At 71.2% G+C, this 228,707-nt stretch carries 189 protein-coding genes and 3 pseudogenes (1 of these 192 only partly in view); 86 read left to right on the top strand and 106 right to left on the bottom strand.

The window, feature by feature from the left end; genetic code table 11:
• From AB0K60_RS03550 to AB0K60_RS03540, 3 genes are all read right to left on the bottom strand, one after another.
• A partial coding sequence (locus tag AB0K60_RS03550; protein ID WP_364048109.1) for a condensation domain-containing protein occupies positions 1 to 1,288 on the bottom strand: 1,288 nt, incomplete at its 3' end.
• A gap of 90 nt (positions 1,289 to 1,378) precedes the next feature.
• The gene (locus tag AB0K60_RS03545) at positions 1,379 to 5,179 is read right to left on the bottom strand and encodes an SDR family NAD(P)-dependent oxidoreductase (protein ID WP_364048107.1); all 3,801 of its coding nucleotides are present in this window, start codon (positions 5,177 to 5,179) and stop codon (positions 1,379 to 1,381) included.
• On the bottom strand, positions 5,176 to 5,961 hold the full coding sequence (locus tag AB0K60_RS03540) for an alpha/beta fold hydrolase (RefSeq protein WP_364048105.1): 786 nt from the start codon (positions 5,959 to 5,961) through the stop codon (positions 5,176 to 5,178). The genes AB0K60_RS03545 and AB0K60_RS03540 overlap by 4 nt, the downstream gene beginning before the upstream one ends.
• A 656-nt stretch (positions 5,962 to 6,617) precedes the next feature.
• On the opposite strand from AB0K60_RS03540, the gene AB0K60_RS03535 reads away from it, so the two are divergent.
• From AB0K60_RS03535 to AB0K60_RS03490, 10 genes are all read left to right on the top strand, one after another.
• Positions 6,618 to 7,592 carry an ATP-binding cassette domain-containing protein gene (locus AB0K60_RS03535; protein ID WP_364048103.1) on the top strand — a complete coding sequence of 325 codons (975 nt, stop codon included), beginning with the start codon at positions 6,618 to 6,620 and terminating at the stop codon, positions 7,590 to 7,592.
• Entirely contained in the window at positions 7,589 to 8,425 is an 837-nt protein-coding gene (locus tag AB0K60_RS03530; protein WP_364048101.1) for an ABC transporter permease, read from the top strand. Before AB0K60_RS03535 ends, AB0K60_RS03530 begins: the two co-directional genes overlap by 4 nt.
• 47 nt (positions 8,426 to 8,472) lie before the next feature.
• The gene (locus AB0K60_RS03525) at positions 8,473 to 9,165 is read left to right on the top strand and encodes a hypothetical protein (RefSeq protein WP_364048099.1); all 693 of its coding nucleotides are present in this window, start codon (positions 8,473 to 8,475) and stop codon (positions 9,163 to 9,165) included.
• 68 nt (positions 9,166 to 9,233) lie between these two features.
• Positions 9,234 to 9,872, top strand: a complete 639-nt coding sequence (locus tag AB0K60_RS03520) for an FMN-binding negative transcriptional regulator (RefSeq protein WP_364048097.1) — start codon at positions 9,234 to 9,236, stop codon at positions 9,870 to 9,872.
• A 339-nt stretch (positions 9,873 to 10,211) separates the two neighbouring features.
• A complete protein-coding gene (locus AB0K60_RS03515; RefSeq protein ID WP_364048095.1) occupies positions 10,212 to 10,796 on the top strand; it encodes an LmbU family transcriptional regulator in 585 nt (194 codons plus the stop codon).
• Positions 10,797 to 10,929: 133 nt separating this feature from the next.
• Complete coding sequence (locus tag AB0K60_RS03510; RefSeq protein WP_364048093.1) at positions 10,930 to 13,251, top strand: prolyl oligopeptidase family serine peptidase; 2,322 nt, start codon at positions 10,930 to 10,932, stop codon at positions 13,249 to 13,251.
• 372 nt (positions 13,252 to 13,623) lie between these two features.
• On the top strand, positions 13,624 to 14,916 hold the full coding sequence (locus tag AB0K60_RS03505) for a SidA/IucD/PvdA family monooxygenase (protein ID WP_364048091.1): 1,293 nt from the start codon (positions 13,624 to 13,626) through the stop codon (positions 14,914 to 14,916).
• A gap of 269 nt (positions 14,917 to 15,185) precedes the next feature.
• Positions 15,186 to 17,045 (top strand): RiPP maturation radical SAM C-methyltransferase, encoded by a 1,860-nt coding sequence (locus AB0K60_RS03500; protein ID WP_364048089.1) that lies wholly within the window; start codon positions 15,186 to 15,188, stop codon positions 17,043 to 17,045.
• A 187-nt stretch (positions 17,046 to 17,232) separates the two neighbouring features.
• Positions 17,233 to 17,763, top strand: a complete 531-nt coding sequence (locus AB0K60_RS03495; RefSeq protein ID WP_364048087.1) for a hypothetical protein — start codon at positions 17,233 to 17,235, stop codon at positions 17,761 to 17,763.
• Positions 17,764 to 18,020: 257 nt separating this feature from the next.
• On the top strand, positions 18,021 to 18,329 hold the full coding sequence (locus AB0K60_RS03490; RefSeq protein ID WP_364048085.1) for a hypothetical protein: 309 nt from the start codon (positions 18,021 to 18,023) through the stop codon (positions 18,327 to 18,329).
• Positions 18,330 to 18,395: 66 nt separating this feature from the next.
• On the opposite strand, the gene AB0K60_RS03485 is transcribed toward AB0K60_RS03490, so the two are convergent.
• Positions 18,396 to 19,328, bottom strand: coding sequence for an MBL fold metallo-hydrolase (locus tag AB0K60_RS03485; RefSeq protein WP_364048083.1), 933 nt, complete (start codon positions 19,326 to 19,328; stop codon positions 18,396 to 18,398).
• A 71-nt stretch (positions 19,329 to 19,399) separates the two neighbouring features.
• Between AB0K60_RS03485 and AB0K60_RS03480 the strand changes: the two genes are divergently transcribed.
• Both AB0K60_RS03480 and AB0K60_RS03475 read left to right on the top strand, forming a co-directional pair.
• On the top strand, positions 19,400 to 19,711 hold the full coding sequence (locus AB0K60_RS03480) for a hypothetical protein (RefSeq protein ID WP_364048081.1): 312 nt from the start codon (positions 19,400 to 19,402) through the stop codon (positions 19,709 to 19,711).
• Positions 19,654 to 20,103, top strand: a complete 450-nt coding sequence (locus tag AB0K60_RS03475; protein ID WP_364048079.1) for a hypothetical protein — start codon at positions 19,654 to 19,656, stop codon at positions 20,101 to 20,103. Before AB0K60_RS03480 ends, AB0K60_RS03475 begins: the two co-directional genes overlap by 58 nt.
• Here AB0K60_RS03475 and AB0K60_RS03470 read toward each other — a convergent pair.
• Positions 20,065 to 21,567 (bottom strand): annotated as a pseudogene (locus AB0K60_RS03470) (AMP-binding protein); the annotation flags it as partial. The gene AB0K60_RS03475 and the pseudogene AB0K60_RS03470 sit on opposite strands and share 39 nt — an antisense overlap.
• A 73-nt stretch (positions 21,568 to 21,640) precedes the next feature.
• Positions 21,641 to 22,825: a lipid-transfer protein gene (locus AB0K60_RS03465; RefSeq protein WP_364048077.1), complete on the bottom strand. Its 1,185-nt coding sequence runs from the start codon at positions 22,823 to 22,825 to the stop codon at positions 21,641 to 21,643.
• Positions 22,826 to 22,922: 97 nt separating this feature from the next.
• Here AB0K60_RS03465 and AB0K60_RS03460 point away from each other — a divergent pair, with 97 nt between their 5' ends.
• From AB0K60_RS03460 to AB0K60_RS03425, 8 genes are all read left to right on the top strand, one after another.
• Positions 22,923 to 23,435 (top strand): MaoC family dehydratase N-terminal domain-containing protein, encoded by a 513-nt coding sequence (locus AB0K60_RS03460; protein ID WP_364048075.1) that lies wholly within the window; start codon positions 22,923 to 22,925, stop codon positions 23,433 to 23,435.
• A complete protein-coding gene (locus AB0K60_RS03455; protein WP_364048073.1) occupies positions 23,432 to 23,854 on the top strand; it encodes a MaoC/PaaZ C-terminal domain-containing protein in 423 nt (140 codons plus the stop codon). Before AB0K60_RS03460 ends, AB0K60_RS03455 begins: the two co-directional genes overlap by 4 nt.
• Positions 23,851 to 24,675, top strand: coding sequence for an SDR family oxidoreductase (locus AB0K60_RS03450; RefSeq protein ID WP_364048071.1), 825 nt, complete (start codon positions 23,851 to 23,853; stop codon positions 24,673 to 24,675). The genes AB0K60_RS03455 and AB0K60_RS03450 overlap by 4 nt, the downstream gene beginning before the upstream one ends.
• Positions 24,676 to 24,856: 181 nt before the next feature.
• Positions 24,857 to 25,468 (top strand): helix-turn-helix domain-containing protein, encoded by a 612-nt coding sequence (locus AB0K60_RS03445; RefSeq protein ID WP_364048069.1) that lies wholly within the window; start codon positions 24,857 to 24,859, stop codon positions 25,466 to 25,468.
• Between the two features lie 36 nt (positions 25,469 to 25,504).
• Positions 25,505 to 26,272 carry an enoyl-CoA hydratase-related protein gene (locus AB0K60_RS03440; RefSeq protein ID WP_364048067.1) on the top strand — a complete coding sequence of 256 codons (768 nt, stop codon included), beginning with the start codon at positions 25,505 to 25,507 and terminating at the stop codon, positions 26,270 to 26,272.
• Between the two features lie 109 nt (positions 26,273 to 26,381).
• Positions 26,382 to 27,611: an ABC transporter substrate-binding protein gene (locus AB0K60_RS03435; protein ID WP_364048065.1), complete on the top strand. Its 1,230-nt coding sequence runs from the start codon at positions 26,382 to 26,384 to the stop codon at positions 27,609 to 27,611.
• 6 nt (positions 27,612 to 27,617) lie between these two features.
• Positions 27,618 to 30,446: an ATP-binding cassette domain-containing protein gene (locus AB0K60_RS03430; protein WP_364048063.1), complete on the top strand. Its 2,829-nt coding sequence runs from the start codon at positions 27,618 to 27,620 to the stop codon at positions 30,444 to 30,446.
• 135 nt (positions 30,447 to 30,581) lie between these two features.
• On the top strand, positions 30,582 to 30,731 hold the full coding sequence (locus tag AB0K60_RS03425) for a hypothetical protein (protein WP_364048061.1): 150 nt from the start codon (positions 30,582 to 30,584) through the stop codon (positions 30,729 to 30,731).
• Positions 30,732 to 30,894: 163 nt separating this feature from the next.
• On the opposite strand, the gene AB0K60_RS03420 is transcribed toward AB0K60_RS03425, so the two are convergent.
• Positions 30,895 to 31,413, bottom strand: a complete 519-nt coding sequence (locus AB0K60_RS03420; RefSeq protein WP_364048059.1) for a zinc-binding dehydrogenase — start codon at positions 31,411 to 31,413, stop codon at positions 30,895 to 30,897.
• Entirely contained in the window at positions 31,407 to 31,712 is a 306-nt protein-coding gene (locus AB0K60_RS03415; RefSeq protein ID WP_364048057.1) for a hypothetical protein, read from the bottom strand. The genes AB0K60_RS03420 and AB0K60_RS03415 overlap by 7 nt, the downstream gene beginning before the upstream one ends.
• Positions 31,713 to 31,754: 42 nt before the next feature.
• Here AB0K60_RS03415 and AB0K60_RS03410 point away from each other — a divergent pair, with 42 nt between their 5' ends.
• Positions 31,755 to 32,282 (top strand): TetR/AcrR family transcriptional regulator, encoded by a 528-nt coding sequence (locus AB0K60_RS03410; protein ID WP_364048055.1) that lies wholly within the window; start codon positions 31,755 to 31,757, stop codon positions 32,280 to 32,282.
• A gap of 10 nt (positions 32,283 to 32,292) precedes the next feature.
• Here the strand turns inward: AB0K60_RS03410 and AB0K60_RS03405 are convergent, their stop codons facing one another.
• Positions 32,293 to 32,739, bottom strand: a complete 447-nt coding sequence (locus AB0K60_RS03405) for a hypothetical protein (protein WP_364048053.1) — start codon at positions 32,737 to 32,739, stop codon at positions 32,293 to 32,295.
• A gap of 754 nt (positions 32,740 to 33,493) precedes the next feature.
• Here AB0K60_RS03405 and AB0K60_RS03400 point away from each other — a divergent pair.
• The 7 genes from AB0K60_RS03400 to AB0K60_RS03370 all read left to right on the top strand — a co-directional run bounded on the left by AB0K60_RS03400 (position 33,494) and on the right by AB0K60_RS03370 (position 43,610).
• Positions 33,494 to 34,537, top strand: a complete 1,044-nt coding sequence (locus tag AB0K60_RS03400; RefSeq protein ID WP_364048051.1) for an ABC transporter ATP-binding protein — start codon at positions 33,494 to 33,496, stop codon at positions 34,535 to 34,537.
• 106 nt (positions 34,538 to 34,643) lie between these two features.
• A complete protein-coding gene (locus AB0K60_RS03395) occupies positions 34,644 to 35,705 on the top strand; it encodes an ABC transporter ATP-binding protein (RefSeq protein WP_364048049.1) in 1,062 nt (353 codons plus the stop codon).
• Complete coding sequence (locus AB0K60_RS03390; protein ID WP_364048047.1) at positions 35,702 to 36,661, top strand: ABC transporter permease; 960 nt, start codon at positions 35,702 to 35,704, stop codon at positions 36,659 to 36,661. Before AB0K60_RS03395 ends, AB0K60_RS03390 begins: the two co-directional genes overlap by 4 nt.
• Positions 36,658 to 37,815: an ABC transporter permease gene (locus AB0K60_RS03385; RefSeq protein ID WP_364048045.1), complete on the top strand. Its 1,158-nt coding sequence runs from the start codon at positions 36,658 to 36,660 to the stop codon at positions 37,813 to 37,815. Before AB0K60_RS03390 ends, AB0K60_RS03385 begins: the two co-directional genes overlap by 4 nt.
• Before the next feature lie 131 nt (positions 37,816 to 37,946).
• Complete coding sequence (locus AB0K60_RS03380) at positions 37,947 to 39,533, top strand: ABC transporter substrate-binding protein (RefSeq protein WP_364048043.1); 1,587 nt, start codon at positions 37,947 to 37,949, stop codon at positions 39,531 to 39,533.
• 585 nt (positions 39,534 to 40,118) lie between these two features.
• A complete protein-coding gene (locus AB0K60_RS03375) occupies positions 40,119 to 41,534 on the top strand; it encodes an alpha/beta hydrolase (RefSeq protein ID WP_364048041.1) in 1,416 nt (471 codons plus the stop codon).
• Positions 41,535 to 42,083: 549 nt separating this feature from the next.
• Positions 42,084 to 43,610, top strand: a complete 1,527-nt coding sequence (locus AB0K60_RS03370; protein WP_364048039.1) for an alpha/beta hydrolase — start codon at positions 42,084 to 42,086, stop codon at positions 43,608 to 43,610.
• Positions 43,611 to 43,761: 151 nt separating this feature from the next.
• Here AB0K60_RS03370 and AB0K60_RS03365 read toward each other — a convergent pair whose 3' ends face one another.
• Positions 43,762 to 44,814 (bottom strand): hypothetical protein, encoded by a 1,053-nt coding sequence (locus tag AB0K60_RS03365; RefSeq protein WP_364048037.1) that lies wholly within the window; start codon positions 44,812 to 44,814, stop codon positions 43,762 to 43,764.
• A 6-nt stretch (positions 44,815 to 44,820) separates the two neighbouring features.
• On the opposite strand from AB0K60_RS03365, the gene AB0K60_RS03360 reads away from it, so the two are divergent.
• Positions 44,821 to 45,369 carry a hypothetical protein gene (locus tag AB0K60_RS03360; protein WP_364048035.1) on the top strand — a complete coding sequence of 183 codons (549 nt, stop codon included), beginning with the start codon at positions 44,821 to 44,823 and terminating at the stop codon, positions 45,367 to 45,369.
• Between the two features lie 17 nt (positions 45,370 to 45,386).
• Here the strand turns inward: AB0K60_RS03360 and AB0K60_RS03355 are convergent, their stop codons facing one another.
• The 16 genes from AB0K60_RS03355 to AB0K60_RS03280 all read right to left on the bottom strand — a co-directional run bounded on the left by AB0K60_RS03355 (position 45,387) and on the right by AB0K60_RS03280 (position 69,115).
• Positions 45,387 to 47,276 (bottom strand): ferritin-like domain-containing protein, encoded by a 1,890-nt coding sequence (locus tag AB0K60_RS03355; protein ID WP_364048033.1) that lies wholly within the window; start codon positions 47,274 to 47,276, stop codon positions 45,387 to 45,389.
• 11 nt (positions 47,277 to 47,287) lie between these two features.
• The gene (locus AB0K60_RS03350) at positions 47,288 to 48,751 is read right to left on the bottom strand and encodes a radical SAM protein (protein WP_364048031.1); all 1,464 of its coding nucleotides are present in this window, start codon (positions 48,749 to 48,751) and stop codon (positions 47,288 to 47,290) included.
• Positions 48,748 to 50,145, bottom strand: a complete 1,398-nt coding sequence (locus tag AB0K60_RS03345; RefSeq protein WP_364048029.1) for a hypothetical protein — start codon at positions 50,143 to 50,145, stop codon at positions 48,748 to 48,750. The genes AB0K60_RS03350 and AB0K60_RS03345 overlap by 4 nt, the downstream gene beginning before the upstream one ends.
• Before the next feature lie 448 nt (positions 50,146 to 50,593).
• The gene (locus AB0K60_RS03340; RefSeq protein ID WP_364048027.1) at positions 50,594 to 51,925 is read right to left on the bottom strand and encodes a UDP-glucose/GDP-mannose dehydrogenase family protein; all 1,332 of its coding nucleotides are present in this window, start codon (positions 51,923 to 51,925) and stop codon (positions 50,594 to 50,596) included.
• A 39-nt stretch (positions 51,926 to 51,964) separates the two neighbouring features.
• Positions 51,965 to 53,152 (bottom strand): right-handed parallel beta-helix repeat-containing protein, encoded by a 1,188-nt coding sequence (locus AB0K60_RS03335; protein WP_364048025.1) that lies wholly within the window; start codon positions 53,150 to 53,152, stop codon positions 51,965 to 51,967.
• A 3-nt stretch (positions 53,153 to 53,155) separates the two neighbouring features.
• A complete protein-coding gene (locus AB0K60_RS03330) occupies positions 53,156 to 55,081 on the bottom strand; it encodes a right-handed parallel beta-helix repeat-containing protein (RefSeq protein WP_364048023.1) in 1,926 nt (641 codons plus the stop codon).
• A complete protein-coding gene (locus AB0K60_RS03325; protein WP_364048021.1) occupies positions 55,078 to 57,858 on the bottom strand; it encodes a right-handed parallel beta-helix repeat-containing protein in 2,781 nt (926 codons plus the stop codon). The genes AB0K60_RS03330 and AB0K60_RS03325 overlap by 4 nt, the downstream gene beginning before the upstream one ends.
• A 1-nt stretch (position 57,859) precedes the next feature.
• Positions 57,860 to 59,044 carry a glycosyltransferase family 2 protein gene (locus tag AB0K60_RS03320; RefSeq protein ID WP_364048020.1) on the bottom strand — a complete coding sequence of 395 codons (1,185 nt, stop codon included), beginning with the start codon at positions 59,042 to 59,044 and terminating at the stop codon, positions 57,860 to 57,862.
• 797 nt (positions 59,045 to 59,841) lie between these two features.
• A complete protein-coding gene (locus AB0K60_RS03315; RefSeq protein ID WP_364048019.1) occupies positions 59,842 to 60,741 on the bottom strand; it encodes a carbohydrate ABC transporter permease in 900 nt (299 codons plus the stop codon).
• Positions 60,742 to 61,668 (bottom strand): sugar ABC transporter permease, encoded by a 927-nt coding sequence (locus AB0K60_RS03310; RefSeq protein WP_364048018.1) that lies wholly within the window; start codon positions 61,666 to 61,668, stop codon positions 60,742 to 60,744.
• A gap of 127 nt (positions 61,669 to 61,795) precedes the next feature.
• Positions 61,796 to 63,121 carry an extracellular solute-binding protein gene (locus AB0K60_RS03305; protein ID WP_364048017.1) on the bottom strand — a complete coding sequence of 442 codons (1,326 nt, stop codon included), beginning with the start codon at positions 63,119 to 63,121 and terminating at the stop codon, positions 61,796 to 61,798.
• Between the two features lie 274 nt (positions 63,122 to 63,395).
• Positions 63,396 to 65,105 (bottom strand): CotH kinase family protein, encoded by a 1,710-nt coding sequence (locus AB0K60_RS03300; protein WP_364048015.1) that lies wholly within the window; start codon positions 65,103 to 65,105, stop codon positions 63,396 to 63,398.
• Positions 65,106 to 65,111: 6 nt separating this feature from the next.
• Positions 65,112 to 65,789 carry a DUF4956 domain-containing protein gene (locus AB0K60_RS03295; protein WP_364048013.1) on the bottom strand — a complete coding sequence of 226 codons (678 nt, stop codon included), beginning with the start codon at positions 65,787 to 65,789 and terminating at the stop codon, positions 65,112 to 65,114.
• Positions 65,790 to 65,791: 2 nt separating this feature from the next.
• Entirely contained in the window at positions 65,792 to 66,832 is a 1,041-nt protein-coding gene (locus tag AB0K60_RS03290; protein ID WP_364048011.1) for a polyphosphate polymerase domain-containing protein, read from the bottom strand.
• A 162-nt stretch (positions 66,833 to 66,994) separates the two neighbouring features.
• Positions 66,995 to 67,654 (bottom strand): hypothetical protein, encoded by a 660-nt coding sequence (locus AB0K60_RS03285; RefSeq protein WP_364048009.1) that lies wholly within the window; start codon positions 67,652 to 67,654, stop codon positions 66,995 to 66,997.
• Positions 67,655 to 68,062: 408 nt separating this feature from the next.
• Positions 68,063 to 69,115 (bottom strand): methyltransferase, encoded by a 1,053-nt coding sequence (locus tag AB0K60_RS03280; protein ID WP_364048007.1) that lies wholly within the window; start codon positions 69,113 to 69,115, stop codon positions 68,063 to 68,065.
• A gap of 180 nt (positions 69,116 to 69,295) precedes the next feature.
• Here AB0K60_RS03280 and AB0K60_RS03275 point away from each other — a divergent pair, with 180 nt between their 5' ends.
• Positions 69,296 to 69,919 (top strand): methyltransferase domain-containing protein, encoded by a 624-nt coding sequence (locus AB0K60_RS03275; RefSeq protein ID WP_364048005.1) that lies wholly within the window; start codon positions 69,296 to 69,298, stop codon positions 69,917 to 69,919.
• A 38-nt stretch (positions 69,920 to 69,957) separates the two neighbouring features.
• On the opposite strand, the gene AB0K60_RS03270 is transcribed toward AB0K60_RS03275, so the two are convergent.
• From AB0K60_RS03270 to add, 5 genes are all read right to left on the bottom strand, one after another.
• The gene (locus tag AB0K60_RS03270; RefSeq protein ID WP_364048003.1) at positions 69,958 to 70,425 is read right to left on the bottom strand and encodes a hypothetical protein; all 468 of its coding nucleotides are present in this window, start codon (positions 70,423 to 70,425) and stop codon (positions 69,958 to 69,960) included.
• Positions 70,426 to 70,514: 89 nt separating this feature from the next.
• Entirely contained in the window at positions 70,515 to 70,934 is a 420-nt protein-coding gene (locus AB0K60_RS03265; protein ID WP_364048002.1) for a VOC family protein, read from the bottom strand.
• A gap of 107 nt (positions 70,935 to 71,041) precedes the next feature.
• On the bottom strand, positions 71,042 to 71,893 hold the full coding sequence (locus AB0K60_RS03260) for a helix-turn-helix transcriptional regulator (protein ID WP_364048001.1): 852 nt from the start codon (positions 71,891 to 71,893) through the stop codon (positions 71,042 to 71,044).
• A gap of 467 nt (positions 71,894 to 72,360) precedes the next feature.
• Positions 72,361 to 72,678 (bottom strand): hypothetical protein, encoded by a 318-nt coding sequence (locus AB0K60_RS03255; RefSeq protein ID WP_364048000.1) that lies wholly within the window; start codon positions 72,676 to 72,678, stop codon positions 72,361 to 72,363.
• 71 nt (positions 72,679 to 72,749) lie between these two features.
• Positions 72,750 to 73,772 carry an adenosine deaminase gene (gene add, locus AB0K60_RS03250; RefSeq protein ID WP_364047998.1) on the bottom strand — a complete coding sequence of 341 codons (1,023 nt, stop codon included), beginning with the start codon at positions 73,770 to 73,772 and terminating at the stop codon, positions 72,750 to 72,752.
• Between the two features lie 117 nt (positions 73,773 to 73,889).
• Here add and AB0K60_RS03245 point away from each other — a divergent pair, with 117 nt between their 5' ends.
• Complete coding sequence (locus AB0K60_RS03245; RefSeq protein ID WP_364047996.1) at positions 73,890 to 74,915, top strand: ROK family protein; 1,026 nt, start codon at positions 73,890 to 73,892, stop codon at positions 74,913 to 74,915.
• A gap of 247 nt (positions 74,916 to 75,162) precedes the next feature.
• Here AB0K60_RS03245 and AB0K60_RS03240 read toward each other — a convergent pair whose 3' ends face one another.
• Together AB0K60_RS03240 and AB0K60_RS03235 are read right to left on the bottom strand one after the other, a co-directional pair.
• Positions 75,163 to 75,348, bottom strand: a complete 186-nt coding sequence (locus AB0K60_RS03240) for a DUF397 domain-containing protein (RefSeq protein ID WP_364047994.1) — start codon at positions 75,346 to 75,348, stop codon at positions 75,163 to 75,165.
• 6 nt (positions 75,349 to 75,354) lie between these two features.
• Complete coding sequence (locus AB0K60_RS03235; RefSeq protein WP_364047992.1) at positions 75,355 to 76,209, bottom strand: helix-turn-helix transcriptional regulator; 855 nt, start codon at positions 76,207 to 76,209, stop codon at positions 75,355 to 75,357.
• Positions 76,210 to 76,566: 357 nt separating this feature from the next.
• On the opposite strand from AB0K60_RS03235, the gene AB0K60_RS03230 reads away from it, so the two are divergent.
• Both AB0K60_RS03230 and AB0K60_RS03225 read left to right on the top strand, forming a co-directional pair.
• A complete protein-coding gene (locus AB0K60_RS03230) occupies positions 76,567 to 76,950 on the top strand; it encodes an ATP-binding protein (protein ID WP_364047990.1) in 384 nt (127 codons plus the stop codon).
• A 76-nt stretch (positions 76,951 to 77,026) separates the two neighbouring features.
• Positions 77,027 to 77,341, top strand: a complete 315-nt coding sequence (locus AB0K60_RS03225) for a hypothetical protein (RefSeq protein ID WP_364047988.1) — start codon at positions 77,027 to 77,029, stop codon at positions 77,339 to 77,341.
• 26 nt (positions 77,342 to 77,367) lie between these two features.
• On the opposite strand, the gene AB0K60_RS03220 is transcribed toward AB0K60_RS03225, so the two are convergent.
• Positions 77,368 to 77,613, bottom strand: a complete 246-nt coding sequence (locus tag AB0K60_RS03220; RefSeq protein WP_364047986.1) for a hypothetical protein — start codon at positions 77,611 to 77,613, stop codon at positions 77,368 to 77,370.
• Between AB0K60_RS03220 and AB0K60_RS03215 the strand changes: the two genes are divergently transcribed.
• On the top strand, positions 77,539 to 77,943 hold the full coding sequence (locus AB0K60_RS03215; RefSeq protein WP_364048157.1) for a hypothetical protein: 405 nt from the start codon (positions 77,539 to 77,541) through the stop codon (positions 77,941 to 77,943). The genes AB0K60_RS03220 and AB0K60_RS03215 overlap by 75 nt on opposite strands.
• A 4-nt stretch (positions 77,944 to 77,947) precedes the next feature.
• On the opposite strand, the gene AB0K60_RS03210 is transcribed toward AB0K60_RS03215, so the two are convergent.
• The 7 genes from AB0K60_RS03210 to AB0K60_RS03180 form a co-directional block, all read right to left on the bottom strand.
• Entirely contained in the window at positions 77,948 to 79,294 is a 1,347-nt protein-coding gene (locus AB0K60_RS03210; RefSeq protein ID WP_364047984.1) for an MFS transporter, read from the bottom strand.
• A 117-nt stretch (positions 79,295 to 79,411) separates the two neighbouring features.
• The gene (locus AB0K60_RS03205) at positions 79,412 to 81,295 is read right to left on the bottom strand and encodes a helix-turn-helix domain-containing protein (protein WP_364047982.1); all 1,884 of its coding nucleotides are present in this window, start codon (positions 81,293 to 81,295) and stop codon (positions 79,412 to 79,414) included.
• Entirely contained in the window at positions 81,296 to 82,054 is a 759-nt protein-coding gene (locus tag AB0K60_RS03200) for a 3-hydroxybutyrate dehydrogenase (protein ID WP_364047980.1), read from the bottom strand.
• Positions 82,055 to 82,292: 238 nt separating this feature from the next.
• Positions 82,293 to 82,568 (bottom strand): hypothetical protein, encoded by a 276-nt coding sequence (locus tag AB0K60_RS03195; RefSeq protein WP_364047978.1) that lies wholly within the window; start codon positions 82,566 to 82,568, stop codon positions 82,293 to 82,295.
• Between the two features lie 236 nt (positions 82,569 to 82,804).
• Positions 82,805 to 83,206 carry a hypothetical protein gene (locus AB0K60_RS03190; protein ID WP_364047976.1) on the bottom strand — a complete coding sequence of 134 codons (402 nt, stop codon included), beginning with the start codon at positions 83,204 to 83,206 and terminating at the stop codon, positions 82,805 to 82,807.
• 136 nt (positions 83,207 to 83,342) lie between these two features.
• Positions 83,343 to 83,522 carry a hypothetical protein gene (locus AB0K60_RS03185; RefSeq protein ID WP_364047974.1) on the bottom strand — a complete coding sequence of 60 codons (180 nt, stop codon included), beginning with the start codon at positions 83,520 to 83,522 and terminating at the stop codon, positions 83,343 to 83,345.
• Positions 83,523 to 83,965: 443 nt separating this feature from the next.
• Positions 83,966 to 86,062: a SpoIIE family protein phosphatase gene (locus AB0K60_RS03180; protein WP_364047972.1), complete on the bottom strand. Its 2,097-nt coding sequence runs from the start codon at positions 86,060 to 86,062 to the stop codon at positions 83,966 to 83,968.
• Positions 86,063 to 86,148: 86 nt separating this feature from the next.
• Here AB0K60_RS03180 and polX point away from each other — a divergent pair, with 86 nt between their 5' ends.
• Positions 86,149 to 87,855, top strand: a complete 1,707-nt coding sequence (gene polX, locus AB0K60_RS03175; RefSeq protein ID WP_364047970.1) for a DNA polymerase/3'-5' exonuclease PolX — start codon at positions 86,149 to 86,151, stop codon at positions 87,853 to 87,855.
• 202 nt (positions 87,856 to 88,057) lie between these two features.
• Here polX and AB0K60_RS03170 read toward each other — a convergent pair whose 3' ends face one another.
• From AB0K60_RS03170 to AB0K60_RS03140, 7 genes are all read right to left on the bottom strand, one after another.
• A complete protein-coding gene (locus AB0K60_RS03170; RefSeq protein ID WP_364047968.1) occupies positions 88,058 to 89,668 on the bottom strand; it encodes a cation acetate symporter in 1,611 nt (536 codons plus the stop codon).
• Positions 89,665 to 89,994: a DUF485 domain-containing protein gene (locus AB0K60_RS03165; RefSeq protein WP_364047966.1), complete on the bottom strand. Its 330-nt coding sequence runs from the start codon at positions 89,992 to 89,994 to the stop codon at positions 89,665 to 89,667. The genes AB0K60_RS03170 and AB0K60_RS03165 overlap by 4 nt, the downstream gene beginning before the upstream one ends.
• 155 nt (positions 89,995 to 90,149) lie before the next feature.
• Positions 90,150 to 91,877 (bottom strand): cation acetate symporter, encoded by a 1,728-nt coding sequence (locus tag AB0K60_RS03160; RefSeq protein WP_364047964.1) that lies wholly within the window; start codon positions 91,875 to 91,877, stop codon positions 90,150 to 90,152.
• Positions 91,878 to 91,991: 114 nt separating this feature from the next.
• Positions 91,992 to 92,408 (bottom strand): hypothetical protein, encoded by a 417-nt coding sequence (locus tag AB0K60_RS03155; RefSeq protein ID WP_364047962.1) that lies wholly within the window; start codon positions 92,406 to 92,408, stop codon positions 91,992 to 91,994.
• A 53-nt stretch (positions 92,409 to 92,461) separates the two neighbouring features.
• Positions 92,462 to 93,232: a LytTR family DNA-binding domain-containing protein gene (locus AB0K60_RS03150; protein ID WP_364047960.1), complete on the bottom strand. Its 771-nt coding sequence runs from the start codon at positions 93,230 to 93,232 to the stop codon at positions 92,462 to 92,464.
• A 350-nt stretch (positions 93,233 to 93,582) separates the two neighbouring features.
• Positions 93,583 to 93,783 (bottom strand): DUF397 domain-containing protein, encoded by a 201-nt coding sequence (locus tag AB0K60_RS03145; protein WP_364047958.1) that lies wholly within the window; start codon positions 93,781 to 93,783, stop codon positions 93,583 to 93,585.
• Entirely contained in the window at positions 93,774 to 94,601 is an 828-nt protein-coding gene (locus tag AB0K60_RS03140; protein ID WP_364047956.1) for a helix-turn-helix transcriptional regulator, read from the bottom strand. Before AB0K60_RS03140 ends, AB0K60_RS03145 begins: the two co-directional genes overlap by 10 nt.
• A gap of 348 nt (positions 94,602 to 94,949) precedes the next feature.
• On the opposite strand from AB0K60_RS03140, the gene AB0K60_RS03135 reads away from it, so the two are divergent.
• Entirely contained in the window at positions 94,950 to 96,968 is a 2,019-nt protein-coding gene (locus AB0K60_RS03135) for an ATP-binding protein (protein ID WP_364047954.1), read from the top strand.
• A 15-nt stretch (positions 96,969 to 96,983) separates the two neighbouring features.
• Here AB0K60_RS03135 and AB0K60_RS03130 read toward each other — a convergent pair whose 3' ends face one another.
• Genes AB0K60_RS03130 through AB0K60_RS03120 form a run of 3 tightly spaced genes read right to left on the bottom strand, consistent with a single transcriptional unit; the run spans position 96,984 to position 99,112 of the window.
• A complete protein-coding gene (locus tag AB0K60_RS03130) occupies positions 96,984 to 98,180 on the bottom strand; it encodes a histidine kinase (protein WP_364047952.1) in 1,197 nt (398 codons plus the stop codon).
• An 11-nt stretch (positions 98,181 to 98,191) separates the two neighbouring features.
• The gene (locus tag AB0K60_RS03125) at positions 98,192 to 98,638 is read right to left on the bottom strand and encodes an HIT family protein (RefSeq protein WP_364047950.1); all 447 of its coding nucleotides are present in this window, start codon (positions 98,636 to 98,638) and stop codon (positions 98,192 to 98,194) included.
• A gap of 9 nt (positions 98,639 to 98,647) precedes the next feature.
• Entirely contained in the window at positions 98,648 to 99,112 is a 465-nt protein-coding gene (locus AB0K60_RS03120; RefSeq protein WP_364047948.1) for a hypothetical protein, read from the bottom strand.
• Positions 99,113 to 99,304: 192 nt separating this feature from the next.
• Between AB0K60_RS03120 and AB0K60_RS03115 the strand changes: the two genes are divergently transcribed.
• Positions 99,305 to 100,693 carry an 8-oxoguanine deaminase gene (locus AB0K60_RS03115; RefSeq protein WP_364047946.1) on the top strand — a complete coding sequence of 463 codons (1,389 nt, stop codon included), beginning with the start codon at positions 99,305 to 99,307 and terminating at the stop codon, positions 100,691 to 100,693.
• 63 nt (positions 100,694 to 100,756) lie between these two features.
• Here the strand turns inward: AB0K60_RS03115 and AB0K60_RS03110 are convergent, their stop codons facing one another.
• Together AB0K60_RS03110 and AB0K60_RS03105 are read right to left on the bottom strand one after the other, a co-directional pair.
• Complete coding sequence (locus tag AB0K60_RS03110) at positions 100,757 to 102,352, bottom strand: HAMP domain-containing sensor histidine kinase (protein ID WP_364047944.1); 1,596 nt, start codon at positions 102,350 to 102,352, stop codon at positions 100,757 to 100,759.
• The gene (locus AB0K60_RS03105; RefSeq protein ID WP_364047942.1) at positions 102,349 to 103,077 is read right to left on the bottom strand and encodes a response regulator transcription factor; all 729 of its coding nucleotides are present in this window, start codon (positions 103,075 to 103,077) and stop codon (positions 102,349 to 102,351) included. Before AB0K60_RS03105 ends, AB0K60_RS03110 begins: the two co-directional genes overlap by 4 nt.
• Positions 103,078 to 103,213: 136 nt before the next feature.
• Between AB0K60_RS03105 and AB0K60_RS03100 the strand changes: the two genes are divergently transcribed.
• The 3 genes from AB0K60_RS03100 to AB0K60_RS03090 are packed head-to-tail and all read left to right on the top strand — an operon-like array spanning position 103,214 to position 105,995.
• Positions 103,214 to 104,635, top strand: a complete 1,422-nt coding sequence (locus AB0K60_RS03100) for a ferredoxin reductase family protein (protein WP_364047940.1) — start codon at positions 103,214 to 103,216, stop codon at positions 104,633 to 104,635.
• A 14-nt stretch (positions 104,636 to 104,649) separates the two neighbouring features.
• Positions 104,650 to 105,240 (top strand): FMN-binding protein, encoded by a 591-nt coding sequence (locus AB0K60_RS03095; protein WP_364047938.1) that lies wholly within the window; start codon positions 104,650 to 104,652, stop codon positions 105,238 to 105,240.
• On the top strand, positions 105,237 to 105,995 hold the full coding sequence (locus tag AB0K60_RS03090) for an FAD:protein FMN transferase (protein WP_364047936.1): 759 nt from the start codon (positions 105,237 to 105,239) through the stop codon (positions 105,993 to 105,995). The genes AB0K60_RS03095 and AB0K60_RS03090 overlap by 4 nt, the downstream gene beginning before the upstream one ends.
• 172 nt (positions 105,996 to 106,167) lie before the next feature.
• On the opposite strand, the gene AB0K60_RS03085 is transcribed toward AB0K60_RS03090, so the two are convergent.
• The 6 genes from AB0K60_RS03085 to AB0K60_RS03060 all read right to left on the bottom strand — a co-directional run bounded on the left by AB0K60_RS03085 (position 106,168) and on the right by AB0K60_RS03060 (position 115,287).
• Positions 106,168 to 106,902, bottom strand: a complete 735-nt coding sequence (locus tag AB0K60_RS03085) for an SDR family oxidoreductase (RefSeq protein WP_364047934.1) — start codon at positions 106,900 to 106,902, stop codon at positions 106,168 to 106,170.
• Positions 106,902 to 107,630, bottom strand: coding sequence for a hypothetical protein (locus AB0K60_RS03080; protein WP_364047932.1), 729 nt, complete (start codon positions 107,628 to 107,630; stop codon positions 106,902 to 106,904). Before AB0K60_RS03080 ends, AB0K60_RS03085 begins: the two co-directional genes overlap by 1 nt.
• Positions 107,630 to 108,205, bottom strand: coding sequence for a helix-turn-helix domain-containing protein (locus AB0K60_RS03075; protein WP_364048153.1), 576 nt, complete (start codon positions 108,203 to 108,205; stop codon positions 107,630 to 107,632). Before AB0K60_RS03075 ends, AB0K60_RS03080 begins: the two co-directional genes overlap by 1 nt.
• 86 nt (positions 108,206 to 108,291) lie before the next feature.
• The gene (locus AB0K60_RS03070; protein WP_364047930.1) at positions 108,292 to 109,230 is read right to left on the bottom strand and encodes a diacylglycerol kinase family protein; all 939 of its coding nucleotides are present in this window, start codon (positions 109,228 to 109,230) and stop codon (positions 108,292 to 108,294) included.
• Positions 109,231 to 109,312: 82 nt separating this feature from the next.
• The gene (ctaD, locus tag AB0K60_RS03065; RefSeq protein WP_364047928.1) at positions 109,313 to 110,980 is read right to left on the bottom strand and encodes a cytochrome c oxidase subunit I; all 1,668 of its coding nucleotides are present in this window, start codon (positions 110,978 to 110,980) and stop codon (positions 109,313 to 109,315) included.
• A gap of 1,019 nt (positions 110,981 to 111,999) precedes the next feature.
• A complete protein-coding gene (locus tag AB0K60_RS03060; RefSeq protein WP_364047926.1) occupies positions 112,000 to 115,287 on the bottom strand; it encodes a CHAT domain-containing protein in 3,288 nt (1,095 codons plus the stop codon).
• Between the two features lie 136 nt (positions 115,288 to 115,423).
• On the opposite strand from AB0K60_RS03060, the gene AB0K60_RS03055 reads away from it, so the two are divergent.
• The 6 genes from AB0K60_RS03055 to AB0K60_RS03030 all read left to right on the top strand — a co-directional run bounded on the left by AB0K60_RS03055 (position 115,424) and on the right by AB0K60_RS03030 (position 123,621).
• A complete protein-coding gene (locus AB0K60_RS03055; protein ID WP_364047924.1) occupies positions 115,424 to 116,842 on the top strand; it encodes a S8/S53 family peptidase in 1,419 nt (472 codons plus the stop codon).
• 54 nt (positions 116,843 to 116,896) lie between these two features.
• On the top strand, positions 116,897 to 117,610 hold the full coding sequence (locus AB0K60_RS03050; protein WP_364047922.1) for a sigma-70 family RNA polymerase sigma factor: 714 nt from the start codon (positions 116,897 to 116,899) through the stop codon (positions 117,608 to 117,610).
• 55 nt (positions 117,611 to 117,665) lie between these two features.
• Positions 117,666 to 118,124, top strand: a complete 459-nt coding sequence (locus tag AB0K60_RS03045) for a hypothetical protein (RefSeq protein WP_364047920.1) — start codon at positions 117,666 to 117,668, stop codon at positions 118,122 to 118,124.
• A gap of 101 nt (positions 118,125 to 118,225) precedes the next feature.
• Positions 118,226 to 119,860, top strand: a complete 1,635-nt coding sequence (locus tag AB0K60_RS03040) for a serine/threonine-protein kinase (RefSeq protein WP_364047918.1) — start codon at positions 118,226 to 118,228, stop codon at positions 119,858 to 119,860.
• A gap of 33 nt (positions 119,861 to 119,893) precedes the next feature.
• On the top strand, positions 119,894 to 121,486 hold the full coding sequence (locus AB0K60_RS03035; RefSeq protein WP_364047916.1) for a carboxyl transferase domain-containing protein: 1,593 nt from the start codon (positions 119,894 to 119,896) through the stop codon (positions 121,484 to 121,486).
• 2 nt (positions 121,487 to 121,488) lie between these two features.
• Positions 121,489 to 123,621, top strand: a complete 2,133-nt coding sequence (locus AB0K60_RS03030; protein ID WP_364047914.1) for a biotin carboxylase N-terminal domain-containing protein — start codon at positions 121,489 to 121,491, stop codon at positions 123,619 to 123,621.
• A 113-nt stretch (positions 123,622 to 123,734) separates the two neighbouring features.
• On the opposite strand, the pseudogene AB0K60_RS03025 reads toward AB0K60_RS03030, so the two are convergent.
• Positions 123,735 to 124,548 (bottom strand): annotated as a pseudogene (locus AB0K60_RS03025) (cytochrome P450); the annotation flags it as partial.
• A 447-nt stretch (positions 124,549 to 124,995) separates the two neighbouring features.
• Between AB0K60_RS03025 and AB0K60_RS03020 the strand changes: the two are divergent.
• The 3 genes from AB0K60_RS03020 (at position 124,996) to AB0K60_RS03010 (ending at position 128,174) form a co-directional block, all read left to right on the top strand.
• Entirely contained in the window at positions 124,996 to 125,952 is a 957-nt protein-coding gene (locus AB0K60_RS03020; RefSeq protein WP_364047912.1) for a D-alanine--D-alanine ligase family protein, read from the top strand.
• On the top strand, positions 125,949 to 127,328 hold the full coding sequence (gene murF, locus AB0K60_RS03015) for a UDP-N-acetylmuramoyl-tripeptide--D-alanyl-D-alanine ligase (RefSeq protein ID WP_364047910.1): 1,380 nt from the start codon (positions 125,949 to 125,951) through the stop codon (positions 127,326 to 127,328). Before AB0K60_RS03020 ends, murF begins: the two co-directional genes overlap by 4 nt.
• A 153-nt stretch (positions 127,329 to 127,481) precedes the next feature.
• On the top strand, positions 127,482 to 128,174 hold the full coding sequence (locus AB0K60_RS03010; protein ID WP_364047908.1) for an aspartate/glutamate racemase family protein: 693 nt from the start codon (positions 127,482 to 127,484) through the stop codon (positions 128,172 to 128,174).
• Between the two features lie 295 nt (positions 128,175 to 128,469).
• Here the strand turns inward: AB0K60_RS03010 and AB0K60_RS03005 are convergent, their stop codons facing one another.
• The 3 genes from AB0K60_RS03005 to vanY-N form a co-directional block, all read right to left on the bottom strand.
• Positions 128,470 to 128,592 carry a hypothetical protein gene (locus AB0K60_RS03005; protein WP_364047906.1) on the bottom strand — a complete coding sequence of 41 codons (123 nt, stop codon included), beginning with the start codon at positions 128,590 to 128,592 and terminating at the stop codon, positions 128,470 to 128,472.
• A gap of 55 nt (positions 128,593 to 128,647) precedes the next feature.
• Positions 128,648 to 130,699 (bottom strand): ATP-binding protein, encoded by a 2,052-nt coding sequence (locus AB0K60_RS03000; RefSeq protein ID WP_364047904.1) that lies wholly within the window; start codon positions 130,697 to 130,699, stop codon positions 128,648 to 128,650.
• A 159-nt stretch (positions 130,700 to 130,858) separates the two neighbouring features.
• Positions 130,859 to 131,431, bottom strand: a complete 573-nt coding sequence (vanY-N, locus tag AB0K60_RS02995; protein WP_364047902.1) for a D,D-peptidase/D,D-carboxypeptidase VanY-N — start codon at positions 131,429 to 131,431, stop codon at positions 130,859 to 130,861.
• Positions 131,432 to 131,750: 319 nt separating this feature from the next.
• On the opposite strand from vanY-N, the gene AB0K60_RS02990 reads away from it, so the two are divergent.
• Genes AB0K60_RS02990 through AB0K60_RS02980 form a run of 3 tightly spaced genes read left to right on the top strand, consistent with a single transcriptional unit; the run spans position 131,751 to position 134,357 of the window.
• Positions 131,751 to 132,425, top strand: coding sequence for a response regulator transcription factor (locus AB0K60_RS02990; RefSeq protein ID WP_364047900.1), 675 nt, complete (start codon positions 131,751 to 131,753; stop codon positions 132,423 to 132,425).
• 7 nt (positions 132,426 to 132,432) lie between these two features.
• A complete protein-coding gene (locus AB0K60_RS02985; protein ID WP_364047898.1) occupies positions 132,433 to 133,863 on the top strand; it encodes a HAMP domain-containing sensor histidine kinase in 1,431 nt (476 codons plus the stop codon).
• An 8-nt stretch (positions 133,864 to 133,871) separates the two neighbouring features.
• On the top strand, positions 133,872 to 134,357 hold the full coding sequence (locus AB0K60_RS02980; RefSeq protein WP_364047896.1) for a hypothetical protein: 486 nt from the start codon (positions 133,872 to 133,874) through the stop codon (positions 134,355 to 134,357).
• 27 nt (positions 134,358 to 134,384) lie between these two features.
• Here the strand turns inward: AB0K60_RS02980 and AB0K60_RS02975 are convergent, their stop codons facing one another.
• Positions 134,385 to 135,092, bottom strand: a complete 708-nt coding sequence (locus tag AB0K60_RS02975) for a response regulator transcription factor (protein WP_364047894.1) — start codon at positions 135,090 to 135,092, stop codon at positions 134,385 to 134,387.
• Positions 135,089 to 136,621, bottom strand: a complete 1,533-nt coding sequence (locus AB0K60_RS02970) for a histidine kinase (protein WP_364047892.1) — start codon at positions 136,619 to 136,621, stop codon at positions 135,089 to 135,091. Before AB0K60_RS02970 ends, AB0K60_RS02975 begins: the two co-directional genes overlap by 4 nt.
• A gap of 149 nt (positions 136,622 to 136,770) precedes the next feature.
• Here AB0K60_RS02970 and AB0K60_RS02965 point away from each other — a divergent pair.
• From AB0K60_RS02965 to AB0K60_RS02955, 3 genes and pseudogenes are all read left to right on the top strand, one after another.
• A pseudogene (locus AB0K60_RS02965) lies at positions 136,771 to 137,409 on the top strand (ABC transporter ATP-binding protein); the annotation flags it as partial.
• Positions 137,410 to 137,471: 62 nt separating this feature from the next.
• Positions 137,472 to 138,266: an ABC transporter permease subunit gene (locus AB0K60_RS02960; RefSeq protein WP_364047890.1), complete on the top strand. Its 795-nt coding sequence runs from the start codon at positions 137,472 to 137,474 to the stop codon at positions 138,264 to 138,266.
• A 160-nt stretch (positions 138,267 to 138,426) separates the two neighbouring features.
• Positions 138,427 to 139,389 carry a superoxide dismutase gene (locus AB0K60_RS02955; protein WP_364047888.1) on the top strand — a complete coding sequence of 321 codons (963 nt, stop codon included), beginning with the start codon at positions 138,427 to 138,429 and terminating at the stop codon, positions 139,387 to 139,389.
• 369 nt (positions 139,390 to 139,758) lie between these two features.
• On the opposite strand, the gene AB0K60_RS02950 is transcribed toward AB0K60_RS02955, so the two are convergent.
• From AB0K60_RS02950 to AB0K60_RS02935, 4 genes are all read right to left on the bottom strand, one after another.
• The gene (locus AB0K60_RS02950; protein WP_364047886.1) at positions 139,759 to 140,025 is read right to left on the bottom strand and encodes a hypothetical protein; all 267 of its coding nucleotides are present in this window, start codon (positions 140,023 to 140,025) and stop codon (positions 139,759 to 139,761) included.
• A gap of 69 nt (positions 140,026 to 140,094) precedes the next feature.
• Positions 140,095 to 140,946, bottom strand: a complete 852-nt coding sequence (locus AB0K60_RS02945) for a helix-turn-helix transcriptional regulator (protein WP_364047884.1) — start codon at positions 140,944 to 140,946, stop codon at positions 140,095 to 140,097.
• An 83-nt stretch (positions 140,947 to 141,029) separates the two neighbouring features.
• Positions 141,030 to 141,236 (bottom strand): hypothetical protein, encoded by a 207-nt coding sequence (locus AB0K60_RS02940; RefSeq protein ID WP_364047882.1) that lies wholly within the window; start codon positions 141,234 to 141,236, stop codon positions 141,030 to 141,032.
• Positions 141,237 to 141,349: 113 nt separating this feature from the next.
• Positions 141,350 to 142,921, bottom strand: coding sequence for an NAD(P)/FAD-dependent oxidoreductase (locus tag AB0K60_RS02935; RefSeq protein WP_364047880.1), 1,572 nt, complete (start codon positions 142,919 to 142,921; stop codon positions 141,350 to 141,352).
• 159 nt (positions 142,922 to 143,080) lie between these two features.
• Between AB0K60_RS02935 and AB0K60_RS02930 the strand changes: the two genes are divergently transcribed.
• From AB0K60_RS02930 to AB0K60_RS02870, 13 genes are all read left to right on the top strand, one after another.
• Positions 143,081 to 144,013, top strand: coding sequence for a pseudouridine-5'-phosphate glycosidase (locus tag AB0K60_RS02930; protein WP_364047878.1), 933 nt, complete (start codon positions 143,081 to 143,083; stop codon positions 144,011 to 144,013).
• The gene (locus AB0K60_RS02925) at positions 144,010 to 145,182 is read left to right on the top strand and encodes a sugar kinase (RefSeq protein ID WP_364047876.1); all 1,173 of its coding nucleotides are present in this window, start codon (positions 144,010 to 144,012) and stop codon (positions 145,180 to 145,182) included. The genes AB0K60_RS02930 and AB0K60_RS02925 overlap by 4 nt, the downstream gene beginning before the upstream one ends.
• 89 nt (positions 145,183 to 145,271) lie before the next feature.
• Complete coding sequence (locus AB0K60_RS02920) at positions 145,272 to 146,996, top strand: hypothetical protein (RefSeq protein ID WP_364047874.1); 1,725 nt, start codon at positions 145,272 to 145,274, stop codon at positions 146,994 to 146,996.
• 185 nt (positions 146,997 to 147,181) lie between these two features.
• Positions 147,182 to 147,319, top strand: a complete 138-nt coding sequence (locus AB0K60_RS02915; protein WP_364047872.1) for a hypothetical protein — start codon at positions 147,182 to 147,184, stop codon at positions 147,317 to 147,319.
• A gap of 280 nt (positions 147,320 to 147,599) precedes the next feature.
• A complete protein-coding gene (locus AB0K60_RS02910) occupies positions 147,600 to 148,907 on the top strand; it encodes a citrate:proton symporter (protein ID WP_364047870.1) in 1,308 nt (435 codons plus the stop codon).
• A gap of 45 nt (positions 148,908 to 148,952) precedes the next feature.
• Positions 148,953 to 149,804: a fumarylacetoacetate hydrolase family protein gene (locus AB0K60_RS02905; RefSeq protein WP_364047868.1), complete on the top strand. Its 852-nt coding sequence runs from the start codon at positions 148,953 to 148,955 to the stop codon at positions 149,802 to 149,804.
• Between the two features lie 96 nt (positions 149,805 to 149,900).
• Positions 149,901 to 151,313: an FAD-linked oxidase C-terminal domain-containing protein gene (locus AB0K60_RS02900; RefSeq protein ID WP_364047866.1), complete on the top strand. Its 1,413-nt coding sequence runs from the start codon at positions 149,901 to 149,903 to the stop codon at positions 151,311 to 151,313.
• Positions 151,314 to 151,318: 5 nt separating this feature from the next.
• On the top strand, positions 151,319 to 152,878 hold the full coding sequence (locus AB0K60_RS02895; protein WP_364047864.1) for an acetolactate synthase large subunit: 1,560 nt from the start codon (positions 151,319 to 151,321) through the stop codon (positions 152,876 to 152,878).
• Between the two features lie 68 nt (positions 152,879 to 152,946).
• A complete protein-coding gene (locus AB0K60_RS02890; protein WP_364047862.1) occupies positions 152,947 to 154,143 on the top strand; it encodes a carboxymuconolactone decarboxylase family protein in 1,197 nt (398 codons plus the stop codon).
• Positions 154,136 to 155,851: an IlvD/Edd family dehydratase gene (locus AB0K60_RS02885; protein ID WP_364047860.1), complete on the top strand. Its 1,716-nt coding sequence runs from the start codon at positions 154,136 to 154,138 to the stop codon at positions 155,849 to 155,851. The genes AB0K60_RS02890 and AB0K60_RS02885 overlap by 8 nt, the downstream gene beginning before the upstream one ends.
• A gap of 51 nt (positions 155,852 to 155,902) precedes the next feature.
• The gene (locus AB0K60_RS02880) at positions 155,903 to 157,309 is read left to right on the top strand and encodes an acyclic terpene utilization AtuA family protein (RefSeq protein ID WP_364047858.1); all 1,407 of its coding nucleotides are present in this window, start codon (positions 155,903 to 155,905) and stop codon (positions 157,307 to 157,309) included.
• Positions 157,302 to 157,610: a DUF4387 domain-containing protein gene (locus tag AB0K60_RS02875; RefSeq protein WP_364047856.1), complete on the top strand. Its 309-nt coding sequence runs from the start codon at positions 157,302 to 157,304 to the stop codon at positions 157,608 to 157,610. Before AB0K60_RS02880 ends, AB0K60_RS02875 begins: the two co-directional genes overlap by 8 nt.
• A 22-nt stretch (positions 157,611 to 157,632) precedes the next feature.
• A complete protein-coding gene (locus AB0K60_RS02870) occupies positions 157,633 to 158,793 on the top strand; it encodes an alpha-hydroxy-acid oxidizing protein (protein WP_364047854.1) in 1,161 nt (386 codons plus the stop codon).
• A gap of 71 nt (positions 158,794 to 158,864) precedes the next feature.
• On the opposite strand, the gene AB0K60_RS02865 is transcribed toward AB0K60_RS02870, so the two are convergent.
• The 3 genes from AB0K60_RS02865 to AB0K60_RS02855 all read right to left on the bottom strand — a co-directional run bounded on the left by AB0K60_RS02865 (position 158,865) and on the right by AB0K60_RS02855 (position 161,977).
• A complete protein-coding gene (locus AB0K60_RS02865; RefSeq protein WP_364047852.1) occupies positions 158,865 to 159,551 on the bottom strand; it encodes a response regulator transcription factor in 687 nt (228 codons plus the stop codon).
• Positions 159,548 to 160,720: a histidine kinase gene (locus AB0K60_RS02860; protein WP_364047850.1), complete on the bottom strand. Its 1,173-nt coding sequence runs from the start codon at positions 160,718 to 160,720 to the stop codon at positions 159,548 to 159,550. Before AB0K60_RS02860 ends, AB0K60_RS02865 begins: the two co-directional genes overlap by 4 nt.
• A gap of 165 nt (positions 160,721 to 160,885) precedes the next feature.
• Positions 160,886 to 161,977 carry a tartrate dehydrogenase gene (locus AB0K60_RS02855; protein WP_364047848.1) on the bottom strand — a complete coding sequence of 364 codons (1,092 nt, stop codon included), beginning with the start codon at positions 161,975 to 161,977 and terminating at the stop codon, positions 160,886 to 160,888.
• A gap of 161 nt (positions 161,978 to 162,138) precedes the next feature.
• Here AB0K60_RS02855 and AB0K60_RS02850 point away from each other — a divergent pair, with 161 nt between their 5' ends.
• Both AB0K60_RS02850 and AB0K60_RS02845 read left to right on the top strand, forming a co-directional pair.
• Positions 162,139 to 163,044 carry a LysR family transcriptional regulator gene (locus tag AB0K60_RS02850; protein WP_364047846.1) on the top strand — a complete coding sequence of 302 codons (906 nt, stop codon included), beginning with the start codon at positions 162,139 to 162,141 and terminating at the stop codon, positions 163,042 to 163,044.
• A 138-nt stretch (positions 163,045 to 163,182) separates the two neighbouring features.
• Complete coding sequence (locus AB0K60_RS02845; protein WP_364047844.1) at positions 163,183 to 164,163, top strand: phosphoglycerate dehydrogenase; 981 nt, start codon at positions 163,183 to 163,185, stop codon at positions 164,161 to 164,163.
• Between the two features lie 17 nt (positions 164,164 to 164,180).
• Here AB0K60_RS02845 and AB0K60_RS02840 read toward each other — a convergent pair whose 3' ends face one another.
• From AB0K60_RS02840 to AB0K60_RS02825, 4 genes are all read right to left on the bottom strand, one after another.
• Complete coding sequence (locus AB0K60_RS02840) at positions 164,181 to 165,362, bottom strand: acyl-CoA dehydrogenase family protein (RefSeq protein WP_364047842.1); 1,182 nt, start codon at positions 165,360 to 165,362, stop codon at positions 164,181 to 164,183.
• Positions 165,363 to 165,469: 107 nt separating this feature from the next.
• On the bottom strand, positions 165,470 to 166,405 hold the full coding sequence (locus AB0K60_RS02835) for a hydroxymethylglutaryl-CoA lyase (protein WP_364047840.1): 936 nt from the start codon (positions 166,403 to 166,405) through the stop codon (positions 165,470 to 165,472).
• A gap of 136 nt (positions 166,406 to 166,541) precedes the next feature.
• Positions 166,542 to 168,512, bottom strand: a complete 1,971-nt coding sequence (locus AB0K60_RS02830; protein ID WP_364047838.1) for a biotin carboxylase N-terminal domain-containing protein — start codon at positions 168,510 to 168,512, stop codon at positions 166,542 to 166,544.
• A gap of 580 nt (positions 168,513 to 169,092) precedes the next feature.
• A complete protein-coding gene (locus tag AB0K60_RS02825; RefSeq protein WP_364047836.1) occupies positions 169,093 to 170,673 on the bottom strand; it encodes a carboxyl transferase domain-containing protein in 1,581 nt (526 codons plus the stop codon).
• 50 nt (positions 170,674 to 170,723) lie between these two features.
• Here AB0K60_RS02825 and AB0K60_RS02820 point away from each other — a divergent pair, with 50 nt between their 5' ends.
• The 4 genes from AB0K60_RS02820 to AB0K60_RS02805 all read left to right on the top strand — a co-directional run bounded on the left by AB0K60_RS02820 (position 170,724) and on the right by AB0K60_RS02805 (position 174,159).
• Entirely contained in the window at positions 170,724 to 171,329 is a 606-nt protein-coding gene (locus AB0K60_RS02820; protein WP_364047834.1) for a TetR/AcrR family transcriptional regulator, read from the top strand.
• Positions 171,330 to 171,551: 222 nt separating this feature from the next.
• Complete coding sequence (locus tag AB0K60_RS02815) at positions 171,552 to 172,298, top strand: PadR family transcriptional regulator (protein WP_364047832.1); 747 nt, start codon at positions 171,552 to 171,554, stop codon at positions 172,296 to 172,298.
• Positions 172,291 to 173,274 carry an ATP-binding cassette domain-containing protein gene (locus AB0K60_RS02810; RefSeq protein WP_364047830.1) on the top strand — a complete coding sequence of 328 codons (984 nt, stop codon included), beginning with the start codon at positions 172,291 to 172,293 and terminating at the stop codon, positions 173,272 to 173,274. The genes AB0K60_RS02815 and AB0K60_RS02810 overlap by 8 nt, the downstream gene beginning before the upstream one ends.
• A gap of 18 nt (positions 173,275 to 173,292) precedes the next feature.
• Entirely contained in the window at positions 173,293 to 174,159 is an 867-nt protein-coding gene (locus tag AB0K60_RS02805; protein ID WP_364047828.1) for an ABC transporter permease, read from the top strand.
• Positions 174,160 to 174,342: 183 nt separating this feature from the next.
• Here the strand turns inward: AB0K60_RS02805 and AB0K60_RS02800 are convergent, their stop codons facing one another.
• Positions 174,343 to 175,719 carry a hypothetical protein gene (locus tag AB0K60_RS02800; protein WP_364047826.1) on the bottom strand — a complete coding sequence of 459 codons (1,377 nt, stop codon included), beginning with the start codon at positions 175,717 to 175,719 and terminating at the stop codon, positions 174,343 to 174,345.
• A 196-nt stretch (positions 175,720 to 175,915) separates the two neighbouring features.
• Here AB0K60_RS02800 and AB0K60_RS02795 point away from each other — a divergent pair, with 196 nt between their 5' ends.
• On the top strand, positions 175,916 to 178,129 hold the full coding sequence (locus AB0K60_RS02795) for a thiamine pyrophosphate-dependent enzyme (protein ID WP_364047824.1): 2,214 nt from the start codon (positions 175,916 to 175,918) through the stop codon (positions 178,127 to 178,129).
• A gap of 158 nt (positions 178,130 to 178,287) precedes the next feature.
• On the top strand, positions 178,288 to 179,022 hold the full coding sequence (locus AB0K60_RS02790) for a M50 family metallopeptidase (protein ID WP_364047822.1): 735 nt from the start codon (positions 178,288 to 178,290) through the stop codon (positions 179,020 to 179,022).
• A gap of 32 nt (positions 179,023 to 179,054) precedes the next feature.
• On the opposite strand, the gene AB0K60_RS02785 is transcribed toward AB0K60_RS02790, so the two are convergent.
• Together AB0K60_RS02785 and AB0K60_RS02780 are read right to left on the bottom strand one after the other, a co-directional pair.
• Positions 179,055 to 183,785 carry an AAA family ATPase gene (locus AB0K60_RS02785; protein WP_364047820.1) on the bottom strand — a complete coding sequence of 1,577 codons (4,731 nt, stop codon included), beginning with the start codon at positions 183,783 to 183,785 and terminating at the stop codon, positions 179,055 to 179,057.
• Positions 183,786 to 184,913, bottom strand: coding sequence for an exonuclease SbcCD subunit D (locus AB0K60_RS02780; protein ID WP_364047818.1), 1,128 nt, complete (start codon positions 184,911 to 184,913; stop codon positions 183,786 to 183,788).
• A 125-nt stretch (positions 184,914 to 185,038) separates the two neighbouring features.
• On the opposite strand from AB0K60_RS02780, the gene AB0K60_RS02775 reads away from it, so the two are divergent.
• Both AB0K60_RS02775 and AB0K60_RS02770 read left to right on the top strand, forming a co-directional pair.
• Positions 185,039 to 186,532, top strand: a complete 1,494-nt coding sequence (locus AB0K60_RS02775; RefSeq protein WP_364047816.1) for a prolyl oligopeptidase family serine peptidase — start codon at positions 185,039 to 185,041, stop codon at positions 186,530 to 186,532.
• A gap of 161 nt (positions 186,533 to 186,693) precedes the next feature.
• A complete protein-coding gene (locus AB0K60_RS02770) occupies positions 186,694 to 188,139 on the top strand; it encodes an LCP family protein (protein ID WP_364047814.1) in 1,446 nt (481 codons plus the stop codon).
• A gap of 503 nt (positions 188,140 to 188,642) precedes the next feature.
• Here the strand turns inward: AB0K60_RS02770 and AB0K60_RS02765 are convergent.
• From AB0K60_RS02765 to AB0K60_RS02735, 7 genes are all read right to left on the bottom strand, one after another.
• Positions 188,643 to 189,683, bottom strand: a complete 1,041-nt coding sequence (locus AB0K60_RS02765; RefSeq protein ID WP_364047812.1) for an enolase C-terminal domain-like protein — start codon at positions 189,681 to 189,683, stop codon at positions 188,643 to 188,645.
• Positions 189,684 to 189,696: 13 nt separating this feature from the next.
• Positions 189,697 to 191,427 (bottom strand): MFS transporter, encoded by a 1,731-nt coding sequence (locus AB0K60_RS02760; protein WP_364047810.1) that lies wholly within the window; start codon positions 191,425 to 191,427, stop codon positions 189,697 to 189,699.
• Positions 191,428 to 191,690: 263 nt separating this feature from the next.
• Entirely contained in the window at positions 191,691 to 192,866 is a 1,176-nt protein-coding gene (locus AB0K60_RS02755; RefSeq protein WP_364047808.1) for a VWA domain-containing protein, read from the bottom strand.
• A gap of 85 nt (positions 192,867 to 192,951) precedes the next feature.
• The gene (locus AB0K60_RS02750; RefSeq protein WP_364047806.1) at positions 192,952 to 195,501 is read right to left on the bottom strand and encodes a DUF5682 family protein; all 2,550 of its coding nucleotides are present in this window, start codon (positions 195,499 to 195,501) and stop codon (positions 192,952 to 192,954) included.
• Positions 195,502 to 195,917: 416 nt separating this feature from the next.
• Entirely contained in the window at positions 195,918 to 196,982 is a 1,065-nt protein-coding gene (locus AB0K60_RS02745) for an AAA family ATPase (protein WP_364047804.1), read from the bottom strand.
• Positions 196,957 to 198,408, bottom strand: coding sequence for a DUF5691 domain-containing protein (locus AB0K60_RS02740; RefSeq protein WP_364047802.1), 1,452 nt, complete (start codon positions 198,406 to 198,408; stop codon positions 196,957 to 196,959). The genes AB0K60_RS02745 and AB0K60_RS02740 overlap by 26 nt, the downstream gene beginning before the upstream one ends.
• Positions 198,405 to 199,862, bottom strand: a complete 1,458-nt coding sequence (locus AB0K60_RS02735) for an SWIM zinc finger family protein (protein WP_364047800.1) — start codon at positions 199,860 to 199,862, stop codon at positions 198,405 to 198,407. Before AB0K60_RS02735 ends, AB0K60_RS02740 begins: the two co-directional genes overlap by 4 nt.
• A gap of 367 nt (positions 199,863 to 200,229) precedes the next feature.
• Between AB0K60_RS02735 and AB0K60_RS02730 the strand changes: the two genes are divergently transcribed.
• Positions 200,230 to 200,829, top strand: a complete 600-nt coding sequence (locus tag AB0K60_RS02730) for a cupin domain-containing protein (protein ID WP_364047798.1) — start codon at positions 200,230 to 200,232, stop codon at positions 200,827 to 200,829.
• A gap of 66 nt (positions 200,830 to 200,895) precedes the next feature.
• A complete protein-coding gene (locus AB0K60_RS02725) occupies positions 200,896 to 202,437 on the top strand; it encodes an aldehyde dehydrogenase family protein (protein WP_364047796.1) in 1,542 nt (513 codons plus the stop codon).
• Between the two features lie 101 nt (positions 202,438 to 202,538).
• On the opposite strand, the gene AB0K60_RS02720 is transcribed toward AB0K60_RS02725, so the two are convergent.
• The 3 genes from AB0K60_RS02720 to AB0K60_RS02710 form a co-directional block, all read right to left on the bottom strand.
• Entirely contained in the window at positions 202,539 to 205,604 is a 3,066-nt protein-coding gene (locus AB0K60_RS02720) for an AAA family ATPase (protein WP_364047794.1), read from the bottom strand.
• A 10-nt stretch (positions 205,605 to 205,614) separates the two neighbouring features.
• Positions 205,615 to 206,277 (bottom strand): hypothetical protein, encoded by a 663-nt coding sequence (locus AB0K60_RS02715; protein ID WP_364047792.1) that lies wholly within the window; start codon positions 206,275 to 206,277, stop codon positions 205,615 to 205,617.
• Between the two features lie 232 nt (positions 206,278 to 206,509).
• On the bottom strand, positions 206,510 to 206,890 hold the full coding sequence (locus AB0K60_RS02710) for a carboxymuconolactone decarboxylase family protein (protein ID WP_364047790.1): 381 nt from the start codon (positions 206,888 to 206,890) through the stop codon (positions 206,510 to 206,512).
• A gap of 233 nt (positions 206,891 to 207,123) precedes the next feature.
• On the opposite strand from AB0K60_RS02710, the gene AB0K60_RS02705 reads away from it, so the two are divergent.
• Complete coding sequence (locus tag AB0K60_RS02705) at positions 207,124 to 207,885, top strand: SDR family oxidoreductase (RefSeq protein WP_364047788.1); 762 nt, start codon at positions 207,124 to 207,126, stop codon at positions 207,883 to 207,885.
• Positions 207,886 to 207,950: 65 nt separating this feature from the next.
• Here the strand turns inward: AB0K60_RS02705 and ugpC are convergent, their stop codons facing one another.
• Positions 207,951 to 209,168, bottom strand: coding sequence for a sn-glycerol-3-phosphate ABC transporter ATP-binding protein UgpC (gene ugpC, locus AB0K60_RS02700; RefSeq protein WP_364047786.1), 1,218 nt, complete (start codon positions 209,166 to 209,168; stop codon positions 207,951 to 207,953).
• 173 nt (positions 209,169 to 209,341) lie between these two features.
• On the opposite strand from ugpC, the gene AB0K60_RS02695 reads away from it, so the two are divergent.
• Positions 209,342 to 210,376 (top strand): LacI family DNA-binding transcriptional regulator, encoded by a 1,035-nt coding sequence (locus AB0K60_RS02695; protein WP_364047784.1) that lies wholly within the window; start codon positions 209,342 to 209,344, stop codon positions 210,374 to 210,376.
• Positions 210,377 to 210,412: 36 nt separating this feature from the next.
• Here the strand turns inward: AB0K60_RS02695 and AB0K60_RS02690 are convergent, their stop codons facing one another.
• Positions 210,413 to 210,901, bottom strand: a complete 489-nt coding sequence (locus AB0K60_RS02690; protein WP_364048151.1) for a glutathione peroxidase — start codon at positions 210,899 to 210,901, stop codon at positions 210,413 to 210,415.
• 233 nt (positions 210,902 to 211,134) lie between these two features.
• Between AB0K60_RS02690 and AB0K60_RS02685 the strand changes: the two genes are divergently transcribed.
• A complete protein-coding gene (locus AB0K60_RS02685; protein WP_364047782.1) occupies positions 211,135 to 211,686 on the top strand; it encodes a lytic transglycosylase domain-containing protein in 552 nt (183 codons plus the stop codon).
• Between the two features lie 321 nt (positions 211,687 to 212,007).
• Positions 212,008 to 212,868, top strand: coding sequence for a hypothetical protein (locus tag AB0K60_RS02680; protein ID WP_364047780.1), 861 nt, complete (start codon positions 212,008 to 212,010; stop codon positions 212,866 to 212,868).
• 528 nt (positions 212,869 to 213,396) lie between these two features.
• On the opposite strand, the gene AB0K60_RS02675 is transcribed toward AB0K60_RS02680, so the two are convergent.
• From AB0K60_RS02675 to AB0K60_RS02630, 10 genes are all read right to left on the bottom strand, one after another.
• A complete protein-coding gene (locus tag AB0K60_RS02675; RefSeq protein ID WP_364047778.1) occupies positions 213,397 to 213,729 on the bottom strand; it encodes a DUF202 domain-containing protein in 333 nt (110 codons plus the stop codon).
• Between the two features lie 26 nt (positions 213,730 to 213,755).
• Entirely contained in the window at positions 213,756 to 214,151 is a 396-nt protein-coding gene (locus AB0K60_RS02670; RefSeq protein ID WP_364047776.1) for a DUF202 domain-containing protein, read from the bottom strand.
• 68 nt (positions 214,152 to 214,219) lie between these two features.
• Positions 214,220 to 214,582, bottom strand: coding sequence for a hypothetical protein (locus AB0K60_RS02665; RefSeq protein ID WP_364047774.1), 363 nt, complete (start codon positions 214,580 to 214,582; stop codon positions 214,220 to 214,222).
• A 199-nt stretch (positions 214,583 to 214,781) separates the two neighbouring features.
• Entirely contained in the window at positions 214,782 to 216,071 is a 1,290-nt protein-coding gene (locus AB0K60_RS02660; protein ID WP_364047772.1) for an ABC transporter substrate-binding protein, read from the bottom strand.
• 33 nt (positions 216,072 to 216,104) lie between these two features.
• Positions 216,105 to 217,283: a branched-chain amino acid ABC transporter permease gene (locus AB0K60_RS02655; RefSeq protein ID WP_364047770.1), complete on the bottom strand. Its 1,179-nt coding sequence runs from the start codon at positions 217,281 to 217,283 to the stop codon at positions 216,105 to 216,107.
• On the bottom strand, positions 217,280 to 218,167 hold the full coding sequence (locus AB0K60_RS02650; protein ID WP_364047768.1) for a branched-chain amino acid ABC transporter permease: 888 nt from the start codon (positions 218,165 to 218,167) through the stop codon (positions 217,280 to 217,282). The genes AB0K60_RS02655 and AB0K60_RS02650 overlap by 4 nt, the downstream gene beginning before the upstream one ends.
• A gap of 9 nt (positions 218,168 to 218,176) precedes the next feature.
• Positions 218,177 to 218,368 carry a hypothetical protein gene (locus tag AB0K60_RS02645; RefSeq protein WP_364047766.1) on the bottom strand — a complete coding sequence of 64 codons (192 nt, stop codon included), beginning with the start codon at positions 218,366 to 218,368 and terminating at the stop codon, positions 218,177 to 218,179.
• Positions 218,365 to 220,236, bottom strand: coding sequence for an AMP-binding protein (locus AB0K60_RS02640; protein WP_364047764.1), 1,872 nt, complete (start codon positions 220,234 to 220,236; stop codon positions 218,365 to 218,367). Before AB0K60_RS02640 ends, AB0K60_RS02645 begins: the two co-directional genes overlap by 4 nt.
• Positions 220,233 to 221,075 carry an ABC transporter ATP-binding protein gene (locus AB0K60_RS02635; protein ID WP_364047762.1) on the bottom strand — a complete coding sequence of 281 codons (843 nt, stop codon included), beginning with the start codon at positions 221,073 to 221,075 and terminating at the stop codon, positions 220,233 to 220,235. Before AB0K60_RS02635 ends, AB0K60_RS02640 begins: the two co-directional genes overlap by 4 nt.
• Positions 221,072 to 221,857, bottom strand: a complete 786-nt coding sequence (locus tag AB0K60_RS02630; protein ID WP_364048149.1) for an ABC transporter ATP-binding protein — start codon at positions 221,855 to 221,857, stop codon at positions 221,072 to 221,074. Before AB0K60_RS02630 ends, AB0K60_RS02635 begins: the two co-directional genes overlap by 4 nt.
• 144 nt (positions 221,858 to 222,001) lie before the next feature.
• Between AB0K60_RS02630 and AB0K60_RS02625 the strand changes: the two genes are divergently transcribed.
• Entirely contained in the window at positions 222,002 to 222,259 is a 258-nt protein-coding gene (locus AB0K60_RS02625; protein WP_364047760.1) for a UBP-type zinc finger domain-containing protein, read from the top strand.
• Positions 222,260 to 222,560: 301 nt separating this feature from the next.
• Here AB0K60_RS02625 and AB0K60_RS02620 read toward each other — a convergent pair whose 3' ends face one another.
• Complete coding sequence (locus AB0K60_RS02620; RefSeq protein ID WP_364048147.1) at positions 222,561 to 224,492, bottom strand: ATP-dependent DNA helicase; 1,932 nt, start codon at positions 224,490 to 224,492, stop codon at positions 222,561 to 222,563.
• A 405-nt stretch (positions 224,493 to 224,897) separates the two neighbouring features.
• Here AB0K60_RS02620 and AB0K60_RS02615 point away from each other — a divergent pair, with 405 nt between their 5' ends.
• Positions 224,898 to 226,130 carry a hypothetical protein gene (locus AB0K60_RS02615; RefSeq protein ID WP_364047758.1) on the top strand — a complete coding sequence of 411 codons (1,233 nt, stop codon included), beginning with the start codon at positions 224,898 to 224,900 and terminating at the stop codon, positions 226,128 to 226,130.
• Here AB0K60_RS02615 and AB0K60_RS02610 read toward each other — a convergent pair.
• The 4 genes from AB0K60_RS02610 to aroB all read right to left on the bottom strand — a co-directional run.
• Positions 226,057 to 226,575: a tetratricopeptide repeat protein gene (locus AB0K60_RS02610; protein ID WP_364048145.1), complete on the bottom strand. Its 519-nt coding sequence runs from the start codon at positions 226,573 to 226,575 to the stop codon at positions 226,057 to 226,059. The genes AB0K60_RS02615 and AB0K60_RS02610 overlap by 74 nt on opposite strands.
• Positions 226,576 to 226,611: 36 nt before the next feature.
• A complete protein-coding gene (locus AB0K60_RS02605; RefSeq protein ID WP_364047756.1) occupies positions 226,612 to 227,418 on the bottom strand; it encodes an SGNH/GDSL hydrolase family protein in 807 nt (268 codons plus the stop codon).
• A 3-nt stretch (positions 227,419 to 227,421) separates the two neighbouring features.
• The gene (aroQ, locus tag AB0K60_RS02600) at positions 227,422 to 227,865 is read right to left on the bottom strand and encodes a type II 3-dehydroquinate dehydratase (RefSeq protein WP_364047754.1); all 444 of its coding nucleotides are present in this window, start codon (positions 227,863 to 227,865) and stop codon (positions 227,422 to 227,424) included.
• 300 nt (positions 227,866 to 228,165) lie between these two features.
• On the bottom strand, positions 228,166 to 228,707 hold the 3' portion of the coding sequence (gene aroB / locus AB0K60_RS02595) for a 3-dehydroquinate synthase (RefSeq protein ID WP_364047752.1). It continues 538 nt past the right edge of the window; 542 of the gene's 1,080 nt are visible here — the last part of the coding sequence; its start codon lies beyond the right edge, outside the window; it ends in the stop codon at positions 228,166 to 228,168.

The raw sequence follows: 228,707 nt of genomic DNA, 5'->3' as shown, positions 1-228,707 counted from the left end.
CCGGCTCGGTCACCAGCGCCTCCAGCACCAGCAACAACCGCGCCGCCAGCCCCTCGGCCGTCCCCCGGTCGAACAGATCCACCGCGTACTCCAGGACGCAGCGCACGGCGCCCGTTGCGGAGTCGTGGGCGAAGTTGAACTCCAGGTCGAACTTCGCGGTCCCCGTGGGGACGGCCTCCAGCGACGCGGACACCCCCGGCAGGCTCAGCGCGATCCGGTCCTCGGACTGCCAGGTGCACATCACCTGGAACAGCGGATGATGCGCGGTGGACCGCTCGGGGTTCAGCGCCTCCACCAGCCGGTCGAAGGGCGCGTCCTGGTTCTCGTACGCCTCCAGCGCCCGGTCCCGGACCTGCGCCAGCACCTGCTCGAAGGTGGGATTGCCGGACAGGTCGACCCGCAGCACCCAGGTGTTGACGAAGAAGCCCACCGAGTCGGCCAGCGCCTCGTCCGTACGCCCCGCGATCGTGGCGCCGATCGGGATGTCCTGGTCCGCCCCGAGCCGGCTGAGCAGCACCGCGAGCGCCGCCTGCATGACCATCGGCGTCGTCGCGCCGCGGGCGCGCGCCACCCGCCCGGCCGCGGCCAGCAGGTCGGCGGGGACCGGGAATGTGACGACGTCGCCGCGGTGGCCGGCCACGGGCGGGCGCGGCCTGTCCGTGGGCAGCGGAAGCGGCGACGGGATGCCGGCGAGCCGGTCCAGCCAGTACCGCGACTGGGTGGCCAGCCTGCTGCCGGGGTCGTCGGGGTCGCCCAGCAGTTCCCGCTGCCACAGCACGTAGTCGCCGTACTGCACGGGCGGTTCCGGCCACCGCGGCGCGGCGGACCGCACCCGGGCGGCGTACGCCGTCTCCAGGTCCCGGGCCAGCGGCGCCATCGACTCGCCGTCCACGGCGATGTGGTGGATCACCAGCACGAGCACGTGCTCCTCCGCGCCGATCCGCAGCACCGTCGCCCGCACCGGGATCTCCGCGGACAGATCGAACCGGTGGCGTGCCGCCCGCTCGGTCGCCGCCACGGCCTCGCCGGCGCTCACGTCGAGGACCGGAATGTCGTACTCGAGCCTCTCGACCGGCACCACGAGCTGAGCCGGGTCGCCCGCGTTGTCGACGATCCGGGTACGCAGGATCTCGTGCCGGCCGATGACGTCCCGCACCGCCGCGCACAGCGCCGCGACGTCGAGGGGTCCGCGCAGCCGTACCACGAACGGGACGTTGTACGTCGCCGACGGTCCCTCGAACCGGTCGATGAACCACAGGCGCCGCTGGGCGTTGGACAGAGGGATCATCTTCGCGTCCACTTCTCGATCGGCATCGCATGGCGTTCCCGCCCCCGGCGCGGGGGCGGGCGGAGGGCGGTCAGGGCGGCGGGGCCGCGGTCATCGCTTGGCGGGGCCGCCGCCGTACGCTTCGGCGATGGCGGCCGCCATGCCTGCCACGGTGGGGGCGGTGTAAAGCTCCCGGCTCGTGAGCCGTACGGACAGCCGCCGGTCCACGAGCGCGAGGAGCCGGGCGGCGCGAAGGGAGTCGCCGCCGAGGTCGAAGAACGAGTCGTCCCTGCCGACCACCGGCCGGTTGAGCGCCTCGGACCAGATGCCGGCGATTCGGCGTTCCAGCTCGGTGACGGGCTCGGCGGTCGTCCGGCCCGCCCGCTCGGCGTCGAGCAGGAGCCGCGTCGCGTCGACGCCGCCGTCCCGGTCGGCGACGATCCGCGGCACCCGCACCACCCGGAGCGGGACCGGGCACCGCCGCCCGGCCGGGGCGAGGGCCGCACGCACCTGTCCGGGTTCCACCTGGTCGCCGGTGTAGGCGACGAGCAGCTCGCCGACGCGCAGACGATCCGGGGCCAGCTCGTTGACGATCGCCGGGTTCGCCAGGTCGAGGCCGACGAGCAGGTAGTGATGCGGCGCCGTGACGGCGGCGAGGAACAGGCGCAGCCCGTGCGCCGGGTCGATCGGGCGAAACCCGCGGCGCCGCGCGGCCGCAGTCGGCTGCGAGCGGTTCATGCCGACGCCGGTCCACATGCTCCAGCCGAGGCAGTGCACCGTCCGGCGGCGCTCGTGACGCCAATGATCGGCGAATCCGACGAGGAAGCCGTTGGCCGCCGCGTACGCCCCGAAGGAGTGCCCCCCGAACTCGCCGTTGACCGAGCCGAACAGCACCAGGCTCGCGTCCGGCCGAGACTCCAGCACCCGCGCGACCGACAGCGTGCCCGCCACCTTGGCCCGGTAGTGCTCGGCGTACGTCGTCGCGGACTCACGGGCGATCGTGTGCCGGTCGAGGTCCGCCCACTGCCCGGTGGGGTCCTCCCCCGCCAGGTGCAAAACGCCGTCGATCGGCCGCTGCCAGCGCGCCTCGGCGGTCTTCACGGCCGCCTCGACCAGGCCGGGTTTCGCCACGTCGAGCAGGTGGTATTCGACCTCGCCGAGGGCGGCGAGGTCCGCGAGCCGTCTGCCGCGCTCCCCTTCGGGCCGTGACCGGCCCACGAGCACCAACCGGACCCCGTAGGCGGCCAGGAGATGGCCGCAGATCTCGTGCGCGATGCCGCCCAGCCCTCCGGTGACCAGGTACAGCCCGCCCGGAACCACCGGCGGGCCCGCGTCGGCGCCGATCTCGTCGTCCACGGGCACGAGGCGCGGCCACAGGCGCCGACCCTGCCGCACCGCCACGACGCCGGCGTGCAGGCGGTCGGCGAGCTCGACGCGGACCGCCTCCCGCCACTCCCGCCGTTCGGGGGGCAGGTCCACCTGCCGGACCACGGCCGGGGCGGCCTCGTCGGCCGCGGTCCTGATCAGCGCCGGCAGCGCGCAGGTGCCCAGATCGACGGCGTCCGCCTCCGCGGCGTGCACGGCTCCGGCGGTGAGGACCAGCAGGAGCGGCCTGCCGTACTCCTGTGTGGCGAGCTCACCCGCGAAGGCGGTCACCTCCGCGGTCGCCGCCGTCAGCCGGGCGACCGGATCGTCGCCCTCGGCCGCCTCCGGGAGCGCGAGCACCACCGAGGACAACGGGCCGTGCCGCTCGGTCACCGTGGCCAGCAGGCGCCGCACGTCCTCGCGCCGACCGGCCGCGACGCGGTGGCGCCCGGGCGTCGTTCGGCCCGGCCCGTGCCCGTCCCTGACCGCGACGACGGCGCCGTCCGGGGCCAGCAGGCCGAGTACGGCGTCCTCGCCGACCACCAGGCACGTTCCGGTCCGCGGCGCCTCTGCTTCGGGCGGGGGGAGCTCCACCCACTGCCGCCGCACCAGCCAGGCGTCGGGCTCGGCCGCGGGCTCGCTTTCGAACACGCGGTCGGCGAACGCCCCGGCGCGCAGGGCCTTCACCAGCGCCGCCCGCTGGATCTTCCCGCTGGCGGTCTTCGGGAACTCCTCCGGGGTGACCGGGACCAGCACGTCGGGCACGAGCCCGGCCTCGCGCCCGAGGACCGCCCGGATCTCGCGGACGAGGGCGTCGGCCGCGGCCGGGTCGCGCCGCTCCGGCACGAAGAAGATCACCAGCTTGTCGGTGCTCTCGCCCGGATCGCGCAGCCCGGCGGCCGCCACGAAGGTGACCCGTACGCCGTCCACGCGTTCGACGACGCTCTCGATCTCGTGCGCCAGATGGTTGACGCCGCGCACGATGATCTGGTCCTTGATCCGGCCGGCGATGACGACCTCGCCGTCGCAAACGAACGCCAGGTCGCCGGTGCGGAACCAGCCGTTCTCGTCGTAGGCGGCGGCGTTGGCCTCGTCGTTGCCGAAATACCCGCGCATCATCGTGGCGCCCGCGACGCGCAGCTCGCCGACGCGGCCCTCCGGAAGCACCGAGCCGTCCTCGCCCACGACGCGCAGCCGGACCCCGGGGATCGGTCGGCCCACCGTAGAGAGGACGACCGCCTTCTCGTCCCGGGGCGACAGGTGGCGGATGGAGCCGCCCAGCGTCGCGGGGTCGATCGCGACGGTGCCGGCCGTGCGATCGTCGCGGCTCTGCCGGGTGTAGGTGACGCCGGAGCACGTCTCCGACATCCCCCAGCACGGTGTCACCGCGTCCGCCCGCAGCCCGTGCGGTGCCAGCAGGTCGAGGAAGCGATGGCTGGTCGAGGCGATGACCGGCTCGCCCGCGTTGACAATCTCGCGCACCCGGGACAGGTCCCACGACCGCCCACGGATCTCCGCCGCGAGTTCGTTGACCAGCGAGAAGGCGAAGTTCGGGGCCCAGGTGTTGGTCACCCGATAGCGGTCCATCCAGTCCAGCCACAGCAGCGGATCGCTGAGGAAGTGGTCGATCTTGGCGTTGACGTGCAGGCACCCGAGGATCAGGTCGCGGACGTTGTACATGGCGACCGTGACGTGGTCGAGCGGCATCCAGATGAGGCCGACGTCCTCGGCGGTGAGACCGCGATGCTCGGCGACCGCGAAGGTCCGGGCCAGCAGGCCGGCGTTCGTGTGCTGCACGCACTTGGGCACGCCGGTGCTTCCCGAGGTGAGCAGGTTGAGCACCGGGTCCTGCGGCGCCGCGGGGAACGGGTCGTGATCCGGCGGGTGCGTCAGCAACTCCTCGACGGTGTGCAGCCGCACGTCCGGTTCGCCCCACAGGTCGCGTACGCCGGCCAGGGCGCCGGCGGTCGCCGCGTCGGTGAGCAGGGCCGGCCGCCCAAGCAGGCGCCACGCGTTGTGCAGCTTGCGGGTCACCTCGTTCGGGACGTCGTACGTCGTCGCGACCGCGACCGGCGTCGGCACGAACCCGCCCAGGACGCAGGCCCAGAAGGCGGTGAGGAAACAGCGGTTGTCGTCGAAGACGAAAAGCGCCGCGTCGCCGGGGCGCAACCCGGCGACGCGCAGACCGGCGAGCACGCGCTCGGCCTCGGCGAGCAGTTCGGGGTAGGTCTGCAGGACGTCGTCACGGTCGCGCCGGATGTAGACGGTGCCCTTGCCGGGGGCCCGTTCCGCCGCCGCGCGCAGCGCCTCCTGCAGCGTCGCCGGCGCTCCGGCCGGGATCCGGACCGGGCCGCCGTGCAACTCCGCCGGGGCCCTGGGCGCCGGGTCGGGCTCCGCCGGTCGGGTCGGCCGGTCCGCGGGCGCGCGCCCGACGAGCCACGCGCGCCGCCGTACCACGGCGACCGCGTCCCGCACACCGGGAATTCCCCGCGCCGCCGCGAGCACGTCGTCAACGAGTTCCGGGGCGACAAAGCCGGGAGATGTCATGTCCGCCTCCGCCCGATCGTGGCCGCGAGAATCGTTTCCGCAATGGCCGGCACCACCTCGGCGACGGCGTCGAGGAAATAGAAATGACCGCCCGGAAACACCCGGATCCGGAATTCTGCGGCGGTGCGCGTCCGCCACGGGGACATGGCGGTCAGCGGCGCCCGGGAATCGGATTCCCCGCACAGCACGGTGATGGGGCACTCCAGTGGACCGCTCGGCGACGGATCATGCCGTTCCCAGAGCGCGAAGTCCGCCCGCAGCAACGGCAGCAGGGCGCCGATGGCGTCGGCGTCCTGTGACAGTTCGGGATCCATGCCGCCGAGGGCCGCGAGTTCGGCGAGGAACTCCTCGTCCGGCAGGTCGTGCAGCCGCCGGACGCCGGTGACCCCGGGAGCCGGCTGCGCGGACAGGAAGAGGTGCTCGGGACCCTGCCGTCCCCGCGCCCGCAGCGCCGAGGCCAGCTCGTACGCGAGCGCGGCGCCGCAGGAGTGGCCGAAGAACGAGAAGCCGCCGGCGAACTCCGGCCGGAGGGCGTGGACGAGCGCGTTGACGAGCGGGCCGACCTCGGTGAACGGCTCCTCGGCGATCCGGTTCTGGCGGCCGGGCGGTTGCACCGCGACCAGTTCGATCTCCGGCGGCAGCAGGTCGGCCCATCCGGCGAACGCGGACGCGCCCGCGCCGGCGTGCGGAAAGCAGATCAGCCGGTGCGTGTGACCCGGTCTTCTCGCCCGCCACACATAGCGGCTCTCGGGGAGGAGCTCACGGCTTCGCAACGAGACCATGCGGTTCCACCACCCTGCTGATCTTGTGTAATGGAGGGGCTCCGCGAGCCTTTCAGGAACCTTTTCACATCTTGGCCGCGCGGATAATTAGAAAAGGCCGTGCCGCTGATCCCGGAAATCAGAAGGAATTTCATCGACCCGCTTTGGCGGGTCAGGTCCCCACGACGCTCAATATACATTCATCACCGCGAGCGGAGACGTCAAGGTCGCCCGCCCCCGCTCCTGTCCGGTTGACGGGACACGGCACCGGGCCGGCCTCGTCCCCGCGCGGGAGCGTCCCGTTCTCCACCCGTTCTTCACCCGTTTTTCACGGCGTCCTTACGGGACTTACGGGGTTCTTGCCAGGCGGACGGCGCCATGGCTACCTGGGAGGTGGCCCCGCCTCGGCGTCCGACGGGCGCCGCCGAGGGGTGCGCGACACCGGCGCGCAACGCGGCGCGCAACCACCGGAGCGAGCGACAGACAGGACCGACCGCCGCAGGACACATCGACCCGCCGTGGCGGACGCTCGGCCCACCACACCGCCTCCGCGCGGGGAGACCTGTGGAGACGACTCTTGCACAATGTTCAGCTAGCTACTTGCACAGTGCTCAAGTGTCATCTAGCATCGCGACTTGAACAATGTTCATGAGTATCGAACCCATGCAGGGGTCAACATGACTGTCGCGTACGACCCGACGAGCGACACCAGCGCCACGACACATGCCGCGATCGAGGGCCGTGGGCTGCGCAAGTCCTACGGCGATCAGGTGGTTCTCGATGGAATCGACCTGTCCGTCCCCGAGGGGCAGGTCTTTTCCCTTCTCGGCCCGAACGGCGCGGGCAAGACGACGATGGTGCGGATCCTCTCCACGCTGACCTCGGCCGATGCCGGAGAGGTCCGCGTTCTGGGATACGACGTGCGGCGGGAGCCGATGGCGGTGCGCTCCGTCATCGGCGTCACCGGCCAGTTCTCCGCCGTGGACAACTACCTCAGCGCAGAGGAGAACCTGCTGCTGATGGCGGATCTGTGGCACCTGCCCAAGCGGCGGGGCCGCGAGCGGGCCGCCGAACTGCTCGACCTCTTCGAGCTGGCCGCCGCCGGCAGGAAGCCGGTGTACGCCTTCTCGGGCGGCATGCGACGCCGGCTGGACCTGGCGATGACCCTGGTGGGATCGCCGCGGATCATCTTCCTCGACGAGCCGACCACCGGTCTGGACCCGCGCGGCCGGCTCGGGATGTGGGAGCTCATCCGCAATCTGGTCCGCACCGAGGCGACCTCGATCTTCCTCACCACCCAGTACCTGGAGGAGGCCGACCAACTGGCCGACCAGGTCGCCGTGCTCGATGGAGGCAGGATCGTCGCCCAAGGCACCGCGGAGGAGCTCAAGCGGCGCGTCCCCGGCGGGCACCTGATGCTGACCTTCACCTCCAGGCACGCCCTCGACGCCGCCGCGGAGCGGATCGAGGGTGCGGTCCGCGACGACGCGGATCTCACCCTGCGGGTCGCCAGCGACACCAGCGCACGGTCGGTGCTGGACGTGCTCACCCGGATCGACGCCGACGAGGTCCCGCACGTCTCGCTGCACACGCCCGACCTGAACGACGTGTTCCTCGCTCTCACCGGTCAGAGCCGAAAGGTCTCGTCATGACGGACTCCACCGTGGCCGCCACGCTCCCCCGCCCCTCGGGTTCCGTCAAGGTCCATCCCTTGCGCGACCTGTCCACGATGCTGCGGCGCAACATGAAGAACCAGTTCCGCGACAAGGTGGCCGTAGGCGCCATCATCGGCATCCCCGTGCTCTTCCTGCTGCTGTTCAACTACGTCTTCGGCGGCGCTCTCGGGGACGCGGTGAACATCGCAGGCTCGGGCGGGTACGTCGACTACCTGCTGCCCGGTCTCATCATCATGACCGCCGCGTCACAACTGATCGGCACCTCCACGCAGACGAGTGTCGACATGACGGGGGGCATCTACAACCGCTTTCGTACGATGGCCATCTACACCCCGTCCATCCTCGTCGCCCGCGTCCTGGCCAGCGTGATCCAGGCCCTCCTCAGCATGGCGGTCGTCACCGGGATCGCCTTCCTCATGGGCCTGTCCCCCAACGCCACGCCCCTGGAGTGGCTCGCCGTCGTCGGATTCCTGGCCTACGTCAGCCTGGCCTTGTGCTGGCTGGGCCTCGCCTTCGGCCTCGCCGCCAAGACCGTCGGCTCGGCCAGCAACGGCCCCTTCCCGCTGGTTCTGCTCCCGCTGGTCGGTTCGGGAATCGTGCCGCCCGAGTCGATGTCGACCGGCGTGCGGTACTTCGCCGAGTATCAGCCGTTCACCCCGATGATCGACACGCTGCGCGGGCTGATGTACGGCACCCCGATCGGCGACAGCGCCGTCATCGCCCTCGCCTGGACGACGGGGATCGGCGTCCTCGGCCTCTTCTGGTCCATCAAGGCGTTCAACCGCGAGCGGCCCGATCAGCCGAACTGACCGATCAGCCCGGCCGGCCGAGCCGGCGGACCGCCATGGAGGATGACGTGCCCACCTTCAACACTCCCGAGCCCATCCGGGCCACCATCACAGTGGCGGCCGGCGAGGTCGCCATCGTCGCCGGCGATCGTGCCGACACTGTGGTGACGGTCGAGCCGTACGATCCGGCGCAGCCGACCGATATCGAGGCCGTCCAGGAGGTGGACATCGGCTACACGGAGGCGGACGGGCTGTGGGTCCGGCAGGGCCACCCGTGGCGGTACAGGTACCTCGGGGAGCCGCCGCCCGGGACGGTGTCCATCACCGTTCGACTCCCCACCGGGTCCGAGGTGCGGGGAAGGGCGTACCTGGGCACCATCCGCAGCGAGGGCCTCCTCGGCGCGTGCGAGTTCAGCGCCAGCTCCGGCCGGCTCCAGCTGGCCGAGATCGGCGGGGACCTTCGGGCCAGAAACCGCAACGGAAGCATCCTCGTCCAGCGCGCCGACGCCAACGTCGACGCCAAGACCAACGTCGGGAACATCGTGGTCGGCGAGGTCGCGCGCGGCACGGTCGACCTGGCGACCGACATCGGAGAGGTCGAGGTGGGCGTTCGCCCGGGCACCGGTGTCGACCTGAGCGCGCATTCCAAGCTGGGCCGCGTCCTCAACAGGCTGCCGGCTGAGAACGGCACGGCGTCCGCGTCCACCGTGAAGATCCGCGCCCGCACCAGCCTCGACGACATCATCATCAGAAGGTCCTGAACCGGCGGCCGGCGAGGCCCTCCGCATCGCCGGGCGCCACGGGGTCGCCCCCCGGCCCGGGAGGTTCGATGTTCGTACCCAGCCACTACCGTCCGCCTGACACCTCGTGGATGGTCGAGATCATCACAGGCAACCCGCTGGCGCTGATGACGAGCAACGGCGCGACGGGGGACGTTCCGTTCGCCACCCACCTCCCGGTGATCCCGGAATTCGTCGACGCCGCGTCCGCCGATCTGGCGGGCAGCGTATTGCTGTGCCATTTGAATCGGGCGAACCCGCACTGGGCCGCGCTGAAGGACGGCGGCGCCGTTCTCCTGACATTCACCGGACCGCACGCATATGTAACGCCGGCCGTCTATGAATACACGCCGTGCGCACCGACCTGGAATTTCACATCAGTGCATGTCCGCGGCATCGTCCAGAAGCTTGACTCGATTGACGACACGCTCCATGTGGTGCAGGCCACGGTGCACGCTTTCGAGGAGAAATTCGGGAGCCACTGGGACATGCGCGATTCTCTCGGATATTTCCGTAAGATCGCGCCGGCGGTCGGCGCCCTCCGCGTCCGCGTGATCCGCTGCGAGGGAATGTTCAAACTGAGCCAGGAACAGCGGCGCGAGGTCCGCGACCGGGTGCGGTCGTCGTTCAACCGGCATCCGAGCACCCAGTGCCGCGACGTGGCCGAGCTGATGGGACGGTTGCCCTGACGCCGCCCGCGAAGCCGGGTCCGGGCCGGATATAACGTATCCGAAAAACACAAAAAAGCGCGTCGGCGAGGGCGCAAACTGCGCATTCTCCGCACCGTGATTTTTGCGCCACCATTTATGCCCCTTATGCCCGATGTCAGCGGCCTCACATCCTGACCGCAACCAGGAGACTTTCTCGCCCACCCTGGACACATACCTCTTTCGAGGTAAGATGACGCCGGGTAGGTGATGAGGATGGATAATACGAGAAGACTGCATCCCGCAAGTCCGGTTACCGTCCGCGATCGGCTTCCGAGGCCGCGACCACACCCGGTCGACAACGCATTACCGGCGAAGGTTATGACCACAAAGATCGGCCTGCATCTTCCGCCGACGCTTTCCTTTGATGAATGGGAACTCGCCGGGCGCCGTCTGTCCGGCATTGTCGACTCGTCCTGCTGGTGGCTGGGCGACTGGCTGGTCTTCGGCAAAGACCGGTACTCCGACAGGTATCAGCGGGGCATCGCGGCGGTCGGTCTGCAGTACCAGACGCTCAGGAACTACGCCTGGGTGTCGCGACGGTTCCCCCTGCACCGCCGTCGCGCCGCGTTGACGTTTCAGCACCACGCCGAGCTCGCGTCACTACCCAGCGAGGAGCAGGACAAGTGGCTGGACCTGGCCGAGCAGGGAAACTGGACGACGAAGCAGTTACGCAACGCCGTGCAGCTCAGCCGGCAGAAGTCGCTGTCGGCGCGGGCCACCGACGAGAGCGAGACCGTCAAGAGACTCGCCCTGCCGGGCGGCCGGATCGACTGGTGGCGTAAGGCCGCGGAACAGTCGGGCGCCGACCTTGATCAGTGGGTGCTCGCCACCCTGGATCAGGCGGCGGAGCAGGTCCTCAGCGCCGACCGGCCGACCGCGCTCGACATCACCGTCAACGCCTGACGCTCCTCGTGACATCGCCCGCGGCACGAAGCCGGGCGAAATCGTCGGCGTCTTCGCCGCAAGGCCGCTCCTCCCGAGGCGGTGCCGTCGGCGGCGCCGAGATCGCCGTTCCCCCACGGCCCGAAGGAAGATCATGGCCAGCGAATCGAATCGGCTTGCCGTCCGCGCCTACGAGACGGCGGAGAAGCTGCTCCGTCACAACCGCGCCAACCTGGTGAAAAGGTCCAAAGTGACGCCCAGGTGGCTGGACGGGGGCGAGCGCTTCTGGTACGCGGTCGACACCGAGGAGGGCAAGAGATTCGTCCTCGTCGACCCCGAGGCCGGCACCCGCCGGGACGCCTTCGATCACGTCCGCCTCGCCGCGCGACTGGCCGAGGCGTCGGGCCAGGAGGTGAGCGCGCGAGCGCTGCCCTTCTCCGCGATCGCCCTGTCGGGCGGCGCAGCGGGCGGCACGGCGTATGACATGGTGGAGTTCGACGCCTTCGGCCCGCACTGGCGATGCTCGCTGGAGACCTACCTGTGTGAGAAGTCCGAAGCCGCACCCCCGGGCAACCCGCTGGAGGTCGTCGCGCCCGACGGCCGCCACGCGGTCTACCGTTCGGGTCACAACCTGCGCGTGCGCCTCCCGGACGGTCTCGGCGAGCGCGCCCTGACCTCGGACGGCACCCCCGATCAGGACTACGGCGCCAACCCCGACGCCCTCATGTACTCGACCCTGCTCACCAGGCTGGGCCTTCCGCACATGCCACCCGCCGTGGCCTGGTCGCCCGACTCCACCCGGATCCTGACACATCGGACCGACCTGCGCGGGGTGCGCCGGACCCACCTGCTGCGCAGCGCGCCCACCGACGGCGGCCCGCCCGAGACCCTCAGCCTGCGCTCGGCCCATCCCGGAGATGACCGGCTGCCTCTGGCAGAGTTCGTCGTCATCGACGTCGTCACCGGCTCGCTGGTCCGGGCCCGCGCGGAGCCGGTGCCGATGCCGTTGCTGTCGCCGATCTTCAGCCGATGGGCGTGGTGGGCGCCCGACGGCTCCGCCGTGTACTACCTGAGCACCTCCCGGGACGCGCGCACGCTGAGCCTGAATCGGCTCGACCCCGAATCCGGAGCCGTACGAACGGTGATGAGCGAGACCGGCGCGACGCGCGTGGAGCCCTCGCAGCGGCAACTCGGGCGACCGATGGTCCGGGTGCTCTCCGGCGGCGACGAGGTGCTCTGGTACTCCCAGCGGGACGGCTGGGGCCATCTCTACCTGTGCGCGGCCGAGTCCGGGAAGCCGATCACACAGGTCACCTCCGGACCATGGGCGGTGCAGGAGATCGTGCACGTCGACGAGGAACGGCGGGTGGTCTTCTTCACCGCCGCGGGGCTCGTCGAGGAGGACCCGTACCGCAGGTCGGTGTGCCGGGCCGACCTGGACGGCTCCGGCTTCGCCCGGATCACCGACGACGAACTCGATCACGTCATCACGGTTCCGCCCGGCGGGCGGTACTTCGTCGACTCGGCGTCCACGACCGGCACCCCTCCCGTGATCACCGTGCGCGCGTGGGACGGACGGGTGCTGGTCGAGCTGGAGCGTGCCGATGTCACCGGCCTGCGGGCGACCGGCTGGAGCCCGCCCGAACGGATCCGTACGACCGCGGCGGACGGCAGGACCGAGATCTACGGCCTGCTCTACCGGCCGCACGACTTCGACCCCGAGCGCCGCTACCCGGTCGTCGACACGCCGTACGGGCTTCCCACCGACACCCGCGTGAGCCCGTCGTTCGACCCCGGCGCGTACGGCTACGAGGCCGAGGCGCTGGCGGCCCTGGGCTTCGTCGTCGTCGCGATCGACGGGCGGGGTTCGCCCGGCCGAAGCAAGTCGTTCCACGACGTGTCCTACGGTGATCTCGGAGACGCCGCAGGCCTGTCCGACCACGTGGCGGCGCTGCGCGAGCTGGCCGGGACCCGGCCGTGGATGGACCTCGGCCGGGTGGGCGTGACCGGCATGTCGGGCGGCGGTTTCGCGGCCGTGCGGGCGCTGCTCAAGTACCCCGAAATGTTCTCCGTGGCGGTCGCGGAGTCGGGGATGCACGACTTCCGCTTCGTCGACCTCGGCCTGGCCGAGCCCTATCACGGCCCCGTCGCGGAGGCCGACTACGTCGCGGCCTCCAACGTGGAACTGGCCGACCGGCTCCAGGGGAGGCTGCTGCTGGTGCACGGCGGTCTCGACGACAGGGTCTCGCCGCACCTGACCCTACGGCTCGCCGAGCGCCTCATCCGCGCCGATAAGGACTTCGACCTGCTCATCGTCCCCGACGCCGACCACATCTACTGTGGCTACGAGCACCATGTGACCCGGCGCCGTTGGGACTTCCTTGTCCGCCACCTGCTCGGCGTCGAACCGCCCGCGGGGTACCGGCTCTCCCCGGTCCCGATCGACATGGAGGCCCTCGCCGGATTTTTCGGCTGACCACGCCCGGCCGACGGCGCGAGGGGAGAGCCGCCGGGTGCCGCCGCCGGTCGTTCCGCGCCCTCCTTCCGCCGCCGGACCGCTCCGACGGGGACGGTGCCCTCCGGAGCGGGCCGCCGACGGAGAATCCCGGCCCCAATTCCGTCGTCGAACCCGACGTCTGTCCGGTCGGCCGGACAGCGCGCCTTTTCGCCGCGGCCGGATCATTGAGCCTCGCGGCGGGGTACCGTACATTTTATTCTCGGTGCGCAGACGGCTTCGAGGGCCGGGGACGTGGACTTTCACGGCGACAACGACGCAAGCCCTCGCCGAAATCTCCTGGGCGTGACGTCCGGCCGATCGTCTTCACAATTCCGCTCGCAGAGGAGTTCCATGCACATTCGAGAAAATGACGCCTACGAGATTGTCGGCGTCGGCTTCGGACCGTCCAACCTTTCTCTCGCGATCGCCCTCAGGGAACACCCGTCCAACACGCCGGAGCAGCCGATCAGGGCGGCGTTCTTCGAGAAGCAGCCCCAATTCGGCTGGCACCGCAACATGCTGCTTCCGGGCGTCACGATGCAGGTCTCCTTCCTCAAGGATCTCGTCACGTTCCGAAATCCGTTGTCCCCCTTCAGTTTCATCTCCTACCTCCATCGATCGGGCCGCCTTCCGCAGTTCGTCAACAACCAAGACTTCTTCCCGACCCGTGAGGAGTTCCACGACTACCTGGAATGGGCGCAGAGGGCCTTCTCCGACCAGGTTTTCTACGGCTCGGAGGTCGTCGCGATCCGGCGACCGGCGGGCGGCGATGCGGTCACCCACCTGGAGCTTGAGGTGCGGGATCCCGGCGGGGATGTCCGGGTGATCCACGCCCGGAACGTCGTCATCTCGACGGGCCTGGTCCCCCGGATGCCGGAGGGCGTGAGCCGGGACGACCGGGTCTGGCACAGTTCGGAGTTCCTGGAGAAGTTCAGGGCGGTCGACCGGTACGAACTCAAGAGCGTGGCGGTGATCGGCGGCGGGCAGAGCGCGGCCGAGATCACCCGGTTCCTGTACGACGAACTGCCGCACGCGCAGATCCACTCGATCACTCCGTCGTACGGCTACTCGCTGGCGGACGACACACCGTTCGCGAATCGGGTGTTCGACCCCGAAGCAGTGGACCACTACTACTTCGGGAGCTCGCAGGCGAGGCACGCCTTCTGGCACTTCCACCGCAACACCAACTACTCCGTGGTGGACAGAGACGTCATCCACGACCTGTACCGGCGCTGGTACGGCGAGGTCGTACGCAACACCAACCGCCTTCAATTCCGCAACCTCACCAGGTTGGCCGAGGTCAAGCGGTCGGGTAGCGAGACACGCCTCCTGCTGCACTCGCTCATCGACGACGACGTCCAGGAGGTGTCCGTCGACGCGGTCGCCTGCGGCACCGGCTACGACCCCATGGAGCCGACCCGGCTTCTCGGCGATCTCGGCCGGCACTGCCCGCGAGACGCCTCAGGGCGGCTCCAGGTGGCGCGCGACTACCGCGTCCTGACCACCCCCGAACTGGAGTGCGGGATCTACCTCCAGGGCGGCACCGAACACAGCCACGGCCTCACCTCCTCACTGCTGTCCAACATCGCCCTGCGCAGCGGCGAGATCGCCGACTCGATCGTGCGGAACCTCACCGGGCGCTGAGCCGGGCGTCCGCCAGGCCGCGCACCCCCGGAGCGGGGCGGGCGCGCAGGCCGCGCAGTGCCCGTCCGGTCGACCGGACATCGCCGGCAACACACGGCCTCATCCTTGTGAATCACCGGTAAATTGCGGGAAGCCCGTTTACGGGGAGAATTTCCGACCTATGGCCGGATGCCGATCTTGCCGGAGTATGGGGCATCTGCGAGGCTTAAATCGTCGGGGTCGCCTGTTTCCGAACCCGTCGGCAGGCCTCTCATGAGAAAGGTGGCGCGATGCGGGTCGCCCTCGTCAACACGCCATTCGCGGACTGGGACCGGCCGTCGGTGGCGTTGAGCCAGATCGCGGCGCACACGAAACGGGAGTTCGGCGATTCGGTCGAAGTCGAGGTGGTCTACCCCAACATAGATCTCGCACTCCTCATCGGGGCCGCGGAGTACCGCCGATTCGCGAGCAATGCGGACTACCTGACCACGGGCGTCGGTGAGTGGCTGTTCCGGCAGATGGCCTTCCCGGACACCCCGGACAACGCCACGGAATACTTCCGACGTTACTTCTGCGACGAGGGGGCGTCAGATTTCCGGGCGCGTGTGCTGCATATTCGGGAGCGATTGCGAGACTTCTGCGACGACATCATCACAAAATACCGTCTCGCCGACAGCGATATCGTGGGATTCACTTCCATGTTCGCGCAGAACCTTCCCGCCTTCGCGCTGGCGCGACTGGTCAAGGAGCGCAACCCGGAGGTCGTCACCGTGATCGGCGGGGCCAACTGCGAGGCTCCCATGGGCGCGGTGCTGGCCGAGAACGTCGCGGCACTCGACTACGTGTTCTCCGGGCCGTCCCTGCACACGTTCCCCGGCTTCGTCAGGTGCGTGCTAGAGGGCAGGCTTGATCTCGCCGACAGGATTCCCGGGATCATGTCGAAACGGAATGTGAAGATTCCCCGCTTTCGTCGCGCCGTCGGCCGGGACCGAGACATCGACGACTACATCCATCCCGACTACCAGGGCTTCGTCGACACGTTCTCCCAGGCTCAGGAGGCCCTGCGCGCCGACGCCGGGGAGGCCGAGCCGATCCTCTACTTCGAGACCTCGCGCGGGTGCTGGTGGGGAGAACGGTCGCACTGCACGTTCTGCGGGCTCAACGGCCTGGACATGGGGTACCGCACGATGTCGCCGGAGAAGGCGCTGCAGCAGTTCGAATGGTTGTTCGACTTTGCGCCATGGTGCCGCACGTTCCACGGGACGGACAACATCATGCCGCGCAACTACGCCCGTGACGTCTTTCCGAAGATGAAGCCGCCGGCCGGGGCGTCGCTGTTCTACGAGGTGAAGGTGCCGGTCGCCGACCGCGACATGCGGACGATGGCGGAGGCCGGGGTGAGCGTGGTGCAACCCGGAATCGAGGCGCTGGCGACCTCGACCCTTCAGCTCATGGCCAAGGGCACGACGGTCTTCCTCAACCTGCAGTTCCTGCAGAAGTGCCTGCGGTACGGCATCCAGCCGCTGTGGAACCTGCTCATAGGCTTCCCCGGCGAGGAGGCGAGCGTGTACCAGAAATACGAGACCGACCTGCCCAACCTGGTCCACCTGCCGCCGCCCGAGGACACGTTCCTGGTCCGCTTCGACAGGTACAGCCCCTATTTCACCAAGCGGCACGAGTACGGACTCGATCTCCGGCCGCTGGACTTCTACCGGTTGGTCTACCCGGTGGTGCCCGAGGAGCAGATCTTCGATCTCGCCTATTTCTTCGCGGACGAGAACCTGGCGCCGTACCAGACCCAGTCCATCGAATGGCTGTGGCGGCTGAAGGCGCTGACCGATGCCTGGCGGGACGCCTGGAAGGATGGCACGCCGCCCCGGCTCGTGCTCATGAAGGACGCGTCGGGGGACCTCGGCGTCCTCGACACCCGGCTCGGCACCCCCCGGTGGACGCCGGTCGAGCCCGACGGCGAGACGCTGCTACGACGGTTGGCGTCGCCCGTACGGCGCGACAGGATCCCGGCCGACCAAGGCCTGCCCGCCGTACGGGTGGAAGCGATGCTGACCGAGTTCGCCGACCGGAAATGGCTCCTGGAGGAGGACGACACCGTCTTCAGCCTGGTCACCCTGGACGAGCGGGCGCGTCACTGATCGGCCGTGGATCGGATCCGTGCGCCGCGTCCCGCGGGTCGAGGCCGGACGCGGGTTGTCGGCGCCGTGTGATGATCCCGAGACGCCGGGGGGCGAACCTTTCGCCGGTTGGCTCGGTCTAAATGGGGTGAGATGCCGCGGATGATCACAGAGGTATCCGGGCGTTCGACCCTAGGGGGGGAATCCGGTGAAGAGCTCTCTTCGGCGTGCCGTCGGAACGGTCGCGGCGGGGGCCGCCGCCGTTGGCATGGTGGCGCTCATGGGTGCGGGAGCCGTGGCCGACAGCGCTTCGAGGCCGCGCTTTCCGATGCCGGAGCCGTACGGGACGACGTTCCAGAAGGATCCGCAGCACGACTTCAGCAAGCGGATCCGGCCGCGCCACGACGGCATCCTGCGGGGGTGGGTGTACGCCTACGACGCCAAGGAGCACACCGCCGAGTACGCGCCGATCAAATGGGTCAAGCGTACGAAGGCATTCGTCGCCCCTGGGGAGTACGACGTGATGCGCTACTCGTCCCGTGTCTCGCCCAAGGCGGTGCTGTACAGCGCGCGGGACTGCGATTCGACGAAGGTGACGGTCGACAGCCGCGGCCTGGGCACCAAGAAGTGCGGGAAGAGTGCCCTGCTCGCCCATCTCAGGGCGGGCGAGCGGCCGGCGATGATCACGGTCTATCGGGGTGAGATCGTGAAGATCCAGGAGATCTACGAACGGCGGTAGGGCACCTGGTCCCCCGCCCGGTCACGCCGCGCGCCCCGCCGGGAGACGGCGGCCCCGGCGGCCGGGCGGAGTCGTTGGAGCGCCTCCACGGACCCTCGGCGAGACGCCTATTGACCGCACCCACCGGCACGCTTATCTTTAAGAAAGTTTCCTATTCAAGAATCTCCTCACCAGTCATTTCGCTGCCAGGAAGCACCGCGACGGGTCAACTACGGCATGAACTCATAGACCGGCTCATCGACAGTTCGGGAGCACGCATGAACGCCAAACGCAGGGTCACCGCCGCCTCTTCCACCGTGTTACTGGCCGCCACGCTGGTGCTCGGCACGGCCTCCGGCGCCTCGGCGGCGCCGCAGGACTGCAGCTATACGATCGCCAACCTGACGGCGTCCAGCTTCTGCGCCTCCGGGACCGGCGAGCACCGGATCTTCGTGATGCAGCGCCACTTCCTGCCGGAGGTCGGGCAGATCCCGATCTACGGCCCGTGGCAGCCCGTCGGAACCGTCTCGTCCACGGGCATCACGCCGCACGAGATCCTCTACGTTCAGATCCAGAGACGCGGCTGATCCCGGGAAGCCACGGAAGCAGGATCACCCGGTGAGCGGCGGGCGCGGCTCCGCGGCGCTCGCTCGTCAGGCCCGGCAGGTCAGCGGGCGGCCGCCGTTGTAGGCGACCATGTCGCGGAACGCCGCCGGGATGTCGATTCGGGCGCCCGGCGCCGCGCCGTTCTCCTCGGCGTAGGCGCGGTGCAGGTTGCCGACGATGCGCTCGCTGTCGAGCCAGTCGGCGTACTCGCCGAGGTCGCACTCCCGGGCGGCTTCGAGCGGCGTGAGACCCGCCGCGACGCCCTGCTTCGCGACCTGCTGGACGAAACGCAGGTATCCCAGCGTGTCGTCGATGACCTCGGGTCCGCATACCGGGCCGTGGCCGGGCACGATCGTGGTGGCGCCGAGGCCGGCGATCACGTTTTCGAGGACCGTGATCGAGCCCGCGACCGAACCGGAGAGGAGGAAGGGGGTTCCGCCGCCCGAGAAGACCAGATCGCCGGCGAACAGGACGGAGCGGTCCGGCACCCAGACGATCGAGTCGTTCGTGGTGTGCGCCGGGGTGCCCACGTGGCGGACCTCGCAGCGCAGGTCGTCGACCCACAGCGTCACGCCCTCGCGGTAGGTCAGGAACGGGGGCGCCGGCGGCAGCGAGCCCTCGTCGATCGGCTCGAAGATCCCGGTGAGCGGCGGCATGGCGGCCATGGCCAGCACCTCCGCCCGGGTGTCCTCGTGCGCGACGATCGTGACCCCGGGCAGCAGGCCGTTGCCGGCCGTGTGATCGGGGTGGCTGTGCGTGTTGACGAGGGTGTGCACCGGCCCCGGCGAGACGGCACGGATGGCGGCGGCGAACGCGCGGGTGCGTCGCTCCGTCGAGGAGGTGTCGACGGCGACCGTCCCCGACCGCCCGACGAGCATCCCGGTGTTGTTGATCATCCAGCCGCCGTCGGGCTGCACGTACGCGTAGAGGCCGCCGCCGAGGTCCTCGATCCGCGGGTCGCCGACACCATGGTCACTCATGCGTCCACCCTCGTGCCCCCGCGCCTCGATCGGAAGCCCGAATCTTTGTATACCTTCCATCACTGCGGTCGATGGCCGGTGTGAGGGCGGCGGTCCCCCTCGTCGCGGCGCCGATGGCCGTCACCGGCCAGATCACCGTCATCGGCTACGCTGAACCCGCTGATGCCCACATCAGGCAGCGCGATGTGGAGGCCGCGGTGAAGCTGCCGAACCTGGACCTGAACCTCCTGGTGTCGCTGGACGTGCTGCTGGAGGAGCGGTCGGCGACGCGCGCGGCGCTCGCCTGGGCCTGTCCCAGCCCGCCCTGTCGGGCGCGCTCGCCCGGTTGCGGCGGCACTTCAACGATCCGCTGCTCGTCCGTTCGGGCAACACCTCCGAGTTGAGCCCGCTCGCCCAGGCCCTGCGGCTCCGCACCGCGCACGCGCTGAACGAGGTCGAGCGCGTGTTCGCCAGCGAGGCCGTTCGACCCGGCGACGTCCAGGCGTACCTTCACGTCGGTGAGCCGCGATCCGGCCACGGGCGTGTTGCGCGCCGCGGCCAACCCGCGCGGCGCGCAGGGCTACGCCGTGGGCCACTGACGGACGAGGTCGGGACACGGCCCATCGACCACACCGACGAGTTGTCACGCCCCCGGGCTCGGCGGGTGGGGGCCGACGCCGGGGAGACGCGCGGCGCGCAGGGCGGATCGCCTGACCTTTCCCGCGTCGTCCCGGAGCGGACCGGCGGTGAACTCGAATGTTCTGGGGAGCTTGTACGGCGAGAGCCGGTCGCGTAGGAACGCCTCCAGTTCGCCGGACGTCACGGCGGCCGTGGTCTGCACGATGGCATACGGCACCGCGCCGAGGTCCTCGTGCGGCATTCCGATGACGCACGAGTCCAGCACCGCCGGGTGCTCGCCGAGCGCGGCCTCGATCTCGGCGGGGTAGACGTTGGCCCCGCCGACGAGGATCATGTCGCTGTCCCGGTCGGTGAGGAACAGGTAGCCGTCGGCGTCGACGTAGCCAAGGTCGCCGTAGCACTCCCAGCCGCCCTCGCGGGTCCTCGGCCGCGCGCCGACGTAGTGGTACCCGGGTTGCGCCCCGGGGCCGCGGCGCAGCCACACATGGCCCACCTCGCCGGGCGGCAGTTCGCGCCCGTCGAGATCGAGGATCGTGATCTCGCCGAGGACGGGGCGGCCCACCGAGCCGGGGCGGGTGAGCCATTCGGCGCCGTCGATGGCGGTCGCGGCGATTCCCTCGGTCGCCGAGTAGACCTCGATGACGCGTTCCGCGCCGAGCCAGCCGATCCACTCGCGTTTGAGCCACGGGGGGCACGGCGCGGCCATGTGGACGACCCGGCGCAGGAAGGACAGGTCGTAGCGGTCGCGGGTCTCAGGGCCGAGGCGCCAGATGCGCTGCATCATCGTCGGCACGACGTAGAGCCAGCCCGCCCTGTGCTCGTCGATGTCGCGGAGCACCCGCTCGGCGTCGAATCTGCCCTGCAGCACCACGTGGCAGCCGAGCAGCAGGGCCAGCGTGCTGAACAGGAACGGGGCGTTGTGGTGCAGCGGGCCGGGGACGACGGCGGTGCCGTCGCGCGGCATCCCGACGAGGAGGGCGAGCGGGGTGACGTTCTCCACCAGCGCCGGGGTGTCGGTCACGATCACCTTGGGGCGGCCGGTGCTGCCTCCGGACGTGGTGGCCTTCCAGGCCGGCGACACGGCCGGGGGCAGTGGGGCGTCGTCCTCGTCTTCCGTGTCGTCCATGTCGTCCATGTCGTGCATGTCGTGCATGTCGTGCATGTCGTCCCCGTCTGCGGGCAGCGCGGGGAACCGCGTTGCCCGCCCGGCCCCGACGACGCCGGCGGGCTTGACGACGTCCAGGACGGCGTCGAGTTCGGCGGGCGGCATCCGGGCCGACAGCGGCTGAGGGACGGCGCCGAGCTTCCAGGCGGCGAACGCGGCGACGACGAATTCCGGGCCGTTGTCGAGGACGATGCTGACGTGGTCGCCGAGGCCGACGCCCGCGCGGGCGAAGGCGCGGGCGAGCCGGTCGCTCCGCCGGTCCAGTTCGGCACGGGTGATCGTACGGCCGTCGCACGTGACGGCCGGGCGGTCCGGATCCCGCTCGGCGAGGTCCCGGATGGCCGCGCCGAACGTGGTGGAGCCGAACGTGGTGGAGCCGAACGTGGTGGAGCCGAACGTGGTGGAGCCGAACGTGGTGGGTGTGCCGGGCGCGTCGGTCGGTGCGGGCCGGTTCACCGGCTCGTCGCCGTCGGCGGTTCCGCTGCTGGATGTCACTTCGCCTCACCTTTCCTCTGCGTACGGGCCGCGATCAGTCGACGGACTGGTAGACCGTGACCACGCAGGCGGAGCCGATGCCCACATTGTGCTGCAGGGCGGTCCGGGCGCCCTCGACCTGGCGCGGGCCCGCCGTGCCGCGCAGTTGCCAGGTGAGCTCGGCGCACTGGGCGAGGCCGGTGGCGCCGAGCGGGTGCCCCTTGGACAGCAGGCCCCCCGACGGGTTGGTGACCACCCGTCCGCCGTAGGTGTTGTCGCCGTCCATGATGAACTTCTCGGCGGTGCCGACGGGGGTGAGGCCCAGCGCCTCGTACGTGATCAACTCGTTGGCGGTGAAGCAGTCGTGCAGTTCGACCACGGGGATGTCCTCGGGGCCGATGCCCGCCCGCTCGTAGGCCAAGGCCGCGGCCTCGACGGCGAGGTCGTACCCGACGGCCTGGCGCATGTCGCCCTCGAAGCTGGACGGGCGGTCGGTGGTGAGGGCCTGACCGGCGATGCGGACGCCCGCGGGCAGGCCCCGCCGCCGCGCGTACTCGGCGCCGACGAGGACGACGGCCGCGGCGCCGCTGGTCGGCGGGCAGCACTGCAGGCGGGTCAGCGGGCCGTAGATGTGCGGGGAGGCCATGACCTCCTCGAGGGTGAGCGGGTCGCGGAAGACGGCGTACGGGTTGCCGGCGGCGTGCCGGCGCGCCTTGACCGAGATCCGGCCGAAGACCTCGGCCGAGATGCCGAACTCCTCCATGTACGCCCTGCCGGCCCCGCCGAAGAGCTGGGCGGCCTGCGGCACGCCGTCCTCGAGGCCGTACAGGTCGTCGTGGCGGTCCAGGTAGCGGGCGGCGGGGCCGAGCCGGTCGGTCCAGTGCTCGACGAGGGCGCCGAGCCGCATCTGCTCGAAGCCGAACGCGAGCGCCACGTCGGCCTCGCCGCCGGCGACGGCCTGGCGGGCCAGCCACAGCGCCGACGAGCCGCTGGCGCAGTTGTTGTTCACGTTGACGACGGGGACGCCGGTCATGCCGACCCCGTACAGCGCCGCCTGGCCGCAGGTCGAGTCGCCGTAGACGTACGAGGCGAAGGCCTGGCCGACGTCGTCGAGGGTCAGCCCGGCGTCCGACAGCGCGGCCCGGATCGCGTCCCCGGCCAGGTCCTCGTAGCGCTTGCCGGCGCTCGGCGTGGCGAACGGAACCATCCCGACGCCGGCGACACGCACGTCCGCATTCATCAAAGCCCTCCTCGAGCCGTGAACAGTCAGCTGTGACTCACGTTAAAGTGCCGACGAACCCCGATGCAATGGGTGACAATCGCGCATTTAGCAGTCTATGTTGACTGTCATTGGCCGACCAAGTCGCAACGTTGGAGGTCGCACCGTGCCAATTCCCCCCTCTGCCATCGGGGCTTCGGGGCCACCGATCACCATGACCGTCGAGCGCGGCAGGCTCCGGTTGTTCGCCAAGGCGACCGGCCAGACCGATCGGATGTACGTCGACGTGGAGGCCGCTCGCGCGAGCGGGCACCCCGACCTGCCGGTCCCGCCGACGTTCCTCTACGGCGTCGAACTGGAGGCCCCCGACCCGTTCGAGTGGATCACCTCGCTGGGCGTGGACCTGAACACCGTGCTCCACGCGAACCAGACCTTCACCTACTACGAGCAGGCGTACGCCGGGGACGAGCTGACCGCGCGCGGCGCCATCACCGGCGTCTACACCAAGAAGGGCGGCGCGCTCGAGTTCGTCGAGCGGCGCACCCGGATCACCCGGGGCGAGACCCCGATCGCCGACCTGGAGCAGACCGTGGTCATCCGCGTGCCCGGCGGCACGGGAGGCGGCGCATGACCGTCACCTTGGAGGCGCGCGCCGCGCGGGTGGGCGACCGGCTGCCCCCGCTGGCCCTCCGCCCCATCACCCGGACCACCCTCGCGCTGTTCGCGGGGGGATCGGGCGACCACAACCCGATCCACCTCGACCTGGACGTGGCCCGCGGGGCCGGTCTGGACGACGTGTTCGCGCACGGCATGCTGAGCGTGGCCTATCTGGGCCGCCTGCTCACCGACCACGTGCCGCAGTCCCGGCTCCGCGAGCTCGGTACGCGCTTCGTGGCGATCACCCCGGTGAACGCGGAGCCGACCTGCCACGCCGAGGTCACCCGGGTCGAGGACGACCTGATCACTCTGGACCTCCGGGTCGAACTCTCCGACTGCACCGTCACGATCACCGGGCGGGCCGTCCTCTCCGTGGAAGGGGCGGATTCATGAGGGTGCTGCAGGGCAAGACCGCGCTGGTCACGGGCGCAGGGCGCGGCATCGGCCGGGAGATCGCGCTCAAGCTCGCCCGCTCCGGCGCGAACGTCGTGGTGAACGACCTCGACGCCGGGCCGGCCGGCGAGACGGTCGAGAAGATCGTCGCTTCGGGCGGCGGCGCGGTCGCGGTCGCGGGCAGCGTGCTCGACGACGACTTCCCCGGCCGGTTCGTCGCCGCCGCCGTCGACACCTTCGGCGGTATCGACATCGTCGTGAACAACGCCGGGTTCACCTGGGACAACGTCATCCAGAAGATGACCGACGAGCAGTGGGACGCGATCCTCGGGGTCCATCTGAAGGCGCCGTTCCGCATCCTGCGCGCCGTACAGCCGGTCATCAAGGCGGCAGTCGCGGCCGAGCGGGCCGAGGGACGGGTGGTCTGCCGGAAGGTCGTCAACATCAGCTCGCTCGCCGGCGTCTTCGGCAACGCGGGGCAGGCCAACTACAGCGCCGCCAAGGCCGGCCTGGAGGGGCTCACCCGTACGCTGTCGAAGGAGTGGGGGCGGCTGAACACCACCGTCAACGCGGTCGCCTTCGGCCTGATCAGCACCCGGCTGACGCAGCCCGTCGAGAGCGGCGCGACCATCGACATCGCGGGCCGGGACATCAGGGTGGGCGTCAACCCGCAACTGCTGGAGCGGATGGAGGCCATGATCCCCCTCGGCCGCGCGGGCACCCCCGAGGAAGCGGCCGGCGCCGTCCACCTGCTGTGCGTCCCGGACTCCGACTACGTCAGCGGGCAGACGCTGCACTGCGCCGGAGGATTCGTCGGCTGACGGGAGTCAACCAGCGCCGCAGGTCGAGATGGGCGCGGACGAGGTCTGGGAGTTCGTCGCGCGGTCGAGGACCGCAAGCTCGGGCTGCCGGAGGAGCCGCCGGGGGGATCGACGCCCCGGGCGCTCCCGTACGATTGAGCAGTCAAGGACGACTGTGGTTTCCTGCCCTAGGAGGCGGTTGGTGGTCGCGCAACCCGCGCGGAGTGGTCGCGCGTCCGGCGATCGAGCGGCGGCCATGCGGCGGCGCCTGCTCGACGCGACGGTGGCGGTGCTGGACGAGAAGGGCTACAGCGGGACGACCACGCTGGAGGTGCAGCGCCGCGCGGGCGTCTCCCGCGGTGCGCTGCTGCATCACTTCGCGTCCCGCACCGAGCTCATGCTCGCCGCCGTCGACCATCTGGCGCAGCTCCGCCTCGACGACATCCTCCGGCTGGTGCGGACCCAGGCCCCGGCCACCGGCAGGATCGAGTGGGCGCTGCGCGTGTTGTGGGCGCAGCACGACGGGCCGCTGTTCGGGGCCTCGGTCGCGTTGTGGCTGGCGGCGCGGACCGACAAGGAGCTGCTCGCCGCGCTGCTGCCGCAGGAGCGCCTGCTCGGCCGGTCGATAAAAGCCGTCGCGGCGGAGCTGTTCGGGCCGGAGGTGAGCGGGGCCGACGGCTTCGCGGACGCGCTGGACATCGTGGTGGACGCGATGCGCGGCGCCGCGGCCCGCGGGGTGCTGCGGACGCCCGGCTCCGACGAGCGGCTGCTGAGGCTGTGGGCCGCATTGATCGCCGAGCGGACCGGCCAATAACAGTCAAAGCTGACTGGACGCTGCTACTCTGGCGGCATGAATCACCCGACTGCAGACGGCCTGCGGGTGGAGCGTCGCGACGCCGGGCTGTGGCTGGTCCTCGACCGCCCGCAGCGCCGGAACGCCCTGACGCTCGACCTCGTCGGCGCGTTGATCGAGGCCCTGTACGAGCCGCCGGACGACGTCAGGGCGGTGGTGCTGACCGGGACCGGGTCGGCGTTCTGCTCCGGCGGCGATCGCGCCGACCTCGTCGCGATCGCCGCCCAGGGGCCGATCGCCGTCACCGATGTCGTGTATGCCCGGTTCCAGGGGCTGGTCAGAGCGATCGCGGCCGCCGAGGTGCCCGTGATCGCGGCCGTGAACGGCCCGGCCCTCGGCGCCGGGTTCGACCTGTCCCTCGCCTGCGACCTGCGCGTCGCGGCGGAGGAGGCGACCTTCGAGAGCGCCTGGGTCAAGCTGGGGCTCGTCCCCGGGCTGGGCGGGGCGCACATGCTCACCCGCATCGCGGGCGCGACCCGCGCGGCCGAACTCGTCCTGCTGGGCCGGCCGCTCACGGCGCGGGAGGCCCTGGAATGGGGGCTCGTCAACGCCGTCGTCCCCGCCGACGACCTCGCCGGGCACGTCGCCGCCATGGTCGCGACGCTGGCGAGCCGGTCGCGGCCGGCCCTCGCCCGCAGCAAGGCCGCGCTGCGCCGGGCCCGGGACGCCGGGCTGGCCGAGGAGTTCGCCACGCTCGGCGCCGTGCAGAGCTCGCTGGCCGCCGGGCTGGATCTGGCCCGATGGGGCAAAGTCAAACCTGACTGAGATTGTTCTTGTTTCAGGCTTGTTGCGGCGGATGGCCCGGCGTAGTGTGCAGTCAATCCTGACTGTCTCTCCTGCTTCATCCACTCCCTCGAACCACTTGAGGTGAACCGTGACAGCTCACCGTCCGCACCAGAGACTCACGGCCGCCGTCGCGGCGGCGATCGTCGCCGCGACGGCGGTCACCGGCTGCGGGGCGCAGGAGGGCGCCTCCGGCGACGAGATCGTGCTCGGGGCGCTCGGCCCCTACACCGGAACCTTCTCCAGCACCTACGGCGCGGTCCCCGGCGTGCTCAACGCCTGGGTGGAGACCGTGAACGCGGCCGGAGGCATCGGCGGCAAGCGGGTCAGGATCGTCACCAAGGACATCGGGGCCTCCCCCGGGGCCGCGCCGACCGCCGTCCGCGAGCTCGTCGAGCGGGATCGCGTCATCGCCATCGTCGCCAACCAGGATCCCGGCGTCAGCGCCTGGGCCCCGTACGCGGCGGGCAAGGGCATCCCCGTGCTGAGCGCGGTCACCGAGACCGACTCCTATGTCAACCCCGGCAACTTCAACGCCCAGGGGTCCTCCTTCGCCGTCGCGTACGGGCTGGGCGAGCAGGCCAAGGAGTTCGGCGGCACGCTCGGCATCGTCCACTGCGCCGAGCAGCCCACGTGCGCGCAGCAGGCGCAGTTGCTGCAGCTCTTCGTCAAGGCCCAGGGCGTTGAGGTTCCGGTGACGAGCAAGGTGCCGGCGAGCACCGCCGACTTCACCGCGTACTGCCAGCAGTTGAAGGACGCGAAGGTGGGGACGGTGTTCAACTCGCTGTCCAACGAGCTCGCCGAGCGGATGAACGACTCCTGCGCCCAGCAGGGGCTGACGGCCAAGCAGGTGATCAGCGGCGCCCTGACGAACCTGAGCTGGAAGAGCGACCCGGTCTACCGCGGCAGCGTGGTCCTCGACCCGGTCGCCCCGTTCTTCGCGACGAGCGTGCCGGGGGTCAAGAAGTACCGGGACGCCCTGAGCAGGTACGCCCCGTCGATGATCGGCACCGAGCAGGACAACTCGGTGGCGCTGCGGGCGTGGGCCTCGATGCAGGTCTTCGGTACCGCCGCCGCCGCGGTCCAGGGGCCTGTGACCTCCGCGTCGCTGCGCAAGGCCATCTACGGCCTGAAGGGGCAGACCCTCGACGGGATCGTCCCGCCGATCGCCTTCGAGGAGGGGAAGGCCACCTACTCCCGGTGTTACTTCCGCTGGTCGCCGTACGGGGAGTTCAAGGCACTGGACGACGGCAAGCCCGTCTGCGTCGATCCGGCGAAGCTCGATCCGCTGGTCGAGCCGGTCATCAAGTCGCTGCGCTGACCCGCGATGCTGACCTTCGTCTTCGCCGGGCTGACGACCGGGTCCATCTTCGCCATCGCGGCGATGGGCCTGGTCCTCACCTACAAGACCTCCGGCGTCTTCAACTTCGCGCACGGGGCGCTCGCCAGCGTGTCGGCGTTCCTGTTCTACTTCCTGCACGTCCAGCAGGGCCTGGCGTGGCCCGTCGCGGCGGCGCTGTGCGTGCTCGGCGCCGGGCCCGCGCTGGCGCTGGTGCTGGAGTGGCTGACCCGGCACATGCAGTCGCGGCCGCTGCCGGTGAAGGCGCTGGGCACCATCGGGCTGCTGCTGGTGATCCAGGGCGCGATCGACCTGATCTACCGGCCGGGAGTGCAGCGTTCGGTCCCGCAGTTCCTGCCGGTGGAGCCGATCTCGATCCTCGGCACGCCGGTGGCGGGCTACCGGGTGATCATCGTGGTTCTCGCCCTCGCCGCCGCCGTCGCGCTGACCCTGCTGCTGCGTCTCGCCCGGATCGGGGTGGAGATGCGGGCGGTCGTCGAGGATCCGGAGCTGCTGGACACCTTCGGCACCGCCCCGGCCGGGGTGCGGCGCTTCGCCTGGCTGCTCGGCTCGTGCGCGGCCGCGGTCTCCGGCGTGCTGCTGGTGCCGTTGCTGCCGCTGGACGCGACCACGTTCACCCTGCTGATCGTCACCACCTTCGGGGCCGCGGCCGTCGGCGCGTTCACCAACCTTCCCCTGGTGTACGTCGGCGGCCTGGTGATCGGCGTCGGGCAGGCGCTGCTGCAGTGGCGGTTCCTCGACGCGACCGGACTGGCGGGTGGCCTCGCGGCCGCGCTGCCGTTCCTCGTGCTGTTCCTGCTGCTGATCCTGGCGCCCCGGCTTCGCATGCCCGGTGACGCGAAGCCCGTGGCCCGGGCCTCGGGCGGGTCGTGGACTCCCCAGTGGACTCCTCAGTGGACTCCTCAGTGGACTCCTCAGTGGACTCCTCAGTGGACGCCGCCGTGGACGGTGCGCGCCGGCGGGGTGGGCGTGTTGTTCGCCGTGCTCCTGCTCGTCCCCTTCTTCGCGGGGGCGCAGATCACGGCGTGGACGCAGCTCGTGGCGTACACGATTCTGTTCCTGTCGCTGGGGCTGCTGGTGCGGCTGTCCGGGCAGGTGTCGCTGGCGCATGTGAGCTTCATGGCGATCGGGGCCGCGGCCTTCGCGCACGGCGTCGCCGAGCTGCGGCTGCCCTGGGCGGCCGCCCTCGTCTTCGCCGGGGTGGTGGCCGCGCCGGTGGGGGCGCTGCTCGCCGTTCCGGCGATCCGGTTCTCCGGGCTGCATCTCGCGCTGGCCACCTTCGGCTTCGGCATGCTGCTGCAGCAGATGTTCTACGGCCAGCCGTACCTGTTCGGGCCGCTCGGGTTCGGCCTCACGATGCCGCGCCCGGAGGCGGGGCCGCTGGGCGGCGACACCGGCTACTTCTACGTCGTCCTCGCCGTCGCGGTGCTCGCCGCGCTGGTCGTCGTGGTCGTCGAGCGCGGCCGGCTCGGACGCCTGCTGCGGGCGATGAACGAGAGCCCGACGGGCCTGGTCGCGAGCGGCGCGTCGATCAACGTCACGAAGGTGCTGGTCTTCTGCCTGTCGGCGTCGATGGCGGCGGTCGCGGGCGCGCTGGCGGGGGTGGCGGTCGGCTACGTCGGGCCGGAGTCCTACCAGCCGATCGTGTCGCTGCAGTTGTTCGCGCTGACGATGATCGCCGTCGGCGGGCTGCCGTGGTACGCGGTGGTGGCCGCGGCGGGGCAGGTTCTGATCCCGGCGTACGTGTCCGGCTCGGCGACCGTGACCAGCGCGCTGACCCTCGCGTTCGGGCTGGTGGCCGTACACGCGGCGATCCAGCCCGAGCCGCCGGCGCTGCCGGGCGCGGTCCGGCGCCTGCTGGACCGGCTCGCGGCCCCGGCACCGCGCCGTCGGCCCTCCCCTGAGCCGCAGGCAGACGCCCAGGCGGACACGCAGGCGGACGCCCAGGCGGACACCCGGGCGGATACGGCGGGGAATGCGCCCTCCCCCGCCCCGGTGCGGGCGCGTCCGGCGGACGGTCGCGGCCTGTCGCTCGACGTGCGCGGCCTCACCGTCCGCTTCGGCGGGCTCGTGGCCGTCGACAACGTCTCGCTGACCGTTCCGCCGGGCCGCATCACCGGCCTCATCGGGCCGAACGGCGCCGGCAAGACCACCGTGTTCAACGCCTGTTCCGGCCAGGTCCGCCCGGCGTCGGGCTCGGTGCTGCTGGGCGGGCGGCGCGTCGACCGGCTGGGCGCGGCCGCCCGGGCGCGGCGCGGCCTCGGCCGGACCTTCCAGCGCGTGGAGTTGTTCGACACGCTGTCGGTCCGGGAGAACGTCGCCCTCGGCCGCGAGGGACGTCACTCCGGCCGGAACCCGCTCACGCACCTGCTGGTGCCGGGCGCCCAGCGGGCCGAGGTCGACGCCCGGACGCGCGCGGCCATCGACCTGTGCGGGCTGACCGGCCTCGCCGACCGGCAGGCCGGGACGCTGTCCACCGGGCAGCGTCGGCTGGTCGAACTGGCCCGGTGCGTGGCGGGCGGCTTCGAGCTGCTCCTGCTGGACGAGCCGTCCTCCGGCCTCGACCGCGCCGAGACCGAGGCCTTCGGCGACATCCTCACCTCCGTCGTACGGCGAGGCGGCATCGGCGTCCTGCTCGTCGAGCACGACTTCGCGCTGATCAACCGGCTCTGTGCCCACGTCTACGTACTCGACTTCGGCAAGCTCATCTTCGAGGGCACGGCGCGGGAGGCGGGCGCCTCGGCCGTCGTCCGCGACGCCTACCTCGGCCAGGACCCGGACCAGGTACTGACATGACACTCCTCGCTCTGGACGGCGTCAGCGCCGGCTACGGGACGACCACGGTGCTGCGCGAGGTGTCGCTGACCGTCGGCGCCGGGCGGATCGTCGCCGTGCTGCGCGCTGCGCGGCATCGCCGCGACCGGGGTCGCGATGGTGCTGGTCGAGCAGTACGTGGGCCGGGCGCTGGAGTTCGCGGACACCGCGGTCCTCCTGCGCAAGGGACGCGTGTCGTACGAGGGGCCGTCCGCCGACCTGGACGAGCGGGTCGTGCTCCGTGACTATCTGGGAGTCGATGAATGAACAGACGGCCGGCCGTACTGGGCGCCACGGCGACGCCGGCCACCGCGCTGGGCGGGCGCCACCACCGACGCCTACCCGGCCATCCGCCGGATGACCGGCGACCACCTCAAGCTGCAGGGCAGCCAGCTCGGCGACCCGGTCAAGGGCACCGCCGCGGGGTTCGTCAGGTGATGTCGAGTACGGCCTTGCCGTGCAGGCGGCGGCCCAGGAGTGCCTCGACGGCCTCGGCGGCCTTGTCCCAGGGGCCGCGCCAGGCAATGTGGGGCCTGAGCACGCCCGAGGCGGCCTTGGTGGCGAGCCAGGTGAGGTCCGGGGCGACGGCGGACTCCGCGGGCAGGTAGAAGGTCACGAGGGAGCGGTCGTGGCCGCGGTTGCCGGAGAGCGCGCCCCAGGCGAAGTCCTCTCCCTTGCCCATCACGCGGCCGACCGCGACGAGGGTGCCGCCGTCGGCGAGGCGGTCGAAGGCGGTCACGAGTTCGGGGCCGCCCACCATGTCGAGGACGCCGTGGACCGGTTCGCCGACGTTCGCCGCGCCCGCGACCACCTCGTCGGCGCCGAGGGCGCGCAGGGCGTCGCCGTGGGCGGCGGGGTCGCCGGTGGAGGCCACGACGTGCGCGCCGGCGAGGCGGGCGAGCTGGACGGCGAAGCCGCCGGTGCCTCCGGTCGCGCCGGTGATCAGCACTCGGCGGCCGAGGACCGCGCCGAGGCGGCGCAGGGCCCGCAGGGCCGACAGGCCCGCAGGGCCGACAGGCCCGCCACCGGGAGCGTGCTGATCGCGCCGGGGTCGGCGTCCGCCGGGAACGTTCCCATCATCGCGGTGTTCACCGCGCGAAGCTCGGCCCAGGCGCCGACGTGGCCGAGCGTGACCACCGGGGTGCCCGCGGGCGGGCCCGATCCGTCGGCGGCGGGCCGTACCACGACTCCGGCGGCGTCCCAGCCCAGGACGCTGCCGTCCGGGGCCTCCTTGAGGTACCGGGACACCTCGCCGCGCTGACGCTGTTCACCGAGCGCGGCTTCGACCGCGTGACCCTGGACGAGCTGTGCGACGAGGTGGAGATCTCCAAGCGCACGTTCTTCCGCACCTTCGTCAGCAAGGAGGACGTGGCGAGCACGCCCACGCAGGACATGTGGATCGCGTTCCTCGACGTCATCGAGTCCCGCGACCCGGCGGGCGCCCCGCTCCTGCCATTCCTGCACGACGCGCTGCTCGACGTCATCGACCGGATGCCCGCCGAGGAGTGGACCCGGCATGTCCTGCTCGACCTCCGGCTCGCCGAGAAGACCCCGTCGATGGACGCGCACCGCCGTCACACGTGCGACCTCATCTCCCGCACCGCCCACGACATCCTGTCCCGTCGCTTCGACCTGCCCCGGGGACACGACGACCCCCGCCTCCGCCTGGCCCTGGACATGGCGGTGGCCGCCTTCCACCTCGCCACGGAAAGGTGGGCCTCCGAGCCCGAGCCCACCCGCGCCTCCCTGCTGACCCGCGTCCGCGACACGTTCTCCGCCCTCCCCGGAGCCCTGGCGCTGACCCTCACGCCCCGTTAGGCCGGGGCCGCTACGAGGAGACGCCCGTGGTCGCCCGGCGATGGATGTTCTGCAGGCGGCGTACGACGGGGACCCAGGTGGTGGGCAGGGTGTAGCGGGTGGCCTTGCGGCCTTTGTGGCGGAGCGTGTACTTGATGAAGTCGGCGCCCGGCGGCTGGGCCTGGGAACGTCCGAGCCGCAGGCGCTTGAGGTCCGCGCGCAGTTCGCGCAGCTCGCCGTCGGAGAGGCAGCGGGTCACTGCCGGTCCGGTGCGGCGGGTCGCCCGGGCGCAGCCGTTCGTGTACACGGTCACGCGGTTGTCCAGGCCGGCGAATCCCCCCTGTTCCCGGAGCTCGACCAGCGGCTTTTTCTCCGCTTTCGCGGTGGTCGCCGTCGCCGTCGCCGGGGGCGAGGACAAGGCGCACTGCGCTGCGACGAGCACTGACACCGAGACGATTCGCGCGTATCTCATGTCCATCAGACGTACCGGAGCGGCGGGCGGCTCAAACCGGAGGTGCCGCATGGCCGATGTCGAGACGCCGGGAGCGAGCTTTTGCCGGTTGGCTTGGTCTATCCCGGGGAGTCACGAAACCCGGATCAGCCGGTGAGCGGCGGGCGTACGCGCCCGCCGCTCAGGTGTTCTCGGCGCCGTGTGCGGGCTCTCCCCCGCCGAGGGCGCTCCCGCCTCCGTCGCGCACGGGTACCGCCGGAGACCTGCCCGATCTCCCCTGCCACCCTGCCGTGCAGCGGCCCAAGGCTTATCCCCGGGCTTCACCAGGCGAAGGGCCGCGTTGTGGAAATCCTTTCGCAGAGTGAAAGGCGTGTGGCGGGCTTATTTCCTGCGGCGCATAGTTTCGTGACAGGGATCACACCCGCTGAGGTCGCGGTCAACGCCGCGCGCCATCGGACCCACCGGTCCTTTGCGCGTACCGAAGGAGGGATGCCCGTGGTTCGAGTCGATCGTCGGACTCGCGGGCGGCCCGGCCACGACCGCGGCGCAGTACACGGACCGCCCGCATTGTTTGCACGGCTGGTCGTCGATATATGCCGGTGACACGACACTGAGCGCGGAAGCCGTTCCTTCCGCCCCTATCGGACCTGGGGCAGGCCGGTAATGGGGCCGAGGAATGCACCGCATGCCCCTCGCCACTAATTCGCGGTGTCCGCTTTATCTTCCTGCCCGCGCGGGCCGCGTCAGCATGCGATCACCCGATGACGAAGGAGCGACGACGGTGCCGTCCCCACCCCTGCTGGACGTCAATGATTTGCATGTCAGGTTTCCGACTCCGAACGGTCATGTGTACGCCGTGGCCGGGGTGTCGTTCACGGTCTCCCCTGGTGAGACGGTCGCCGTGGTCGGCGAGTCCGGGTCCGGGAAGAGCGTGTCGTCGCTGGCGGTGATGGGGCTGCTGGGCGGCGGCGACATCTCCGCCGGTTCGGTACGGCTGCGCGGGGAGGAGCTCGTCGGCGCGGACCCCGAGCGGCTGCGGCGACTGCGCGGGTCCGAGATCGCCATGATCTTCCAGAACCCGATGAGCTCGCTGGATCCGCTGTTCACCGTCGGGGACCAGATCATCGAGGCGATGCGCGCGCACCGGCGGGTGTCGCGGCGGGCGGCCAGGGCCCGCGCGGTGGAGCTGCTGCGGGAGGTCGGGCTGCCGGATCCGGAACGGCGGATACGGGCCTATCCGCACGAGCTGTCCGGCGGGCAGCAGCAGCGGGTGATGATCGCCATCGCGCTGGCCTGCGAGCCGTCCATGATCATCGCCGATGAGCCGACCACGGCGCTGGACGTGACCGTGGAGGCGCAGATCCTGGATCTGCTGCGGCGGACGCAGCGCGACCACGGCACGGCGCTGCTGCTCATCACCCACGACATGGCCGTCGTGGCGGAGATGGCCGACCGGGTCGTGGTCATGTACGCGGGGCGGGTGGTCGAGCACGGGCCGGTGGCCGACGTGCTGCGCTCGCCGAGCAACCCGTACACGCAGGCGTTGATCGATTCGATTCCGACTCCGGCCACGCCGCGGGACGCGCCCATGCCCGCGATCGGGGGCAACGTGCCCACGCCGGCCGAGGCGCCGCCCGGCTGCCGGTTCCACCCCCGCTGCCCCTCGGCGTTCGACCGGTGCTCGCGGGCCGAGCCGCCGCTGCTCGATGTGGCGCTGCTCGATGTGGGAGATGTGGGAGTGGGCCGGGCGAGCCGGTGCTGGCTGCACGACGAGACCGCGCCGTCGCGAGGGGTGGGCGCGGGGGAGGTCCACCGTGTCGGATGACGACACGCCCGGCGGCAACGGCCGGGTGAGCACGGGAGTAGTGCGAGGAAAGGGGTCGGGTGACCGGATGTCCGATCAAAGGATGTCTGCCGCGACGGTCGGCGGCGTGACGGAATCGGGGCCCCGGCCCGGCGAGGCCGAGCCGCCGGTTCTGTTCGAGGCCCGCGACCTGGTGAAACGGTTCCGCACGCGGCGGCACGTGGTGCAGGCGGTCAACGGCGTCTCCCTTAGGATTCCGCGCGGCCGTACGGTCGGGCTGGTGGGCGAGTCGGGCTCGGGCAAGTCGACCGTGGCCCGGCTGGCGCTGCGGCTGCTCGACCCCACCTCGGGGGAGCTGAACTTCGACGGCATCGATCTGATGAGGGTCTCCCGCGCCGAGATGCGGGCGCTGCGGCGGCGCATGCAGATCGTGTTCCAGGACCCGCTCGGCTCGCTGAACCCCCGGATGCGGGTGGTGAACGCGGTCGGCGAGCCGCTCGCGGTGCACGGGCTCGCCAAGGGCAGGGCCCTGGTGGACCGGGTGGTGGAGCTGCTTGAGCGGGTCGGGCTCAGCTCGGCCGACGTGTACAAGTTCTCGCACCAGTTCTCCGGCGGGCAGGCGCAGCGCATCGGCATCGCCCGCGCGGTCGCCACCGACCCCGACCTGATCGTCTGCGACGAGGCGGTGTCGGCGCTGGACGTCTCGGTGCAGGCGCAGGTGCTGAACCTGCTCAAACGGCTGCAGGCCGAGCTCGGGCTGTCGTATCTGTTCATCGCGCACGACCTCAACGTGGTGCGGTACATGGCCGACGAGGTCTGCGTCATGTACCTGGGCCAGGTCGTGGAGCGGGGGGACGGCGACGCGCTGTTCCGGGATCCCCGGCACCCGTACACGCGGATGCTGGTGGCGGCCGTGCCGGAGTTCGCGCCGGCCGAGGGCAAGGGGCGCCGCTCGGTGCCGCGGGGCGAGCCCGCCAGCCCGAGCGATCCGCCGCCGGGATGCCGTTTCCATCCCCGGTGCCCGGAGGCGATGCGGCGGTGCGAGCAGGAGGCGCCGGTCCTGCGGCGGATCGCCGCCGACCGCGTCGTGGCCTGCCATCTGTTCGACCCGGCCGACGCCCCGCCCGTCTACTCGCCCGTCCCTCTACCTGATTCCCTGCCCGATTCCACGGAGGCGAGCGCCACATGATTTCCTACGCTCTGCGCCGGCTGGGCTACGGGGCCGTGGTCATGGTCATGGTCACCATCCTCGTGTTCGTGATCATGCGGCTGGTGCCCGGCGACGCGGTGAGCCTCATGCTGCAGGAGACCGGGGCGAGCCGGGAGGAGGCCGACGCGCTGCGCGCCGAGTTCGGGCTCGACGCCCCCGTGTGGACGCAGTTGTGGCACTGGCTCGCCGGCGCCGCCCAGGGCGACCTCGGCACCTCCTTCTACAGCAGGGAGCCGGTGGTCGAGCTGTTCCTCGCCCGCGTCCCGGTGACCGTGCAGCTCGGGCTGCTGGCGATGCTCGTCGGCACGCTGCTCGGCCTCACCGTCGGCGTGATCGCCGCGGTGACGCGCGGCTCCGCGGTGGACGGCACGCTGCGGCTGATCGCGGTGGCCTTCCTGTCGGTGCCGAACTTCGTGGTCGCCCTGCTCGTGCTGACCGGCCTCGCGATCTGGTTCGTCTGGTCGCCCCCGATCGTGTACGCCGGGCCGACCGAGGACTTCACCAGCTGGTGGCAGCAGATCATCATCCCCGTGCTCGCGCTGGGGACCGGCATGATGGCCTCGGTCGCCCGGCTGACCCGCTCGTCGATGCTGGAGTCGCTCGGCTCGGACTACATCCGCACGGTCCGCGCCAAAGGCGTACGCGAGCGGACGGTGCTGCTCAAGCATTCGCTGCGGAACTCGACGATCGCGGTGCTCACCCTGCTCGGCCTGGAACTGGCCACCGTGCTCGGCGGCACAGTGATCATCGAGCAGATGTTCGCGCTGCCCGGCACCGGACAGCTGATCTACCAGGCGGTGCTCGACCGGGACTACCCGGTGGTGGTGGCCTGCACGATCTTCTACGCGGCCCTGTTCATCATCACGATCATCATCATCGACCTGCTCTACGCGCTGGTCGATCCGCGGATCCGGCACGGGAGGGCGCTGTCGTGACCCAGGAGAGGCTGCTGACGGACGTCACCGGGACCGCCGCGGGGCACGCGGCCTCGCCGAAGCCGCCAAAGCCGCCGGCGGCGTCGGATGCGTCGAAGGCGTCGAAGGCGTCGAAGGCGTCGAAGGCGTCGGCGGCGCCCCGGCCGCCGCGCCGGGCGGTCATCAGGCGGGTGCTCAGGTCGCTGCGCGGGTTCGTGCGCGCCCAGCCGCTCGGCGCCACCGCCCTGCTGCTGATCTCGATCTTCGTGCTGGCGGCGCTGGCCGCGCCCGTCGTGGCGCCGTACGACCCGATCGAGCAGTTCCGCCGCGACATCCTGGAGCCCCCGTCGGCGCGGTACCTGCTCGGCACCGACGACCTCGGGCGCGACGTGCTGAGCCGGGCCATCTACGGCGCGCGGACGTCGCTGCTCATCGGCGTGCTGACCACCGGGATCAGCCTGGTCGCGGGCACCGCGATCGGCGTGGTGTCCGGCTACTTCGGGCGAGGGCTCGACCTGGTGATCCAGCGGGTGGCGGACGCCGTGCAGGCGATCCCCGGCATCGTGCTGCTGCTGTTCATCGCGGTGATTTTGGGCCCGTCGGTACGCAACACGATCATCGCGCTGACCGTGGTGATCACGCCCTCGTTCAACCGCATCGCCCGCGCCGAGACGCTGCGGGTGCGGCAGGAGCCGTACGTCGAGGCGGCGCGGGCCACCGGCGCGCACGCCGTCCGCATCCTCACCCGGCACATCCTGCCGAACATGCTGGCCTCGGTGTTCACCCTGGGCAGCCTGATCTTCGCCGGGGTGATCATCGCCGAGTCGGCGCTGAGCTTCCTCGGCATCGGCGCGCCGCCCCCGACCCCGTCCTGGGGCCTGATGCTCTCGGAGGGCGTGCGGTACGTCGAGCGCGCCCCCTGGCTGATCATCGTCCCCGCCATCGCGCTGTCGATCGCCGTGTTCAGCTTCAACCTGCTCGGCGACGCGCTGCGCGACCATCTCGATCCGCGTCTGCAGCGGCCCGTCGCGCAGGCGGCGCGGCTCTGGTGGGGCCGCCGCGTGATCTCCCGGCTGGCGCCCAGCCTCGCCAAGGGCGCCGAGCGGATCGAGTCCTCCGACGCACCGGCCGCCGGTACCGGCCGGGGTTCCGCAACCACCGAGTCGACACGATGATCGATAGGAGGCAGGAGCATCGTGGAGATCCCTTGCAGAAGGACGGAGGCGCTCGCCGCGGCGAGCCCACCCGCCGTACGCGACACGACCGCGGCGGTCGTGACATCCGCCGAGGTCACCAGGGGTCGGGCGTGAGGCGCGGCACGCTGCTCGGCGCAGCGCTCGTGGTCGCGCTGGCGCTCGCCGGCTGCGGCGGCGGCGATGGCGGCGGTGCGGCCAAGGCCCCGGTGGGCAGCCCCCGGTCGGGCGGCACCCTGGTCATCCAGTCGCCCTCGGAGATCACCAACGGGATCAACCCGCTGGAGACCCAGGACCCGACGGCGTTCACGATGATCTCCGGGACCGTCTACAGCAAGCTGGTGGACGTCAAGACCGGGCCCGGCACCGCCACCGGTTACGAGATCGTGCCCGACCTCGCGGAGTCGTGGGACATCTCGAAGGACGGCAAGACCTACACCTTCAAGCTCCGCAAGGACGTGAAGTGGCACAACGTCCCGCCGGTGAACGGGCGCCCGTTCACCTCCGACGACGTGGTGGCCACCTTCGAGGCGCTGAAGAAGGCCACGCGGGTGCACCAGTGGATGATCGAGCCGGTGACCGGCATCGAGGCGCCGGACGATTACACCGTGGTGCTGAAGCTGAAGCGGCCCTACGCCCCGCTGCTGAGCTACCTCGCCTACCACTTCATGGTGATCCTGCCCCGGGAGGGCGTCGAAGGTAAGTTCGACCTGAAGACGCAGGCGATCGGCACCGGCCCGTTCATGCTCGCCGGGCACAAGCCGGACGTGGAGTGGGTGTTCAAGAAGAACCCCGACTACTTCATCAAGGGCCGGCCGTACCTGGACGAGATCCGGCGCCCGATCGTGAAGGACATCGCGGCCGTCACCGCCGCGCTGCGCAGCGGCCGCATCGACGTCGGGACGACCAGCGACGCGAACGTGGCCAAGGAGCTGGGGTCGAAGGGCGGGTTCACCGTCCAGGAGGTCCCGGGCGCGCCGATCAGCGTCTACATCAACCCCAAGGCCGAGCCGTTCGACGACCTCAAGGTACGGCAGGCGTTCGTGCGCGCGATCGACTGGGTCGGCATGGGCGAGAACATCCGCGGCAAGTTCAACCTGACGTCGCTGCTGCGGCCCGACACCAGCGCCGCGGCGCTGTCGAAGGACGAGGTCCTGAAGCTGCGTCCGTACGACCCCGAGGGGGCGAAGCGGCTGCTGGCCGAGGCGGGGTTCCCGAACGGGTTCTCCACCAAGATGATGGTGCAGAAGGTCGACGACGAGGACGTCCGCGAGGCGCAGTGGATGCAAGACGACCTGGCCAAGGTCGGCATCAAGCTGGAACTCGAACTCGTCGATCCCGGCACGGCCATCGACCGCCGCCGCAACCACGACTTCGCGCTCGCGAAGGCGCTGCGCGGCGTGCACCTGCCCGACCAGGTGTGGCGTGACTTCGAGGCCGACTCCCTGGAGAACTACACCCAGGTCAACGACCCCGAGCTGTACAAGCTGCTGGAGGAGTCGCGCAACGAGCTGAACGAGGACAAACGCAACGAGATCTACCGGAAGATGCAGGAGCGGATGGAGACGGAGATCGTCCAGGTGATCTACCCGATCCAGAAGTTCGACTACGCGATCATCAACCAGAAGGTTCAGGACCTCTGGCCGAGCCCGATCTACCAGGGCAAGCGGCTCGCGGATGTGTGGCTGAGCGAGTCGTAGACCGTCGCCCGCGGGCCGTCGCGGATAAGGCGGCGGCCCGCGCGGGCTGATTGCGTGCCATTTAGCGGGGCCGATTACAGGGGCCCATCAGCGGGCGGATTCGCGGCCCGGCCGGTGCACGAGCGCGCCGGCCGGGCCGCGCTGTGTTTCCGGCGGAGGTATGGCGGTCGCCGGTGATTCGGGGTGCCCCCACCGGGATTCGTTACGCCGGGGCGACACGCCATGTCACGAAACAGTCCTGAAGAAATATGCAGCCGACGAAGACGAACCAAGCAGGCACGCGCAAACACCAATGTTTGCGAATCAGCAATTACAGAGCCGAGGCGGGCGATTCGCGGCTGATTTGTGCGAGCCCTCGGCTTCCACCGCGATTGTACAGGCCACGTGAGCCTGAGTTATGGGGGTCGATATGCGAAAGGTTGCGGCCGGGCTGTCCGCCGTTGTGATGGGGCTCGGCGTCACTCTTGCGGGGCCGGGCGCGCACGCACAGGATGGCACGGGGCGTACGGCGGACTCGGCGGCGGCGAATATGGGCGCCACGAGACGCGCGGCGGGCGCGGACGGGGACGGCATCGCCTGGAAGCCATGCAAGAAGCTCTCACAGAGTCCGCTCTCCAAGAAGAAGTTGAAGTTGCAGTGCGGCACGCTCTCCGTGCCACTCGACCACGCCGACCCGTTCGGCAGGAAAATCACGATCGCGCTCACCCGGAAAAGCACACCGTTCCGGAGAGTGAGTACAAGGGGATTCTGCTCGTCAATCCGGGCGGTCCCGGAGGCGAGGGAAGAGAATTCGCCACGACCTTCGAGAAGACGCCCGCGGCCAAGGCCGCCGCGGCGTACGACATCATCGGATTCGACCCGCGCGGGGTGGGCGCGAGCAAGCCGCGCCTGAAGTGCTCGCCGACGAACGCCAAGGTGCCCAACGACTGGGTGCCGGCCAACGCCCGCGATGAGCGATCCTGGCTGAACTACGCCAAGCGGATCGCGCGCGACTGCCAGAAGCGCTTCGGCTGGATGCTGCCGCACATGCGGACCGAGGACACGGCGCGGGACATGGACTACATCCGCGCGGCCCTGGGGCAGGAACAGCTCAGCTATCTCGGCTACTCGTGGGGAACCGCCCTGGGGATGATCTACGCCACCCTGTTCCCGGAACGGGTGAACCGGATGGTGCTGGACAGCGTCGTGAATCCGAGCCAGACCAACTACGAGGCCATGCTCGACCAGAACAAGGCGTTCGAGAAGCGCATGGACCAGTTGTTCGCCTGGATCGCCAGGCACAACTCCAGCTACAAGCTCGGCACGAACGCGAAGAAGATCGAGGCGACCTACTACCGGGTCAGGGCCAAACTGAAGGCCAAGCCCGTCGAAGGCAAGTTCGGGCCGACGGAACTGGACGACATGTTCACCCGGGGCGGCTACGACGACGACATGTGGCCCACGCTCGGCGTCGTCCTGTCACTGTTGAAGAGCGGCAAGGGCGACAGGGTCTGGGAGCTGTACGTTATCGCGGGGATATTCAGCGAGGGCAACGAGGAAGCGAACGACGTGTACCACGCCACCTTGTGCACCGACACGCCCTGGCCGAGGGAATGGTCGACGTGGCGGCGGGACACCCGCGCCTCGCACCAGGTCGCGCCGTTCCTCAGCTGGGCGAACACGTGGGGGAACGCCGCGTGCGCCTTCTGGCCGGTGGAGGAGAGGCAGCCGCTGGAGATCTCCGGCGAGGGGCTGCCGCCGATCCTCATGGTGCAGGCGACCTATGACGCGGCCACGCCGTACGCGGGGGCGTTGGAGGCGCACCGGCTCTTCCCCTCGTCGCGGCTGATCCTGGAGAAGAACGGCGGCACCCACGGCGTCTCGCTGTCCGGCAACAAGTGCATCGACCGGTACGTCGCCGATTATCTGGCCACCGGCGCGGTCCCGCCGGACCAGCCCGGCCCCGACGCCACCTGCGCCGCCACCCCTGTTCTGAAGGCGATCGATGTCAAGGCCGCCTGAGGCGGAACCCTCGGCGGCGCGATCGGACGGCCCTCGACCGTCCGATCGCGCCGCTCTTCGTGTCATGCCAGTAACGGGCATGACCAGGAGAGGTACCCCCTGTCCGCGAAGTCCGGTCCGTTGCTCCTGCCCGCCCGGCCGACGCCGGAGGCCGAGCGGATGCGGGGCCGATTAGCGGGGCCGATTAGCTGGGCGGATTCGCGGCCCGGCCGGTGCACGAGCGCGCCGGCCGGGCCGCGCTGCGTTTCCGGCGGAGGTATGGCGGTCGCCGGTGATTCGGGGCGCCCCCACCGGGATTCGTTACGCCGGGGCGACACGCCATGTCACGAAACAGTCCTGAAGAAATATGCAGCCGACGAATTCGAACCAAGCAGGCGCGCGCAAACACCAATGTTTGCGAATCAGCAATTACAGAGCCGAGGCGGGCGATTCGCGGCTGATTTGTGCGAGCCCTCGGCTTCCACCGCGATTGTACGGGCCACGTGAGCGTGCGCCTGAGTTATGGGGGTCGATATGCGAAAGGTTGCGGCCGGGCTGTCCGCCGTTGTGGTGGGGCTCGGCGTCACTCTTGTGGGGCCGGGCGCGCACGCACAGGATGGCACGGGGCGTACGGCGGACTCGGCGGCGGCGGATATGGGCGCCACGAGGCGCGCGGCGGGCGCGGACGGGGTCAGCATCGTTTGGAAGCGTTGCAAGAAGCCGCTCTCCAAGAAGTTGCAGTGCGGCACGCTCTCCGTGCCACTCGATCACGCCGACCCGTTCGGCAGGAAAATCACGATCGCGCTCACCCGGAAAAAGCACACCGTTCCGGAGAGTGAGTACAAGGGGATTCTGCTCGTCAATCCGGGCGGCCCCGGAGGCGGGGGAAGAGAACTCGCCACGGTCTTCGAGAAGACGCCCGCGGCCAAGGCCGCCGCGGCGTACGACGTCATCGGGTTCGACCCGCGCGGGGTGGGCGCGAGCAAGCCGCGCCTGCAGTGCTCGCCGGCCATCGATAAGGTGCTTCCCGATGCGGTGCCCGCCAATGCCCGGCAGGAGAGGTTCTGGCTGAACCTGGCCAAGCGGACCGCGCGCACCTGCGAGAAGCGCTTCGGCTGGATGTTGCCGCACATGCGGACCGAGGACTCGGCGCGGGACATGGACTACATCCGCGCGGCTCTGGGGCAGGAGCAACTCAGCTTTCTTGGCTACTCGTGGGGGACGAACCTGGGGATGACCTACGCCACCCTGTTCCCGGAGCGGGTGAACCGGATGGTGCTGGACAGCGTCGTGAATCCGAGCCAGACCAACTACGAGGGCATGTTCGACCAGAACATCGCCGTCCAGCGGCGCATACGGCACCTCTTTGCCTGGTTGGCCAAGCGCAACTCCTACTGGAAGCTCGGCACGACCGCGAAGAAGGTCGAGGCGACCTACTACAGGCTCAGGGCCAAGCTGAAGAAGAAGCCCACTGACGACATCTTCGGGCCGACGGAGTTGGACCAGGTGCTCGCGCTCGCCGCCTACAGCGACGAGTACTGGACCGGGATCGGCAACGGCCTATCGTTCTTGAAGAAAACGGGCGATGGCACTGTCCTCGCGCTGTTGTATGCCCTCTTGGCAGGGGGCGAGCCCTCCGAGGTGAACGATGTGTACTTGGCCACCTTGTGCACCGACACGCCCTGGCCGAGGGAATGGTCGACGTGGCGGCGGGACACCCGCGCCTCGTACCAGGTCGCGCCGCTCGTCGCCTGGACCAACACGTGGGGGAACGCCGCGTGCGCCTTCTGGCCGGTGGAGGGAAGCCAGCCGCTGGAGATCACCGGCGAAGGGCTGCCGCCGATCCTCATGGTGCAGGCGACCTATGACCCGGCCACGCCGTACGCGGGGGCGTTGGAGGCGCACCGGCTCTTCCCCTCCTCGCGGCTGATCCTGGAGAAGAACGGCGGCAACCACGGCGTCTCGCTGTCCGGCAACAAGTGCATCGACCGGCACGTCGCCGATTATCTCGCCACCGGCACGGTCCCCCCGGACCAGCCCGGCCCCGACGCCACCTGCGCCGCCACCCCCGCCCCGAACCCGCGGCTCCAGACCTGAGGCGGAACCCCCGGCGGCACGATCGGACGGCCCTCGACCGTCCGATCGTGCCGCTGTTTTTCGTGACATGACCGTGTTTTCGTGACATGACCGGCAACGGCGAGAACACGGCATGTGTGGACTAGTACCGGAATTCCCGGCAGGCACCGGACTACGGGGCCGGTAGCAGGCGATGTCGGGCGAGAAAGAGTCCGGTGGGTTCCGGGGCCGGGACGCGGAGGGCGAGGCGCATGGCGCGCAGTTCATCGTGCCAGTCCGGTGAGGTGAAGGTACCCGCGTAGAGCCGGGTGCAGGTCAGGAGGTGGCTGCGGAAGATCCGGTGCAGGCGGGATCGGAAGTGGGCCAGGTAGCGGGCCAGGTGGCCGTCCTCGTACGGCCTGGCGGTTTCCCCGGCGGACACGATGATCGCGGCGGCGAGGATCGCCGTCCTGAGCGCCTGTGCGGTCCCGGTGCCCGCGATCGGGTCGAGTCGCAGTGCGCCGGTGCCCACGACCAGCCGGCCGGGCGTGGACTGCTCGCCGAGCAGCCGGGGGGCCGCCGGGATCGCGTGGGCGTGATCGGGTAGGCGGGCCAGCCGTGCGCCGAGGCCGCTCTCGGTCAGCAGGTCCGCCAGCAGGTCCGCCGGTCGCTCGGCCGGGCCGGGGATCATCGCCTGGGCCACCGCGCCTCCGCCCCCGATGGGGAACAGGTGCACCCATCCGCGAGGGACGGTTTCCAGAATCGTGACGTCCTCCTCCTGACCGCGACGAAGCGTCACGTGCGCGCTGAGCACATGCCGGCGGCCGGCCGTGATCAGGTGCGGATCGCCGACGGACGGACTCGCCGTGACCGTCCAGTCCGCTCCGCCCGCCGAGCCGGTGGTCGATCCGGCCGCCGGGCCGGTGTCGGGATGGCCACTGGTGAAAGGTCCGGCGGTGGGAGCGGGGGCGCGGCCGGGCACCGCCTCCGTTTCGGAATCGCAGACGTCGACGATGCGGGGGTGGAGGCGGACCAGCCGGTCCAGTGCCCTGGCGGTCAGCGTCGCTCCATCGACGGCCAAGGCGGGGTACGTCATACGCCGCGATTCGGTACACCCCCAGCGGACCTGCCGGGTACGCAGCGGCCACGCGTCGGCCAGGAGATCCGTCCGCCACAGCGCCGCGAGCAAGGCGACGGTCTCGCCGTCCAGCAGCAGCGGGCGGCGATGCCCGGACGCCGACCCCACGGGGTGGTGCCCAGGCAGACCTCCACGTGGATCCCCAACCAAGTCCACTGCCCGTCCCTCGCCCTGACCCCTGACAAGGGCACCGGTTCGATCTCCGGCTCTGCCCACGACCCGGACCCCGGCGGAGGCTTCGACTCCGCTCTCGCCCTGACCCCTGACAGGCGCACCGGTTCCGTCTCCGGCTCTGCCCACGACCCGGACCCCGGCGGAGGCTTCGACTCCGCCCTCTGCCCGGCCTCTGACAGGGGCACCGGTTCGATCTCCGGCTCCGCCCACGACCCGGATCCCAGCGATGGCTTCGACTCCGCCCTCGCCCTGACCCCTGACAGGCGCACCGGTTCGATCTCCGGCTCCACCCACGGCCCAGACCCCGACGGAGGCTTCGACTCCGCCCTCTGCCCGGCCCCTGCCCGCAGCCCCGGCCCGGCCTTCGTCCGGCCCGATTGCCCCGTCCCCTGCTCGGCCCACGGCCGAAACCTCCGCTGGGACCTGCACGCGGACGCTGTATCCCCGCTCGGCGAGCAGCCAGGCGCAGGTCAGTTCGGCCAGCCCTGATCCGGTCGTGACGACGATCATCCCGAGTCTCCCAGCGTCGCGAGCAGCGCCTGGGCGTCGGCCTCCTGCCGCAGCATCGTCTCCCGGTGCGCGGCGTCGCCCAGCTCCGACACCTTCTCGCGCAGGTCACGGCCGAGGTCGGCGGCCCGGGACGCCAGGTCGCCGTCGAGATCCGCGGGGAGGGTGAACAGCGGGGCCAGTCCCCGGGCGGCCAGGGCGTGGTTGGTCTCGTGCAGGTTGAACATGGCCCGCCGGGACTGCTCGATGAGCTGGCCCCCGGCCGCGTCGCCCAGCGAGAACGTCGCGCGCAGGGCCGCGAGCAGGAGGGCGTAGTTCTGGTCGGCCAGGGCCAGCAGCGAGGCGTCCAGGCCGGGCGCGGGCTCTCGGTCGAGGGGGCGCAGGTACTCCTGCGGGGTCAGCCCGGCGAGGTGGGCCTTGACGGCGGTGAAGCGCCGGAAATGGTCGGCCCCCTCGTCGATGATCAGTTTGATCAGGTGCGCGAGCCGGTCGGCCTGCGGATAGTGCTCGGGGGCCGTGGTGATCGCGGCGTGGAGCCGCACGTACATCCCGTCGACGCCCTCGCCGCTGGCCTGGCTGGGCCGTTCCACCTCGATGAACCAGTCGAGCTGCTCGGGGGTGAGCGGCTTGAGCTCGAAGGGCCGGGCGAGCTGCCGGTGGATCGCGGTGGCGCGGCCGAGCACGGGAGGCCGCCCGAGCACGCCCAGCGCCTCGTTGACCCAGCGCAGGTGGCGCATCTCGTCGACGGCGACGGCGAAGACCTCCTGGGCGGCGGCGTACACGTGGCGGGTGCGGGCGTCGGCGTCGGCGGGCAGGTGCGGCGGCGCGTCGAGCGAGTAGTGCGCGAACAGGTACTCCACGCACAGGGCGTGCTCCACCGTCGCGAGGTATTCGAGCTCCTCGACGACCTCGGCCGGGGTGAGCGGGTCGGTGGCGGGGGTGGACGGGGTCGCCGGTTCGTCGGTCTCGCGGTCGTTGAGGACGACGGGCAGCACGTTCCAGTTCTCGATGAGCTCGTGGTAGTCGAGTTCCAGCTCGCGGCGGCCGGCGAGGTGCGGGCCGTCGGGGACGGGCGGGTCGGCGAGGCGGTCCCGGCGCTGGAAGTTCAGGTCCCGGTGCCGCCCGTCGGAGCTGGTGACGATGTCGGGTTTGGACGCCGCCCAGTAGAAGCAGCCGCAGTCGCGGAAGTCGTACTGCCAGGGAGCGCACAGGGTGCGGGTCAGATCGCCGGGCTCGTACGCCTCCGGCTCGATGACCCCGTCCTCGTCCAGGTATCTGGCCCGTTCGGCGACGAGGACGGCGGCCTCGACGGTGCCGTCGGGAGCGCGCTGGACGACGCTGCGGCCGCTCCTGCGGAAGCCGTTGAGGTCTCCCCCGACGGGGGCCGCGCCCGGGGAGCTGCGGCCGGGGCCGGGGCCGATGAGCAGGGCGACCCGGCCGGGCAGCAGGTCGTGCACCGCGCGCCACACCTCCAGGCCGTTGAGGTTGTCGCAGCCGATCGTGCGGGCGTCCTGCTCGCGCTGGTCGACCGTGGTGCGGCCGCAGACCGCCCAGATGTCCAGCGGCAGGTCGGCGGCGGTCAGGCCCTGCTCGGCCGCGGGTCCTTCCCCGGTGAGCGCCACGATGCGCGCGCCGTCCGGCCGGTGGAACTCGACGGTGAGGCCGGGGAAGAACGCGCGCTCCAGGTTCCGCTGGTCGAACTCCAGCCCCGGGTAGCAGTTGTCCACCCCGCTCTCCGGCCGGGTCCCGGGCGGGTTGCCGCGGACCACGTGGTCGGCGCGGGCGGTGAGGTTACGGGGGAAGATCTTTCCTGCCGGGGTTCCTGCCGGGGTTCCTGCCGGGGTTCCTTCAGGGGTTCCTTCAGGGGCTCTGGAGGCCTGCTCGGTCATGGACGCCTCCTTCAGCGTGCGACGGTGGTGGGATCGGTTCCGGCGTCCGCGGGCGGCGCCTGCCGGAAGAAGCCGGGCGCGGCCTGCGACAGCTCGACGTAGGCCCGCAGGCAGAAGGCGAGCCAGCCGCGGATGTAGTCGCAGGCGGTCCGCCCGCGGCGGCTCACCTCGTGGTAGCAGCCGCCGCCGCACAGGTACCGCGCCCAGCAGCCCCGGCACGGCTCCATCCGGTCAACGTGGCCGCGCCGCAGGTGGTCGCGCCGGGCGGCGTGGTCGGGGCCCTCGCGCACGGTTCCCATGGCGTACGCGGAGTCGTCGACAAGGCGGTGGCAGGCGTACAGGCCGCCTTCGGCGGAGGCGCTGAGGTAGCCGGCTCCGGCGCCGCACGGATACGGCCGGTGGGTCCCGCGGTGGAGCTGGTGCAAGGCCGTCTGGAAGTTGCCGAACGGGTAGGGCCGCCCGGCGCTCAGCTCGGCGAGGGCCTTCTCGCCGCACTCGATCATGCCGTCGAGGAAGGCGGCGAAGGCGTCCCGGGAGATCTCCAGGGCGGGATCGGGCGCGCTGACCACGGCGGCGAATCCGACCTCGTCGAAGCCCAGGCCGATGCCGTGGTCCAGCAGGTCGAGCAGCCGGGTGGTGCGCGGGGTGACGCTCACCCTGGCGGCCAGGTGGCGCGGGCGGCCGTGTCGCTCCAGCACCTCCAGCCCGGCGCGCATCATGTCGTACGGGCTGCCGCCGCCCTTGGCCCGGCGCAGGGCGTCGTGGCCCGCGCGGTCGCCGTCGAGGCTCACCGAGACGGTGAAGGGATGCCGGGCGAACAGGCGGGCGTCGTCGGGGCGGACCGTGGTGAGGTTCGTGGTGATCGCGAACCTGACGCGGTGGCCGGTGGCCCGCCCGGCGCGGGCGGCGTACTCGACGACGTCGTGCACGAGCCGGCGGGCGAGCAGCGGTTCGCCGCCCATGAATCCGACCACGACGTCGGTGCCGGGGGCCGCCTCGGCCAGCAGGCGGTCCACGGTGGCGAACGCCGTCTCGGCGGACATGGCCCGCGCCCGCCCCTGGAAGCGCCCTTCGTCGGCGTAGCAGTGGCCGCAGCTCAGGTTGCACGCCTGCATCACGTTCAGCGAGACGGCGGATAGGGCGGGCGGGTCGAGCGGGGTCGCGTCGATGTAGCGCCGCGGGCCTGCGTCGCGCGAAGCCTCGCGCGGAGCGTCAAGGGCGTCCCAGAGCGGCAGGCCCAGTTCGCGGGCGAGGGCCGCGTCGTCGGTAGCGGTTCGGGGCGTCGCGGTCCAGTTCTCGATGCGGTCGGCGACGGCGGCGGGGATGTCGTAGATCCTGCTGCCGTCGGCCACGAACAGGTGGGCGCCGTGCTCGCTTCTGAAGGTCTTGACCTCGGCGGCGAGGCCGGGGCGGTCGCCGTGCCCGGCGGGCGGGGGTCCGTCGGGACGGGGGCCGATCTGGAGCAGCACGCTCATGTTCCCGCCACCGTCCCGTCGCGGAGCGACCGCGCCCAGCCGAGCAGCAGGTCGTACTGGCGGCGGGTCAGGTGCAGGGGGTAGCGGTCGGAGCCGCGCATCGCGACGGGCATGCGGCGGTCGTAGAACCGTTCGTACGTCGCCGGTTCGCGGAGCACCTGCCGCAGCAGGTCGGGCCGTTCGCGCAGGATGTCCTCCAGCACCTCCAGGGCGACCAGACGCCGGTGACGCTGGCGTCCGTGCCCGGTGAGGGCCAGCGGCAGGCCGGACAGCGCCTCGGGGGTGGGGAACGCCTGGTCGCGGGCCGCCTCCGGGGGCAGCCCCTGCGCTCGGGCGATGGCCGCGTTCTCCAGCCCGGCGCGCTCGTTCTGCACGTCGATGTTGATCGCGTCCATCGTCTCCAGGACGCGTTCGAGCAGGTCGCGGACCTCAAGGGCGGTCTGCTCGGCGTCGGCCAGATACTCGGGGGAACGGACGTCCCCGCGTCGCGTCCGGTCGGTGAGCCCGTCGGCGATGGAGACGAACGGCCTGCGGTCGGGGGCGAAGTCGGGCGGCCCGACGACGATCCGGGCGGTGGCCGTGAGGCCGCCGGGGAGCAGGCAGCGGACGACGCCGTCGCACACGTCGTCCACGAGCCCGAGGCTCTCGTTGTTCTCGGCCCCGGCGAACAGCCCGCCCGGGTTGGTGCGGGGGTCGTCCCCCTCCAGGGAGAACGCGCACCAGGCGGCCTCGGGGTTGAGGATCAGGTGCCGCTCGGGCAGCCGGTAGACGTCGGTGCGGGCGGCCAGGTCGGTCGGGCCGTACACGAACCCCTTCGCCGGGGTGAAGCGCAGCCGCAGTCCGGGCAGTTCGGCGTTGGGGCGGGTCGCCTGCACGGAGCCGAGCGGAAGCGCCGCGCCGGGCGGGACCAGCGGGCGTGCCGCGCCCGGCGGGGAGACGCCCTGGAGCGCGTGCCGTGTGTGGTCGTCGGCGGGGAACTCGACGCGGGCGTCGATGCGGTCGCCGTCCTGCCGGGTGTAGTGGTACGCCTTGAGGTTGGCGACCCGCGTCTCCCAGCGCACCTGGTCCAGGCGGATTCCGAAGCCTTCAAGGATGGCCGGGGTGATCGGGCCGCTGTGCCGGTCGCCGTCGGCGGACCAGGTGCCGTACAGCTCGAAGAACGGCGCAACCGGCCGGAATCCGTCCGCGTCCTTGAACCGCACCCGGTCCGGCAGCCGGACGGTGACGGTCCCGTCCTCGGCCACGTCCAGCGTCTCCTCCGGGACGACGGTCGTCTTGCCGGTGCCGCGGGGGGACAGATCGCTCGGGCCCCACCGGTAGTTGTCGCACGGGATCGGCGAGGGCCCCAGCCGGGCGAAGGCCAGCGGAGGATACAGCCAGAGTCGTTCGATCATCGAGACCTCCCGGACATAGCGAAATCACGGGCGGCGGGCTCGAACGAATCCTCATGCGGGGCTAATCCGTGAATTGATGCCGCCTCGCCGTCTCCCCCGACAGAGTAAACAACGGCCGAAGGCTTGGACAGGCCGGTTTCGCTGAAAGCCGAGGATCTCGAATTAGGTGCGGGAGTTATATACCTTTTACGACGAGCCGTACGACTCATGCGCGGGACTAAGCGTCATCCGCTTTCGCCGTGGAAGCGCTTCTTCTCCTATTCGCGGAAAACGATTGGGCACGCAGGCGGGGGAATTCCGGGGCACTCGACGCGCTTTCCCACCGCCGGACGGCCTTTAAACGCGACTTCGCCGCGTTTGCGGTGATCCGGGAAGGCATCGCAAACGCGGCGACGGGCGAGGCGGTTGGGGGCGCTCGGGCCGCTCAGGGGCGGTCAGGGCGCGGCGTTCAGGGGCGGCCGAGGGCCCGGTACTCCCAGCCGGACGCGCGCCAGGTCTCGGCGTCGAGGGCGTGACGGCCGTCCACGATGCGCCGGTGCCGTACGACGGCGGCGAGGGCGTCGGGGTCGATCTCGCGGAACTCCGCCCACTCGGTGAGCAGGACGACGGCGTCGGCGTCGCGGGCGACGTCCAGGGCGCTGGAGCCGTAGCGGAGTTCGGGATAGGCGCGGCGGGCGTTGTCGAGGGCGGCCGGATCGTAGACGCGGACGTTGGCGCCGAGGCCGTGCATGGTGCGGGCGACGTCGAGGGCGGGGGCGTCGCGGATGTCGTCGGAGTTCGGCTTGAAGGCGGCGCCGAGGCAGGCGATGTTCTTGCCGTTGAGGTGGCCGCCAAGCATCTCGCGGACGAGGTCGATGGTGCGGGAGCGGCGGCGGCGGTTGATGGCGTCGACCTCGCGCAGGAAGGAGACGGCCTGGCCGACGCCGATCTCCTCGGCGCGGTGGGCGAAGGCGCGGATGTCCTTGGGCAGGCAGCCGCCGCCGAAGCCGAGGCCGGGGCTGAGGAAACGGCCGCCGATGCGGTCGTCGTAGGCGAGGGCGCTGGCGAGGTCGCGCACGTCGGCACCGGTGGCCTCGCAGATCTCCGCCATCGCGTTGATGTAGGAGATCTTGGTGGCGAGGAACGAGTTCGCCGCCATCTTCACCAGCTCGGCGGTGGCGAGGTCGGTGACGACCAAGGGGGTGCCGAGGTCGAGGATCGGGCGGAACGCGGCGGTGAGCCGCTCGCGGGCCCAGTCGGAGGCGACGCCGAAGACGAGGCGGTCGGGGCGGAGGGTGTCGTCGACGGCGAAGCCCTCGCGCAGGAACTCGGGGTTCCAGGCGAGCTCCACCTCCTCGCCGGCGGGGGCCAGCTCGTGCAGCACGGCGCCGAGCCGCGCGGAGGTGCCGACCGGGACGGTGGACTTGCCGACGACGAGGCAGCGCCGGGTCAGGTGCGGGGCGAGGCCGCGCACGGCGGCGTCGACGTACGAGAGGTCGGCGGCGTCCTGGCCCGGCATCTGCGGCGTGCCCACGCAGATGAAGTGCACGTCGCCGTGCTCGGCGGCCTCCTCATAGGAGGTGGTGAACCGCAGCCGGCCCGTCTGCATGGTCTTGGTCAGCAGTTCCGGCAGGCCGGGTTCGAAGAACGGGACCTCTCCCGACTGCAGCTTCTCGATTTTCCCGGGATCGACGTCGAGTCCGACCACGTCGTAGCCGAGCGAGGCCATGCAGATCGCGTGGGTCGCCCCGAGATAACCGGTTCCGATCACGGTCAGCCGGGGGAGTACGGCTTGGCTCATGCCAGGTTTTTCCTTTCGAATAATCGCCGAGTTCCGTAATCAGGAACATTCGCCACGTTTGGTGAGCGTGCCGCCCGTGACCTTGTTGTCGCAGGCGATGGTGTTACCGCCGGCCGTGTCGTTGATACCGACACCGCCGGAGTTGCCCAGATTGATGGTGTTTCCCCGGAAGATATTGCCGGTCCCCCAGCCGTCCACGATCCGGTGGGTCTGGAAACCGTCCCCGTTGCTGTTGTTTCCGGTGTTGCCCTGGATGAGGTAGCCGTTGCCCTTGACGTCCACCCAGGAGTCGTTGTGCTTGGATCCGCCGAGGCCGGAGCCGTCGAAGATGTTGCCGATGATACGACCCCCGGAGGTGCCCTCCTTGATGTCGATCGCCTCGGCGGTGGCCCGGATGACGTTCCCGCGCACGACGTTGCGGTCGCTGCGGTCCATCTGGCCGCCGGAGAACCTCTCCCAGTTGCTCTCGGCCGTGCCCAGGTAGACGCCCTCGCCGAACTTCTCGCGGCGCAGGCCGGTGGCGTAGATCAAGCAGTACTGGACCACGTTGTCGCTGCTGAAGTTGCGCAGGTGGATCGCCTCGTCCCCGATGTGGTGGACGGTCAGGCCCTGGATGATCGTGTGGCTGGTCTTGTCCGCCATCACGCCCTTCTGGCTGTGGCGTACGGTGAAGCCGACCAGCCGCCAGTGGCTCACCCCGTTCAGGTGGAACGCGTAGCCCTTCTTGACGCCGCCGCCGTCGATGATCGCGTCGGCCGGGCCGCACACCCAGATCGGGTCGGACTCCGTGCCGGAACGCGCCGCGACGAACCGCCCGGCGTACACGCCCGGTTTCAGGCCGATGACCGTGCCCGGCTCGGCGGCCTCCAGCGCCTCGGCGAGCCCGGGGGCGTCGGAGACGGTCACGGTCGCCTCGGGGCAGTCGAGTTTGCCCTCGCCGGACGGGATCTCGATGGCGGGCGGCTCCTGCTGCGGGACGAACTCCTCCATCTCGTCGTCCCCCTCGTCCCCGCCGTCCTCTGGCCTCGACTCGCCGTACTCCCCCGATTCGTCGTCCTGCCGCGTGTCCTGGGCCGCGCCGCTCGTCGGCCGCACGTCCTCGATCTGCGGCCCGGTGCCCTGACCGCCGCCGCCCCCGAACAGACCGTGGATCAGGACGACGACGACCACCGTGATGGCGGCTCCGGCGAGCATCGCCACCACGGTCTTGGCGTCGATGAGGCGCATCGGTCAGCTCCCCTCCGCCGGTCTGCGCACGGCCGCCGTCGGCAGAGACCACACGGGCCGTTCCTCGAGCGGCGCCTGCTTCTCGTAGGGATGGACGATACGGCGTCCCACCCGCGGGCCGTCGCTGCGCAGGGCCCGCAGCGCCGAGACGACGATCAGCATGATCACGCCGAACCAGATGAGGTTCATCGGCTTGGCGATCCGCTTCACCATGGTCCAGAACCCGGCCGTGTCCTGCCAGCCCGAGGTGTTGTTCTGCGCGACGTTCAGCTTCCCGACGGCCCGGCCGACGTCGATCGCGCTGCGCCCCGCGCCGCTGAGGGTGTTGCCGGTGATGACGGTGCCCTCGGCCTTGCCGAGCACCGAGACCGCGTGCAGCGAGGCCGACTCGACGGTGTTCGCCGACAGGGTCGCGCGGGCGTCCCTGACGTAGATCGCGGTCTGGGTGTCCCGCACGATGTTGCCGCTCACCCGGGCCGACAGCACCCCGTCGCGTACGGCGATGCCCTGGACGCTCTGGCCGCGCAGCCGGTTGCCCGACACCTGCGCCCCGGTGGCGTCCTTGCTCACCACGATGCCCATCTGCCCGCCGGTGATCTCGGTGGTCTGCACGACCGGCTTGACGCCGCCCTGGATCTCCACGCCGTAGCGGCCGTTGTCGCGCGCCGTGCTGCTGATCACCGAGCTGCCGCCGAAGCTGCGCAGCGACTCGCCGGACGCGGACGGCCCCCGGGCCAGCGGCAGGCCGCTGATCGTGAAGCCGTTCCCGGTGTTGCGCTCGGCCGTCGCGCTGGTGATCGTGACGTTCTGGGTGCCCCGGGACAGCACGAAGCCGTCGCCGCGGCTGCCGGTCACCTTCGTGTTCTCGATGGTGGCGTTGCGCGCGAACCGGTGCAGCAGCACGCCGTGCACGAGGCTGTCGGTCACCGTGACGTCGCTGATGCGGGTGCCGTCGGAGGCGGTGATGAAGATCCCGTACGCGTTGCCGACGATGGTGGTGTCGGTGATGACGCCGGTGACGAGGTTCGCCTCGGGCAGCCGGTAGGCGACCCGGCCGGTGCCCGCCCCGTCGGTGATCTCGATCTCGTCGTCGCCGCCCCGGCTCGGCACCAGCAGGCCGTTGGGCAGCAGCACCCGCTGCCGGGAGGTCGTCGTCCCGGCGACCGACCGGGCGAGTTCGGAGGCGGCGACCTTCTCCGCGTTCTGGGTGGGCCGGTCGCTGCCGGTGAGCGCGAGCCCGCCGGTCGGACCGCTCCAGAAGCCGAGGTGCTCCACGCGGGCGTGGCTCAGCCTCAGTTCTCCGCCGATGACGCGCAGGTACGCGCGCCCGTCGGTGACCCTCGTGTCCGCCGTCCTGGCCTGCGTGTCCCAGCTCGTGATCCGCACCGGGTTCTGCGCCGAGCCGTTGATGCGGACGCTCGCGCCGAAGCCCACGATCGAGACGAAGGTCCCGGGCTCGCTGCGCATCCTGATCACCAGCGGGCCCCGGGCGCTCTGCAGCACGAGCTTGGCCCCCGGGGCGAGGAACACGTTGATCCCGAGCACATAGGAGCCGTCGGACTGCTTCTGGAACTCCTCCAGGCCCAGCCTCTCCAGGTCCGCGACCCGGTACGGCTCGCGCCGCGTGGGCAGCACCAGCGTCTGGCCGTTGGCCGAGCTGGAGATGTGCGGCACCCGGGCCTGCTGGGCCGCCGCGCCGCCGTGCGCCAGCGCCGACGCCAGCGCCGCGCGGGTCTGCATGATCCGCAGTTCCTCTTGGTCCACGAGGGCGGACTGCTGCCGGGCCGCCGCCTGGGACACCTCGTTGACGCCGGGCCGCGGCGGCGGCTGCTCGGTGGCGGACAGGTATATCCAGGTGCCCGCGGCGGTCAGGGACAGCACCAGCAGCACGAGCAGGAACCGGCCGCGGCGGCGGGGTGTCTCGCTCATAGCCCGGCTCCCGTCGTCGGGGCCCCGCCGGGGCGTATCGACCTCGGCTGGGGGCGCTGCCACACGTCGCCAAACGGCCCTGGGTCGTGCAACTCGTCCTCCGGGATCGGGTGATCGGGCAGCGACCGGTCCGGTCCGGGATGGCCGTACGCCTCGTGGCCGTCCGCGTAGGCGGGGTCGTGACCGTTGCCGTACGCGTGGCCGTTGCCGTACGCGGGGTCGTGACCGTTCCCGTACGCGTGGCCGTTCCCGTAGGCGGGGTCGTGGCCGTTGCCGCCGCCGAACCAGTCGCCGGCCGAGCCGTTCCCATGACCGTTCTGATGGCCGACCCCATGACCGTACTCATGGCCGACCCCATGACCGGCCCCATGACCGGCCCCCGTGTGCTGATGCTGCATGAAGTGTTGCGACATGGCGTGCTCCGGCATGGGGTGGCCCGGGTCGATGTGGTCCGGCGCGGAGTGGGCCGTTCCGTTGGTGGGCGCCATGGCGCCCACCGGCGCCTGCTGCCGCCGCGTCGGGCGACCGGCGCGGGAGCGTTCCCGGCCCGCGTGACGCAGCTCCTTGACGGGCCGTTCCTCAAGCGCCTTCTGCAGCTCGTACGGGTCGTGGATGCCGCTGCGACGCCTGCGCTCCTCGGCGCTCCTGCCCCGGATCGCCGAGACCACGATGAGCAGGATGACCCCGGCCCAGATGAGGTTCATCGGCTTGAGGTAGCGCTTGACCTTCACCCACAGCGAGGAGGTGTCTTTCCACTGGTCCACGTCGTTGTTGTGGCTGTTCACCCTCTCGTCGGCGCGGGCGAGGCTGATCGCGCTCGTTCCCGAGCCGATGACGGTGTTGCGCGTGATCTCGGTGGCCCCGGTGGCGCCGACCAGGGTGATGCCGTGCGCCTTGGGCTTGTTCGCCGTCGTGATCTTGTTGCCGATGATCTTCCCGGTGGAGTTGCGCAGGTAGATCCCGGTCACCGCGCCGACGATCGTGTTGCCGGCCACGTGCGCGCCGGTCGCCCCGTCGCGCAGCGCGATCGCCTGCCGGGCCTGGCCGGTCAGCCGGTTCCCGGAGATCTGCACGCCGCTGGCGCCCGCGCGCACCACGATCCCCATGTCGCCGCCGACGACCTCGCTGGTGTGCACGGCGAGCCGGGTGCCGCCGAGCACCTCGATGCCGTACCGCTTGTTGCCCTTGGCGACGCTGTTGTTGACCGAGCTGTCGCCGTACACCTGGAGCGACTCGCCGCTCGCCGAGGGGCCGTCCGCGAGCGCCCGCCCGTTGAGGGTGAAGCCGTTGCGCCCGTTGTTCTCGGCCACGCTGTCGGTGATCCGCACCTTCTCGGTCGCCCGGGACAGCACGAAGCCGTCGCCGTTACTGCCGATCACCTTGGTGTTCTCGATCGTGGCGTTCTTCGCGAACCGGTGCATCACCACGCCGTGCACGAGGCTGCCGGTGACCTTGACATCAATGATCTTCGACTGGTTCGACCCGGAGACGAACAGCCCGTACGCGTCGCCCGTGATCGTGCTGTGCTGGATCGAGCCGGACACCAGTTCGTCGGCGAGCACGTGCGAGGCGGTGCCGGGGCCGATCGGGCTGGTCTCCACGTCGCCGAAGTTGCCGCCGCCCCCCTGGCCGTTCCGCTCCAGACGCTCGCGCTTGTCCTCGTGCCGCTGCTGCTTGGTGCGGTGCCGGTAGACGCTGGCCGGCCGCTCGGTGCCGGTGAGCGCGATCCCGCCGGTACGCCCGCTCCAGAACCCCAGATGGGAGATGTGGGCGTAATTCATCTCGAATCGTCCGCCGACCGCGCGGATGTAGGCGCGGCCGTCGTTGGTGACCGTGTCCGGCTTGCGGGTGCGCACGTCCCAGCTCATGATGCGGACCGGCCGCTTGGCGGTGCCCTGGATCTTGATGTCGCCGCCGAAGGAGACGATCGAGCTGAACGAGCCGGGCAGGCTGCCCATCCGCAGCGTCAGCGGGCCGCGCAGCAGCAGCGTCGCCCCGTCGGCCACGAAGACGTGGACGCCGAGCAGGTAGGAGCCGTCCTTCAGCCGACGCAGATAGCGGCCGTTCTCCACGGCCGCCAGGTCCTTGATCGTGTACGGTGCCTCGCTGTGGCGCGCGGGCAGCACGAGCGTGCGGCCGTGCGCCGAGACGAACACCTGGGGCTGTTTACGCTTGGCGGCCTCGACTCCGCCGGTCTGCAGCAGGGCCGTGAGCGCGGCGCGGATCTGCAGCAGGCGCTGGTCCTCGACGTCCACGAGCATGGCCTGCGCCTCGGCGTCGCGCGACGACAGGGCCCCGGCCTTGAGGATGTCGTCATTGGCCATGATCGCGTCTTCGCGCAGCGGCTCCTCCTCCGGTTCCTCCCGCTTGTCCCGCTTGGGGCCGCTCGACCCGGAGGAGCCGGATCCGGCGCCCGTGGTCGGGGTGCTGCCCACGCCGGAGTCGTCGCCGTAGGCGCCCGCGGAGTCCGCGCCGTCCCCCTTGTCGTCCTCGCCGTCGGGCGACGGCTTCGGCCGCGCGCTCGCCGTGGGGCTCGGTTTGGGCCCCAGGGTCACGCTGGGTCCGGTGCTCGGGGTGGGCGACTCCGTGGGCGTCGGATCCGGTGTCCAGTTCCGAGTGGTCCCCGGGCTGAGACGCGTGGTCGGCTGTCCGCCACCGCCGCCGGGAGAGGATAAGGATTCGGCGGACGCCGAGGAGATCGCGGCCAACGCTCCGGTGGTCAGCACGAACACCGCCAGCGTCGCCGCGATCAGCGGCGAGGCGAGGTTGCGGGGCATCTCAGGCCATTCCCTTGAGGGTGGACGCGGTCTGACCGGCGCCGCCCATCTGATTGGCGGAGCGGGTCAGCCACCCCTGCTTGTTCATGGTCACCAAGGCCCACAGCTTGATCGGCAGCGCGATCATGATGACGACCAGGACCACCAGCGGCAGCAGCACGATCTCCTGCGGGTGGCGGCGCAGGTGCGACCAGCCGCGGATGCCGCGGCCGAGCAGCAGCCAGCCGATCGCGAGCGTGATGCTCATGGGGGTGAGCTCCAGCCGGCTGAAGATCAGGTAGGCCAGCGTGATGCCCATGGTCACCGGGGTGAGCAGGATCTGCAGCACGGTCACCTTGGTGACCAGCGGCGCCTTCCACAGCCAGCCCTTCCACAGGGCGGTCAGGTAGCAGCGGTAGGAGTTGCGGCTCCAGCGCACGCGCTGCTTGACGAAGGCGCGGAAGGTGGAGGGGAACATCGAGATGGCGCGGGCCGTGGACTGGTGCACCGTCTTGTAGCCCGAGGCGAGCACCAGCCAGGTGAGCCGCCCGTCGTCGCCGGCGATGCACCGGCGGCCGAGGAAGAACTCGTTCTCCAGGTGGTGCACGACCGGGAGGATCGCCGCGCGCCGGTACGCCGCGGTGCGGCCGGACAGGCACGCCACCCCGCCCCGGCTGCCCATCGCGGGCACGTAGTCGTAGTAGCGCAGGTTGACCAGCCAGTCGGCGATGCGCCGCCAGACGCTGCTGGTGCGCTGGTAGACGTTCTGCTGGGTGCCGACGCCGCCGACCATCGGGTCCTCGAACGGCATCTGCACCGCTTCGAGCAGGCCGGGCTGCCACCAGGTGTCGGAGTCGGCGAACACCACGACCTCGCCGCGCGCCGCGCGGATGCCCACGCCGAGGGCCGAGCGCTTACCGGCGTGCTCGTACACCAGCACCCGCAGCCGCGGGTCGTTCACCTCCGCGAGCTTGGCGTGGCACTCGGTGTCGGCCACGTCGACGACGATGATGACCTCCATCGGGTCCTGTGAGAGCCAGCTTCCCAGGCAGCGCACCAGGATCTCGGGGTCCTCGCGGTAGGAGGGGACCACCACCGACACCGTGGTGCGGTAGCCGTTGACCACGGGCTTGGCCAGGCGGGACAGCACCACCCGATACAGCCATAACCCCCACACGAGCAGACCGGCCAGTCCCAGCGGGATCAAGTCCCGCCAGGTTTCGTTCGCGGTGGAGCGAACGAACCACTCGTACGCAACATCTAGCCAGTTCGAATCTGACCCCAACGGATCCTCCCCCCATGGCCCCCACTTGCCCAGCAACCTGGGCGAGCCGCCCCAGATCACGACAACAGCTAGTGAATCTAGGGCGCTGCCGAGACGGGGGAGGCCAGATTGATCGGATTCGTTACAGACTTGTAGAAATTGTCACGTGAGTTCAATGAGAGCCATGATACGAAGGGCTGGATATGACTCCTCGCACGTGGGAAACGCTTCCCAGCCGTTTACCGCACGGCAAGGAATGATCTTGTTGGATCGGTTCAAGGACCGCCGGTAATTGACAGCATCTGCCCACAATTGACCATTATGGCGCTGTCAAGTTGGCACGGTTTAACCAAGCGGTAACTTCATGTCACACGAATGACATTTCACCGCCACGTTCTGTAACTATGCGCGAGGGGTGCGTCACACGGCGATAAGGCCCCGGTCTTCACAGGGCGCAAGAAAAAGCCGCAGGTAGGGCGCGCGGAGGCCCGTCGGCGGACGTGGCCGGCATGGCGGCGTCGGGCGGCCGGGCCGTACACGCGGGGTGGCGGGGGGGCGTAGGGCCACGCCCAAAGCGATCTACGGGAGGGACGGGTTTCGGTCCGCCGCGTGCCGGAGCGCCTGCGAGAGCGCCTGGGAGAGCGCTTGGGAGAGCGCAGGGAACGACCGAGGGGATGACCGAAAGCCGGATCGCGAGGGCGTACCGGGCACGCGCCGGGCGGCCCGGTCCGCCCCCGCGATCACTTGCCGAAGCCGGCGGTGAGACCGCTGAGAAGCTGACGGCGGCCGACCGTGTACAGGATCACGATGGGCAGCGTCGTGAGGACGACCGAGGCGAGTACGGCGGGCACGTTGACGCCGTGCTCCCCCTGGAAGCTCCACAGGGCCAGCGGGAGGGTACGCTGGCTGGGCGACTGGGTGAGGATGAGCGGCAGCAGGAAGCCGTTCCAGATGTGCAGCGCGTTGTAGATCGTGACGGTGACCACGGCCGGGCGGGTCAGCGGGAACGCCAGCCGCCACAGCACCGTCCAGGTGTTCGCGCCGTCCATGCGCATCGACTCGAACAGCTCCTTGGGCACGTCCCGGATGAAGTTCGCCAGGACGAGCACCGACAGCGGCAGCGCGAACGCGATCGACGGCAGGATGATCGCCCCGAGGGTGTCGTACATGTGCAGCCTGATGATGATCAGGTACACGGGGATGACCGTCGCCTGCAGCGGGATGGCGAGCCCCATCAGGAACAGGCCGTTCACCCAGCGCAGGAACCGGCTGTGCACGCCGCGCACGATCGCGAAGGCCGCCATGAAGGAGAACACGACCGCGGGGGCCACCGCGCCGACGGCGACGATGACGCTGTTGATGAAGTAGTTGACGAAGTCGGCCTCGATGACCGCCCGGTAGTTCTCCAGAGTGGGGTCGGGCGGCGGGGCCAGCGGGTTGGTGGCGTAGTAGGTCGCCTGCTGCTTGAAGCTGGTGATGACGATCCAGTAGATCGGCACGATGACGACGACCAGCCACAGCCATCCGGCGGTGCCGCCCAGCCAGTTGTAGTGCAGCAGGCGGATGTGGCGACGGCCCTTGCTCTCCCTCGGGGGCGCGGCCGTGCGCTCGTCGGGGCGCTCGGTGATGATCGTGCTCATCTACGCTCCGTCCAGTTGGCTCGCGTTGCTCGCGCCCCCGCCGATCCGGCGCAGCAGCAGCGCCAGGGCGAGGCCGAAAAGCACGAGGATGACCGCGATCGCGCTCGCAGTGCCCATCTGGCTCGCCTTGAAGCCGCGCTTGTACATGTCGAGCGCGAGCACCCGGGTGGCGTCGCTGGGCCCGCCCTCGGTCAGCACCCAGATCAGGTCGAAGAAGGTCAGCGAGCCGACCACCATGAGCGTCGAGGAGGTGATGATCGTGTACTTGAGCTGCGGGAGCGTGATGCTGAAGAACTGGCGTACCCGCCCGGCGCCGTCGATCTCCGCGGCCTCGTACATCGAGCGCGGGATCTGCCGGACCCCGCCCTGGTAGATGAGCGAGTGGAACGGGATGAACTGCCAGGACACGATGAAGATCACCACACCCATGGCGAGGTGCGGCTCGCCCAGCCAGTCCTGGACGAACAGGTCGATCCCGAGCCCCGCGCCGAGACCGAAGTTCGGGTCGAGCAGCGCCTTGTACGCCACCGCGATCGCGGCGGAGCTGAGCAGCAGCGGGATGAAGTAGATCACCGCCAGCACGGCGCGGTAGCGCTGCCGACCGGCGAGGAACACCCCGAGCAGGATGCTGGCGGGCGTCTGGACCGCCCACGACAGGGCCATCACCAGGAAGGTCACCCAGATCGCGTGCGGCAGGCCGGGGTCGGCGAGCACCTCGCGCCAGCTCGCCAGGCCGGCGAAGTTGATCTCGCCGAGGCCGTCCCAGGAGGTGAGGCTGAGCGCCAGCACGCCGACCAGCGGGATCAGGCCGAAGGCGATGAAGAACACCAGCGCCGGCGCGGCCAGCCAGGGCAGGAGGCGATCGTGGACCTTGGACGCGGGGGACGCGGGCTTCGCCCGCGAAACGGAAGGCGCGACCGTGCTCACTGAACCTCCCCCGAGGTGGGCACGCTCACCGGCGTGCCCGCGGCGCCGCGGGACATGTCCCCGTGGAATCCACGGGGCATGTCACAGCGTACGCCGCGGGGTCCGCCGAAGCGCCGGACTCCGTCGTTCACTTGCCGATGACCGCGTTCAGGTTGGTCGCGAACTGCTCGGGCGAGATCGACAACTGGAACAGCTTGGAGATGTTGTCGAGCAGCACCTCGGCGGCGGTCGGGCTGAGCGCCTGGTCCCAGGACTGGCCGAAGTACTTGGCCCCGCTGACGATGCCGTAGTTGAACTTCAGGAAGTCGGCGTCCGGGGAGGTGCCCAGCAGGCTCTCGGTGCCCGCGACCACCGGCAGCGAGCCGATGTTGATCCAGGCCTTGGCCTCCTCGTCGGTGGCGAGCGAGGCGAGGAACTTCTTGGCGATCTCCTTCTGCTCCGGCGAGGCCTTTGAGTAGATCGACAGGTACTGGGCCGGGTTGCCGACGGTGTTGCTGGGGTCGCCCTTGCCGCCGTCGACCGGCGGGAAGTTCATGTAGCCCAGGTTGCCGCTGGAGACGATGTCGCCGCCTTCGTTCTTCTGGATGCCGTACGACCAGCTCCCGTGCAGCATCATCGCGGCCTTGCCGGTGTACAGCAGGGCCTGGTCGGCGTTGGAGTCGGCGGTGATCGAGGAGAAGCCCTTGATGAAGCCGTCGGCCTTGACGAGCTTCTGCACCTCGCCGAGCGCCTTGATGGCGTCGGGGTTGGACCAGGCGTCCTTCTCGCCGTCGAACACGGCCTGGAACACCTCCGGCCCGCCGATGCGGTCGAACAGGAACTCCAGCCACATCATGTTCGTCCAGCGCGACTGGCCGCCGAGCGAGAACGGCGCGATGCCCTTGGCGTTGAACTTCGGCACCAGGTCGAGGATGTCGCCCCAGGTCTGCGGCGGCTCGACGCCGACCTGCTCGAACACCTTCTTGTTGTAGAACATGACGATCGGCTGCACGCGGTCGGCGGGGAAGCCGTAGATCTTGCCCTCGATCGTGCCCGCGCTGAAGGTGCTCGGCAGCAGCTTGTCCTTGACCGCCTTGTTCTGGTCAAGCCACTGGGTGAGGTCGTCCACCTGCCCGGCCTGGACGTAGCTGCGCAGGGTGCCGCCGCCCCACCCGAAGACGATGGTGGGCGCCTGGCCCGCGCCGATCGCCGTCTTGATCTTCGTCTTGTACGCGTCGTTCTGGAACGGCGTGGCGGTGATCTGGCCATTGGGATTGGCCTTGTTGAAGCGGTCGACGGCCGCCTTGCGCACGCCCTCGGCCGGCTGGGTGGAAAGGTACCAGTAGGTGGCGTTGGTGCCGCCGCCCGCGCTGGTCCCCGGTCCGGAAGTGCCGCAGGCGGCAAGCGCGGCTCCCAGGGGGATGCTCAGGGAAAGCCCTAGGAAGGTGCGGCGAGAGGTTGTCCTGGAATCCACGCTGATCTCCGTACTCGTCAGCCGAGGGCTGCCTGCGGCTCGGTGGTCGAACTGTGCGGTGGCCAGCGGGCCCGATCAGCACCCTCGGCGTCGAAACTTTCGATACTTTGGCGAAACGACCTTGGCCACGGAATCTAGGTTTCCGATGTGAGGATGTCAAGACCTCCGATGTGGCCTGTAAAAACGACTCGGCAACGATCCTGAAATATTTCAGGGCGGAGTCCGGCGCGGGGAGCGCGGGACACCGCCCTGCGAGGGGTTCCGAGTGTACGGTCTAAGCGCCGCTGACCACCTCGTTCGCGGCCAGCGCCTTGGCACGGGCGGCGAGCAGCGTACGCAGCGAGGTCGCCTCGGCGTCGATCTTGGCCTGGTCGGCTCCCTTGTTGTGCTTGTAGGATGTCACGATCTCGTTGAGCAGGCCGGTGGCGGTGCCGTCGCCGAGCAGCTCGCGGTAGAGGGCGCGGTACTGCTCCTCGTAGACCGCCTTGAAGTCGGGGGTCTGCAGGAAGCGCTCCTTCAGGACGTGTCCCATGCGCGGCACGCCCTGCGCCGCCCTTCCCGCCGCTCCCTGACCGGTCGGTCGTTGACCAGCCTGTGTCTGACCGGCCTGTCCCTGACCTGGCTGTCCCTGACCGGCCTGGCCCTGCCCCTGAGCCCGCTGCCGACCGGGGCCGAAGCCCATGCCGATGGTGTCGTACGGCCCCGCCGTGGCGTCGCCGCTGAGGGCGAAGTTGAGGTCCCAGGCGATGACGGTGAACTTCTTCGTGTCCAGGTCGTACCAGAGGTAGTAGTTGCGGCCCGGCCCGCTCATGTCGTCGAAGTTCAGCAGGATGTTCTGCAGGGCGATGTAGCGGGCGAACGACTCCACGTCCAGCCGGTCGGCCAGCCCCGCGGCGAACTCCACGTCGGAGGACTGCTCGACCCACTTGATCAGGTCGATCACCGGCTGGAGGTCCTTGCCACCGACCTTGTTGACCTGCTTGAAGTCGGTGCCGTACTGGGTCTGGTCCTCGCCCTTGTAGGTGAACCCGCTGGAGGCCAGCGACTTGTACAGCACCCCGTTGCCGAGCCGCTCGGCGTACCCCTCGTCGAGGTACTCCACCACCAGCCGTGGCGTCGACGAGCGGCCGTTCACGGAGAAGGAGCTGTAGGCGTACCGCTGGGTGGGCTCGCCCGCCGCGCCGACCAGGGAGATCGCCAGCGCCTCGTTCAGCAGCGTCGTGGACGTGCCCGCAGCGGGCCGTACGGCGATCTGGGAGCGGCCCTGGTAGCGGCGGCCCTCCACGAACTCGTCGAAGCTGATCAGCCAGGGCAGGTTCTCCGGCTCCTCGCCCTTGAGCGAGCCGAACATGCCACCCCGCGGCCCCGCTCCTCCCCCGCCGAACTGCGGCGCGCCCTCGGGACGCGCGGCACCCTCGGGACGCTGGCCGCCTTCGGGGAGGTCGCCGGGCTGCCGCATGCCCGGCCCCCCGCCGCCGAGCTGCCGCCGGGACTGACCGTTCCACGTCAGCCCGGACAGGGTGGAATTGCCCTTGAGCCGGATGCCCACGCTCGGGATCCGGGTGCCGTCGATCACCAGGTCGGCCTCGACGTACTCCTTCTCCCCGGTAGCGAAATACTCATCGAGCATGTCCCGGTACGACTCGTCGGCGAAGGTGAGCGTGATCTCGTGTGAGGTCGAGCCGTCGAACAGATCCTTCTTCCCGGCGATGTCCTGGACGACGACGGGCTCGGCTCCGGCGGCCGAGGCTTCGACGACGTACGGGCGGATCGTCCCGGTGCCGAAGACGCCGCCGCAGATCGCCAGAAAGGCCACGCACAGCGCCACCAGCCTCCAGTTGTGCCGGAGGCTGACCGGGATGCGGTGCCGCAGCCGCCTCCTGACGCCGGATCGGGGCCGCCGCGAGCCGGGGACAGGGTCGCCGGAAGAATCGGTGACGGGGGTGACGGCGGGGTCGCCGGGAGGGTTGGTGGGGTGGTCCATGGCGGCCTACAGGTCGGTCTGGTCGTATCCGGTCAGCACGGTGACCGACTGGCCGTGGTTGCGCTCGCGCAACGCCGCGATCAGGTCGGCGGGCTCGCCACCCTTCTTGATCTTCACGGTGTACATCAGCTCCAGCAGCGCCCCCGCCCGGATCGACTCCATGCTCACCAGCTCGAACTCGTCGGTGTAGCGGATCAGCACGTCCTGGATGACGGGCGTGTAGTCGTCGTCCGCGGGCACCTGCACCTTCACCACCTGGCGCCGCACGTTGAGCTGGAACCAGTTGAACCGGTGCATGATCATGATGATCAGCGAGATGGTCACCGCCGCCACGACGGCCAGCAGGTAGAAGCGGGTGCCGACGGCCATGCCGACGCCCATCACCAGGAAGATGAACCCGACGTCGCGGGTCTCCTTGATGGCGTTGCGGAACCGGACCACCGACAGCGCGCCGACCAGCGCGAAGGCGCGGGCGATGTTGGAGCCCACCACCAGCATGATGAGCGCGATGAGCATGCCGAGGATGACCAGCGTCTGCACGTACGACTGGCTGTAGGACACGTTGCGGTGGGTGGCCCGGTACACCCAGCCGATCATGGCGCTGAGCACGAACGACAACGCCATGGCGATCGCGATGTCGGCGACGCTGAACGTTCCGGACAGGTCCTCGAAGGTGAAGTCCACGGTCAGACCTCCAGGGTGGTGCCGGGCAGAGTGGTTCCGGACAGGTTGCCGCCGGGCAGGGTGCTGCCGGGTAGGGCGGCGGCGGACATGGCGGTCCCAGGAGACAGGGCAGCGCCGAACAGGGCGGTGCGGGGCCCGGCCTCGGGGCCGCAGGCGTCGCCGAGGCCGTCGGCGGGGACGTGGAAGATCGAGCGTGGCGCCAGGCCGTACGCCTCCACGCTCTGGCAGTACTTGGAGATCCGCACCACCTGGAGGTTCCGCTTGGCGGTCAGGTCGGTGAGCCAGTACGGCACGCGCTCGTTCGCCTTCACCTCCATGATCGCCTTGTGCGGCGGGACGATGAAGCGGTTCTCGGCGTCCGCGCCGAGGTGGAAGTCGCGGTCTCGGCCGCGAATGCGCCGGTCGAAGGTGACGCGCAGGCCCACGTCGGCGTCCCGGCCGAGGTAGGCGTGCCGCTGGTAGCCGGTGATCGCGGTGGCCCGCAGGTCGAGCCGGCAGACCAGGTCGAGCACCTCGTCGAGGAAGGCCCGCTGCCCGGGCTCGTGCTCGACCATCCGCCGCCCGTCGCACAGCAGCAGCGCGTCCCGGTACGGCAGGCACACCCGGCGCTTCTGCGTCACCCGGTTGACCCGCTGCTTGATCTCCACGAAGACGGGCGTGTCCGCGTGCACGCCGAACCGGTCGCCGTAGTGCCGCACCCGCAGCTTCCGGCGGAACCTCAGCCCCTCGATCTTCTCCCAGTAGAACCGCAGCGTCCGGGTGTCGTAGTACACGCTCCAGACGCCGTAGCCGTCCTCGCCGCAGTGGCGATCGCGGTCGAGCCGCCGCTCGATCTCCGCCCGGAGCTCGTCCACGACCGCCACGTCGACCAGGTACTTGATCTCGTACCGGTTGAAGGCGTGCAACCTGCTGGGCGCGCGCAGCCGGTGACCCGCATCGCCCGGATCGCCGGTCTCGCCCGGAGCGGCCGGGCCGCGCCTCGCGTCGGCGCCCGCCGGGGCCGGCCCGGCGTCCCGCGCTCCGCGTCGGAATCCGCGTAGCATGTCTCTCCTTTCCCTCAAGAGACATGCCATCCGGCAAACCTGGAGATCCGCTGCGAGCCAGGTCAGAATCCGAAGTGAACCTGCGGTGAACGCCGGGGAAATGTCCGGCTACGTCTTCACTGTCGGTTCGCCGCCGGTCAATCCGCCGTCAGTCGGCCACCGTCAGTCGGCGATGTAACCGATCGAGTGCACGTAATACCCGGCCGCCTTAGAACCGCGCACGTGCATGAACATCGCGCCGCCCTCGTAGGAGTAGGCGCAGCTGAAGCCCTTCGGCTCCGGCTGGCAGCCCTGGAAGTAGCGCTTGACGCCCCAGGGGTCGTACTTCACCCGGAACAGGGTCTTCACCGCGCCGGTGGTGGCGACCTCAAGGCCGCGGTTGCGGTCCCCGGCGACATGGGCGGCGTACAGGTATCTGGCCGCGGACGCCGGCTTGGTGATGTGCCGCGACCGGTAGACCTTGACCACCTTCGAATCGGACACAACCATCAGAATGCCGTTAAGCCCGCCCGGCACCCGAACGCTGGTGTGCACGAACCGACACGCGTTCCCCGAGCAGCCGAGGAACTTGTCGGGCGCGCGGAAAGGATAGGAGAACAGTGAGGTCACCGACGCGGGAGTGGCGACCCGAGCGGCGGCGACGCGGTCACGTCGCAGCCACGCGTTGAACAGTTTGTTCGCCACCGTCGCCGGTGCCTCGACCCGACCCACGGTACGGGCCTCGGTCTGGGTGGCGCCCTGCGCGAACGCCGGAACAGTGGGGGCGAGCAGCGCCGCGGCAACGGCCGCGCCGACCGCACCTCGTAGCCATCGATTGTGCATGCGCACACCGTAAAAACCCACACTTGCAACGGAGTTGCCGCCCGCTGACGCTCGGTTCGTACGGCATTTCGAAGGGTGGGTGAACGCATCGCGCGACGCCAACCAGGCCCGCCGCGCAGGGCGCGTGGCCGAAGCCTCACCCCGCCCACCATCCCGCCGCGCAAGGCGCGTGACCGCAACCTCACCCCGCCCACCATCCCGCCGCGCAAGGCGCGTGACCGCAACCTCACCCCGCCCACCATCCCGCCGCGCAAGGCGCGTGACCGCAACCTCACCCCCACTAACCATCCCGTCGCCCCGCGCCCACGTACCCGGGGCATGGTCACGATGTCCAGGGAGCCGCCTCCGCGTGCGCGCCGGGTCGCGGCCGGGGCAGCGGGTCCGCACGACGCGTACGGTCCGACGGATCTACCGGGACTCGGCCTCCACGAGGCTGAAGACGTCGCCCTGCCGGATGTCCGTGAGGCGCAGGCCCGCTCGGCTCAGCAGGCGGTCGAGCTCCGCCGCCGTGCGCTGCCGGCCGCCGTCGCACATCACCAGCATCTCCAGGTCGATCAGCATGATCGGCGTGGGGCGGTTGCGGGTCTCGGGCATGACCGCCTCGACCAGCAGCACCCTGCCCCCCGCGTCGCCCCCTGCGTCGACTTCTTCGTCGCCTCCTTCACCGCCTCCGGCACTGAGCGCGGCGGCGCAGTTGGCGAGGATGCGGACGGCGTGCTCGTCGTCCCAGTCGTGCACGATGTTCGCCAGCAGGTAGAGATCTCCCCCGCACGGCACGCCGGAGAAGAAGTCCCCGCTCACCAGCTCGCACCGGCCGGCCACCCCCGCCCGCTCCAGCGGCTCCCCCGCGCGGGCGATCACACTGGGCAGGTCGTACAGCACGCCCCGCCCCTCGGGGTGCCGCGAGAGCGCGGCGGCGAGCAGCGTCCCCTGCCCGCCTCCCACGTCCACGATCACCCTGAACCGGGTGAAGTCGTATCCGCGCAGCAGGGGCTCCATGAGCGCGGCGGACGAGTCCGTCATGGCCTCGTCGAACACCCGCCCGGCCGCCGGATCGTCGCGATAGTAGGCGAACCCGCCGTACAGCCGCTCAAATGCCGACCTCCCGGTGCGCACGCAGTCGGCCAGTTCGCTCCACGACCGCCGGTGCCACGCCGAGCCCATCATCAACGCCAGGTTGCCCACCGCGCCCGGCACGCCCCTGCGCAGGGCCTCCCCCATGCCTGTCAGGGCGAACACGCGGCCGTCCCGCTCCTCGACCACCCCGAACCCGGACAAGGCCCGCAGCAGCCGGTACAGCGCGTCGGGATCCGCGCCTGCGGCCCGCGCCAGCGCGTCGACCGGCCGCGGTCCCGCCGCGAGCTCCTCGACCACGCCGAGTTCGACCGCGGCGGCGACGGCCTGCGCGACGCTGTCGCCGGTGACGAGTCCCATCACGTCCCCGAGCGTCCGATTGCGCATGTGGATCCCCCTCCCCGCCCCGGCCGGAGGCGTCCGGCGCGGCGCGCCGGTGACCATCGGCCCGCCGACCGGGGACCTTCGGGACTTCGTCCCCGCCGTGGCCGGTTCGATGCTGGTGGCAGCGGGAACACGGCGGGGATGGAGAGATGGGTCTGGAGGGATGGGGATGGAGGGATTCGGATGAGGGCCCGGGCCGTCGTGGCGGCGACAGCGGCCATCGCCGTGGGCGCGGCGATCGGCGGGGCGATGTGGCGGCGGCGGCACCGCGAGCCCGGCTCCTACACGCAGCGGTTCCGCGTCCAGATCCCCCGCCCGCTGATCACCCGGCGGCTGCTGTTCGAACTGCTGGACGCGCAGCCGGGCGAGCACGTCCTGGAGGTGGGGCCGGGGCTGGGCTACTACAGCCTGAGCGTGGCGGAGCGGCTCGGCCCGAAGGGCAAGCTCGACATTCTGGATATTCAGCCGAAGATGCTCCATCACACGCTGAGGCTGGCGCGACGGCATCGGCTGCCGAACATGACGGCGTCCTGCGGCTCGGTGGAGGCGCTGCCGTACCGGGATGAGGTCTTCGACGCCGCCTTCCTGGTGACCGTGCTCGGCGAGGTGAACGACCCGGCGCGGGCGCTGCGCGAACTGCATCGGGTGGTACGGCCCGGCGGCCGGCTGGTGGTGGGCGAGACGCTGGCCGACCCCGACTGGGTGAGCCCGCAGGCGCTGCAGCGCCTCGCCGCGGCGGCCGGTTTCCGCTTCGAGCGGCGTACCGGGCCGCGGCTGGGCTACTTCTCCCGTTTCACTCGCGCCTGACGATTCAACCGGCCGAATTATCGGGATAAATCACGTCGTTAAAGGGTGAACCAGCGGCGGCGCCCCGCGTCCCAGGCAAACGTGGAGCCCGTTTCGCAGTCGCCGGCGAGCATGAACATCGCGTCCCACGCGTATTGATCGTCCACCTCGTCCGCGCCGTACAGGAACGCCAGGCGCGGCCCGGGCATCTCGACGGTGAGCGCCACCTCGCCCTGCTCCACCCAGGGCGGGCGGCTGTCCGCCACGGACCGGGCGATCGCCCCCACCACCGCCCGTACGATGGCGCGTTTGACGTGGGCGGCCGGGATCGGGAGCACGGGGGTGGGCACCGTCACCCAGACGCACCATCCCCCGTCGGCGCGGCCGCCCGGCCCGACGGCGAGCCCCGTTTCGGTCCTGTTTTCGACCCCGATTTCGGTCCCCGTTCTGCGGGGGACGCCTGCCCTCTCCAGTTCGGCCAATATCCCCTTGACCTCGGCCGCTGCGGGGTACTCCACAAGGAACACCTGGGGCTCCATCTTTGGCTATAGCCGGTTATTCACCCGATAATATACATTTCCCTTCCCTGGAATAGACGTAGGACAAAATTGGTCCCTCACTCGCCCCGGTAGGTCCCGAAACTCCACAGGTTTCCCTCCGGGTCGCGGACGGTGAAGCCGCGGCTGCCGTAGTCCTCGTCCGTGAGCCCGCGCACCACCTCGGCCCCGGCGGCCGTCGCCCGGGCGAACAGGACGTCGGGCTCCTCGGTGACCACGTACACCACGTTCGTGCCCGCGGACTGGCTGAACTCGTGGTTCTCGCGCACCGAGCCGAGCATGACGCCGCCCGGGCCGTTCGGCCAGGCGAGCTGGGCGTGCTGGATGAGCCCGGCGTCGCCGTACCGGGCCCGCTCGATGAAGCCGAACGCCTCGACCAGGAAGGTGATCGCGGCCGGCGCGTCCCGGTAGGCCAGGCAGGGCCACACCGAGGGGTTTCCGATGGCGGTACGCGGGCTGGTGTCGGTTGTGTGTGTCATGCCGTCCATCGTCGTCCCTGCGTACGGCGCGAGTCTTGGACGAATGGGAACTCTTGCACGAATACCGGGGAGATGACTACCGAGGCCGCAGGCGAACGGCGGCGGTGTCAGTCCTGTTCCCCGTCGAGCAGGAGCGCGTCCCTGGGGATCGTCGGGTCCGCAAGCCACGTGGTCGCCGTGACCCCGGCCAACTCGCGAAACTCCCTGGCCAGGTGGGCCTGATCGAAGTACCCGCAGTCGGCGGCGACGCGGGCCAGCGGCGGCGGGCAGGGCGAGCGCAGCATCCGGCACGCCCGTGCGAACCGGATCACCCGCGCGGCGGCCTTCGGCGTCAGCCCCACCTCGCGACGGAACCGCTCGGTCAGGTGCCGCCGACTCCAGCCCAGGTCCCGGGCGAGCTCGCCGACCCGCAGGTTCCCGCCGGTCGCGATCAGTGAGCCCCACGCCCGCGCCACCGCGTCCGGGGACCGCCGCGCCGCGCCGTCGCGGGCCAGCTCGGCGAACACGCGATCGAGCACGCCGAACCGCCGCCGCCAGTCCGGCTCCTCCGCAAGCCGCTCGGCCAACTCACCCGCGCGGCGGCCAAGCAACGCCGCCATGTCGATCACGTCCCTGGACAGCTCCCCCGCCGGAACGCCGAGCAGCGCCCGCGCCCCCGGCAGGGTCAGGCCGATCTGCACGCCGTACTGCCGCCCATCGTGCGCCATCACCACCGGCGTCTCGTGCAGCCCGCCCACGGCCATGGTCAGCCTGACCGGACGGCGGCCCGGGTCGGGCATCTCCACCACGTCGAGGTCGCCCGACAAGCACACCACCAAGGTCAGGTACGGCGAAGGCAGGCCGTGATGCCGCCCGGGCGGCCCGTCCATCCGATAACCCGCGTACTCGCTGACGAAGCCGCGCAGCCCCGGCGCGGGCCGGGCAACGACGTACTCCGAGATGACCTCTCCGCGCCCCATCGGCCCAGGTTACGCCCGCACACCGACAACCAAGCCACCCGAGGAACGATCACCACCATGCCCGCCGCCGGGCCGACGGAGAACCTAAACGCCTGTCGCCATCCGGCAACGTGCGACCCCTGCGGGTCCTAGCCCTTCCCGTCCACCCCCGGAATGGCCCGGCCCACACGAGGCCGGTGTGCGACCCGCCGACGACCTCCGGCAACGTGCGATCCCTGCGGGTCCTGACCTATCTCGTCCCCGTCCCCCGGAATGGCCGGCCCACGCGAGGCCGGTGTGCGACCCGCCGACGACCTCCGGCAACGTGCGATCCCTGCGGGTCCTGACCTTTCTCGTCCCCCGTCCCCCGGAATGTCCGGCCCGCGGAGCCAGTCTGCGACCCGCCGACGACCTCCGGCAACGGTACAGCGCGGGACCAGCGGTGAACCTGGGGGCGGCGATCGTTCGTCGCCGCCCCCAGGGGTGGCCTATCTTCTCGTCCCGGCGGGCGAGGGCGTTGTCTGGCGCACGCCCTCGTGCTCCCACTCGCGCCGCCGGCCCTCGAGGTACTCCTCCTTCTCCGCCATCGTGCGGTGGGTCTCCTCGATCCGCAGCGCGATGCCCATGGCGAAGAAGGTGGGCGTCCATTCTCCGATGAACAGGCCCCATCGGTCCGCCCGGTCGATCCCGGCCGCCTCGAACCGCTTGGACAACAGCCAGGTGGCGAAGGAGATTCCGATGGACGCCAGCCCCAGCGTGTACATCGTCCCCGAGCGAATCCCGCGCTTGTGCAACATCTCAATCATGACATCCCCCCTCGGCGGCGCCCGTCGAGGGCGCCATCGCCACCTTGGCTACCCCTGGTCACCCAAAGCATTCATCGCAGGTCACCGGCGAGTTCGTCGATCTCGGCGAGCAGCGCCGCCTTCTCGGGGGCGGCCATGAAGCTCGCCCGTACGGCGTTGCGGGCGACCTCGGCCAGCTCCGCGACGCCGAGCCCGAAGACGTGCGCGAGGGCGAGATACTCGCCGGTGAGCGTGGTGCCGAACATCGGCGGGTCGTCGCTGTTGACGGTCACCGTGAGCCCCTCGGCGAGCATCGCGGGCAGGGGATGCTCCTCGATCGCCGCCACCTGCCCGGTGCACACGTTGGAGGTCGGGCACACCTCCAGCGGGATGCCCGTCTCCCGCAGGTGGGCCACGAGCCGGGGGTCGTCCATGCACCGGATGCCGTGCCCGATGCGCTCGGCCCCGAGCTCCTCGATCGCCTCCCAGATGATCTCCGGCCCGCTCATCTCCCCGGCGTGCGGCACGCTGTGCAGCCCGGCGGCGGTCGCGGCGCGGAACGCGTCGCGGAAGGCGTCCATGTGGCGGCGGCGCCCCTGCTCGATGCCGGCGAGGCCGAACCCGACCAAGCGCTCGGGCGGCTGCTCGAGCGCGTGCTCCAGGGTTCCCTTCGCGCCCTCCGCGCCCTGCTCGGAGGCGATGTCGAAGATGTAGGCGATGTCGATGCCGTACATGTGCCGGGCCTCCCGCGACGCCACGTCGAGCGCCTCGGTGACCGCCCGCATCGGGATGCCCTCCAGCACATGCGTGTACGGGGTCACCGTCAACTCGACGTACCGCGCGTTCTGCGCCGACAGGTCCCGGCCCACGCCCAGCACCAGCGCGGCCACGTCCTCCGGCTCCCGCACCAGCGAGCTGACCGCCATGTACACCTCGGCGAAGTGCGCAAAGTCGCGAAACCGGTAGAACTCGCCGAGCTCGGCGGCGCTGGTGGGCACCGGCCCGCCCGGGTGCCGCCGGGCCAGCTCCAGCACGGTCGGCACGGACGCCGACCCCACCAGGTGCACATGCAGCTCGACCTTGGGCAGGGCGTCCACGAACGTCTCGATCGCCATGTCCGCCACGGTAATCAGCGCCCAACCACCGACTCAATCACGCACCAAGAAATCTCACGGCAAATTGTCAGATTTTGGCACATCGTACTGATCGAGGGTGGGCATTACCTTCGCCGTATGGCTAACGCGGACTGGGTAGTGGTCGGCCTCGACAACGGCGGGACCAGCAACAACGCCACTGTCATCGACGCCTCCGGGCGTTTCCTCGTGGACCGGCTGGTGGAGAACCCCAGCCACGTACGACAGGGCCCCGCCATCGCCGTCGAGGCGCTGGCGCAGGCGATGGCGGGCATCCTCGACCTGACCGGCATCCCCGCCGACCGGGTGCGGGCCGTCGGCCTCGACACCCCCGGCCCGGCGAACGCCGACGGCGTCATCTCCGCCAGGGGCGCCACCAACTTCGGCCACCCCGACTGGCGCGGCTACGACTTCCGGGGCGCACTGGAGGAACGGCTGGGCCTGCCGGTCGTCTACAACAACGACGGCAACGCCGCCGCCCTCTACGCCCACCACGTACGCTTCGGCCCGGCCGCCGCCGCGCACTCCTCGGTCGCCGCGATCGTCGGCACCGGCCTCGGCGGCGGCGTGGTCGAAAGCGGCCACGTCGTCAAGGGCGCGGCGGGCATGGCCGGCGAACTCGGCCACGTCCACATCCCGCTGCACGGCCTACTCGAACCCGACCAGCCGCTACCGAACTGCAACTGCGGCTTCGACGGCGACGCCGAAAGCATCGCCTCCCTCACCGGCATCGAACGCAACCTCCTGCCGTACTGGCTGACCCGCTACCCCGACCACGAACTCGCCACAGTCGAGCCGCTCAACAAGGCCGCCAAGCTACTGCGCGGGTACGGCGAGCGCGGCGACCCAATGGCCCTCAAGATCTTCGAGCAGCAGGCACAGGCGATCGGCCGCCTGTTCACGATCGCCGCCCAGTTCACCGACCCCGACGTCTACTTCCTCGGCGGCGGCGTGGTCGAGGCCGCCCCACACTTCCGCGAATGGTTCCTGGAGCGCGTCCGCGAACACGTGATCCTGCGCGAGGAGCAGCGCCGAGCCTCCGAACTGCTCCTCGTGCACGACCTGGACATGGCCGGCGCCCGCGGCGCCGCCCTCGCCGCCCTACAGACCATCACCGGCACCTGACTACCCGCCCCGACGATCGGCCCCGGCCACCCGCCGGGGCTGACCGCCCGCGCGGCGTGAGTTCCCACCCGCCCGAGCGCCCACCGGCCTCCCCAACCGATCTCAGTGACCGCCCTGAGTGACCGCGCTGACCTAACAGCCCGGCGAACCGACAGCGCCGCCAGTTCGGCCTCCCGCTTGGCCTAACGCCGCAATCACTAAGCGAGCCACTATGCGGGACTCTTCCTGTGGGCACAGGTCCGGTCGATCACTTGACCTTAAGGTCACGGATGAACCTCTGCCAGGCTTTCAATGAGCACACCAGCACACGGCCGTCAGGGTTCTTGGAATCACGAATGGCGATCATTCCGCCTAGACGTGCGACTTCTACGCAGTTGTTGCTGCTGCCCTGCGAGTGGGCGCTTTTGCGCCACTTGACAGTAGACAAGTCCATGACGCCTCACAGCTTGTCGATCATGGCGGACAGGTGGGCGATCGACGCGTCGACACTAAGCGCCGAAGCGCATACGTACTGAAACATCAGCCTATACCTGGTCAGTTCGTGAGGCTCTTCGAGATAGAGGCCGTCCGTCGCGGTTTCCAGGTAGACCACGCTGCGATCACTCGGATCGGCGAAGTCGAGGATCACGAACTGACCGGCCAAGCCCATATGGAGGCCGGCGGACAAGGGCAGTATCTGGACTTTGATGTGCTCCAACGAGCGGGTGTCGAGCAGCTTGCGTAGTTGACGCTCGTGTATGCCTCGGTCGCCGAATGGTCGCAACAGTGCCGCCTCGTCGATGACAGCCCATACCTGGGGCGGTGGCGGGTCGGTTCGGGTGAGAATCTGCTGGCGTTCGAGGCGGGCTTCGATGATGCGCTCGATTTCCTGCTCGCGGGTTATGCCCGCGGCTCCGGCGATCGCCCGGATGTAATCGGCTGTCTGCAGCAGGCCGGGAATCACGTTGATCTCAAAGTTGTGGATGGACGTCGCCTCTGCCTCCAAACCGACATAGCAGCCGGTGAGGACGTCTTTGTAGGCCACCCACCAGCCGCGCTTGCGGGCATCGCGAGCGAGTGACACCAGGGCATCGACGAGGTCGTCGCCGACCTGGTAGAGCGCGCACAGGGCGCGGATGTGGTGAATGTCAGGCCGCTTGGCGTGTCCATTCTCCAGCCGCGAGAGCTTGGCGGTCGACCACTCCAGGGCAGAGGCGACCTCGTCGAGGGTTTTGCCCGCCTGCTCGCGCAGCCTGCGCAGTTCGCGGCCCAGGCGGCGAAGGCGGACCGTCGGGGTGCGATCGATGTCGACCATGCGCATAACTCCTAGTGATTAACAGGACATATTGACGCGTTTCAGATCTGTAAGTTGCAGATCTGGAACGGTCAAGTGCATGATGTGCAGCGTATCAGTTCCCTCACGGAGAGTGATGGCGCTGTCCATGACCATGCAAACCTTCGTCTTCGCCCCCACATACCGGCCCAACCAGGAGTATGTCCTCTTGGCGTCAGGACCCGGGCTGCCCGAGCGGCGCTGGTACCGGCAGTCTCCGTCCGGCCATGGCCGCAACGACCTCATGCCGAGTTCGTGGCTGCCGACCCGCGTCCCGGCCAGCGCTCGCGGCCTGGCTTGGGTCCGGGCCAACGGGCTCACGGGTGCGCGAGTTCCGTCATGAGCGCGCGCCGGGGAGAGTGGATCTTCCCTCCGAGCGTCGAGTGCGTGGGCGAAGCCCGTGAACTCGTCCGGAAGACTCTGGCCGACTGGGGCCTTCCGCACTTCATCGAACGGGTCACGCTCATCGTCAGCGAGCTGACGACCAACGTCGTGCTGCATGCCGCCACACCGCTCACGCTGACCCTGCACGTCGAGCGGGGGGAGCGGCTGCGTGGCCAGGTGGCCGACGGGAGCAGCGATCTTCCGGCCCCCGGACGGCCAAATGACGACGCCGAGGGCGGGCGTGGCTTGGCGATAGTCGACGTTCTGGCGGACGCCTGGGGCATCACGCCCACTGCCAACGGTAAGACCGTCTGGTTCGAATGCCGTGAGACCTGCTGATGGGAGGCATTCAAGACGGCCGATGCCGTTCGGCCGAGATGGTCACTCCGCCCATGGCCTGCGGCACCCGGAGCCGGTGTACGCCCCCACCCTCGCCTGTACGGCCAAAGGCCGCGACATCGTGACGGCGTTCCATGCCGCCGAACGGCTGCGCGCTGAACTGGCTCGTCTCCAAGTACCTGGCGTGGTCAACCACGGCTACGGGTACGCCGTGGTGTCGGTGTCGGCGAGCCTGACGGTGTGGACGGACGGCCGCCGGTACTGGTGGCGCGCTGCCTGGAACCCTGTACGCGGCCGATACGTCTACGCCTGGCATACCGCGGATGAACCGGATCGCGCGGCACGCCGCGTCGCGGCGCGCTATGCCCGGATGCGCCGGAGGCACCAGTAGGCCGGTCGACCCAACGAATCGAAACCTTATTCATGTCCGGCCAGGGCACTGTTCACCAAGGCCAGCAGGGGATGCGAAGGCGACCTGCGGACGAGACGGGCGAGCCGATGCTGGCGGCAACGGCGAAGCCCGGTCGGTGGTGCGCAGCAGCAGTTCGGCCACGGGGTGCCGCTCGGCGTCGTAGGAGTCCCGCCGGTGTGGCCGTGCTCGACCGCCGCGATCTTCCACGCCGGGTTGTACGCGTCCTGAATCCGGTGTTCATGTCCCTGCACGCCGACGGGGCTGTGGATGTGCGCGGCGTCCCCCCGGCGAGGAAGACCCTGCCCTCCAGAAGCGGGGCCTTCGTGCAGGAGGCGCAGGCGATCGGCCGCCTGTTCACGATCGCCGCCCAGTTCACCGACCCCGACGTCTACTTCCTCGGCGGCGGCGTGGTCGAGGCCGCCCCGCACTTCCGCGAATGGTTCCTGGAGCGCGTCCGCGAACACGTGATCCTGCGCGAGGAGCAGCGCCGGGCCTCCGAACTGCTCCTCGTGCACGACCTGGACATGGCCGGCGCCCGCGGCGCGGCCCTCGCCGCCCTGCAGACCGTCACCGGCGCCTGATCGCCTACTCCGGCGTGATCGCCGTACCCGACGAAACCGAGCCGCTCTCGGCGCCGCCGTCCGCCGCGACGCCGAGGGTGGCAAGGTCGCGTCCCCGGGTCTCCCCGGCCAGCAGCACCGTGACGAGGGTGAGCAGCGCGCCCGCCGCGACGTACAGGGCGATCGGTACGAAGCTGTCGTAGGCGTCCAGGAGCGCCACCGCGATCAGCGGGGCGAGGCCGCCCGCGGCGACCGAGGCGAGTTGGTAGCCGATCGAGATGCCCGAGTACCGGACCCGGGTGGCGAACAGTTCGGAGAAGAACGCGGCCTGCGGGCCGTACATCGCGCCGTGCAGGGTGAGGCCGACGGCCACCGCGATCGCGACGGCGGCGAAGCTCTCGGTGTCAATCAGCGGGAAGAACGCGAAGGCCCACAGGCCTACCCCGGCCGCGCCGAGCAGGTACACCGGCCGCCGCCCGATCCGGTCCGACAGCGCGCCCCACAGCGGGATCACCACCAGGTGCACCACCGAGCCGATCAGCACCGCGTTGAGCACCGTGCCCCGCTCCAGGCCCGCCGGGCCGGTGCCGTACACCAGCACGAACGCGGTGATCACGTAGTAGGAGGCGTTCTCGGCGAACCGCGCCCCGAGCGCCACGCCCACGTCGCGCCAGTGGTGGCGGAAGGCGTCGACGATCGGGACGGTCCGCTGCGGCTCCCGGCGGGCCAGGGCCTCCTGGAAGACGGGCGTCTCGCCGACCGACAGCCGGATCCACAGCCCGATCGCCACCAGCACGCCCGATAGCAGGAACGGCACCCGCCAGCCCCAGCTCAGGAACGCCTCGTCGGTCTGCACGGCGGCGAGCAGCGCCAGTACGGCCGTGGCGAGCAGGTTCCCGGTCGGCACCCCCGCCTGCGGCCAGGACGCCCAGAAGCCGCGCCGCCGGGCGTCGCCGTGCTCGGTGACGAGCAGGACCGCGCCGCCCCACTCGCCGCCCAGCGCGAAGCCCTGCACCAACCGCAGCGCGGTGAGCAGCAGCGGCGCGGCGGTGCCGATGCTCGCGTGGGTGGGCAGGCAGCCGATGAGGAACGTCGCGCCGCCCATCAGCAGCAGGCTGATCACCAGCAGCGTCTTGCGGCCCAGCCGGTCGCCGTAGTGGCCGAACACGAGCCCGCCGAGCGGCCGGGCCACGAAGCCGACCGCGTAGGTGAGGAAGGCCAGCAGGGTGCCGGTGAGCGGCTCGCTCTCGGGGAAGAACAGCGTGTTGAAGACGAGGGCGGCGGCGGAGCCGTACAGGAAGAAGTCGTACCACTCGATGGTGGTGCCGACCATGCTCGCGCCGACGACCTTTCCGATGGGTGTGGGCTTCATGGCACCGACCCTTCGACGGGGGGATTTCCGCCACGGTACGAAGTGATCTGCACCACTCATATGGGTGCGCGCCCCATAGTCGTAAGGGGTGTCATGTGGGTGGCGGACGAGGCCGCGTCAGCCGTTTCGGCCCGGCTGCGTCAGCCGGTGCAGTTTCAGCGCGAGCTGGATCTCCAGGGCCCGGCCCGGCTCCTGCCATCCCTCCCCGAGCAGCCGTCCCATCCGGTCCAGGCGCTGGGTGACGGTGTTGACGTGGATGTGCAGCGCCTCGGCGGCACGCGCCTGCGAGCCTCCAGTGGCGAAGTACGCCTCCAGGGTGGCGACCAGCGCGGTGCCGCGCCGCTCGTCGTAGTCGAGCAGCGGACCGAGCACGGACCGGACGAATCCGCCCACATCCTGCCGGTCTCCCATCAGCAGCCCGACGAACCCGAGCTCCTCGGGCCCCGCGCCGTCCCCGGTACGGCCCAGCGCCCGCAGCGCGTCCGCGCACCGCCGCGCCTCGGCGTGCGCGCCCGGCACCCCTTCCGGCCCCCGGACCGGGCCCGACGCCCCGGCCGTGACGGGCGTGCCGAGCGAGGCCCCCAGTTCGGCGGCGACCTGCCGCGCCAGCGCGCCGGGCCGGTCCCCCGGCAGCAGCAGGACGACCTCGCCGTCCCGGCCGCCGGCGAGCCCGCCGTACAGGGCGGCCTGGGAGGAGGCCCAGAACGCGGCCCGCTCCCGCTGCCCCTCGTGCCGCGCCACCACGAGCACGTGGGCGGCGTCGAGATCCACGCCCAGCCGCCCGGCCCGGTCCCGCGGCCCCTCCCCCCACCGGCCGGCGATCAGGTCGTCGAGCAGTTCGCCGCGTACCCGCTCCTCGGCCTCGGCCACGCTGCGCCGGAACAGCAGCAGCAGGGCGGTGACGATCGCGGCCCGTTCCAGGATCGGCAGGTCGGCGTCCGGCACCGTCCCGGCGGCCCGCAGCACCAGCGTGCACATGGGCTCCCCGCCCACGTCCACCGAGGCCACCAGCAGGTCGCCCCGCCGTACGGTGCGGCCGAGCGCCCGCGACGACCGCGCCGCGTCCAGCACCGCCTCCATTGGGAACGGCGCCGCGTCCTTGCCCTTCGACGCGGGGCACGCCTCATGGATGGGCCGTCCGGCACCGTCGAGGACGGTGAGCGTGCCGCCGAGCACCTCGGTGACCACGGCCGCCAGGTCCTCCACCCCGCCACCGCGCAGCACCAGCCCGGTCATCCGGTCGTGCGCGAGCGCCGCCCGCTCCACCGCCTCGCTGTGCGCCCGGATCAGCCGGTTCGCCTCGCTCAGCTCATCGAGCGCCGCCCGCGTCTCCTGCAGCAGCCGCGCGTTGTCGATCGCCACGGCGGCGTGCGCCCCGAGCGACACCAGCAGCGCCACCTCCTCGCGCGGAAACGGCCGCGCGCTGCGGTTCGCGGCGAACAGCACCCCGATCACCCGGCTGCCCAGCTTCATCGGCACCCCGAGGATCGCGACCAGCCCTTCGTCCCGCACCGCCGTGTCGATCGGCGTGGTGTGCATGAACCGCTCGTCCGTCAGATAGTCCGGCGTCGTGTACGGCGTCGCCGTCTGCGCGACCAGCCCGCCGAGCCCCTCCCCCATGCCCAGCCGCAGCCCCCGAAACCGGGGCGAAATGGCCCCGTCGGTGACCCGGATGTAGGTGTCCCCGTGCGCGGGATCGTCCAGCGCCATGTAGGCGATGTCGCACCCCAGCAGCCGCCGCACCCGCCGTACGATCGCCTCGAGCACCGCGTCGAGATCGCGCAGTGCGGCCAGGTCCCCGGCGGTGTCGAACAGCGCCGCCAGCTCGGCCTCCCGCTTGGCCCGGTGCCGCAGCAGCCCCCGCACCTTCAGCGCCGCGACCTTGGCCTCCTCCAGCGGCCCGGTGTCCAGCCCCGCCGCCCGCGCCGCCAGCACCGGCCCCTCGAACTCGACCGCCGACGCCTCCCGCGCCAGCAGGTCGAGAAAAACCCGCGCGTCCACCTACCGCGCGGTCCATCCACCATCGACCGGCAACGACGCCCCTGTGATGAACGACGCCGCCGGCCCGCACAGGTACGCGACCAGCTCCGCCACCTCCTCCGGCTCGATCAGCCGCTTGATCGCCGCAGGCTCCAGCATGATCTTCTCGATCACCTCGTCCCGCCCGATCCCATGCGTCGCCGCCTGATCGTCGATCTGCCCGTCCACCAGCGGCGTCCGCACGTACGCCGGACACACGCAGTTCGACGTCACCCCGTGCGCCGCCCCCTCCATAGCGATCACCTTGGACAACCCCTCCAGCGCGTGCTTGGCCGTGACATAAGCCGACTTGTACGGCGAAGCCCGATGCCCATGCACCGAGGAGACGTTCACCACCCGCCCCCACCCGCGCTCGTACATCCCCGGCAACACCGCCCGCACCAGCAAAAACGCCGCCTCCACCTGCACTTTGAGGATCTTCGCGAACACCTCCGGCGGAAACTCCTCAATCGGCGCCACATGCTGAAACCCCGCGTTGTTCACGAGGATGTCCACATCCAGCCGCCCCGCCCCCAGCCCCGCCACCACCGTCTCGACGACCCCGTCCTCACTCAGATCGGCGGCAACGGCCACACCCCCGACCTCCCCCGCCACCTTCTCCGCACTGTCCGCCCGCGCGTCCAGCACGATCACCCTGGCCCCCGCCTCGGCGAGCCGATGCGCGCATGCCCTCCCGATGCCACTGCCACCCCCGGTGACCAGCGCGGTACGTCCATCCATACCCCGACCCTACGCGCACCTCCACGACTGGCCTATGGAACTCCAACACATACACAAACGCTGTAGTGTGGCTTCCCGCCATGTAGCGATCCCTATTCGACCGCCAAGCGCGCGACTGCGCACCCGCCTCCTCTTCGCAGGTCGCAGGCGCTCGTGCCGTCCCAGGTCTCCGCCTGGCATCCCGTAGGAGGGACAGAGCCGGGTGAATCACGATCACGGACAAGGGGAGCTGATGACATCATTCGATCATCAGGTTACGAGATTCGGCCACGAAGCAATCTCGATTTGGCGATGCCGATGGCCATAGCATCAGGCGAACCGGAATATCCCCAACCTGGGGATCGATGCCGACTACGGCGTCGCTCCACTCCCGCCCTTCGCGTAGGGCAACCGCAAGAAACCATTTACCATCCCAGCATTTCGGATCGCGGAACTCCACCACCCACTCGTCGGTCGTTGAGTCGAAGAAGTCAGTTACTTCTATGAGTCCATTCTCAAACGCCTCTGCAACCATGAATCTGTTCTCAACCTAAGAAACCTATAACGTTGCCCGCCCGGTTAAACCTGGCTCCACGCCCGTCTGCTTACCCTGCAACACCTGTACGCAACAACACGATGTGCCCCGTCGCATCAGGCGCGATTCTCGTATCGGCCGGATGGGACGGGATCATCTCCCCACCGCCTCCCCTGACCCTGGAAACACTCGCCGCCCCACCGCGATCAGGCGAGAAAACCGTTGGCCGGTATGAATCAGCCATCCGAAGATGTGTACACCACCACCTTAGTCGCAATAGCGTTGATCGCCGTCGGACCGACGATCCGCAGCCAGCGGAGTTCCGGCAACCCGTCGAATCTCGCCACGAGTTTCGCGGCTTGCTCGGGCCACGGGGAGCCCACCTGCGGCAGGTAGGTGACGGAGATTTCATCGACAAAGGAGCCGCTGATATCGTCGCCCTCACTGAGGGAGAAGCATCGCACGCCTTCTAGAAGTACACCTACCGACTCCCAATTCCGGCATTGCGTGAGCTTCAGATCCACATAGCCGATCTTCCCGCCGAAATATGTCGCAACAGAATCAATGAAGCTGCCTTCACAGTGCGCAAAGATTTGGTTGTATCGCCGGCAGGCCGTTTCAACCTCGCTTTTCAGCACTGCAAACTCTCCCCCATGGTCATGGTCGAGTATCCTATTTCTGTTCCGCTCCCACCGCCGGGTCATTCTTCCGTGATCGGAAATTCATTCGATGCAACCGCCGCCTTCCCATTTCTGACCATCCACCGGAAACAGCTCAACCGTAGAGGTCTTCCAGCGTCACCGTGATCACCCGCTCCCGGGGAAACGAGCCGGCCGGGTTCGGCTCGACGTTGGCGCCCGCGTGGCAGAGCAGGGCTGTGTCGGCGGTGTCGTAACCGCGGTCGGCGAGTAGCTCGCGGGCACGTCGCAACCGCTCGACGTGAGACGCGCCCATCTTTTCTCCCCACTTGGCTTCTCCCACCGACGTGGGCGGTGCGGCTCGGCGGGAGCGAGCACGGCCACGTCGATCTGAATTTGCGTGCGCCGCGCGGAATCGTTGACCACGCCGGAGCCGATCTCTCCCGGCAGCTCGGCGAAAAATCCTGCCGGGGCGGTCAGGGCGTGCTGACGGCACAGCTCCTCGAAATGCGGTCCGACGACCTGGGCGTGGAATCGGGGGGCCGCGTCTTCCCACACCATCGCCGACCTTCCACTTTCCAGCAGGCCCCACTCCTACGAATCGTACTTCGTTGCGTTCGCGGCGTCCTCGACCGACGGTGCTACTGCCGGGCGGGGCGGTGCCGAGCCGGGCAGGGCGGAGCGCCGAAGCGCGTGCGGGTTCACTCGATGCAGGTCGCATGCGCACGGCAGGACGGGAGCCAGGCCGGTTAGGTGGGGTCAGGTGGGGATTGGCTGGCGGGTCGGGGTGTGGATGGTCTGTTCGGCCCAGATGATTTTGCCGGTGGCGCTTTGGCGGGTGCCCCAGCGGTCGGTGAGTTGGGCGACGAGGAGGAGGCCGCGGCCGCCCTCGTCCATGGCGCGGGCGCGGCGGAGGTGGGGGACGGTGCCGCTGTTGTCGGAGACCTCGCAGATGAGGGCGCGGTCGTGGATGAGGCGGAGGTGGATGGGTGGGGCGGCGTGGCGGATGGCGTTGGTGACGAGTTCGCTGACGATGAGTTCGGTGACGAAGACGGCGTCGTCGAGGCCCCAGCGTTCGAGTTGGTCGGTGGCGAGTTTGCGGGCCTCGGAGACGTAGGAGGGGTCGGCGGGGATGTCCCAGGTGGCGACCCGGTCGGAGTTGAGGGCTCGGGTGCGGGCGATGAGGAGGGCGACGTCGTCGACGGGGCGGTCGGGGAGCAGGGCGGCGAGGACGTCGTCGGCGGTGACCTCGGGGGACGGGTCGGCGTTGGAGACGGTGCGGCGCAGGCGCTCCTGGCCGACGTCGATGTCGTGGGTGCGGGACTCGATGAGGCCGTCGGTGTAGAGGACGAGGGTGCTGCCCTCGGGGAGTCGCATCTCGACGGATTCGAAGGGGAGGCCGCCCAGGCCGAGCGGGGGCCCGACGGGGATGTCGGGGAAGGACGCGATGCCGTCGGGGGCGACGATGGCGGGGGCGGGGTGGCCGGCGCGGGCCATCGTGACGCACTGGGAGACGGGGTCGTAGACGGCGTAGACGCAACTGGCGCCGACGTCGCCGAGGTCGTCGCCCGGGGCCGGGCCGGCCTCGGCGGACAGCCGGGCCACCAGGTCGTCGAGCCGGGTGAGCAGCTCGTCGGGCGGCAGATCGACGTCGGCGAGGGTGCGTACGGCGGTGCGCAGTCGGCCCATCGTCGCCGAGGCGTGCAGGCCGTGCCCGACGACGTCGCCGACGACGAGGGCGACCCGCGCCCCGGACAGCGGGATCACGTCGAACCAGTCGCCGCCGACGCCCACGTGCGAGCCGGTCGGCAGGTAGCGGGTGGCGACCTCGACCGCGGACAGCTCGGGCAGCCGCTGCGGCAGCAGGCTGCGCTGCAGCGCCACGGCGGTGGCCCGCTCGCGGCTGTAGCGGCGGGCGTTGTCGACGGAGAACGCGGCCCGCGAGGTGAGCTCCTCGGCGAGGAACAAATCGTCCTGCGAGAACTGCTCGGGGTGGGTGAGCCGGGCGAACAGGACCACGCCGAGGGTGATCCCCCGGGCGCGCATCGGCACGGCCATCATCGAGTAGAACCCGTATTCGCGCACCCGCTCGGCGCGTACCGGATCCGCGGCGATCCATCGGTAAAAGTCGGGGTCGTGGTGGCCGGTGAGGATCGGCACCCCGGCGGCGAGGGCGCGGGCGGGCGCGGAGAAGTCCGGGTAGACGGTCAGCTCCCCCACCTCGGCGGCGGCCTCGGGCACGGCCACGCGGATCGAGCGCTGGGCCACCCGGCGCAGCGGCACCCAGCCGGACACCGGGCCGGGGCTGGGCTCGTCGCCGCGCAGCACCGAGTCGAGCAGGTCGACGCTGGCGAAGTCGGTGAAGCGCGGCACGACCAGGTCGGTGAGCTCGCGGGCGGTGCGCGAGACGTCCAGGGTGGTGCCGACGCTGGTGCTGGCCTCGTTCAGCAGCATCAGGCGCTGGCGGGTCCAGTACTGCTCGGTGAAGTCGAGCGCGCCCACCTGCACACCCCGGACCCGTCCCTCCTCGTCCTTGAGCGGGGAGACGAGAACGGTCCAGGCGTGCTCGCGCGCCTCCCCGGGCACCCGGCGGAAGGTGTGCAGCACCTGCGGCTCGCCGGTCTGGAGCACCTGCCGTACGTGCCGCTCCATGGCGTCGTACTGGTGGCCCTTCAGCACGTCGGTGAGGCGCCGCCCGATCAGGTCCTCGGGTCTGATGTTGAACAGCCGGGCCATGTGCTCGCTGATCCGCAGGCAGACCAGGTGCTCGTCGTGCACCGCCAGGGCGAACGGGGACTGGGCGAACGCCAGCCGGAACAGCGCATCGCCCGAACGGATATCCGCCCATCTGTCCACCGGCGCCTATGCCACCCCTATCATCGTCACCCCAGGTCAGACGATATGTACTCTAGCCGAAGCAGGCCAGGCCGTACGCTTTCCCCATGGCACGGGCAAACGACGCGGCAGCGGCGGCGCTTCAGGAGTACGCGGAGCTGTTCGCGCTCACCGGCGGGGACGCCTTCCGGGTGCGCAGCTATCAGAAGGCGGCCAAGGCGATCGCCGGTCATCCGGAGGACATCTCGGTCGTCGACGTGCGCGAGGTGCCCGGCGTCGGCGAGGCGATCGCGAAGAAGATGGAGGAGTTCCTCCGCCGGGGCAGCTTCCGGCAGCTCGACGAGCTGCGCGCCCTGGTGCCCGAGGGCGTGCGGCGGCTCACCCGCATCCCGAGCCTCGGCCCGAAGACGGCGCTGCTGCTGTTCAACGAGTACGGCATCGACTCCCCCGACGCGCTCGCCGAGGCGATCCGCGCCGGGCGGCTCAAAGGCCGCAAGGGCTTCGGCCCGAAGACCGAGGCGAACCTGCTCAAGGGCATCGAGCAGCTCCGGCGGTCCGGCGCGCGGGTGCACCTGGGCGTGGCCACCGCCCTCGCCGAGCAGGTCCTCGCCTCGCTGCGGGAGGTCCCGGGCGTCAACCGGGTCGCGTACGCCGGGTCGCTGCGCCGCATGCGGGAGACGATCGGCGACATCGACGTGCTCGCCACCGCCGACGATCCGGCGGCGCTGATGGACGCCTTCCGGCGGCAGCCGTACGTCACCGAGGTGATCGCGAGCGGCGAGGCGAAGACCTCCGTGCTCACCGGGCCGGGGCTCCAGGTGGACCTGCGGGTGGTGCCGGCCGGGTCGTGGGGGGCGGCCCTGCAGTACTTCACCGGCTCCAAGGAGCACAACGTACGGCTGCGCGAGATCTGCGTGAAGCGCGGCTGGAAGCTGTCGGAGTACGGCCTGTTCGAGGGCGAGCGGGTGATCGCCGCCGAGACCGAGGAGGAGATCTACGCCGCGCTCGGCATGCCGTGGGTGCCGCCGACGCTGCGCGAGGACGGCGGCGAGATCGAGGCGGCGCTGCGCGGGGAGCTGCCGCGCCTGGTGACCCTGGAGGACGTCCGCGGCGACCTGCACACGCACACCGACCTCACCGACGGGGTGGCGTCGCTGGAGGAGATGGTCGCGGCGGCGGCGCGGCGCGGGTACGCGTACTACGCGGTGACCGACCACGCGCCAGACCTGGTGATGCAGCGGATGACGCTGGAGAAGGCGCTGGCGCAGCGCGAGCGGGTGCGCCGGCTGCAGGAGTCCCATCCGGACCTGCGGCTGCTGCACGGCACCGAGCTGAACATCGGCCCGGACGGCACGGTGGACTGGCCGGCGGAGGTGCTCGACGGCTTCGACGTCTGCGTCGCGTCCGTCCACTCGCATTTCACCCAGTCCTCGGAGGAGATGACCCGGCGGCTCATCGCCGCCTGTGAGAACCCGGGGGTGCACATCATCGGGCACCCCACGACCCGCAAGATCGGCAAGCGGCCCCCGGTGGAGGCCGACTGGGACGCGGTGTTCCGCGCCGCCGCCCGCACCGGGACGGCGATGGAGATCGACTCCTACCCCGACCGCGCCGACCTGCCGTCCGATCTGGTACGGCTGGCGCGCCACCACGGGGTGAAGTTCTCCATCGACAGCGACGCCCACGCCGTGCCGCATCTGGCGCACCAGCGGTTCGGCGTCGGCATCGCCCAGCGAGCCTGGCTGACCCGCGAGGATGTGATCAACACCTGGCCGCTGGAGCGGCTGCTCGCCTTCCTGCGAGGTTCCCGCTGACCCGGACCCGGACCCGGAGCCGGCCTCCGGGTGACCCGGGGCCCGCGCCGGGGCTCGGATGCGCACCGGGACGCCCCAGAGGTCCTGGCACGCATCCGAGCCTTTCCGTTCTTTCCGACTTTTCCCGACCCTCTGGTTGCCCTCTGGTGGGGATGACCGGCCCTCCAGGACCCCAGGACCCCTGGAGGGCCGGCGAGGATCGTCAGTGCAGCGACGCCTTCTCGGCGCCCGCGCCGGTGAGGGAGCGGACCTCGATCTCGGCGAACTTGGTCGCGTTGTACTCCTTGCTGAGGATCGTGCCGAGGTAGCCGCACAGGAAGCCGAGCGGGATCGACACGATGCCGGGGTTGTCCAGCGGGAACCAGTGGAAGTCCACGTCGGGGAACAGCGAGGTCGGCTTGCCCGAGCCCACCGGCGAGAAGATCACCAGGACCACCGCCGAGATGAGACCGCCGTAGATCGCCCAGACGGCGCCCGAGGTGTTGAACCGCTTCCAGAACAGGCTGTACAGGATGGCGGGCAGGTTGCCGGAGGCCGCGACCGCGAACGCCAGGGCGACCAGGAAGGCCACGTTCAGGCCCTGGGCGAGGATGCCCAGGCCGATCGCCGCGATGCCGATGACGAAGGCGGCGATCCGCGCGACGACCATCTCCTGGCGCTCGGTGACGTTGCCGCGCTTGAACACGTGCGCGTACAGGTCGTGGGCGAAGGAGGAGGACGAGGCGAGGGTGAGGCCGGCGACCACGGCGAGAATCGTGGCGAACGCCACCGCCGCGATGACCGCCAGCAGGATGGTGCCGCCCGTCTCACCGAAGATCAGCTCTCCGGCGGCCTGGGCGAGTTGCGGGGCGGCGGTGTTGCCGGCCGCGTTCTGCTTGCGGATCGCCTCGCTGCCGACCAGGGCGGCGGCGCCGAAGCCGAGGACGAGGGTGAGCAGGTAGAACGCGCCGATGATGCCGATGCCCCAGTTGACCGACTTGCGGGCTTCCTTGGCCGTCGGGACGGTGTAGAAGCGGATGAGGATGTGCGGCAGACCGGCGGTGCCGAGGACCAGGGCGAGGCCCAGGCTGATCAGGTCGATGATGCCGGTGATGCCCTGCGCGTCGGTGGCATACCGTCCGCCCGGCTCAAGGAACTGGTCGCCCTTGCCGCTCTGCTCCGCGGCGGTGCCGAGCAGGGTGGACAGGTTGAAGCCGTACTTGCCGAGCACCAGCAGGGTGATCAGGGCCGCGCCCGACATGAGCAGGACGGCCTTGACGATCTGGACCCAGGTGGTGCCCTTCATGCCGCCGAACACCACGTAAATGATCATCAGGAGGCCGACGACCGCGATCGTGCCGGCCTTGGCCGCCTCGCCCTGGATGCCGAACAGCAGGCCCACCAGGGCGCCGGCGCCGACCATCTGGGCGAGCAGGTAGAAGATGGACACCGTGATCGTGGAGACGCCGGCGGCGGTGCGCACCGGGCGGGGGCTCATCCGGAAGGCGAGCACGTCCGCCATGGTGAACTTGCCGGAGTTACGCATCAGCTCGGCGACCAGGAGCAGCGCCACCAGCCACGCGACCAGGAAGCCGATCGAGTAGAGGAATCCGTCGTAACCGTAGAGCGCGATGATGCCGGCGATGCCGAGGAACGAGGCCGCCGACATGTAGTCGCCGCCGATGGCCAGGCCGTTCTGCACGCCGCTGAACGACCGGCCGCCCGCGTAATAGTCCGCCGCGGTCCTGGTGTTCTTGCTGGCCCAGAAGGTGATGCCGATCGTCCCCGCGACGAACACCACGAAAAGGATGATGGAAAGGACGTGCTGGTTCATCGGCTCTTCTCCTCGACCTCATGACGGAGCTCGTCGGCGATCGGGTCGAGTTTCGTCGCCGCGTGCCGCGAGTACGCCCATGCGATGAGGAAGGTGGACACGAACTGCAGCAGGCCGAAGATCAACGCCACGTTGATGTTGCCGAGCACCTTCGCCGACATGAAATCGCGAGCAACGCCGGAAAGGATCACGTAGAGCAGGTACCACGCCAGGAAGGCGACGGTCGCCGGGAAAGTCCAGTTCCGGAACTTTCTGCGCAGTTCCTGAAACCGGTCACTTGCCTGAATTTGTTCGTAGATCGTCGTATCGTGCTGCCTGGTGGTCACGGCACCTCCTACGGCTGTGATCTGGATCACGCATAACGTAGGAGGCTATCGCCACCCCTTACGAGACCGGAACGGCGACAATCGGCCAGTCGTCCACCTATCGCGCCCAGCCCGACATCCGTTGCGATGAGTGGTAGGAATCCTGCGGTGAGCGGTCAGGCGGACCGCGGATGCCAATTGCCGCGGTCGACCTTCAGCGTCTCCGGGGTGTGCAGCCGGACCATCGTGCGGGCGACCCCCGGGGGCACCTTCCGGGGCGTGGCCAGCGATACCACGATCATGACGATGAAGGAGATCGGCACCGTCCAGGCGGCCGGCTGGGCGAGCAGCGCCCCCCACCATCCCCCGTACGGCCCGCCGATGATCGTGGCCGCCACCGCCACCCCGGCCAGCCCGCCGCCCGCGAGCAGCCCCGCCATCGCGCCCACGGTGGTCAGCCGCCGCCACCAGATGCCGAGCACCAGCAGCGGGCAGAACGACGAGGCGGCGACGGCGAACGCCAGCCCCACCACGTCGGCCACCGCCAGCGCCCGCGCCACCATCGCCAGCGCCAGCGGGGCGATCACCGCCAGCACGGTGGCGACGCGGAACGCGCGCACCCCGCCGCCGAGGATGTCCTGCCCGATCACCCCGGCCACCGACACCGTCAGCCCCGAGGAGGTGGACAGGAACGCCGCGAACGCCCCCGCCGCGACCAGGGCGGTGAGCAGCTCGCCGAGCGTGCCCCCGATCAGCCGGCCCGGCAGGGTCAGCACCACCGCGTCGGTGCGGCCGGTCATCAGCAGCTCGGGCGTGTAGAGGCGGCCGAGCGCGCCGTACACGGCGGGCAGCAGGTAGAACGCGCCGAGCAGCGACAGCACCACCAGCGTCGTACGGCGGGCGGCCCGGCCGTCCGGGTTGGTGTAGAAGCGGACCAGCACGTGCGGCAGGCCCATCGTGCCGAGGAAGGTGGCCAGGATCAGGGAGTAAGTCGCGTAGACCGGATGGTCGCGGCCCTGCAGCGGCAGCGCCCACTCGTGGTCGGTCAGCGCGGGCAGGTTGTCCACGTGCGGCACCGCCGTACCGGCGGGGAAGGTCATCGTGGCGTCGTGCCGGACCCGGTGCGCCCCCTCGGTGAGGGTCACCGGGCCGTTCGCCGCCCGGCCGTCGAGGGTGCCGGAGACGCTCACCCACACCGTCTGCTCCACCTCGATCGTCACGTCCGTGGCGAAGGTGACGGTGGTCTTCTCGGCGAAGACCGGCAGGCCGTCGCGCACGATGTCCGGGCGGCCGTCGGCGTGCCAGGCGAACAGCGCGAACATGAGCGGGAGCGCGAGCGCGGTCAGCTTCAGCCAGTACTGGAACGCCTGCACGAAGGTGATCGACCGCATGCCGCCGGACAGCACGTTGACCGCGACCACCACCGCGACCAGCACCCCGCCGGCCCACACCGGCGCCCCGGTGACGCCCCGCAGCACCAGGCCGGCGCTCTGGAACTGCGGCATCAGGTAGAGCCAGCCGATGAGCACCACCAGGACGCTCGCCGTACGGCGTACCGCCATGGACTCCAGGCGCGCCTCGGCGAAGTCCGGCAGCGTGTAGGCGCCCGAGCGGCGCAGCGGTGCCGAGACGAGCACCAGCAGCACCAGGTAGCCGCCCGTCCAGCCGACCGGCAGCCACAGCATGTCCGCGCCGTAGGCGAGGATCAGGCCGGCGATGCCGAGGAACGACGCGCCGGACAGGTACTCGCCGCCGATCGCCGAGGCGTTCCACAGCGGGGAGACCGTACGCGAGGCGACGTAGAAGTCCGAGGTGGTCCGGGACAGGCGGATGCCGAAGGCGCCGATCAGGACCGTCGCCATGACCACCAGCAGCACGGCGGCGACGCCGTAGGCCGAGCTCATCGCCGTCGTCTCACCGTCGGTCCGATGGCGGGCGGCGCGCCTTCGACCGGCCGCTCACGGGCGGTACGGTCACGGACTCGGCGATCACGGGCGGTGGGGTCATGGGCGGTCGGGTCATGGGCGGTCGACCAGCTCGGCGAAGTCGCGCTCGTTGCGCTCGGCGCTGCGCACGTAGAAGTAGCCGCCGAGCACGAGCAGCGGGTAGATCAGCCCGCCGAGCAGCACCCACGGCAGCGGCAGGCCGAGCACCTTGAGCTCGCGCAACCCCGGGACCAGCAGGAACAGCAGCGGCAGGCCCCCGACCACGCAGCCGAGAAGCGTGCACACGAACAGGCCGAGCCGAAGCTGGGTGCGCACCAGCGAGCGCATGTAGACCTCGCCGAGCTGGGTCTGCTCGTCGATCTCTCGGGTGGGCGAGTGCCGGGGGCGGCGGGCCGCGAGCGTGCGCGGGCTCGTCACCGTCTCTCGGCGCGGCCGGTCCATCGGCCGGCGCTCGGTCTGACGTCTCTCCGGGGTGCGCTTGTCCGGCATGCGTTTCTCCGGCGCGTGCCTCTCCGGCGTACGCCGGTCGCCGGGACGCGGATTCACTCGCCCCGCCCCGGCCGAGCCCGGCGCACCAGCAGGTCGCGCAGTTCCCGGGTGTGGCGGCGGCTGACCGGGATCTCGGTGTCCCCGATCCGGACGGTGCACCGCCCGGAGTCCAGGTGCAGCTCGTCGATGTGCTTCACCGAGACCAGGTGGCTGCGGTGCACCCGTACGAAGCCGGCCGCGCCCCACCGGTCCTCCAGCACGGCCAGCGGAATGCGCACCAGATGGCTGCCGGAGGAGGTGTGCAGCCGGGCGTAGTCGCCCTGCGCCTCCACATAGCGCACGTCGGTGCTCGCCACGAACCGGGTCACCCCGCCCAATTCCACCGGAATCGTCTCGCCCTCGGCGGCGGCACGGGCGGCGCCGTCGGATTCGGCCGCGTCCGGCGAGGCCGCGTGCACCCGGCGGATCGCCTCGGCCAGGCGGTCCGGCCGTACCGGCTTGAGCAGGTAGTCCTCGGCCTTGATCTCGAAGGCGTCGACCGCGTGCTCCTCGTACGCGGTGACGAACACGACACGGGGCGGCCGGGCGAACTGCGCCAGCAACCTGCCGAGCACCACCCCGTCGAGCCCACGCATGCGGATGTCGAGGAACACCGCCTCGATCGGCCGCCCCTCCGCCAGCGCCCGATCCAGCAGCCGCAACGCCGAGGCCCCGTCGCGAGCCGTGAGCACCTCCCCGATCCTGGAATCGGCTCGTAGCAGATACGCCAGATCCTCCAGGGCGGGCTGCTCGTCATCCACCGCCAGGACTCTCAGGCCGGCCACGTTCACTCCCCAATGCTTACTACGAATGTCCTTGAGCGTGATGAATCCGACATCCAATGTCAACGCTGGCCACCTAGAGCATTCGTCCTGACCTGGAGGACTGACAGAGTGGACCGCAGGGAGAAAAGAGGTTCGCGACGCCGCCGCCGCACGTCACCGCCGTACCGGGAACGATCACCCACGCGTATCGCGATCAGAGGCGAGACCACCCCGCGCCCCTCGGCGCCGTCGGCCGCGGCCGGGCACGCGGGCACGCCGGGAAGGAAGGGTGGAGCGCTGGGGAAGGCGCCGGGAGGAGCGATCGTGACGGACGGGGTCACCACCCGGAACGCCTTTTGCACAAAACTCGGTCAGATATCGAAGATTCCGCTCCTGATGGCGCCGAGGAACCACGCCCACTCGCCCGCGGTGAGGACGAGGACCGGTCCCGCGGGGTCCTTCGAGTCCCGCACGGCGACGATTCCCGGCAGGTTCGTCGCCACCTGCACGCACTGGCCGCCGTCGTCGCCGGACACGAGGGATTTGCGCCACTGTGCGGCGCTTAAGTCCACCTGTTCACCGCCTCATCGAGGATCGCAAGCGACTGGATCTGCGAGCAGGCGTGGACGCGGATGTCGTCGTATCGACGGGCGAGTGCAGTGATCACCTCCCTGTCGTTCACCATCCGGCCGCGCGGCGCGGACTCCACATAGGCCACGTACGGGGCCCCCTTGAGTTCGGCGATGCTGAACGCGCCGAGCAGGCCGGGGATCGCCTCGGCCCCGGCGGGCACGATCTGCAGCCGCACCCGCGGATGCCGCGCGATCTCGGTCAAATAGAGCAGTTGCTCACGTAATATCTTCGGACCTCCTATCGGACGATGCAGAACCCCCTCGTCGATCAAACTGACGATCACGGGCGGGCTCTCCTGGGTCAGAATCGCCTTGCGTTGCATTCTCCCGGCGACCCGCTCATCCACCTGCCGCGAATCTATCCCCGGGGCGCATTCAAACACACGCCTCGCATAACGTTCGGTCTGAAATATCCCAGGTATAAGAAGCGGATCCCACATCTTAATGGCGCCGGCCCGCCGTTCCTCGATCGTCCAGTCCCGATAGTGCTCGGGAACGGGCGGCGGAGGCGGCCACGCCTCGCGCTGCAACCGCACCAACACGCCGTCGAGCCCGAACGCCCGGTCGCTCAGCTCCGCGAACTCCTCACTGGCCGCGCGCCTGAGCGTCTCCACCGCCCCGACCAGGCTCCCCGAGAACCCGATCCGCCGCCCGAGCTGAGCCTGCGTCATCCCCGCCGCCAGCCTGCGCCGGCGCAACTCATAGGCAAACCGGGCCCGCGCCGACTCCTCCGGGTCGAGTTTAATCATCTGCGACATCAGAGCTCCCCAGCGCAGCCCGTACGGCCACTCGTACGGCCGCTCGTTCGGCCAACGGTCATACGTCGATCGGGCCACGCCGTCCGAAAAGACGCGTCAACCGAGAGTAATGGCCCGCGCGCCCTACGATGTCACACCTGGTACCTGGCGTTCCAAGTGGCCTCCCCCGCCACAACCTTTGCCCCCTTTTGCACCCTCCGGACGCGCACCAAGAGGCACATCCGCCGCCATCGCGCGCCCTGCCCGAGGACCTCGCGGCCAAGGTCCACGTGGAGGCCCACGAGCATCCTCCGCCGAGATTTCCGCACGCGTTTTCTTCCCGGCTGGGGGAAACGGCACGATCTCGCGATGCCGCCGTTCCCCATCCTCACCGCCATCCTGCCTGTGATCTGCGATAGTGACGCCGTGCGTTCGATTCATATCGAGGCCAAGCCCGATCACCTCCTGCGACTCGCCCGCCTCAAGGACCCGGTGGGCGCGGTCACCGAGATGATCTGGAACGCCCTCGACGCGGAGGCCTCCACCGTCACCGTCGACGTCGACATCAACGAACTGGGCGGCGTCGAATACGTCTGCGTGCAAGACGACGGGCACGGCATGCGGCATGATCGGTGCGCGGAGTACTTCAGCGGGCTGGGTGGCTCGTGGAAGAACCGCGCCAAGGTGTCTCCCGACCTGAAGCGGGGATTGCATGGGCGCAGCGGGCAGGGCAGATTCCGCGCCTTCGCACTGGGTGCGCAGGTGCGCTGGGTGACGGTGGCGGAGTCACCGGAGGGAGGCAACGTCCGCTCGGTCATCACCGGTGCGAGCGAGCATCCGACGGATTTCGACATCTCCGATCCCGAGCCGACAGGCGAGCCGACGGGCACGCGGGTCGAGGCCTATGTCCCAGCGGATTTCGTCAACCGCCTGGTGCAGAACGACACCGCACGACAGCTCGCCTCGGTCTTCGCCCCATTCCTCACCGCCAACCCCGACGTGACGATCACCTATCAGGGTGAAGCACTCGACCCGTCCGGAGTCTGGGCCGACACCGCCGAGTATCCGGTCGGCTGGACCGGTGCCGACGGTCAGGCCCAACCGACCCTCCGGGTCATCGAATGGGAACAGGATGTCGACCGCGTTCTGGCGCTGTGCGATGCCAACGGCGTCGTTCTCGACGAGATCCCACCCGGGATTCAGGCGCCCGGCTACCACTTCACCGCCTACCTGCTCTGGGACGGCTTTGTCGAGCGGCGCGGCGACCTGCCTCTCGCCGAAATGGACGACATCGTCGAACTGCTGGACGCCGCACGGGAAACGCTGCGCGCGCACTTTCGGGAGCGTGATCGTCAGCGTCGCGCACGCCTGATTCAGAAGTGGAAGCGGGACAAGATCTACCCGTACTCCGGGGAACCGGAGGACGCCGCCGCGGCGGTGGAACGGCGGATGTTCGACGAGGTCGCGACCACGATCGCGCGCCGCCTGCCCAAGCAGAGCCAGCGGACGACGCTGCGCCTGCTCAAGGAGATCATCGCCCATGATCCAAGCGGCCTCTATCCGGTGCTGGACGAGTTGTTCCGCCTGCCCCAGGCCGAGCAGGAGGAGCTCAAACGGCTGCTGCAGCGAACCACCCTCGCGGAGGTGATCAAGGCTACGGGCCAGGTGACCGCCCGGCTCGATTTCATCGCCGCGCTCAAACTGCTCGTTTTCGACCCGGAGAACCGCAAGCGGCTCAAGGAACGGCAGGAGCTTCACAAGATCCTAGAACGCGAGACGTGGGTGTTCGGCGACGCGTACGCCCTGATGGTGAGCGACCAGAGCCTCGACATCGTGCTCCGGCGTCATCTTCGTGCGCTGGGACGAGAGCCGGACGGAGACGACGCCGATCCGGTACGGCGCGAGGACGGCCGTCAAGGCATCGTCGACCTGATGCTGGGCCGGGCCCTGCGGGGCAGCTCCGGCCGGGAGCATCTCGTCGTCGAATTGAAGGCCCCTAAGGTACGGATCGGCCTGGCCGAGGTCGGGCAGATCAAGAGTTACGCGCAGGCGGTGGTGAGCGATCCCCAGTTCCGGGACGCCCGAGTGCGCTGGGACTTCTGGGTCGTGTCGACCGAGATGGACGACGTGGTCCGGCGTGACGCGACGGCTCCGAATCGGCCGCCGGGGTGCATCGCCGAGTGGGAGGGCGGCGTACGCATCTGGGCGCGCACGTGGAGTGAGATCATCGACGATTGCGAGGACAGGCTCCACTTCTATCGGGAGCGTCTTAATCACGACCCGGCCACCGAGCACGCGCTCGACTATCTCAGGCGTGTCCACGGCGCATCGATCGCCGACGCGGCCTGCTCCCAGCCGAACCCGGCGGTTGTGTCTGCGGGGGGCTGAACTCTCCTGAGCTCTCTACCGGACCGAGACGCCGGGGTGGTACTTCGGGAGGCGGACGTTGACCTTTGTGCCGGCGCCGCGGCCGGTCTCCACCACCAGGCCGTACTCGTCGCCGTAGACCTGGCGGAGGCGCTCGTCGACGTTGCCGAGGCCGACGCCGCCGGTGCCGGAGCGTTCGTCGGAGTCGCCGGAGAGGATGCGGCGCAGGCGTTCGGGGTCCATGCCGATGCCGTCGTCCTCGACGCTGATGTGGCACTCGGAGCCGGCGTCCTCGGCGATGATCGTGATTCGGCCGACGCCGTCCTTGCTTTCCAGGCCGTGCCGTACCGCGTTCTCGACCAGGGGTTGCAGGCACAGGAAGGGCAGGGCGACCGGCAGGACCTCGGGGGCGATGCGGAGCGTCACCTGGAGTTGGTCGCCGAAGCGGGCGCGTTCCAGCATCAGGTAGCGGTCGATGGAGCGCAGTTCCTCGGCGAGGGTGGTGAACTCGCCGTGGCGGCGGAAGGAGTAGCGGGTGAAGTCGGCGAACTCGATGAGGAGTTCGCGGGCGCGCTCGGGGTCGGTGCGGACGAACGAGGCGATCGTGGTGAGCGAGTTGTAGATGAAGTGCGGGGAGATCTGGGCGCGCAGGGCGCGGACCTCGGCCTCCATGAGGAGGGTGCGCGAGCGGTCCAGTTCGGCGAGTTCGAGCTGGGAGTCCACCCATCTGGCCACCTCCTGGGTGGCGCGGACCAGGCCCGCCGAGGCGTGGTCGCCGTAGGCGGCCAGCGAGCCCACCACCCGGTCGTCGGTGGTCAGGGGGACGACGACGGCGTATCGGATCAGGCATTCGGGCACGTCGCAGGCGACCACGTCCGGGCCGAGCACCTGGGTTCTGCCGTCCTTGAGGGTGTTCGCGGCGTGGCCGAACGCCTCGGCGGCGTGGTGGTCGCCCGCGCCGTCGTACACGAGCAACTGCTCGCTGTCGGTGATCGCGATCGCCGGGGAGCCGAGCAACTCGCGCAGGTGCCGGGAGGACTTCAGCGCCCCCGCTGCGGTCAGCCCCGCGCGCAGCGGCGGCGCGGCGAGGGACGCGGTGTGCAGGGTCTCGAACGTCGCACGCTCGGCGCGCGTGCTGCCGAGGTCGCGCCGCCCCTGCAGGACCCGCCACAGCACCAGGCCGGGCACCCCCACCAGGGCGGCCACCACGAACACCAGGACCACGGGCTCCACGGAGCCGGAGCCTACCCTCCCAGCACCGATTCCTCAGCGGGGAGGGCATTGCGGATCTTCGTGGCATAGGACTCGGCCTCGGCGGAATCGTCGTACCTGGTGCGGGGCCAGAAGAAGCCGCGCAGGCCGTCCTTGCGGTTGCGGGGGACGATGTGCACGTGCAGGTGGGGGACGCTCTGGCTGATCCGATTGTTCATCGCGACGAACGTGCCCGCCGCCTCCAGGCCGTGCTCGACGGCGGCCGTCACGGTCCTGACCCGTTCGAAGAAGGGGCCGACCAGATCGACCGGCAGGTCGGTGAGGGTTTCGACGTGGGTACGCGGGACCATCAGGACGTGTCCCTTGAAGACCGGGCGGGCGTCGAGGAAACCGACGGCGGTCCCGTCGTCGAAGACGAGCTGCCCGGGCTTCTCGCCCGCGATGATCGCGCAGAACAGGCACTGTTGTGAGTCGGCCACCCGCCGACTCTATCCGCGCCTACCGACACGACGTCGGCGCGTGACGCGGCGGCCGGTCGTCCGCTTCATGAGGCGGCGGACGATCAGGAAGAACATGGCCGAGGCGGCCAGGAGCACCATCGGGCGCTTACGCCGACGGGGGGTGGCCGCGCGGGTTTGTTCCGGCGCCGAGCTGGATGGTTGTTCCGGCGCCGGGCTGGATGGGCGGGGGGCTATCGCGGGGGCCCGCTCGGGCGCCGATTTGGAAGTGGACGGGCGGGGGGCTGTCGTGGCGGGGCGACCTGCGTCGGTCGTTTCGGGCCCGCCGGTGTCCCCTTCCTCCACGGGGATTTCGATGATCTCGGGGCCCTGGAGGCGCTGCGGGGCCATGTTGCGCGAGAAACCCGGATTGATCAGGGGTTCGCCTATGGGACGACGGTGCACGCCCACCTCGCCCGCGCCGGGCTGTTCCTGGGCCGGTTCGTGCTCGGTCATCTGCTCACCCTCCCGCGCCCCTCGCCGCATGGGCTTTCGCCGTCACGCGGCCCTTGGTGTAGGAGGGCGACTACCCGAAGGGACCGCCCCTAATCTCCTAGACCGGACGAAGCGGACACAAAGCGGTATCGGAGGTATTGCGGCGCTCCGCATCCCCGAGGGATGTGTTCCCTTTCGCGCATAATCGACAGGGTGCTGAGCGAAACCACTCCGGAACGCGCCGACCTGCTGGTACGCGGGGCCGTACTGGTGGCGACCTGCGACGCCGAGCGGCGGGAACTGGCCGGCGGCTGGGTGGCGATCACGAACGGGCTGGTCAGCGGCGTGGGGACCGGGCCGGAGCCGGAGGCCGCGCGGGTGCTCGACGCGAGCGGCTGCCTGGTCACCCCCGGGCTGATCAACACCCACCATCACATCTACCAGAACCTGACCCGGGCGTACGCGCCCGCCGTCAACGGCACCCTGTTCCAGTGGCTGAGCACCCTGTATCCGCTGTGGGCCGGCCTCGACGAGGAGGCGTCGTACGTCTCGGCCTGGGTAGGGCTCGCCGAGCTCGCGCTGGGCGGCTGCACCACCTCCACCGATCACCTGTACGTCGCGCCCGCCGGCGGCGGCGACCTGTGGTCGGCGGAGATCCAGGCCGCCGTGGAGCTGGGCTTCCGGTTTCACCCGACCCGCGGCTCGATGAGCCTGTCGGTCAAGGACGGCGGCCTGCCGCCCGACTCGGTGGTGCAGGACGAGGACGAGATCCTCGCCGACTGCGAACGCCTGGTCGCGCGCCACCACGACCCCGCGCACGGCGCCATGGTGCGGGTGGCGATCGCGCCGTGCTCGCCGTTCAGCGTCAGCCCGTCGCTGATGCGCCGCGCCGCCGAGCTGGCCGAGCGGCTCGACGTACGGCTGCACACCCACCTGGCCGAGGACCCCGACGAGGACGCGTACTGCCTGGAGCGGTTCGGCAGGCGACCGATCGAGCAGTTCGAGGAGGTCGGCTGGATGACGGACCGCGCCTGGGTGGCGCACTGCATCTACCCCTCCGCCGAGGAGATCGGCCGGCTGGGCGCGGCGGGTGTCGGCGTGGCCCACTGCCCCAGCTCCAACATGATGATCGGCGGCGGCGGCATCGCCCCGGTGCGCGACTTCCGCGCGGCGGGCGTCCCGGTCGGCCTGGGCTGCGACGGCTCGTCCTCCACCGACTCCGCCTCCCTCTGGCTGGAGTCCCGCATGGCCCTGCTCCTCGGCCGCCAGCGGCACGGCCCTACGGCGATGACCGCCCGCGACGCCCTCGACATCGCCACCCGGGGCGGCGCCGCCTGCCTCGGCCGCGTCGGCGAGCTCGGCGAGCTGACGGTCGGCGCGGCCGGTGACCTGGTGTGCTGGCCGCTGGAGGGCCTCGCGTACGCCGGCGCCCTCACCGACCCGGTCGAGGCCTGGCTGCGCTGCGGCCCCTCCGCCGCCCGCCACACCGTCATCGCGGGCAGGACCCTGGTCGAGAACGGGACGCTCACCGTGCCCGGCGTGGAGGAGATGCTCACCCGCCACCAGGCCGCCGCCCGCCGCCTCCAGCGGCTCGGCTCCTGACCGCTTCTCGCGTGAACCGTCACGGCCGGTCCACCGCGTCGGCCGTACTCGATCAGGAGACGCTCATCCGCCGTCGGACCGCCGAGCCTCGTCTCCGGCCGCCAGGTCGCCGGAGACGGCGGGCGGCGGCTCGGGGGGTGGCACGAGGGGCGGCTCGGGCGGTGGCTCGGGCGGGGCCTTGGGGAACACGACGCGGAACACCGTGTGCCCGGGCTCGCTCGTCACCTCCACGGTGCCGTGATGGGCGGCGACGACCGCTCGTACGATGGCGAGGCCCAGCCCGGTGCCGCCCGAGGCGCGGGAGCGTGCCTTGTCGGCGCGGGCGAACCTCTCGAAGATCTCCCGCTGGAACTCGGCGGGGATGCCGGGGCCGTCGTCGGCGACGGTCAGCTCCACCGACCCGGGTGGGGCGGGCGTCTCGCGGACGGAGACGGTGACCGTGCTGCCCTCGGGCGTGTGGACGCGGGCGTTGGCCAGCAGGTTCGCCAGGACCTGGTGGATGCGGCCGGGGTCGCCGAGCACGGTGACCGGCTCCTCGGGGAGTTCCAGCCGCCACCGGTGGCCGGGGCCGGCCACGCGGGCGTCCCCGGTGGCGTCGATGGCGAGCCGGGTGACGTCCACCTCCTGTCTGAGCAGGGGGCGGCCCGCGTCGAGGCGGGCGAGCAGCAGCAGGTCGTCGACGAGCGCGGCCATGCGGTCGGATTCGGCCTGGACGCGTTCGAGCGCGTGCCGTACCTCGTCGGGGAGGGGGCCGGGGTGGCGGCGGGCCAGTTCCACGTAGCCGCGCACGGCCGCCAGGGGGGTGCGCAGTTCGTGCCCGGCGTCGGCGGCGAAGGCGCGCAGGCGCTGCTCGCCGGCGTGGCGGCGGGCCAGGGCGTCCTCGACGTGGCCGAGCATGCGGTTGAACGCCGCCGCGACCTGGCCGACCTCGCTGTACGGCTCGGCGTCTGGCACCGGGTCGGGCAGGGTGACCCGGCCGCTGGCCAGCGGCAGCTTGGTGACCTCGCCGGCGGTGGCGGCGACCCGGCGCAGGGGGCGCAGCGACAGCCGTACCCACACGGTGCCGGCGAGGCCCGTCACGGCGAGCACGCCGGCGAAGACGACGAGCTCCACGGTCTGCAGCCGCCGTACGGTCGCCTCGACGCCCTCCATCGGCAGGCCGGTGACGAGCACGTCGCCGTCGCGGCCGGGAACGGCCCGCATCCGGTACTCGTCGATCGCGTGCAGTTCGACGGTCCGGGGGACGCCGTCGGCGGGGAGCGCGGCCAGGGCGTATTCGTCGTCGGGCGTGAGGACGGAGCCGTATTCGTCCGAGCCCGGCGCCGCCACCGCGGCCGCGTGCGTGACCCGGCCGTTCATCAGGCGCGCGCCGAAGGTGCCCGGGGACTGGCCGCGCGTGTCCCGCTCGCCGTGTTCGAGGCTGGATGCGAACCTGCCCCGGTCCTGCGTGAGCCGGGCGTCGAGTTGCGACACCAGGAAGCGGCCGAGCGCGAGCGTCGAGGCCAGCCCGACGGCGGCGCAGGCGAGCGCGAGCAGCACCAGCAGGCCCGCGATCAGCCGTCCGCGCAGCGTCCGCGGCCCCCGCCACCGCCTCCCGGCCGTGACCCGGCCGGGCGTCGCCGGGTGACGCGCCGTGCCGGGGAGCCGGCGGCGGATCATGGTTTGAGCACGTAGCCGACGCCGCGCACCGTCTGGATCAGGGGCGGGCCGCCGTTGTCGAGCTTCTTGCGCAGGTAGCTGACGTACAGCTCGACCACGTGCGCCTGGCCGCCGAAGTCGTAGCACCAGACCTCGTCGAGGATCCGCGCCTTGCTGAGCACGCGGCGCGGATTGCGCATGAAGAACCGCAGCAGCTCGAACTCGGTGGGGGTCAGGTCGATCACCTCGCCGCCCCTGGTCACCTCGCGGGCGTCCTCGTCCATGGTCAGGTCGCCCGCGACCAGGAGGCTTGTCTCGGCGGCGGCCCGGGTCATGCCCGCCCGGCGCAGCAGGCCGTGCAGTCGGGCGAGCACCTCCTCCAGGCTGAACGGCTTGGTCACGTAGTCGTCGCCGCCCGCCGTGATGCCGGCCACCCGGTCCTCGACCGCGTCCCTGGCGGTGAGGAACAGCACGCACACCCGCGGCTCCTCGGCCCGCAGGCGGCGCATCACCTCCAGGCCGTCGAAGTCCGGGAGCATCACGTCGAGGACGACCGCGTCGGGCCGGAACTCGCGGGCCTCCCGTACGGCCGAACCGCCGTCGGCGGCCGTGCGCACCTGCCAGCCCTCCTGGCGGAGCACGGCGCCGAGCAACTGGGCCAGGTCCGGCTCGTCGTCGACGACCAGCACCCGTACGGGCGTGCCGTCCGGGCGTCGCAGCGTCCCCGCCTTCGTGTGTGTCTCCATCGCGCTTCCAGCATCCCTCCCCCGCAGGCTCAGAACCCTATGCGATTGCTCTGAGAACCCTCTGAAACCCGACGTTCAGCGTGATTTCAGAGGTACGGCTGACATGGTGGGGCGCATCGGAACGAGAGGAGCGACGATGACCGTGGCAGGGCACGCACCGGCGCGGACCCGGGCCGCCGCATCGGGTGGCGGCGCGGGGGGAATCGCGGGTCGAGGCCCGGGTGGGTACGCGGCGCCGAGGGCGCGGGCCGGCCTGCCGCCGTCCGCCGTGCTCGCCGCCGTCGGAGCCGGAGCGGTCGCGGTGATCGCCCTGTGGTGGGAGAACACCCCGTACGTCGCGTCGCTCGCCGACTGGATCACCAACGCGGGAAGGATCACCGGGCTGCTCGCGGGCTACGGGATCGCCGTGCTGGTGGCGCTGATGGCCCGGGTCCCGGCGCTGGAGCGCGGCGTCGGCTCCGACCGGCTGGCGCGGTGGCACGCGAGGGGCGGCCGGTACACGGTGGGGCTGGCCGTGGCGCACACCCTGCTCACCATCTGGGGGTACGCGCTGCCCGCCCGGACCGGGCCGGTGGACCAGGCGGTCACGCTCATCCTGTCGTATCCGGAGGTGCTTGAGGCGACGGTGGCCGTGCTGCTGCTGGTCGGCGTCGGCGCGGTGTCGGCGCGGGCGGCGCGGCGGCGGCTGCGCTACGAGACCTGGTACTACCTGCACTTCTACACCTATCTGGCCGCCTATCTCGGGTTCGGGCATGTGCTGGTCAACGGGCAGGAGTTCGTCGGAAGCCGCCTCGCCCAGGTCGCCTGGTACGCGCTGTATCTCGGCGTCGCCGCGCTGGTGGCGTGGTTCCGGCTGCTGGCGCCGATCCGGCAGGCCGTACGGCACCGCCTCCGGGTGGCCGCGGTGGTCCCCGAGGGGCCGGGGGTCGTCTCGGTGTACATCACCGGGCGGCGGCTCGGCCGGTTGCGCGCCGAGGCGGGGCAGTTCTTCCGCTGGCGGTTCCTCGCCCGGGGGCTGTGGTGGACGGCGACGCCGTACTCGCTGTCCGCGCCGCCCGACGGCCGGTCGCTGCGGATCACCGTGAAGGAGCTGGGCGACCACAGCGGGGCGCTGGCGCGGCTGCGTCCGGGTACCCGGGTGGTCGCCGAGGGGCCGTACGGGGCCTTCACCGCCGCGCGACGGCGGCGCGAGCGGGTGCTGCTGATCGCGGGCGGGGTGGGGATCACGCCGATCCGCGCCCTGCTGGAGTCGCTGCCGGCCCGGCCCGGGGATCTGACGCTGCTGTACCGGGCGCGCACCTACGACGATCTGGTCCTGCGCGCGGAGCTGGAGGCGATCGCCGAGGCGCGCGGCGTCCGCCTGCGCTACTGCGTGGGCGGACGCGAGGAGGTCGGCGAGCCGTTCACGGCGGAGACGCTCGCCTCGCTCGTGCCCGGGCTGCGCGACCACGACGTCTACCTGTGCGGCCCGGCCGGGATGACCGCGGCGGCGGTGCGCGCGCTGCGGGCCGCCGGGGTTCCGCGCCGCCGCGTCCATCACGAGTCGTTCGAATTCTGATCTGGGGGTTTTCGATGCGCAGGGCGATATTCGCCATCGTCGTCACGGCCATCGGGCTGGCGCTGCTGATGTCCTTCAAGCCGCATGACGTGTCCGCCGTGGCCGATCGTCCTTCGGCGATCACGCCCGGGGAGGGCGGCGGTACGACGTCAGGTCTGGGACTCGGGCTCCGAAGCCGCGACGATGACGACGATGACGACGGGGGCGACAGGGACGAGCACGACGAAGACGGAGACGACGAGGGTCTCCCGGCGGCCTCCGGCGGCACGGGCACGTCCGGTGGCACGGGCACATCCAGTGGCGGTTCCTCGGGTTCCGGCAAGGCCGCCGGATCGACCTTCACCGGGGACGCGGCCGACACCCGGTGGGGCCCGGTGCAGGTCCAGATCTCGGTGAGCGGTGGCCGCATCGTCGACGTCCAGGTGCTGCGGGCGCCGGACGGCAACCACCGGGACATCGAGATCAACCAGGTCGCGCTGCCGATCCTCGTCCAGGAGACCCTCGACGCGCAGAGCGCCCAGATCGACGTGGTCTCCGGCGCGACGTACACCAGCGACGGCTACATGCGCTCGCTGCAGAGCGCCCTCGACCGGGCGGGGCTGTGACCCGGCACGCCGAGCCGGTGATGGGCACGGTCTTCTCCTTCGACGTACGCGAGGATCCCGGCGTCGATCCCGGCGTCGTGGAACGGGCGCTCGCGGACGCCGTGGCCTGGCTGCACCAGGTGGACGCGACGTTCTCCACCTATCGTCCCGGCAGCGTGATCAGCCGTCTGGGCCGGGGCGAACTCGACCTGGCGGACTGCCCGCCGGACGTCGCGGACGTGCTCGACCGGTGCGCCGCGGCCGAGACACGCACCGGCGGCTACTTCACCATGACCCCGGGCGGCGCGCTCGACCCCTCGGCGATGGTCAAGGGCTGGGCGATCGAGCGCGCCTCACAGATCCTGCTCAAGGCCGGGCTGGTACGGCACAGCGTGAACGGCGGCGGCGACGTCCGGCTCCGCGGCGAGCCCGAACCCGGCCGCCCCTGGCGGGTCGGCGTCGCCCACCCGCTGCGCCCCGGAAGGCTGGCCGCCGTGATCACCGGCCGCGACCTGGCCGTGGCCACGTCGGGCACCGCCGAACGAGGCGCCCACATCGTGGACCCGCACACGGGCCGGCCGCCGACCGCGCTCGCCTCGATCACCCTGGTCGGCGCCGACATGACGGAGACCGACTCCATGGCCACCGCCGCCTTCGCGATGGGCGAGGCGGCCCGGGAGTGGGTGGAGGACCAGGACGGTCTGGAGGCCCTGGCCGTGACCGCGACCGGCCACACCTGGCGGACCAGCGGCTTCGCACGACACACCCACGCCTGAAGGACCCCGTTGGGGATCTCTTTTCTCCGCCATTGTTCATTTAGCCCGCACATCGACACTGACAGTGAGATTTCGTGCGGGCGAGCGCCGACCCCACCACCGAGACGAGCTTCCTTCAGGCCGCCGGGCGCCGAGCCCGGTCGTTCCGGCGACGGGCCCGGCGGGGCGGACCTCACACGACCAGGCCGCCGCTGACGCGGAGGTTCTGGCCGGTGATCCAGCGGGCGTCCGGGCCGGCCAGGAAGGCGACGACGTCGGCGATGTCGGCCGGCCGGCCGAGGCGGCCCAGGGCGGTGAGGGCCACCGCCTGCTGGAGACCCTCGGGGGAGTTGGCGCCGTGCAGCATGTCGGTGTCGACGGCTCCCGGGGAGACCGTGTTGACGGTGATCCCCCGGGGGCCGAGTTCGCGGGCGGCGACCGACGAGAACCGCTCGACGGCGGCCTTGCTCGCGGCGTAGACGGCGACGCCCGGCGCGGGCAGCACGGTGTTGAGGGTGGACAGACTGATGATGCGGCCGTTGTCGCGCAGGCGGCGGGCGGCCAGGCCGATGGCCACGAAGACCGACTTGGCGTTGACGGTCATGACATGGTCGTACTCCTCGTCGGTCCAGTCGGCGATCGCTTTGACCGGGCTGATCGCGGCGTTGTTCACGAGGATGTCGAGGCCGCCGAGGCGGCGTTCGGCCTCGGCGTACAGGTGGCGCATCTGGCCGGGGTCGGCGAGGTCGGCCTGGATCGGGTGGGCCCGGCCGCCGCACGCCTCGGCCGTCCGGTCCGCCGCGTCCTTGGCGGCGCGGTAGCCGAAGGCGACCTCGGCGCCGTCGGCGACGAGTCGCTCGACGATCGCGCGCCCGATTCCGCGTGAGCCCCCGGTCACCAGCGCCGTCCGGCCCTCCAGCGCGCCCATCAGATGGTCCCGGGCACGGCGGTGACGGCGGCGTCGGCGGCGAGCCGCTCCCAGTGGTCGGCCCAGTCGTAGGCGAGGGTCTTGAACGCCACGTCGTCCAGGCCGTAGGTGCTCACCGTGACGGCGATCGGGATCGGTGCGAGGGTGGTGAGCGGTGCGGTGGCCCGCACGACCACGAGCGGGCCGTCGCCGGTGGCGAGCACGTGGCGGCTGCGGTGCCGCACCCGGCCCGGCGCGAGCCGCCCGGCCAGGGCGACGACGTCCGGTCCCGGCGCGACGCCGGACAGGTGAACGGTGTGGCGATCGCCCTCCGGCCGGGTCTCCAGCACGAAGCGGAGCTGTTCGAAGGACGCGTGCCAGTCCTCCTCCCGGCCGCCGTGAATGTCGCCGTGAATGTCGCCGTTGATGTCGCCGTTGATGTCGCCGTTGATGTCGTAGTAGATGTCGTCCCAGTCGGCGTCGCCGAGCGGGCCTGGCATGATCGCGCGGACGATGACCCGGGGGCCGTCGGGCTCCAGCTCGACGCGCCGCCCATCTCCCCACTCGATGAGGCCGGGCGGCACCGGCCTGGCCCTCTCCGTGAAGATCAGGCGGATCTCCTCGTCGAGGCCCTCGCGGTCCCACCCGAACCAGCGCCGGACGCGTTCGGGCTCGGTCAGCGCCTGCCACGCCTCCGCGCGCGGCGCGTTGATCGCCGTCTCCACCCGGTACGGCCTGCCCTCGATCATCAGCCCTCCTTCGACGGTGTGCGTGCGGGATACCCTCCGACGACGATCCGGTAGCGCCGCCGCGGAGAGTCGTATTTCTCGGCCAGCTCGGCCACCCGGGCCGCCAGTTCCTCGGCGAAGCGCTCGATGTCGGCCGGCCGTTCGAAGCCGACCTCGGCCTCGACGGTGAAAGTGATCAGGCGTTTGCCCGCGGCGTCCGCGTGCTCGCGCATCGCCGCCACGTCGCCGAGGGTGCGGGCGGCCGAGGCGAGCAGCATGTCGACGGCGTACCGGTCCTGGGCGACGCCGGTGAGGTCTCCGGCCACCTCGGGCGCGACCACGACCGCGCCGGCGGTGGCGCGCAGGACGCGCTCGGTGAAGCCGCGCCGGGGCCGCAGCTCGACCAGCTCGACGAGCCCGCCCTTCTCCAGCTCGCGCAGGTGGTAGTTGACCCGCTGGCGGCCCTCGCCGAGGCGGGCGGCGAGCTCGCTGGCCGAGGCGGGCTCGCGCAGTTCCTCCAGCAGCCGCCGCCGCAGCGGCGACAGCCTGCCGCGCAGCCGTTCCTCCCCGCGCACCACGTCCACGCCCGTTCCCATGGGCACACCGTCTCAATAGACAAATGGATTTGTCAATTGGCAACACCGAGAGAATGGGGGCGGAGGCCGTACGGGACCAGAGCCGGTCAGGTGTCGACGAAGTTCGACGGAACCATGACGCGCAGGCCGTTGGGGATGCTGCGGACCAGCAGCGGGGTGCGCTGGCGGACCTCGCCGTCGACGTCGGAGGCCATCGGCGGGTCGATCTCGATGAGCATTTCGTGGCCGGTCACGAACGGGCCGCCGGCCAGGCTCTGCCAGCGCCCGGTGGTGGCGCGGATCATCGTCTCCAGCAGCAGCCGCAGCCGCTTGCCCGAGCCCAGCTGGTACGCCGCCAGGGTGTGGTTGTCGATGCTGATGTCCTTGGCGATCTGCCAGCCGCCGTGGAAGCGGCCGTTGGCGATGTTGAGCTGGTGGGTGAGGAGCTGGTGGCGGCGGCCGTCGACGGTGATGACGGCGCGGAACGGCTGGTGCGAGGGGAGCACGGTGAGCGCGGTGAGCGGGTAGGCGGCGCGGCCGAGCAGGCGCTTGAGCCACGGCTTGACGGTGCCGGCGACCTCGACCGAGACGCCGAAGCTGGTGAGGTTGGCGAAGGGCCGGTCCCCGGCCATGCCGAGGTCGATGTCGGCGACCTTGCCGGTGCTGAACACGCGGATGGCCCGCGCCGGGTCCAGCGGCAGGCCGAGGCTGCGGGCGAAGTTGTTGGTGGTGCCGAGCGGCAGCACGCCGAGGGCGACGTCGGTGCCGGCGACGTGCTTGACCGACTCGCTCAGCGTGCCGTCCCCGCCGCCGACGATCAGCAGGTCGGGGCCGAGGCCGAGGGCGGCGTCGATGGTGTCGGGGAGCCGCCGGGGGTCCATGACGGCGAACGTGCCGAGCGGCCGGAAGCCCTCCGACTCCAGCGCCCGCAGCGCCGAGAAGTACTTGTTCCGGCCGCGCCGGGAGTGGGTGTTCACGACGAGCGCGACCCGTTTGTGCTTCCGGATCGCGGCCGTGTGCTCCTGTTTGCTCCTGGTTTCGCCCACCGTCGCTCGCGCCCGCTTTCTCGCCCGACATGTCCGCCACGGTCATCGTAGAGAGTGGCGGGCCGCGAGGTCATTCCGACGATCATCTTCGTCGCTCGGGCACCTGCATCCGCTCGGGCAGGCCCCAGCGCATGTCGAACACGGGCCGCTCGGACCGGATGACGGGCAGCCGCTTGAAGTTGTGCCGGGGCGGCGGGCAGGAGGTGGCCCACTCCAGGGAGTTGGCGAAGCCCCAGGGGTCGTCGACGGTGACCCGGGGGCCCTTGCGGGCGGTGTACCACAGGTTGACCAGGAACGGCAGCGTGGACAGGCCCAGCAGGAACGCGCCGATCGTGGAGATCAGGTTCAACGTGGTGAAGCCGTCGGCGGCCGAGTAGTCGGCGTACCGGCGGGGCATGCCGCTCGCCCCGAGGAAGTGCTGGACCAGGAACGTCAGGTGGAAGCCGACGAACAGCGTCCAGAAGTGGATCTTTCCCAGCCGGTCGTTGAGCATCTTCCCGGTGAGCTTGGGCCACCAGAAGTAGAACCCGGCGAACATCGCGAACACCACCGTGCCGAAGAGCACGTAGTGGAAGTGCGCCACGACGAAGTAGCTGTCGTGGACGTGGAAGTCCAGCGGCGGCGAGGCGAGGATGACCCCGGTCAGCCCGCCCAGCAGGAACGTCACCAGGAACCCGACCGCGAACATCATCGGCGTCTCGAACGTGAGATGCCCCCGCCACATCGTGCCCACCCAGTTGAAGAACTTCACCCCGGTCGGCACCGCGATCAGGAAGCTGAGCAGCGAGAAGAACGGCAGCAGCACGCGCCCGGTGGCGAACATGTGGTGCGCCCAGACGGTCATCGACAGGCCGGCGATGGTGATCGTGGCGGCGACGAGCCCGGTGTACCCGAAGACCGGCTTGCGGCTGAACACCGGGATGACCTCGGTGATGATGCCGAAGAACGGCAGCGCCACCACGTACACCTCCGGATGCCCGAAGAACCAGAACAGGTGCTGCCACAGCAGCGGCCCGCCGGTCTCGGGGTCGAAGATGTGCGCGCCGAGCCTGCGGTCGGCGGCGAGCACGAGCAGGGCGGCGGCGAGCACCGGGAAGGCCATCAGCACCATCAGGCTGGTGAGCAGCACGTTCCAGGTGAAGATCGGCATGCGGAACATGGTCATGCCGGGCGCGCGCATGCAGATGATCGTGGTGACGAAGTTGACCGAGCCGAGGATCGTGCCGAGCCCCGCCAGCGCGAGCCCCATGATCCACAGGTCGTGGCCGATTCCCGGCGAGTACGTCAGCGACGACAGGTTCGCGTACCCCGTCCAGCCGAAGGCCGCCGAGCCCTCCGGCGTGAGGAAGCCCGCCAACGTGATCAGCCCGCCGAACAGGAACAGCCAGTAGCTGACCATGTTGAGCCGGGGGAACGCCACGTCGGGCGCGCCGATCTGCAGCGGCATCACCGCGTTGGCGAACCCGGCGAACAGCGGGGTCGCGAACAGCAGCAGCATCAGCGTGCCGTGCATGGTGAACATCTGGTTGTACTGCTCGTTGCTGACGAACTGGAGCCCCGGCTGGGCCAGCTCGGCGCGGATCACCATCGCCATGACGCCCGCGATCAGGAAGAACACGAACGAGGTGATCAGGTAGAGATGGCCGATCACCTTGTGGTCGGTCGTTGAGAGCCAGTCGGCGAGGATCGCGCCCGTGCCGCGCCTGGCGGGCGCGCCCACCGGGCTCGGCGGTCGCTCCACAGTAGTCACGACGCCTCCTTGCGCATCTCCCCGCGCCGTTCCCGAGGACAGACCACGCAAACCAGAGATCTGTGATGTATCAGGCCCCTACCTGGCGACTCTGTATGGACAAGTCACCACCTCGGGAGTCGTACATGCATGTTCCTCATGCTCCTGCCGTCGGGGCCCTGACACTCGCCGACGGGCCCCGCCGGCGGTCCGGGGAACGGCAGGACGGCGACCGGGGCGAGGTGACGCGGGGTCGCTCCGGGGCGGGAATTCCCAACCTGGCCGAAGAGGCGGTCGTCCAGGCCCTTCTCCCCCGGAGCGACTCCATGAGCGGTGCCCGCGTGACCGGAACTCACACCCCCGGCATCCGCGTGGGCGCCGCTCGCCCGGCCCGTCCCGTCCCCGGCGTGGGGCAGGGCGCGGCGATCCCGCCCGGCGGGTTCGCGCGCCCGCCGGCGGCGCGGCGGCCGGTCGTCGTGCGACGGCACGGGCAGGCGTCCCGGTCCGTCCGCGCACCTCGGCGGGCTCCGCGCCCGCCCGTGCCGGACGCCGGTCCGCCACCCGGGCACGCATTCGGCGGGGTTGCCGCGGGGGCCTCCGACGGATACGTGCCGGCCCGGGGCGCCGGACGCCGCCGCACCCGCGGGGGTGCCGCGCGGTCCACGCGCGGTCCTCACGCGGTCCCGTCACCGCCCGACGGACGCCGGGCACGCCGTCCGCGGCCGCGGGCGGATGCTCCCGGCCCGGCGGCGTCCCCACCGTCGTCCCCGCCATCGGCCGCGCCGTCGTCCGCAACGGGGTTCACGCGGGGTTCCCGACGGGGTTCATCACGGGGGCCATCACGGGGGCAACGACGGGGGTGCCGCCCGCCGACCGTGGAGGGAGGTACGCGAGGCCGTCGCCCGAAGATCAGAGGGGGTCGGGCGAAGTCCTCGCCGCCACCGCCACGGTGAGCGGGAGAGCCGGTCCGGCTTCCGGGCAGGGAGCCGGAACCGATGGGCGGTGTGGCGCCCGCCGGGCGTCCGGGAGTCCGGTGGGTGTCACACTGCCCCCATCACCGTGAAGGACCAGCCGGTCGCGAGATGCAGAGGGTCGTCCGACGCACTCCGCCTGGCGTCGCGCATCGCCTCGGCGAGCGTCGCGCCCTCCCCCAGGCGCTCGTGCAGGACGAGCATGAGCGGCACGACCGCCTCGTCGTTCACCGGCACCAGGCAGGCGGCGAGCCCGGCGGTGCCGAGCGGAAACAGCGCGGCGGCCAGGCCGAGCAGCTCGTCCGCGCCGACCGAGGCGAGCCGCCCGGAGTCACAGCTCGGCAGGATCAGCCGGTACGGCGCGCGCCGCAGCCGCTCGAAGTCGTGCACGGTCAGCGGCCCGTCATCCATCCGCAACGAGGAGAACAGCGGGCTGTCGGCCCGAAACTCCCCGTGCGCGGCGATGTGCGCCAGCCAGGCCCCGTCGATCGCCTCCAGCACCGCCCCGGTCTTCGCCGCACCGCCCGTCAGAACCCGGGCACGCGCTTCGGGGACCCCACCGGACGAGAGGCCGAAATTTGCCCGTCCGGCGGTTCCGTGACCGAACGCGCGACGCGGGTCGTCCCCGGCCTCCGGCTCGGCCCCCGGACGGGGATCGGCGTCCGGAACGCGACCGGGGACCGACGACGGCCCTGACCCCCCGGCCACCACCGAATGATCGAAACCCGGACGACGACCATCGTCCGCGACGGCCTCGGAGCGGTCGCCGAAGCGGGGATCGACGTCCGGAACGCAACCGGGGACCGGCGACGGCCCTGACCCCCCAGCCCCCACCGGACGATCGAAACCCGGACGACGGCCGTCGCCCGCGACGGCCTCGGAGCGGTCGCCGAAGCGGGGATCGACGTCCGGAACGCGACCGGAGGCCGACGACGGCCCTGACCCCCCAGCCACCGACCGATGATCGAAACCCGGACGACGACCATCGTCCGCGACGGCCTCGGAGCGGTCGCCGAAGCGGGGATCGACGTCCGGAACGCGACCGGAGGCCGACGACGGCCCTGACCCCCCGGCCCCCACCGGATGATCGAAACCCGGACGACGGCCGTCGCCCGGGACGGCCTCGGAGCGGTCGCCGGAGTGGGGAGCGGCGTAGCGTGCCGCGAGGGCGGGGAGTTCGGCGGCGCGGCTGCGCAGGCCGGGGCCGCCGACGAGGACGACGTCCCGGTGCGGGGGCGGTACGGCGGAGCGGGCCGCCAGCCAGGCCCCGGCGGACGGGCAGACGCTGACGGCGGCGTCGCGCAGGGCGGGCAGCAGCGCCCACGGGACGCCGTGCAGACGGCCGGGCGGGACCACGACGACGGGTCCGTCGCCGAGATGCCGGGCGGCCGGGCCGAGCAGGACCTCCTGTAGCCGGGTCGCCGTCGCCTCGAGGACGTCGATGCGGTGGCCGGGCGGGCGGCCGTAGGCGAGGCGGCGCAGCAGGGAGCGGGCGTACTCGACCTCGCCGACCGCCTCCGCGAGGGTGCCCGCCTCCCACCGCTGCACCCGGCCCGAGGCGCACACCAGCACGTGCAGCCGGCCGGCGATGCTGACGATCTCGACCAGGGTGGTGTGGGAGCCGAGCGCGGCCAGCAGCTCCCCGGGGTCGAGGCGGCGGGGGTCGGAGCCCCGGCTGCCGGGGACGCGCAGGGTGCGGGCGCGGATCGCGCGTTCGAGCCGCCGCTGCTCGCGCAGCAGGGCGGCGGGCGGCGCTCCCCCGTCCCTGCCGCTCTCCAGCCGGCCGGTCACCTCACGGAACGCGGTCAGCTCGCCGCGCAGCTCGCGGTCGTCCGGCGGGGACACCGACGGCACGGCGAGCGCAGTCGCCCGCCAGCGCTCGCTCCACGCCAGCAGGTCCCGGGATCGGCCGGAGGCGAGGCAGGTCCGCTGCGCGAGCGCGGCCAGCTCGGCCCCCTGGGCGGCGGCGAGGGCGCGCAGCTCCGAGGCGCCGAGCGTGAGCCGATGCTCGTCGAGCAGGTCGAGCCCGCGTCGGCAGGCGTGCAGGACGCGCCGGGTGTTCCCGGCGGCGTGGGCGCGCAGCGCCTCGGCGAGCCAGCCCTCGGCCCTGGACATCACCGGGCCGCGCAGCCGGGCGCGGGCGGCCTGCGCCAGGTGCAGGTCGGCCCGCGCGGCGCGGCCCAGCGCCAGCGCCGTACGGCCCGCGAGCAGGTGGGCGCGCACCGACTCCGGCGACCCGAGCGCGGCCAGCCGCTCCGCGACCGCAGCGGCCTCGCCGACGAGCCGCCCGGACGCGTCCCCGGCCGCGAACCGGGCCTGCAGCAGGACCAGCCGGGCGTGCGCCCGCCACCAGTCGCGCCGCTGCCGGGCGAACAGCCGGGCCGCCTGGCCCGCCCGGGCGATCGCCGTACCGGGGTCGTGGGCGGCGAGCGCGGCGCGCGCGGCGATGAGCAGCAGCTCGGCCCGGCGGGTGGCCTGGCCGCCGAGCCGCGCGATCGCCTCGTCGGCCTCGGCGAGCGCGTCGCGGGCCAGCCCGGCGGCGAGCAGGACCGCGCACCGGTCGGCGCTCAGGTCGGGCGCGGGCGTGCCGAGCGCCGCGAAGCGCTCGGCCGCGTCCTCCAGGTGGCCGAGCGCCGCGGGCAGGTCCCCGAGCCGGAAGGCGGCGATCCCGCGGTTGTGCACGGCGACGGCGATGTCGTGCTGCTGGTCGGTGGTGGCCCACAGGGCCTCGGCCGCGCGGAGGTCGGCGTCGGCGGCCTCGGTGCCGCCGAGGGCGAGGTGGATGAGGGCGCGCAGGGTGAGCGCACGCGCCGTGTAGATCACGTCGTCGGCCGCCCGCAGGAGGGGGACGGCGCTGCGCAGGTCGGCGAGCGCCTCCCCGTGCCGCCCGAGGATGTGCAGCGCGCCGCCGCGCCGGAACAGCACCCGTCCGGCCGTCCTGCCGCCCGGCCTGCTCCCCGGCTTGGCCGCCGACGCGGCCCCCGGTTTGGTTCCTGGTTTGGTTCCTGGGGGTTTGGTGCCCGGTTTGGTCCCCACTTTGGCACCCGATTTGGTCACGGCCTCGTCGAGCCGCCGCAGCCCCCGTCCCGTACGGCCCGCCATCACGTGGGCGACGCCGAGCGTGGCCAGCACGTCGGCCTCCCGGTCGCAGGACCGGGAGCGGCGGGCGTACCTCAGCGCGAGCCCCAGTTCCCGGAAGGCCTCCTCCAGGTCGCCGAAATCCCGTTGGAAAATCCCGAGAACCTGATGCGCGATCGAGGCGTCATAAGGGGACGGCGATCTTCCGAGCAGCGCCCTGGCCGCGGACACCGCCACTTTCGGGCGGGAGAAGACCATGTCCGGCAGGTCGCCAGTCACGGGGGGAGATGCTAGACGTGATCTGCCGATGTGTCCACGCGACCCTGTCCGCATTCGAAATCGGCATGGGCGGTATCAGAAATCCCTCCGGTGGCTCTAAGCAAGCGGACCACAACCATCACGGAAGGTCACTTCAATGACAACAACACCACCGGAATCAGGCGATGGCGACGCGCGATTCTGGGAGCAGCTGCGGCTCGTGCGGGAGGCGGGCATCGACGTCGAGGTCGGCCCTCCGGGCGTGGCCCCGGGCTCGGGCCTGACCCCCGGATACGTCTACGAGCGCGGCTGCCTGCTGATCCGCGACCGTGTCGTCGCCGACGTCTCCAGCCTCGTGCCGGGCGCCGAGGTGATCGGCAGCCCGCTGCCGGGCGTCACCAAGGTACGCATCGACGAGCCCGTGCCCGAGGCGATGGCCCGCCTCGACACCACCATGCTGGCGGGGCGCCCCGGCCGCGGCCTGGTCTCCCCCAACCACCTGATGTTCATCACCCCCGTCAACCTCTGCCCCGGCGACGAACCGCTCGCGGTCGCCGCGGACACCGCGCCGTTCCCCGCGCACGCCGAGGGCGCCGACGGCCAGGACGTCTCCGTACTGGTGATCGACACCGGCCTGCTGCGGGACGTCGAGGACCCGGACTACATCGCCGCCCACCCCTGGCTGGCCGGCGTCGACGCCGTCGACGGCGGCTACGACCAGCGGCCCGGCCAGAACGGCCGGATCCGCCACTACACCGGGCACGGCACGTTCGTCGCCGGAGTGCTGCGCTGCGTCGCGCCCGGCGCGTCGGTCGCGGTGTCGAACGCGCTCGTCAACGTGGGCGCCATCCTGGAGGATCGACTCGGCGCGGTCCTGCTCGACGCGCTGCCGCAGGACGGGCCGTGGCCCGACGTGATCAGCCTCTCGGCCGGGGCGAAGACCTGGGACGGGCGCCCGCCGATCGGACTGGACCCGTTCATCCGGCGGCTGAGCTCGGGCACCGGCACCGTGCTCGTCGCCGCCGCGGGAAACCACGGCGAGGACGTCCCGTTCTGGCCCGCCGCCTACGCCGGGCCCGCCGCGGGCGCCGCGCTGGGCATGGGCACCGGCCCGATCCCGGGCGTGGTCTCGGTGGGCGCGCTGCGGGACCCGGAGAACGGCGTCGGCCGCGCCTGCTTCAGCAACCACGGCGACTGGGTCAGCGTCTACGCGCCCGGCGAGCGGCTGATCAACGCCTACGCCCAGGGCGTGTACGAATACCTGCACTCGTCCTTCTCCTCCTGCCGGTACGCCTCGCCCGCGCTCTACCAGGGCTGCACCTGCGTCACCCCGTCCCGCTCCGGCTCGCTGTCCGGGGCCGGCCCGGCCGACCAGGACAAGTTCGAGGGCATGGCCGCCTGGAGCGGCACCTCCTTCGCCACGCCGATCGTCGCGGCCCGGATCGCCGCGCTCACCTCGCGGATCTGGCGGGAGACCGGGGTCAGGGACGCGCGCGCCGCCGCCGAGCGACTGCTGGCCTCGCTGCACGTGATGGAGGACTGCGCCGACGGACTTCCGCTGCCGGTTCTGCCGTAAGCGATGATCCTGCTGCGGGCGGCGCTCTGTGCGCCGTACGATGAGCATCCCGCCTTGAGGACATCGGTTGTGCACAACGATTCGGCCAGCGGCTCGGTCAGCCACGCTCCCTGCGACATCACACGCCCGCAGGCGGGCGAAGCGAGAGGAGAGCCGGCGAGAGGAGAGCCGGGCGGTGCCGTCAGCGCCCTCGTCAACGCGGCGGCCCGTGGTGACGCCTCCGCCTGGGAGGCGCTCGTCGAGCGCTTCTCCCCGCTGGTCTGGTCGGTCATCCGCGCGCACCGCCTCGCCGACGCCGACGTTGAGGACGTCTGGCAGATCACCTGGTTCCGGCTGACCTCGAACCTTCACAAGATCAAGGATCCGGAACGGGTCGGCGCGTGGCTGGCGAGCACCGCGCGGCACGAGGCGCTGCGCCTGATCCGCACGAGCCGGCGGGTGACCCCCGTCGAGGACCTGGACACGGTGTCGCCGTGGGTGAACCACCACTCCCCCGAGTCCCCCGAGCAGGCTGTGCTCGAATCCGAGCAGGCTGCCGCGGAGGCCGAGCGGCTGCAACGGCTCGGGGAGGCGTTCGAATTGATGCCCGAGCGCTGCCGGCGGCTGCTTCGCCTGCTCATGGCCACCCCGCCGCCCAGCTACCACGAGATCTCCGAGGCGCTCGGCATGCCGGTGGGCAGCATCGGGCCGACCCGCGCGCGATGTCTCGACTGCCTGCGCAAGATCATGGCCGGTGAGACGCCGAGGACCCGGCATAGGGCCCGATAGAAGGCCCGATAGAGGGCGGATGGTTCGGAACGAGAGCTAGGGGGAGGGGTCCGCCATGTCAGACGACGCCGGTCTCGAGATCGGTCTCGAGGAGGAGCTGCGCCGTGCCGCCCGTCTCCTCGATCCCGTCCCCGAGCGTCTGATCCGGGAGGCCAAGTACGCCTTCGCCTTCCACACGATCGACGCCGAACTGGCCGAGCTCACCTTCGACTCGCTCGACCCCGAGCACGCCGCGGCGGTGCGCGGCGCGGGCGGGCCGCGGCTGCTGACGTTCGAGTCGGCCACCCTCACCGTCGAGATCGAGATAACCGAGTACGGCGACGCGCGGCGGCTGACCGGCCAGCTCAGCCCGCCGCGCCCCGCCGACATCGACCTGCGCTGCCGCCATCGGGAGAGAACGATCCACGCCGACGACCTCGGCCGGTTCGCCTGCGACGACCTCCCCGCGGGGCTGCTCGGGGTGCGGTGCCGTACGGCGGAGGAGACCGTGGTCACCGACTGGGTGGCCATCTAGAGGAAAGGTCTCAAGTTAGAGACGCCACACGGACCTGACGGGCCACACTGGTAGCGTTCCATCCCAGGTGTCATGATTGTGGGTTCATTCGGGGGGATGGGGTGACGCAGCCGCTCACGGCGGAGGACCCGCGTGTCCTGGGGGTCTACGAGCTGCTCGGGCGGCTGGGCGAGGGCGCGCAGGGCGTCGTCTATCTCGGCCGCACCCCCGCCGGGGAGCAGGTGGCGATCAAGCTGCTGCATCCCGGCACGGCGTCGGATCCGGTGACGCGCGAGCGGTTCCTGCGCGAGGTCGCGGTGGCGCGGCGGGTGGCCAGGTTCTGCACCGCGCCGGTGCTCCACGCCGACCTGGAGGGCAGCCGGCCGTACGTGGTCAGCGAGTACATTCCCGGGCCATCGCTGCGTACGCTGGTGGAGCGCGAGGGGCCGCGGCGCGGGGCCGCGCTGGAGCGGCTGGCGATCAGCACCGCGACCGCGCTCGCCTCGATCCACCGGGCGGGCGTTCTGCACCGCGACTTCAAGCCCGCGAACGTGCTCATCGGGCCGGAGGGCCCGGTGGTCATCGACTTCGGCATCGCCAAGGCGTTCGACCAGCCGGGATCCACCCGGTCGGGCATGGCGATGGGCACGCCGTCGTACCTGGCGCCGGAGGTGCTCGGCGGGCAGGAGGCGACGCCCGCCTCGGACGTGTTCTCGTGGGGCGTCACGATGGTGTTCGCCGCCACCGCCCGGCCCGCGTTCGGCAACGACTCGATCCCCTCGGTGATCACCCGGATCCTGCACGAGGAGCCGGACCTGTCGCTGATGGAGCCGCCGCTGCGGGACCTGGTGGCCGCCTGCCTGGCCAAGGATCCGGCGGCCCGGCCCACCGCCGAGCAGCTCGTCACCCACCTGACCGGGCAGCCCGCGCCGCCGCCCCCGGTGCCCGCGCCCAGGCCCGCCGCCCCCCGAACCCCGGGGACGCGGCGCGGGATCTTCGCCGGGATCGCGGCCGTCGCCGCCGCCCTGGTGCTGGCGGCGGGGACCGTGGTGTTCGCGCAGACCCGCCAGGAATCGGCCGCCCCCGCGCGGACTTCGCCCGCGGCCCAGGCCGCCGGCGGGCCGACCGGGCAGGCCACCGCCGCGCCCGCGCCGCCGAGCCCGACGCACCGGCCCCGCAGGACGCGTACGCCGGGCGCCCGGCGGTCGGCGCCCCCCGAGGCGCTGCCGCAGCGGGAACAGCCGGAGCCGACGGCCACCCGGGCGCGCAGGCGGACGCGCCCGAACCCGACGGGCTCGTCCCCGGCCCCGTCCAAGCCGCCCGCGTCCGAGCCGCCCCCGTCCGAGTCGCCGACCTCGAAGCCGCCGACCTCGAAGCCGCCGACCGCCAAACCGACGACCAAGCCCACCAGCCAGCCGAAACCGTCGCCGAAGCCCAACCCGTACACGGCGGCGGGCGTCTGCGGCTCCGGTTACAAGGTCATCGACAGCCACTCCTTCGGCAGCGCCACCACGTACCTGCTGTACCACGCGACGGCGAAGAAGAACTGCGTGATCACGCTCTCCCGGTACGTGGTGCCGGGCAAGATCGCGATGAGCGCGGTGCTCCAGGTGCAGGGCGGCGGGTCCGGCAGCGACAGCGGCAAGTACACCGCCTACGCCGGCCCCATCCGCCTGGCCGCCGCGAAGAAGTGCGTCATCTGGGGCGGCGGGTACGGCTCCAGCAGCTGGCGCAGCGGCTGGAGCCACTGCGGCTGACCCACGGCGCGCTTACCGAGTATTGTTCGGTTCGTGAGTGTGATCACAAGCCGCCTGGACGCCGCGTCGTACGCGGCGCGGCGCGAGGCCATGCTGGCCAAGCTCGCCGACCTGGCGGCCGAGCAGGCCAAGGCGGTCGCCGGCGGCGGGCCCAAGTACGTCGAGCGGCATCGCCGGCGGGGCAAACTGCTCGCCCGCGAGCGGGTGGAGCTGCTGGTGGACCCCGGTTCGCCGTTCCTGGAGCTGTCGCCGCTGGCCGCATGGGGCACCGACTTCCCGGTCGGCGCGAGCGTGGTCACCGGCATCGGCGTCATCGAGGGCGTCGAGTGCGTGATCACGGCGAACGACCCCACCGTGCGCGGCGGCGCGTCGAACCCGTGGACGCTGCGCAAGACGCTGCGGGCCGCCGACATCGCGCTGCGCAACCGCCTGCCGTACGTGAACCTGGTCGAGTCGGGGGGCGCGGACCTGCCCACCCAGAAGGAGATCTTCATCCCCGGCGGCCAGGTCTTCCGCGACCTGACCCGGCTGTCGGCGGCGGGCATCCCCACGATCGCCCTGGTCTTCGGCAACTCCACCGCGGGCGGGGCGTACGTGCCGGGCCTGAGCGATCACGTGGTCATGGTCAAGGAGCGGGCCAAGGTGTTCCTCGGCGGCCCGCCGCTGGTGAAGATGGCCACCGGCGAGGAGTCCGACGACGAGTCGCTCGGCGGCGCGGAGATGCACGCCCGCGTCAGCGGCCTCGCCGACCACCTCGCCGTGGACGAGTACGACGCGCTGCGCATCGGCCGGAGCATCGTGCGGCGGCTGAACTGGCGCAAACTCGGCATCGCCCCCGCCGCGGACCCGCGCCCGCCGCGCTACGACGAGGACGAGCTGCTCGGCATCGTCCCGGAGGACCTGCGCGTGCCGTTCGACCCCCGCGAGGTGATCGCGCGCATCGTCGACGACAGCGACTTCGACGAGTTCAAGCCCCTGTACGGCGACAGCCTGGTGACCGGCTGGGCCACCCTGCACGGCCACCCGATCGGCATCCTCGCCAACGCCCGCGGCGTGCTGTTCAGCCAGGAGTCGCAGAAGGCCGCCCAGTTCATCCAGCTCGCGAACCAGACCCGCACGCCGCTGGTCTTCCTGCAGAACACCACCGGCTACATGGTCGGCAAGGACTACGAGCAGGGCGGCATCATCAAACACGGCGCCATGATGATCAACGCGGTGGCGAACTCGACGGTCCCGCACCTGACGATCGTGATGGGCGCCTCCTACGGCGCGGGCAACTACGGCATGTGCGGCCGCGCCTACGACCCCCGCTTCCTGTTCACCTGGCCGAGCGCGAAGTCGGCCGTGATGGGCCCGGCGCAGCTCGCCGGAGTGCTGTCCATCGTCGGCCGGGCGGCGGCCCAGGCGCGCGGCCAGGTCTACGACGAGGAGGCCGACGCCGCGATGCGGCAGGCGGTCGAGGCCCAGATCGAGGCCGAGTCGCTGCCGTTCTTCCTGTCCGGGCGGCTGTACGACGACGGGGTGATCGACCCGCGCGACACGCGTACCGTGCTCGGCATCTGCCTGTCCGCCATCGGCAACGCACCCCCCGGCGAGCCCGCCGGCTTCGGCGTCTTCCGGATGTGATCATGATCAAGAGCCTGCTGGTGGCGAACCGCGGCGAGATCGCCCGCCGCATCCTCCGCACCTGCCGCGACCTCGGCATCCGCACCGTCGCGGTGTTCTCCGACCCCGACGCCGCCGCGCCGCACGTGGCCGAGGCCGACGCCGCCGTACGGCTCGCCGGGGCGCGCCCCGAGGACACCTACCTCAACGTCAAGGCCATTCTCGACGCCGCCCGCGCGGCCGGGGCCGACGCCGTGCACCCCGGCTACGGCTTCCTGTCGGAGAACGCCGCCTTCGCCAGGGCCGTCGTCGAGGCCGGGCTCACCTGGGTGGGGCCGCCGCCGGAGGCGATCGAGGCGATGGGCTCCAAGATCTCCGCCAAGCGGCTGATGGCCGAGGCGGGGGTGCCGGTGCAGACCGTCCCCGACGACGCGTCCGCGATGACCATGCCGGTGATGGTGAAGGCCGCGGCGGGCGGCGGCGGACGAGGCATGCGCATCGTGCGCGACCACGCCGACCTCGCCGAGGCGATCGCGTCGGCCGAGCGGGAGGCGCTGGCGGCGTTCGGCGACGGAACCGTGTTCGTCGAGCCGCTGCTTGAGGGCGCGCGGCACATCGAGGTGCAGATCCTCGCCGACGCGCACGGCACGGTGTGGGCGCTCGGCGAACGCGAGTGCTCGATCCAGCGCCGCCACCAGAAGGTGATCGAGGAGACGCCCTCCCCCGGCGTAGGCGACGGCCTGCGGACGCGGCTGTGCGCGGCGGCCGTGGCGGCGGCGCGTGCGATCGGCTACGTCGGTGCGGGCACGGTGGAGTTCCTCGTTTCCAGCGACATTCCGGGCGACATTTCGGGCGACATTCCGGGCGGCATCTCGGGGGACCTCTCGGGGGACACCACCGAGGAAACCATCGCCTTCCTCGAAATGAACACACGGCTGCAGGTGGAGCATCCGATCACCGAGTGCGTGTACGGAATCGACCTGGTCAGGCTGCAGCTGGAGATCGCCGAGGGCGCGCGCCTGCCGGAAACCCCGCCGGTCCCGCACGGCCACGCCATCGAGGCCCGGCTGTACGCCGAGGACCCGTCCGCCGGATGGCGTCCGGAAAGCGGCGTCCTCCACCGCTTCGCCGTACCGGGGGTGGACGCCGAGTTCGGCCTCCCCACCGGCGACCGCCCCTTCCTGCGCCTCGACTCGGGCGTGACCGACGGCTCGGTGATCGGCACCCACTACGACGCCATGCTCGCCAAGGTGATCGCCTGGGCGCCGACCCGCGCGACCGCGCTCCGCCGCCTCACCGCCGCCCTCGCCGACGCCCGCCTGCACGGCGTACCCACCAACCGCGACCTGTTGCTGCGAGTGCTCGCCCACGAGGCGTTCCGCTCCGGCGCCACCCACACCGGCTTCCTCGACGAACACGCCCACCTGGCGACCACCCCACCCGACGAGAACACCGTCAAACTGTCCGCCCTGGCCGCCGCCCTCGCCACCGCGGCGGCCGACCGCCGCGCCGCCCCCGTACTCCGCGGGCTCCCCCTCGGCTGGCGCAACGTCCCCTCCCTCCCCCAGACGGCCGCCTTCCAGGGCCCATGCGGCACCGTCGAGGTCGCCTACCGCCTCACCCGCGACGGCCTGCACGCCGACGGCTTCGACGACGTCACCCTGGCCGACCTCTCCCCCGAGCAGGTGACTCTGGAATCCGCAGGCGTGCGGCACCGCTTTGACGTCGCCCGCCACGGCGACCCCCGCCACGGCCCCGCCCTCGTCCACGTCGACTCCCCGCTGGGCGCGGTACGGCTACGCCCCCTCCCCCGCCTGCCCGAACCCGCCGTCGAGATCGCCCCCGGCTCCCTGCTCGCCCCGATGCCGGGCACCGTCCTGCGCGTGGACGTCGCCCCCGGCGAGACGGTCGAGGCCGGACGCCCGGTGGTGGTCCTTGAGGCGATGAAGATGGAACATGTGATCGCCGCACCGATGACGGGCACCGTGTCGGCGGTGCACGTCACCCCCGGTCGGCAGGTCGAGGCCGGCGCGTTGCTCGCCCTCGTCGAGCCCGCGAAGGCCGAATCCGGCACCGCGTCGGACGAGTCGGACACCGCGACCGAACGGGCGGCCGATGCCGCGCCGGATGCGCCGCTACGATCCCCGTCGTCCTGATCCGTCGGCGGCTAGCAGCCCGCTCAGGTCCGCACGCGTCCGCACGTTGAGCTTGCGGTAGTTCCAGGTCGGCCGGAGATCGGCTCGGCCAGCGGTGGCGGCCGGGTCGGCGATTACGCGTCCCAGGTGACCGGAAGGCTCTTCACCCCGTAGATGTCCACTGTCTCCGGACGCAGGCTGACCTCATCGGCGGGTACGGCGAGACGCAGGGTGGGGAAGCGGTCGAACAGCGCGGGGAAGGCGACCCGCATCTCGACGCGGGCGAGTTGCTGTCCCAGGCACTGGTGGATGCCATGGCCGAAGGCCAGGTGGCCGCCGTCCTGCCGACGCAGGTCGAGCCTGTGGGGCTCGGGGAAGCGTTCGGGGTCGCGGTTGGCGGTGCTGAGGGACAGGATGACCGTCGTACCGGCCGTGATGGTGTGGCCACCCAGCTCGACGTCCTCCAGCGCGACCCGATGGAACTGCTTGGCGACGCTCAGATAACGCAGGATCTCTTCGACGGCCTGGTCCGCCAGCGTGTGGTCGGCGCGCAGCGCGGCCAGTTGCTCCGGGTTCCGCAGGAGGGCGAATGCCCAGCGCCAGCATGTTGGCGGTGGTGTCGAACCCGGCCGACAGCAGGATCAGGGCCATGCCCTGCAGCTCCTCATCGGTCAGGTCGCTGTCGAGCAGGTCGCTGAGCACGTCGTCGGTGGGGTTGGCGCGCTTGGCGGCCACCAACTCGGCGAGGTGCTCCTGGGTCGCCAGGTAGGCCGCGAACAGTTCCTCGTCACCGGCTTCTCCGCTGAGGAACTTGTCGATGTTCTCCTGGAAACGGCCCCGGTCCTCGTACGGCACGCCCAGCAGTTCGCAGATCGCGATGGCGGGGATGGGCTTGGCGAAGGCGGTCACCAGGTCGGCCGGCGGGCCGACCTTCTCCATGGCCAGTACCTAGCAACACCGAATGACCGGGATGCGAAGCGGAAGCTTGAGCGTGTGCGGGCATCCTGGCCGCTGTTCGTGAACGACCCGACTCGCCAGGAGCGGATTACCTACCTGCACGAACCCGTCGAATGACGGCGCGCGTACGGGCTGCGGCATCATGTCGGCGATCATCAAGGGCTTCGGCGTCGCGGGCCTGGAGACGGCTCAACCGGCCGCCGTGACCGCCGCCGGGTTGACACCAATGAAAACTCTACTTGCCGGGAATCAGCGGCCGGCTGCGGCGGACGGGGGGCGGGTCGGGGGCGTCCGCGTGGGCCACGGTCAAGAACTGGACAACGAATGGCCTGGGAACTGGACGGCCGGACGGCCGAGACTCGGCACGTTTGTCCCGCGACGGCGGACATCCGGTCGCCGGCGGTGCCGTCGCCGTACCAGCAAGGAAGGCAACCGATCGTGACCGAACGCGTACGGGTCGTTGTGCTGGCGGGCGGGCCGTCCGCCGAACACGAAGTGTCGCTGCAGTCGGCCCGGGCCGTGCTCGACGCCTTACCGAAGGACCTGTACGACCCCGACCTCGTCGTCATCGGCCGGGACGGCACCTGGCCGGTGGAGCTGCGGCGCGACGAGGTGGACGTGGTCTTCCCCGTGCTGCACGGGCCGTTCGGCGAGGACGGCGTGGTCCAGGGGCACCTGGAGACGCTCGGCATCCCGTACGTGGGCTGCGGGGTGCTCGCCTCGGCCGTGGCGATGAGCAAGGTCGCGATGCGGCACGCGTTCCTGGCCGAGAACATTCCGGTCACCCCGCATGTGTGGTTCACCGAGCACGAGTGGCGTACCGCGACCGACCACTGGAGCCTGGTGAAGTCGCTCGGCTGGCCGATGTACGTCAAACCGGCCAACATGGGCTCCTCCATCGGCGTCTCGCGGGTCACCTCGATGGAGGAGCTGCGCGCGGGCGTGGATCTGGCGCTGACCTACGACCGGGTGGTCGTCGTCGAGCAGGGCGTGACCGCCCGCGAGCTCATCTGCGGCGTGCTCGGCGGGTACGACGACGCGAAGGTTTCGGTGCCGGGCGAGCTCATCGTGCCCGGCGACTGGCTCGACTACACGGCCAAGTACCTCAGCACGGCCGAGATCGCCACCATCCCCACCGTGCTGCCGGAACGCGTGGCCGACGAGGTGCGCGAGCTGTCGCTGCGCGTGTTCCGGGCGATCGGCGGCTACGGCCTGGCCCGGGTCGACTTCCTCTACGAGGAGGACGCGGGACGCCTGTACGTACTGGAGGTCAACACCATGCCCGGTTTCACCCCCCGCTCGGTCTACGCGAGGGCGTGGGCCGCGAGCGGCGTCCCGTATCCGGAACTGCTGCGCCGGCTCATCGACCTGGCGTTCGCGAGGGGCCGCTCATGATCCCCATGACGCTTGAGGAGATCGCGCGGGCCGTCGACGCACGCCTGCACGACGTGCCCGACCCGCGGGCGGAGGTGACGGCCCCCTCGGCGGTCGACTCCCGCGAGGTGGTGCCCGGCGGCCTGTTCGTCGCCACGGCCGGCGCCAACGTGGACGGGCACGACTACGCGGCGAGCGCCGTCGAGAAGGGGGCCGTCGCCGTGCTCGCCGCGCGGCCCGTCGGGGTGCCCGCGCTCGTGGTCGAGGACGTCCAGTCCGCCCTCGGGCGGCTGGCCGCGCACATGCTGCGGCGCATCGACCCGACGGTGATCGGCCTGACCGGCTCGGTGGGCAAGACCACGACCAAGGACCTGCTGGCCCAGATCCTCGAACGGCACGCGCCGACGATCGCCACCGAGCGGTCGTTCAACAACGAGCTCGGGCTGCCGCTCACCGTGCTGCGCGCCGACGCCGCCACCCGGTACCTGGTGCTGGAGATGGGGGCGGCCCGCAAGGGCGACCTGACGTACCTGACCGGGATCGCCCCGCCGCGCCTCGGGCTCGTGCTCAACGTCGGCACCGCGCATGTGGAACGCATGGGCACCGGCCCGGCCGACGTGGCCGTGGCCAAGGGCGAGCTCGTCGAGGCGCTTCCCGCGGACGGGGTCGCGCTGCTCAACGCCGACGACCCGTACGTGTCGGGCATGGCCGGGCGCACCAAGGCCCGGATCCTGTGGTACGGACGGTCGGCGGAGGCGGAGGTCCGGGCCGAGGACGTACGGCTGGACGACGCGGCGCGGGCCGTGTTCGAGCTGGTGACGCCCTCCGGTCGCGCCCGGGTGCGGCTCGGCCTCATCGGCGAGCACCTGGTGGCCAACGCCCTGGGGGCCGCCGCGGTCGCCACCGCGCTCGGCCTCGGCGCCGCCGAGATCGCCGAGGGTTTGAGCGCGGCGCGACGCCGCTCGGCGGGCCGGCTGGAGATCGTCGAACGGCCCGACGACGTCACCGTCGTCAACGACGCCTACAACGCCAACCCCGATTCCATGCGGGCCGGGCTCCGCGCGGTCAAGGCGCTGGCCGGCGCCCGTCGCGCCGTCGCCGTGCTCGGCGGCATGGGGCAGCAGGCGGAGGCGTCCCGCGACCGGCACGCGGAAATCGGAAGGCTCGCCGCCGATCTCGGGTTCGATGTGCTGATCGCGGTCGGGCCGGGGGATCCGGTCGCGATCGCGGAGGCCGCGCGGGCCGCGGGCCGGGGCGTGGCCGTGCACACCGTCGAGGACGTGGACGCGGCCGTCAAGCTGGCCACCGCCCTTCTCGAACCGGGCGACGTGGTGTTCGTCAAGGCCTCCAGCGAGTACGGGCTCGGCGCCTGCGCCCGCGCGCTGGCGGGATCCTGACCGTCGCCGCGTCGCCGGGCCGGGCGTGACCCGGCCGGGTTCTCCCCGGCATGGCCGTACCTCAGAACGAACTCCCCTGAACGACCTCACACCTCTGAACGATCTCACACCTCGCCTGTCGCCCGGACGGCGCAGGCCGACGAACGGAGCCGCATGCGCACCATCGGTCTCATCGGCGGATTGAGCTGGGAATCCACGGTGATCTACTACCAGATCATCAACCAGCGAGTACGCGAGCGGCTCGGCGGCAGCCACTCCGCGAACAGCCTCATCTGGTCGGTCGACTACACGACGGTCGAGGACCTCATCTTCGCCGACCGCTGGGACGAGGTGGCCGCGATGCTGGCCGACGCGGGCCGGAGGCTGCAGGACGCCGGGGCCGAGCTCCTGCTCGTCTGCAGCAACACCTTCAGCCGGGTGAGCGACGACGTGGCACGGGCCACGAGCGTGCCCGTGCTGCACATCGCCGACTCCGTGGCCAACGAGGTCCGCGCCAGGGGGATGCGCAAGGTCGGCCTGATCGGCACGCGCTTCACGATGGAGCAGGCCTTCTACCGCGATCGGCTGGCCTCGCACGGCTTCGAGGTGATCGTGCCGCCTGCGGAGCAGCGCGAGCTGGTCCACCGCGTGATCTTCGAGGAGCTGGTACGCGGGGTGCTCAAGGAGTCGTCCAGGGACGCGTACGCCGAGATCATCGCCGAGCTCGCGGACGCCGGGGCCGAGGGCGTCGTGCTCGGCTGCACGGAGATCGAGCTCCTGGTTGACGAGAAGGAGTCCAGCATCCCGGTGCTGCCGAGCGCGCGGCTGCACGCGGAGGAGGCGGCCGCCCTGGCGCTGAGCGACTGAACGGCCGCTCCGCAGGCGGCGCGGGCGCTCAGCCGGGGTGCCCTGCCGCGCCCTCGCCGCACAGCTCCCGATGCCACAGCTCGGCACACACGCCTTCGATGCAGGCGGCACGGGCGCTCAGCCGAGGTGCCCCGGCGCGCCCTCGCCGCACAACCCGCGATGCCACAGCTCGGCACACACGCCTTCGATACAGGCGGCACGGGCGCTCAGCCGAGGTGCCCCGGCGTGCCCTCGCCGCACAGCTCCCGATGCCACAGCTCGGCACACACGCCTTCGATACAGGCGGCACGGGCGCTCAGCCGAGGTGCCCCGGCGCGCCCTCGCCGTACAACTCGCGATGCCACAGCTCGGCGCACACGCGTTCGATGCAGGCGGCACGGGCGCTCAGCCGAGGTGCCCCGGCGCGCCCTCGCCGCACAGCTCCCGATGCCACAGCTCGGCACACACGCCTTCGATGCAGGCGGCACGGGCGCTCAGCCGAGGTGCCCCGGCGCGCCCTCGCCGTACAACTCGCGATGCCACAGCTCGGCGCACACGCGTTCGATGCCGGCGGCCAGGTGGCGGCGGTAGGTGGTGAAGGGCAGGCCGAGGCGTTCCGCGGCGAGTTCCTTGGTGGGCGTGCCGCGCAGGAACGTTACAGACAGTGCGCGGTGGAACTTCACCGCCCGTGGGTCCTCGCGCAGGTCGTCGATCGCCTGGTGCAGGACGTCGCGCAGCGCCCTGGCGGGATCCTCGCCGTCGCGCTCGGCGACCAGCCGGGTGCGCGTCAGCGGAGAGGCGGCCAGCGCGTCGAGGCGCGGCATGCGGCGCAGCGCCTTGCGGACCGCGTCGGCGAACTCCGCCTGCGACAGCACCGCGAGCTGCGCCGTCGCGTCGCGCGGGCCGTCGGCCGCGCCGCGCGGCCGGTTCATCCGCGCCAGCCACGCCTGCGCGGGCACCGCGCGCCAGTCGTGGCCGAACAGCGTGTACGGCTCCTCCCCCAGCCGTGGCCGCTCGGCGAGGTCGCGCATGCCGTAATGCCGCAGCCGTTCCGCCCAGGCGTGGCCCGCGGACCGGACGGCCACATACGACCACGCCAGCCGCTCGGACCGCAGGCAGTCGCCGATGATCCGCCACAGGATCGCGTCCGTCACCGGCGAGTCCCCGCGGTACGGCGGCGGCGCCCATACTCGCCCGACCGCCAGATGCTCGCCCGCGCGCAGCGGCGTGGTGGCCCGCGCGTGCGCCCACGCCGCGGCCACGACGGGATCCGCCGCCAGCTCCTCCTCGTCGAGCTCGGTCAGGCGCAGCCACGCCGAGAAGGCCACCGTCTCGCCCGTCTCGGCCCGTCGGTACACCCGGAACGCCTCCGGACGGCGCTCCGCCCAGAAGGCGGCGCGGTCCGCCGACGCCGCGCCCTCCGCCGCCGTCGCCACGCGGAGCAGGGCGCCGAGGTCCTCCTGGCGCATCGGCTCCTGGTGGATCCCGCCCTCGTCGTGGCGGCCGTACGGGCCGGGCGGCCCGCCCCTGTCGCGGTACAGGTAGAGCAGCGCGGCCACGGCGTCGGCCACCTCCGCGTCGCCCGCCGTGCGCACCCGCTCCGCCAGGTGCGCGTGCAGGCGGTCGTGCAGCGCCGCGTGCCCTTCGGGGTCGCGCCAGCGCAGGTCCGCCTCGATCAGCTCGCGTACCACGTCGTGCGGGAACAGCCCGAGGTCGCCCGACTCCACGAACGGCTGCTTGCGCAGCCAGCAGAACAGCGTCCCGGCGTCCTCGGGCAGGACCGCCCGCAGCAGGGACTCGGTCGTCACGTACGCGTGCGCGCACACCTCCAAGGCGTGCCGATGCGCCGGCGACGGGGGCTCGCCCACCACTTGGTCGAGCAGGGCGGCCACCACGTCCTGGCTCGGCGTCCACCGCCCGAAGGCCGCGCCCTCCTTCGCCGCCGAGGCCGCCCCCAGCAGCAACGCCGGTGGATGACCACGGGCGAAGGCCAGCAGCGGTTCGCGCAGTTCGGACTGCACCCCGCAGCCGTCCAGCAGCGCCTGCGCGTCCGCGGGACGCAGGCCGCGCAGCCGCAGCACCCGCAGCGCGCCCACCCATCCCGGATCCGCCCGCCAGCGCATGTCCGGCGGCCGGCGACCCGCGATCACCACGACCGCCCCCAGGGGCGCCCGCGGCAGGAACCGCTCGCGCAGCCACCCCTCGACGTCCTGGATCCGTTCGAAGCCATCGATCAACAGCACCGCGTCCGGATCGCGAAGCGCCGGTCCGGCCGCGGCCTCGAACGCCGCCGGCGACGGCTCAAGCCCGCCCCCGTCCACGCGGAACACCGGCCGCCCCGCCGCCGCGGCCTCCTGCGCGAACCGCCGCAGCAGGGCCGATTTGCCGATGCCGCCGGGACCGTGCACGTACAGCACGCCGGGGCCGCCGTACAACGCCGCGCGGAAGGCCGCCAGCTCCTCCTCCCGTCCGACGAACGCCGTCTCACGCGCTGCGTCCAGGCGCCGCTCCAGCAGTTCGGGCTGGCCATTATTGCCCGATGACATCCTTTTTGAGCACCCCTCCGAGACTTTGGTGGCTATCGCCGGATAATTGCCGTGCCGACCCTTTGGTCACGTTGGTCGGATCCGGAGCCGTTCCGGGACGCCATTCCCCCGACGTCTTCCCTCAATCGCACATGCACATAACGTGAATGCGACCGCAAGCTAGATGTAATCCCCGTTCTCAAGGGCGTAGCCTACGCCGGGATGAGGCCGTCGCGGCGGTCGCTTTCCGCCACATTCCGGACGGTATTCAAAGTGCCACCACTCGTTGTCATAAATGCGGTAGAGGTGGTATCGCGCGCCGTGTTCCTCCAGCCAGTACGCGCCTTCGTGCGGGCGCACGTCCAGCGCGATGCCCTTCACGTGACCGGATTCGGCCGGCGGCAGCACGAGCATGCGCGCGGAGGCCGCCGAGCCGGAGCGGCGCACCTGCTCGTCGAACATCCGCTGCTGGACCTCGGGGTCGCGGTATCCCGACGTGAGGCCGAGGAGCTGGCCGTACCGCCAAAGCGCCGCGGTGCGCGCCGCGGTGAACGCCGCCAGGGCGCCGTCGGTGAGCCCGGTGAGGTCCTCGGCGGGGAATCGCATCCGCAGCGCCCAGTTGGCGGCCAGTTCGAGGGCGCGGCGAGGGTGCCGGACGAACGCCACGGGCAGCAGGAGCACGGCGAGCACCAGCGTGACGACGGCGAAAAACCGATCTCGTGGCCGCGCCGGAATGGTGCGTGGTTCGTTCATGGCGCCCACGATCGACGGTGATTATGCGCGCCGTGTCAGCCGAATGTCATCGTTCATCGACGGATGGGCCCCGGGCGTGACCGCGACACCACGGTGACACGACGTGACTCAAGGAGTGACATGATCCGACGGCGATACGACGGTGACACGACGATGACATGGCGGTGACGCCGCGCGGACATGACAGGGACAAGCTGGGACGACAAGCAGGTATACAAGCTGGTACGACAAGCCGGTACGACAAGCTTGGACGGTCGGCCGAACGCGGAATCGGCCGGCGAACTGGCGACCTACGGAGCGTGCTGTGATACTCGGCCACGTGCCCCGAGTCTTGTTGATCGAGGATGACCCGGCCGTACGGGAGGCGATCGAGCTGGCCTTGACCCAGCACGGGCACCAGGTACGCGCGGTGGAGTCCGGCGAACACGGGCTGGACCGGCTGCGCGCGGACCTTCCCGACGTCGTCGTGCTCGATTTGATGCTGCCCGGCATGGACGGATTCGACGTCTGCCGCCGCATCCGCGCCGCCGGCGAACTGCCGATCATCATGCTGACCGCGCGCGGCGACGAGGTGGACGTGGTGGCCGGGCTGGAGGCGGGCGCCGACGACTACGTGGTCAAGCCGGTGCAGCCCCGGGTGCTTGAGGCGCGCATTCGCGCGGTGCTCCGGCGCATCGGGCGGGACCACGCGGAGCTGGAGCGGCACAAGGACCTGACCATCGATCGGGCCGGGCTGGTGGTCACCAAGCACGGCGAGCCGGTCAGCCTCGCCCCGACCGAGCTGCGCCTGCTGCTCGAACTCTCCAGCACGCCGGGCCGGGTTTACAGCCGCCAGCAACTGCTGGAGTCGGTATGGGAGCACGGGTACTTCGGCGACTCGCGTCTCGTCGACGCGTGCGTGCAGCGATTGCGCGCCAAGATCGAGGACGACTCGACGGCCCCCGTCTACGTGCAGACCGTACGCGGATTCGGGTACCGGTTCGGGCCGGTATGAGCCGCCGGTGACGCCTCGGCCGAACCTCGGGCTGCGCGCACGGATGTTGTTCGCGTTCGCGCTGCTGTGCGTGGTCACGGCGGCGGCGGTGTCCGGCGGGATCTACGTCCAGGCCCGCAACGCCATCCTGCAGGCGGCCCAGGACTCGGCGGTGCAGATGGCGGTCAGCCGCCTGGAGACGGTCTACCCGCTGCGGAGCGCGACGCCGGGCCCGGACGAGCTCGCCGAGATCGCCCACGTGGTGACCGACCGGTACAACCTCGCGGTCGCCGTCTACGGCGACGCCCGATCGCCGTCCGGCCTGGACCCCGCGCTGGTTCCGCCGGAGCTGCGGCGCGCGGTGGCCGAGGGCGACCTCGCGTGGCAGCGCGTGGTGTGGCACGGCGCGCCCGTCCTGATCATCGGCACGCCGTTGCTGATCACCGATCGGGACCGGACGACGCGGCCGTCCGGCATCGAGGTCTACGCCGTGCGCAGCCTGCTTCCCGAGGAGCGCAGCATCGCCCGGCTCGCCGTGTCCGCCTGGGCCACCGGCGGCGCGGCCCTCGCCTTCGCCGTCGTCCTCGCGCTGCTCGCCACCCGCAGCGTGCTGCGCCCGGTGCGCGAGCTCGGCCGGGCGGCGCACCTGCTGGGCCAAGGCGAACTGCGTACCAGGATCGCGGTCCGCGGCTCCGACGAGCTGGCCAACGTGGCGCGTACGTTCAACACCACCGCGGCCGAGCTGGAACGGCACGTCAAGCAGCTGCGCGAGATGGAGGCCGACGCCCGCAGGTTCGTGGCCGACGTGTCCCACGAGCTGCGCACCCCGCTGGCCGCGCTCGCGGCGGTCGCCGACGTCCTCGACGAGCAGGCGTCCCGGCTGCCCGAGCCCGCGGGCAGGGCCGCCACACTGGTCAGCCAGGAGACGCTCAACCTCACCGTGCTGGTGAACGACCTCATCGAGATCAGCAGGTTCGACTCCGGCGTCGCGGCCCTCGCGCCGAACGACGTCGACGTGGTCGAGCTGGTGCGCGCGACCCTGCACACCCGAGGCTGGACGGAACGGGTGCGGACCGAGCTGCCGCCCACGGTGACGGCCCGGCTGGACCCGCGCCGCGTGGACGTCATCCTCGCGAACCTGGTCGGCAACGCCCTGCGGCACGGCGAGCCGCCGGTGACGGTGCGGCTCTCCGCCGGGCCGCAGCGGCTGACCGTGGAGGTCCGCGACCACGGACCGGGGCTGGACGAGGCGGTGCTGCCGCACGTGTTCGACCGGTTCTACAAGGCCAGCGCGTCCAGGGCCAGGTCCGAGGGAAGCGGCCTCGGGCTCGCCATCGCGCGGGAGAACGCGCGCCTGCACGGCGGCGACATCACGGTCGCCAACGCCCCGGACGGAGGCGCCGTCTTCACCCTTCACCTGCCGCGCCGTACCGGCGACACGGACGGAGAGCCCGGGTGAGGAACCGGATGAGGAACCGGATCGCCCGCCGCATGCTCGCGGCGGCCCTGGTCTCGCTCGTCGCCGTGGCCGGCTGCGGGGTACGGCCCAGCGGCGTCATCAGGGGCGGCGACCCCCCGAAGGGATCCGTCGCACGGGCCGCGACGATCACCCTCTACCTGGTGCGGGACGGCCGGGTGACCGCGGTGACGCGGCCGGGCGGCCGACCGCTGTCCCCGGCGGACACGCTCACGCTGCTGGCGGCCGGGCCGACCGAGCGGGAACGGGAGCAGGGGCTCACCTCCGAGGTCCCCTCGTCGGTCGGCCTGTTCTCCGTGGCCGTCAAGCCGGACGGGGGCCTGGAGGTGACCCTGTCCAGCCCGGTCGGCGAGCTGTCCACGCGGGCCGTCGAGCAGATCACCTGCACGGCCGCAGCCATAATGCGGGGAAGCACCGGCAAGGTCACCGTCACCGGCGGGGGGCGGAGCGTCGGCCCCCTGAAGTGTCCGGTATGAGGGAAAAGCGCTTTCGACCGCACCCGCTCACTCAGGCCGTCTCGGCGGCTCACCGGTCGGCGGACGCGGGCAGGCGTACGTCGACGCGGAGGCCGAGCCCGCGTCGCGGACCAGCAGGGCGGCCTGGACGCGGTTGTCGCAGCCGAGTTTGGCGAGGACGCGGCTGACGTACGTCTTGACGGTGGCCTCGCTCATGTGCAGGCGGCGGGCGATGGCGGCGTTGGACAGCCCCTCGGCGACCAGGGCCGCCACCTGCGACTCCGCGGGGGTGAGGGCGGCCATGCGTTCGGCGGCGGCGCGGCGGCGTTCGGTCTCGGCGGGGGTGACCAGGCCGAGGAGCATGCGGGTCACCCCCGGCGAGAGGTAGGCGTCGCCGTCGCGGGCGGCGCGGACCGCGCGGATCAACTCGTCCGGGGCGCAGTTCTTCAGCAGGAATCCGGACGCGCCGTCGCTCAGGGCGCGCAGCACGTTCGGCTCGGCCCCGAACGAGGTGAGGATCACGATCCGCAGGGCGGGGACGCGGCGGCGCAGCTCCTCCAGCGCGGTCAGGCCGTCCATCTCCGGCATCTTGATGTCGATGAGCGCGACGTCCGCGCGGTGCCGGAGGGCCGCGTCCACGGCGGCGCGGCCGTCGGCGGCCTGCGCCACGACCTCGATGTCGGGGGCCGATTCCAGCACGGTACGGATGCCCGCCGCCATCAGCGGCTCGTCGTCGGCGATCAGCACCCGGATCATCCCGTTACTCCGACCATCAGTACGCCGGGCAGCACCACGAAGAGCAGGGCGGCGATGGCCACCCCGACGACCCGGAGGGCGAGGTCGCGGCGGGGCGCGAGGTGCCCCTCCCGGCCGGGCGGGGCGTCCGGCGCGACGCCGTCCAGCGGCGTGGGCGAGCCGAGACCACGCGGCCGGTCGCCTGGGACGCCATCGGCAGCGAGGTCGTCGGCGGGGCGGTCGGCGGGGTCGGCGTTGAGCGGGAGCATGGCGAACAGCCGGAACACGCCGCCGGAGCGGCGGTGGTCGAGAAACCCGCCGGTGGCCTCCACCCGCTCACGCAGCCCACGCAGGCCATGCCCGGCCCCCGGGCCGCCCACGCCCCTCGCGGCGGGCACGGTATGGGCCACGGCATGCGGCACATTGGGCTCGGTATGCGGCACGACGTTGGCCACGGCGTCGGGCAGAGCGTCCGACACCGCATTGGGCACCGCGTTGGGCACCGCGTTGGGCTCGGCATGCGGCACGGCACTGGGCAGAGCGTCTGGCACAACATCGGGCTCGGTATGCGGCACGACGTTGGCCACGGCGTCGGGCAGAGCGTGCGGCACCGCGTTGGGCACAGTGTTGGGCACGGTGTTGGCGATGCTGATGAGGAGGGCGTCGGCCTCCCATTCGAGGGCGATGGTGACGGGCTGGGCCGGGGCGTGCCGGGCGGTGTTGGTCAGGCCCTCCTCGGCCACTCGGTACGCGGCGCGGTCGGCCGCCGCGGGCAACGGGCGCGGGAGCCCCTCCTGGCGCAAGGTGACCGGAACCCCAACCGTGCGGTACTCGGCCGCCAGGTCCGGGATGTCGCCGACGCCGCGTCCGGCGGTCTCCCCGTCGGCGGCGCGCAGGGCCCCGACCAGGTCGTGGAGTTCGTCCACGGCGTCGCGGGCCGCCGAGGCGAGTCGTCGTACGGAGGCGGCCTGTTCGGGTGGGAGGGGGGACACCTCCAGGGCGGCGGCCTGGATCGCGACGAGGCCGAGGCGGTGGCCGAGGGAGTCGTGCATGTCGCGGGCGATGCGCAGCCGTTCGCGCAGGCGCTCGCGATCGGCGAGCAGTTCGCGCTCGCGGCGGAGCCGCCGGTTGCTGCTCTCCAGGGCCGCCAGCAGCCGCTCGTGCTGGGCGACGTACCGGCCGGTGAGCAGCGGCAACGCTATGAACACCAGGTAGAGCACGATCACCTGGACCGGCCCGACGAAAAGCCGCACGGCGAGCGACACGAGCGTGGAGGCGATCACGACCAGCGTGCCCCGGGCGCCGGTGACGCCGCGTCCCGCCTGGTAGGAGGCCCACAGCGTGAGGACGTACGCGCCGCCGGTGAGGGCGGCGAGTCCCATCGTGCCCGCGAACGCCGCCGCGGGCGACCGGTGACGCAGCACGATCAGCGCGGCCACGGCGAGGGCGTACGCGGGGGCGGCCCAGACCGGCAGGTCGACGCCGTGGACGGCCGCCAGCAGCACGAGTTCGGCCCCGAGCACGAAACCGGCGAGGAGATGTCGGCCCATGCCCAGCAGCGTACGCGCCGGGCGCGGCGGAGGCCGGAGGTCGGGATCATCACCCGGTGCGCCGTGCGCCTCGCTCGTCCACTTTCGTCGGTGGAAGCGGCGACTTTGGTGGACTGTGCGGCGGCGTACCGATTCCTACGCTGATCCGGGTGATCGAAGTACGAGACGTGAGCAAGAGATACGGCCCGACGCTCGCCGTCGACCGGCTGTCCTTCACCGTACAGCCCGGCCAGGTCACCGGCTTCCTCGGCGCGAACGGGGCGGGCAAGTCCACCACGATGCGAATGATCCTCGGCCTCGACCGGCCGACGACGGGGCACGCCCGCATCGACGGCAGGCCGTACCGGGAACTGGACGAGCCGCTGCGCCGGGTCGGCGCGCTGCTGGAGGCGAACGCGGCGCATCCGGCCCGCACCGCCTACCACCATCTGCTGTGGCTGGCGCGCAGCAACCGCATCCCGGAGTCGCGGGTGCGCGAGGTGCTGGCGCTGGTCGGCCTGGAGCGCGCGGCGCACCGCCGGGCGGGGACGTTCTCGCTCGGCATGGGGCAGCGGCTCGGCATCGCGGCGGCGCTGCTGGGCGATCCGCCGGTGCTGCTGCTCGACGAGCCGGTCAACGGGCTCGATCCGGAGGGCATCCGGTGGATCCGCACGCTGATGCGGGATCTGGCCGCGGAGGGGCGCACGGTGTTCGTCTCCAGCCACCTGATGAGCGAGATGGCGCAGACGGCCGACCACCTGATCGTGATCGGCGACGGGCGGCTGCTCGCCGACACGAGCATGGCCGAGTTCACCGCGACGGCGGGTTCGCTGGAGGAGGCGTTCCTGCGCCTGACCTCGGGACGGTTCGCGTGAGCGGCCGGGCGGGCGCGGCGACGGCCCTGCTGGCGGCCGAATGGATCAAGATCCGCACTCTGCGCTCGACCTTGTGGTCGCTGCTGCCCTTCCTCGTCGGCGGCGTCGGCCTGGCCGCCCTGCTGGGGGCGTCGTTCCGGGCCTCGCTCGCGGCGGGCACGCTCGGGGGCGCGCGGGCGTTCGACCCGCTGTTCGCGGCCTTCTACGGCCTCACGGTCGCGCAACTCGGCGTGGTGGTGTTCGCCGCGCTCGTGGTGGGCGGCGAGTACGGCACCGGCACGATCCGCGCCTCGCTGACGGCGGTGCCGCGCCGCGGCCGGTTCTACGCGGCCAAGGTCGCCGCCGGGATGCTGGTCGCCGCGGCCGTCGCGCTGGTCACCGTGCCGGCCGCGTTCCTGGTCTCGCAGTCGCTGCTCGGCCCGTACGGCACGGCGATCACGGCGGACGGCGTCGTCGAGGCGCTGACCGGGACGGTGGTGTACGTGACCCTGATGTGCGGTTTCACCCTGGGCGTGGCGACGATGCTGCGCAGCACCACGCGGTCGCTCGGCATCCTGCTGCCGGTGTTCCTGCTCGGCTCCCAGGGGCTGGCCAACGTCCCGGGGATCGGGAAGGTCATCCAGTACCTGCCGGACCAGAGCGGCTGGGTGATCATGCACCTGGCCGGACCGGCGGGGGATCCGCGGTTCGGCCGCGACTACGGCCCGTGGACCGGCATCGGCATCCTCGTCCTGTGGACGGCGGTCTCGCTGATCGGGGGCTACCTGGTGCTGCGCCGACGCGACGCGTGAGCGACACGTGAGCGGGGCGTCGGGGCGGCCCGTCACCTTCCGGCGCGCCCCTCGGCCGCATGCCGGGCGTCCGATATCGCAACCGCCATTGCGCCTCCCGCGTATGCCGTATGAGGTAGGCAAAAAGGAGATCGTTGCACTTTCAACGTCGGGAGGTTCCATGAAAGCGGCAGTTCTCATGGCGGGCCTGTTGTCCGTGCTGGTCGCGGCGCCGGTCGCGGCGGCCGACGCCCGGGTGGAGGTCGCCGGGCCGGCGACGGCCACCGCCGCCGCCTCCGCGGCCAGGACGACCTTCCCCACCGAGTTCTCGCTTCCGGACGGCTTCCAGCCGGAGGGCATCGCCATCAGCGGCACGTCCGCGTTCTTCGGCTCCCGGGCGAGCGGCGCGATCTACCGGAGCGACCTGCGCACCGGCAAGGGCCGGATCATCAACCGCGGCTCGGGCACCCCGTCGCTCGGCCTCAAGGTCGACTTCCGCGGGCGGCTGTTCGTCGCCGGCGGCACCGGCGGCGACGCCCGCGTGATCAACGCCCGCACGGGCAAGCTCATCGCGCGGTACCGGCTCGCCCGCGGCGAGTCGTTCGTCAACGACGTCCTGGTCACGCACAAGGCGGCCTACTTCACCGACTCGACCAACCCGGTGCTGTACAAGCTGTCCTTCGGGCCCGGGGGAACCCTCCTCCGCGGGGCGGTGAGGATCCCGCTGCGCGGGGCCATCGACTACGCCGACGGCATCAACGTCAACGGCATCGCCCCGACCCCCGACGGCAGGGCCCTGCTCGTCGTGCAGTCCAACACCGGCAAGCTGTTCCGCGTCAACCCCCGCACCGGCGTCACCACCCAGGTGGACACCGGCGGCGAGTCGCTCGCCAACGGCGACGGCCTGCTCCTGCAGGGACGCATCCTGTACGTCGTGCGCAACAGCGCCAACAAGGTGGCCGTCCTGCGCCTCAACCGTCGCGGCACGTCCGGAAAGGTGATCGACGAACTCACCGACCCGCGCTTCGACATCCCCACCACCGTCGCCCCCTTCCGTAACCGCCTCTACCTGCCCAACGCCCGCTTCTCCACCACCCCCACCCCGACCACGCCGTACAACGTGGTGGCCATCAGGCGTCACTGACGGCGGCGAACCCGTGCGCGCGTCGCGGCACGTCACGCCGCGACGCGCGACCCGGCCGGAGGTGATCCCGGTGAATTCCCCGGGCTGACGGACCGAAGTGAGCCCAAAGTGGGCGCAAAAGTGAGCGCATAAGTGAGCTCAAAGTGAGATCGCGGCGGACGCACGCGCGTCCGCCGCGATTCGCTGTCATTGGCGGTGCCGGGTCACGGTGTCGGGTCGCAGTGCCGGGTGATAGTGGCCCTCTGGTTCCGGGATCCGCACCGGCGACCCGTCGCCGATACGGCGGTGCGTACGCGACGGGGAGACGCCGTGCCGCTCAATTCGCGCGGACGCCGCGAACCGGGCCGATCGGCCGTTGAACCGGAAGGGTCAGCGGCCGGCGGGGAGGGCCGCGAGGAGGTAGGCGAGGCGGGCGGCGGCCTGGTCGATGTCGTCGACGGTACCGAGGCGGTAGCCCCACGAGGTGACGAAATCGCCGTCGGAGCTGCAGGTCACGTGCTCGGTGAGGCGCTCGCTGAATCGGTTGCGCACCTCGACGTAGGCGGGCGAGGCGTGCTTCACCCGGACCGACAGATCGATGTGGGTCCGAGCTGCCTGCGCGAAGCGCTCAAGACAGGACATGGCGTCCAGCAGCATGTCTCACCTCCCCCAGCCTTTCGTTAAGGATTGCACGATTGACCGGGCAGGGGCAAGCAATTGCCGGACTCAGCCGACTGATTGTGTGGCGTAGTCGGCGAGCACCCTGATGATGACGGCCCGCGCTTCCTCGCCGTAGGACGCGATCTCGGCGTACTCCTCGAAGTTCTTGGCGTAGAACGCGATGTCGTCGGGGTTCTTGAGCATCAGTTCCTTGGTACGGGTGGCCGCCACCACCAGGCGCGAGTCGTAGATCCAGTAGCCGTTCAGCGGCGCCGAGGGCAGCATCGTCTCGAACGGCAGGATGCCGAATTCGACGTTGGGCAGCGTGGTCACCGCGAGCAGCCGATCGAGCTGGCCGCGCATCACCTCGGGCGGGGCGAGCCGGTAGCGCAGCACCGCCTCCGGCATCAGGAGGCGGAAGGTGCGCTGCGGGTCGTAGAGGACCTCCTGGCGCTGCATCCGCACCCGGATGGCGGCGTCCACCTCGTCGGCTCCGCCGTACATGCGGCGGACCTTGGCGAAGATGTGGCGCGCGTACTCGGAGGTCTGCAGCAGGCCGATGACGACGCCCGGCTCGAAGACGCGGAACTGGCGGGTGCGCAGCTCCAGCTCGCGGAAGTTCTCCTGGATGGCGGTGAGGCCGCCGCGGTGCCGCTGCCGCCAGGAGTCGTACTGCTCGTCCATGGCGGCCATGGCGGCGGTCAGCTCGTCCATGACCTCGGGGGCGGCGCCGACGGCCCGTCCCCACGCGGTCACGTCGGCCTCGCCGGCGGTCTGGCGGGCGTTCTCGATGCGGGAGACCTTGGACGGCTGCCACCCCAGCCGCTCGGCCAATTGCTTGCCGGACAGCCCCGCTTCCTCGCGCAACTGCCGCAGCCGCGCACCCAGCTCGATCCTGGTCTGCTGAAAGCCGCTCACGCCCACCTCCCCCACGAATTGCACCGCAGGTTAGACCGTTGCGCGCGGGTCAAGCCATAGGGAGATCCCCAATCGTGATCAGATCAGCCGAGGACGCGGCGCGCGATGTCCACGAGCAATTCGCGCGGCACCTCCACGGCCACCTCGCCGTCGAGCACATGCCGCAGGTCGGCGAGCGCCTCGGGGTCGGTGAGCCGCATGCCCTGGACGACGACCGTCCCGCGGTCGGTCTCGTACAGCGAGGGGCAGGCACCGGCCTCCGAGGTGGAGCCAAGAAAACGCAGGCGCATGGCAACCTCTCTCCATGATTGCAATTGCGCGCAATTGTAGCGAAGTTGCCCGGAGAAATCCCCTTATATCCCCCTGAATGTGGATCATACGACAGAGGAAGGGCGCAAGGGGGTCAAATATCACCGGTGAGCAGGGCCATCGCGGCGTTGTGGCCGGGGATGCCGCTGACGCCGCCGCCCCGGCGGGCGCCCGCCCCGCACAGCAGGACCCGCGGCCAGGCGGTCTCGACGCCCCAGCGTCCCGCGTCGCCCTCCTCCTCCGCGTACGGCCAGGCGAGATCCCGATGGAAGATGTGCCCGCCGGGCAGCCCCGCCTCGATCTCCAGGTCGACCGGCGTCTTCGCCTCCAGGCACGGCGCGCCGTCCGGGCCGCGCATCAGGCAGTCCTCGATGGGCTCGGCGAGCACCGAGTCGATCGAGGCCAGGGTGGCCCGCAGCGCCGCCTCCCGCGCGCCGTCCGGGTCGTCGCGGAACAGCCGCGCGGGCATGTGCAGGCCGAACAGCGTCATCGTGTGCGCGCCACCGGCCCGCAGCTCCTCGCCGAGGATCGTCGGGTCGGTCAGCGTGTGGCAGTAGACCTCCGCCGGCGGCAGATCCGGGACGCGCCCGGCGGAGGCCTGCGCGTGGGCGGCGGCGAGCTGGTCGCGGCTCTCGTTGATATGGAACGTGCCGCTGAACGCCTCGGCCGGATCGACGCGCGAGTCCTTCAGCCGGGGCAGCCGCGACAGCACGAAATTGATCTTGAGCTGGGCGCCCTCCGGCGGTGCCGCGGCCTCCTCACCGACCAGCCGGGCGAGGACGGCGGGCGGCAGGGCGGCCAGCACGTGCCCGGCGGTCACCGTGTGCTCGCCTCCGGCCGTATCCCCGTTGACATCCCCGCTGACGTCGCCGTTGATGTCGCGGAAGGTCATCTCTCCCGAGGCGGGGTCGATGGCGAGCACGTCCGCGCCGGTGCGGATCTCCGCGCCGTACCGCAGGGCGGCGTCGGCCAGCGCGCCCGACACCGCGCCCATGCCGCCGACGGGCACATTCCACTCCCCGGTCCCGTCGCCGATCACGTGATAGAGGAAACAGCGGTTGGCCGCGAGGTCGCGCGCGGGGTCGGCGAAGGTGCCGATGAGCGCGTCGGTCAGCACGACGCCCCGCACCACGTCGGAGCCGAACCGCTCGTCCACCTCCTCCCCGATGGGCCGCTCGAACAGCGCCCGCCACGCCTCGTCGTCCCCGACGATTCGGCGCGCCTCCGCACGCGACGGCAGCGGCCGCAGCAGCGTCGGCGCGAGCCGCCGGGCCACCTCGCCGACCATGCCGTAGAACCTCTGCCAGGCCGTCAGCTCGCGGTCCCCGCCGGTCACCGCCGCGAACGACGCCGCCGTACGGCCCGCGTCCTGTTTGTCGACGAGCAGCCCGGCGTCCCCCACGGGCGTGTACGAGGCGAACCGGCGGCGGCGCAGCTCCAGCCGCAGCCCGAGGTCCCGGACGATCTGACCGGGCAGCAGGCTGACCAGATAGGAGTAACGCGACAAATTCGCCGCCACCCCCGGGAACGGCCGCACGGAGACGGCGAGCCCGCCCACGTGGTCCTGCCGCTCCAGCACGAGCACGCGGCGTCCGGCCCGCGCCAGGTAGGCGGCGGCGACCAGCCCGTTGTGCCCGCCTCCGGCGATGACGACGTCATAACGCATGATGTCTCCAAGGGGGATGAACCGGATATCCAGTGCGAAGATCGCCCGCCGCGTGGATCTTTCTTGGCGAGATGTCACGTGGACGTCACGGGCGAGCACCACATACCGTTCATGTCCTGAATGACCTATTTCCATGCTTATTGGGGGACGAGTCAGGGCATGCGCGAGCTTGTAGACAACGGGGGGATCATCCGCCTGACCGATGAGGTCGCCGAGGCGCTGGCGGGCGGCGGCCCGGTCGTCGCGCTCGAATCCACGATCATCTCGCACGGCCTGCCGCAGCCGCGCAACCTCGAGGTCGCGCTCGAACTGGAGGGCATCGTACGGCGGGCCGGAGCGGTGCCCGCGACGATCGCCGTGCTCGACGGCGTGCCCCGCGTCGGCCTCGACGGGCCCGACGTGGAACGCGTCGCCACCGAGCCGGGCCTGCGCAAGCTCGGCCTGCGCGATCTCGCCCCGGCCGCCGCGCTGAAGGCGAGCGGCGCCACCACCGTGTCGGCCACGTCCTTCCTCGCCGCACGTGCCGGGATCGGGGTGTTCGCCACCGGCGGCCTCGGCGGCGTGCACCGCGAATGGAACGTCACACAGGACGAGTCCGCCGACATCGACGCGCTCAGCCGTACCGCGATCATCGTGGTCTGCGCGGGGGTGAAGTCGATCCTGGACGTGCCCGCGACGCTGCAGCGGATGGAGACCCGGGGCATCACCGTCGCGGGCTACCGCACCGACGAGTTCCCCGGCTTCTACCTGCACACCTCCGGGCAGCCGGTGGACTGGCGCGTGGACACCCCCGCCGAGGCTGCGGCGATCATGCGCTCCCGCGAGCTGCTCGGCGTGCCCGACGGCGCGGTCGTCATCGCCAACCCCGTGCCGGTGGAGGCCCAGCTCGACCCCGCCCTGCACGACCGCGTCCTCGCCGAGGCCCTCGCCGCCGCCGACGCCGCCGGCGTCACCGGCCAGGCGATCACCCCCTTCCTCCTCGACTACCTCGTGCGCGGCACCGGCGGCGCGTCCCTGGAGGCGAACCTCGCGGCGGTACGCGGCAACGTCGCCCTCGCCGCCGAGATCGCCAAGTGCCGGAGCGCCGGGTGAGCCTGCTGGTCATCGGCGACGTGGTCACCGACGTCGTGGCCATGCGCGTCCCCCGCCTGTACGGCTGCGCGCCCCCAGCGGGCCGGCCCGGCGAAGCGGCCGTCGCCGACGGTCCGGCCGGTGGACACGGGCCCGGGACCGGGGATGCCCCCGGCGTGGGTTACGACGGCGGTTCCCGCCCCGGCCACGAGACCGTCGAAGTCCGCGGGGCCCTTGAGGATGGACGCCGCCGCGGAACCGCCGACGGCCCCCCGGACGGAACAGGCCAAAGCGGCTGTGGAACCGCCGTCGCCGGGATCGGCACTGGCATCGGCACCGGGATCGGCACCGGGATAGGCACCGACACCGCCGCCGACATCGTGCTGCGCCCTGGCGGCTCGGGGGCGAACACGGCGTCCTGGGCGGCCCACCTGGGGACCGACACGCGCCTGCTCACGCGGGTGGGCCGCGACATCGGCGAGTGGCACACGGCGGAGCTGCGGCGGGCGGGGGTGCGCCCGCACGTCCGGATCGACCCGGACCATCCGACGGCGGTGGTCATCGCGATGGTGGACGTGACCGGCGAACGTTCCATGCTCACCAATCGGGGGGCGAGCGGCCGGATCTGCGCGGCCGACTGGGAGGACGGGCTCCTGGACGGCGTGCGCCATTTGCATGTGTCCGGTTACATCCTGTTCGCACCGCCCGGTCTCGAGCTGGCCAGGCTGGCGCTGGCGGCGGCGGCCCGGCGCGGGGTCACGGTGAGCGTGGACCCGGCCTCGGCCGGGTTCCTGCGCGCGTTCGGGGCCGAGCGGTTCCTCGCCGAGACCGCGGGGGCGGACTTCTTGATCCCCAATCTTGACGAAGCGCTGCTGCTCAGCGGCCTGGGCCCGGGGGGAGATCCGGAATCGGCAGCCACACGGCTGAGCGGGCGGTACCGTACTGCGATAGTGAAGCTTGGGTCGCGCGGCGCGCTGCTCGCCCAGGGTGGGCGGGTGGTGGCCCGGGTTCCGGCCGAGAAGACGGAGGTGATCGACTCGACCGGGGCCGGCGACGCCTTCGCGGCCGGGTTCCTCACCGCACTGCTCGCGGGCAGGAGCGCGGCGGATTCGGTCGCGTTCGGCTGCCGCGCGGGCGCGCAGGCCGTCGGGCAGGTGGGCGGTCGCCCGCACGCCGTGTTCGGAACGTAGTAGTTTCGCCCACTTGACACAGATTGGTACCTTGCGGCGTAAGCTGCACCACGAGCAACATGCATCACTGGGGAGGTTGCGGTCAGCCGATGGACGCCCAGTCATCGACCTGCTTAAGTGATCTGGTTCCGGCTATCCGCTGGACCCGGCCCCAGCAGGTCGCCGAGATACTGGCCGACCCCCGTCTGCCGGGAAGCTGGTGGGGCTCGGTCACGATCGGCCGTGCGCTCGCCGTCACCGGGGCCGACTGGATCTGCGATCGGCTCGCCCGGCTCGCCGTGGCCCGGTGGGGGCACCTCTCGCTCGTGGAGCTGCTCCCGGCGCTGCAGACGCACACCCCCGACCCGGCCCTGCCGGGCTGGCCCGACTCGGCCCGCTCGGCCGCCAGCGGCGTCGGCGGATGGTTCCGGCTGCGCCGCCTGACCCCGTCCGACCTGCAGTCGCCGGCCGGGCAGACGTCGCCCGAGGCCGTCGTGACCGCCGCGTTCCGGGAGTTCTTCGGGCGCCTGCCGGTGGAGGGCCAGGCGTCGGCCGCGCTCGCGCCCGCCGCGCCCGGCCAGGCCCTGCCGTCGTCGACCTCCCAAGCCCCCCAGTCCTCCCCTCAGCCGATGCCTCCCTCGGTGCCCGCGCAGGCCGCGCCCGGGCGCTCGGCGTCCGCGCACCCGGTGCCCGCGCTCGCCGCGCCCGTGCCCGGCGCGGAACCGGTCGTCGCCCCGCCGCCGAACCCGGCGGCCATCGTCGCCGAGTACCCGATGGTCGGCATGGTGGAGACGCTGCTGCGCGACTGGACGCCGCTGGAGAAGGCGATCGCGGCCGAGCGCCTGTTCGCCGCCGAGCCGATCAGCCTGCGCGCCCTCGCCTACCAGCTGGAGGTGGACCGCGAGGTGCTCTCCCAGGCGCAGCGCAGCGCCGAGGAGCGGGTACTCATGTGGATGCGCTCCCCCGACTCCGCGCCGCTCACCGGCCACCTGTTCGGCCTGACCGAGTGGCTCGGCGCGGCGGCCACCCAGGAGCAGCTCATCAGCGTCGATCCCTCCCACCCGGTGCTGGTCCCCTCGCTCGGCACGCCGCTGTGGCGCGTGCTGGTCGCGCTCATGCCCGACCGGCGGCTCCAGGACGGCTGGCTCGTCGTCGGCGACCTCACCGGCCTGCAGGAGAAGACCCGGCGGCTGCTCGCGGCCAACCCGAGCGAGACGGACGTGGTGGAACTGCTGTCCCAGATCGGCATCCGGTCCCACTCGGCGAAGGCGTGGCTGGAGGCCCTGCCCAAGGAGCCCGGCCGACCCTTCGGCCACGGCGCGCACGAGGCCCAGGGCCCTCCCGGCGTCACCACCAGCGGCGGACTGCCCGCCCTGCCGCGCCGTACTCCCGGGGTGAACGGCCAGCGGGGTGGACGGCCCGTCCCGTACGTGGGCAACAACGTCGACGCGCAGACCGCGCTGGCCGCGCTCTCGGCGCTGTCCGGGTCCCCCGCCCCCCGGCCGCGCCCGGCGCAGCAGGCCCAGACCCCGCCCCCGGTGCCGGGCCCGGCCGCCGACCCGCGCCGCTGGCAGCGCATCGACGTCACCATGGAGCATCTGCGCGGCGGCCCCGTCGCCGTCCCCGAGAACTACGCCGCGCAGCTCGGCATGCGTCCCGGCACCCTGCTGTCGGTCACCGGCCCCGGCGACAACGCCGTGGTCCTCGTCTGGCGTGACCGCCAGCCCGTCTTCGACTCCCTCCAGCCCGTCCTCATGCGGCTCAACGCCCGCCCCGGCGACTCGGTGTACGTCACCGTCAACGGCTACCGCCTCGACGCCCAGCTCACCTCCTGACCGGCGCCCCTCGCCGCCACGGCCCGCCGGGTCCCCTCGCCCGGCGGTCTCGTGCCGTGCGGAAAGAACGCGCGTGAAAGTACGCGGACGTCGTACACCCGCGCGCGGATCCCCGCAGAGGCCGCGCCGTACTCGATGGCGATCCGATGGCCCGATTCGATGGCCCGATTTGATGGCCCGATTTGATGGCCCGATTTGATGGCCCGGTCCTGCCGATGGCCGTCGCGCCGTACCGGCTGGAACGATCCCGCCCGCGGCTCGTCGCGCACGCCCGCCGTCCGCCGTCCCCCGCTCCCCCGTGGAACGTGGGTCACCTCGCCTAGCATCGCCGCGCCCGGCCGTGAATCCCCCGATCAGGGGATCGGCCTCCCCGGCCGGTGTGATGAGCGCCACTCGGCCGGAGTCCTAGCGTGACACCAGACGAAACCCGCCGAGGCCGGACCTCGGTTCGGCGACATCCGGGGCCCGCGGAGCCCGGGCGGAACTCGCCGGCAGGGAACTCGTCCGCAAGCGTGCTCATGGAACCACGCCCGGAACCCCCTTGAGCACCGGTCGACAGGTCGCGAAACGTGCGGCTCCGTCGAAGCTGAGAGGAAGCGCACCATGCTGGCTGCTTTGGGCTTTGGGTCCATTGGCCTTTTCACCGTGTTGGTGATGACCAGGAAAATATCGGCCGTCGCCGGCCTCATCCTCATCCCCGCGGTGTTCGGCCTGATCGGGGGGTTCGGCGGGACTCTGGGCGACATGATGGTGTCCGGGGTCGTCGACACCGCCCCCACGGCGGTGCTGCTGACCTTCGCGCTCCTCTACTTCCTCGTGATGACCGAATGCGGCCTGTTCGAGCCGCTCATTCGCAGGATCCTCGCGATCGTCGGCGAGGACCCCGTCCGGATCGTGGTGGGCACCGCCATCCTCATCATGGGCATCGGCCTCGACGGCGACGGCTCCACTGCGGCCTTCGTCGTCATCACGTCGATGTATCCGATCTACCGTCAGGTCGGGATCAACCCGCTGATCATCGCGATGCTGCTCGGCATCATCTGCCCGGCCCTCAACTGGCTGCCGTGGGGCGGCCCGGCCGCGCGGATGGCGGTCTCGCTCAAGATCGAGGTCTCCGACGTGGTCCTCCCGATGCTTCCGGCGCTCGTCATCACGCTCGCGACCGCCCTCGCCTTCGCGTACATCGTGGGCCGCAGGGAACGGAGCAAGATCGAGGCGCGCAAGGCGGAGGCCGCTCTCAGGGCCGAGGAAGAGGGAGAGGAGTCGACCGGCGGTACGCCTCGCACGCCGATTCCCACGAAGAACGTGTGGTTCAACCTCGTGCTGACGATCGCCTTCATCCTCAGCATGGCCATCGAACTGCTGCCCCTGCCCGCGCTGGCCATGATCGCGTTCTCCATCGCCGTCACGGTCAACTGGCCCAACCTTCGCGTGCAGGACGAGAAGCTCAAGCCGCACATGGGCGCCGTCGTCATGGTGATCTCGCTCATCCTCGCGGCGGGCGCCTTCTCCGGCATCCTCAACGACAGCGGGATGGTCAAGGCGATGTCCGACGCCCTCGTCGCGCATCTGCCGGACGCCTGGGGCGGCGGCTTCGCCTTCGTCACCGCGCTGGTCTCGGGGCCGCTGCTGTTCATCCTGTCCAACGACAGCTTCTACTTCGGCGTCGTCCCGATCCTGGCGCAGACGGGCGCGGCGTACGGCCTGCCGCCCGAGGTGATCGCGCACTCCGTGCTGCCCGGGATCTTCCTGCACACGCTGAGCCCGCTGAGCGCGCCGATCTACCTCGTCGCCTCGCTGCTGCGCACCGACTTCGGGTCGCTGCAGCGTTACGCCCTGCGGTGGTCCATCGGCATCACCCTGGCGGCGATCGTCGCGGCCGCGATCACCGGCGCGGTCTACGTCGCCTGAGCGCCCGCACAGGGCCGTCAACCAGTCGAATTCCAGGAGCAGAACGTGCGCTTCATCAGTTACACGTCCGCGGACGGCGAAGGCGTCGCGATCAGGTCCGAGGGCGGGTACCGGGGACTCCCGGTCTCCGCGCTCGGCGGTGATCTCAGGTCGTTCCTCGGCGAAAAGCCCGGCCTCGCGGACCTCGCGGAGCTTCTCCGGGACGCGCCCGAGTTCGCGCTGCCGGAGGTGACCCTGCTGCCGCCGATCCCCCGGCCCGAGAAGATCCTGTGCATCGGGCTGAACTACCGATCGCACTCGGCGGAGGGCGGCTTCGAGGTTCCGGAGTATCCGGCGGTGTTCGCCAGGTTCCCGAACGGCCTGGTCGCGCACGGAGCCCCGCTCGTCCGGCCCAACGCCTCCGACCTGCTCGACTACGAGTGCGAGCTCGCCGTGATCATCGGCAGGGGCGGGCGGCACATCGCCGAGCACGAGGCGCTCGACCACGTCGCCGGCTACTCGGTGTTCAACGACGGGTCGGTCAGGGACTTCCAGGTGAGGTCGCAGCAGTGGACGATGGGCAAGGCGTTCGACGCCACCGGCGCGTTCGGGCCCGAGCTGGTCACGGGCGACGAACTGCCTCCGGGCTGCCGCGGGCTGCGGATCCGAACCATCCTCAACGGCGAGGTCCTGCAGGACGCCGACACCGCAGACATGATCTTCGACGTACCCCGGCTGATCGCCATCCTTTCCGAGGCGATGACCCTTTCGCCGGGCGACGTCATCGTCACCGGCACCCCCGACGGCGTCGGCGCCTTCCGTGATCCGCAGGTCTGGTTGCGGCCGGGCGACGAGTGCACGATCGAAATCGAGGGCATCGGAAGCCTGACCAATCCGGTCGTCCAGGAGCCGGCGTGAACCCTGCGGCGATGCACCCGCGAGGGCGCCGGTGATCTGGCTGAGGAACGCGGGAGCGCCCGCCGGGGCGCTCCGGAGAGACGAGGGAAGTCACCGATGAGCGACGTCACCGAGCGGTTCGCGGAGATCGTGGGACGCGCGAATCTTCTCGCCGACGAGGAGATTCCGGAGGATTACGCGCATGACGAGGCCCTGACGGCCGCGCCGCGGATGCCCGCCTTCGTGGCGCGGCCGAAGACCGCGCAGGAGGTCGCGGCCCTGCTCGTGGCCGCGGGAGAGCACGGCGTCCCGGTCACCGCGCGGGGCTCGGCCACGGGGCTGTCGGGCGCGGCGCGGCCGCTGCCGGGCGGACTGGTGATCTCCTTCGAGCGGATGAACGCCGTGCTGGAGGTGGACACCGAGAACCACGTGGCGGTCGTGCAGCCGGGGGTCACCCTCGCCGACCTCGACGAAGCGACCGCCGCGGCCGGGCTCCGCTACACCGTGTACCCGGGCGAGCTGAGCGCGACCGTCGGCGGGAACGTCGGGACGAACGCGGGCGGGATGCGGGCCGTCAAGTACGGGGTGACCCGGCACAACGTCGTGGGACTTGAGGCGGTGCTGCCGACCGGCGAGATCATCCGGACCGGCGGCAGGATCACGAAGGTCTCGTCCGGGTACGACCTGACCCAGTTGATCATCGGGTCGGAGGGCGGTCTCGCCCTGGTCACCGAGGTCACGGTGCGGCTCTACCCGCGACTGCCGTACGGCGCGACGGTGCTGGCGCCCTTCACGACCGCGGACGAGGTGCTGAAGGCCGTCACCAAGGTCATCGCCGCCGGCCTCACCCCGCACATCCTCGAGTACATCGACGACCGGACCCTCGGCGCGATCACCGGTCATCTCAACCTCGACCTCGGCATCGGGGACGCCGTCCGGGACGCCGCGGCCGCCTACCTGATGGTGGCGCTGGAGAGCCGCGACGGCGACCGGCTGCACGGCGACGTCGAGGAGCTCGCCGGCCTGCTGCTCGGTCTCGGCGCGCTGGACGCGTACGTGCTCGACGGGGCCGCCGCCGAACGGCTCGTCGAGGCGCGCGAGAAGTCCTTCTGGGCGGCCAAGGCGATCGGCGTCGACGACATCATCGACGTCGTGGTGCCGCGCGCCGCCATGCCGGAGTTCCTGCGCCGGACCGAGGAACTCGTGCGCTCGCGCGGCGCCGCCGTGGCCGGGTGCGGCCACGCCGGGGACGGCAACGTCCATTTGGCCCTGTTCTGTCCGGACCCCGGGAAACGCAGGACGCTGCTGACCGAGATCTTCTCGCTGGGTATGGAGCTCGGGGGCGCGATCTCCGGCGAGCACGGCATCGGACAGACCAGGTCGGAGTACTTCCTGGAACTTGAGGACCCGGCGAAGATCGCGCTGATGCGCCGGATCAAGGGGGCCTTCGACCCCGCCGGCATCCTCAACCCGGGCCTCCTCAACCCGGGCGTCCTCAACCCGGGCGTCTCGACGGACGCGGAGGTGTGAGAGCGATGACGATCAATGGTGCGCAGTCGCTGATCCGCACGCTCGTCGGCGCCGGGGTGGACGTCTGCTTCGCCAACCCGGGCACGTCGGAGATGCACTTCGTCGCCGCGCTCGACGCCGTTCCCGAGATGCGGGCCGTACTCGGGCTGTTCGAGGGCGTCGTCACCGGCGCGGCCGACGGCTACGCCAGGATCGCGGGCAGGCCGGCCGCGACGCTCCTGCACCTCGGGCCGGGGCTCGGGAACGGGCTGGCCAACCTGCACAACGCCCGCCGCGCGCACTCGCCGATCGTCAACGTGATCGGCGACCACGCGACCTACCACAAGCGGTACGACGCCCCGCTCGAATCGGACATCGAGGCCGTCGCGGGCAGCCTCAACGGCTGGGTCCGCCGATCCGCGCGCACCGAGGACGTCGGCGCCGACGCCGCCGACGCGATCGCGGCCGCCCAGGAACCGCCCGGCAAGATCGCGACGCTGATCCTGCCGGCCGACGTCTCCTGGGGCGACGGAGGCAGGATCGCCGCTCCCGTCCCGGTCGCGGGGCCGCGGCCCGCCGACCCGGCCGCCGTCCGGCGGATCGCCAAGGTGCTGACCGGCGGCGAGCCGGTCGCCCTGCTCATCGGCGGCGCCGCCTGCCGCGAGGCCGGTCTGCTCGCCGCCGGCAGGATCGCCGCCGCGACCGGGGCGAGGCTGTTCGCCGAGACGTTCCCCGCACGCCTGGAGCGCGGCGCCGGTTTGCCGGCCGTGGAGCGGATCGCGTACCTGGTCGAGTCGGCCGTCCAGCAACTCGACGGGATCCGGCACCTGATCGTCGCCGGAGCGAAGCCGCCGGTGTCGTTCTTCGCCTACCCGAACCTGCCGAGCTCCTTGGTCCCCGAGGGCGCCGAGGTGCACGTCCTGGCCGACGCCGGGGAGGACGTCACGCATGCGCTGGAGGACCTGGCGGACCTGGTGGCGGCGCACACGCGGCCGACGCTTCAGGACGCCGTCCGCCCCGAGCCGCCGTCCGGGCCGCTGACCTGGCAGAACTGGACCGATGTGATCGGCGCGCTGCTGCCGGAGGGCGCGATCGTCGCCGACGAGTCGAACACCTCCGGGCTGCTGCTGCCGCAGGCCACCGCCGGCGCCCCGCGGCACGACGTGCTGACCCTGACCGGCGGCGCGATCGGCTACGGCATGCCGGTCGCCACCGGCGCCGCCGTCGCCGCGCCGGACCGGCCGGTCGTCACCCTCCAGTCCGACGGCAGCGCGCTGTACACGATCTCGGCGCTGTGGACGCAGGCCCGGGAGAACCTCGACGTCACCACGGTGCTGCTGAACAACCGCGCCTACGCGATCCTGCGCCTGGAGCTGCAGCGCGTCGGCGCGCAGGCGGGCGGCCCGAAGGCGGGCGAGTTGTTCGACCTCTCCCGGCCCGACATCGACTTCGTCAAGATCGCCGAGGGGATGGGCGTACCCGCGACCCGGGCGACGACCGCCGAGGAGCTGGCGGAACAGTTCCGGCGCGCCCTGGCCGAGCCCGGCCCTCACCTGATCGACGCGATCGTCCCGCCCCTGTTGTGAGGCCGGGACGGCCCGCGACGCGCGCGTCCGGCGCGCGACCCTCAAGTGAACCAGGAGATCAACAGACCATGCACTACCCGACGCGTGTGCGCCCGGTGGACTTCGGCAGCCTGTCGGAACGGCAGGAGGCGGTGCGGATCAAGATGGGTCCGTACGGCGAGGAGGGCGCCTGCGCGATGATGAGGACCTTCCTCAACTACCCCGAGTTCGCCCGCTCGATCGGCAGGATCGGCACCAGGGTCACGTTGACCAGCGACCTTCCCAAGCGGATGGCCGTGCTGGCGTCGCTGCGCACGGCCTGGCTGTGCGGCTGCGAATACCTCTGGGCGCACATCCGCGAGGAGGGCGTCGCGGCCGGGGTCACCGACGCGGACGTCCGCGCGATCGCCGCCGGCGACTACGGGAACGCGCTGAACAGCATCGAGAGACATGTCGTCGAGGCGATCGACGAGCTGCACGAGACCCACTATCTGAGCGAGGAGAAGTGGTACCGGATCGGCCTGCTCGGGTCGAACGCGGTCATGGACGCCATGACGACCTACGGCTTCTTCGTCACGCTCTCGGCCGCGGTCAACAGCATGGGCGTGCGGTTGGAGGACGGGCTTACCGGATGGGATGTGCCCTGGGATCCGAGCGTCACGGCCGGCACCGGCCGTACGGCTCCGCGCCAGGTGCCCAAGCGCGTCTTCGAGGCCGACTACGCGCTGCTCAGCCCGCGGCAGATCGAGCAGACCAACCGGATGGGCAGGCGCGGCAAGCCGACCACGTCGAAGCTCCAGAAGGCCATGATCAACTACCCGGAGTTCCTCAAGGCGATGGCGCCGTTCGGCAAGCGCGCGATCGACGACACGTGCCTGCCCCCTCGGGTGTGGCAGATCGCGGCCATGCGCACGGTCTGGCTGTGCGACAGCGAGTACCTGTGGTCCCAGCACCGCAAGGCGTGCCTGGCGCTGGGCGTGACCGACGACGACCTCGCCGGCGTGGCCGAGGGCCCGCGGAGCGCGTCGCTGAAGGACTTCGACCGGGTCGTCGTCGGCACCGTGGACGACATGTACCACCGCAACCGCGTCTCGGACGAGCACTGGACCGCGTTCGACCGGTTCGGCCCGGAGGGCGTCACCGACCTGATGCTGGTCTACGGGCTCTACGTCCTGCAGTCCTGTCTGGCGCGCACCTTCGGCACGACCCTGGAGGAGAACTCGATCGGCTACCTGCCCGAGCTTGAACGCTTCCGCGACGGGCAGCAGAGGGGGAGCCGTGCCTGAGTCGCGCTCACAGCAGTGGTTCGGCGGCGAAGGGGCGAAGGGGTTCACCCACAGGAGCTGGGTGCGCAGCCGCGGCGTGCCGACGGACCACTTCGACGGCCGCCCGATCATCGGCATCTGCAACACCTGGTCCGAGCTCACCTCGTGCAACTCGCACTTTCGTGAGCTGGCGCGACACGTACGCGAGGGCATCCTGGAGGCCGGGGGCGTCCCCATGGAGTTCCCCGTCATCTCCACGGGCGAGACGCTGACCCGTCCCACCGCGATGCTGCTGCGCAACCTCGCCAGTATGGACGTCGAGGAGACGTTGCGCGCCAATCCGCTCGACGGCGTCGTGCTGATGATGGGCTGCGACAAGACCACGCCCGGTCTGCTGATGGGCGCGGCCAGCGTGAACCTGCCGACGATCGGCGTGTCGGCGGGGCCGATGCTCAACGGCAGCTTCCGCGGGCGGCCCTTCGGCGTGAAGGACGCCTGGAACCTCGGGGCCGACCTGCGGGCCGGGCGCGCGAGCGTCGCCGACGTGGAGGAGGCCGAGTCCTGCCTCAACCGGACCGTCGGCGTCTGCAACGTGATGGGCACCGGCTCGACCATGGCGGCGATGGTGGAGGCGATGGGCGTCGGGCTCCCCGGCAACGCGGCGATCCCGGCGGTGGACGCGCGCCGCCGGGTGCTCGCGCGGATGGCGGGACGCCGGATCGTCGACATGGTGCGCGAGGACCTCACGCTGGACAAGGTGCTGACCCGTACGGCCTTCGAGAACGCGATCAAGGTCAACGCGGCGATCGGCGGGTCCACCAACGCCGTGATCCACCTGACCGCGATCGCGCGGCGCGTGGAGGTGCCGCTGGACATCGAGGACTGGCACGTGATCGGCCGGGACATTCCGACGCTGGTCAACATCCAGCCGTCCGGCGACCACCTGATGCAGGACTTTCACGAGGCCGGCGGGCTGCCGGTGGTCATCCGGGAGCTGTGCGAGGGCGGGCTGCTCGACGGCGACGCGCTCACCGTGACCGGCAGGACCCTCGCGGAGAACAACGACCGGGCGGAATGCCACAACCGCGACGTCATCTTCAGCCTCGACAAGCCGTTCAAGGCGCACTCCGGGATCGCCGTCCTGCGCGGGAACCTCTGCCCGGACGGCGCGGTCATCAAGCCGTCCGCGGCGGACCCCCGCCTGCTCAAGCACCGCGGCAAGGCCGTCGTGTTCGAAAACCAGGACGATCTCAACGCCCGCATCGACGACCCCGGCCTCGACGTGGACGCCGACTCGATCCTCGTGCTGAAGAACTGCGGGCCCAAGGGCTTCCCCGGCATGCCCGAGCTCGGCATGATCCCGATCCCGGCCAAGCTCCTCGCCCAGGGGGTCACGGACATGGTCCGGATCTCTGACGCGCGCATGAGCGGCACCTCCTTCGGCGCGGTCGTCCTGCACGTCTCGCCGGAGGCGGCGGCCGGCGGGCTGCTCGGCGTCGTGCGCGACGGCGACCTCATCGAACTCGACGTCGCCGCGCGCCGCCTCGAACTCCTGGTCCCCGACGAGGAGCTGGCACGGCGCGCGGCGGAACGGCCGGCGCCCGAGCCGAAGGCCACGCGCGGCTACGCGAAGCTCTACATCGACACCGTCAACCAGGCCCACGACGGCTGCGACCTCGACTTCCTGGTCGGCAAAACCGGCAGCGCCGTACCTCCCCAACAGCACTGACGCTCCCCCAACAGCACTGACCGCCGCCGGCGGTAGGAAAGGGAACAGCAAGTGAACGCGACAACCCCTGACCGGGAACCGGTCAGGATCTACGTGCCCCAGGGCTCCCTCGGTGTCGGGCTCTTCCCGGAGGAGATCGACCACGCGCTGGCGCACGCCCCCCACGCGATCGCCCTGGACGCCGGATCGACCGACGCCGGCGCGGCCTACCTGGCCACCGGGATGTCCAAGAACGATCGGGGCTCGGTCACAAAGGACCTCGGGCTCCTGATGGAGGCCCGGGAGCGGGCGGGCATCCCGCTGCTCATCGGCACCTCCGGGCAGGCCGGGGGCGATCTGAACGTCGACTGGACCCGCGACATCGTCCTGGAGATCGCCCGCGAGAAGGGGTACACGCCGAAGATCGCGGTGCTCTACTCCGAGCAGGACCCGGACGTGATCAAGCGGAAGCTCGCCGAGGGCAGGATCTCCAGCCTCCCCCCGCTCGGCGACCTCGATGAGGCCACCATCGACCAGTGCGTGCACATCGTCGCGCTGATGGGGCCGGAGCCGTACTTCGCGGCGCTGGAGGCGGGCGCCGACATCGTCATCGGGGGCCGGACCTCCGACCCGGCGGTGATCGGGGCGTTCGCGCTGTGGAAGGGCGCGCCGGCCGGGCCGACCTGGCACGCCGGCAAGATCGCCGAGTGCGGCGGCCAGGCGACGACGGCGAACACCGGGCAGCGCGGCGTGATCCTGGAGATCGACGCCGACGGGTTCGAGGTGGAGCCGGTCGATCCTCGGTTCAAGGCGACGGTCGAGAGCATCGCGGGGCACCTGCTGTACGAGAACAAGAACCCGTGGCGGCTGACCGAGCCGGGCGGCGAGCTCGACGTCACCGAGTGCGAGTACGTCCAGGTGACCGAGTCGAGGGTGCGGGTGACGGGGTCGAAGTGGATCGCGCGGCCGTACACGATGAAGCTGGAGGGGGCGAGCGCGGACCTGTTCCAGACCATCATGATCATCGGGATCGCCGACCCCGACGTGCTCGCCGAGCCGCAGGCGTTCCACGACATGATGCTGGCGAGGCTGACCGAGCGCGCCATCTCGGCCACCGGCCTGAGCAGGGACGACTTCCACATCTCGCTGCGCATGTACGGCTGGAACGGGGTGAGCGGGACGACGCCGCCGCCCGGCTCGGTCCCGCTCGAAATCGGCATGATGTGCGTCATTACCGCCAAGACCCAGGAGCTGGCGAGCCACATCGCCAAGGCCTGCAACCCGTACTTCTTCCACATGCCGCTGCGCCTGGGCATGGAGCTGCCCAGCTACGGCTGGCCGTTCACGCCGGGCGACATCGACCGCGGGCCCGTCTACCGGTTCCTCCTCAACCACGTGGTGAGCGTCGACGACCCCCTGGAACTGGTCCGCATCGAGATGCTTGACGATCTGAAAGCGAAGGTGGCAGCCGATGCCTAAGGTCCGTGACGTCTGCCGGCACGTCAGGTCGAAGGTGGCGGGCCCGTTCTGGGTCACCATCGACCTGATGTTCGACGGCCGGGAGAACTACGATCGCTACGTCCAGAGCCCCGCGCTGAGCGCGGAGGCGATCGCCGCCATCTACGGAATCGAGCCGGAGACGATCTCCTTCTACCCGGTTCCGCAGATGAAGGTCCTGAAGATCTCCTACCCCAGGCGCACGCCTCAGGGGGGCGTCGAGGAGCGCGACCTGCACTCCGGGCAGCAGTACGCCTACCTTCTCGATGTCGAGCTCACCTGACGACCGGGCGAAGGCGGAGGACATGACACAGCCATTCGGCGACTACCAGTTGGAGATCTACTTCAACGCCCTGAACGGGCGCGTCTCCGACCACCCGATGGACTACGCGACCCTGGAGCGCCGGGCGCTCGCCGCGCTCGACCCGTCGCTGCTGTCCTACATCGCCGGGGGCGCCGGGGACGAGGCGACCCAGCGGCGCAACGCCGAGGCCTTCGCCCTGTGGGGGGTCGTGCCCCGGATGCTGGTCGGCGCCGTCGATCGGGACCTGTCGGTGACCGCCTGGGGGCACACCTTCCCCACGCCGGTCTTCATGGCGCCGGTCGGCGTCGTCGGCCTGGTCACCCCCGACCGGCACGGCGACATCGCCGTCGCCCAGGCGGCGGCCGCCACCGGGGTGCCGGCGGTCCTCTCCACGCTCATGCAGGACCCGCTGGAGGACGTCATCCCGCACGCCGGCGAGACCCCGAGCTTCTTCCAGCTCTACACCCCCAAGGATCGCGATCTCGCGGCCAGCCTGGTCGAGCGCGCGGCGCGGGCCGGCTATCGCGGGATCGTGGTGACCCTGGACACGTGGATCCCCGGCTGGCGGCCGAGGGACCTGGCGTCGGGCAACTTCCCGCAACTGCGCGGGCACGCGCTGCGGAACTACACCAGCGACCCGGTCTTCCGCAAGCTCACCGGCGCAAGCGAGGACCCGCAGGTGATCGTGAGCACCTGGGCACGGATCTTCGGCAACCCGCTGACCTGGGCCGACCTCGAATGGCTGCGCTCGCTGACCGACCTGCCGCTCATCCTCAAGGGCATCGGGCACCCGGACGACGCCCGCCGCGCCCTCGACGCCGGCGTGGACGGCATCTACTGCTCCAACCACGGCGGCCGCCAGGCCAACGGCGGCCTCAGCGCCCTGGAGCTCCTGCCGGAGGTCGTCGCGGCCTGCGACGGCCGGGTCCCGGTGCTGTTCGACTCGGGCGTACGCAGCGGAAGCGACGTGATCAAGGCGCTCGGCCTGGGCGCCACCATGGTGGGCATCGGCCGCCCGTACGTCTACGGCCTCGCGGTCGGCGGCGTCCCCGGGCTGATCCACCTGCTGCGGATGTTCCTGGCCGAGGCGGACCTGCTCATGGCCGTGAACGGCTACCCGGACGTCGCCGAGGTGCGGAGGAACATGCGGCGCGCGTCGTGAGGATCGCGCCGACGAGCGCACGGACGGCCGGCGGCGCGGGCGAGGCCGCGCCGCCGGTGTGCCGCCGGTTGCTAGGCGTCCAGCTCGTCGGCGACCCGGACAATGCCGTACCGGTAGGCGTAACGCACGGCGTGCACCCGGTCGCGCAGCCGCAGTTTGGTCAGGATCCGGGAGACGTGGGTCTTGACCGTCTCGTCGCCGATGTACAGGGTGGCGGCGATCTCCTGGTTGGTGAAGCCCTCGGCGAGCAGCAGGAACACCTCGTGTTCTCGGGCGGTGAGCCGGTCCATCCCCGGGGGCAGCGGGTGGGCCTGCGGCTCGGCCGGGGCGATCGCGTCGGCGATGCGCGGCGTGAGCCGCCGTACGACGGACGGGTCGACGTAGGCGTCGCCGCGGGCCGCGGCCTTGACCGCGGCGATGAGCTCCTCGGCGGGCAGGCTCTTGAGCACGAAGCCCTGCACGCCCGCGGTCAGGGCGCGGTGCAGGTATTCGTCGCTGTCGTACGTGGTGAGCATGAGGATGCGGACGCCGGACAGCCCCGACGCCCTGATCTCGGACGCCGCGGAGAGGCCGTCGAGCCGGGGCATCCGGACGTCGAGGATCGCCAGGTCCGGGCGCAGCCGGAGCGTCTCCGCGACCGCGGCGCGCCCGTCCGCGGCCTCGCCCACGCACTCCAGGTCCGGCTGGGTGCCGAGGATGGCGCGCAGGCCGGAGCGGAAGGCGGCGTGGTCGTCGGCGATGAGGATGCGGGATATCACGGTGTTTCTCCTGGCAGTGCGGCGTCAAAGCATACGCTCACGCTGGTCTCCCAGGTCCTGCCGCTGCCGTCGGGTCCATGGGAGACGGTGCCGCCGAACAGGGCGACCCGGCTGCGGATGCCGGCCAGCCCACGCCCGGTGGAGGGACGGTCGGACTGCTGCGGGCGCGGTCCGATGGGGTTGCGCGCGCTCAGCACCACCCGGGTCTCGCAGTAGGCCAGATCGACGTCGACCGTGGTCCCGTCCCCGTAGCGCAGTGCGTTCGTCAGCATCTCCTGGGCGACCCGGTACAACGCGATGTCGACCGAGCCGGGCAGCCGACGCGGCACGCCGGTGACCCGGAACCGGATGGCGAGGCCCGAGCGCCGGACGCCGTCGAACAGCTCGTCGAGATCGCCGAGGCCGACCTGCCCGGACGAATGGGAGGTCCGGTGCAGCACGTCGAGGACCCGGCGCAGGTCGCGCATCGCCGATCGGCTGGACGCCTCGACGGCCGTGAGCGAGTCGATGATGTCCGGATCGGCGCACTCGGGCCGGGCGGCGAGCCTGAGCCGCGCCGCGCCCGTGTGCACGCCGATCGCGCTCACGTGGTGGGAGATGACGTCATGCAGGTCGCGTGCGATCGACGTGCGCATCCGGTCCGCGGCGCGCTCCATCTCGGCGGTGGCGTCGCGCAGCTCCATCTCCCGGTTGTGGCGCAGCTCGGCGATGTAGCCGCGGCGGGCCGAGGTGTATCTGCCTACCAGCCAGGGGATGAACGCGTCCTTCACGATTCCGGTGACGGCCGCGAGCAGGTCGCCGGGCCCGGCCACCCACGTCGCGGCCGTCATCCCCACCGCCAGCGTGACCACGGCGGCGGCGCTCGCCCTGTCCCGCAGCCACGCGCCGGTGCGGTACGCGGCGATCACCGTGCCGATCAGGTCCCAATCCGCCTCGGGAGCGGCCTTGAGCAGTGCGGCGAGGGCCACGGCGGTGGCGGCGTGGGCCACGGCCACCTGTCCCGAGTAGCGGGGCGGCAGCGCGAGCGCCGCGTCCACGGCCACGATGAGGAGCATTCCGCCGATTCGGAGCGGACCGGGCAGGCCGGGCGTCTCCGCGACGAACATCACGACATCGACCAGCAGGCAGGCGAGGGCGATGAGCCGCGCCTGCCGCGCGAGCGACCGCATCACATCGAGCACTTCCCTTCGTCGCGCGGAACCGGTGCGCCACGGACGTACGGGGACCCTCCACATCGGCCACCTGCACCGTCTATCACTGCCGCGCCGATAACGAATCCCCTGATCAGGGGATATGCCTCCCCGAATCGTGTGACGATCGCTACGCGGCGCAGTCTATAGGTCGGCCCGCCGGGGCCGGAGGCGTCCGGCGATCGCGGTGCCGAGCCGGACGGTGGTGGCGTCGCCGCCGAGGTCCGGCGTCCGCGCCGCCGGGTCGTTCACCAGCACGTCCTCGATCGCCGCGACGATGGCCTCGGCGGCGGCGTGCTCCCCGAGGTGGTCGAGCATCATCGCGGCGCTCCAGATCTGGCCGATCGGGTTCGCGATGCCGCGGCCCGCGATGTCCGGGGCCGACCCGTGGACGGGCTCGAAGAGGCTGGGGAAGGCGCGCTCGGGGTTGATGTTGGCGCTGGGCGCGATGCCGATCGTGCCGGCGCAGGCCGGGCCGAGGTCGGAGAGGATGTCGCCGAACAAATTGCTGGCCACGACGACGTCGAACCGGTCGGGGTGGAGGACGAAGTTCGCGGTGAGGATGTCGATGTGGTACTTGTCGGCGCGGACGTCCGGGTACCGCCGGGCCATCGCCTCGGCGCGTTCGTCCCAGTAGGGCATCGTGATCGAGATTCCGTTGCTCTTCGTGGCCCAGGTGAGGTGCTTGTTCTCCCGTCGTCGCGCGAGTTCGAAGGCGTACCGCAGGACGCGGTCCACGCCGACGCGCGTCATCACGGTCTCCTGGATGACGGTCTCCCGGTCGGTGCCTTCGAAGATCCGTCCGCCGATGCTGGAGTACTCGCCTTCGGTGTTCTCGCGTACGACGTAGAAGTCGATGTCCTGCGGCGTCCGATCCCGCAGCGGGCTGACCATGCCGCGCAGCAGGCGCACCGGCCGGAGGTTGACGTACTGGTCGAACTCGCGCCGGAACCTCAGCAGGCTCCCCCACAGCGAGACGTGATCCGGCACGGTCTCGGGCCAGCCGACCGCGCCGAAGAAGATCGCATCGAAGGTGATGAGGGTTTCGCGCCAGTCCGGCGGGAGCATCTCGCCGTGCGCCTCGTAGTACGCGGCGCTGGCGAAGTCGAACGACTCGGTCTCGACGGTGAAACCGTGGAGTTCGGCCGCGCGGCGCAGGACGCGCAGGCCCTCCGGCACGACCTCGACCCCGATGCCGTCGCCCGGGATGACGGCGATGCGATATTTGCGAGACATGGATGCGTACCTTTTTCGCTCATTGGTCACCGGCGGCGACCTGACGGGAGCATCAACGTACGCAGGTCACCGCCCGAGACCTAGGGGTTGTGAAGCAAGGTAGGCTTTCGCGGCTGGAAAGGTTAGTGGAGACAGGTCGCGAGAGGTCACGAGGGGTCATCGTGCCGGAGTCTGTCGACGACCTGCGGTTTTTCAAGGTCGTCGCCGCGAGTGAGACGCTGACGGCGGCGGCGCGCGGGCTGGGGTGTTCCCTTCCGGTGGTGAGCAAGCGGCTCGCGGCGATGGAGCAGCGCCTCGGCGTGCAGCTCGTGCGGCGCGGGACGCGGAGGCTGGTGCTCACGTCCGAGGGGGCGGTGCTCGCTAAGGGCATCGACCCGATCCTCGCCGACGTGCAGCGGCTGGAGGAGCAGGTCTCCGGCGGGTCCGAGGCGCTGCGGGGGTCGCTGGTCGTGGAATCGACCCTCGGGATCGGGCGGGCGCACATCGGCCCGCTGCTGGGCGAGTTCGGGGCGCGTCATCCGGATCTCGACGTACAGCTGACCACGACGCCCCTTCCCGTCAGCCCGCATCGGCGGGAGTTCGACGTGGCGATTCGCGTGGGCCCGATCCACGACTCGACGCTGCGGATCCGGCGGCTCGCGGAGAACCGGCGCGTGGTGTGCGCGTCCCCCGAATACGTGCGGCGGCACGGTGCGCCGCGGACGGTGGACGAACTCGCCGAGCACAACTGCATTCTGCTGCGCGAGAACTACGGCGACTACGCGCTGTGGCGCTTCGGCGAGGGCCCGGACGAGTTCCGCGTACGCGTAGGCGGCACCTTGTCCAGCAACGACGGCGACATCGTGACCGGGTGGGCGCTTGAGGGCCGCGGGCTCATCATGCGCTCCACGTGGCATGTGGGTCCGATGCTCAAGGATGGGCGGCTCGTCCAGGTGCTGGCGGATGTTCCCACGCCAGCGGCGGACGTGTACGCGCTGCACGCCGACACCGAGCATGTGCCCGCGCGGGTGACGGCGGTGTTGGACTTCCTGAGCGAACGGCTGCCCGAGCGGCTGGGCCGAGCGTGATCGGGGCCCAAATCGGGACGCGAATCGGGACCCGAATCGAGAAAGGTGAGCTTTCGCCGGCAGGGGTTATCCGGCCGGGGTCCTCCCGTTACGGTTCACCTCGGCCCTTGTCCCCGCCGGAAGTGAGTGCTCGGCCCGATGTCCCGCATCCTCATCACCACCGACTACCTCAAGCCGGGTGATCCGGTCGATGTGTACCTGAAGGAGCATGGTCACCAAACGGTGCACGCGCCGCTGCGCGGGCGTCGCGATCGCGACGAGTTGGTCCGGCTGCTCGACGGCGTCGAGGGCGCGATCATCGCCAACGAGCCGATGACGACCGACGTCCTCGCCTCTGCGCCGGACCTGAAGGCCGTGGTGCGGTCGGGCGTCGGGTACGACTCGGTCGACGTCGCCGCCGCCTCGGAGCTGGGGATCCTAGTCAGCAACCTGCCGGGTATCAACGCCAACGCCGTCGCGGAGTTCACGATGGGCGCGATCCTGGCGGCGTCGCGGAGGCTGGTCGAGCTGGCCGTGGGCGTCGCCGAAGGCCGCTGGCCCCGCACGGACGGGCACGAGCTGCGGGGCTCCACGCTCGGCCTGATCGGGTTCGGCGCGGCGGCGCGCGCCGTGGTGCCGCTGGCGCGCGCCTTCGGGATGACCGTGCTGTGCCGTACCGGGATGGAACCGGGCCGTGACGTGCCGGAGGTGGAGTTCGTCGATCTCGACACGCTGCTCGCCCGCTCGGACGTCGTGTCCGTGCACACCGCCCTGACGCCCGCCACCCGCCACCTGATCGACGCCCGGGCGCTGCGCCTGATGAAGCCGACCGCGCTGCTCGTCAACACCGCGCGCGGCGCGATCGTCGATGAGAACGCCCTGGCCACGGCCGTCCGCGACGGGATCATCGCGGGCGCGGCGCTGGACGTGTGCGAGGTGGAGCCGCTGCCGCAGGACAGCGTGCTGCGCGGCGTCCCGGGCATCACGGTGTACTCGCACATGGCCGGTCAGACGGTGGAGGCGCGCGAGGCCGCCGGGCGTGAGGCCGCCGTCGAGCTCGTCAACGCCCTGTCCGGCAGGCCAGCGTTCCGCGTCAACGATCCCTCGGTACGCCGGTTCCGCGTGGCCCTGCGAGGGTGACCAGCGGATCGGAGGGCTCAGAGGGCGGGGAGGCCGAGCTCGCGGGCGATCACCATGCGCTGGACCTCGCTGGTGCCCTCGCCGATTTCGAGGATCTTGGCATCGCGGTAGAAGCGGCCGACCGGGTACTCGTTCATGAAGCCGTAGCCGCCGAAGATCTGGGTGGCGTCGCGGGCGTTGTCCATGGCGGCGTTGGAGGAGACGAGCTTGGCGATGGCCGCCTCCCTTTTGAAGGGCTCGCCGGCGAGCATCTTCGAGGCGGCGTGGTAGTAGGCGAGACGGGCGGTGTGGGCGCGGGTCTCCATGTCGGCGATCTTGAACTGGATGGCCTGGTACGCGCCGATGGCGTTGCCGAAGGCGCGGCGCTGGGCGGCGTACGTGAGCGACTCGTCGACGCAGCCCTGGGCGAGGCCGACCGACACGGCGGCGATGGCGACGCGGCCCTCGTCGAGGGTCTGCAGGAACTGCGCGTAGCCACGGCCCCGCTCGCCGAGCAGGTTGGCGGCGGGCACGCGGCAGTCGCTGAAGGACAGTTCGCGGGTGTCGGAGGCCGACCAGCCCACCTTGGAGTACTTCTTCGACACGGTGAAGCCGGGGGTGCCGCTCGGCACCAGGATCGTGCTGATCTCCGGCCTGGGGCCGTTCGGCCCCTCCCGGCGGCCGGTGATCGCCGCGACGCCGATCACGCCGGTGATGTCGGTGCCGGAGTTGGTGATGAACGACTTCGTGCCGTTGATGACCCATTCGTCCCCGTCGAGCACGGCGGTGGTGCGCATGCCGCCGGGCACGTCGGAGCCGCCGCCCGCCTCGGTCAGGCCGAACGCGCCGAGCATCTCGCCGCTGGTCAGCCTCGGGAGCCACTCGGCCTTCTGCTCGGCCGTGCCGAACCGGTAGATCGGCATCGCGCCGAGGCTGACCGCGGCCTCCAGGGTGATCGCCACCGAGTTGTCGACGCGGGCGAGCTCCTCCAGGGCCAGGCACAGGGCGAAGTAGTCGCCGCCCATGCCGCCGTACTCCTCGGGGAAGGGCAGGCCGAACAGGCCCATCCGGCCCATCTCGCGGACGATGTCGTAGGGGAACTCGCCGCGTTCGTAGTAGTCGCCGATGACCGGGGCCACCACCTCGCGGGCGAACTTCTCGACGGTCTGGCGCAACGCCTGGTGTTCCTCGTCGAGGATGTGCATGGTGCCGACTGTCATTGCGGGCCCCCTTGTCGAAGCTGTCGGGAAGGTCGCGGGATCTGCCGGACCTGTCGGATTTACCGGGATCTGCCGGTTTCGTACGGTTTCTCGTTGGTTTGCGGGTTTCAGTGGGCGAGCGCCTGGACGACGCGGGACGGGCTGGGGCGGCCAAGCCTCTCGGCGAGCCAGACGCTCGTCTCGACCAGCGACCCCAGCGAGACGCCGGTCTCGATGCCGAGGCCGTGCAGCATCCACACCAGGTCCTCGGTGGCGAGGTTGCCGGTGGCGCTCTCGGCGTACGGGCAGCCGCCGATGCCGCCGGCGGAGGCGTCGATCACGGTCACGCCGGCGCGCAGGGCGGCGAGCGTGTTGCCCAGGGCCTGCCCGTAGGTGTCGTGGAAGTGCACGGCGAGCCGGTCGGGCGTGACGCCCGCCTCGCCGTACGCGGCGATGAGGTCGGTGACGTGGCCGGGGGTGCCGACGCCGATCGTGTCGCCGAGGGACAGTTCGTGGCAGCCGAGGTCGAGCAGGCGCTTGCCGACCGTCACCACCTGGGCGATCGGGACCGGGCCCTCCCACGGGTCGCCGAAGCACATCGACAGGTAGGCCCGGACGCGGAGCCCGGCGTCGAGCGCCCGCCGTACGACCGGGGCGAACATCTGCAGCGATCCCTCGATGTCCCGGTTGAGGTTGCGCCGAGCGAAGGACTCGGTCGCGCTGCCGAAGACCGCAATCTCGGTGACGCCCTTCTCCAGCGCGCGGTCCAGGCCGCGCTCGTTGGGCACGAGCACCGGGCGGCGGACCCCGGGCGCGGGTTCGAGCCGGTCAAGCAGCTCGGCCGCGTCCGCGAGCTGCGGCACCCACTTCGGGTGCACGAAGCTCGTGGCCTCGATCACGGTGAGCCCGGCGGCGGCGAGACGGCCGATGAACTCGGCCTTCACCTCCACGGGCACCACGGCAGACTCGTTCTGCAGCCCATCGCGCGGCCCGACCTCATAGATCGTGACCCGCTCCGGCAGCCCTTCCATCGGCACCCGGTACGGCAGGCCAGGGTGGGCCATGATCACTCCCCCTCCGGAATGACAGCCGCGAACGCGGCATGCGTCCGTGTTTCCTCCCGGTTCCGCCTCGCGGCCGGGGATGTCGTGCTCGGGCGTCGTCCCGCCGGGCATGCCCGAAACGACCGATCGGCATGTGTCATGACCGTTCCTCCTCGGGTTCGACAACCGCGAGCAGGGCGTCCATGTCCACGGCGCGGCCCGCGCGGGCGGGCAGCTCGACGACGACGCCGTCCACCGGCGAGGTGACCGTGTGCTCCATCTTCATCGCCTCGACGATCACCAGCGGCTGGCCTCGGGTGACCCGCTCCCCCGGCGTGACCTTCACCAGCAGGACGGTGCCGGGCATGGGGCTGCGGACCGCGCCGCCCGCCGAGCGGCTCGCCGCCCGCTCGCGGCGCTCGTCGGCGAGTTCGAAGCGCCAGGCCGCGCCCGCGGACCCGATCCAGATCGCGTCGCCGTCGCGGGCGAAGGCGTGGCGGCGGGTGACGCCGTCGAGTTCGAGCACCGCGTCCCCTTCATCCCGATCAAGGAGCCTCCCCCGTACGGCCTCGCCGTCGCCGACGGCCACCTCGGCGTCGCCCGCGAGCCCGCGTACCCGCACCTCGATCGTGTCGTCGCCGTCGCGCAGCCGGTAGCGGGCCCAGGCCCGCTCGCCCAGCCGCCACCCGTCGGCGACGTCCCACGGATCCGGCCCGGCCGGGCGGTCGTGCAGCAGGAGCGCGGCGGCGGCGAGCGCCTCGTCACGCGGCCGGGGCGCGGGGACGTGCCGCTCTACCAGCCCCTCCACCAGCCCCTCCACCAGCCCGGTGTCGAGATCGCCCGCGACGACGGCGGGATCGGCCAGCAGCGAGCGCAGGAACGCGATGTTGGTCGGAACGCCCAGCAGGACCGTGTCCGCCAGGGCCGCGTCCAATCGCCGCAGCGCCTCGGCCCGGTCCGGGCCGTGGGCGATGACCTTGGCGAGCATGGGATCGAAGCCGGTGCCGACGACCGTGCCGGGCAGCAGGCCAGAGTCGACGCGGACCCCGGCGCCCTCGGGTTCGCGCAGGCGCAGCACGGTGCCGCCGGTCGGCAGGAATCCGCGGGCCGGGTCCTCGGCGTAGATCCGGGCCTCGACGGCGTGGCCGCCGAGCCGTACCTGATCCTGGGTGAACGCGAGCGGCTCGCCTGCGGCGACGCGCAGTTGCGCCTCGACCAGGTCGATGCCGGTGATCGCCTCGGTGACCGGGTGCTCCACCTGGAGGCGGGTGTTCATTTCCAGGAAGAAGTAGTCGATGGCCCCGTTTGTCCCGTGCGCGATGAACTCGACAGTGCCCGCGCCCACGTACCCGACCGAGCGCGCGGCCTCGACCGCGGCGGCGCCCATGCGAGCCCGGGTCGCCTCGTCGAGCAGCGGCGACGGGGCCTCCTCGACGATCTTCTGGTGCCGCCGCTGCAGGCTGCACTCGCGCTCGCCGAGGTGCACGACCCCGCCGTGGGCGTCGGCGAGCACCTGGATCTCGATGTGCCGGGGGTTGGCTACGTAACGTTCGATCAGCAACGTGCCGTCCCCGAAGGCGGCGAGGGCGGTACGGCGCGCCGACTCCAGCGCCTCGGGCAGTTCGGCGGCCGAGCGCACGGTCAGCATGCCCTTGCCGCCGCCACCCGCCGACGGCTTCACGAGCACGGGGAATCCGATCCGCCGCGCCGCCTCCGCCAGATCGTCGTCCGGCTCGGCGCCGCCGGGCACGACGGGCACCCCGGCAGCGGCCACGGTGGCCTTGGCGCGGATCTTGTCGCCCATCGCCTCGATCGCGTCGGGCGGCGGGCCGATGAAGACGACGCCCGCCTCGGCGCAGCGGCGGGCAAAGGCCGCGTTCTCCGCGAGGAACCCGTAGCCCGGGTGAATCGCGTCCGCCCCGGCGCGGACGGCCGCGTCGATGACGGCGTCGGCGTCGAGGTATCCGGCGGGGAGGCGGACCGCGACGTCCGCGTCCCGCACGTGGCGGGCGGCGCGCGTGTCCGCGTCGGCGTACACCGCGACGGACCTGATGCCCAGGCGCCGCAGCGTGCGGATGATCCGGACGGCGATCTCGCCCCGGTTGGCGACCAGTACGGCCTCGAACATCTCACCGCTTCCTATTCACTGGGCATCGCGGCTCCGGCCCGCGGTCGCGCCGCGCGTCCACCCGCGCCGGAGCCCTGGACGAGCGCCTCCCGCTCACCGGATGCCGCGGCACGATTCCGGCGAAACGAGCAGCACCCCCACGCGCCGAAGTCCCGGACGGGCAACCCGCCGCCCGCCGCTCCCCGCTCACCGGATACCGCGACACGATTCCGGCGAAACGAGCAGCACCCCCACGCGCCGAAGTCCCGGACGGGCAACCCGCCGCCCGCCGCTCCCCGCTCACCGGATGCCGCAGCACGATTCCGGCAGAACGAGCGGCATCCCCACGCGCCGAAGTCCCGGACGGGCAACCCGCCGCCCGCCGCTCCCCGCTCACCGGATACCGCGACACGATTCCGGCGAAACGAGCAGCACCCCCACGCGCCGAAGTCCCGGACAGGCGACCCGCCGCCCGCCGCTCCCCGCTCACCGGATGCCGCCGCTTGAATCGGGCGATTCGCTCCGCGTAGACGCGCGCCGGAACCGCGGATCGGTCCGCCATCTGCTCCTCACCTGCCCTCACCTGCCCTCACCTGCGCCTTCACATTCGGAACACGCCGTACCCGACGGGTTCGAGCGGTGCGTTGGCGGCGGCCGACAGCGCCAGGCCGAGCACCGTGCGGGTGTCGGCCGGGTCGATGACGCCGTCGTCCCACAGCCGCGCCGTGGAGTAGTAGGGGTTGCCCTGGTGCTCGTACTGCTCGCGGATGGGCCGTTTGAACTCCTCTTCCTCCTCCGCGCTCCACGCGTCGCCGAGCTGGTCGCGGCGTACGGTGGCGAGCACGTTCGCGGCCTGCTCGCCGCCCATGACCGAGATCCGGGCGTTCGGCCACATCCACAGGAACCTCGGCGAGTACGCCCGCCCGGCCATCGCGTAGTTGCCCGCCCCGAACGAGCCGCCGATGACGACCGTGAGCTTCGGCACCCGGGCGCAGGCCACGGCGGTGACCATCTTCGCGCCGTGCTTGGCGATGCCGCCCTGCTCGTACGCCTTGCCCACCATGAAGCCGCTGATGTTCTGCAGGAACACCAACGGCGTGTTCCGGCGGTCGCACAGTTCGATGAAGTGCGCGCCCTTGAGCGCGGACTCGGCGAACAGGATGCCGTTGTTGGCGACGATCCCCACCGGATGCCCGTAGATCCGGGCGAATCCGGTCACCAGCGTCGGGCCGTACTCGGCCTTGAACTCCAGCAGCCTGCCGCCGTCCACGATCCGGGTGATCACCTCGTGGACGTCGTAGGGGGTGCGGGGGTCGGGCGGGACGATGCCGTACAGCTCGCGCGGATCGTGCGGCGGCTCCTCGGGCGGCTCGACCCGCCAGGGCGCGGGGGGCGGCGGCGCGAGGGTGGCGACGATGTCGCGCACGATGCGCAGCGCGTGCCGGTCGTCGTCGGCGAGGTGGTCGGTGACGCCGGAGATCCGGGCGTGCACCTCGCCGCCGCCGAGTTCCTCGGCGCTCACCACCTCGCCGGTCGCCGCCTTGACCAGCGGCGGGCCGCCGAGGAAGATCGTGCCCTGGTTGCGGACGATCACCGCCTCGTCGCTCATCGCGGGGACGTAGGCGCCGCCGGCCGTACAGGATCCGAGCACGGCGGCGATCTGCGGGATGCCGCGCGCGGACATCGTGGCCTGGTTGTAGAAGATCCGCCCGAAGTGCTCCCGGTCCGGGAAGACCTCGTCCTGCATGGGGAGGAAGGCCCCGCCCGAGTCGACGAGGTAGATGCAGGGCAGATTGTTGTGCAGCGCCACCTCTTGGGCGCGCAGGTGCTTCTTGACCGTCATCGGGTAGTAGGTGCCGCCTTTGACCGTGGCGTCGTTGGCCACGATCACGCATTCGCGCCCGGACACCCGCCCGATCCCGGTGATGATCCCGGCCGCCGGGGCCTCGTCGCCGTACATGCCGGTCGCGGCGAGCGGCGACAGTTCGAGGAAACGCGAGCCGGGGTCGAGCAGGGTGTCCACCCGATCGCGCGGCAGCAGCTTGCCCCGCTGAACGTGCCGCGTGCGCGCCCGCTCGGGGCCGCCGAACGCGGCGACGGCGAGACGCTCCCGCAACTCGGCCACGAGCCGCTCGTTGATCTCGGCGTTCCGCTTGTACGGCTCGGCGTCGTCGGGCCGCATCGGCGCACCTCCCTCGTTTTGTTAGTAGTCATTAACATAGGATGCCTGGCATGAGTTCCGCCACCCCCGCCGCCACTACTGCCACCCGCGCCCGCGGCTCGCGGCGCGGCGAGATCCTGCGCGCCGCCGCCGAACTGTTCGCGGCGCGCGGCTTCCACGGGGTGTCGATCGAGGACATCGGCGCCGCGGTCGGCGTGTCGGGGCCGGCGCTGTACCGGCACTTCAGCGGCAAGGAGGCGCTGCTCGCCGAGATGCTGCTCGACATCAGCGAGCGGCTGCGCGCCGCCGGGGCGGCCGTGGTGACCGCCGCCTCGAAGGCCGAGGAGGCGTTGGAAGGGCTGCTAGAGGTGCAGATCTCGTTCGCGCTTGACCAGCCCGCGCTGATCCGGGTGCACGATCAGGAGCTGGGCAACGTGCCCGAGGCCGAGCGGCGGCGCATCCGGCGGCTGCAGCGCCTGTACGCCGAGGAGTGGGTGACGGTGCTCGCCGAGATCCATCCGACGTGCCCGCCGCCCCGGCTGCGCGCGGCCGCGCACGCGGTCTTCGGCCTGCTCAACTCGACCCCGCACAGCGCCGGGGAGCTGGACCGCGAGGCGATGGCGGAGTTGCTGCGCCGGATGGCCCTGGGGGCGCTCGCCTCGCTCGCCGAAGGTTAGCGGTGATTAACGTCCATTAATGGCGTTGTCATACCAACTATCTAGATATATCGTTAATATCTCGATAGTTGGAGGTGGAACATGCGCGATCACATGTGGCATATGGGACAAATGGGGCATACATGGATAGGCCCGGCACACGGCCCGGCACCTGGACGCCCCTTCGGCTTCCCTCCCGGCCCCTTCCACGCCTCTCTACACGAACTACATGAAGTGCATGAAGTGCATGAAGTGCATGAACTGCACGACCTGTACGACACCGCCCTGCACGAGCTGTACGACGCGGACCCGTCCGACCTGCACGTGCACGGCTCCGCGCCCGGTTCGCCCATGAACCCGCCCGCCGGCCCCCCGGTGGTCCCGCCGTTCACGGGCCCGGCAGGCCCGCCCCCGGGCACGCCGCATGTCCAGCCGCCCCCGGTACCACCGCCACCCCCGCCGCCGCTCCCACCCCTCCCGCCGATGCCGCCGCCGGGAAGCGGGGCGTACGGGCACCTCACTCCCCGGGTCCGGCGAGGCGACGTGCGCGCGGCGGTGTTGTCGCTGCTCAGCGAGGGACCCCGGAACGGCTACCAGATCATCCAGGAGATCGTCGAACGCAGCGGGGGCATCTGGCGGCCGAGCCCCGGCTCGGTTTACCCGGCTCTGCAGCAATTGGAGGATGAGGGGCTGGTTCTGGCGGAAGTATCCTCAGGAAGCCGGATTTACCGGCTCACCGAGGAGGGCCGCGCCTACGTGGCCGAACGCGCGGACGAGCTGTCCGCGCCCTGGAGCGAGGTCGCGAACAGCCTCCCGAAGGAGGTGGCCGAGCTGCGCCTGCTGTGGGCGCAGGTGAGCCAGGTGTTCGGCCAGCTCACACAGGTGGCGAACGCCAGGCAGGTGGCCGCCGCCAACCGACTGCTTCGCGACACGAGGCGATCGATCTTCCGGATCCTCGCCGAAGACGACCTGGAGGAGACGAATGACTGACCGCGAGGCCCCCGCCGTCGAGGTCAAGGGACTGAAGAAGGTCTTCGGGCAGTTCGAGGCCGTCAAGGGCATCGACTTCGAGGTGGCCCCGGGCGAGGTGTTCGGCTTCCTCGGACCGAACGGCGCGGGCAAGACCACCACGATCAGCATGCTGTGCACCTTGGCGACCCCGTCCGGAGGATCCGCCCGGGTCGCCGGGCACGACATCGTCACCGAGCGCGACGAGGTGCGACGCAACATCGGCCTGGTCTTCCAGGACCCGACCCTCGACGGCTACCTGACCGCCGAGCAGAACCTGCGCTTCCACGCCGACCTGTACGGCGTACCGAAGAGCCTGGTCGGCGACCGCATCCGGCAGGTCATGGAAATGGTCGCCCTGTGGGACCGCAAGGACAGCAAGGTGATGACCTTCTCCGGCGGCATGAAGCGCCGCCTGGAGATCGCCCGCGGCCTGCTGCACTCGCCGCGCGTACTGTTCCTCGACGAGCCCACCGTCGGCCTCGACCCGCAGACCCGCTCCGCCATCTGGGGGTACATCAACAAGCTGCGCCGCATGGAGGAAATCACGATCTTCATGACGACGCACTACATGGACGAGGCCGAGTACTGCGACCGTATCGCCATCATCGACCACGGCGAGATCGTCGTCGTGGACTCCCCCGAGGCGCTCAAGGCCAGCGTCGGCAAGGATCGCGTACAGATCCACACCGGCGACGACGAGGCCGCGATCGCCGCGCTCAAGGAGCGCTTCGAGATCGACGCCGCCGTGCACGAGGGCGCGGTGACGTTCGCGGTGCCCTCCGGCGAGGAGTTCGTCCCCCGCCTGTTCTCCGAGCTCGGTGTCCCCATCCGCTCGGTCAGCGTCTCCCGCCCGTCGCTCGACGACGTGTTCATGAACTACACCGGCTCCACCATCCGCGACGCCGAGGCCGAGAACTCCGGCGCGGCGTGGATGCGCGCGATGGCCCGCCGCTAGCGCAAGAGAGGAACGTCCGTGTCTTCACCCACGGCAGCCGAGGTGGTGTCGGTCCGCGTGCCCCTGCGCGGCACCGGCCACAACCTACGTGCGGTAAAGATCGTGCTGCACCGCGAGATGCTGCGGTTCATCAACGACCACACCCGCATGGTGTCGATGCTCCTGCAGCCCGTGTTGTGGCTGTTCGTCATGGGTACCGGCCTCGGCACGCTGGTGCGTGGCTCGATCCCCGGCGTCGACTTCCGCACCTTCATGTACCCCGGCATGATCTCCATGACCGTGATCATGACGGCGATGTTCTCGGCCGGCTCGATCGTGTGGGACCGCGAGTTCGGTTTCCTGCGCGAGATGCTGGTCGCTCCCGTCGGCCGCGGCGCGATCGTGATCGGCAAGTGCCTGGGCGGCGCGCTCGTCGCCACCGGCCAGGGCATCATCATCCTGGTGATGGCCGGGCTGGTGGGCGTGCCGTACGACCCGGTGCTCATGGTGACGCTGCTGGCCGAGATGTTCCTGGCGGCGTTCGCGATCACCGCCTTCGGCGTCACGTTCGCGGCCCGGATGAAAAACATGCAGTCCTTCTTCGGCGTGATGCAGATGGCGATCATGCCGATGATGTTCCTGTCCGGGGCGATGTTCCCGCTGAGCAACCTGCCCTCGTGGCTGCACGTGCTGACCACCGTCAACCCGCTGACGTACGCGGTCGACCCGATGCGCCAGGCCGTGTTCGGTCACCTGGACGTCCCCCCGCAGGTGAACGCGATGCTCAACCCGGGCGTGAGCTGGTTTGGCTGGCAGCTTCCCGTCGCCTTCGAGCTCGGCATGGTCGCCGTGATCGGGGCCGCGCTGCTCACCATGGCCATCGCCCAGTTCCGCCGTACGGACTGAGGCCAAATCTCTGAGGCCGGACCTCTGGGCCGGATTTGTTAGGCGGCCGGATCTGCGACTGGACACGAAACGGCCCGGGGCGTGAGGCCCCGGGCCGTTTCCGTTCCGTGTGACCGGACTATGTGACCGGATCAATGTGACCGGACTGAGCCGGACGTCGTCCGGACGAGCCGGATTCCGTCGCTAGCGGCGGACGACCCGGATGTAGTCGGGCCGGGCCTCGGACGACTCGGCCTTGTCGTCACCGGTGAAGACGACCTTCCACCAGCCGGACTTCCAGTCCTTCACGCTGAGGAAGAAGCGGCCGTCGTCGTCGGTCCAGGAGGTCCGGACGAACTCCCACTTCTGCGTGCCGTTCGGCTTGTAGTAGAGCTGCACCTTCGCCTTGTCGAAGCCGACCCACTCATCGTCGTCCAGAACCAGCAGCTTGCCGCGGAACTTGACGTAGTGGCCGAACTTCACCGGCTCCGGGTAGCCATTGAACCGGACGATCCGGGTCTTGGCGGGCGCGGCCTCGGCGACCTCGACGAAGGCGGGCCGGCTGGAGGAGTCCTTCAGACCGCGGCTGCCGTCGAAGACGGCGCGGAACCAGCCGGAGGTCTCGGCGGTGATGTCCTCCTCGAAGCGGCCACGACCGTCGGTCCAGTCGCTGCCGACCTTCTGCCACTCACGCTCGCCCTTGGCCTTGAACAGGATGTCGACGCGCTTGCCGCGCACCCCGTCCCAGCCGCGGCCTTCCTCGGCCAGCAGCACGCCCGCCGCGGTGACCTTCTCGCCCTTCTTCACCGAGTCGGGCGAGACGTCGAAGCGCACGATGCGGGTGTCGAGCGAGCTGCGCTTGACGCTCACCTGGTCGCTGTCGCTCTTGGCCGCGTGGGTGGTCTTCGAGCCGTCGTACTCGGCGCGGAACCAGCCGCTCCGGAACGCGCGCACGCGCTCGAAGAACTTGCCGTCACCGCCGGACCTGGTCCGGTCGACGCGCTCCCAGGAGCCGCCGAACGGCCGGAAGGCGATGTGCACGTCCGCGCCGCCGAGGGCCTTCCAGCCCTCGGGGGTGTTGACCCGCAGGGCGCCGGTCAGGTTGACCGAGTCGCCTCGCTTCACGAACCTGGGCCGGGCGTCGAAGTCGGCGAACGTGGTCTCCCAGACCTGGCGGACCTCGAACGTCTTGTTGTCGGACCTGTCCCCGCCGCTGTTCTTGGCGAGCACCCGGAAGTTCCAGTCGCCCGCCTTGGCGGACCGGTCGAAGGCCGTCTTCACGGTCCACCTGGCCTTGCCGAACCCGAGGTTCTGCTTGGTCAGGTCGAGCTTGGACTCCACGCTCGGCGCCGGAGGCTTGATGTAGGCCTCGGCGGCCGTGGCGTTGTTGCCGGTTACGAAGCTGAAGGTGACGGCGACCTTGTCCTTGCCGGTCACCACGACCGGATTGGGTACCACCGACACGCTCACGATGGTGGGAGCAGGGGGCGCTCCCACCGCGGCCGACGCCGCCGTCGCGGTGATGAGGCTCGTCGAGCCCACCGCCGCCGCGGCGACGATCGTACTGATGCGTCGCAACATTCGGGTGACCATCCTTCCCCGTCTGTTTTTGAACGCGGCTTGAGGGTGCCACGTCGTTCTCATTTAGTAGACCGGCAGCTGTGAGGATCGGTTGTGATAACTGACAACTTGTCATGGAAAACGGTTGAATAGGAGCGGTCCACAACCACGGCGGCATCGGTGCACGCATGGCCGCGCACCGCGACATAATCGGGCTGTGGCCCGCGACAATGTTGAGACGAACTTCACCGAGACGGTCGCGGCCCTGCGCCCCGGCCCCGCGCGCGACCCCGCCGCCCCGGTGCGCGAGGGCACCTCGCTCACCGGCGCTCGATGCCTGGAACTGCTTGAGTTCCAGATGGGCAGCCGTCTGCTCGACATCGCCGCCCGTGAGCTGAAGGAACGCGGCCAGGCCTTCTACACGATCGGCTCGGCCGGCCACGAGGGCAACGCCGCGGTGGCCGCCGCGCTGCGTACCGGCGACCCCGCGCTGCTGCACTACCGCTCCGGCGCCTTCTACCTGACCCGCTCCGCGCAGGCGGGCCGACCGGCCGAGGACGGGCTGCGCGATGTCCTGCTCGGCCTGACCGCCTCGGCCGAGGAGCCGATCAGCGGCGGACGTCACAAGGTTTTCGGGCATCCGAAACTCGGCGTCATCCCGCAGACGTCCACGATCGCGAGCCATCTTCCCCGGGCGGCGGGGCTGGCGTTCGCGATCGAGCGGGCCCGCAAGCTGGGCGTCCCCAGCCCTTGGCCGGCCGACGCGGTGGTGCTGTGCACGTTCGGCGACGCCTCGGCGAACCACGCCAGCGCGCTCACCGGTCTCAACTCCGCCGCGTACGCGGCCTACCAGGGGCTGCCGACGCCGGTGCTGTTCGTCTGCGAGGACAACGGGATCGGCATCAGCGTGCGCACCCCGCCCGGCTGGATCGAGGCCGCCCGCCACCCGGGGCTCGCCTACTACGCCGCCGACGGGACCGATCTGGCCGACGCGTACGACGCCGCCCTGCGCGCCGCGTCGTACGTGCGCGAGCGCAGGCGGCCCGCGCTGCTGCACCTGCGCACCGTGCGCCTGATGGGCCACGCCGGATCCGACGTCGAGGCGGCCTACCGCGGCCCGCGCGAGATCGCCGCCGACCTGGCCAGGGATCCGCTGATCGGCACGGCCCGCCTGCTCGTCGAGGCCGGGCTGGCCACCCCCGCCGAGCTGCTCGACCGGTACGAGGCGGCCCGCGCCCGGGTGATGGAGCTCGCCGCGCAGGCGGCCGGGCGGCCCCGGCTCACCAGCGCCCGCCAGGTCATGGCCCCGCTGGCGCCGCGCCGCCCCGACGCGGTCGCCGCGCGGGCGTCCACGGCCGCGCCCGAGGCCCGGCGGCGCGAGGTCTTCGAGCGCCTGCCCGAGCGGGAGTCCCCGCTCACGCTCGCCCAGTCGATCAACCGGACGCTCGCCGACGCCATGGCCGCCGACCCCGGCATCCTGGTGTTCGGCGAGGACGTCGCCCGCAAGGGCGGCGTGTACGGCGTGACGCGGGGGCTGCTCAAGCGGTTCGGGGCGGGCCGGGTGTTCGACAGCCTCCTGGACGAGCAGGCCATCCTCGGGCTCGCGCTCGGCTCGGGGCTGTCCGGCCTGCTGCCCGTCCCGGAGATCCAGTACCTGGCGTACCTGCACAACGCCCTCGACCAGATCCGCGGCGAGGCGGCGACGCTGTCGTTCTTCTCCCAGGGCGCCTACCGCAACCCGATGGTCGTGCGGGTGGCCGGCTACGCCTACCAGAAGGGCTTCGGCGGCCACTTCCACAACGACGACTCAGTGACCGCGCTGCGCGACATCCCCGGCCTGATCGTCGCCTCCCCGGCCCGGCCCGACGACGCCGCCGCGATGCTGCGCACCTGCCTGGCCGCCGCCCGCACCGACGGCAGCGTGTGCGTGTTCCTGGAGCCGATCGCGCTCTACCACACCCGTGACCTGCTGGAGGACGGCGACAACAACTGGCTGGCGCCGTACGCGCCGCCCGAACGGTGGGCGGAGACGCACGTCCCGGTCGGCCGGGCGCGCAGCTACGGCGACGGCCGCGACCTGACGATCGTGACGTTCGGCAACGGCCTGCGGATGAGCCTGCGCGCCGCCGTCCGGCTCACCGCCGAGGGGTACGGCTGCCGCGTGCTCGATCTGCGCTGGCTGTCCCCGCTGCCGGTGGAGGACCTGGTGCGCGCGGCGCAGCTCACCGGCAACGTGCTGATCGCCGACGAGACCCGGCGTACCGGCGGGGTGTCCGAGGGCGTCGCGATGGCGCTCATCGACGCGGGGTTCACCGGCGGCATCGCCCGGGTCGCCTCCCACGACAGTTTCATCCCCTTGGGCGCGGCGGCCGATCTGGTGCTGCTGTCGGAGGCCGAGATCGAGGAGGCCGCACGCAAACTCCTCGCCTGATCCCCCTCGTCCCCCACGTCCCCCTGGCCCTCTGACCCCTTGCCCCCTTGACTCCCTTGACCCCTTCGTCCCCCCCGATCCCCGGCTCTCCCCTTGCTCGCCTCCTTGATCCTCCCCCGGCCCGAGAGCCACGACCGAAGCAGAGGTGACCCCGCGAGATGCTCCACACCTTGTGGAAAGAGCTGACGACCGTGCAGGACGCTCCCGAGGTCTGGGTGGTCGTGGTGTCCGCGCTCGTGGCGCTGTTCGTGGTGGCCTATCCGACGTCCTGGCACGTCTCCCGCGGCCTCATCACGATCGCGCACGAGGGCGGCCACGCGCTGGCGGCCCTGCTCAGCCGCCGCAGGCTCAGCGGCATCCGCCTGCACTCCGACACCTCCGGGGTCACCCTCACCAGAGGCAGACCCACCGGCTTCGGCATGATCGTCACAGCGGCGGCGGGCTACGTCGCGCCGTCCCTGCTCGGCCTCGGCGGCGCACTGCTCACCTCCGCCGGCTACATCCGCATCCTGCTGTGGACCACGCTCGTCCTGCTCGCCGCCATGCTCCTGATGATCCGCAACGTGTACGGCGCGCTGTCCCTGCTGGTCGTCGGCGGAGCCGTCTTCGCCCTGTCCTGGTTCACCCCCGACGAGGTCCAGGGCGTGGTCGCCCACCTGGCCGTCTGGTTCCTCCTCTTCGGCGGCATCCGCCCCATCTTCGAGCTACAGAGCAAACGCCGCCGCGGCTCCGCCGCCAACTCCGACGCCGACCAACTCGCGTACCTTACCCGCATCCCCGGCACCGCCTGGGTGGGCTTCTTCCTCCTGGTCTCCGCCGCCGCCCTCGGCTACGGCGCCTACATCATGATCCCCGCCGACCTGCTTCCCCTGGACCTGCTCACCTCCCGCTAACGCGCCGACCAGACCGCCGACCCCGGCCGGGCCTAGGGGGCGGCGAGAACACGCAGGGTAGACCCGGTGCGCCCCTTGTCCACACGAAGCTGAGCCTGAATGCGGGTACGCAACTCGGCCACATGGCTGACAATGCCGACGGTGCGCCCGCCCGAGCGGAGGCCGTCGAGGATGTCGAGCACGCCGTCGAGGGTGTCCTCGTCGAGGGTGCCGAAGCCCTCGTCAACGAAGAGCGTGCCGATCTCGACGCCGCCGGCCTCGGCGGTGACCACGTCGGCCAGGCCCAAGGCGAGGGCGAGGGCGGAGATGAAGCTCTCGCCTCCCGACAGGGTCGCCGGGTCGCGGTCCACCCCGGTCCAGCCGTCGAGGACGCGCAGCCCCAGGCCACCGCCGGACTTGCGGCGGTCCCCAGCCGACCTGCGCTGGTCGTACAGGAGCAGGTAGCGACCCCCGGACATGTGATCGAGCCGCTCGTTGGCCGCGTCCACCACCTGACGCAGCCGCTCCCCCAACACGTACGCCGAGAGCCTGATGTGCATCGGGTTGTCGGCGGAGGTACCGCCAACGAGCTCGGCCATGCGCCTGGCCAGGTCATACCGGTCCTCCGCCGGACGCAGCCGGGCACAGGCGTCGTCCAGTTCGCCGCGCAGCACGACCAGCCGCTCGTGGCGACGGCCCGCCTCGTCCCGAGCGGACACGCTCGCCTGATGAGCATCGACGGCCTCACGATGCGCGGACTCCAACGCGGCCAGATCCGGCTCCGGCTCGGCCGCCGCCGCGACCAACTCGGGATCGGCAAGCAGCAGCGCAACGGCGGCCTGCTCGGCGTCGAGCCCCCGCAGCCGCTCGGCCATCGCCTCCCGTTCCTCCGCCGTACGCACCGCCGCCTCCGCGTCGGCAAGCCGGGCAAACCCGGCCTCGACCGCCGCCTCCTCCGCCCGCCCCCGCGCCGCGACAAGCTCGGCGTCGGCGGTGCGCGCCAGCCCTGCGGCCTCGGCGGCCTCCCGCAGCAACTCGGCCTCGTCGGCCAACCGATCCAGCCGCGCGGCGATCGTCGCGTCCGCCCCCCGCGCCCGCTCCAACACCTCACCAATCCGGCCGATCTCCGCGTCCAGCTCATCGCACCGCGCCCGCCCCACCGCCAGCCGCCGCGCCAACTCCGCCGCCTCCCCGCCCAGCCTCGCCGCCTCACCCTCCAGCCGCTCCGCCGTCGCCACAAGCTCCACCTCACGGGCGGCCGCCTCCCGCAGCCGCTCCACAATGCCAAGGGCTCGGCCGAAGGCCCGATCGGCAGCCTGGCTCTGGAGGAGCCCCTCGCCGTCACCCTCATCCCGACCATGGGCCTCGTGAACGCCCCTGCCATCGGCCTCGGCCGAACCGTGGACCCTGCCAAAGGCATCGGCCCGGCCATGACCGAATGCCTGGTCATCGGCCTGGCTCTGGAGGAGCCCCTCGCCGTCACCCTCACCCCGACCATGAGCCTCGTGAACGACCCTGCCATCGGCCTCGGCCGAACCGTGGACCCTGCCAAGAGCATCGGCCCGGCCATGACCGAATGCCCGGTCGTCGCCCCTGCTCTGGAGAAGGCCCTCGCCGTCACCCTCACCCCGACCATGGGCCTCGTGAACGAACCGGCCGTCGGCCTCCGGCAAGCCGAAGGCCAAGGTCGAGGGGACGGCTTGGTCGAGGGCGTCGGCCAGGTCGTCGTCAACCGTGGCTCGGGCGGTGGCGTAGGCGGCCCTGGCCTGGTCGGCCCGTGACGCCGCCTCGGTTGCCGCGCGGATGGCGTCGGCTTCGGCCGTCAGGCGGTCTTTTCGGGCGGTCACCGAGGCGTCCTCGCCTTGCGCCGCCTTGAGGCGGGTGGCGAGACGGTCGCGTTCGGCGGTGAGGCCCGCGATCTGGGCGCGTTGCTCGGCCAGGAGTCGTTCGATCTCGCGGAGTCGCGCTTCGGCGGCGTTCAGCTCGCGTTGGAGATCGTCGGCGCGGGCGGCGAGATGCGGTTCCTTCTCGGCGGCGGCGAGGAGCTCGGCGAGGTCGGCTTCGGCGAGGTCGAGGGCGTCGGCCGCCTCGGCCGCCGTCAGGTCCTCGGCCTGCGCGGCGGCCTGCTCCAATTGCCCGGCGAGCACCGCGCACCGGTGTTCGGCGTCCTGTCTGGCCTGGTCGGCTTCCTCGTATCGGGCCTGTGCCGCCGCCTCGTCGTCGGCGGTCGCGGCGCTGGAGGTCGCCGAGGCGGGGGCGGGATGCTCGGCGGAGCCGCAGACCACGCACGGCTCGCCGGGAACGAGGTGCAGGGCCAGTTCAGCGGCCATGCCCTCGATGCGGGCCTGGCGGATCTCCTGGAACCGGTCCCTGAGCTCCTGCGCCCGGTCGGTCGCGTCGCGTCGTTCCTGCTCGGCCGCGCCGAGTTCGGCTTCGAGCTCGTCCCTTCGCCGTACGGCGTCCAGACGAGCGCAGGCGGCGTCCACGATGCTCTGCCCGGCGGGCACCCGCGCCGCGTCGTTTCGCGCCGCGGCCAGGGCCTCGTTCACCTCGGCCAGGCGCTCGGGCAGGCCCGCGAGAGCCGTACGGGCGGATTCCTCCTGGGTGGTGAGCGCGACCGTCTCGGCCTCCAGCTCGGCGAGACGCGACTCCAACTCGCCGAGCCGGATCTCGTCGTCGCGCAGCGCCTCCAGTTTGGCGATCTCATCCAGCCGATCGCGCGCGGCGCGTTCCAACTCGCCGACGCCGTCCGGGAGCGCGGCGCGGGCCTGCTCGACGACCGAAGCGGCCCGGCGCAGTTCGACGGCACGCGCGTACGCGGCCTCGGCGGCGGGCAGGCGCGCGGCGGCCAGCCGTGCCGCCCGCAACTCCTCGTCGTTGGCACGGCGCGCTTCGGGCAGCGCGTCCAGCCGCGCGGTGACCTCCTGTTCGCGCTCGGCCCAGGCGGTCAGTTCCCGCTCGACGCGCTCCCGCTCGGCCCGTGCCTCCTCCAGCCGCCGCTCCTCGGCCCGCAGCTCCCCCAGCCGCGCGATCTCATCCCGCCGTTCCCGCTCCCGGGCGGACAGCCACTCCGGCTCGTACGCGAATGGGGTTCGCCCGCCATCCTCACCCGTACCGAAACGACCGAGTGCGGCGCTCCCGGCATCGGGACCGGCGGAACTCATAGGGCCGGGGCCAGTGCCCGAAGCGGCGACATCGGCGAAGGGAATACGAGCGAGGGCGTCCACGGCGAGGCGGGCGGCCTTGGCGGCGGACTCGGTCCGCTGCATCACCGCCTGGATGAGCGGAAACACCCGGTCGGCACGGGCCGCCTCGTCGAGAATGGTGCCGAGCTCCGAGCGTTCCTCGGCCGTCTCCTCCAGCAGCGCCTGACGAGCCAGCGCCTCCGCGTGCCGACGTCGCCGCTCGGCCAGCGCCCGCGCGCCATCAAGCCGCTTCGCGGCCTCCGTGGCCGTCGCCTCCCGCACCGCGCAGTCCGCCGTCGCGTCGGCAAGCCGGGCGGCGGCCCGCGCGACCAGCACATCGGCCCAGCCGAGTGGATCAGTGGCCGGATCCACCGGAGCGCGGACGTACCCGGACGAGGAGCCCTCGGTGCCGTCTTTCCCGGATTCTTCGGCGTTCCGCGACCCGTCGCCGCCGGACGTCCGCGGTTCGGACGCCGCGACCGCGAACAACTCCCCTTGAAGGAGGTCATCCCCGGCCGCCCCTGGTCGGGGCACGCGAATCGGACGGGACTCGCCCCCAGGCACCCCAGATGAGGAGAGGGCCGTGTCGAAGGCCCCGACACCCGCGAAATCGGGAGTGGTGCGGGGGGACGATGTGACCTCCGCCTCGGCCTCGGCCACCGCTGAAGCGGGCTCACCCTCGACCGCCCCGGACGAGGCCGCCTCGGTGCCGAACGTCCCGGCGCCCGCGGAATCGGGAGAACCCGTTCCGAGCGACGCGACCCTCGCCTCGGCCTCGGCCACCGCTGAAGCGGGCTCACCCTCGGCCGCCCCGGACGAGGCCGCCTCGGTGCCGAACGTCCCGGCGCCCGCGGAATCGGGAGAACCCGTTCCGGGCAACGCGACCCCCGGCTCGGCCTCGGCCACGGTGGATGGGGAGGACAGGAGGTGGTCGCCGGCGGCCTCCTCCATGCGTTTGACGATGACGTCGACGGCGTGGGCGAGTTCCTGGCGTTCGCGGCCGGTGTGGGTGCGGTGGTCGGCGAGCCAGGACTCGACGTCGGTGAAGATCTGTACGGAGAACAGGTGTTGGAGGAGTTTGCGGCGTTCATCGCCGGTGGCGCGGAGGAACTTGGCGAAGTCGCCCTGGGGCAGCATCGCCACCTGCCAGAACTGCTCGGCGGACATGCCGAGCAGGCCGCCGAGCAGGTGGCCGGCCTCGTCGAGGCGGCGGGTGCGCGCCACCCAGTCGCCGCCCGTCAGCTCGGCCACGATGACCTTCGGCTTCTCCTCGATGAGGCCCTCGCCCTTGAGCTTGGGCCGATGCCAGGCGGGCGACCGGGTGACGCGCAGCCGTCTGCCGCGCAGAGTGAATTCCAGCTCCACGCTGGGCCCGCGCCCGACGGGGGCGTGGTCGCAGCGCAGGCTGCGGGCGTTGTCGCGGTGGCCGGGCACCCTGCCGTACAGGGCGTAGCAGACCGCGTCGAGCACGGTGGTCTTGCCCGCTCCGGTGGGCCCGTGCACGAGGAACAGCCCGGCCGCGCCGAGGGCGTCGAAGTCGACCTCCTCCTCGCCGGGGAACGAGCCGAACGCGGTGAGCCGCAGGCGGTGCAGGCGCATCTAGGCCGTCGTCTCCTTGAGTCGGCAGGCCGCCAGCGCCTGCTCAAGCAACCGTCGTTCCTGCTCGTCGGCGGGCTCGCCGCGCACGTCCCGCACGAAGTCGAGCGCCACCTCGATGTCGGGGCGCCCGGCCGACCGCGCCGGTGCGCGGGCGGGCGCGTCGCCGCCCTCGGGCTCGAAGGACAGCGCGAGCGTGTGGGGGAAGCGCGCCCGCAGCCGCTCCATGGCGGCCTTGGGCCGGATCGGGTCGGTGAGGGTGACCTGCAGCCAGTGCTCCTCCACGGCGGCGTGCCGCGGGTCGGCGAGCAGGTCGGCGAGCCTGCCGCGCAGGCGGCCGATCGGCCGCGGCACCGGGGCGGGCACGAACTCGGCCCCCGTCATGCCGCCCGGCCCGAGCTCCACCAGCCAGGACCCCTTGACCTGCCCGGCCTCGGAGAAGGAGTAGGCGATCGGCGACCCGCTGTATCGCATGGTCTCGGTCATCCGCTGGCTGCCGTGCAGGTGGCCGAGGGCGACGTAGTCGGCCCCGTCGAAGGCCGTGACCGGGACGTGCGCGACCCCGCCGACGCTGATGTCGCGCTCGCTGTCGCTGGCCCGCCCGCCGGTGACGAACGCGTGCGCGAGCACGACCGAGCGGGTGCCGCGGGCGGCGGCGTCGGCGCGCACCCGGGCCATCGCGTGCCCGATCGCGGCCGAATGGCTGCGCTCGGCCAGCTCCCACGGGCCGCGCACCAGTTCGGGCTCCAGGTACGGGATGCCGTAGAAGCTCACCTCGCCGATCGTCACCGGCTCCCACGCGCGGGCCGGGTCGGTACGCAGGTGCACGCCGGCCGCGCCCATGAGATCGGTGCCGAACCCGAGCCGGGTGGCCGAGTCGTGGTTGCCGCTGATGATGACCACCTGGGCGCCCGCCGCGACCAGGCGGCGCAGCGCCTCGTCGCACAGGGCCACCGCGTCCACGGGCGGCAACGCCCGGTCGTACAGATCCCCCGCGATCGCCACCACCTCCACCCTTTCGGCGCGTACGGTCTCCAGCAGGTGGTCGACGAACGCCCCCTGAGCGCCGAGCAGGCTCTCGCGGTGGAACGTCCTGCCCAGATGCCAGTCCGAGGTGTGCAGCACGCGCATGTCGCAGGAAGCTAACAGGTCCCGCCGACAATCGTCGGCACTCAGGCCACATCAGTCCCACAGCCGTGCCTTACCCTGATGATTCTGAAGGACAATCGACGAACGTCTGCGGGGGCACGGAGCCCATGGCTATAAGCCGAGGCACGCTGAGCGTGGCCACCTGCGTTCTACTGGCGGCCTTGGCGACGACCGGGGCGGTGCTCTCGCCCCCGTCGTTCGACCCTCCGCCCCTGACCACCGCCCAGGAGTTCGGGACCCTGCCCGCGCAGCCGCCCGCCGAAACCGCGCCGGTCAGCACGAACGCCCCGATCTCGGTGGAAGACCTCACGGTGCAGGCGAAGGGCACGACGCTCCAGGCCACGATCAGGGCGCCGATAACCTCCGGCCGGCATCCGGCGATGGTGTTCGTGCAGGGGTCGGGCCGTGGCGACCGGGGCGAGTTCACCGAGCAGGCCGAGTGGCTGGCCCGCGCCGGGATCGTCACCCTCGTCTACGACAAGCGGACCGTCGGCTACACCTTTCGCTCGCGCGACTTCGGCCTGCTCGCCGACGACGCGCTGCGCATGATCGCCACGCTTAGGCGGCGGCACGACGTGGACCTCTCGCGCACCGGGCTGTGGGGGGTCAGCGAGGGCGGCTGGGTGGTGCCGATCGCGGCCGCGCGCAGCGCCGACGTCGGCTTCGTCGTGCTGGTGTCGTCGCCGAACGTCACCCCCCTGCGGCAGGTCGCCTGGGCGCTCAACGAGCAGCTGTTGCGCCTGCACGCGCCGTACGGGGTGCGCGACCTGCTCACCCGGGCGATGGGCGGCGTCGGCTTCAACTTCCTGCGCTACGACAGCACGCCCGCGATACGGCAGATCAAGCGCCCGGTCCTGGCCCTGTACGGCACCGCCGACCCGTCGATCCCGTTCGTCGAGAGCACGAGGAAGCTCACCTCCGCGCTGGAGGAGGGCGGCAACCGCGACTACACGATCCGCTTCCTCAACGGCGCCGACCACGCGATGCGGATCAACGGCGGGCCGCTGGTGAAGGAGTACCTGCCGACGCTGAGCCGCTGGATCCTCGGCCTGCCCAAGACGGCCCGGCCCGAGGTGCCGATCGCCGGCGCGACCCCGGTGCAGCGCTTCGAGGCGAGCGACGTGCCCCAGGCCCCCTGGTACGGCGACATGCAGTTCCTCACCCTCGCCATGATGCTCGCCGCCGTGGGCTTCATCGCCGCCCCGGTGACGGAGATGGTGGTACGGCTGCGCGGCGGCGAACCGGCCGAGGAGACCAACGCCCGCGTATGGCCGCAGATGCGCAGGCGGCTGTATCGCATGGCGTGGACGGCCCTGGGGCTGATCGCGGCGGTCCTGGCGTTCATCACCCTGATCGTGCTGTTCTCGGTGAACCAGGCCGGGGCATGGCCGGCCGTGCTGGCGGGCTGGCTCGTGATCCGGGTGCTCGCCATTCTCATCCTGGTGCAGGAGGTGACGGCGGGCGCGGCCGTAGTGGCCGGGTTGCGCGAGGGCTGGCAGCCCAGCCGCTGGCAGAAGCTGGCGCTTTCCGGCGTGCTCGGCGGGGCCGGTCTGCTGCTGATCGCCGCGTCCTACTACGGGCTGTTCTCGCTGCCCTGGTAGCCGCCACGGCGTCGGCCCAGGTCACCTCGATCTCCAATTCATTTGTGATTTTCTGGCCCGTAGCCGGGGATGCCCCATTCCTTCCCGGCGTGTTCACGTGATCGTCGCGCATGCGCGGGAGCAGACTGAATACGCTCCCCCTTCGACAGAGGGGATGAGGAGTGGGCGAAAGCAGGACGCCGCCGCGCGCCGCGGCGGTGATCGGGTGGACGGCTCTGTCGGCCGTGCTGCCGGGCGTGGCTCATCTGCGGGCGGGGTGGCGGCGTACCGGCCTGGTCCTGCTGGGCCTCCACGCGCTGCTGCTGGCGGGCGTCGTGGCGGTATCCCTCACCGCGGACGCGGGTCTGCTCGGGCAGGCGCTGGAGTGGCTGGACACGATCACGCTCGTCGCGGTGTTCGCCGGGCTCGCCTGGTTCGCGCTGATCGTGCACTCGTACGTGGTGCTGCGCCCGAACCGCCTGTCGGCCGTGGGCCAGGTCCTGACCGGCCTGGCGGCGGGCCTGCTTTCGGTGGCTACGGCGGTGCCGTTCACCCTGGCGGCGCAGTACGCGAACGTCTCCCGGCAGGCGCTCGACGACGTGTTCGACACGCCGACCGGCGCCGCGGAGGTCAGGCACGAGGATCCCTGGGCGGGACGCGACCGGGTCAACGTCCTCCTGCTCGGCGGCGACTGGCAGGAGAACCGCAAGGGCGTACGCACCGACAGCATCAACCTCGCCAGCGTGGACGTTCGCACCGGCAACACCGTCCTGTTCGGCCTGCCGCGCAACCTGGAGAATGTGCGTTTCCCGCCCGGCAGCCCGATGCGCAAACGCTTCCCGGACGGGTTCCGGCTGCCCGCCAACCCCGACGGCTCCCGTGAGGACCTGCTCTTCGCCGTGTGGGAGTACGCCGACACCCATCCGGAGATCTTCGGCGGCCGCCGCAACATGGGCCCGGAGACGCTCAAGGCCGCCGTCGGCTACACCCTCGGGCTCGACGTCGACTGGTACGTCCTGGTCAACATATGGGGCTTGGCCCGCATCATCGACGCGCTCGGCGGCCTGACCCTCACCGTCGACCAGGACGTGGTCTTCGGCAAGTACAACGAGGGCCTCGTCAAGGCCGGCACGCGCAGGCTCAAGGGCGCCGACGCGATGTGGTTCGCCCGCTCGCGTACCAACTCCGACGACTACACGCGCATGCGCCGCCAGCGCTGCGTGCTGAGCGCCCTGCTGGACCAGGCCGACCCGGCCACCGTACTGACCAGGTTCACCCAACTCGCCCAGGCCACCAAGGGCATGTTCCGCACCGACATCCCCCGCCCCATGCTCAGGCATCTGGTCCCGGTCGCCGTCAAGGTCAAGGAGGCCAGGGTCACCAGCCTGCAGTTCATCCCCCCGCTGATCCACACCGGCTACCCCGACTGGGCCAAGATCCGCAAACTGACGGCCAAGGCGATCTCGGACTCCAAGCGCACCGCCTCCCCCGCCGCGACGGCCTCCAAGAAACCGGAGAAGGCGTCCGGAGGCAACACCGAGGACACGGGCGGCAAGAGCGCGGACAAGTCACCGTCGGCGGCCATCAACGCAGGCTGCGGCACCACCGCAAACGCCGCCAAGCGGTAGACACCACGGGCCACCAGAAGGACCGCCAACCGGCAGGCACCACGCGCCACCAGAAGGACCGCCAACCGGCAGGCACCACGGTCACCGGAAGGAGACGGCGACGGCACGTCCCCTGCTCACCGGGCTCATCACTCGGTGATCGGCGTCAGGCGATCGGCATAGGCGATCGGCCGCACCGGCGACGGCCTCGCGCGGACGCGAACATCGCGCCGGTCCGCACCATCCCGGGCCTGCCGGCGGCCGACGCCGAGCGACACCTCGGGATCGCCGTGCCCGCGACGTCCGCCTACGCCGCGCCCGTACGCAGAGAATCTGGAACGCTGACAGCGCAAGGCCCTCTCCCGCAGGATCGCCGCCGTCTCTCCCCCGCATGCCATCCGTACGGTGTGGACGGCGCGGTGACGCGCCCCCGCATTGATTTCCGGTAGCACGGCACCCCACGGCTTTTGCCCCCGTGCGGCAGGTGGCGCAGGCTCAGGCCCAGGCAGCGCCCGAGCCACGCGTCAGACCTTGAAGGATTCCTTGGCGAGGCGGCGCACGCGGTCCTCGTCCACGAGGTGGCCGAGGCCCGGCTGGGTGAGGGGGACGGCGACCACGCCGCCCGTGGGGCCGACCGGTGGGTTGACGATCTGGGCGCTGCGCGGGGGCTCGGCGACATCGGCGGGCAGCGTGCAGCCGGGCAGGCTGCCCACGGCGACGGTGGCGGCGCGGGCCAGGCCGGTCCCGCTGCCGCCCGTGGCGCTGATCTCCCATCCGGCGGCGGTGGCGAGGTCGTGCGCGCGGCGGGCCTCGCGCAGCGAGCCGAACCGGGCCGGATGCAGCAGCAGCGCCCGCCCCGCGTTCGTCTCGACGGCTTCGGCGACCTCGGCCACCGAGTGCGCCTCGATGGCGACCAGCGCCGACACTCGCTCCTGCAGTTCCACGTGCGGGGCCAGCTCGGCGAAGGGCCGTTCGATGGTGGCCACGCCGTACGCGTCGAGCGCCGCCAGTTGCTCCACCTCGGTGTAGGCGCCCCGCCCGTCCACGGTGATGACGAGGCCGGGATAGGCCTGCCGTACCGCGCGGACCGGTTCGACGTCCCAGCCCGGGGCGATGTCCAGCGTGACGTGGGCGTATCCGGCGCACACGTGCCGGTTGACCCGGGCCACGGTGCCCTCGGTGGACCGGTCGGCCGCCAGCCGGACCGTGGCGATCAGAGAGGTACGGCTGCCGCCCAGCGCGTGCGACAGCGGCACGCCGTTCATCCGGGCCCACAGGTCCCAGCAGGCCATGTCGGCCGCCGGTCCGCCGGGGATCTCGCCCAGTTCGTCGGGGTGCTCCCAGTCCACGCCGAGCAGCGCGGGCGCGAGCGTCTCCTCCAGCGTGGACCACGTCTTGGCCAGCTCCTGACGCCGTCCGGCACGGTCATGACGCAGACCGGGCTGGACGACCTCGCCCCAGCCGGTCATGCCGCCGTAGTCGGTGAGCCGGACGAGGATGCTCTCCGGACGCCGCCCATAAGGCAGCGTCAACTGGAACACCTCCAGTTCCCGGACACGCGGCATGAATCCCCCTCGTTCAGGTACCTCCCCCCATGGTGCCCGCTCCGCGGCCCTGGTCAAAACGGACGGCGATCGCCGTGCCGGTCAGGGCGATCAGCACGGTCATCCCGAGGGACGCCAGATAGGACGGCTCGCTCCTGCCGAGAGCGGCGAGCAGCGCGCCGGTGACGGCGATCGTGACCACCGAGAAGAGCGATTCACTGATCTGCAGCGAGGAGCTGTTGGCGCCCTGTTCTTCAGGCGGCGACAACTCCAGGATCAGCACCGAAAGTGTGGGATACACCATGCCGATGCCGAGGCCGCTGATCGCCCACGCCACGAAGCACACCAGGACCGGCACCGCGGGGAAGAGGGTCAGCCCGACGAGCGCCGCGCCCACCGCGATCAGCGCCGTGCCCCCGCGCAGGATGAGCAGCCGGTTTCCCGGCCGCCGCCCCTGGATCCACGAGCCGAACGACCAGGCGAGCGCGCTGCCCGTCAGAGCCAGCCCGGCCTGCCAGGGCCGCAGCCCGCGCTCGGTGGTCAGCATCAACGGGACCAGCACCTCGGCCGCGAAGAAGGCTCCCGCGGCCAGCCCGCGCAGCGCGACCACCGTGGGCAGCCCCCGAGCCGCCCGCAACGTCCCGGCGGGAAGCAGCGGGGGAAGCGCCACCCCCAACACCACCAGCCCGGCCAGAAGCAGCCCCGCCCCCAGCCCGCCCTGCCGTCCCAGGCCCTCCTGCAGCAGCCCGCCCCCGTACTGCAGCAACGCGGCCCCAACGGCCGCCGCAACGGCCCACCGCAACTTCCGCCCCAGCGCCCCACCCCTCTTCGGCGCACTCCCGTCGGCCACTCCGTCCCCGGACTGCCCCTCGCCTCCAAACCGCGCCTCGTCTTCGGACCGCGTCTCGCCTTCGGCACCACCCACAGGATCGTGCGCCCCATTCTCCCGAGACACGGCGTCCCCGCCGGGCGCTCCCCCGCCCGCGCCTCCCATCTCACGCAGGCGCGCCGCCTCACCCTCCCCGGACGACCCCCGGCCGGACGGCACATCGCCCCCATACGGCTTCCCGCCCACGGCTCCCGCCTCGTGCAAGGGGGCCGCGTCACCTTTCACAGCAGACCCCCGACCGGACGGCACATCGCCCCCGGACGTCCTCCCGCCCACGGCTGGCCCTACGCCAACGTCCGAACCGTCCTGGGGCGCGTTCTCGTGGCCGGTTGCGGTCACCCTCCCCACGCCGGTCAGGCCGCGCCACAGCAACAGGGCCGCCGGGGCGGCGACGGCCGGCACTCCGAGGAAGACCCACTGCCAGCCCGGTCCGTCGACGAGGAGACCGGTGATGGTGGGGCCCACCATCGACGGCACCACCCAGGCGGCGGCGAGCAGGGAGAACACCTTCGGGTGCATCTCCGGCGGGTACACCCTGCCGACGAGGACGTACAGCGAGACCGTGAACAGGCCGCTGCCGAAGCCCTGCAGCAGCCGTCCGGCGATGAAGACCTCCATGTGCGGGGCCAGTCCCGAGACCGTGAGTCCGATCATGAAGCAGATCACGCCGACCCAGATGGGCGCGTGCGGGCCCGTGACGTCGTTCCACCGTCCCCCGGCGACCATCGCGATCACGCTGGTGGCGAGCGAGCCGCTGAAGGCCAGGGCGTACAGGGACTCGCCACGCAGCGCGGTGGCCACCACCGGCATCGCGGTCGCCACGGCGAGGTACTCGTAGGCCATCAGCAGGATGAGGGCCACCACCCCTATGGTCACGGCCCGGTATCTGGGGGCGAAGGCGCTTGGCGGCCTATCGATCAACAATGAACTCACATTCTCGGACAATACGGTCAAACGCTCTCGTCCCGCACAAGCCCCCCGCCTCCGCATTTGGCCCCTACCACCACCGCCGCTGGCCCTACCGCCACCCCGGCCCTCCGCCATCGCCCGCGAACCTGCCGCGCCGAGTCCAAGCGCTCAAACGCTCATGGCGAACGTTGCGGACATCACGCCGGCGGCCCTCCGCCCGACGCGCGCCGCTAGCGTGCGGACGGGACCCCGAGGTGCTGTTCGGCCCAGACGGCCACGTCGCGCCGCTCGATGGCGGCGGCCATCAACCCCGGAAACGCATCTGGCGTGCAGGCAAAGGCCGGGACCCCCATCGCGGCGAGGGCGGCGGCGTTGTCGTGATCGTAGGAGGGCTGTCCCTCGTCCGACAGCGCCAGCAGCACGATCACCTGTGTTCCGGCGGCCGTCATCGCGGCCACCCGGCGCAGCATCTCCTCACGTACGCCACCCTCGTACAGGTCGCTGATCAGAATGAAGATCGAGTCGTTGGGCCGGGTGATGAGGCCCTGCGCGTACGCGATGGCCCGGTTGATGTCGGTTCCACCGCCGAGTTGGGTGCCGAACAGCACCTCGACCGGATCGTGCAACTCCGGGGTGAGGTCCACCACCGCCGTGTCGAACACCACGAGCGAGGTCTTCAGCGACCGCATCGAGGCGAGCACCGCCCCGAACACCCCGCTGTAGACGACGGACGCGGCCATCGAGGCGCTCTGATCGACGCACAACACCACCTCGCGCTGCACGGCCCGCTGCCGCCGCGCGTAGCCCACCAATCGCTCCGGCACGACCGTGCCCGTCTCGGGCAGATAGTGCCGCAGATTCGCCCGGATCGTACGGTCCCAGTCGATATCGGCGACCCGCTTGGGCCTATGCGTACGCGCCGACCGATCGAGCGCCCCGGTCACCGCCGCGCGAGTCCGCTGCGCCAGCCGCCTCTCCAACTCGGCGACCACCTTCCGCACCACCGCCCGAGCGGACTCGCGCGCCTTCTCCGGCATGACCCGGTTCAGCGACAGCAACGTGCCGACCAGGTGCACGTCGGGCTCGACCGCCTCCAGCATCTCCGGTTCAAGCAGCAGCCGCGTCAAATTGAGCCGCCGCAACGCGTCCTTCTGCATCACCTGCACCACGGTCGAGGGAAAGTACGACCGAATGTCCCCCAGCCACCGCGCCACCCGAGGCGCCGAGGCCCCAAGCCCCGCCCCTCGCTCCTCCTCGTCCCGGTTGTACAAAACCGACAACGCCGCGTCCAGCTGCGCATCCCTGTTCCCCAGGGCACACCCGGTCCCATCGGCGTCACCCCCCAACACCAACCGCCACCTGCGCAACCGCTCTTCCCCTGCCACCGCGCCCCGCCCTTCAGACATCCTCACCGCCGCCGTCCCACCGAATCTCCACACGGCCCACCCAGCAGCCCTCTCGCTCCGCCAGCCCCCGTCACACCGAAACGCCTCACCGCCTGTCGCCCTTCGCCAGGATCCCCAGCACGGTTCGCACGGCCGGTGCCGCTCGCTCCTCGTCGATGTCGTCGTCCTCGAGCCCGGCCGCCACGGCACCGGAGGTGGCCCCGGATCGGGCCGCGACCCGTTCGCCGATGGCGCGGCGTTCCGGGGCGGCGAAAGCGCCGAAGGTGCGGCGCAGGAGCGGGAGGACGTCGGTGAACTCCTGGGGTCCGAGCCCCATGAGCCAGTCGTCGATGAGGCCCAGCAGGGCGGCGTCGTGGACCAGCAGCAGCCCTCCGCCTGACAGGAAGCCCTCCAGCCAGGCGGCGACCCGTGCGGGAGGGTGACCCACCGAGGTGGCCCGGGACATGCGCCGGACGACCTCCGAACCGTCCAGCCGGCCCGCGTCGAGCAGGATGCGTGTCAGCCTCCCGTCGATGAGGCCGTGCAGGTCGGGCCGGCCGGCGATGCCCTCCAGGGTGGTCAGCCACGGCTCCCGGTAGGCGTCGCCGGTGCCGCTTCCGGGTCCCGCCAGCAGCGCGATCGCCGTGTGCACGGCGTCGACGTGGGCCGTCATCTCCCGGGCCGGGTCGTCGTCGAGGCCGATGAGCGCGGGCGACAGCCCGGCCCGGATGCGGGCCAACAGCGAGTCGACGATCGCCCCGAGGCCCGCGGACGGGGTGCCGCGCACGTCGCCGTACCGCCATGCCCTGGCCAGAGCGGGCAGAGCCGCCATCAGATGGGTCACGTCCCCGTCGAGCGCGGCCCCGGCGGAGACCGCCTCCAGCACGCACGGCAACGCCTCCGGAAGGTCGGCCGGGAGGCATCGCTCGGCCAGCTCGGTCAGCTCGGCGAGCGAGGGACGCCTGGAGGCCGCCTCGTCCGGCCGTACCAGCTCCATGATCCGGGCCACGGCCGCCGACGGCACGGTGGTGCCCCACGCACCCGCCGTGATCAGCTCGACGTCGAACTCCGGCCGCCACTCCAGCGTCCACGACTCACGGAAGGTGCCCTTGCCGTATGCGGGCCTCGGCGTGCCCCACGGCACGCCGATGAGGGCGAGACGATGCAGCAGACGGCTGCGTTCCAGGTCGAGCGGCTTGCGCAGGTCCAGATCGACGTCGCGCGGGGTCGCCTCGGCCTTGAGACGGACGCGGCGCTGCTCCTCCCGCAGGTGCCGCTGCAGCGGGACCATCGGCGTGGATTCCGGCACATGCCCCAGCCGCTCGCCGACGACAAGGCGTCGCTGCACCAGCTCCACGGGCAGTTCGTCGCCTTCGCACAGCACCGCCCGCACCGCCTCGGTCACCTCGCTCAGCCCGGCCAGCGGGCGCCCGCGCACGGCGGCGAGCCCCTCGGCGAGCCTCACGCCCTCGATGACGTGCGCCGAGGAGACGGCGAGGCCCTCGTCCCTGAGCACTCGCGCCGCCTCGGCCAGCCACCGCTCGACGGGCCGATCGGGCGCGGCGAACAGGTGGTCGTACCAGCCGGGCGACCGCACTCCGGCCCCGTACCCGCTCCACACACCAAGCCGCCCATAGGTCCACGGAACCCAGGTGATCGCCACCTTCACCTTCCGCATGCCACGCAGCAGCCGCTCATCGGCCGTGGCACCGCCCAGCTCGCGCAACGCGGGCACATGCCAGGCCCCGCAGACCACCGCCACCCGCTCGAACCCGTCCTTCACCGCCCGCCGGATCGTCCTGCGCATGTACGCCTCGCGCCGCGCCTCACGCGGCCCCGGCACATGACCTTCCCGCACGGCCGCCATCGCCTCGGCGATCACCTGGAAGGGCGTGTCACCGCGGTGCTCGACCACGTCCTCCCACCAGCGCTCGGGATCGTCGTACCCGGCGGCCTCGGCAAGCGCCCCCACCGGATCGCGCACCACGTCGATCTCGTCCGCCGCGAACTCGTCAGCGGTCTCACCAGCCCGCTGCCCACCGCTCCCCTGCTCACCGGCCCTCTGCCCACCGGAGCCGTCCGCACAGCCGCCCTCGTCGCCGCCCCCCTGCTCACCGGGCTGCTCACCGGGCTGCTCATTGGGCTGCTCACTGGGCTGCGCAGCGGGCCTCATCTCGCGTGCGCCCTCCTCACCGTCCCCCTGCTTATCGGAGCCCTGCCCGCCCCTTCGCTCGCGGACGCCTTCTTCGCCGTCCCCTTTCTCACCACGCGCCCTCGCGGGATCCCCTTCCGCGCCGGTCGCACGCTTACCCGTCCCTTCGTCGGCGGCGAGCGTGTACGCGGCCGGAAGGTCGCAGAATCTGACCGGCACCCCCGCATCCACGGCCCACCTGATCGCCTGCCATTCGGGCGAGAAGCGGGCAAAAGGCCAGAACGCGGATCGGGATGGGTCCTGCGGCACGTGGGCCAGCAAGGCGACCGGCGGCTCCATCGCCGGATCTCCCGCCAGCGCGACGATCTCGTCCGCCTCGGGCGGCCCCTCGATCAGGACCACATCGGGCCTGAGCCGCTCCAACTCGGCACGTACGGCGCGCGCCGAGCCGGGGCCGTGATGACGCACGCCGAGGACGACGGGCCACCTCACCGCACCGCTCACTGACGCATCCCCTTCTAACCAACGGACAGGTGGGGGCGGAAGCGCCGCCGACACCCCCACCAAGGCAAGGGCAAACCCCCCACACCACTCACCGACCCATCCCCCTCCCGTGAACGGACAAGTACCGACGAAAACCCCGCCGACACACCCGCCGAGACAAGGGCCACGCCACCACTCCGCTCGCTGACACACCCCCTGCGGCCAACGGACAGGTGCAGGCGCAGGCGTCGGCGGTGTTTGCGCCGGGCGCGGGTTGCTACGAGGCCGTTCACCGCACCTCTCCTTCGTGCAGGTGGGACGACCGCGTCAGCGGGATCGGGGCCGCGGATCGGTGGGACGGCGTTGACGGGAAGGGGCGGCGCGGACGTGGGCGGCGGCGCGGGAGCCGGATCCAGGTGAGCGGCTGGTGGCCGTGGTCAGTGGGCATCGCGGCACGCCCGGTAGAAGTCACGCCAGTCGCTGCGCTCGCGTACCACGGTCTCGAGGTACTCCTGCCATACGACGCGATCGGAGACCGGGTCCTGGATCACCGCGCCGGTGATGCCGGCGGCGACGTCGGCGGGGCGCAGGACCCCGTCGCCGAAGTGGGCGGCGAGGGCGAGGCCGCCGGTCACCACCGAGATCGCCTCGGCGGTGCTGAGCGTGCCGCTCGGCGACTTGACCTTGGTGCGCCCGTCGTCGGTGACGCCGGAGCGCAGTTCACGGAAGACGGTGACGACCCGCCGGATTTCCTCAAGCGCGGCCGGGGTCTCGGGCAGTTCCAGGGCCCGGCCGAGCTGCTCGACGCGGCGGGCCACGATGTCGACCTCCTCCTCGGCTGTGGCCGGCACCGGCAGCACGACGGTGTTGAAGCGCCGCCGCAACGCGCTGGACAGCTCGTTGACGCCTCGGTCGCGGTCGTTCGCCGTGGCGATGACGTTGAACCCCTTGGCCGCCTGGACCTCCTCGTTCAGTTCGGGGATCGGGAGCGTCTTCTCCGACAGCACCGTGATGAGGGCGTCCTGAACGTCGGAGGGCATGCGGGTGAGCTCCTCGACCCTGGCCAGCCGCCCCTCGGCCATCGCCCGCATCACCGGGCTGGGCGTGAGCGCCTGGCGCGACGGCCCCTCGGCCAGCAGCCGCGCGTAGTTCCAGCCGTAGCGGATGGCCTCCTCTGTGGTGCCGGCCGTGCCCTGCACCAGCAGGGTCGAGTCGCCGCTGATGGCGGCGGCCAGGTGCTCCGACAGCCAGGTCTTGGCGGTGCCGGGCACACCGAGCAGCAGCAGCGCCCGGTCGGTCGCCAGCGTGGCGACCGCCACCTCCACGATGCGGCGGGGCCCGATGTACTTGGGGGTGATCTGGTCCCCGTCGCCGAGGATGTACGTGGTCACCGCCCAGGGCGACAGCCGCCAGCCGGGAGGCCGAGGCCGGTCGTCCGATTTGGCGAGGATGGCCAGTTCTTCGGCGAACTGATCCTCAGCGTGCGGCCGTAGGACGCTCACCCGTACCTCCTTCGTCTCCGCCCGTCGCACGGGCGAGCTCACGATGCATGTCGAAGCGGAATCTGAGCACCGCCGCGAGGTCGCTGTCGACGTCGCGGGCGTGCTCGTGCAGCGCGGGATCGATGCGCTCTCCCGCCAGGCGGCACAGCTCCCCGGTGTTCCACGGCTGCACGCCCGACGTGTGCCGGATCTTCTCCAGTACGGCCGAGGCCAGCGGACCCGTCCACGGCCCCGGTATGCCACCGAGCAGCATGATCAACTGACCGTCGACGACCGCCCCCCGGATGATCGAGGCGACCTCGCGGGCGCGTTCCTCGGGCGGCAGCACGGCGATCACGTCGGCGACCGGTTCGCGTTGCAGCAGGGCACGTGCCCAGATCCGGTCGCGCTGCAGGACCACGGCGCGCACCAGACCACGGCGCACCTCCCGGCCCCAGTCACCGCCGTCGTCGTCCAGCCACTCGCGGATCCGGTCAGGGGATCCGCCCAGATGGGACTCCCACACGCTCAGCGGCGTACGGGCGATCACCTGCTGAAGCCACCAGGCCCGCTCGCCGGTGCCGCGCGGCGCCCTGGCCCGCACCCCGTCGCGCTCCATCGCCGCGTCGCACTCCTCCGGCGGCTCGATGACCAGCCGGCCGCGCTCCCGGGCCAGGCAGCGTCGCCCGCGTTCGGCCATCCGCTCCCCGAGGCGCGAGCCGGGCAGCCGGGTGAGCAGATCGGCGGCCTGCTGACGCACCTCGCGCCGCCGGTCGTCCAGCGCGGCCTCCAGGAAGGGCTCGTCGTCCGGCGACAGTCCATCGTCGAACACCGCGATGAAGGCCGCCCGATCCTCCGGCGTCTCCTTCGCCCAGCCGCGTGCCAGCAGTTCGCGGGCGGCGGCGGGGTCCGCCGCCCGAAGCCCCGCCAGGTGGGCGCGGCGATCGCCGCCGGTGCCCAGCTCCCACACGTCCGGCCCGAGCCCCGCCGCGTCTCCCGCCGCCTCCTGGAGGAGGTACGACCAGTCCGGATTCAGTCCGGCGAGCCAGCGCCCCCGGGCACCGGTGACCACCCCCAGCCAGGACCGCGCCGACCGATCCTTCGCCCCGTGATCGAGCAGCCGGGGAATGGTCTCCGCGGGAACCCGCAGCCCTCGTGCCGCCGCCGCCTCCAGCCACTCGTGCAGCAGCCGGGATCGCTCCCCGCTGAGAATGCGCGCCAGGCGCTCCCCGGCCGCCGACGGCACCAGCGGCCGATCCTCGCCGGGCGCACTCGGCAACGGCTCGCCCCGGTGAAGCCGCTGCCCCGCACGCCGTCGCACCACCTCCACGGCGGCCTTGCCGAGCAGTCCCGGCACCGGACGCCGATCGGTTCCCACCAAGGCGGCCGACACCAACTCCGCCCAGTCCACACCGCCGTCCGACGAAGCCTCAGCACGTGAGATCACAAGATCACCACCCGTCCGGTCTCCTCGTTCCAGACCGTCAGCGGACGGAATCCGCGCGGAGTCCATTCGGCGCCCACCGTCACCGGACGGCCGCCGGACACCGCGATCAGACGCCACGGCGTGCCCGTCTCCGGGTGCAGCGGCACTCCGGGCGCCGGTGCGTCGGCGGGTTCGCCGCCGGAGAGCAGCAGGTCCCGCCCGGCGCCGGGGACGACGCCGGCCAAGACCACGGGCCAGGACGCCACCCAGGGATCGCCGGCGAGCGCGCGGGCCACCTCGGCGAGGCACTCCTCGCGGGTGGCGCCGGGTGGTGGGCCGTCGCGGACGATCGCGTGGCGGGTCGCCACCAGTGCGCGCAGCGGGGACGCGCCGGGATAGAAGACGAGGTCGGCGTCGATGGTTGTGCCGGTCACCAGGGACGCGTCCAGCGCCTGGCCGGGCCCGGCGAAGGACAGCACCAGCGCGGCCCGGCCGGTCGTCCGGCCGCGCAGCCACACCCGGCGGGCGGTGAGACGGTCCTGTTCCTCGTCGCGGGACCCGATCACATCCCACCGGTCGCGGATTCCCTTCCCTGCCAGGACGTCCTCGCGGAGCACCGTGAACCCCACACGCGACCGGATCGTGTCGCGCAGCGGCCCCTCGCCCGTCTCGCCCCGGTACGCCACGGCCAGCAGATACATCAGGGCGTACTCGCCGAGCAGGTGCTCCGGCCAGTCGTCGGCGCGAAGGACCGCCGGAAGCCGGGCCACCGCGGCGGCGAGCCCCGGGGCCTGCACGTCGATGAGCCTGCGGTGCAGGTCGGCCCACGCGTCCGGCCCGGTACGGCGAGCCTCCGCGATGCCCTGCCGCATCTGGTCCTCAAGCCACCGCTCCAGGTCCGACAGCCCGGCCGCGACCCGCTCCTCCCGCTGCGCGGCGGCACCGGAGACCCGACGCCGCCCGCCCTCAACGGAAGAATCGTCGGAACCATCGTCGGAACTGCCGGATTCGGCGGACCCGGTGGACTTCGCGACTTCGGCGTCCCCCGCAGACCCTGCGGCCTCCGCGGCCCCTGCGGCCCCTGCGGTCTCCGCGGACCCTGCGGACGCGGCGGAAGCCGCCTTGGCCGCCGATCTCGCCGCACGCTCCCGACGCCGCGCCAGCCACTCGCCCGCCCATGCGGGCAGGGAGTCGGTCTCGGGCACCCCGCCCTCCGCCCACAGGAGAAGCAGCCCGAGGGCGTGCTTGCAGGGGAACTTGCGGCTCGGGCAGTCACACCGGAAGCCGGTCTCGGCGAGGTCGACGCACGAACGGTACCGCTTGGCCCCGCTGCCCGCGCACTCGCCGAAAACCATCTCCTCGGTGGCTCCCGCCCCCGACCACTTGGTCGCGACGCCGACGCCCTGCGCCGCCTTACGCGACGAGGCGTCCGGCGCGAGCGCCAGCACCTGATCCCTGCTCCACCGCTCGGTCACGGGCAGGAAGCTAGCGTCCCCCACCGACAATTGGCCGCGCCCGCGGCGCGACCACCCCGCCCGACCGCGCATCGACACCACTCCGCCCTGGTCACGGCCTCGCGCCCACCGCACGCGAGCACGAGGTCCCGCCTCAGGTCACCCGCAACCTGTCCAACCGCAAGATCGCCAAAAGCTCTTCATCTCCCAGAGACGCTCAGCGCCCCGTCTCCACCAACCTGTCCAGGCTGTGCGTGACGAACCAGGCCGCGGCCATGACCCGCCGCCCGGATCTCATCGATCGGCCGAAAGGCCGCGGCATGTCCGGTTCGCCACATATGATCAATACATGCTTTTGATAACCATTACCGACTTTCGTGCTGGTTTGATGGATAGAGCCGTTAAGGCCGTTGATGACGCCGAAGCCCTTGAGGTCGCCGCGCGGGAGTTCACCGGTCCCGAGCCCGTCGTCGCGGTCGCCGACGACGGGGACGGCGAAGGCAGGGCGGTGCGGTTTCTTCGGCGGGATGTCACCGGCGCCTTCGTGGCGGTGCAGCGGCGCCCGTCGGTCGCCGAGGCGCTCGACCTGATGCCGCATCCCGAGGGCGGATGGTTTCGCGAGACCTGGCGCACCGACGCCCGCTTCGAGCCGGACGGGTACGACGGGCCGCGCAACTCGGCCACCGGCATCTACTTCCTGCTGGGCCCGGGCGAGGAGTCGGTCTGGCACTCGGTACGCAGCGACGAGGTGTGGCTGTGGCACCGGGGCGGACCGCTCACGCTGCTGCTGGGCGGCACCGGGGAGGCCCCGGCGGGCGACCCGCAGGTGATCACGCTCGGCCCGGACGTGGAGCACGGCCAGATTCCCCAGGCCCTGATCCCCGCCGGCACCTGGCAGGCCGCCCGTCCGGCCACCGCCGAGGAGGTCCTGGTGAGCTGCGTCGTCTCCCCGGGCTTCGACTTCGCCGACTTCCGCTCCCTTTCATAGAATCTGCTGGCAGAGACGCGGAGGATCGGAAAGATTCCGCCGGTCGGTCGATCAACCCGGAGGTTCATGGTGTCCCGTCAGATCGTTTCCGTCGTCGGCGGCAAGGAGGCCGAGGCGGCAGGCACGCCGTACCGGTCGATCGATCCGGCCCGTATCGACGAGGTCGTGGCCGAGGTGCGGCTCGCGGACGCGGCCGTCTTCGCCGGGGCCTGCCGGACCGCGGCCGAGGCGCAGCGCGAGTGGGCGCGCGTCCCGGCCCCGGTCCGCGGGCGGGTGATCGCCTCGATCGGGCGACTGGTCGAGGCGAACGCCGAGGCGCTGGCCGCGCTGGTCACCCAGGAGATCGGCAAGCCGTACGCCGAGGCGCTCGGCGAGGTGCGGGAGATCATCGACACCTGCGACTTCTTCCTGGGCGAGGGCCGCCGCCTGTACGGCCAGACGGTCCCGTCGGAGATGCCGGACAAGAACCTGTTCACCTTCCGCGTCCCGGTGGGCGTCGCCGCCGTGATCACCGCGGGGAACTTCCCGGTCGCGGTCCCGTCGTGGTACCTGGTGCCCGCGCTGCTGTGCGGCAACGCCGTGGTGTGGAAGCCCGCCGAGTACGCCGCCGCCTCGGCGCACGCCCTCTACCGCCTGTTCGCCGCCGCCGGGCTGCCCGACGGGGTGCTGAACATCGTCTTCGCCGACGGCGGGCAGACGTACGCGGGCCTGGAGACGGCCCTGACCGAGGGCACCGTGCACAAGGTGGGCTTCACCGGCTCAAGCGCCGTCGGCCGGAGCATCGGCGAGCTGTGCGGCCGGCACCTGCAGTCCCCGTGCCTGGAGCTCGGCGGCAAGAACCCCATGGTGATCATGCCGGACGCCGACCTCGACCTCGCCGTCGAGGGCGCCCTGTTCGCCGGATTCGGTACGGCCGGGCAGCGCTGCACCTCTCTCGGCACGGTCATCGTCCACGACTCGGTGCACGAGGAGTTCGTCCGCCGCTTCACCCGCGCGGTGGCCGAGGCGCGCGTCGGCGACCCCCGCGAGGGCGTGCTGTACGGGCCGATGCTCGACCACAAGTTCGCCGAGCGCTTCGAGGAGTACCTGACCTGGGTGCGCCCGCACCACACCGTGGTCACCGGCCCGACCGGCCGGATCACCGCGGCGAACCCGCGCGGCGACTTCACCGGCGAGGGCGGCCTGTACTACCACCCGGTCGTGGTGGACGGCGTGCGCCGCGACGACCGTCTCTTCCTTGAGGAGACCTTCGGCCCGATCGTCGGCGTGACGACCTTCGGCACGCTCGACGAGGCGATCGAGCTGGCGAACCTGCCCGGCTACGGCCTGTCGTCGTCGATCTACACCACCGACCCCCACGCCGCGTTCCGCTTCCGCGAGGGCATGGGGGCCGGAATGGTGAGCGTCAACAACTCCACCTCCGGCGCCGAGGCCCACCTGCCGTTCGGCGGGAACGGCAAGTCGGGCAACGGCAGTCGCCAGTCCGGCATGTGGGTGCTCGACCAGTTCACGCGCTGGCAGGCCCTCAACTGGGACCACTCCGGCCGCCTGCAGAAGGCCCAGATGGACGTAGCCGAGATCGTTCCCGACCTCGGCTACCGTCTCTAGGAGTACCGTCTCTAATTTGCACCGGATCCGCGGGATCCGGCCTCAGTTGTCGTTGCGCCGCCGCCGGGCGGGACACCCGTCCGCCCGGCGGCGTACGGCGGTCATCTGCGGTCGTCGGGACGCTGGCGGCCGTCGTAGCCGAGCAGGCGCATGGCGACCTCCGGATCCATCGCCGCGGCGAGCAGCTGGGCGCGTTCGGCCGCCCTCTCCCTGGACGCCTCCGCCCGCGCACGGGCGGCCTGCTGGTTGCGGATCATGACCCAGGCGATCGCGCCGCCACCGATCACCACGAGCACCCCGACGAGCAGGATGATCAGCAGGCCGGTGGACAGGCCGTCCGGCTGCATGCCGGGCGAGGTGAAGCCGGACCCGTTCATCCCGCTCTGGCCGATGAACGCCGCGCCGAGCAGCGTGAGGGCCACCAGGGCGATGACCGCGGCGAGCACCACCAGCACGCCCCGTCCCGACCGCCGGGAGGAGGTCTCCTCCACCGGGACGTACGGCGGGGGCGGCGAGGCGGCCGACGGCCCGTCCCCGTTCCAGGGCACGAACTCCGGCTGCCCGTTGCGCGCGAGCGGGCCGCCGCCGTTGGTGGCCGGCAGCGCCGGTGTGATCACCGCCGGGACCGGCGCGGAGCTCGGCGGGAGGCTCGGCGGCGGGCTGATCGTGGGGACGCCGTTGTGCGTGGCCCCGGACGTGCCGTCGGCGAGCACGCCCTGCACGACCATGACCGGCGCGGACCCCGACAGGGGGACCGACGACGAGACCGGCGAGGGGGCCGACATCATCGGCCGGGCCACCGGGAGCGGCAGCATCGACTCGCCGTGCTCCAGGTGGGCGCGCAACGCCGCGTCGTGGTACTCCTCGATCTTCGCCTTGAAGGCCGGATCCTTGTAGACGGAGCCGTCGATGATGGTCCCGCGCGTGCCCTCGATCACCGCGGCCACGTCGTCGCCGCTGAGCGTCTTGTAGGTCTCCAGCGCGTGCGCGACCGCGAGCACCTCGGCACGGTTCTCGCGCAGGATCTTCTCCGCCTTCTCCATCAGCCGGTTGAGCGTGATCTCGATGCGCTCGCCGGTGCCGTCGTAGACGCGCTCCTTGTCGTCCTTGCGCAGGTCCTCGGTGGTGAACCCGATGCCGGGGGCGTCGCGCCTGCGCGGGTCGGGCTTGCCCGGCGCGATCTGCAGGCGCTGCAGCGCGGGCAGCGAGGAGAGGCCGGAGCCCATGCCCCAGTGCGTCTCCATCAGCGCCGCCACCGTGGTCGCCGAGTCGAGGTCGCCGGAGACGCCCGAGGAGTTGTCGTCGCCGAAGAACATGCGCTCACCGGCGAGCGACGCCAGCGACACCAGGATGTCGGCCTCGTACGTGGACCGCCACTCGGTGAACTGGTCCTCCACCGGGATGCTCGACACCATGCCGAGGTAGCCGGCGCCCTTCTCGATCGTCGCGATGTCGATCTCGAGGTGGTGCCGCACCCGGTAGGCCATGACCGCGTGGCAGGCCTCGTGCACGGCGGTGGCGTGCCGCTCGCGCTCGACGTACTCCACGCCCTCCGGCGGGCCGAGGCTCTTGAGGTGCTTGGCCCTGATGACGTCCTGCCAGGTGATCACCTCGCGGCCGTCCCGGATCGTCATGATCAGGGCCTCGTTCACCAGGTCCTTGATCTTCGCGCCGGAGTAGTACGGGGTGATCGTGGCGAGCTTGTCCATCTGCTCGTCGGTGAGCTCGTGCTTCACCTTCGCGAAGTAGCCCTGGTAGGTGCGCACCCGCCCGGCCTTGGACGGGTAGCCGACCTTGTAGATGCGGTCGATGCGGCCCGGCCGCAGCAGCGCCTCGTCCAGCGAGTTCGGCATGTTGGTCGCCATCATGACGAGGATGCGGTAGTTCGGCGGCGGCTTGGGCCGCATGCCGAGCATTCTGCGGACGTACCGGTTGACCAGGCCGCGCGGCTTCTTCAGGCCGGACAGCTCGGTGAGCAGCGCCTGCAGCGTGCCGGTGTCGCCGCGCCCGCCGCCCATGCCGCCCATGAAGAAGCGGTTGCGCTTGACCTGGGGCTCCTCGCCGCCGGTCGCGAGCGCGGTCTTCGTCAGCGACCACCGCACCTGCGGGGACAGGTAGCCGAAGCCGTTGCAGCCGTCGGTCGCGAAGGCGGGGGTGCTGCCCAGGCCGACGCCCTGCGGGCCCTGCTGGGCGAGCGTGCCCCGGCTGCCCAGCGAGTCGGCCTCGTCGAAGAAGACGATGACGCCGCCGTACCGGAGGGAGAGCTTGCGCAGCTTCCGGAACAGCGACTTGACCTTCAGGATGCCGATGCCCATGAACATGTTGATGAAGGCGCCGGGATCCACGAAGACGTACGGCTTGCCGGTCTCGCCCGCGACCGCCTCGGCCATCAGGGTCTTGCCGGTGCCGGGCGGGCCCCACAGCAGCAGGCCGCTGGGGACGTAGCCGCCCTTCTCCTCGATCTCGTCCGGCTTCTCCAGGAAGACGATGTTCTCCTTGACGCGCTCGACCACGTGGTCCTGGCCCCACACGTCGGAGAAGCGGGTCTTGATGTCGTCGGGGAAGTAGGTGTCGATGCCGCCGCGCGACAGGAACCAGAACAGGCCGACGAACTGGACGATGACGAAGAAGAACCCGAACGCCAGCTGCAGGCCGTACGGCAGCACCTGCCACACCAGCGACGGCGCGGTGAACAGCGCGGTGAGCGGGTTGGTGTCGAGCACCGCCGCGAGCACGATGGCGATGACCACGATCCAGAAGAGGATCTTGATCCAGCGGGCCAGCCGGAAGCGCGTCCAGTCGCTGAACCGCCGGTGCGACCAGCGCTCGAGCCCGCCGAACACCTTCTTCGTCCAGAAGTAGTGGTATCCGGCGGACCGCTCGCTGATCAGGAAGTGGATCTGGCGCAGGACCTCCAGCCCGAGCAGGATGAAGATCACCATGCCCCAGCGGTCCGTGGCCGTGGCCACGGTGGACTCCGGAATGGTCGTGATGCCCTCGTAGGTGACCATGTGGTTCCACACGAGGATCACGAAGGCGATTCCCAGCCCGATGAAGAACTTCAGCCGGTCCCACGGCGGCAGCTTCTTACGCGTCGCCCGCACCGGGTCGGACGGGCCCGAGCCGGGTGCCCGGAGCCCCTCCGCTTGGGGGGGAGAGATGTTCAACAGGACTCCTTCACGGGGTGTCCGGCTTGATCTTGAAGGATTGCGCGATGAGGTCGATCTGCTTGGACTGGGCCTTGTAGCAGGCGGACGAGCACTGGATGAGCAACACCGACATCCTCGAGCCGTCGCCGGACAGGTAGGCCGTCTGGTTGAAGGTCTGCGTCCCCTTCTCTCCCATCGTCACGTTGAAGACGGTCCGCACGCCCTTGGCGCCGCCCCGCTGGGGCAGCTCCTCATCCTTGATGATCTCCACGCCCGAGGCCGTGGCCTGCTCGCCCACGACCGGGAAGAGCGCGTTGCGCAGGAAGTTGAGGGACGCCTGCTGGCGTTGCTCCTCAGTGAGCGGCCGGACCATGGCCAGCGCGAACGGATCGTTGGTCGGCCCCGAGGACCCGACGAGGTGCTCGATCGACGGCGTCGAGTGCGCGTCGTACGCCACCGTCCAGATGAGGCTCTTGAGCTGCTGTGTCTGCGGAGAGTCCGGATCGCCCAGTATGACCCTATCGAGGGCTTTCTGGTCGACCTTCTGCCACTGTGCGGGCACTTTGAAGTACGCCTGGCCGCTGCTGTCCCGGACGTAGGTGAACTCCGGACCCGCACAGCCGGCGAGCACCACCGTCATGGTGGCGGCAAGCGCGACCGCCACCCCCGACCCTGCCCGCGATCTCTTCATGTGGGCCTTACCTCCACTTTGCGGGGTAACTAGGTGGTTGTGCCCGTTTTTCGAGTATCCCTCTCTCAACGGTAACCGCACAGCCTGGAAATCTTGACCAAATCTTGCCAGTAACTTGGCTCGACTTGTTACACGGAGGGAGGTAAGCGCCATTGTTTAGTTGAACCCTCAAGCCTAGGATGCGTCCGCATGGTAGGCGACCCGGTGTATGCCTGGCATAAGGTCCCCCCGATCAATCTTTCATGATCCGCTCGATCAGGTCCTCCACCTGCTCGTTGAGCCGCGCGCCGCGGGTCCAGCCCGCGTAGTGCGTCAGGAAGAAGACGACCTCGCGAAGCTCGTCGGGAGTGAACCTGCCGGTGCGCACCGCCAGGTCGAGCTGGACCTCCACCATGTCGTCGAGCCCCTGCCCCACCAGGAGGCCGAGCAGCAGCAACCGCCGGTCGCGATCGCTCAGCGCGTCCCGGGACCACACCTCGGCGAAGAGGTCCTCGATCATCTTGCCGAAGGAGCCCTCGCCTCCGGAGGGCTCCCAGCCGGGTTCCCTCCTCATCGTCCGCAAGCCGCGGGCGCGGCGGCGATCGCCGACCCACTCAGCGGCGCTCTCACTCATGAGCCACTCCACTACGTCGGATGGGCGTCCTGAGGGCATGGGCCGGGCCGCCCCGAAGGACGCCCCGGGACCCATCTTTGGGCACTTCCCGCGAGAGTGAAAGGTTCTGCGGTGAAGGGTTCAGACATGTAGCAATACCGCGTGTCGCGAAAGCCGGCCGTAACATGCGACGCCATCGCCGTTAACACCCCGTGATCCGCCCTCTGGTACGGCGGCGGCTCTACGCTTGGCCCATGCCAACCGCACTGATCACCGGCGCCTCCGCGGGCCTGGGCGCCGCCTTCGCCCGCAGGCTGGCCGGGGACGGTTTCACCCTCGTCATCAACGGGCGCGACGCCGGGCGGCTGCGCTCGGCCGCGCAGGAGCTGCACCGGCGGTACGGGGCCACCGTCGAGACGCTGCCGGCCGACCTCGCCGCCGAGGAGGGCATCGCGGCGGTGGAGGAACGGCTGCGCGCCGGGGTTGACCTGCTGGTGAACAACGCCGGGTTCGGCCACCGCGATGTCTATCTGAAGGTGCCCGTCGAGGACGAGCGGCGCATGCTCACCCTGCACTGCGAGGCGGTGCTCCGGCTCACCTCCGCCGCGTTGCCCGGCATGGCCGCACGGCGGCGCGGCGGAGTGATCAACGTCGGGTCGGTCGCCGCGTTCCTGCCCTCGGACACCACGTACGGGCCGTCCAAGGCGTGGGTGGTCGCCTTCAGCCAGACGGCGGCGGGCCAGGTGGCCGGGACGGGGGTGCGGGTGATGGCGTTGTGCCCGGGGTTCACCCACACCGAGTTCCATCAGCGATCCGGTCAGGATATTTCGGGCATTCCCGAATTCATGTGGCTGGACGCGGATCGGGTGGTCGCGACGGCCATGCGCGACTTCGCCCGGGGGCTGCGCGTCAGCGTGCCCGACCCGCGGTACAAGGCGATCGTCGCCCTCGCCCGACTGATCCCGCCCAACCTCGCCGGTCGCCTCGCGGAACTGTTCGCCGACCGGCTGCGCTGAGCCCCGGCGGGGCGGCGCGACCGATCGGCGGATCAGTGCGAGATCAGAGCGGGATCAGCAGGGGATCAGCGGCCGACGTTGGCCTCGTGGCCGATCGCCAGGCCGCTGTCGACGTCGAAGAAGTGCATGTTGTGCGTGTCGACGACGAGCTCGATCTCCTGGCCGGGCCGTACGTGGCTGCGGGCGTTCACGCGGGCGGTCCACAGCGACTTGTCGCCGACCAGCGGCAGCGCCGTCTCCTCGTCGTCACCGGCGTCCTGCGCGGCGACGGTGTCCTTGTGCTCCAGCGGCGGGGCGTCGATGAGGAACAGCACGTTGATCTCGCTGCCCAGCTCCTCGGTGACCTCCGCGCGGACCGGCAGGCGGGCCCAGCCGGTGTGGTCGTGGGCGGCGCTTGAGTCCTCGAAGTCGGAGGGACGGATGCCGAGGACCAGGTTCTTGCCGTAGTACTTGTCGAGGCCGGGCTTCTCGGCGAAGGTCGAGTCCGGCACGGGCAGCTTGAAGCCGGCGAAGTCGACGTGCGCGCCCTCGTCGCCGCGGACCAGCGTGGCCGTGACGAAGTTCATCGACGGGGAGCCCATGAAGCCGGCCACGAACAGGTTGACCGGGTTGTCGAACAGGTTCTGCGGGGTGTCCACCTGCTGCAGGACGCCGTCGCGGAGCACGCAGACCCGGTCGCCGAGGGTCATCGCCTCGACCTGGTCGTGGGTGACGTAGACGGTGGTGACGCCGAGGCGCTCGTGCAGGGTGTTGAGCGAGGCGCGCATCGACACGCGCAGCTTGGCGTCGAGGTTGGACAGCGGCTCGTCCATCAGGAACGCCTGCGGCTCGCGGACGATCGCGCGGCCCATCGCGACGCGCTGACGCTGACCGCCGGAGAGCGCGGCCGGCTTGCGCTTGAGGTACTGCTCCAGGCCCAGCATCTTGGCCGCTTCCTTGACCCGCTGCTGAATCTCCGCCTTGGGCATCTTGCGGAGCTTGAGGCCGAAGGCGAGGTTCTCCTCGACCGTCATGTGCGGGTAGAGGGCGTAGTTCTGGAACACCATCGCGATGTCGCGGTCCTTCGGCGGCAGGTGGTTGACCACCCGGTCGCCGATGACGATCTCGCCGGCGCTGATGTCCTCCAGACCGGCGATCATCCGCAGGGCGGTGGACTTGCCGCACCCGGACGGGCCGACCAGCACCATGAACTCGCCGTCCTTGATCTCAAGGTTGAGGTCGTTCACGGCCTTGACGCCACCGGCGTAGATCTTGTCGACGTGCCTCAGAACAATCGATGCCATGACAGTCCTTTGCGCTCAGGTCGGGCCGGTCGGCGCCCTCTCCTGTTTGGATACGTTTTCATCATGACACACGATTCGTGACTGGAGTGTCAAGAAGTTCGGCGTTTTCATGGGATTACCTGGCCCAGGATGGCTGGTCAAGGCGCGGAAAATCTGGTGGAATCGTTTCCATCATGAGCACGAGTCCACGACGTCGTACGACGATCAAAGATGTCGCCGAGGCCGCGGGGGTGGGGGTCGCCACGGTCTCGCGGGTGTTGTCGGGGACCGGGTCGGCGAGCCCGGAGACCCGGGAGCGGGTGCTGGAGGCGGCGGCGCGGCTGGACTACCGGCCCAGCGCGCTCGGCCGCAACCTGCGCCAGCGGCGGTCGGGCGGCATCGGCCTGCTGGTGCCCGACATCACCGACATGTTCTATGGACGGCTCGCCGACGGCGTGTTCGCCTGCGCCCGGTCGGCGGGCGAGCCGGTGATCGTGGGGGTGACCGGGGACGACCCCGAGCGCGAGGCCGGGCAGATCGGCACGCTGGTCGAGCAGAGCGTGGAGCGGGTTATCGCGGTGCCCGCCGGGGACGGGGAGAGCTGGACCTCGGCGATCCGGGCGGGCCTGACGGTGGTGTTCGCCGACCGCCGCCCGCCGGGCCACGACGCGGTGCCCGCCGTGCTCTCCGACGACCGCACCGGCATGCGCACGGCCCTGGAGTACCTGACCGGCCTCGGGCACCGGCGCATCGCCTTCCTGGCCCGGTACGGCCAGCGGCAACGCGTGCGCGCGTTCACCGAGACGCTCACCTCGCTCGGCGTCCCCGCGGACGAGGAGCTGATCGCCTACGCGCGGGCCAGCCGGGACTCGGCGTACGCGGCGGCGGCCGGCCTGTTCCAGCACCGCCCCGACCTCACCGCGCTGCTGGCGGGGGGCAACATGCTGGGCGAGGCGGCCGTGCTGGCGGCGCGCGAGCTCGATCTGCGGATCCCGCGCGACGTGTCACTGATCATGTTCGACGACGTGCCGTGGGCGGAGCTGTGCTCGCCGCCGCTGACGGTGATCGCCCAGCCCGCGCGGGACATGGGCTATCGCGCGGCGGAACTGGTGCTGCGCGAGGGCCGCCGGGCCCGGGGGGTGCGGGGGGCCACGCTCCCCACCGAGCTGATCGTGCGGGCGAGCTGCTCGCCGCGGCGGCAGCCCACGCCGGGCGGCAGAATCAGGTGAACATCAGGTGAGAACCAGGCGAGAACCAGGCGAGAACTAGGCGAGGACCTTCTCGATCGCCTCGACGACCGCGGGGTCGTCCGGCGTCGTACGGGGGCGGAACCGCGCCACCACTTGGCCCTCGGCGTCGATCAGGAACTTCTCGAAGTTCCACTGGACGTCGCCGGCCTCGCCGTTCGCGTCGGGGAAGGCCGTCAGCTCCCGATAGAGCGGGTGCCGGTCGTCGCCGTTGACGTCGGTCTTCTCCAGCAGCGGGAAGTCCACCCCGTACGTGGTGGAGCAGAACTCCTGAATCTCCTCGGCGGTGCCCGGCTCCTGCCCCATGAACTGGTTGCAGGGCACGCCGACGACCGTGAAGCCGCGCTCGCCGTAGGTCCGCTGGAGCTCCACCAAACCCGCGTACTGCGGCGTGAGTCCGCAGCGTGAGGCCACGTTGACCACGAGCGCGGCCCGCCCGGCGAGCACCTCGGCCAGGGTGGTCGGCTCTCCCGCCAGGGACCGCACGGCGATCTCCGAAAGGTTCAGCAGCATAAATCTCTCCGTTCTGTGACAGCTATAACCAAGTGGCATGAGCCGGGCAGTTATTCCGAAATGTGGTGCAGGTCACTGACCCCTCAGAGAACTCCTGCTAGACAGGTCGCGTCAACCCGCGAAACAAACCAGACGATCACCCCAGAAGCGTACTAAATTTCTGATTCGCGGACGAATGCGGCAGTGTGTCGGCGTTCCCCTGTTCCCCATACGAAAGGGACTCGCCTATGCCGACGCTTCGCCGCACCGGTGCGACGCTGATCGCGACCGCCGCCCTCGTCGGCGGCACGGGCACGGTGGCCGCCGAGGCCGCCCAGGCCACTGAGGCCGCCAAGGCCACCGAAGCCACCGAGGCTTCTGAGGCCGCCAAGGCCACCGCCCCCGCGATCACCACCGCCCGGAAAGCGACCGCCAAGGCAGCGTCGACGGCCGTCTCGGCGGCCGCCCGGCGGAAAACGAGCAAGAAACTCAGCAGAAAGGCCAGGAACAAGTCGATCGCCCGTCCGATGGTGCGCGCCCGCGGCTGGTCCTCCGACCAGTACGCCTGCCTGGTGAGGCTGTGGAACCGCGAGAGCGACTGGAACCACTTCGCGCGCAACCCCGGTTCGGGCGCCTACGGAATCCCCCAGGCCCTCCCGGCGGGAAAGATGGCCGGCGCGGGACGCGACTGGCGAACCAACCCGAAAACACAGATCAAGTGGGGCCTTCGGTACATCAAGGGCCGGTACGGCACGCCGTGCGCCGCCTGGGCCCACTCCAGGTCACGGGGCTGGTACTGATCCAAACCCCATGGACGGGCAATCTCTGGCACCGTCCGAGGTCAGCCCCATTCCGAGCCGGTTAACCGCGTTCCCCTGAGACGGGACACCCCTCGCACCGGTTTGGCAAACACCTCTCCGCACCGGGTCGCAGGTCATCGGCTGCGACGGATTCGCGTACTACAAACCGCCATAGGACCCGTCGCGGTGCCTACCGGAGCATCCCATCGCGGGATGTATCAGGACCGGTCGGCCACGCGGACGGCCGGCGTCCGCCCCACGGGCGAGCGGTCGAACGACGGGCACGCAAGCGCATCGCGGAACCGGCATCACCACGGTCACGTGACGCGCTCCCGCGCGCCCGCCTTCCGCACGCGGCCCGAGGAGAGGATCAACATGGACAGCAAGCGCACGTTGCGCAGAACCGTTGTGACCGTGGCGACCACCGCCCTGCTGACCGGCGGCGCGGCCATCGCGGCCCACGCCGACGGAAAGCCGCCGCTCGGCCCGCAGGCCGCCGGTTCGGAATCGCCGCGCGATTCCGAACCGGCGGGACATCCGGAATCCCGGCCCGGCGCGAAGGGGGGATCGGAGCACTCCGCGGAGGCGTCCTCCGACCCGAGCGCCGAACCGGGCGCCGACCCGAATTCCGATCGCAGACCGGAGAGCGGGCCCAGGCCCGGCCTGAACACGACCGGCACCGACATCGGCGCGGACTTCACACCGGATCGCCTGACCGAGACGGAGACCCTGCCGGCCCTCACACCGAAGCGCGACCCAGGGCACACTCTCCAGCCCGCACACGTGCACGAGGGCGTGTGGACGACCCGCGCCAAGCCGAGGAACGCGGCCCTGCAACGGGCCAGGCGCATGCTGCGCGCCTCGGCGCAGCGCGGCGGGAACATCGCGGTCAAGACCTTCGCGTTCCACATGGTCACCCGCCGCTCCTGGTCCCGGGCGCAGTTCCAATGCCTGGACCACCTGTGGACAAGGGAGAGCAACTGGAACCACCGAGCGACAAACCGCTCCTCGGGCGCCTACGGCATTCCGCAGGCGCTGCCCGCCTCCAAGATGAGCGTCTCCGGCCACGACTGGCGGGTCAACCCGAAGACGCAGATCAAGTGGGGGCTGCGCTACATCAGAAGCCGGTACGGCACGCCCTGCGCGGCCTGGGCCCACTTCCGCGCACGCGGCTGGTACTGAGCCGGGGAAACCGCGGGGGGCGCTCAGGGGAAGGGGCACCGCTCGCGGACGGCACCGACCGCACGGAAGGCCACAAAGGCACGCCGACCACACAGGGACGCGGGACACATACGGCACGCGGCCACAAAGCGACAGTCGGGGCGCAGGCGGCACGACGCCCGCCGACAGGCGCATACCGGCAGGCGGGGCACGCGCCACACGAGGCACGGGCGGCGCGGGCGGCCGGGTCACGGGACGGCTCCGGAACCGGATGATCTCCGGTACCGGAGCCGACTTCACACCCGGCCTGTCCGTGCGTTGACTGCCTTACCCACATGGAGACGCCCAGCGCTTCGCCGCCGAGGAGGCCGAGCGCGCCGAGGAGATCGCCGAGACGATCGCGCAGGGCTCGCAGGACTGACCCGGCGCTCACCTCCCGCGCGTCCGGGGGGACGCGCCCTGCGGGCGGGGTGCGCCGCACGGCGTTCATCGCCGCCCTGCGGCGGCCCGACCGGCTCTCCCACGACGGCCGGGCCGACCCACCGATACTCAGGTCAGGTGGACGACCACGGCGAAGCTGCCTCCGGCCACCGCCATCACGCCCAGCCACGCGAGCACCGCGTCGGCCTGGCCGTCCAGCGGCCTGTTCGCGTGCAGGGCCTGCTGCACCTTGCGGAAGCGCACCCCCGTGCGGGCGAGCAGTACGCCCCCGCACAGCGCGGCGAGCGCGAACATCACCACGGCGAACCCGTGGATGTCGACGCCCAGCGCGATCTTCGTTGCGCCCAGTCCGCCCACCGCGAGCGTCGCCGCCGTACGCGCCCAGGCGAGCCGGGTGCGCTCGCTCTGCAGTCCCTCGTCCCACACTCGTTCGGGGGGCACCCTTTCGGGGGGCGTTCCTTCGGAGGTCACGGCGTCAGCAGGATGAAGACGAGCGCGAGCACGGCGACGGCGGCCACGCCGTACCCGAGCAGCGGGGCGATGGCCGGTGCGGGAAGGGGCCTGCCGCCGCGCAGCGCCCGCTGTACGCGTCGCCACCGTGGATAGGCCAGACCGGCGGCCAGCGCCGCCAGCAGGACCAGCACGACGGCGAGCAGCGTGCGCATCCACGGCTCGAACACCCGCCCCGGCAGGGCGGCCATCGCCACCCCGGCCGCGCTCAGCGCCAGCGACGTGCTGAGCCAGGTGAGGAACGTGCGTTCGTTGGCCAGGGTGAACCGGGGGTCGGGCTCGCTGTCGGACCGCCCGTGAGCACCCCCCGAGCCGCGCGGGGCATCGTCCGACACACCGTGCGAAGAGCTCATGTGACCAGCGTAATCACCGATTTTCCCGCCCTGGTGGAAGGGAATGCGCGCAGCCGGGCACGGCCGCGTCAGGTGCACTCGCGGGCGATCTTCTCCGCGGCGGCGGCCCCGTCGGTGGCGGCCTTCTGCGCCGCGTCGACCGCGTCGTTGACGTCTTTGACGTTGAGCCCCTCCAGGCTCTTCGACAGATCGTCCAGCGCCTCGTTGAGGGTGGTGTTGCCCGCCTTGTCGGCCGCGTCGCTCAGCCGCGCCGCGCCGTCGTTGAGCGCCTTCTCCATCGCGGCGGGATCGTTCGCCAGAGACCCGATCTTCGCGACCGTGTCAGCGACGATCTTCGAGCTTTCCAGGCACGCCTGGGCCTTGTCCACCGTGCTGCACCCCGCGATCGTCACTGCGAGGACGGCCGCGGCGGTGAGGGAGAGGAGTCGCATGGCTCGAACCTACATCGCCCCCCGCCCCCACCGCGTACGGCGCGGCCTGCCGTAGACGCCACATCCGCGAAACACCCGCCGGGCACCCGCGAGCCGTCGCCGGACCCGCGCACGCCGCGCTCCGCGGCCATCCCGCCCCGGGACCCCGCGGCGCCGGTCACCGCCGTGAAACGCCCGGCTCCCGGCCCGCGGGGAACGGTCAGAGCTTCTCGTAGCAGGGCCCGTCGAAGGTGTACGCCTGCGCCGTCGGCCCGGTGAACAGGTTCTTGACCACCGTGATCCCGGTCGGCGCCGACTCGTCCACCTTGCCGATCACCGTCTGCCGGAACGTGGCGGCGTTGGGGTCGCCGCTGTAGTTGCCGGCCTCGGGCGGCAGCATGCCCTCGTAGTCCACGGTGGACAGCGACTTTACCGCCGCGAGCAGCCCCTTGCGGCTGATGTCGCCGCCGGCGACCATCTTCTCCAGCGCGGCCTTCATCGGGTACGCCCAGCTCCACCCGGAGGTGTAGCCGTCGTTGGGAGCGGACACGTTGCCCAGCGCCTCGCGCATCGCCTTGTGCCCCGGGGTGTCGGCGCCCCACGGCAACCCAGGCGACGACTGTTCATAATGCGCCTTCAGCGCCTCGGCGGCGGGGCTCTTCAGGAGGGCGGGGTTCCAGGTGGGCCCGGTGCCGATGAACCGTCCCTTGTAGCCGCCCGCGACCGCCTGCCCGACGATCGCCGCCAGGTCGGCCGGGCCGGTGGTCACGATGACCAGGTCCGGCTTGTTCTTGGTGATCTCGGCGATGGCGCGGCCCTGCTCGGTGGCCCCCGAGGGGGTCTCCACGGCGGTGAACTTCAGGCCGTGTTTCTCGGCGGCGAACTTGGCGCCCGCCGCCGCGTCGGCCCCGTAGTCGCCGGCGTAGTAAACCGCCATGACCGACTTGGGGTTGTACGCCTCCATCGCGTAGTCGATGGAGTTCATCGACTCGACGCAGTAGTTGGAGCCGGACTCGATGATGACGTCCTCGAACTCCCAGGCCGAGGTCCAGGACGCGGGCGCGGCCACGATGCCGTTCGTCCTGAGGTCGTCGATGATCGCGGCGGTGGTGGGCGAGCCGAGGGTCTGGGAGAGGGCGAGCACGTGGTCCTTGATCTCGTTGTAGACCTGGCGGTGCACCTCGGGGTTGTATTTATTGTCGCGGACGTACGCCTGCACGTCGACCTCGTACTTGCCGCCGATGCCGCCCGCCTTGTTGACCCGGTCCCAGAACGCCTTCTGCGCCTGGGTGATCGGCACGGCCAGGGCGGCGAACGGCCCGGCGGTGAGGTCGGAGATCGTGCCGAGGTAGATGCACCCCTTGTTCTTGTCCACCGCGATGGGACACGGCTCGCGCGTCACCCCCGTGGTCACCGCGCCCTCGCTGCCCTCGTCGTCCCCCCGGATGACGCCGCACGCGGACAGGAGGGCCACCAGGACGACGGGTACGAGCAGGTGGCTCCTCTTCATCGAGTCCCTCCAGATTTCTGCCGGTTTCGGGGATCAGTACGAGAAGGGCCAGCTCTTCCAGTAGTTGCGCACGCGCACCCAGATGCCGAACAGGCCCCGTGGCTCGAAGACCATGAACAGCACGATCAGCAGGCCGTACAGGACGGCCTCGACCTGGAAGACGTTGGGATAGGTGGTGGTGTCGGCGCTGATGAACGGCACCAGCGCGGGCAGTTCCCGGGTGAAGCGGGGCAGCAGCGTGATGAACAGCGCGCCCGCGATCGACCCGGAGATCGTCGCCGCGCCGCCGATCAGCACCATCGCGATGTACTGCACCGACATCAGCAAATCGAACGAGGTCGGGTCGAAGAACCCGCTGACGGTGTAGAGCAGCGCCCCGGCGCACCCGGCGTAGAACGACGAGATGGCGAAGGCGAGCAGCTTGTAGCGGGTGAGCGGCACGCCGATCACCCCGGCGGCGATGTCGCGGTCGCGCACCGCGGCGAACGCCCGGCCGACCCGGGAGCGGGCGAGGTTGCGCGCGGCGACCGCGAAGACGATCAGCAGCACGAGCATGAGCAGGTAGAGGAGCTGCTCGCGGGTGCCGAGCGGCCCGTCCTGGTCCAGGCGCAGGCCGAACAGCTCGGGTGCGGCGGCGGGGCGGCCGACGCCGGGGCCGCCGGTGAGGTCGTCCCACTCCTTGAAGACGTGCTGGCCGAGGAAGACCAGCCCGAGGGTGACCACCGCCAGGTAGAGCCCGCGCAGCCGGATCGCGAGCGGCGCCACCGCCACCCCGGCGATCATGGCGACGAGCCCGGCGGCGGGCAGCCAGATCAGGATGTTCGTGACGCCGAGCCCGAGCACCCGCCCGTCCGGGTCGCCGGACAGCGCCGCCCCGGTGTACGCGCCGATGGCCAGGAAGAACGCGTACCCCAGGTTGATCTGCCCGGCGTAGCCGCTGACGAGGTTGAGGCCGATCGCGCCGATCGCCGCGATCAGCGCGGTGGCGAGCAGCGCCAGCGTCTCGTCCACCAGGACCTGCGACAGCAGCAGCGCGACCACGATCAGCGCGGCCGTCCACGCCTTCTTGGCGCGGGTGTCGAGCAGCGCCATGTCCTGGGCGTAGGAGGTGTAGAGCAGCGGCCGCCCGCGCGGCCGCCGCGCCGCCCCGGCCCGCGCGGGCGCGGGGGCGGGCGGGGCCGTGGGGTCGGCCCGGTGGTCGATGTCCGTCATACGCGCTCCACCTCCCGGGTGCCGAAGAACCCGTACGGCCGCACCAGCAGCACGACCAGCATGACCACGTACGGTGAGACGACCGCGAAGTTCTGCCCCAGCCACGGCGCGAGATCGCCCTGGTAGGACTGGACCAGCGACTCGACGACGCCGATGACGAGCCCGCCGACGACCGCGCCGCCGAGCGAGTCGAGCCCGCCGACGATGATCGCGGGCAGCGCCTTGAGCGCGATGATCCAGGTGAGCTGGTCGACGCCCTGCCCGGTGCCGACGAACGTGCCGGCGATCGCGGCGAGCCCGCCGGCGATCGCCCACGACATGGCGAACACGGCGCCGACCGAGACGCCCATGCCCAGCGCGGTCTCCTGGTCGTAGGCGGCGGCGCGCATGGCCAGGCCGTACCGGGTGTAACGGAAGAAGGCGAACAGCAGCGCGACGAGCAGCGCGGCGGCGACGAGCATCGCGATCCAGCGCTGCTGGACGGCGAGCGGGCCGATGGTGACGAGGGAGAAGCCCCACGGGTCGCCCATCTGCCGCACGTCCTCGCCGATGAACGCGTTGACGACGACCCGGATGACCACGTCGATGCCGAGCGTGATGATCGCCACGACGAACACCGGGCGGCCCACCATCGGCCGGATCGCGACGCGTTCGACGCCGAGCGCGACCAGCGCGATGAGCAGCGCGGACGCGGCCAGGGCGGGGAAGAAGCCGACGGCCTCGCTCAGGTAGCTGACCGCGACCGCTCCCCCGATCATGAACGCGGGCTGGGCGAAGCTGACCACGCTCGTGGCCTTGTAGATGATCACAAAGCCGAGCGCGAGCAGCGCGTAGACCGAGCCGTTGCCCAGCCCGCGAATCAGCGACTCAAGTAATTGACTCAAGTAATTCCATCATTTCTCGGGCGTCGACCCGCACCAGGGTTTGGGCGCCTTCGGGGGCTCCAGCCAGTCGAGCCAGCGGTCAAGCGCCCCGGAGAGCGGGTCACGCGAGCCCTTGCCGCGACGCTTGCCCGAACGCCCGCCGAGCAGCCCGCGAAGGAGGGCGTCCTCGGGACGACCCGGCTCCTGCTGATTCCCGATCATTTGTACATCCCTTCGACGAGACCTTCGAAAAGGTTGGCGATGGCGCGGCGTTTGATCTTCTGGGTGGCGGTGAGCTCGCCGTCCTCGTGATCGAGTTCCTTGGGCAGGAACGCGAACCTCTTGATCTGCTCGACCCGGGCGAAGCGCTCGTTGACCTCGTTGACGATGCCCTGCACGAGCTCCCGCACCTCGGGCTTCTCGGACAGATCGCGATATGTCGTGTACGGCAGGCCACGCCTCCGCGCCCACACCCCCACGGTATCCAGCTCGATGCCGATGAGCGCGGTGAGATAGGGCCGGCGATCGCCGATGACGATCGCCTCCTTGATGTACGGCGAGGCCTTCAGCGCGTTCTCGATCTCGCTCGGCGCGATGTTCTTCCCGCCCGCCGTGATGACGATGTCCTTCATCCGGTCGGTGATCTTGAGGAAGCGGCCGGGCGAGCCGTCCGGGCGGGGCGGCCCGTCCACCCACTCCCCGACGTCGCCGGTGTGCAGCCAGCCGTCCTCGTCGAGCACGTCGGCGGTGGCCCGCGCGTCCCGCCAGTACCCGGCGAACGTGCCCGGATGCCGGGTGAGGATCTCCCCGGTTCCGGGGTCGATCCGCAGCTCGACCCCGTCGTGCGACTCGCCGACCGTGCCGAGCATCACCCGGCCGGGCCGGTTGCCGGTGGCGACGGCCGTGTTCTCGGTCATGCCGTACAGCTCGTGCATGGGCACGCCGATCCCCATGAAGAACTTCAGCACGTCGGGCGCGATCGGCGCGGCCCCGGAGGCGGCGTACCGCACCCGCCGCATGCCGAGCCGCTCGCGCAGCGCCCGGTAGCAGAACACCCAGCCCACGGCGTACACCAGCCGGGTCCAGGGGGTGTGCCGCCCGTGCCCGCGCACGAGCGCGTCGCCGACCCGGTCGGCCACCCGCAGCCAGAACCGGGTGATCGCCCGCTTCACCGGCGAGGCCGACTCCAGCCGGATGTTCACCCCGGCGAGCACCTTCTCCCAGATGCGCGGCACGCCGAACAGGATCGTGGGCTGCACCTCGCGCAGGTTCGCCTGCACGGTCTCGATCGACTCGGCGAAGTTCGTCTGCACGCCGGCGGCGGAGTTGAACCAGACGGTGAACGCCCGCTCGGCCACGTGGCACAGCGGCAGGTACGACAGCGCCAGGTCCCGCTCCGACGGCGGCGGCGAGGTGAAGCCGCCGCCGACCACCAGCGTGCGCACGGCGAACTCGACGTTGGCGACGGTGAGCATCGCCCCCTTGGGCGGCCCGGTGGTGCCCGAGGTGTACACCAGCGCCATCACGTCGCCGGGCTCGGTCTCGGCCATGCGCCGGGCGACCGCGTCCGGGTGCCGCTCGCGGTGCTCCGCGCCGAGGGCGAGGAAGTCGGGCCAGTGCAGCAGCTTGGGATGGTCGTAGCGCCCCTTGATCCCGCGCGGCTCGATGTAGACGATGCGCTCCAGGTCGGGGCATTCGTCCAGTACGGCCAGCGCCTTGTCGACCTGCTCCTGGTCCTCGGCGATCAGGATGCGGCTCCCCGAATGGGACAGCAGGTAGGCCACCTCGGCGGGCGGGTTGGTGGGGTAGAGGCCGACCGTCACCCCGCGCACCGCGACGATGCCGAGGTCGGAGTAGAGCCACTCGCGCCGGTTCTCCGCGTGGATCGCCACCCGGTCCCCCGGCTCGACGCCGAGGGCGAGCAGGGCGTGCCCGACCAGGAGCACCTTGTCCCAGTACTCGGCCCAGGTGACCTCCTGCCAGATGCCGTACTCCTTCTCCCGCATCGCGACCCGGTGCGGGGCGGCCCGGGCCCGGTCCCTGACCCGGGTGACGATCGTGGTCGTGGCGACGGCGGCGGTGACGGTCATCGCGCCTCCTCGGTCTGGTCGCTCTCCCCCAGGTACGCCTTGATCACCGCGGGGTCGTGCTGCACCCGCTCGGGCGTGCCGAGCGCGACCATGCGGCCGAAGTCGAGCACCATGACGCGGTCGGCCAGGTCCATCACCAGGCCCATGTCGTGTTCGACCAGCACGATCGGGATGCCGAGCTCGGCGGAGACGTCGAGGACGAAGCGCGCCATGTCCTCGGTCTCCTCCAGGTTCATGCCGGCCACCGGCTCGTCGAGCAGCAGCAGCCGCGGCTCCATCGCCAGGGCGCGGCCCAGCTCGACCCGCTTCTGGATCCCGTACGGCAGCAGCCGCACCGGGTGGCGGCGCCACGCCTCCAGCTCCAGGAAGTCGATGATGTCCTCGACCTTGGCCCGGGCGGCGAGCTCCTCCCGGCGGGCGCGGCCGAACCAGGCCACCGCGGACAGCGCGCCGTACCGGAAATGGTGGTGGCGGCCGAGCATGAGGTTGTCGAGCACGGTGAGGTTGTGGAACAGCTCGACGTTCTGGAAGGTCCGGGCCAGGCCCATGGCGGCGATCTGGTGGGGGCGCTTGGCGAGGATGTCCTCGCCGAGGAAGGTGACCCTGCCGCGCTGCGGCCGGTACACGCCGGACAGCACGTTGAAAATGGAGGTCTTGCCGGCGCCGTTGGGGCCGATGACGGCGAACAGCTCGCGCGGGCCGACCTCGAAGCTCACGCCGTCGATCGCGCGCACGCCCTCGAACGACAGCCCGACGTCCTCGACGATCAGGACCGGCTCGTCCCCGGCCGCCTCCGGGGTCCGCGGGATCCGCGGGATCCGCGTGGCCTCGGCCGTCACGACAGCCACCTCTTCCGCCGCTTGTAGTGTTTGACATCGCGGAACGACTTGACCGCGCCCTCGGCGCCGAGGCCGAGGTAGAACTCCTTGATGTCCTCGTCGGCGAGCAGCTCGGCCGCCGGACGGTCCATCACGATCTTTCCGGTCTCCATCACGTACCCGTGCTCGGCGATCGACAGCGCCATGCGGGCGTTCTGCTCGACCAGCAGCACGGTGACGCCCTGCTTGTTGATCTCCACGACGAGGTCGCGGATCTGCCGCACCAGGGCGGGCGCGAGGCCCAGGCTCGGCTCGTCGAGCAGCAGGTACCGCGGCCCGGCCATCAGCGCCCGGCCGAGCGCGAGCATCTGCTGCTCGCCGCCGGACAGGTAGCCCGCCACGCTCTCGCGCCGCTCGGCGAGCACCGGGAACAGGGTGAGGACGCGATCGAGGTTCTCGGCCAGGCGGCGGGGGGCGGTGTGCGCCCCGACGCGCAGGTTCTCCTCCACGGTGAGCTCGGCGAAGATGCGCCGCCCCTCGAAGACCTGGCTGATCCCCCGCTCGACGAGCCGCGCCGGGCTCAGCTCGTGCACCGGCTCGCCGTCGAGGGTGACCGACCCCTTGGTGATCTCGCCGTCGTGCACGTCGAGCAGCCCGGACAGCGCCCGCAGCAGCGTGGTCTTGCCCGCCCCGTTCGCGCCGAGGAGCGCCACGACGGATCCGGCCGGCACCTTCAGGCTCACGCCGCGCAGCACCAGCATCACATCGTCGTAGACGACCTCCAGGTTCCGGACTTCGAGCATCGCCACCGCCAGAGTGTGATGTCAGTCACTCCCGATGTACGCCAGCGTCCACGCTCACAACCAATGGATCAAGACGGTGCGCGGCATGGTCACCAAATCGCCACATGACTGTCCGTAATAAGATCGGTGAAAAGGGGGGCGAACATGGCTCAATGCGAACACCTGTTGGACACGACCGAGGCTCCGCCGAGCGGCGCGGAAGGCTGCGAGGAATGCCTCAAGCTGGGCGGAAGATGGGTTCACCTGCGTAAATGCACGGCATGCGGGCACATCGGATGCTGTGACTCCTCGCCGGGCCGCCACGCGACCGCGCACTTCCACGAGACCGCGCATCCGGTGATTCGGTCGTTCCAGCCCGGCGAGAGCTGGCGCTGGTGCTACGTCCACGAGACGACCGGCTGAACCGTTCACCGCGGGGCGGCCCCGCGGCGGGCGCCGCCGTCGGCCGCCCGACACCGCAACGTCGTTTAGCGGCGCCCCCGTGCCGCGCGGGGTTAACCTGAGCGTGGTGCGATCCTGGCGCTGCTCGGCCCGAACGGGGCCGAAAGACCAGGGCACGCATCCCGTCCACCCTGCCGCACCCCGACGCCGACACCGGTTCCTGCCGTACATCGGCGGCGCCTTCGCGCCCACGAGACGATGCCGGCGGCCCGCCGGGTGATCGCCGAGCACCACGGCCTACCGGTTCAGGCGGCCTACCGGTTCAGGCGGCGCTCCCGGTGAGGCGGCGCAGCGCGGCCAGCACCTTGGCCCGGTCGGTGGTGGTCCAGAACGGAGGCAGCGAGTCGCGCAGGTAGCTCCCGTACCGGGCGGTGACGAGCCGGGGGTCGAGTACGGCGACCACGCCGCGGTCGGCGGTGGAGCGCAGCAGCCGCCCGGCGCCCTGGGCGAGCAGCAGGGCGGCGTGGTTGGCCGCGACGGTCATGAAGCCGTTGCCGCCTTTGGCGGCGACGTGGCGCTGGCGGGCCGAGGCGAGCGGGTCGTCCGGGCGGGGGAAGGGGATGCGGTCGATGATCACCAGGGACAGCGAGGGGCCCGGGACGTCGACGCCCTGCCACAGCGACAGCGTGCCGAACAGGCAGGTGGCCGGGTCCTCGGCGAACTGCTTGACCAGCAGGCCGGTGGAGTCGTCGCCCTGGCACAGCAGCGGGACGTCCAGGCGCTCGCGCAGCGCCTCGGTGGCCTGGCGGGCGGCGCGCATCGAGGAGAACAGGCCGAGCGTACGACCGCCGGCCGCGTCGATCAGCTCCACCAGCTCGTCCAGGTAGACGTCGGGGAGGCCGTCGCGGCCCGGCTGGGGCAGGTGCTTGGCCACGTACAGGATGCCCGAGCGGCCGTGATCGAACGGGGAGCCGACATCGAGGGCCGACCAGCCCTCCTCGCCGAGACCCCACCGGGCGGCCATGCCGTCGAAGGTGCCGCCGAGGGCGAGCGTCGCCGAGGTGAGGATCACCGTGCGCGAGCCGAACAGCTTCTCGCGCAGCATGCCGGCCACGGTGAGCGGCGCCACCCACAGCGTGGGCGGCCTGCGGTCGCCGGCCGCCTCCAACCACACCACCTCGGCCCGGTCCACCTCGTTCTCCATGTCGAACGCGTCGAGCATGCGCTGGGCGGTGTCGTGCACGTCGTCCAGGGCGGTGAAGGCGGCCTTGCGCAGGCCCGCGTTCTCCGGCGGCTCGTCGTCACGGGCGCGCTCGGTGCGGGGGCCGAGCGCGGTCAGGCAGGCGAAGGCGGCGTCGCGGACGACGCCGAGGGTCGTGCCGAGCACCGGGGGCAGGGCGTCGACACGGCCGGGGGGCGCGGCGGCGAGCAGCGCCTTGAGGTCCTCGCCCGCCTCCTGCAGGCGGTCGCACACCGCCTGCTCGATCAGCCGGGCGCAGCGCCGTACCGCGGAGAAGACGCTCGACTCCGACAGCTCGCCGGTCACCACCGAGGTGACGCGGTCGGCGAGCTCGTGCGCCTCGTCGACGACGACCACGTCGTGCTCGGGCAGGATCGCCATGTCCTCCATGGCGTCGATGGCGAGCAGCGCGTGGTTGGTGACGACCACGTCCACGTCGGCGGCGAGCTCGCGGGCGCGTTCGGCGAAACATTCAGCGCCGTACGGGCAGCGCTGGGCGCCCAGGCACTCGCGGGCGCTGACCGAGAACTGCCGCCACGCCTGCTCGTTCACGCCCGGCACGAGCTCGTCGCGGTCGCCGGTCTCGGTGGTCTCGGCCCACTCCTGGACGCGCTGGACCATGCGGCCGGTGGCGCTCACCGTGCGCGGGTCGAACAGCTCGTCCGGCTCGTCCTCCGGCATCTCGGACGAGAGTTTGTAGCGGCACAGGTAGTTGCGGCGGCCCTTGAGGATGGCGAACCGGGGCTCGTGCGGCAGGCGGTCCGCCAGCGCCTCGGCGAGGCGGGGCAGGTCGCGGTCGACGAGCTGGCGCTGCAGGGCGATCGTCGCGGTGGAGACGACCACGGGGGTGCCGGTGGCGACCGCGTGCCTGATCGCCGGGACGAGGTAGGCCAGGGACTTGCCGGTGCCGGTGCCGGCCTGCACGGCCAGGTGCTCCTCGGTCTCGATCGCGTGCCGTACGGCCTGGGCCATCTTCACCTGGCCGGGACGCTCGGCGCCGCCCAGCGCCGCCACCGCCTCGCTCAGCAGCTCCTCGACGGCCGGAAGATCGTCGCCATCCCGCCGGTCGTCGCGGTCATCGCCGTCTTCGCCCTCGTCGTGGCTTTCGTCGTACTCGTCGCCCCAGTCGCTGCCAGAATGTAGCTCGGCGTCGCGCTCCGGGGCGGTCTCCGGCTCGGCCGCGGGACCGGGGCCGGAGTCGAGGCCGGGTGAGGGCCACGGCGAATGCTCAGGTGAGGACGCGGGCGGAAGAAGGTCGGGCACGACAGTCAACCGTACCCCGGTCGCGGCGCGCCGAAGCCGCATATCCTCTTCCTGAGAAGACGCTCTCCGACTTCTCCGGCGGATGGAGGGTCGCTCACGGTAAGGTTTTGACCGTCTAGTGGACGAATAAAGGCTGGTAATAGCACTATGAGTGCCATGTCGGAAGTTGTCCCACTACCCTCCTTCGGCGAGGTCTTCTTCGACGCCCGCGGCCAGGAGCGCGTGCTCCGGGTCACATGGCACGAGGGCACCCTCGTCCTCAGCCTCTGGCGGGGGGAGATGTGCACCGCCAGCTTCCGCATGCCGTTCCAGGACGTCGAGCGCCTCCTGGACACGCTGGAGGAGGGTTTCGCCGAGGCCGGCGGGCAGGTCGCCGAGGGGGCGGAGCACCCCGAGGAGGCGCCCCAGCCGCCTCAGCCGCAGGGCGACTATCCGGAGTACCCGGGCACCGGGCAGTACGTCCGGCCGCCGCAGGAGGGCGGCACCGGGGCGCACCACCAGCCCGGCCCCTATCCCGACGCCGGGGCATACCAGGAGCAGCCCGGCTATCCGGACGCGGGGCCGTACCAGGGCGGCGGGCCGTACCAGGAGCAGGGCCCCTACCAGGACGGCGGGGCATACCAGGAGCAGGGCCCCTATCAGGACGGCGGGGCGTACCAGGACAACCGGCCCTACCCCGAGGCCGCCCACTACGACGGCCACTCGTACCCCGAAAGCGACCCGCGGATGTCCGCGGTGCCGAGCGTGGGCCCCAACGACGTCCTCGTCGCCCGTGGCAACCCCCCGACCTCCGACAAGCTCGTGGCCTCCGGCCCGGTGCCGCCCCCGCCCGCCCCGTACGGCCCGCAGGGCGACCAGTACGGCCAGCCCGACCAGTACGGCCGGCAGCCCGAGCAGTATCCGCCGTTCCCCGGCCCGGCGGGCCAGCACGGCCAGCCCGGCCCGTACGGCGGCCCTCCAGGACAGCCGGGGCCGCACGGCCAGCACGGTGCACACGGCCAGCCGGGCCAACCGGGTCAGCCGCCCATGGAAAGCACCGACCCCTACGGCATGCCGCCCTTGGAGCAGCCCGGCGGCTACGGCAAGCAGCCCCCCGCGGTGGACCCCTCCGACCCGCTCGGCCTGGGCCAGGTCGGCAACCGGCAGAGCCGCCAGCCCGCCCCGGACTACCCGCCGTCCGACTACCAGCCCGCCCCCGAGTACGCGGGCCCGCCGGACTACCAGCAGCCCCCCGGCGGCCCCTACCAGCAGCAGGCCGATCCGCTGGCCCCCCGCCCGTACACGCCCGAGAACATGTACTCCACGGGCGAGCGCCTCAGGAGGCCGGACGAGCCGCAGCCGCCGCTGGGCGACGAACGCGACCCGCGCGAGCGCCGCCGGGAGTGGTGATCCGGCGGCCGCTCGCCGTCACCTCCATTCGCCGCCCTGCTCGGGATGCCGCAGCAGACCGAGGTGACGGCGGCGCGCCTGCATGTCCGGACGCTCCTCGCCGAACGTCCGGCGCTCGGCCTCCAAACCGCCGGGTGCTCCGCCTCGGGCCTCCTCCCACCGGCCTGTGTCCGTCCAGCAGGTCAGCTAGGTCATCGCACGCGGGGACCGGGCCCGGCATCTCCCGGCGGATCCGGATTGTCTCCCCGATCTCCGGCTCGGCCTCGTCCCACCGGCCCATGTCCTCCAGCAGGTCCGCCACGTCATCGCACGCGGAGACCGTGCCGGGAGAATCCTCGCCCGGCACCTTCCGGCGCATCCGGACCGCCTCCCCGATCTCCGGATCGGCCTCGTCCCACCGCTGCAGGTCGCGCAGGGCGAGCACCCGGTTGCGCCTGCTGAGCAGGGTGAGCCGGGGCGCGACGAAGTATGACGCTTACATTCAGCGCTCGTAGGGTTCGAGAAGGGGGCGTTTGGGGGTCAGGCCGTCGCCGGAGGATCTGCCGCGCAGGCGGCGGCCGATCCACGGGGCCAGGTGCTCGCGGATCCAGCGGATGTCCTCGCGGCGTTTGGCGCGGGGGTCGATGGGCTCGCGCGGGGGCCAGGGGGCGCGCCAGTCGTCCTCGCAGTCGACGCCGAGGACGTCCATGACGCGGGCGGCGACGCGGCGGTGGCCTTCGGCGTTGAGGTGCAGGCGGTCCTCGCTCCAGGCGCGCCAGTCGCGCAGGCTCTGCATCGACCACAGATCGACGAGGCGGCAGCCGTACAGGTCGGCGATGGAACGCACGTGCAGGTAGAAGGTGGCGAACTTGCCGCGCAGCTGCCGCATGATCGGGGTGTCGCGGACGTCGACGCCGGTGAACATGAGCACGTCGGCTCCGGTGCCGCGCAGGTCCCGTACGGCGGCGGCGACCCGTTTGGCCATGCGGTCGGGGTCGCTGCCGGGGCGCAGCAGGTCGTTGCCGCCCGCGCAGAAGCTGATGAGGTCGGGCTTCATCGACACCGCGACCGGGACCTGGTCGCGGACGATCTGCTCGATGAGCTTGCCGCGCACGGCGAGGTTGGCGTAGCGGAAGCCGGGCTCCAGGTCGGCGAGGCGTTCGGCCACCCGGTCCGCCCAGCCGCGGAACGCGCCGTCCTTGCCGGGGTCGTTCAGGCCCTCGGTGAAGCTGTCGCCGACGGCGACGAAGCCGCGGTAGCGGCGGGCGTGGGAGGCCGGGCCGCCGGGGGTCACGTCGATGTCGGGCATCGGTCAGTCCCCGTTCCGCAGGGCCTCGGCGATCGCGTGCAGGGCGAGCACGTAGGAGTACAGGCCGAACCCGGCGATCGTGCCGGTGGCGACGCCCGCGACCACCGAGGTGTGGCGGAACTCCTCGCGGGCCGCCGGGTTGCTGATGTGCACCTCCACGAGCGGGGCGGTGCGCTGGGCGAGCGCGTCCCGCAGCGCGTAGGAGTAGTGGGTGAACGCGGCCGGGTTCAGCACGATCGGGATCTTGCCGTCGGCGGCCTCGTGCACCCAGCCGACCAGCTCGGCCTCGTCGTCGGTCTGCCGTACCTCGACCGAGAGGCCGAGTTCGCGGCCAATGGACCGGCACAGCTCGACGAGGTCCTCGAAGGTGGCCGAACCGTACACGTCGGGCTCTCTACTGCCGAGCCTGCCCAGATTGGGACCGTTAAGCACAAAGACCGGCTTCACCGATCACTCCTCCGCCGCCATCGCGAACTCATTCGCCGCCTACCGCTCCTGCCGGTCGGCCGACCCATCGTCGCGGCCGACCCATCGCCCGCCCGTCCGGCAACCGTCCACCGCCCTGCCGACCGTCCGACACCCTTGAGCCACCGACCGCCGCCATGCGGAAGGCCCGCCAGCCATGACGACCGTCCGGCACCCTTGAGCCACCGACCGCCGTCGTGCGGATGGCGGGCCAGCCATGACGACCGTCCGCCATCGGTGCCGGTCGTCCGCCGTGCGCGCACGTCCGTGGGCCGCCGTCCGTCATCCGCCGGTCACGGCCGCGAAGGCCGCCTCCAGCAGGTCTTCCGGCGGGTTCACCAGGCGGGAGACCTGTGCCACCCCGTCGAGGACCACGAAGCGGGACGTGGCCCCGCGGTTCTTCTTGTCCACGCGCATGTGGTCGCGCAACTGCGGCCACGCGTCCCGCCGGTAGGTGACCGGCAGGCCGACCGAGGTCAGGATGGACCGGGTGCGCTCCACCAGGTCCGCGCCGACGCGGCCGTCCAGGTGGGACAGCGCGGCGGCGAACACCATGCCGATCGCGACGGCGTCGCCGTGCCGCATGCCGTAGTCCTCGACGCGCTCGATCGCGTGCGCCAGCGTGTGGCCGTAGTTGAGGATCTCGCGCAGGCCCGCCTCGCGCAGGTCGGCGCCCACGACCTCGGCCTTTACGCGGATCTTGCGCTCGATCAGCTCGCGGGTGTGCCGTCCGTCGGGGGTACGCGCGCCCTGCGGATCCTCCTCGATCCGGGCGAGGATCTCCGGGTCGGCGATGAAGCCGCCCTTGATCACCTCGGCGAGGC

This window comes from Thermopolyspora sp. NPDC052614 (assembly GCF_040678635.1).
GTDB lineage: Bacteria > Actinomycetota > Actinomycetes > Streptosporangiales > Streptosporangiaceae > Thermopolyspora.
This window is presented reverse-complemented; position numbering and strand designations above follow the sequence as displayed.

Excerpts from the sequence above, each read along its gene's own strand:
- AB0K60_RS03520 (WP_364048097.1), top strand. The coding sequence starts at position 9,234 with ATGTTCGTACCCAGCCACTACCGTCCGCCTGACACCTCGTGGATGGTC.
- AB0K60_RS02855 (WP_364047848.1), bottom strand. The coding sequence starts at position 161,977 with ATGTCTCGCAAATATCGCATCGCCGTCATCCCGGGCGACGGCATCGGG.
- AB0K60_RS03155 (WP_364047962.1), bottom strand. The coding sequence starts at position 92,408 with ATGCCGGACAAGCGCACCCCGGAGAGACGTCAGACCGAGCGCCGGCCG.
- AB0K60_RS03355 (WP_364048033.1), bottom strand. The coding sequence starts at position 47,276 with ATGACCGAGCAGGCCTCCAGAGCCCCTGAAGGAACCCCTGAAGGAACC.
- AB0K60_RS03535 (WP_364048103.1), top strand. The coding sequence starts at position 6,618 with ATGACTGTCGCGTACGACCCGACGAGCGACACCAGCGCCACGACACAT.
- AB0K60_RS03010 (WP_364047908.1), top strand. The coding sequence starts at position 127,482 with ATGCGCACCATCGGTCTCATCGGCGGATTGAGCTGGGAATCCACGGTG.
- AB0K60_RS02640 (WP_364047764.1), bottom strand. The coding sequence starts at position 220,236 with ATGACCGTCACCGCCGCCGTCGCCACGACCACGATCGTCACCCGGGTC.
- AB0K60_RS02685 (WP_364047782.1), top strand. The coding sequence starts at position 211,135 with ATGCCGACGCTTCGCCGCACCGGTGCGACGCTGATCGCGACCGCCGCC.
- AB0K60_RS02715 (WP_364047792.1), bottom strand. The coding sequence starts at position 206,277 with ATGAAGAGATCGCGGGCAGGGTCGGGGGTGGCGGTCGCGCTTGCCGCC.
- AB0K60_RS03335 (WP_364048025.1), bottom strand. The coding sequence starts at position 53,152 with ATGCGCCTCATCGACGCCAAGACCGTGGTGGCGATGCTCGCCGGAGCC.
- AB0K60_RS03545 (WP_364048107.1), bottom strand. The coding sequence starts at position 5,179 with ATGACATCTCCCGGCTTTGTCGCCCCGGAACTCGTTGACGACGTGCTC.
- AB0K60_RS03185 (WP_364047974.1), bottom strand. The coding sequence starts at position 83,522 with ATGGGCGCGTCTCACGTCGAGCGGTTGCGACGTGCCCGCGAGCTACTC.
- AB0K60_RS02920 (WP_364047874.1), top strand. The coding sequence starts at position 145,272 with ATGGACGCCCAGTCATCGACCTGCTTAAGTGATCTGGTTCCGGCTATC.
- AB0K60_RS02710 (WP_364047790.1), bottom strand. The coding sequence starts at position 206,890 with ATGAGTGAGAGCGCCGCTGAGTGGGTCGGCGATCGCCGCCGCGCCCGC.
- AB0K60_RS03245 (WP_364047996.1), top strand. The coding sequence starts at position 73,890 with ATGGCTAACGCGGACTGGGTAGTGGTCGGCCTCGACAACGGCGGGACC.
- AB0K60_RS03000 (WP_364047904.1), bottom strand. The coding sequence starts at position 130,699 with ATGTCATCGGGCAATAATGGCCAGCCCGAACTGCTGGAGCGGCGCCTG.
- AB0K60_RS02950 (WP_364047886.1), bottom strand. The coding sequence starts at position 140,025 with ATGCTGCTGGACGCCATGTCCTGTCTTGAGCGCTTCGCGCAGGCAGCT.
- AB0K60_RS03450 (WP_364048071.1), top strand. The coding sequence starts at position 23,851 with ATGAGGGTGCTGCAGGGCAAGACCGCGCTGGTCACGGGCGCAGGGCGC.
- AB0K60_RS02655 (WP_364047770.1), bottom strand. The coding sequence starts at position 217,283 with ATGACGGACATCGACCACCGGGCCGACCCCACGGCCCCGCCCGCCCCC.
- AB0K60_RS03530 (WP_364048101.1), top strand. The coding sequence starts at position 7,589 with ATGACGGACTCCACCGTGGCCGCCACGCTCCCCCGCCCCTCGGGTTCC.
- murF (WP_364047910.1), top strand. The coding sequence starts at position 125,949 with ATGATCCCCATGACGCTTGAGGAGATCGCGCGGGCCGTCGACGCACGC.
- AB0K60_RS02890 (WP_364047862.1), top strand. The coding sequence starts at position 152,947 with ATGCACTACCCGACGCGTGTGCGCCCGGTGGACTTCGGCAGCCTGTCG.
- AB0K60_RS02810 (WP_364047830.1), top strand. The coding sequence starts at position 172,291 with ATGACTGACCGCGAGGCCCCCGCCGTCGAGGTCAAGGGACTGAAGAAG.
- AB0K60_RS02780 (WP_364047818.1), bottom strand. The coding sequence starts at position 184,913 with ATGCGCGTGCTGCACACCTCGGACTGGCATCTGGGCAGGACGTTCCAC.
- AB0K60_RS03300 (WP_364048015.1), bottom strand. The coding sequence starts at position 65,105 with ATGGACCACCCCACCAACCCTCCCGGCGACCCCGCCGTCACCCCCGTC.
- AB0K60_RS03430 (WP_364048063.1), top strand. The coding sequence starts at position 27,618 with ATGCTGACCTTCGTCTTCGCCGGGCTGACGACCGGGTCCATCTTCGCC.
- AB0K60_RS03460 (WP_364048075.1), top strand. The coding sequence starts at position 22,923 with ATGTTGACTGTCATTGGCCGACCAAGTCGCAACGTTGGAGGTCGCACC.
- AB0K60_RS03105 (WP_364047942.1), bottom strand. The coding sequence starts at position 103,077 with ATGGAGACACACACGAAGGCGGGGACGCTGCGACGCCCGGACGGCACG.
- AB0K60_RS02870 (WP_364047854.1), top strand. The coding sequence starts at position 157,633 with ATGACACAGCCATTCGGCGACTACCAGTTGGAGATCTACTTCAACGCC.
- AB0K60_RS03455 (WP_364048073.1), top strand. The coding sequence starts at position 23,432 with ATGACCGTCACCTTGGAGGCGCGCGCCGCGCGGGTGGGCGACCGGCTG.
- AB0K60_RS03110 (WP_364047944.1), bottom strand. The coding sequence starts at position 102,352 with ATGATCCGCCGCCGGCTCCCCGGCACGGCGCGTCACCCGGCGACGCCC.
- AB0K60_RS03200 (WP_364047980.1), bottom strand. The coding sequence starts at position 82,054 with ATGGATGGACGTACCGCGCTGGTCACCGGGGGTGGCAGTGGCATCGGG.
- AB0K60_RS03275 (WP_364048005.1), top strand. The coding sequence starts at position 69,296 with ATGAGGGCCCGGGCCGTCGTGGCGGCGACAGCGGCCATCGCCGTGGGC.
- AB0K60_RS03210 (WP_364047984.1), bottom strand. The coding sequence starts at position 79,294 with ATGAAGCCCACACCCATCGGAAAGGTCGTCGGCGCGAGCATGGTCGGC.
- AB0K60_RS03290 (WP_364048011.1), bottom strand. The coding sequence starts at position 66,832 with ATGCTACGCGGATTCCGACGCGGAGCGCGGGACGCCGGGCCGGCCCCG.
- AB0K60_RS03510 (WP_364048093.1), top strand. The coding sequence starts at position 10,930 with ATGGCCAGCGAATCGAATCGGCTTGCCGTCCGCGCCTACGAGACGGCG.
- AB0K60_RS02940 (WP_364047882.1), bottom strand. The coding sequence starts at position 141,236 with ATGCGCCTGCGTTTTCTTGGCTCCACCTCGGAGGCCGGTGCCTGCCCC.
- AB0K60_RS02725 (WP_364047796.1), top strand. The coding sequence starts at position 200,896 with ATGGTGTCCCGTCAGATCGTTTCCGTCGTCGGCGGCAAGGAGGCCGAG.
- AB0K60_RS02785 (WP_364047820.1), bottom strand. The coding sequence starts at position 183,785 with ATGCGCCTGCACCGCCTGCGGCTCACCGCGTTCGGCTCGTTCCCCGGC.
- AB0K60_RS02645 (WP_364047766.1), bottom strand. The coding sequence starts at position 218,368 with ATGATCGGGAATCAGCAGGAGCCGGGTCGTCCCGAGGACGCCCTCCTT.
- AB0K60_RS02615 (WP_364047758.1), top strand. The coding sequence starts at position 224,898 with ATGTCGGAAGTTGTCCCACTACCCTCCTTCGGCGAGGTCTTCTTCGAC.
- AB0K60_RS02895 (WP_364047864.1), top strand. The coding sequence starts at position 151,319 with ATGACGATCAATGGTGCGCAGTCGCTGATCCGCACGCTCGTCGGCGCC.
- AB0K60_RS02705 (WP_364047788.1), top strand. The coding sequence starts at position 207,124 with ATGCCAACCGCACTGATCACCGGCGCCTCCGCGGGCCTGGGCGCCGCC.
- AB0K60_RS02775 (WP_364047816.1), top strand. The coding sequence starts at position 185,039 with ATGGCTATAAGCCGAGGCACGCTGAGCGTGGCCACCTGCGTTCTACTG.
- AB0K60_RS03255 (WP_364048000.1), bottom strand. The coding sequence starts at position 72,678 with ATGATTGAGATGTTGCACAAGCGCGGGATTCGCTCGGGGACGATGTAC.
- AB0K60_RS02875 (WP_364047856.1), top strand. The coding sequence starts at position 157,302 with ATGCCTAAGGTCCGTGACGTCTGCCGGCACGTCAGGTCGAAGGTGGCG.
- AB0K60_RS03350 (WP_364048031.1), bottom strand. The coding sequence starts at position 48,751 with ATGAGCGTGCTGCTCCAGATCGGCCCCCGTCCCGACGGACCCCCGCCC.
- AB0K60_RS03230 (WP_364047990.1), top strand. The coding sequence starts at position 76,567 with ATGAGCGCGCGCCGGGGAGAGTGGATCTTCCCTCCGAGCGTCGAGTGC.
- AB0K60_RS03240 (WP_364047994.1), bottom strand. The coding sequence starts at position 75,348 with ATGGACTTGTCTACTGTCAAGTGGCGCAAAAGCGCCCACTCGCAGGGC.
- AB0K60_RS03095 (WP_364047938.1), top strand. The coding sequence starts at position 104,650 with ATGCGCAGGGCGATATTCGCCATCGTCGTCACGGCCATCGGGCTGGCG.
- AB0K60_RS03405 (WP_364048053.1), bottom strand. The coding sequence starts at position 32,739 with ATGGACATGAGATACGCGCGAATCGTCTCGGTGTCAGTGCTCGTCGCA.
- AB0K60_RS02825 (WP_364047836.1), bottom strand. The coding sequence starts at position 170,673 with ATGCGGCCCGACGACGCCGAGCCGTACAAGCGGAACGCCGAGATCAAC.
- AB0K60_RS03375 (WP_364048041.1), top strand. The coding sequence starts at position 40,119 with ATGCAAGAAGCTCTCACAGAGTCCGCTCTCCAAGAAGAAGTTGAAGTT.
- add (WP_364047998.1), bottom strand. The coding sequence starts at position 73,772 with ATGGCGATCGAGACGTTCGTGGACGCCCTGCCCAAGGTCGAGCTGCAT.
- AB0K60_RS03315 (WP_364048019.1), bottom strand. The coding sequence starts at position 60,741 with ATGAGCACGATCATCACCGAGCGCCCCGACGAGCGCACGGCCGCGCCC.
- AB0K60_RS02915 (WP_364047872.1), top strand. The coding sequence starts at position 147,182 with ATGGCCCGATTTGATGGCCCGGTCCTGCCGATGGCCGTCGCGCCGTAC.
- AB0K60_RS03100 (WP_364047940.1), top strand. The coding sequence starts at position 103,214 with ATGACCGTGGCAGGGCACGCACCGGCGCGGACCCGGGCCGCCGCATCG.
- AB0K60_RS03345 (WP_364048029.1), bottom strand. The coding sequence starts at position 50,145 with ATGATCGAACGACTCTGGCTGTATCCTCCGCTGGCCTTCGCCCGGCTG.
- AB0K60_RS02670 (WP_364047776.1), bottom strand. The coding sequence starts at position 214,151 with ATGAGCTCTTCGCACGGTGTGTCGGACGATGCCCCGCGCGGCTCGGGG.
- AB0K60_RS03080 (WP_364047932.1), bottom strand. The coding sequence starts at position 107,630 with ATGATCGAGGGCAGGCCGTACCGGGTGGAGACGGCGATCAACGCGCCG.
- AB0K60_RS03160 (WP_364047964.1), bottom strand. The coding sequence starts at position 91,877 with ATGAGCTCGGCCTACGGCGTCGCCGCCGTGCTGCTGGTGGTCATGGCG.
- AB0K60_RS02755 (WP_364047808.1), bottom strand. The coding sequence starts at position 192,866 with ATGTCTGAAGGGCGGGGCGCGGTGGCAGGGGAAGAGCGGTTGCGCAGG.
- AB0K60_RS03515 (WP_364048095.1), top strand. The coding sequence starts at position 10,212 with ATGACCACAAAGATCGGCCTGCATCTTCCGCCGACGCTTTCCTTTGAT.
- AB0K60_RS02845 (WP_364047844.1), top strand. The coding sequence starts at position 163,183 with ATGTCCCGCATCCTCATCACCACCGACTACCTCAAGCCGGGTGATCCG.
- AB0K60_RS03340 (WP_364048027.1), bottom strand. The coding sequence starts at position 51,925 with ATGAGCCAAGCCGTACTCCCCCGGCTGACCGTGATCGGAACCGGTTAT.
- AB0K60_RS03325 (WP_364048021.1), bottom strand. The coding sequence starts at position 57,858 with ATGCCCCGCAACCTCGCCTCGCCGCTGATCGCGGCGACGCTGGCGGTG.
- AB0K60_RS03425 (WP_364048061.1), top strand. The coding sequence starts at position 30,582 with ATGGTGCTGGTCGAGCAGTACGTGGGCCGGGCGCTGGAGTTCGCGGAC.
- AB0K60_RS02660 (WP_364047772.1), bottom strand. The coding sequence starts at position 216,071 with ATGAAGAGGAGCCACCTGCTCGTACCCGTCGTCCTGGTGGCCCTCCTG.
- AB0K60_RS02625 (WP_364047760.1), top strand. The coding sequence starts at position 222,002 with ATGGCTCAATGCGAACACCTGTTGGACACGACCGAGGCTCCGCCGAGC.
- AB0K60_RS03045 (WP_364047920.1), top strand. The coding sequence starts at position 117,666 with ATGTCAGACGACGCCGGTCTCGAGATCGGTCTCGAGGAGGAGCTGCGC.
- AB0K60_RS02835 (WP_364047840.1), bottom strand. The coding sequence starts at position 166,405 with ATGGCCCACCCTGGCCTGCCGTACCGGGTGCCGATGGAAGGGCTGCCG.
- AB0K60_RS02980 (WP_364047896.1), top strand. The coding sequence starts at position 133,872 with ATGAGGAACCGGATCGCCCGCCGCATGCTCGCGGCGGCCCTGGTCTCG.
- AB0K60_RS03465 (WP_364048077.1), bottom strand. The coding sequence starts at position 22,825 with ATGAATGCGGACGTGCGTGTCGCCGGCGTCGGGATGGTTCCGTTCGCC.
- AB0K60_RS03055 (WP_364047924.1), top strand. The coding sequence starts at position 115,424 with ATGACAACAACACCACCGGAATCAGGCGATGGCGACGCGCGATTCTGG.
- AB0K60_RS03030 (WP_364047914.1), top strand. The coding sequence starts at position 121,489 with ATGATCAAGAGCCTGCTGGTGGCGAACCGCGGCGAGATCGCCCGCCGC.
- AB0K60_RS02975 (WP_364047894.1), bottom strand. The coding sequence starts at position 135,092 with ATGATCCGGGTGCTGATCGCCGACGACGAGCCGCTGATGGCGGCGGGC.
- AB0K60_RS02820 (WP_364047834.1), top strand. The coding sequence starts at position 170,724 with ATGAGTTCCGCCACCCCCGCCGCCACTACTGCCACCCGCGCCCGCGGC.
- AB0K60_RS02900 (WP_364047866.1), top strand. The coding sequence starts at position 149,901 with ATGAGCGACGTCACCGAGCGGTTCGCGGAGATCGTGGGACGCGCGAAT.
- AB0K60_RS03540 (WP_364048105.1), bottom strand. The coding sequence starts at position 5,961 with ATGGTCTCGTTGCGAAGCCGTGAGCTCCTCCCCGAGAGCCGCTATGTG.
- AB0K60_RS02970 (WP_364047892.1), bottom strand. The coding sequence starts at position 136,621 with ATGGGCCGACATCTCCTCGCCGGTTTCGTGCTCGGGGCCGAACTCGTG.
- AB0K60_RS03135 (WP_364047954.1), top strand. The coding sequence starts at position 94,950 with ATGCCGCCGTTCCCCATCCTCACCGCCATCCTGCCTGTGATCTGCGAT.
- AB0K60_RS03490 (WP_364048085.1), top strand. The coding sequence starts at position 18,021 with ATGAACGCCAAACGCAGGGTCACCGCCGCCTCTTCCACCGTGTTACTG.
- AB0K60_RS02665 (WP_364047774.1), bottom strand. The coding sequence starts at position 214,582 with ATGCGACTCCTCTCCCTCACCGCCGCGGCCGTCCTCGCAGTGACGATC.
- AB0K60_RS03505 (WP_364048091.1), top strand. The coding sequence starts at position 13,624 with ATGCACATTCGAGAAAATGACGCCTACGAGATTGTCGGCGTCGGCTTC.
- AB0K60_RS02935 (WP_364047880.1), bottom strand. The coding sequence starts at position 142,921 with ATGCGTTATGACGTCGTCATCGCCGGAGGCGGGCACAACGGGCTGGTC.
- AB0K60_RS03330 (WP_364048023.1), bottom strand. The coding sequence starts at position 55,081 with ATGAGCGAGACACCCCGCCGCCGCGGCCGGTTCCTGCTCGTGCTGCTG.
- AB0K60_RS02695 (WP_364047784.1), top strand. The coding sequence starts at position 209,342 with ATGAGCACGAGTCCACGACGTCGTACGACGATCAAAGATGTCGCCGAG.
- AB0K60_RS03285 (WP_364048009.1), bottom strand. The coding sequence starts at position 67,654 with ATGCACAATCGATGGCTACGAGGTGCGGTCGGCGCGGCCGTTGCCGCG.
- AB0K60_RS03265 (WP_364048002.1), bottom strand. The coding sequence starts at position 70,934 with ATGACACACACAACCGACACCAGCCCGCGTACCGCCATCGGAAACCCC.
- AB0K60_RS02830 (WP_364047838.1), bottom strand. The coding sequence starts at position 168,512 with ATGTTCGAGGCCGTACTGGTCGCCAACCGGGGCGAGATCGCCGTCCGG.
- AB0K60_RS02765 (WP_364047812.1), bottom strand. The coding sequence starts at position 189,683 with ATGCCGCGTGTCCGGGAACTGGAGGTGTTCCAGTTGACGCTGCCTTAT.
- AB0K60_RS03260 (WP_364048001.1), bottom strand. The coding sequence starts at position 71,893 with ATGGGGCGCGGAGAGGTCATCTCGGAGTACGTCGTTGCCCGGCCCGCG.
- AB0K60_RS02630 (WP_364048149.1), bottom strand. The coding sequence starts at position 221,857 with ATGCTCGAAGTCCGGAACCTGGAGGTCGTCTACGACGATGTGATGCTG.
- AB0K60_RS03085 (WP_364047934.1), bottom strand. The coding sequence starts at position 106,902 with ATGGGCGCGCTGGAGGGCCGGACGGCGCTGGTGACCGGGGGCTCACGC.
- AB0K60_RS02860 (WP_364047850.1), bottom strand. The coding sequence starts at position 160,720 with ATGCGGTCGCTCGCGCGGCAGGCGCGGCTCATCGCCCTCGCCTGCCTG.
- AB0K60_RS02730 (WP_364047798.1), top strand. The coding sequence starts at position 200,230 with ATGGATAGAGCCGTTAAGGCCGTTGATGACGCCGAAGCCCTTGAGGTC.
- AB0K60_RS03170 (WP_364047968.1), bottom strand. The coding sequence starts at position 89,668 with ATGAACCAGCACGTCCTTTCCATCATCCTTTTCGTGGTGTTCGTCGCG.
- AB0K60_RS03235 (WP_364047992.1), bottom strand. The coding sequence starts at position 76,209 with ATGGTCGACATCGATCGCACCCCGACGGTCCGCCTTCGCCGCCTGGGC.
- AB0K60_RS02800 (WP_364047826.1), bottom strand. The coding sequence starts at position 175,719 with ATGTTGCGACGCATCAGTACGATCGTCGCCGCGGCGGCGGTGGGCTCG.
- AB0K60_RS02605 (WP_364047756.1), bottom strand. The coding sequence starts at position 227,418 with ATGCCCGACATCGACGTGACCCCCGGCGGCCCGGCCTCCCACGCCCGC.
- AB0K60_RS02930 (WP_364047878.1), top strand. The coding sequence starts at position 143,081 with ATGCGCGAGCTTGTAGACAACGGGGGGATCATCCGCCTGACCGATGAG.
- AB0K60_RS03390 (WP_364048047.1), top strand. The coding sequence starts at position 35,702 with ATGATTTCCTACGCTCTGCGCCGGCTGGGCTACGGGGCCGTGGTCATG.
- AB0K60_RS03120 (WP_364047948.1), bottom strand. The coding sequence starts at position 99,112 with ATGACCGAGCACGAACCGGCCCAGGAACAGCCCGGCGCGGGCGAGGTG.
- AB0K60_RS03500 (WP_364048089.1), top strand. The coding sequence starts at position 15,186 with ATGCGGGTCGCCCTCGTCAACACGCCATTCGCGGACTGGGACCGGCCG.
- AB0K60_RS03280 (WP_364048007.1), bottom strand. The coding sequence starts at position 69,115 with ATGCGCAATCGGACGCTCGGGGACGTGATGGGACTCGTCACCGGCGAC.
- ugpC (WP_364047786.1), bottom strand. The coding sequence starts at position 209,168 with ATGGCATCGATTGTTCTGAGGCACGTCGACAAGATCTACGCCGGTGGC.
- AB0K60_RS03140 (WP_364047956.1), bottom strand. The coding sequence starts at position 94,601 with ATGTCGCAGATGATTAAACTCGACCCGGAGGAGTCGGCGCGGGCCCGG.
- AB0K60_RS03440 (WP_364048067.1), top strand. The coding sequence starts at position 25,505 with ATGAATCACCCGACTGCAGACGGCCTGCGGGTGGAGCGTCGCGACGCC.
- AB0K60_RS02955 (WP_364047888.1), top strand. The coding sequence starts at position 138,427 with ATGAAAGCGGCAGTTCTCATGGCGGGCCTGTTGTCCGTGCTGGTCGCG.
- AB0K60_RS03195 (WP_364047978.1), bottom strand. The coding sequence starts at position 82,568 with ATGGTTGCAGAGGCGTTTGAGAATGGACTCATAGAAGTAACTGACTTC.
- AB0K60_RS02790 (WP_364047822.1), top strand. The coding sequence starts at position 178,288 with ATGCTCCACACCTTGTGGAAAGAGCTGACGACCGTGCAGGACGCTCCC.
- vanY-N (WP_364047902.1), bottom strand. The coding sequence starts at position 131,431 with ATGAACGAACCACGCACCATTCCGGCGCGGCCACGAGATCGGTTTTTC.
- AB0K60_RS03075 (WP_364048153.1), bottom strand. The coding sequence starts at position 108,205 with ATGGGAACGGGCGTGGACGTGGTGCGCGGGGAGGAACGGCTGCGCGGC.
- AB0K60_RS03485 (WP_364048083.1), bottom strand. The coding sequence starts at position 19,328 with ATGAGTGACCATGGTGTCGGCGACCCGCGGATCGAGGACCTCGGCGGC.
- AB0K60_RS03480 (WP_364048081.1), top strand. The coding sequence starts at position 19,400 with ATGGCCGGTGTGAGGGCGGCGGTCCCCCTCGTCGCGGCGCCGATGGCC.
- AB0K60_RS02840 (WP_364047842.1), bottom strand. The coding sequence starts at position 165,362 with ATGACAGTCGGCACCATGCACATCCTCGACGAGGAACACCAGGCGTTG.
- AB0K60_RS02910 (WP_364047870.1), top strand. The coding sequence starts at position 147,600 with ATGCTGGCTGCTTTGGGCTTTGGGTCCATTGGCCTTTTCACCGTGTTG.
- polX (WP_364047970.1), top strand. The coding sequence starts at position 86,149 with ATGGCACGGGCAAACGACGCGGCAGCGGCGGCGCTTCAGGAGTACGCG.